213 protein-coding genes, 2 tRNA genes, 2 pseudogenes and 2 riboswitches (1 of these 219 only partly in view) are annotated in these 225428 nt (G+C 66.9%); of the genes and pseudogenes, 101 read left to right on the forward strand and 116 right to left on the reverse strand.

Annotated elements, in window-relative coordinates; genetic code table 11:
- Positions 1-218: 218 nt before the first annotated feature.
- On the reverse strand, positions 219-2072 hold the full coding sequence (rpoD, locus tag GOC52_RS18160; protein ID WP_049480199.1) for an RNA polymerase sigma factor RpoD: 1854 nt from the start codon (positions 2070-2072) through the stop codon (positions 219-221).
- A 90-nt stretch (positions 2073-2162) separates the two neighbouring features.
- Positions 2163-2603: a D-aminoacyl-tRNA deacylase gene (gene dtd / locus GOC52_RS18165; RefSeq protein ID WP_049480200.1), complete on the reverse strand. Its 441-nt coding sequence runs from the start codon at positions 2601-2603 to the stop codon at positions 2163-2165.
- A 62-nt stretch (positions 2604-2665) separates the two neighbouring features.
- On the opposite strand from dtd, the gene GOC52_RS18170 reads away from it, so the two are divergent.
- The 4 genes from GOC52_RS18170 to GOC52_RS18185 all read left to right on the forward strand — a co-directional run bounded on the left by GOC52_RS18170 (position 2666) and on the right by GOC52_RS18185 (position 6919).
- A complete protein-coding gene (locus tag GOC52_RS18170) occupies positions 2666-3586 on the forward strand; it encodes a lauroyl acyltransferase (RefSeq protein ID WP_043397526.1) in 921 nt (306 codons plus the stop codon).
- 85 nt (positions 3587-3671) lie between these two features.
- Positions 3672-4808: a GTP cyclohydrolase II RibA gene (ribA, locus tag GOC52_RS18175; protein ID WP_019338917.1), complete on the forward strand. Its 1137-nt coding sequence runs from the start codon at positions 3672-3674 to the stop codon at positions 4806-4808.
- 75 nt (positions 4809-4883) lie between these two features.
- Positions 4884-5384 carry a PH domain-containing protein gene (locus GOC52_RS18180; protein WP_043397520.1) on the forward strand — a complete coding sequence of 167 codons (501 nt, stop codon included), beginning with the start codon at positions 4884-4886 and terminating at the stop codon, positions 5382-5384.
- Positions 5381-6919, forward strand: a complete 1539-nt coding sequence (locus GOC52_RS18185; protein WP_191850079.1) for a PH domain-containing protein — start codon at positions 5381-5383, stop codon at positions 6917-6919. The genes GOC52_RS18180 and GOC52_RS18185 overlap by 4 nt, the downstream gene beginning before the upstream one ends.
- A gap of 113 nt (positions 6920-7032) precedes the next feature.
- Here the strand turns inward: GOC52_RS18185 and GOC52_RS18190 are convergent, their stop codons facing one another.
- On the reverse strand, positions 7033-8091 hold the full coding sequence (locus GOC52_RS18190; protein ID WP_043397515.1) for a CDP-glycerol glycerophosphotransferase family protein: 1059 nt from the start codon (positions 8089-8091) through the stop codon (positions 7033-7035).
- Here GOC52_RS18190 and GOC52_RS18195 point away from each other — a divergent pair.
- On the forward strand, positions 8090-8908 hold the full coding sequence (locus GOC52_RS18195) for a glycosyltransferase family 2 protein (protein WP_100446813.1): 819 nt from the start codon (positions 8090-8092) through the stop codon (positions 8906-8908). The genes GOC52_RS18190 and GOC52_RS18195 overlap by 2 nt on opposite strands.
- 43 nt (positions 8909-8951) lie before the next feature.
- Positions 8952-10073 carry a glycosyltransferase family 4 protein gene (locus tag GOC52_RS18200; RefSeq protein ID WP_191850081.1) on the forward strand — a complete coding sequence of 374 codons (1122 nt, stop codon included), beginning with the start codon at positions 8952-8954 and terminating at the stop codon, positions 10071-10073.
- Between the two features lie 18 nt (positions 10074-10091).
- Here GOC52_RS18200 and GOC52_RS18205 read toward each other — a convergent pair whose 3' ends face one another.
- The 4 genes from GOC52_RS18205 to def all read right to left on the reverse strand — a co-directional run bounded on the left by GOC52_RS18205 (position 10092) and on the right by def (position 14728).
- The gene (locus tag GOC52_RS18205) at positions 10092-11813 is read right to left on the reverse strand and encodes an ArnT family glycosyltransferase (protein ID WP_010481182.1); all 1722 of its coding nucleotides are present in this window, start codon (positions 11811-11813) and stop codon (positions 10092-10094) included.
- 23 nt (positions 11814-11836) lie between these two features.
- The gene (gene rsmB, locus GOC52_RS18210) at positions 11837-13168 is read right to left on the reverse strand and encodes a 16S rRNA (cytosine(967)-C(5))-methyltransferase RsmB (RefSeq protein ID WP_010481181.1); all 1332 of its coding nucleotides are present in this window, start codon (positions 13166-13168) and stop codon (positions 11837-11839) included.
- A 3-nt stretch (positions 13169-13171) separates the two neighbouring features.
- Complete coding sequence (gene fmt, locus GOC52_RS18215; RefSeq protein WP_191850083.1) at positions 13172-14095, reverse strand: methionyl-tRNA formyltransferase; 924 nt, start codon at positions 14093-14095, stop codon at positions 13172-13174.
- A gap of 120 nt (positions 14096-14215) precedes the next feature.
- Complete coding sequence (gene def / locus GOC52_RS18220) at positions 14216-14728, reverse strand: peptide deformylase (protein WP_010481177.1); 513 nt, start codon at positions 14726-14728, stop codon at positions 14216-14218.
- Positions 14729-14854: 126 nt separating this feature from the next.
- Between def and GOC52_RS18225 the strand changes: the two genes are divergently transcribed.
- The 9 genes from GOC52_RS18225 (at position 14855) to GOC52_RS18265 (ending at position 24456) form a co-directional block, all read left to right on the forward strand.
- Complete coding sequence (locus tag GOC52_RS18225; RefSeq protein ID WP_043397503.1) at positions 14855-15988, forward strand: LysM peptidoglycan-binding domain-containing protein; 1134 nt, start codon at positions 14855-14857, stop codon at positions 15986-15988.
- Between the two features lie 166 nt (positions 15989-16154).
- Entirely contained in the window at positions 16155-17282 is a 1128-nt protein-coding gene (gene dprA / locus GOC52_RS18230) for a DNA-processing protein DprA (protein ID WP_049413065.1), read from the forward strand.
- A gap of 43 nt (positions 17283-17325) precedes the next feature.
- Positions 17326-17799 (forward strand): DUF494 family protein, encoded by a 474-nt coding sequence (locus GOC52_RS18235; protein WP_005411195.1) that lies wholly within the window; start codon positions 17326-17328, stop codon positions 17797-17799.
- 39 nt (positions 17800-17838) lie between these two features.
- Positions 17839-18597 (forward strand): pilin, encoded by a 759-nt coding sequence (locus GOC52_RS18240; protein WP_019338922.1) that lies wholly within the window; start codon positions 17839-17841, stop codon positions 18595-18597.
- A gap of 49 nt (positions 18598-18646) precedes the next feature.
- The gene (locus tag GOC52_RS18245) at positions 18647-19579 is read left to right on the forward strand and encodes an RDD family protein (protein WP_010481172.1); all 933 of its coding nucleotides are present in this window, start codon (positions 18647-18649) and stop codon (positions 19577-19579) included.
- A 193-nt stretch (positions 19580-19772) separates the two neighbouring features.
- Positions 19773-22259: a DNA topoisomerase I gene (locus tag GOC52_RS18250; RefSeq protein WP_191850085.1), complete on the forward strand. Its 2487-nt coding sequence runs from the start codon at positions 19773-19775 to the stop codon at positions 22257-22259.
- 97 nt (positions 22260-22356) lie between these two features.
- Positions 22357-22947, forward strand: coding sequence for a Sua5/YciO/YrdC/YwlC family protein (locus tag GOC52_RS18255; protein ID WP_019338925.1), 591 nt, complete (start codon positions 22357-22359; stop codon positions 22945-22947).
- A 43-nt stretch (positions 22948-22990) separates the two neighbouring features.
- Complete coding sequence (locus GOC52_RS18260) at positions 22991-23674, forward strand: DUF4124 domain-containing protein (protein WP_049413061.1); 684 nt, start codon at positions 22991-22993, stop codon at positions 23672-23674.
- A 35-nt stretch (positions 23675-23709) separates the two neighbouring features.
- Entirely contained in the window at positions 23710-24456 is a 747-nt protein-coding gene (locus GOC52_RS18265) for a hypothetical protein (protein WP_191850087.1), read from the forward strand.
- A gap of 115 nt (positions 24457-24571) precedes the next feature.
- On the opposite strand, the gene GOC52_RS18270 is transcribed toward GOC52_RS18265, so the two are convergent.
- A complete protein-coding gene (locus GOC52_RS18270) occupies positions 24572-25348 on the reverse strand; it encodes an SDR family oxidoreductase (protein WP_010481164.1) in 777 nt (258 codons plus the stop codon).
- A 111-nt stretch (positions 25349-25459) separates the two neighbouring features.
- On the opposite strand from GOC52_RS18270, the gene GOC52_RS18275 reads away from it, so the two are divergent.
- On the forward strand, positions 25460-25672 hold the full coding sequence (locus tag GOC52_RS18275; RefSeq protein WP_191850089.1) for a hypothetical protein: 213 nt from the start codon (positions 25460-25462) through the stop codon (positions 25670-25672).
- Positions 25673-25745: 73 nt separating this feature from the next.
- On the opposite strand, the gene sppA is transcribed toward GOC52_RS18275, so the two are convergent.
- The 4 genes from sppA to GOC52_RS18295 all read right to left on the reverse strand — a co-directional run bounded on the left by sppA (position 25746) and on the right by GOC52_RS18295 (position 30966).
- Positions 25746-27668: a signal peptide peptidase SppA gene (gene sppA / locus GOC52_RS18280; protein WP_019338929.1), complete on the reverse strand. Its 1923-nt coding sequence runs from the start codon at positions 27666-27668 to the stop codon at positions 25746-25748.
- Positions 27669-27784: 116 nt separating this feature from the next.
- Positions 27785-29149, reverse strand: a complete 1365-nt coding sequence (locus GOC52_RS18285) for an MATE family efflux transporter (protein WP_010481157.1) — start codon at positions 29147-29149, stop codon at positions 27785-27787.
- Between the two features lie 235 nt (positions 29150-29384).
- Complete coding sequence (locus GOC52_RS18290) at positions 29385-29969, reverse strand: DUF3106 domain-containing protein (RefSeq protein ID WP_010481155.1); 585 nt, start codon at positions 29967-29969, stop codon at positions 29385-29387.
- Positions 29962-30966: a hypothetical protein gene (locus tag GOC52_RS18295; protein WP_010481153.1), complete on the reverse strand. Its 1005-nt coding sequence runs from the start codon at positions 30964-30966 to the stop codon at positions 29962-29964. Before GOC52_RS18295 ends, GOC52_RS18290 begins: the two co-directional genes overlap by 8 nt.
- Positions 30967-31378: 412 nt before the next feature.
- Here GOC52_RS18295 and GOC52_RS18300 point away from each other — a divergent pair, with 412 nt between their 5' ends.
- On the forward strand, positions 31379-33556 hold the full coding sequence (locus GOC52_RS18300; protein WP_049480210.1) for a primosomal protein N': 2178 nt from the start codon (positions 31379-31381) through the stop codon (positions 33554-33556).
- A gap of 91 nt (positions 33557-33647) precedes the next feature.
- Here GOC52_RS18300 and GOC52_RS18305 read toward each other — a convergent pair whose 3' ends face one another.
- Together GOC52_RS18305 and GOC52_RS18310 are read right to left on the reverse strand one after the other, a co-directional pair.
- Positions 33648-34268, reverse strand: a complete 621-nt coding sequence (locus tag GOC52_RS18305) for a glutathione S-transferase family protein (RefSeq protein ID WP_010481150.1) — start codon at positions 34266-34268, stop codon at positions 33648-33650.
- 112 nt (positions 34269-34380) lie between these two features.
- Positions 34381-35160, reverse strand: coding sequence for an NYN domain-containing protein (locus GOC52_RS18310; RefSeq protein WP_010481148.1), 780 nt, complete (start codon positions 35158-35160; stop codon positions 34381-34383).
- A gap of 123 nt (positions 35161-35283) precedes the next feature.
- On the opposite strand from GOC52_RS18310, the gene GOC52_RS18315 reads away from it, so the two are divergent.
- Positions 35284-36564 carry an NAD(P)/FAD-dependent oxidoreductase gene (locus GOC52_RS18315; protein WP_043397494.1) on the forward strand — a complete coding sequence of 427 codons (1281 nt, stop codon included), beginning with the start codon at positions 35284-35286 and terminating at the stop codon, positions 36562-36564.
- 82 nt (positions 36565-36646) lie between these two features.
- Here GOC52_RS18315 and GOC52_RS18320 read toward each other — a convergent pair whose 3' ends face one another.
- Together GOC52_RS18320 and GOC52_RS18325 are read right to left on the reverse strand one after the other, a co-directional pair.
- Positions 36647-37078 carry a nuclear transport factor 2 family protein gene (locus GOC52_RS18320; RefSeq protein WP_010481146.1) on the reverse strand — a complete coding sequence of 144 codons (432 nt, stop codon included), beginning with the start codon at positions 37076-37078 and terminating at the stop codon, positions 36647-36649.
- A gap of 141 nt (positions 37079-37219) precedes the next feature.
- Positions 37220-37495, reverse strand: a complete 276-nt coding sequence (locus GOC52_RS18325) for a GIY-YIG nuclease family protein (protein ID WP_010481145.1) — start codon at positions 37493-37495, stop codon at positions 37220-37222.
- A 40-nt stretch (positions 37496-37535) separates the two neighbouring features.
- Positions 37536-37625, forward strand: a riboswitch (glycine riboswitch).
- Between the two features lie 13 nt (positions 37626-37638).
- Positions 37639-37742: riboswitch (glycine riboswitch) on the forward strand.
- A gap of 84 nt (positions 37743-37826) precedes the next feature.
- Between GOC52_RS18325 and GOC52_RS18330 the strand changes: the two genes are divergently transcribed.
- Complete coding sequence (locus GOC52_RS18330) at positions 37827-38444, forward strand: trimeric intracellular cation channel family protein (protein ID WP_019338935.1); 618 nt, start codon at positions 37827-37829, stop codon at positions 38442-38444.
- Between the two features lie 85 nt (positions 38445-38529).
- On the opposite strand, the gene GOC52_RS18335 is transcribed toward GOC52_RS18330, so the two are convergent.
- The 8 genes from GOC52_RS18335 to GOC52_RS18370 all read right to left on the reverse strand — a co-directional run bounded on the left by GOC52_RS18335 (position 38530) and on the right by GOC52_RS18370 (position 44595).
- Positions 38530-38841 (reverse strand): DUF5076 domain-containing protein, encoded by a 312-nt coding sequence (locus tag GOC52_RS18335; protein ID WP_191850091.1) that lies wholly within the window; start codon positions 38839-38841, stop codon positions 38530-38532.
- A 271-nt stretch (positions 38842-39112) separates the two neighbouring features.
- Positions 39113-40186: a 3-deoxy-7-phosphoheptulonate synthase gene (locus GOC52_RS18340; RefSeq protein ID WP_010481143.1), complete on the reverse strand. Its 1074-nt coding sequence runs from the start codon at positions 40184-40186 to the stop codon at positions 39113-39115.
- Between the two features lie 295 nt (positions 40187-40481).
- Entirely contained in the window at positions 40482-40739 is a 258-nt protein-coding gene (locus GOC52_RS18345) for a hypothetical protein (RefSeq protein WP_005411217.1), read from the reverse strand.
- Positions 40740-40851: 112 nt separating this feature from the next.
- A complete protein-coding gene (locus GOC52_RS18350) occupies positions 40852-41190 on the reverse strand; it encodes a DUF6616 family protein (RefSeq protein WP_010481139.1) in 339 nt (112 codons plus the stop codon).
- Between the two features lie 55 nt (positions 41191-41245).
- A complete protein-coding gene (locus tag GOC52_RS18355) occupies positions 41246-41986 on the reverse strand; it encodes a DNA alkylation repair protein (RefSeq protein ID WP_159360624.1) in 741 nt (246 codons plus the stop codon).
- The gene (locus GOC52_RS18360) at positions 41983-42483 is read right to left on the reverse strand and encodes a MarR family winged helix-turn-helix transcriptional regulator (RefSeq protein WP_049413049.1); all 501 of its coding nucleotides are present in this window, start codon (positions 42481-42483) and stop codon (positions 41983-41985) included. Before GOC52_RS18360 ends, GOC52_RS18355 begins: the two co-directional genes overlap by 4 nt.
- A gap of 73 nt (positions 42484-42556) precedes the next feature.
- The gene (locus GOC52_RS18365; protein ID WP_191851479.1) at positions 42557-43855 is read right to left on the reverse strand and encodes a sensor histidine kinase; all 1299 of its coding nucleotides are present in this window, start codon (positions 43853-43855) and stop codon (positions 42557-42559) included.
- Positions 43856-43887: 32 nt separating this feature from the next.
- On the reverse strand, positions 43888-44595 hold the full coding sequence (locus tag GOC52_RS18370) for a response regulator transcription factor (RefSeq protein ID WP_049413046.1): 708 nt from the start codon (positions 44593-44595) through the stop codon (positions 43888-43890).
- Positions 44596-44700: 105 nt separating this feature from the next.
- On the opposite strand from GOC52_RS18370, the gene GOC52_RS18375 reads away from it, so the two are divergent.
- The 3 genes from GOC52_RS18375 (at position 44701) to GOC52_RS18385 (ending at position 47202) form a co-directional block, all read left to right on the forward strand.
- A complete protein-coding gene (locus tag GOC52_RS18375; protein ID WP_049413044.1) occupies positions 44701-45630 on the forward strand; it encodes an aspartyl protease family protein in 930 nt (309 codons plus the stop codon).
- Positions 45631-45698: 68 nt separating this feature from the next.
- The gene (locus tag GOC52_RS18380; RefSeq protein ID WP_191850093.1) at positions 45699-46862 is read left to right on the forward strand and encodes a serine hydrolase domain-containing protein; all 1164 of its coding nucleotides are present in this window, start codon (positions 45699-45701) and stop codon (positions 46860-46862) included.
- A gap of 73 nt (positions 46863-46935) precedes the next feature.
- On the forward strand, positions 46936-47202 hold the full coding sequence (locus tag GOC52_RS18385) for a hypothetical protein (RefSeq protein WP_010481126.1): 267 nt from the start codon (positions 46936-46938) through the stop codon (positions 47200-47202).
- Between the two features lie 114 nt (positions 47203-47316).
- On the opposite strand, the gene groL is transcribed toward GOC52_RS18385, so the two are convergent.
- On the reverse strand, positions 47317-48966 hold the full coding sequence (gene groL, locus GOC52_RS18390; protein ID WP_010481124.1) for a chaperonin GroEL: 1650 nt from the start codon (positions 48964-48966) through the stop codon (positions 47317-47319).
- An 81-nt stretch (positions 48967-49047) separates the two neighbouring features.
- The gene (locus GOC52_RS18395) at positions 49048-49335 is read right to left on the reverse strand and encodes a co-chaperone GroES (RefSeq protein ID WP_019338944.1); all 288 of its coding nucleotides are present in this window, start codon (positions 49333-49335) and stop codon (positions 49048-49050) included.
- 351 nt (positions 49336-49686) lie between these two features.
- On the opposite strand from GOC52_RS18395, the gene GOC52_RS18400 reads away from it, so the two are divergent.
- The 5 genes from GOC52_RS18400 to GOC52_RS18420 all read left to right on the forward strand — a co-directional run bounded on the left by GOC52_RS18400 (position 49687) and on the right by GOC52_RS18420 (position 57917).
- On the forward strand, positions 49687-51477 hold the full coding sequence (locus GOC52_RS18400; RefSeq protein ID WP_049480216.1) for an endonuclease: 1791 nt from the start codon (positions 49687-49689) through the stop codon (positions 51475-51477).
- A 68-nt stretch (positions 51478-51545) separates the two neighbouring features.
- Positions 51546-51884, forward strand: a complete 339-nt coding sequence (gene cutA / locus GOC52_RS18405; RefSeq protein ID WP_010481118.1) for a divalent-cation tolerance protein CutA — start codon at positions 51546-51548, stop codon at positions 51882-51884.
- Entirely contained in the window at positions 51881-54253 is a 2373-nt protein-coding gene (locus GOC52_RS18410; protein WP_126560996.1) for a protein-disulfide reductase DsbD domain-containing protein, read from the forward strand. Before cutA ends, GOC52_RS18410 begins: the two co-directional genes overlap by 4 nt.
- The gene (locus tag GOC52_RS18415) at positions 54250-54813 is read left to right on the forward strand and encodes a TlpA family protein disulfide reductase (protein ID WP_191850095.1); all 564 of its coding nucleotides are present in this window, start codon (positions 54250-54252) and stop codon (positions 54811-54813) included. The genes GOC52_RS18410 and GOC52_RS18415 overlap by 4 nt, the downstream gene beginning before the upstream one ends.
- A gap of 581 nt (positions 54814-55394) precedes the next feature.
- On the forward strand, positions 55395-57917 hold the full coding sequence (locus GOC52_RS18420) for a PepSY domain-containing protein (protein ID WP_191850097.1): 2523 nt from the start codon (positions 55395-55397) through the stop codon (positions 57915-57917).
- Between the two features lie 121 nt (positions 57918-58038).
- On the opposite strand, the gene GOC52_RS18425 is transcribed toward GOC52_RS18420, so the two are convergent.
- Positions 58039-60579 (reverse strand): methyl-accepting chemotaxis protein, encoded by a 2541-nt coding sequence (locus GOC52_RS18425; protein WP_191850099.1) that lies wholly within the window; start codon positions 60577-60579, stop codon positions 58039-58041.
- Between the two features lie 202 nt (positions 60580-60781).
- Between GOC52_RS18425 and GOC52_RS18430 the strand changes: the two genes are divergently transcribed.
- Positions 60782-61621 carry an arylamine N-acetyltransferase family protein gene (locus GOC52_RS18430; RefSeq protein ID WP_164193297.1) on the forward strand — a complete coding sequence of 280 codons (840 nt, stop codon included), beginning with the start codon at positions 60782-60784 and terminating at the stop codon, positions 61619-61621.
- 65 nt (positions 61622-61686) lie between these two features.
- On the opposite strand, the gene GOC52_RS18435 is transcribed toward GOC52_RS18430, so the two are convergent.
- From GOC52_RS18435 to GOC52_RS18445, 3 genes are read right to left on the reverse strand one after another with little or no spacing between them, the layout of a single operon-like run.
- Complete coding sequence (locus GOC52_RS18435; RefSeq protein WP_043397465.1) at positions 61687-62058, reverse strand: VOC family protein; 372 nt, start codon at positions 62056-62058, stop codon at positions 61687-61689.
- A gap of 22 nt (positions 62059-62080) precedes the next feature.
- Positions 62081-62719: a response regulator transcription factor gene (locus GOC52_RS18440; RefSeq protein WP_152609480.1), complete on the reverse strand. Its 639-nt coding sequence runs from the start codon at positions 62717-62719 to the stop codon at positions 62081-62083.
- Complete coding sequence (locus GOC52_RS18445) at positions 62716-63816, reverse strand: sensor histidine kinase (RefSeq protein ID WP_010481109.1); 1101 nt, start codon at positions 63814-63816, stop codon at positions 62716-62718. The genes GOC52_RS18440 and GOC52_RS18445 overlap by 4 nt, the downstream gene beginning before the upstream one ends.
- A gap of 156 nt (positions 63817-63972) precedes the next feature.
- On the opposite strand from GOC52_RS18445, the gene GOC52_RS18450 reads away from it, so the two are divergent.
- The 3 genes from GOC52_RS18450 to GOC52_RS18460 all read left to right on the forward strand — a co-directional run bounded on the left by GOC52_RS18450 (position 63973) and on the right by GOC52_RS18460 (position 66723).
- A complete protein-coding gene (locus GOC52_RS18450) occupies positions 63973-64395 on the forward strand; it encodes a DUF2141 domain-containing protein (RefSeq protein WP_010481108.1) in 423 nt (140 codons plus the stop codon).
- A 25-nt stretch (positions 64396-64420) separates the two neighbouring features.
- The gene (locus GOC52_RS18455; protein WP_191850101.1) at positions 64421-65944 is read left to right on the forward strand and encodes a carotenoid oxygenase family protein; all 1524 of its coding nucleotides are present in this window, start codon (positions 64421-64423) and stop codon (positions 65942-65944) included.
- Positions 65945-66006: 62 nt separating this feature from the next.
- Entirely contained in the window at positions 66007-66723 is a 717-nt protein-coding gene (locus tag GOC52_RS18460; RefSeq protein WP_019338955.1) for an ABC transporter substrate-binding protein, read from the forward strand.
- A 91-nt stretch (positions 66724-66814) separates the two neighbouring features.
- Here the strand turns inward: GOC52_RS18460 and GOC52_RS18465 are convergent, their stop codons facing one another.
- Positions 66815-67714 carry a LysR substrate-binding domain-containing protein gene (locus GOC52_RS18465; RefSeq protein WP_191850104.1) on the reverse strand — a complete coding sequence of 300 codons (900 nt, stop codon included), beginning with the start codon at positions 67712-67714 and terminating at the stop codon, positions 66815-66817.
- A 98-nt stretch (positions 67715-67812) separates the two neighbouring features.
- Between GOC52_RS18465 and GOC52_RS18470 the strand changes: the two genes are divergently transcribed.
- Positions 67813-67956, forward strand: coding sequence for a hypothetical protein (locus GOC52_RS18470; protein WP_167345302.1), 144 nt, complete (start codon positions 67813-67815; stop codon positions 67954-67956).
- A 7-nt stretch (positions 67957-67963) separates the two neighbouring features.
- On the opposite strand, the gene GOC52_RS18475 is transcribed toward GOC52_RS18470, so the two are convergent.
- A complete protein-coding gene (locus tag GOC52_RS18475; protein WP_099559913.1) occupies positions 67964-68530 on the reverse strand; it encodes a GIY-YIG nuclease family protein in 567 nt (188 codons plus the stop codon).
- A 42-nt stretch (positions 68531-68572) separates the two neighbouring features.
- A complete protein-coding gene (locus GOC52_RS18480) occupies positions 68573-70126 on the reverse strand; it encodes an alkaline phosphatase (RefSeq protein ID WP_191850105.1) in 1554 nt (517 codons plus the stop codon).
- Between the two features lie 121 nt (positions 70127-70247).
- Between GOC52_RS18480 and GOC52_RS18485 the strand changes: the two genes are divergently transcribed.
- Positions 70248-71042 (forward strand): D-alanyl-D-alanine carboxypeptidase family protein, encoded by a 795-nt coding sequence (locus GOC52_RS18485; protein ID WP_191850107.1) that lies wholly within the window; start codon positions 70248-70250, stop codon positions 71040-71042.
- Between the two features lie 13 nt (positions 71043-71055).
- On the opposite strand, the gene GOC52_RS18490 is transcribed toward GOC52_RS18485, so the two are convergent.
- On the reverse strand, positions 71056-71649 hold the full coding sequence (locus GOC52_RS18490; RefSeq protein ID WP_029379726.1) for a TetR/AcrR family transcriptional regulator: 594 nt from the start codon (positions 71647-71649) through the stop codon (positions 71056-71058).
- Between the two features lie 16 nt (positions 71650-71665).
- Positions 71666-72262, reverse strand: coding sequence for an NAD(P)H-dependent oxidoreductase (locus tag GOC52_RS18495; protein WP_057502407.1), 597 nt, complete (start codon positions 72260-72262; stop codon positions 71666-71668).
- Between the two features lie 127 nt (positions 72263-72389).
- On the opposite strand from GOC52_RS18495, the pseudogene GOC52_RS18500 reads away from it, so the two are divergent.
- A pseudogene (locus GOC52_RS18500) lies at positions 72390-72924 on the forward strand (hypothetical protein).
- Positions 72925-72993: 69 nt separating this feature from the next.
- Here GOC52_RS18500 and GOC52_RS18505 read toward each other — a convergent pair.
- Positions 72994-73821: an isocitrate lyase/PEP mutase family protein gene (locus tag GOC52_RS18505; protein ID WP_053443591.1), complete on the reverse strand. Its 828-nt coding sequence runs from the start codon at positions 73819-73821 to the stop codon at positions 72994-72996.
- A gap of 168 nt (positions 73822-73989) precedes the next feature.
- Between GOC52_RS18505 and GOC52_RS18510 the strand changes: the two genes are divergently transcribed.
- From GOC52_RS18510 to accC, 5 genes are all read left to right on the forward strand, one after another.
- Positions 73990-74718: a DOPA 4,5-dioxygenase family protein gene (locus tag GOC52_RS18510; protein ID WP_164193285.1), complete on the forward strand. Its 729-nt coding sequence runs from the start codon at positions 73990-73992 to the stop codon at positions 74716-74718.
- Positions 74719-75117: 399 nt separating this feature from the next.
- Entirely contained in the window at positions 75118-75567 is a 450-nt protein-coding gene (gene aroQ / locus GOC52_RS18515; RefSeq protein WP_049452975.1) for a type II 3-dehydroquinate dehydratase, read from the forward strand.
- Positions 75564-75989 carry a lysozyme inhibitor LprI family protein gene (locus GOC52_RS18520; RefSeq protein WP_126560178.1) on the forward strand — a complete coding sequence of 142 codons (426 nt, stop codon included), beginning with the start codon at positions 75564-75566 and terminating at the stop codon, positions 75987-75989. Before aroQ ends, GOC52_RS18520 begins: the two co-directional genes overlap by 4 nt.
- Before the next feature lie 53 nt (positions 75990-76042).
- On the forward strand, positions 76043-76522 hold the full coding sequence (gene accB, locus GOC52_RS18525; protein ID WP_010481080.1) for an acetyl-CoA carboxylase biotin carboxyl carrier protein: 480 nt from the start codon (positions 76043-76045) through the stop codon (positions 76520-76522).
- A 10-nt stretch (positions 76523-76532) separates the two neighbouring features.
- A complete protein-coding gene (gene accC / locus GOC52_RS18530; protein WP_010481079.1) occupies positions 76533-77900 on the forward strand; it encodes an acetyl-CoA carboxylase biotin carboxylase subunit in 1368 nt (455 codons plus the stop codon).
- Positions 77901-78041: 141 nt separating this feature from the next.
- Here the strand turns inward: accC and GOC52_RS18535 are convergent, their stop codons facing one another.
- Positions 78042-78416 (reverse strand): hypothetical protein, encoded by a 375-nt coding sequence (locus tag GOC52_RS18535; RefSeq protein WP_010481078.1) that lies wholly within the window; start codon positions 78414-78416, stop codon positions 78042-78044.
- A complete protein-coding gene (locus GOC52_RS18540) occupies positions 78413-79378 on the reverse strand; it encodes a hypothetical protein (protein WP_010481077.1) in 966 nt (321 codons plus the stop codon). The genes GOC52_RS18535 and GOC52_RS18540 overlap by 4 nt, the downstream gene beginning before the upstream one ends.
- 163 nt (positions 79379-79541) lie before the next feature.
- On the opposite strand from GOC52_RS18540, the gene prmA reads away from it, so the two are divergent.
- From prmA to fis, 3 genes are all read left to right on the forward strand, one after another.
- A complete protein-coding gene (gene prmA / locus GOC52_RS18545; RefSeq protein WP_191851481.1) occupies positions 79542-80462 on the forward strand; it encodes a 50S ribosomal protein L11 methyltransferase in 921 nt (306 codons plus the stop codon).
- Between the two features lie 42 nt (positions 80463-80504).
- Positions 80505-81275, forward strand: a complete 771-nt coding sequence (locus GOC52_RS18550) for a DUF3426 domain-containing protein (protein WP_010481072.1) — start codon at positions 80505-80507, stop codon at positions 81273-81275.
- A gap of 114 nt (positions 81276-81389) precedes the next feature.
- Entirely contained in the window at positions 81390-81665 is a 276-nt protein-coding gene (gene fis, locus GOC52_RS18555) for a DNA-binding transcriptional regulator Fis (protein ID WP_005419706.1), read from the forward strand.
- Positions 81666-81758: 93 nt separating this feature from the next.
- On the opposite strand, the gene GOC52_RS18560 is transcribed toward fis, so the two are convergent.
- From GOC52_RS18560 to GOC52_RS18585, 6 genes are read right to left on the reverse strand one after another with little or no spacing between them, the layout of a single operon-like run.
- Complete coding sequence (locus tag GOC52_RS18560) at positions 81759-82754, reverse strand: phosphatidate cytidylyltransferase (RefSeq protein ID WP_010481069.1); 996 nt, start codon at positions 82752-82754, stop codon at positions 81759-81761.
- Positions 82751-83380: a lysophospholipid acyltransferase family protein gene (locus GOC52_RS18565; protein ID WP_010481067.1), complete on the reverse strand. Its 630-nt coding sequence runs from the start codon at positions 83378-83380 to the stop codon at positions 82751-82753. Before GOC52_RS18565 ends, GOC52_RS18560 begins: the two co-directional genes overlap by 4 nt.
- A 13-nt stretch (positions 83381-83393) precedes the next feature.
- Positions 83394-83831 carry a hypothetical protein gene (locus GOC52_RS18570; protein ID WP_049408954.1) on the reverse strand — a complete coding sequence of 146 codons (438 nt, stop codon included), beginning with the start codon at positions 83829-83831 and terminating at the stop codon, positions 83394-83396.
- A complete protein-coding gene (locus tag GOC52_RS18575) occupies positions 83828-85156 on the reverse strand; it encodes a phosphatase PAP2/dual specificity phosphatase family protein (protein WP_049408953.1) in 1329 nt (442 codons plus the stop codon). The genes GOC52_RS18570 and GOC52_RS18575 overlap by 4 nt, the downstream gene beginning before the upstream one ends.
- Positions 85156-86907: a bifunctional alpha/beta hydrolase/class I SAM-dependent methyltransferase gene (locus GOC52_RS18580; RefSeq protein WP_049408952.1), complete on the reverse strand. Its 1752-nt coding sequence runs from the start codon at positions 86905-86907 to the stop codon at positions 85156-85158. The genes GOC52_RS18575 and GOC52_RS18580 overlap by 1 nt, the downstream gene beginning before the upstream one ends.
- Positions 86908-86941: 34 nt before the next feature.
- The gene (locus tag GOC52_RS18585) at positions 86942-87559 is read right to left on the reverse strand and encodes a CDP-alcohol phosphatidyltransferase family protein (RefSeq protein WP_019338967.1); all 618 of its coding nucleotides are present in this window, start codon (positions 87557-87559) and stop codon (positions 86942-86944) included.
- Between the two features lie 223 nt (positions 87560-87782).
- Here GOC52_RS18585 and purH point away from each other — a divergent pair, with 223 nt between their 5' ends.
- From purH to purD, 3 genes are read left to right on the forward strand one after another with little or no spacing between them, the layout of a single operon-like run.
- Complete coding sequence (gene purH, locus GOC52_RS18590; protein ID WP_049408951.1) at positions 87783-89366, forward strand: bifunctional phosphoribosylaminoimidazolecarboxamide formyltransferase/IMP cyclohydrolase; 1584 nt, start codon at positions 87783-87785, stop codon at positions 89364-89366.
- A gap of 16 nt (positions 89367-89382) precedes the next feature.
- The gene (locus GOC52_RS18595; protein WP_191850109.1) at positions 89383-90261 is read left to right on the forward strand and encodes a hypothetical protein; all 879 of its coding nucleotides are present in this window, start codon (positions 89383-89385) and stop codon (positions 90259-90261) included.
- A gap of 58 nt (positions 90262-90319) precedes the next feature.
- Positions 90320-91603 carry a phosphoribosylamine--glycine ligase gene (gene purD / locus GOC52_RS18600; RefSeq protein ID WP_010481051.1) on the forward strand — a complete coding sequence of 428 codons (1284 nt, stop codon included), beginning with the start codon at positions 90320-90322 and terminating at the stop codon, positions 91601-91603.
- 76 nt (positions 91604-91679) lie between these two features.
- Here purD and GOC52_RS18605 read toward each other — a convergent pair whose 3' ends face one another.
- The 8 genes from GOC52_RS18605 to rhlB all read right to left on the reverse strand — a co-directional run bounded on the left by GOC52_RS18605 (position 91680) and on the right by rhlB (position 98785).
- Entirely contained in the window at positions 91680-92012 is a 333-nt protein-coding gene (locus GOC52_RS18605) for a helix-turn-helix domain-containing protein (RefSeq protein ID WP_019338970.1), read from the reverse strand.
- Positions 91996-92385 (reverse strand): type II toxin-antitoxin system RelE/ParE family toxin, encoded by a 390-nt coding sequence (locus GOC52_RS18610; RefSeq protein ID WP_100064745.1) that lies wholly within the window; start codon positions 92383-92385, stop codon positions 91996-91998. The genes GOC52_RS18605 and GOC52_RS18610 overlap by 17 nt, the downstream gene beginning before the upstream one ends.
- A 169-nt stretch (positions 92386-92554) precedes the next feature.
- Positions 92555-93430 carry an RNA polymerase sigma factor RpoH gene (gene rpoH / locus GOC52_RS18615; RefSeq protein WP_006473441.1) on the reverse strand — a complete coding sequence of 292 codons (876 nt, stop codon included), beginning with the start codon at positions 93428-93430 and terminating at the stop codon, positions 92555-92557.
- A 291-nt stretch (positions 93431-93721) separates the two neighbouring features.
- Positions 93722-94435, reverse strand: a complete 714-nt coding sequence (gene ung, locus GOC52_RS18620) for a uracil-DNA glycosylase (protein ID WP_071305937.1) — start codon at positions 94433-94435, stop codon at positions 93722-93724.
- Positions 94432-95274, reverse strand: a complete 843-nt coding sequence (locus tag GOC52_RS18625; protein ID WP_126560173.1) for a response regulator — start codon at positions 95272-95274, stop codon at positions 94432-94434. The genes ung and GOC52_RS18625 overlap by 4 nt, the downstream gene beginning before the upstream one ends.
- A gap of 7 nt (positions 95275-95281) precedes the next feature.
- Entirely contained in the window at positions 95282-96229 is a 948-nt protein-coding gene (ftsX, locus tag GOC52_RS18630) for a permease-like cell division protein FtsX (RefSeq protein WP_010481047.1), read from the reverse strand.
- Positions 96230-96232: 3 nt separating this feature from the next.
- Positions 96233-96919 (reverse strand): cell division ATP-binding protein FtsE, encoded by a 687-nt coding sequence (gene ftsE / locus GOC52_RS18635; protein WP_005419728.1) that lies wholly within the window; start codon positions 96917-96919, stop codon positions 96233-96235.
- 144 nt (positions 96920-97063) lie between these two features.
- Positions 97064-98785 (reverse strand): ATP-dependent RNA helicase RhlB, encoded by a 1722-nt coding sequence (rhlB, locus tag GOC52_RS18640; protein ID WP_010481045.1) that lies wholly within the window; start codon positions 98783-98785, stop codon positions 97064-97066.
- 510 nt (positions 98786-99295) lie between these two features.
- Here rhlB and trxA point away from each other — a divergent pair.
- From trxA to GOC52_RS18655, 3 genes are all read left to right on the forward strand, one after another.
- Positions 99296-99625 carry a thioredoxin gene (trxA, locus tag GOC52_RS18645; RefSeq protein WP_005411275.1) on the forward strand — a complete coding sequence of 110 codons (330 nt, stop codon included), beginning with the start codon at positions 99296-99298 and terminating at the stop codon, positions 99623-99625.
- Between the two features lie 229 nt (positions 99626-99854).
- The gene (gene rho, locus GOC52_RS18650) at positions 99855-101597 is read left to right on the forward strand and encodes a transcription termination factor Rho (protein WP_029379723.1); all 1743 of its coding nucleotides are present in this window, start codon (positions 99855-99857) and stop codon (positions 101595-101597) included.
- Between the two features lie 207 nt (positions 101598-101804).
- On the forward strand, positions 101805-103379 hold the full coding sequence (locus tag GOC52_RS18655) for a sensor domain-containing diguanylate cyclase (protein WP_191850111.1): 1575 nt from the start codon (positions 101805-101807) through the stop codon (positions 103377-103379).
- Positions 103380-103413: 34 nt separating this feature from the next.
- Here GOC52_RS18655 and GOC52_RS18660 read toward each other — a convergent pair whose 3' ends face one another.
- The 11 genes from GOC52_RS18660 to GOC52_RS18710 all read right to left on the reverse strand — a co-directional run bounded on the left by GOC52_RS18660 (position 103414) and on the right by GOC52_RS18710 (position 115176).
- Positions 103414-104304, reverse strand: coding sequence for an energy transducer TonB (locus GOC52_RS18660; protein WP_029379722.1), 891 nt, complete (start codon positions 104302-104304; stop codon positions 103414-103416).
- A 61-nt stretch (positions 104305-104365) separates the two neighbouring features.
- Positions 104366-106096, reverse strand: a complete 1731-nt coding sequence (gene aceK / locus GOC52_RS18665) for a bifunctional isocitrate dehydrogenase kinase/phosphatase (RefSeq protein ID WP_191850114.1) — start codon at positions 106094-106096, stop codon at positions 104366-104368.
- Positions 106097-106261: 165 nt separating this feature from the next.
- Positions 106262-106621 carry a hypothetical protein gene (locus GOC52_RS18670; RefSeq protein ID WP_043397376.1) on the reverse strand — a complete coding sequence of 120 codons (360 nt, stop codon included), beginning with the start codon at positions 106619-106621 and terminating at the stop codon, positions 106262-106264.
- A 53-nt stretch (positions 106622-106674) separates the two neighbouring features.
- On the reverse strand, positions 106675-107091 hold the full coding sequence (locus GOC52_RS18675; protein WP_057502417.1) for a roadblock/LC7 domain-containing protein: 417 nt from the start codon (positions 107089-107091) through the stop codon (positions 106675-106677).
- Positions 107084-107632 (reverse strand): GTP-binding protein, encoded by a 549-nt coding sequence (locus GOC52_RS18680; RefSeq protein WP_010481027.1) that lies wholly within the window; start codon positions 107630-107632, stop codon positions 107084-107086. The genes GOC52_RS18675 and GOC52_RS18680 overlap by 8 nt, the downstream gene beginning before the upstream one ends.
- Positions 107625-108590: a hypothetical protein gene (locus GOC52_RS18685; RefSeq protein ID WP_191850116.1), complete on the reverse strand. Its 966-nt coding sequence runs from the start codon at positions 108588-108590 to the stop codon at positions 107625-107627. Before GOC52_RS18685 ends, GOC52_RS18680 begins: the two co-directional genes overlap by 8 nt.
- A gap of 278 nt (positions 108591-108868) precedes the next feature.
- Positions 108869-111091 (reverse strand): NADP-dependent isocitrate dehydrogenase, encoded by a 2223-nt coding sequence (locus GOC52_RS18690; RefSeq protein WP_191850118.1) that lies wholly within the window; start codon positions 111089-111091, stop codon positions 108869-108871.
- 363 nt (positions 111092-111454) lie between these two features.
- A complete protein-coding gene (locus tag GOC52_RS18695) occupies positions 111455-111967 on the reverse strand; it encodes a hypothetical protein (protein ID WP_126560168.1) in 513 nt (170 codons plus the stop codon).
- A 43-nt stretch (positions 111968-112010) separates the two neighbouring features.
- Positions 112011-112304: a LysM peptidoglycan-binding domain-containing protein gene (locus GOC52_RS18700; RefSeq protein ID WP_005419771.1), complete on the reverse strand. Its 294-nt coding sequence runs from the start codon at positions 112302-112304 to the stop codon at positions 112011-112013.
- A 212-nt stretch (positions 112305-112516) separates the two neighbouring features.
- Positions 112517-113335 (reverse strand): NADPH-dependent 7-cyano-7-deazaguanine reductase QueF, encoded by an 819-nt coding sequence (gene queF, locus GOC52_RS18705; protein WP_010481022.1) that lies wholly within the window; start codon positions 113333-113335, stop codon positions 112517-112519.
- 521 nt (positions 113336-113856) lie between these two features.
- Positions 113857-115176 carry a M20 family metallopeptidase gene (locus GOC52_RS18710; protein ID WP_043397353.1) on the reverse strand — a complete coding sequence of 440 codons (1320 nt, stop codon included), beginning with the start codon at positions 115174-115176 and terminating at the stop codon, positions 113857-113859.
- A 188-nt stretch (positions 115177-115364) separates the two neighbouring features.
- Here GOC52_RS18710 and GOC52_RS18715 point away from each other — a divergent pair, with 188 nt between their 5' ends.
- The 10 genes from GOC52_RS18715 to GOC52_RS18760 all read left to right on the forward strand — a co-directional run bounded on the left by GOC52_RS18715 (position 115365) and on the right by GOC52_RS18760 (position 131830).
- A complete protein-coding gene (locus tag GOC52_RS18715) occupies positions 115365-116609 on the forward strand; it encodes an efflux RND transporter periplasmic adaptor subunit (protein WP_049453003.1) in 1245 nt (414 codons plus the stop codon).
- Between the two features lie 74 nt (positions 116610-116683).
- Positions 116684-119917: an efflux RND transporter permease subunit gene (locus GOC52_RS18720; RefSeq protein ID WP_019336709.1), complete on the forward strand. Its 3234-nt coding sequence runs from the start codon at positions 116684-116686 to the stop codon at positions 119915-119917.
- 31 nt (positions 119918-119948) lie between these two features.
- Positions 119949-123071 (forward strand): efflux RND transporter permease subunit, encoded by a 3123-nt coding sequence (locus GOC52_RS18725; RefSeq protein WP_049453005.1) that lies wholly within the window; start codon positions 119949-119951, stop codon positions 123069-123071.
- Positions 123072-123321: 250 nt separating this feature from the next.
- Complete coding sequence (locus tag GOC52_RS18730; RefSeq protein ID WP_191850120.1) at positions 123322-125382, forward strand: TonB-dependent siderophore receptor; 2061 nt, start codon at positions 123322-123324, stop codon at positions 125380-125382.
- A 95-nt stretch (positions 125383-125477) separates the two neighbouring features.
- On the forward strand, positions 125478-127655 hold the full coding sequence (gene yccS, locus GOC52_RS18735) for a YccS family putative transporter (protein ID WP_071305943.1): 2178 nt from the start codon (positions 125478-125480) through the stop codon (positions 127653-127655).
- Between the two features lie 141 nt (positions 127656-127796).
- Positions 127797-128591, forward strand: coding sequence for an SDR family NAD(P)-dependent oxidoreductase (locus tag GOC52_RS18740; RefSeq protein ID WP_071305944.1), 795 nt, complete (start codon positions 127797-127799; stop codon positions 128589-128591).
- Positions 128592-128688: 97 nt separating this feature from the next.
- Positions 128689-130578: an MFS transporter gene (locus GOC52_RS18745; protein WP_191850122.1), complete on the forward strand. Its 1890-nt coding sequence runs from the start codon at positions 128689-128691 to the stop codon at positions 130576-130578.
- 182 nt (positions 130579-130760) lie between these two features.
- Positions 130761-131048 carry a CD225/dispanin family protein gene (locus tag GOC52_RS18750; RefSeq protein WP_005419784.1) on the forward strand — a complete coding sequence of 96 codons (288 nt, stop codon included), beginning with the start codon at positions 130761-130763 and terminating at the stop codon, positions 131046-131048.
- Positions 131049-131082: 34 nt separating this feature from the next.
- Complete coding sequence (locus GOC52_RS18755) at positions 131083-131361, forward strand: CD225/dispanin family protein (protein ID WP_010481000.1); 279 nt, start codon at positions 131083-131085, stop codon at positions 131359-131361.
- Positions 131362-131404: 43 nt separating this feature from the next.
- Complete coding sequence (locus GOC52_RS18760; protein WP_043397326.1) at positions 131405-131830, forward strand: DUF2752 domain-containing protein; 426 nt, start codon at positions 131405-131407, stop codon at positions 131828-131830.
- Between the two features lie 536 nt (positions 131831-132366).
- Here the strand turns inward: GOC52_RS18760 and ampE are convergent.
- The 5 genes from ampE to GOC52_RS18785 all read right to left on the reverse strand — a co-directional run bounded on the left by ampE (position 132367) and on the right by GOC52_RS18785 (position 136103).
- Positions 132367-133254: a regulatory signaling modulator protein AmpE gene (gene ampE / locus GOC52_RS18765; RefSeq protein ID WP_049411816.1), complete on the reverse strand. Its 888-nt coding sequence runs from the start codon at positions 133252-133254 to the stop codon at positions 132367-132369.
- Between the two features lie 146 nt (positions 133255-133400).
- Positions 133401-134306, reverse strand: coding sequence for an NAD(+) diphosphatase (nudC, locus tag GOC52_RS18770; protein ID WP_019336614.1), 906 nt, complete (start codon positions 134304-134306; stop codon positions 133401-133403).
- Between the two features lie 160 nt (positions 134307-134466).
- Positions 134467-134859, reverse strand: a complete 393-nt coding sequence (gene erpA, locus GOC52_RS18775; RefSeq protein ID WP_005419789.1) for an iron-sulfur cluster insertion protein ErpA — start codon at positions 134857-134859, stop codon at positions 134467-134469.
- 31 nt (positions 134860-134890) lie between these two features.
- Complete coding sequence (locus GOC52_RS18780) at positions 134891-135355, reverse strand: bactofilin family protein (protein WP_010482635.1); 465 nt, start codon at positions 135353-135355, stop codon at positions 134891-134893.
- A 4-nt stretch (positions 135356-135359) separates the two neighbouring features.
- On the reverse strand, positions 135360-136103 hold the full coding sequence (locus GOC52_RS18785) for a DUF6776 family protein (protein ID WP_019336613.1): 744 nt from the start codon (positions 136101-136103) through the stop codon (positions 135360-135362).
- Between the two features lie 179 nt (positions 136104-136282).
- Between GOC52_RS18785 and GOC52_RS18790 the strand changes: the two genes are divergently transcribed.
- Genes GOC52_RS18790 through GOC52_RS18800 form a run of 3 tightly spaced genes read left to right on the forward strand, consistent with a single transcriptional unit; the run spans position 136283 to position 141064 of the window.
- Positions 136283-136900: a DUF4126 domain-containing protein gene (locus GOC52_RS18790; protein WP_043399356.1), complete on the forward strand. Its 618-nt coding sequence runs from the start codon at positions 136283-136285 to the stop codon at positions 136898-136900.
- A gap of 44 nt (positions 136901-136944) precedes the next feature.
- Complete coding sequence (locus GOC52_RS18795) at positions 136945-138831, forward strand: EAL domain-containing protein (RefSeq protein WP_191850124.1); 1887 nt, start codon at positions 136945-136947, stop codon at positions 138829-138831.
- Between the two features lies 1 nt (position 138832).
- Entirely contained in the window at positions 138833-141064 is a 2232-nt protein-coding gene (locus GOC52_RS18800; RefSeq protein ID WP_191850126.1) for an ATP-binding protein, read from the forward strand.
- A 1-nt stretch (position 141065) separates the two neighbouring features.
- Here the strand turns inward: GOC52_RS18800 and bfr are convergent, their stop codons facing one another.
- From bfr to GOC52_RS18820, 4 genes are all read right to left on the reverse strand, one after another.
- Positions 141066-141536, reverse strand: a complete 471-nt coding sequence (bfr, locus tag GOC52_RS18805) for a bacterioferritin (protein ID WP_019336610.1) — start codon at positions 141534-141536, stop codon at positions 141066-141068.
- Positions 141537-141678: 142 nt separating this feature from the next.
- Positions 141679-141888, reverse strand: coding sequence for a (2Fe-2S)-binding protein (locus tag GOC52_RS18810; protein ID WP_010482642.1), 210 nt, complete (start codon positions 141886-141888; stop codon positions 141679-141681).
- A gap of 100 nt (positions 141889-141988) precedes the next feature.
- On the reverse strand, positions 141989-142291 hold the full coding sequence (locus GOC52_RS18815; RefSeq protein ID WP_224328682.1) for a hypothetical protein: 303 nt from the start codon (positions 142289-142291) through the stop codon (positions 141989-141991).
- Positions 142291-142914: an RNA pyrophosphohydrolase gene (locus GOC52_RS18820; RefSeq protein ID WP_010482644.1), complete on the reverse strand. Its 624-nt coding sequence runs from the start codon at positions 142912-142914 to the stop codon at positions 142291-142293. The genes GOC52_RS18815 and GOC52_RS18820 overlap by 1 nt, the downstream gene beginning before the upstream one ends.
- A 121-nt stretch (positions 142915-143035) precedes the next feature.
- Here GOC52_RS18820 and GOC52_RS18825 point away from each other — a divergent pair.
- Both GOC52_RS18825 and GOC52_RS18830 read left to right on the forward strand, forming a co-directional pair.
- Positions 143036-143112: transfer RNA gene (locus GOC52_RS18825), tRNA-Met, on the forward strand.
- A gap of 55 nt (positions 143113-143167) precedes the next feature.
- A tRNA-Gln gene (locus GOC52_RS18830) sits at positions 143168-143242 on the forward strand.
- A 323-nt stretch (positions 143243-143565) separates the two neighbouring features.
- On the opposite strand, the gene rpsI is transcribed toward GOC52_RS18830, so the two are convergent.
- Positions 143566-143958 carry a 30S ribosomal protein S9 gene (rpsI, locus tag GOC52_RS18835; RefSeq protein WP_005411311.1) on the reverse strand — a complete coding sequence of 131 codons (393 nt, stop codon included), beginning with the start codon at positions 143956-143958 and terminating at the stop codon, positions 143566-143568.
- A 2-nt stretch (positions 143959-143960) separates the two neighbouring features.
- Complete coding sequence (gene rplM, locus GOC52_RS18840) at positions 143961-144389, reverse strand: 50S ribosomal protein L13 (RefSeq protein ID WP_005414692.1); 429 nt, start codon at positions 144387-144389, stop codon at positions 143961-143963.
- Positions 144390-144586: 197 nt separating this feature from the next.
- Between rplM and coq7 the strand changes: the two genes are divergently transcribed.
- Positions 144587-145231, forward strand: coding sequence for a 2-polyprenyl-3-methyl-6-methoxy-1,4-benzoquinone monooxygenase (gene coq7, locus GOC52_RS18845; RefSeq protein ID WP_010482647.1), 645 nt, complete (start codon positions 144587-144589; stop codon positions 145229-145231).
- An 85-nt stretch (positions 145232-145316) separates the two neighbouring features.
- On the opposite strand, the gene GOC52_RS18850 is transcribed toward coq7, so the two are convergent.
- Together GOC52_RS18850 and speD are read right to left on the reverse strand one after the other, a co-directional pair.
- A complete protein-coding gene (locus tag GOC52_RS18850) occupies positions 145317-145637 on the reverse strand; it encodes a DMT family transporter (RefSeq protein ID WP_005411314.1) in 321 nt (106 codons plus the stop codon).
- 167 nt (positions 145638-145804) lie between these two features.
- Positions 145805-146599 carry an adenosylmethionine decarboxylase gene (gene speD / locus GOC52_RS18855; protein ID WP_006473908.1) on the reverse strand — a complete coding sequence of 265 codons (795 nt, stop codon included), beginning with the start codon at positions 146597-146599 and terminating at the stop codon, positions 145805-145807.
- A 149-nt stretch (positions 146600-146748) separates the two neighbouring features.
- On the opposite strand from speD, the gene crp reads away from it, so the two are divergent.
- Positions 146749-147438 carry a cAMP-activated global transcriptional regulator CRP gene (gene crp / locus GOC52_RS18860; protein ID WP_010482649.1) on the forward strand — a complete coding sequence of 230 codons (690 nt, stop codon included), beginning with the start codon at positions 146749-146751 and terminating at the stop codon, positions 147436-147438.
- 62 nt (positions 147439-147500) lie between these two features.
- A complete protein-coding gene (locus tag GOC52_RS18865; RefSeq protein WP_191850128.1) occupies positions 147501-148262 on the forward strand; it encodes a sulfite exporter TauE/SafE family protein in 762 nt (253 codons plus the stop codon).
- A gap of 97 nt (positions 148263-148359) precedes the next feature.
- Here GOC52_RS18865 and GOC52_RS18870 read toward each other — a convergent pair whose 3' ends face one another.
- The 7 genes from GOC52_RS18870 to GOC52_RS18900 form a co-directional block, all read right to left on the reverse strand.
- Positions 148360-149076: a haloacid dehalogenase-like hydrolase gene (locus tag GOC52_RS18870; RefSeq protein WP_010482651.1), complete on the reverse strand. Its 717-nt coding sequence runs from the start codon at positions 149074-149076 to the stop codon at positions 148360-148362.
- Entirely contained in the window at positions 149073-149867 is a 795-nt protein-coding gene (gene trpC / locus GOC52_RS18875; RefSeq protein WP_191850130.1) for an indole-3-glycerol phosphate synthase TrpC, read from the reverse strand. Before trpC ends, GOC52_RS18870 begins: the two co-directional genes overlap by 4 nt.
- A 74-nt stretch (positions 149868-149941) precedes the next feature.
- The gene (gene trpD / locus GOC52_RS18880) at positions 149942-150973 is read right to left on the reverse strand and encodes an anthranilate phosphoribosyltransferase (protein ID WP_043399367.1); all 1032 of its coding nucleotides are present in this window, start codon (positions 150971-150973) and stop codon (positions 149942-149944) included.
- A gap of 16 nt (positions 150974-150989) precedes the next feature.
- The gene (locus tag GOC52_RS18885; RefSeq protein WP_049448425.1) at positions 150990-151577 is read right to left on the reverse strand and encodes an anthranilate synthase component II; all 588 of its coding nucleotides are present in this window, start codon (positions 151575-151577) and stop codon (positions 150990-150992) included.
- A 2-nt stretch (positions 151578-151579) separates the two neighbouring features.
- The gene (locus GOC52_RS18890; protein ID WP_010482656.1) at positions 151580-152359 is read right to left on the reverse strand and encodes an SIMPL domain-containing protein; all 780 of its coding nucleotides are present in this window, start codon (positions 152357-152359) and stop codon (positions 151580-151582) included.
- A 67-nt stretch (positions 152360-152426) separates the two neighbouring features.
- Positions 152427-153902, reverse strand: coding sequence for an anthranilate synthase component I (trpE, locus tag GOC52_RS18895; RefSeq protein ID WP_109815072.1), 1476 nt, complete (start codon positions 153900-153902; stop codon positions 152427-152429).
- 178 nt (positions 153903-154080) lie between these two features.
- The gene (locus tag GOC52_RS18900) at positions 154081-156438 is read right to left on the reverse strand and encodes an XVIPCD domain-containing protein (protein WP_126560925.1); all 2358 of its coding nucleotides are present in this window, start codon (positions 156436-156438) and stop codon (positions 154081-154083) included.
- Positions 156439-156543: 105 nt separating this feature from the next.
- Between GOC52_RS18900 and GOC52_RS18905 the strand changes: the two genes are divergently transcribed.
- Positions 156544-157407: an ankyrin repeat domain-containing protein gene (locus tag GOC52_RS18905; RefSeq protein WP_230080636.1), complete on the forward strand. Its 864-nt coding sequence runs from the start codon at positions 156544-156546 to the stop codon at positions 157405-157407.
- Positions 157408-157422: 15 nt separating this feature from the next.
- Here the strand turns inward: GOC52_RS18905 and yegS are convergent, their stop codons facing one another.
- The 4 genes from yegS to GOC52_RS18925 form a co-directional block, all read right to left on the reverse strand.
- Positions 157423-158358 (reverse strand): lipid kinase YegS, encoded by a 936-nt coding sequence (gene yegS / locus GOC52_RS18910; RefSeq protein WP_191850132.1) that lies wholly within the window; start codon positions 158356-158358, stop codon positions 157423-157425.
- 282 nt (positions 158359-158640) lie between these two features.
- The gene (locus GOC52_RS18915) at positions 158641-159123 is read right to left on the reverse strand and encodes a GNAT family N-acetyltransferase (RefSeq protein WP_010482662.1); all 483 of its coding nucleotides are present in this window, start codon (positions 159121-159123) and stop codon (positions 158641-158643) included.
- Between the two features lie 12 nt (positions 159124-159135).
- Entirely contained in the window at positions 159136-159813 is a 678-nt protein-coding gene (gene rpe, locus GOC52_RS18920; protein WP_010482664.1) for a ribulose-phosphate 3-epimerase, read from the reverse strand.
- 57 nt (positions 159814-159870) lie between these two features.
- A complete protein-coding gene (locus GOC52_RS18925) occupies positions 159871-160200 on the reverse strand; it encodes a J domain-containing protein (protein WP_005411327.1) in 330 nt (109 codons plus the stop codon).
- A 141-nt stretch (positions 160201-160341) separates the two neighbouring features.
- On the opposite strand from GOC52_RS18925, the gene GOC52_RS18930 reads away from it, so the two are divergent.
- The 8 genes from GOC52_RS18930 (at position 160342) to GOC52_RS18965 (ending at position 168148) form a co-directional block, all read left to right on the forward strand.
- Positions 160342-161268, forward strand: a complete 927-nt coding sequence (locus tag GOC52_RS18930) for a phosphoribosylaminoimidazolesuccinocarboxamide synthase (protein WP_191850134.1) — start codon at positions 160342-160344, stop codon at positions 161266-161268.
- Positions 161269-161404: 136 nt separating this feature from the next.
- Positions 161405-161890, forward strand: a complete 486-nt coding sequence (locus GOC52_RS18935; RefSeq protein ID WP_010482667.1) for an Mpo1 family 2-hydroxy fatty acid dioxygenase — start codon at positions 161405-161407, stop codon at positions 161888-161890.
- 332 nt (positions 161891-162222) lie between these two features.
- Positions 162223-165054, forward strand: a complete 2832-nt coding sequence (locus GOC52_RS18940; protein ID WP_049411780.1) for a monovalent cation/H+ antiporter subunit A — start codon at positions 162223-162225, stop codon at positions 165052-165054.
- The gene (locus tag GOC52_RS18945; protein WP_010482669.1) at positions 165054-165446 is read left to right on the forward strand and encodes a Na+/H+ antiporter subunit C; all 393 of its coding nucleotides are present in this window, start codon (positions 165054-165056) and stop codon (positions 165444-165446) included. Before GOC52_RS18940 ends, GOC52_RS18945 begins: the two co-directional genes overlap by 1 nt.
- Entirely contained in the window at positions 165443-166978 is a 1536-nt protein-coding gene (locus GOC52_RS18950) for a monovalent cation/H+ antiporter subunit D (RefSeq protein WP_010482670.1), read from the forward strand. Before GOC52_RS18945 ends, GOC52_RS18950 begins: the two co-directional genes overlap by 4 nt.
- Positions 166975-167481 (forward strand): Na+/H+ antiporter subunit E, encoded by a 507-nt coding sequence (locus GOC52_RS18955; protein ID WP_010482671.1) that lies wholly within the window; start codon positions 166975-166977, stop codon positions 167479-167481. The genes GOC52_RS18950 and GOC52_RS18955 overlap by 4 nt, the downstream gene beginning before the upstream one ends.
- Positions 167478-167762: a K+/H+ antiporter subunit F gene (locus GOC52_RS18960; RefSeq protein WP_005411334.1), complete on the forward strand. Its 285-nt coding sequence runs from the start codon at positions 167478-167480 to the stop codon at positions 167760-167762. Before GOC52_RS18955 ends, GOC52_RS18960 begins: the two co-directional genes overlap by 4 nt.
- The gene (locus GOC52_RS18965; protein ID WP_126560928.1) at positions 167759-168148 is read left to right on the forward strand and encodes a Na+/H+ antiporter subunit G; all 390 of its coding nucleotides are present in this window, start codon (positions 167759-167761) and stop codon (positions 168146-168148) included. Before GOC52_RS18960 ends, GOC52_RS18965 begins: the two co-directional genes overlap by 4 nt.
- A gap of 135 nt (positions 168149-168283) precedes the next feature.
- Here the strand turns inward: GOC52_RS18965 and GOC52_RS18970 are convergent, their stop codons facing one another.
- Together GOC52_RS18970 and GOC52_RS18975 are read right to left on the reverse strand one after the other, a co-directional pair.
- Entirely contained in the window at positions 168284-169249 is a 966-nt protein-coding gene (locus tag GOC52_RS18970) for a sodium:calcium antiporter (RefSeq protein WP_049480629.1), read from the reverse strand.
- 74 nt (positions 169250-169323) lie between these two features.
- Positions 169324-169956 carry a hypothetical protein gene (locus tag GOC52_RS18975; RefSeq protein ID WP_054172655.1) on the reverse strand — a complete coding sequence of 211 codons (633 nt, stop codon included), beginning with the start codon at positions 169954-169956 and terminating at the stop codon, positions 169324-169326.
- A gap of 125 nt (positions 169957-170081) precedes the next feature.
- On the opposite strand from GOC52_RS18975, the gene GOC52_RS18980 reads away from it, so the two are divergent.
- Entirely contained in the window at positions 170082-170618 is a 537-nt protein-coding gene (locus tag GOC52_RS18980) for a hypothetical protein (protein WP_191850136.1), read from the forward strand.
- 203 nt (positions 170619-170821) lie between these two features.
- On the opposite strand, the gene hmgA is transcribed toward GOC52_RS18980, so the two are convergent.
- Together hmgA and hppD are read right to left on the reverse strand one after the other, a co-directional pair.
- On the reverse strand, positions 170822-172129 hold the full coding sequence (hmgA, locus tag GOC52_RS18985) for a homogentisate 1,2-dioxygenase (RefSeq protein WP_010482677.1): 1308 nt from the start codon (positions 172127-172129) through the stop codon (positions 170822-170824).
- A 102-nt stretch (positions 172130-172231) separates the two neighbouring features.
- On the reverse strand, positions 172232-173344 hold the full coding sequence (gene hppD / locus GOC52_RS18990; RefSeq protein WP_191850138.1) for a 4-hydroxyphenylpyruvate dioxygenase: 1113 nt from the start codon (positions 173342-173344) through the stop codon (positions 172232-172234).
- A 129-nt stretch (positions 173345-173473) separates the two neighbouring features.
- On the opposite strand from hppD, the gene GOC52_RS18995 reads away from it, so the two are divergent.
- Together GOC52_RS18995 and GOC52_RS19000 are read left to right on the forward strand one after the other, a co-directional pair.
- Positions 173474-173968, forward strand: a complete 495-nt coding sequence (locus GOC52_RS18995; protein ID WP_050815698.1) for a MarR family winged helix-turn-helix transcriptional regulator — start codon at positions 173474-173476, stop codon at positions 173966-173968.
- Between the two features lie 379 nt (positions 173969-174347).
- Positions 174348-175403 (forward strand): PDDEXK nuclease domain-containing protein, encoded by a 1056-nt coding sequence (locus GOC52_RS19000; RefSeq protein ID WP_191850140.1) that lies wholly within the window; start codon positions 174348-174350, stop codon positions 175401-175403.
- Between the two features lie 31 nt (positions 175404-175434).
- On the opposite strand, the gene GOC52_RS19005 is transcribed toward GOC52_RS19000, so the two are convergent.
- From GOC52_RS19005 to GOC52_RS19020, 4 genes are all read right to left on the reverse strand, one after another.
- On the reverse strand, positions 175435-176574 hold the full coding sequence (locus tag GOC52_RS19005; RefSeq protein ID WP_099559892.1) for a hypothetical protein: 1140 nt from the start codon (positions 176572-176574) through the stop codon (positions 175435-175437).
- 201 nt (positions 176575-176775) lie between these two features.
- The gene (locus GOC52_RS19010) at positions 176776-177381 is read right to left on the reverse strand and encodes a thioredoxin family protein (RefSeq protein ID WP_049411763.1); all 606 of its coding nucleotides are present in this window, start codon (positions 177379-177381) and stop codon (positions 176776-176778) included.
- 19 nt (positions 177382-177400) lie between these two features.
- Entirely contained in the window at positions 177401-178900 is a 1500-nt protein-coding gene (locus GOC52_RS19015) for a peptide MFS transporter (RefSeq protein WP_043399407.1), read from the reverse strand.
- Between the two features lie 181 nt (positions 178901-179081).
- Positions 179082-179957, reverse strand: coding sequence for a tryptophan 2,3-dioxygenase (locus GOC52_RS19020; protein ID WP_019338596.1), 876 nt, complete (start codon positions 179955-179957; stop codon positions 179082-179084).
- Positions 179958-180293: 336 nt separating this feature from the next.
- On the opposite strand from GOC52_RS19020, the gene pdhA reads away from it, so the two are divergent.
- The 4 genes from pdhA to GOC52_RS19040 are packed head-to-tail and all read left to right on the forward strand — an operon-like array spanning position 180294 to position 184176.
- Positions 180294-181376, forward strand: a complete 1083-nt coding sequence (pdhA, locus tag GOC52_RS19025; protein ID WP_019338597.1) for a pyruvate dehydrogenase (acetyl-transferring) E1 component subunit alpha — start codon at positions 180294-180296, stop codon at positions 181374-181376.
- Positions 181369-182436, forward strand: coding sequence for an alpha-ketoacid dehydrogenase subunit beta (locus GOC52_RS19030; RefSeq protein ID WP_019338598.1), 1068 nt, complete (start codon positions 181369-181371; stop codon positions 182434-182436). The genes pdhA and GOC52_RS19030 overlap by 8 nt, the downstream gene beginning before the upstream one ends.
- A 1-nt stretch (position 182437) precedes the next feature.
- Positions 182438-182791, forward strand: coding sequence for an SH3 domain-containing protein (locus tag GOC52_RS19035; RefSeq protein WP_005411349.1), 354 nt, complete (start codon positions 182438-182440; stop codon positions 182789-182791).
- Positions 182788-184176: a dihydrolipoamide acetyltransferase family protein gene (locus GOC52_RS19040; RefSeq protein WP_053443622.1), complete on the forward strand. Its 1389-nt coding sequence runs from the start codon at positions 182788-182790 to the stop codon at positions 184174-184176. The genes GOC52_RS19035 and GOC52_RS19040 overlap by 4 nt, the downstream gene beginning before the upstream one ends.
- Positions 184177-184296: 120 nt before the next feature.
- Here the strand turns inward: GOC52_RS19040 and GOC52_RS19045 are convergent, their stop codons facing one another.
- The gene (locus GOC52_RS19045; protein WP_191850142.1) at positions 184297-184683 is read right to left on the reverse strand and encodes a VOC family protein; all 387 of its coding nucleotides are present in this window, start codon (positions 184681-184683) and stop codon (positions 184297-184299) included.
- 353 nt (positions 184684-185036) lie between these two features.
- On the opposite strand from GOC52_RS19045, the gene GOC52_RS19050 reads away from it, so the two are divergent.
- Positions 185037-186524: a S1 family peptidase gene (locus tag GOC52_RS19050; RefSeq protein ID WP_053443624.1), complete on the forward strand. Its 1488-nt coding sequence runs from the start codon at positions 185037-185039 to the stop codon at positions 186522-186524.
- A 39-nt stretch (positions 186525-186563) separates the two neighbouring features.
- Here GOC52_RS19050 and GOC52_RS19055 read toward each other — a convergent pair whose 3' ends face one another.
- Together GOC52_RS19055 and GOC52_RS19060 are read right to left on the reverse strand one after the other, a co-directional pair.
- Complete coding sequence (locus GOC52_RS19055; RefSeq protein WP_191850145.1) at positions 186564-187271, reverse strand: helix-turn-helix transcriptional regulator; 708 nt, start codon at positions 187269-187271, stop codon at positions 186564-186566.
- Positions 187271-187906 carry a Rossmann-fold NAD(P)-binding domain-containing protein gene (locus tag GOC52_RS19060; protein WP_191850147.1) on the reverse strand — a complete coding sequence of 212 codons (636 nt, stop codon included), beginning with the start codon at positions 187904-187906 and terminating at the stop codon, positions 187271-187273. Before GOC52_RS19060 ends, GOC52_RS19055 begins: the two co-directional genes overlap by 1 nt.
- Positions 187907-188011: 105 nt before the next feature.
- On the opposite strand from GOC52_RS19060, the gene GOC52_RS19065 reads away from it, so the two are divergent.
- Positions 188012-189550, forward strand: a complete 1539-nt coding sequence (locus GOC52_RS19065; RefSeq protein WP_049453972.1) for a GGDEF domain-containing protein — start codon at positions 188012-188014, stop codon at positions 189548-189550.
- 95 nt (positions 189551-189645) lie between these two features.
- On the opposite strand, the gene GOC52_RS19070 is transcribed toward GOC52_RS19065, so the two are convergent.
- On the reverse strand, positions 189646-190572 hold the full coding sequence (locus GOC52_RS19070; RefSeq protein WP_191850149.1) for a DUF808 domain-containing protein: 927 nt from the start codon (positions 190570-190572) through the stop codon (positions 189646-189648).
- Between the two features lie 206 nt (positions 190573-190778).
- Here GOC52_RS19070 and GOC52_RS19075 point away from each other — a divergent pair.
- Positions 190779-192425, forward strand: a pseudogene (locus tag GOC52_RS19075) (ABC1 kinase family protein); the annotation flags it as partial.
- Between the two features lie 240 nt (positions 192426-192665).
- On the forward strand, positions 192666-194771 hold the full coding sequence (locus tag GOC52_RS19080; protein WP_191850151.1) for a phosphoglycerol transferase I: 2106 nt from the start codon (positions 192666-192668) through the stop codon (positions 194769-194771).
- Between the two features lie 222 nt (positions 194772-194993).
- On the opposite strand, the gene GOC52_RS19085 is transcribed toward GOC52_RS19080, so the two are convergent.
- The 3 genes from GOC52_RS19085 to GOC52_RS19095 form a co-directional block, all read right to left on the reverse strand.
- Complete coding sequence (locus GOC52_RS19085) at positions 194994-195908, reverse strand: IS110 family RNA-guided transposase (protein ID WP_010480741.1); 915 nt, start codon at positions 195906-195908, stop codon at positions 194994-194996.
- 602 nt (positions 195909-196510) lie between these two features.
- Positions 196511-198880: a DUF3772 domain-containing protein gene (locus tag GOC52_RS19090; RefSeq protein ID WP_099559887.1), complete on the reverse strand. Its 2370-nt coding sequence runs from the start codon at positions 198878-198880 to the stop codon at positions 196511-196513.
- A 141-nt stretch (positions 198881-199021) separates the two neighbouring features.
- Complete coding sequence (locus GOC52_RS19095) at positions 199022-199270, reverse strand: hypothetical protein (RefSeq protein ID WP_006474562.1); 249 nt, start codon at positions 199268-199270, stop codon at positions 199022-199024.
- Positions 199271-199452: 182 nt separating this feature from the next.
- On the opposite strand from GOC52_RS19095, the gene GOC52_RS19100 reads away from it, so the two are divergent.
- The 3 genes from GOC52_RS19100 (at position 199453) to GOC52_RS19110 (ending at position 201778) form a co-directional block, all read left to right on the forward strand.
- A complete protein-coding gene (locus tag GOC52_RS19100; protein ID WP_019336294.1) occupies positions 199453-199947 on the forward strand; it encodes a lipocalin family protein in 495 nt (164 codons plus the stop codon).
- Between the two features lie 13 nt (positions 199948-199960).
- Positions 199961-201169: an NAD(P)/FAD-dependent oxidoreductase gene (locus GOC52_RS19105; RefSeq protein ID WP_049453979.1), complete on the forward strand. Its 1209-nt coding sequence runs from the start codon at positions 199961-199963 to the stop codon at positions 201167-201169.
- Between the two features lie 126 nt (positions 201170-201295).
- Entirely contained in the window at positions 201296-201778 is a 483-nt protein-coding gene (locus tag GOC52_RS19110; RefSeq protein WP_019661543.1) for a hypothetical protein, read from the forward strand.
- A gap of 83 nt (positions 201779-201861) precedes the next feature.
- Here the strand turns inward: GOC52_RS19110 and GOC52_RS19115 are convergent, their stop codons facing one another.
- Entirely contained in the window at positions 201862-202296 is a 435-nt protein-coding gene (locus GOC52_RS19115; protein ID WP_043401290.1) for a PepSY domain-containing protein, read from the reverse strand.
- Between the two features lie 151 nt (positions 202297-202447).
- Between GOC52_RS19115 and GOC52_RS19120 the strand changes: the two genes are divergently transcribed.
- Genes GOC52_RS19120 through GOC52_RS19130 form a run of 3 tightly spaced genes read left to right on the forward strand, consistent with a single transcriptional unit; the run spans position 202448 to position 204713 of the window.
- Positions 202448-202738 (forward strand): PepSY domain-containing protein, encoded by a 291-nt coding sequence (locus GOC52_RS19120; RefSeq protein WP_010482069.1) that lies wholly within the window; start codon positions 202448-202450, stop codon positions 202736-202738.
- A complete protein-coding gene (locus GOC52_RS19125) occupies positions 202738-203397 on the forward strand; it encodes a response regulator transcription factor (protein WP_019661545.1) in 660 nt (219 codons plus the stop codon). Before GOC52_RS19120 ends, GOC52_RS19125 begins: the two co-directional genes overlap by 1 nt.
- Entirely contained in the window at positions 203394-204713 is a 1320-nt protein-coding gene (locus GOC52_RS19130) for a sensor histidine kinase (protein ID WP_191850152.1), read from the forward strand. Before GOC52_RS19125 ends, GOC52_RS19130 begins: the two co-directional genes overlap by 4 nt.
- An 88-nt stretch (positions 204714-204801) precedes the next feature.
- On the opposite strand, the gene GOC52_RS19135 is transcribed toward GOC52_RS19130, so the two are convergent.
- Positions 204802-205122, reverse strand: a complete 321-nt coding sequence (locus tag GOC52_RS19135) for a DUF6122 family protein (RefSeq protein ID WP_191850154.1) — start codon at positions 205120-205122, stop codon at positions 204802-204804.
- A 43-nt stretch (positions 205123-205165) separates the two neighbouring features.
- Positions 205166-207055 (reverse strand): arginine decarboxylase, encoded by a 1890-nt coding sequence (gene speA, locus GOC52_RS19140; RefSeq protein WP_191850156.1) that lies wholly within the window; start codon positions 207053-207055, stop codon positions 205166-205168.
- A 191-nt stretch (positions 207056-207246) separates the two neighbouring features.
- Here speA and speE point away from each other — a divergent pair, with 191 nt between their 5' ends.
- Positions 207247-208101, forward strand: a complete 855-nt coding sequence (speE, locus tag GOC52_RS19145; RefSeq protein ID WP_010482074.1) for a polyamine aminopropyltransferase — start codon at positions 207247-207249, stop codon at positions 208099-208101.
- A 122-nt stretch (positions 208102-208223) separates the two neighbouring features.
- Here the strand turns inward: speE and GOC52_RS19150 are convergent, their stop codons facing one another.
- Positions 208224-209129, reverse strand: coding sequence for an aspartyl/asparaginyl beta-hydroxylase domain-containing protein (locus tag GOC52_RS19150; protein ID WP_049435834.1), 906 nt, complete (start codon positions 209127-209129; stop codon positions 208224-208226).
- A 436-nt stretch (positions 209130-209565) separates the two neighbouring features.
- Between GOC52_RS19150 and GOC52_RS19155 the strand changes: the two genes are divergently transcribed.
- Positions 209566-210225 carry an RIO1 family regulatory kinase/ATPase domain-containing protein gene (locus tag GOC52_RS19155; RefSeq protein ID WP_043401280.1) on the forward strand — a complete coding sequence of 220 codons (660 nt, stop codon included), beginning with the start codon at positions 209566-209568 and terminating at the stop codon, positions 210223-210225.
- 125 nt (positions 210226-210350) lie between these two features.
- Here the strand turns inward: GOC52_RS19155 and GOC52_RS19160 are convergent, their stop codons facing one another.
- A complete protein-coding gene (locus GOC52_RS19160; RefSeq protein ID WP_005411374.1) occupies positions 210351-210689 on the reverse strand; it encodes a P-II family nitrogen regulator in 339 nt (112 codons plus the stop codon).
- A gap of 136 nt (positions 210690-210825) precedes the next feature.
- Here GOC52_RS19160 and ubiK point away from each other — a divergent pair, with 136 nt between their 5' ends.
- On the forward strand, positions 210826-211077 hold the full coding sequence (ubiK, locus tag GOC52_RS19165) for a ubiquinone biosynthesis accessory factor UbiK (protein ID WP_019661550.1): 252 nt from the start codon (positions 210826-210828) through the stop codon (positions 211075-211077).
- 126 nt (positions 211078-211203) lie between these two features.
- Positions 211204-211638: an NAD(+)--rifampin ADP-ribosyltransferase gene (arr, locus tag GOC52_RS19170; protein WP_043401276.1), complete on the forward strand. Its 435-nt coding sequence runs from the start codon at positions 211204-211206 to the stop codon at positions 211636-211638.
- Positions 211639-211789: 151 nt separating this feature from the next.
- Here the strand turns inward: arr and GOC52_RS19175 are convergent, their stop codons facing one another.
- Positions 211790-212155, reverse strand: a complete 366-nt coding sequence (locus tag GOC52_RS19175) for a hypothetical protein (protein WP_191850158.1) — start codon at positions 212153-212155, stop codon at positions 211790-211792.
- Positions 212156-212210: 55 nt separating this feature from the next.
- Positions 212211-212813 carry a DUF998 domain-containing protein gene (locus GOC52_RS19180; protein ID WP_191851483.1) on the reverse strand — a complete coding sequence of 201 codons (603 nt, stop codon included), beginning with the start codon at positions 212811-212813 and terminating at the stop codon, positions 212211-212213.
- Between the two features lie 650 nt (positions 212814-213463).
- On the opposite strand from GOC52_RS19180, the gene GOC52_RS19185 reads away from it, so the two are divergent.
- Positions 213464-213820, forward strand: a complete 357-nt coding sequence (locus GOC52_RS19185) for a hypothetical protein (protein WP_191850160.1) — start codon at positions 213464-213466, stop codon at positions 213818-213820.
- 45 nt (positions 213821-213865) lie between these two features.
- Positions 213866-214354: a hypothetical protein gene (locus GOC52_RS19190; RefSeq protein ID WP_053443632.1), complete on the forward strand. Its 489-nt coding sequence runs from the start codon at positions 213866-213868 to the stop codon at positions 214352-214354.
- A 64-nt stretch (positions 214355-214418) separates the two neighbouring features.
- Here GOC52_RS19190 and GOC52_RS19195 read toward each other — a convergent pair whose 3' ends face one another.
- Complete coding sequence (locus GOC52_RS19195; protein ID WP_238794412.1) at positions 214419-215369, reverse strand: Abi family protein; 951 nt, start codon at positions 215367-215369, stop codon at positions 214419-214421.
- A 400-nt stretch (positions 215370-215769) separates the two neighbouring features.
- Here GOC52_RS19195 and GOC52_RS19200 point away from each other — a divergent pair, with 400 nt between their 5' ends.
- Complete coding sequence (locus GOC52_RS19200; protein WP_191850162.1) at positions 215770-217275, forward strand: YifB family Mg chelatase-like AAA ATPase; 1506 nt, start codon at positions 215770-215772, stop codon at positions 217273-217275.
- 7 nt (positions 217276-217282) lie between these two features.
- On the opposite strand, the gene GOC52_RS19205 is transcribed toward GOC52_RS19200, so the two are convergent.
- The 4 genes from GOC52_RS19205 to yidA form a co-directional block, all read right to left on the reverse strand.
- A complete protein-coding gene (locus tag GOC52_RS19205; RefSeq protein WP_191850164.1) occupies positions 217283-217579 on the reverse strand; it encodes a hypothetical protein in 297 nt (98 codons plus the stop codon).
- Between the two features lie 24 nt (positions 217580-217603).
- Positions 217604-217993 carry a hypothetical protein gene (locus GOC52_RS19210; protein ID WP_043401253.1) on the reverse strand — a complete coding sequence of 130 codons (390 nt, stop codon included), beginning with the start codon at positions 217991-217993 and terminating at the stop codon, positions 217604-217606.
- A 95-nt stretch (positions 217994-218088) separates the two neighbouring features.
- A complete protein-coding gene (locus GOC52_RS19215) occupies positions 218089-220407 on the reverse strand; it encodes a TonB-dependent receptor (protein WP_191850166.1) in 2319 nt (772 codons plus the stop codon).
- Between the two features lie 388 nt (positions 220408-220795).
- Entirely contained in the window at positions 220796-221629 is an 834-nt protein-coding gene (yidA, locus tag GOC52_RS19220; RefSeq protein WP_191850168.1) for a sugar-phosphatase, read from the reverse strand.
- 149 nt (positions 221630-221778) lie between these two features.
- Here yidA and GOC52_RS19225 point away from each other — a divergent pair, with 149 nt between their 5' ends.
- Positions 221779-222441 carry an exopolysaccharide biosynthesis protein gene (locus GOC52_RS19225; protein ID WP_126560868.1) on the forward strand — a complete coding sequence of 221 codons (663 nt, stop codon included), beginning with the start codon at positions 221779-221781 and terminating at the stop codon, positions 222439-222441.
- A gap of 90 nt (positions 222442-222531) precedes the next feature.
- On the opposite strand, the gene GOC52_RS19230 is transcribed toward GOC52_RS19225, so the two are convergent.
- Both GOC52_RS19230 and GOC52_RS19235 read right to left on the reverse strand, forming a co-directional pair.
- Positions 222532-223842 (reverse strand): PQQ-dependent sugar dehydrogenase, encoded by a 1311-nt coding sequence (locus tag GOC52_RS19230; RefSeq protein ID WP_191850170.1) that lies wholly within the window; start codon positions 223840-223842, stop codon positions 222532-222534.
- A complete protein-coding gene (locus GOC52_RS19235) occupies positions 223835-224275 on the reverse strand; it encodes a DUF2231 domain-containing protein (RefSeq protein ID WP_049431961.1) in 441 nt (146 codons plus the stop codon). Before GOC52_RS19235 ends, GOC52_RS19230 begins: the two co-directional genes overlap by 8 nt.
- A gap of 329 nt (positions 224276-224604) precedes the next feature.
- Between GOC52_RS19235 and GOC52_RS19240 the strand changes: the two genes are divergently transcribed.
- A protein-coding gene (locus GOC52_RS19240; RefSeq protein WP_010482107.1) for a S8 family serine peptidase crosses the window boundary here: on the forward strand, positions 224605-225428 show its start. The gene runs 943 nt beyond the window's last position; only the first 824 of its 1767 coding nucleotides appear in the window; it begins with the start codon at positions 224605-224607; the stop codon falls past the right edge of the window.

Consider the following 225428-nt stretch of genomic DNA (forward strand, 5'->3'; position numbering starts at 1 on the left):
CGTCCCAATCGCCGACGGCATTCCGCAAGTCATTGTTTGGAGATGAATTCCACGCGACCTTGGAGGCTCGGTCGCCGGAATAGTGTTACGTAATCAATACGAATCCCGTTACGAATCCGCCGGCCACGCCCCACCGCCACCAAAGAAAAACCCCGCCGAAGCGGGGGTTCTTCTTGACAGAACCACTTGCCGAGCATGGGCTCGGCACTACCTGGAAATCAATCGATATCCAGGAAGCTGCGCAGCTGCTCCGAGCGGCTCGGGTGACGCAGCTTGCGCAGGGCCTTCGCTTCGATCTGGCGGATCCGCTCGCGGGTCACGTCGAACTGCTTGCCGACTTCCTCAAGGGTGTGGTCGGTGTTCATGTCGATGCCGAAGCGCATGCGCAGCACCTTGGCTTCCCTCGGGGTGAGGCCGGCCAGCACGTCGCGCACGGTTTCAGACAAGTTGATGTTGGTGGTGTTCTCGATCGGGGACTCCACGTTGGTGTCCTCGATGAAGTCGCCCAGATGGGAATCCTCGTCGTCGCCGATCGGGGTTTCCATCGAGATCGGCTCCTTGGCGATCTTCATCACCTTGCGGATCTTGTCTTCCGGCATGTCCATTTCCTTGGCCAGCTCCTCCGGCGTAGCCTCGCGGCCGTACTGCTGGAGCATCTGGCGGGAAATGCGGTTCAACTTGTTGATCGTCTCGATCATGTGCACCGGAATACGGATGGTGCGCGCCTGGTCGGCAATCGAGCGGGTGATCGCCTGGCGGATCCACCAGGTGGCGTAGGTCGAGAACTTGTAACCGCGGCGGTACTCGAACTTGTCCACGGCCTTCATCAGGCCGATGTTGCCTTCCTGGATCAGGTCCAGGAACTGCAGGCCGCGGTTGGTGTACTTCTTGGCGATCGAGATCACCAGGCGCAGGTTGGCCTCGACCATTTCCTTCTTGGCCTTGCGCGCCTTGGCTTCACCGTAGGCCATGGCACGGCTGATTTCCTTCAGCTCTTCCAGGTCCAGCTGGGTCAGCTTCTCGATGTCGATCGTCGCCTGCTGTTCGGCGATGATCTGGTCCTTCACTTCGCGCAGGGCCGACGACCACTTCTGCTTGCGCTTCAGTGCGTCTTCCACCCACTCCAGGTTGGTCTGGTTGCCTTCCCAGGAACGGATGAAGTCCTTGCGCGGCATGCGTGCAGTGACGGTGGCCAGGTTCAGCACGCGGCGCTCATGGGCCTTGATCGACGCCATGGTGTCGCGCAGCTGCTTGGTCAGCACATCGGTCAGCGGCAGCGGCAGCTTCAGGGTGACGAACACCGCCGACATTTCTTCGCGCAGGCGCGGCAGGTTCTTCTTGTCGCCCTTGGTCGCGGCCTTCTTGAAAGCGTTGAAGGCATCGCTCAGCGCCTGCATGCGCGCGGCGACTTCCTCCGGATCCGGACCGGTCGGTGCGGCTTCTTCATCGCCACCGTCGACATCGTCGTCCTCGTCCTCGTCGCCTTCGGCGTCGGCATCGCTGCTGTCATCGGCAGCGGCCGCCGGCGGTGCCGGCTCTTCATCGGTCAGATCGTTGAAGCCGACGATCACTTCGGCCAGGCGCTTCTTGCCTTCCTTGTGGGCTTCGTAGTCGGTCAGCAGCGACTCGACCGAGACCGGGAACTGGCCCAGGGCCGCCTGGACCTGCGAAAGGCCTTCCTCGATGCGCTTGGCGATGGCGATTTCGCCTTCGCGGGTCAGCAGCTCGACGGTGCCCATTTCGCGCATGTACATGCGCACCGGGTCGGTGGTACGGCCACCTTCGGTGTCGAGCGCGCTCAGTGCGGCGGCGGCTTCTTCGGCCGCGGTGTCATCGACTTCGCGGTTACCGGTGTTGCCGTCGTTGAGAAGCAGGGTTTCCACATCCGGCGCAACTTCATGGACATCGATGCCCATGCCGTTGATCATGCCGATGATGTCTTCGATCTGTTCCGGGTCGACCATGTCGTCCGGCAGATGGTCATTGACTTCGGCGTAGGTCAGGTAGCCCTGTTCCAGGCCCTTGCTGATCAGTTGCTTGATTTCGGATTGGGCAGGACGTTCGTTGGCCATGTAGTGCTCGCGCCACCGGCTAGGGAGAAATAGGGAACGTAGCATTATACCAGCCCGGGGCCCGGCCTGCCGGGCGGTGGTCCCGGCGGCTTAGGGCCTGAGAAGGAAGGTCACGGGACCGTCATTGACCAGGCTGACGACCATATGGGCACCAAATTGGCCCGTTTCCACCCCTGGCGCGTGATTTTCACGACAGATCTCGACAAATCGATTGAACCCGCGTTCAGCCTCGTCCGGCGGCGCGGCGCTGGTGAAGCTGGGCCGCATGCCCGACCGGGTGTCGGCGGCCAAGGTGAACTGGCTGACCAGCAGCAGGCCGCCGGCGGTATCGCGCAGCGAACGGTTCATCTTCCCGGCCTCGTCGGCGAATACCCGGTAGCCCAGCAGGCGCTCGGCCATTCGCTGCAGCTGGGCCTCGCTGTCGCCCGGCTCCATGCCGACCAGCGCCAGCAGGCCGGGGCCGATCTGCCCCACCGCTTCGCCCTCGACGTGGACGGCGGCCTGGCTGACGCGCTGGATCAGGACGAGCATGCGGGGGCTTCCAATGAACACGGCCGGCCACGATAGCAGCGCCCTTGGCTAAACTGGCGCCGATGAATCCGCAACGCAAAGCCCGGCTGGTCTACCGCGCCACCACCCTGTTCGCCCGCCTGCCCTGGCCGCTGCTGCGGGGAGTCGCCCGTGCCCTGTCCTGGACCTGGATCAGTCTCAACGCCCGTGAGAGCCGCGTCACCCGGCGCAACCTGGAGTTGGCCTACCCGGACCTGGAGGGCGCCGCGCGCGACCGCCTGCACCGGAAGCTGCTGCGCTCCACCGCCCTGCAGGCCATCGAAACCCTGCGACTGTGGAGCCAAGCGCCGGCCGACAACCTGCGCCTGCACCTGAAGCAGCGCCACGGCGAGGCCCTGTACGACGCGGCGCTGGCCAGCGGCAAGGGCGTGATCGTGGCGGCGCCGCACTTCGGCAACTGGGAGCTGCTGAACCAGTGGCTGGCCTCGCGCGGGCAGATCGCCATCGTCTACAAGCCACCGGAGGACGAGGCCAGCGATGCCTTCCTGCAGCTGGTGCGGGGCGGCCAGAACGTACAGCAGGTGCGTGCCGAAGGCCCGGCCGTGCGCCAGCTGTTCAAGGTGCTCAAGGACGGCGGTGCCACCGGCATCCTGCCCGACCAGCAGCCCAAGGCCGGCGATGGGGTGTTCGTGCCGTTCTTCGGCGTGCAGGCGCTGACCATGACCCTGGTCAACCGGCTGGCCGAGCGTACCGGCGCCACCGTGCTGTATGGCTGGTGCGAGCGCATCGGGCCGGACATGGAGTTCGCCCTGCACATCGAACCGACCGACCCCGCCGTGGCCGACCCGGACCCGCAGGTGGCCGCTACCGCGCTCAATGCAGGCATCGAGCGCATCGCCCGCCGCGACCCTGCGCAGTACCAGTGGACCTACAAGCGCTATACGCTGCGACCATCGGGCAGTGGCGAGGAAGACCCCTACGCGACCGAGGAACACCCGCACTGACGGCCGCTCCACTCAGGCCACCGGCCCCTGCGACCGGCGGCCGCACCACGTTGAATACGACGCCGGCGCCCCCATAGAGACTGCGATGTCCGCCTCCCCCGGTCCTGCCATGCCTGCTGCTTCTTCCCTGTTCGGCGATCCGGCCGCGATCCGCTGCGAGCGCGCGGTTTCCGAACTGCGTGCCGGTCGCCCGGTGCTGCTCCACGATGGCCAGGGCCAGCGCCTGGCGGTGATCGCGCTGGACAGCGCCACGGCCAGCAGCTTCGCTGCCTTCGCCAATGCCGCCCACGAGCGGCATTACCTGTTCCTGACCGCCACCCGCGCCCGCGTGCTTGGCGTGGAGGCCCCGCAAGGTGCGCGCCTGCCGCTGGCCGGTGTTGCCTTCGACGCCCTGCCCTCGCTGGGCTATCTGCGCGAACCGGGCCCGATGCCGGACGGCTGGAGTGCCGGTGACGCCTTCGATGCAGGCGCCGTGGAACTGGCCCGCCTTGGCCTGTTGCTGCCGGCCATGGTGGCGGTGCGCCTGGACGCCGAAGACCGCACCTTCGATGGCGCTTCCGAGGTGGCGCTGTGCGACCTCGCCGAAGGCGCAGCACATGCGGCCCACGACTACGAACTGGTGGCGCGTTCACCGGTGCCGTTGCGCGACGTCGGCATGACCACGTTCGCGGTGTTCCGCGGCGGCGTCGCCCAGCGTGACCAGGTCGCGATCATCGTCGGCGAACCGGACCTGTCGGCGGTGGTACCGGTGCGCGTGCACTCCTCGTGCCTGACCGGTGACCTGTTCGGCTCGCTCAAGTGCGACTGCGGCGACCAGCTGCGGCGCGGCCTGCGCAAGCTGAAGGAACTGGGGGGCGGCGTGCTGCTGTACCTGGACCAGGAAGGCCGTGGCACCGGCATCGCAGCCAAGATGCGCGCCTACGGCTACCAGCACGACGGCCTGGACACCATCGACGCCGACGCACAGCTGGGCTTCGGTGCCGACGAGCGCCGCTACGGCAGCGCGGTGGCCATGCTGCGTGGCCTGGGCATTTCGCGCGTGGCCCTGCTCAGCAACAACCCGACCAAGGCGCAGCGCCTGCGCAATGCCGGCATCGAAGTGCTGGACTGCATTCCGGTCACCGGCGAAATCACCGCCGAGAACGAACACTACCTGCGCACCAAGGCCGATCGTGCCGGCCACCTGCTGGATGTGGACGCGCTGATCCAGGCTGCCCAGTAACGCAGCCGACCTGCTACCGTCTGCGCGGTGCGGCCACGGCCGCCACCGCCCGCCCTGCCACCTGACGGAGCCCGCGTGACCGACGTTCCCCTTACTGCTCCGCCCACCGATGCCTGGCAGTCGCTGCCGCGCCGCGCCTCGCGGCTGGCCGCACTGGAAGGTGCCTTCGGTGGCCTGTTTGTGCCAGGCCTGCCGCTGGCCGCTGCATGGTGGTTCTTCGATCTGCCCGGTGGCGTATGGGTCGCAGCCCTCGGGCTGCTGGTGGGGGCTGCATGTGGTGCGTGGCTCGGCCACCGCCGCCTGGTCCGCACCCGTTGGCGGCTGGACGCACAGGGCCTGGGCCTGCGACGAGACCTGATGTGGCAGCTGGAAACGCGCATTCCCCTGTCGCGCGTGCAGCACCTGGACCTGCGCCGCGGGCCACTGGAACGCCGCGCCGGTCTGGCCACGCTGATCGTGCACACCGCCGGCACCCGCATGAGCGCGGTGACCGTCAGCGGCCTGGACGAGGCGGATGCCGAGCGCCTGCGCGACACCCTGTCCCATCAGCTCGACCAGGACGCCGACGCCCTGTGAGCCTGCCACCACCTCTGCCTGCAGCGCTGCCCACCGGTGGCGAGGACCACCGCCTGCATCCGTGGTCATGGTTGTTCGTACTGTTGATGCAGCTGCGCCATTACTTCCTGCCGCTGGTCGCGCTGCTGGTGTTCGGCCAGCGGGGTGACCGCGACCCGATGTGGGCGCAGCTGATTCCGCTGACGGCAATTGCCGCACTGGTACTGGTGTCGGTGCTGCAGTACCTCAGCTACCGCTACCGTATCGGCAGTGATGCGATTACCGTGCGCAGCGGTCTGCTGGCGCGCAACCGGCGCGAGATTCCGTTTGCGCGCATCCACAACGTGGAAGTCCGGCAGAACCCGCTGCACCGCCTGTTCGGTGTGGCCGAGCTGCGCCTGGAATCGGCCGGCGGCGTGCGTCCAGAAGCCGAAATGCGGGTGCTGCAGCTGGACCAGGCGCTGGCGCTGGAACGACTGGTGCGCCAGCGCGGGCAGGCGCCGCAGGCCGCCGACGTTGTCGCCGCCGCCTCGATCACCGAGGCCGACACCGAACAGGTACTGCTGCGCCTGTCGAGCTGGGACGTGGTGCGCATGGGGCTGCTCTCCAACCGTGGCTGGGCGCTGGCGATCGCCGCGTTCGGTGTCCTGTTCCAGACCGTCCCGCGGCCGGTGATGGACGATGCCCTCCAGCGCGGTGGCCGCGAGGCCTTCGGCTACGCCAGCCACCTGCACCCCGGCGTGGCCGGCGCGTTCCTGCTGCTGGCTGCGGCTCTGTTGCTGGGCTGGCTGGCGCTGCGCGTGTTGTCGGTGGTGCTGACCCTGCTGCGCTACCACGGCTTCACCCTCAGCGAGCAGGATCGCCGCCTGACCGTTTCGGCTGGCCTGCTCAGCCGCACCCGCAGCAGCGTGGCGCGCCGGCGCATCCAGGCCTGGACGCTGCGCGAAGGTACGTTGCAGCGCTGGTTCGGACTGCGCCAGCTGCGCATCGACAGCGCCGCCGGTGGCCCTGCGCGCGATGAGGACCGCGCCCTGCGCGAACTGGCACCGCTGGCGTCAAGTACGCGTTGCGAGCAGCTGGTGCAGCACCTGCTGCCACAGTTGCAGTGGCCACCCGCGCAGTGGCAGTCCATTCCGCAGCGCGGCTGGTGGCGGCTGTGCCTGGGCGCGCTGCTGCTGGTGCCGCTGCTGGCTGCGGCCGCGTACTGGCGCTGGGGCCCATGGGGCCTGCTGGTGCTTGCGTGGCTGCCGGTGGCGCTGCTGGTCGCGCACCGGCAGATGGCGCGCATGGGCTGGTACCTGGACGAGCACTATGTGGCGGTGCGCGGCGGCTGGTGGAAGCGCTGGTGGCGCTGGGCCGAGCTGGACAAGGTGCAGGGCCTGCGCCTGCAGCGCTCGCCGCTGGACAGGCTGCTGGGCACCAGCAGCCTGCAGCTGGATACCGCCGGCGCGCATGGCGATGTGGCGCTGACCCTGCACCATCTGCCGCAGGCACAGGCGCAACAAGTGATGGAGCAGCTGGCCGCAGCACTCGCGCGGCGCAAGCTGCGCTGGTGACGGCGGGGCCGGATCCCGGCCGCGCATCCACGCATGGCGTGGATCTACTGTAGCGCCGAGCCCATGCTCGGCTTGACGCAGCCGAGCATGGGCTCGGCGCTACATCACCCCCGTTACCGCTGCGAGGGGCCCCAATAGCCCAGGTCCTTGCGGATCTGCAGATCGCGCACCCAGCTGCCGAACGGCTTGCGCCGCAGCGCGCCCATTTCACCCGACAGGAAATCCTCGGTGGCCGCGATCACGCGCTCGCTGGACAGGCCATCGCGGTACGGGTGGATGGCATCGGCGTAGCGCACGATTTCCGCCTGCAGCGCCGCGTCCGGGTGCAGCGCGCGCTGCAGCATCGCCTGCAGCTGCGCAGGATCATCGAAGTCGATCATGTGCGGCTTGGGCACGCGGTTGCGGAAGGTCACCACCGGCTTGTGCTGGACAATGAACTCCGAAACGATCGACGAGGTATCCGATACCAGTACATCGGCGGCGCGCTGCGCGGCCATCACCTGCTCGGGCTCGATGAAGCGGGCATTGGCACCGGCCAGCGCGCGGTAGCGTTCGAACAGTTCCGGCGGGCACTTCGGGTGCAGGGTCAGCAGCCAGTAGTGATCACCAGCAGCGATATCGGCGGCGATCTGCGCGTGCAGGTGCGGGGCCGCGCTCAACCGTTCAGTGAAGGTCGAGCCGAACAGGATCACCGGGCGCTCGCCGGCCGGAGCACGCAACGCGGCGCTCTCGCCACCGTCATCGCGGAACAGCGGGTCCAGCTTCGGCCAGCCGGTCTCTGCCACCGCGAAATGGCCCTGCAGGGCAGCGATCTCACGGAACGGCGCAGTGGTGGCCGGCCCCTGCGTGCAGTACAGGTCGAACATGCCGCGCACCCGGAAGTGGCCGCGCGCACTGTCGCGCTTTTCCACGTTGAAGCCATGGAACAGCTGCACCTTGGCCCCCGAAAGGAACGTCGGCACCCAGTTGGCCGCACTGAATACCGCCCGCGGACGCATTGCCAGGGCCTGCTTCAGGCCCAGGTTGGGCACCCCCGGCAGGCTGCTGCCGGCCGCGCCATCCTCGAACCAGGCTGCTACCTCCTGCCCGGACGCGTGCAAGGCCTGCGCCAACGGGGCGAGAATAGGCAGCGCATAGCGCTCCGTCGCAAACAACAGGTACCCGGCCATCATGTCCTCCACGACCGCTCCCATCGAACGGCCTTGCATCTCGGCGTGCATTATCGCGTTCAACGAGGCCGGGCGCATCGGCGACTGCCTGGCCTCGCTGGCCTTCTGCGATGAGATCGTGGTGGTGGACTCGCAGTCCACTGACGCCACCGTAGCCATCGCCGAGGCCGCCGGTGCCCGCGTGCTGCAGCGCCGGTTCGAGGGTTTCCGCAGCCAGAAGGCGTTCTGCGTCGAGCAGGCCAGCCATGACTGGGTGCTGTGCCTGGATGCCGATGAACGGATCAGCCCGGAACTGCGCGCGGCCATCGAACAGGCCCGCGACGGCGGCTTCAGCGGCCACGCCGGCTACCGATTCGCCCGCCTCTCGGAGTATTTCGGCAGGTTCCTGCGCCACGGCAACGCCTATCCGGACCGGGTGATGCGGCTGTTCGACCGCCGCCAGGGCGGCTGGCGCGGCAAGCGCGAGATCCACGAGGCGGCCAGCGTCGACGGCAGCGTCGGTACGCTGCGCGGCGACCTGATCCACTATCCGTACCGGTCATTGCAGCAGCAGCTGGCCAAGACCGAGAAGTATGCGCGGATGATGGCCGAGCACGAGTTCGCACGGGGCAAGCGGGCCACCCTGGGCAAGCTGGTACTGGCGCCGGCCTGGCGGTTCTGGCGCGGCTTCCTGTTCCGTGGCGGCTTCCGCGATGGCTGGCATGGCCTGGTCTACGCCTACGTACGCGCCAACTACGTGCGGCAGAAGACCATCATGCTGTGGATGCTGGGCAATGGACAGGCGGTGGCCGACCCGGCGCCTTCCGCGGACCGGCCGTGACCACGCTGTGTCACACTTCGCGGGCGTTGCCTGAAGATCCCCCATGAAAATCCTGTACACCAACTTCCACTATGGCGACGGTGGCGGCCACACCACGTACATCGTCTCGTTGGCGCGTGCGTTGCACGGCCAGCATACGCTCCATGTCGCCGCGCCGGCCGACAGCCGGCTGCTGCGGACCATGGCCGATGAAGGCCTTGCCCGCACACTGCCGATTGCGTTCGGCAGCGGCCTGCCAACGCTGCCCCGGCAGCTGGCCGAACAGCGTGCGCTGCGCAGGCTGGTGCGCGATGAAGGCATCGACCTGATCCACGTCAACGGTGCGCGCGACCACCGCTTCGTGATGCAGGGGCTGCTTGGCATGCGCCGCCCGCCGATCGTGCTGACCAAGCACAACAGCAAACCCACCGATACCTTCGGCAATGTGCTGCGCGCGCGCTGGGCCACCGATCGGCTGATCGCAGTCTCGGCCGACACCAAGCGCCTGCTGGAACAGGGCCCATACCGTCGCTGCCCGATCGACGTGGTCCGCAACGGCGTGGACCTGGAGCGCTACTCGCCACAGCCGGCCGGCACCGGCAGCGCGCTGCGCCAGCAATGGACGCAGGATCCACAGGCGCTGGTGCTGGTCAGCAATGCCGGCACCGACGATTACAAGGGCTGGATCGACCTGGCCCAGGCCATCGCGCGGCTGCCCGATGCGGTACGCCCGCACGTGCACATGGCCGTGGCCGGCCACCTGCCCACCGCGCAGCAGCGCGAACAGGTGCAGGCGCTGGGCGAGGTGGCCGCGCAGGTGCACTTCACCGGCCTGCTGGCCGATACCCGCGTACTGATCGCGGCCGGCGATGCTGGCTTCGTGCTGTCCCATGACGTCGAGACGATCTCCTTCGCCTGCCGCGAGATGATGGCCAGCGCCAAGCCGATGCTGGTCAGCGATTACGCGGGCCTGCCGGAAAACATCGAACAAGGCGTCGATGGCTGGGTCGTTGCCACCCGCGACATCGACGCCATCGCCGCACAGGTGCAGGCGCTGTACGCACAGCGCAATGCGCTGCCGGAACATGGCCGGGCAGCACGCCGCCATGCACAGCGGGAGTTCGGCCTGCAGACATTCGCCGACGCCACGCTGGCCAGCTACCACGCCGCCCTGGCCAGCCCCTGAGCCAGGTTGCCCGAACGCTCAATCGGTGATGCTGGGCCCCTGCAGGCGGCGCTCGTGCTCGAGTTCCGCCGCCGACGGCCGGCAGGTGCCGGCGACCGCGTCGGCAGGCACCAGCCACCAGCGGCGACGATTGGAAATGCCCGCCATTTCGGCCTGCGCACGATCAATGCAGGCCTGCATCGCATCTTCGTTCACCAGCAGCCAGCGGTGCTGCGGAACCAGCCGCTGCCAGCGCACGGCTGCCTGCAGCTGTTGATGCCAACGCGCTTCGAATCCAAAGGTGGCCGCAGGACGATCGGCCATCAGCAGGTTCTGCTCTTTCCATGCCACCAGTCCCAGCTCGGCCTGCGGGCCGATGCGTGCGCTGACCTCGCGCATCAGGCCACGGGCCGAGCTGGAATCGTTCAACACCGGATAGCCGACCAGGCTGTACAGCACCCAGACCCCGGCCAGAGTAGCGACCAGGGCAACGTGCCTGCGCCGGCGCCCGCACACCCACAGGCTCAAGGCCGACCAGGCCGCCATCGCCAGCGCCGCCCAGGCCAGCGCATCGGTGGCACCGGGAAGCAACCCGCGGCCATGGGTAAGGCGCACTTCGAAATCCGGATCACCCAGCAGCGCCAGCGCACCGACCAGGCCCAGCGCCAGTGCCAGCAACGCGGTGAATGCGCCCAGCACACGCTGCACATCGCGCCGCCTCAGCAGCCCCGGCAGCAACGGCGCCAACGCCAGGCAGAACATCGGCAATGCCGGCAGGATGTAGACGTCGCGCTTGCCGTGCGGAATGGAGAAGAACAGCACGACCAGCAGCCACCAGGCCAACGGCAGCAGGTAGCGCGCATCGCGCCGGCGCAGCCGCCGGAACCAGGCCGGAAGCGCCCACGGCAGCAGCAGGAACGCGGGGATCCACATCGACGGCATGATCGCCAGGAAGTACCACCACGGCTGGTGATGGTCCCAGGACTGCGTATAGCGCCGTGCGGTCTGCCGGAACAGGATGTCGTCCATGTAGGCGCGATACGGCTCCGAGCCGGTGGCCAGGCCGGCCAGCAGCATCGGCACCAGCCACAACGACACCGCCAGCAGGAAGGCCAGCGGTGCCAGCCAGAAGCGCAGGTCACGCACGTGCAGGCTCACCCGCGGCCAATGCAGCATGGATGCGACTGCGGCCGGCACGATCATCATCAGCGCCAGCACGCCTACGCCCTTGGTGATCACCCCGATGCCGGCGAAGAACCAGCCCATCCACCACCAGCGCCAGGCCGGGCCCAGCAGCAGATGGCGCAGCAGGCCGTAGTTGGCCAGGGTGATGAACAGCACCACCAGCGGATCGATCTGCGCCTTCTTCGCCTGGAAGGTGAAGTGCAGCGCGAACAGCAGTGCCCAACCCGCGTACAGCCCCACCTGCCGCGTCCACAGGCGGCGGCCGAGATCGACCACGCACCACAGCGTGCCCAGCGCGGCCAGCAGCGAGGGCAGCAGGAACGCCACCCGCCAGTGGCCGACCAGGCTGTACAGCGCGGCCTGCCACCACATCAGCATCGGCGGCTTGTCCGAATACAGTTCGGGGCCGCGATGCGGGAACAACCAGTAACCGCTGTCGACCATCTGCTTGGCCACCAGCGCGAAACGTGGCTCATCCGATGGCCACGGATCACGGAGGCCCAGGCCGGCCCCCAGCACCAGCAGGGCCATCACCACCAACAACCACGTCTGGCGCGACGCGTGGGTTTTCAGCATGGGACTCGAAACGGCAGCGGGGGTCAGGCTGCTTTTAACAGACGCGCGTAGAAGAAACCGTCAGCATCGTTTTCACCCGGCAGCCGCTGGCGTGCCACCCCTTCGCAATCCACGCCGAACGCATCGCCCAGTGGCTGCGCAACGGCATCCGGATGCCACTTCAGGAACGCGCGCACCTGATCGATGTTCTCGGCGCGCAGGATCGAACAGGTGGCATACAGCAGCACGCCACCCGGGCGCAGCATCGACCAGCAGGCTTCCAGCAGGCGCGCCTGCACGCCAACCAGTGCATCGATATCTTCAGCGCGACGGTGGAACATCACATCCGGCTGGCGGCGGATCACGCCAGTCGCCGAGCACGGCGCATCCAGCAGGATCGCGTCGAACGGCACGCCATCCCACCAGGCACCGGGATCACTGGCATCGGCAGCCAGGGTCTGCGCATGTTCGCCCACGCCGGTGCGGGTGTAGGTATCGCGTGCGCGGGCCAGACGGCGCGCGTCGATATCCAGCGCCAGCAGGCGCAGGCTGGGGTCGCGCTCCAGCAGGTGCGCCGACTTGCCGCCGGGTGCCGCGCAGGCGTCCAGCACGCGGGCACCGGCCACCGGGGCCAGCGCATCGGCCGCACACTGCGCCGACAGGTCCTGCACCGAGATCGCGCCCTCGGCGAAGCCGGGCAGCTGATTCACGGCAACCGGAGAGGCCAGGCGCAACGCGTCGGCGCTGAGCGGACTGGCTTCCGCGGCGATGCCGGCTTCGGCCAGCGCTGCCAGTGCCTTGTCACGGCCGCCCTGCTGGCGGTTGGCGCGCAACCACAGTGGCGCCGGTTGCAGGCTGGCGCTGAAGATCGCGTCGGCCTGCGCCGGCCAATCGCGTTCCACAGCATCGGCCAGCCATTCCGGGAAGGCATCGCGCGCGGGCTGTTCCGGGAAACCTTCGCGCTGCGCGCGGCGCAGGATCGCATTGACCAGGCCTGCCTGGCGCTCACGGCCCAGTGCACGCGCGGCATCGACCGTGGCCGACAGCGCCGCGTGCGCCGGCAGCTCGAGCACGTCCAGCTGGGCGAACCCGACCATCAGCAGCGTGCGCAGGTCGGCATCACGCGCCGACAGCGGCTTCTGCATCCACGACTGCAGCGCCGCGTCATAGGTGCTGCGACGACGCAGGACGGCAAAACACAGGGCTTCCAGCAGCGCGCGGTCGCGACTGTCGGCCAGCTTCGGCAGCGCCCAGGCCAGCTCGGCCTTCAGCGAACGGCCACGGGTGAACACCTGTGCCAGCACACGTGCGGCCAGCATGCGCGTGGCCGCGCCCGGCGCCGCCTTGGCGACGGAGAAATCGTTCTGCTTCGACACCGCTTATGCCCCCACGCGCAGATCGCGGCGGGCGTTGAGGTAGTCGGCCGCAGTAATCGCCTTGCCACCTTCCCGCTGCAGCACGCGCAGGCGCAGCGCGCCCTGGCCACAGGCGATGTCGATGCCATCGCGGCTGGCCGCCAGTACGGTGCCCGGTGCCTGGCCGTGGTCCGCCTCCAGCGCCACCGCACCATGGATGCGCACGCGTTCACCGGCCAGCGTCGCCTCGGCGATCGGCCACGGATTGAACGCGCGCACGGTACGCGCCAGCGCGCCGGCGTCCTGCGCCCAATCCAGCTTCGCTTCGGCCTTGTCCAGCTTGTGCGCGTAGGTCACGCCCTGCCCCGGCTGCGGCCGCGCGATCGGCTTGATGCCGGCACGCAGCAGGCCCAGGCCATCGGACAGCACCTGTGCGCCCAGCTCGGCCAGCTTGTCATGCAGCTGGCCACCGGTATCGGTGGCCGCGATCGGCAGTTCCTGGTGCAGCAGCACCGGGCCGGTATCCAGGCCGGCCTCCATCTGCATCAGGCAGACGCCGGTCTTGGCGTCGCCGGCCTGGATCGCGCGCTGGATCGGCGCGGCACCGCGCCAGCGCGGCAGCAGCGAGGCATGCACGTTCCAGCAGCCGTGGGTCGGAATGGCCAGCACCGCCTTGGGCAGGATCAGGCCATAGGCCACTACCACCATCAGATCCGGCTGCAGGTCGCGCAGCTGCTGCTGGGCGGCCGCGTCCTTCAGCGACTCCGGCTGGTAGACCGGAATGCCACGGGCCACGGCTTCCAGCTTGACCGGCGACGGCGCCAGGCCACGGCCACGGCCGGCCGGACGATCAGGCTGGGTGTAGACGGCCACGACCTCATGATGGCGCGCAGCCGCGCGCAGCGATGACACCGCGAATTCCGGCGTACCGGCAAAGACAATCCTCATGGCTACCCCACTTGCAGGATGGATTCGTGCAGGAAAGAAAACGGCGCCGTCGGCCGGCGCCGTACAGCCCGCGCGTGCCGCGCAGGCGCGGGCCACCCGAAGGGTGGCCCGGATTGGCGATCACGCCACGTGCTTGCGCTGCTTGGCCAGCTTCTTGCGCACCATCTCGCGCTTGAGCGGCGACAGATAGTCGATGAACAGCTTGCCGTCCAGGTGATCCATCTCATGCTGGATGCAGGTGGCCAGCACTTCGCCGGCTTCCATCTGCTGTTCCTGGCCGTTGCGGTCCAGGTACTTCACGGTGATGGTATCGGCACGGGTGACGTCAGCGAAGATGCCCGGAACCGACAGGCAGCCTTCCTGGTACACCCGGCCCCCGTCCTTGGCGACGATTTCCGGGTTGATGAACACATGCGGTTCATTCTTTTCTTCGCTGACGTCGATGACCATGAAGCGCTTGTGCACGTCCACCTGGGTGGCGGCCAGGCCGATGCCCGGGGCGTCGTACATGGTCAGGAACATGTTGTCGATCAGTTCCTGGAAGGCCGGCGTGGTGACTTCGGCGGCTTCGATCAACGCAGCCTTGGTACGCAGGCGCGGATCGGGGAACTCGAGAATGGGGAGAAGGGCCATGGCTGTTTCCGGATAGGGGGCCGGCACGCCGGCATACGTCGCAGATTCTAGCTCCAACGCTTGCCTTGCGCCCCGGTTTCTGGACTATAGTGCGCGAACCTGTTGGGGAATCAGGGCTTCACACCTATGTTGCTTCGTTTTCGTACGGTCGTCGCCGCGGCGATGCTGACCGTGGCTGCCTATGCTACCGCCGTGGAAGTGAATGGCGGGCACCCGGACACCTATGTGGTCCGAAAAGGGGATACGTTGTGGGATATCGCCGCACGTTTCCTGCAGAAGCCGTGGCTGTGGCCGGAGATCTGGCAGGCCAATCCGCAGATCGCCAATCCGCACCTGATCTATCCCGGTGACGTGCTCAGCCTGGCCTATCTGGACCGGGTGACCGTCGCTGCCAAGCCCGGCCCGCGCCAGGAAGCCCCGATCGATGCCATTCCGCTGGCCCAGGTCGAGCCGTTCCTGAAGCAGCTGAGCGTGGTCGACAGCATCGAGCAACTGCCCTACGTGGCCGGCCTGGAGGAAGAACGCCTGCGCGTCACCAGCGGCAGCGCGGTGTACGTACGCCTGGCTGACGCCCAGCTGGGCCAGCGCTGGGCCGTGGTCCGCCCGACCGTGCGCTATGCCCAGCCCAAGCCGACCGAGGACCTGACCGCCAACGGCGACGTCACCCCGGGCAGCGGCAACCTGTGGCGGGCCTACAACGCCCCCAACCACCGCCGCGGCGTGCTCGGCTATGAGCTGGCCCAGGTCGCCACCGGCACCATCACCCATGTCGCCGGCGGCAAGGTCGAGGCGTCCACCCTGGTGCTGGACAAGAACGAGGGCGGCCGCGAGGTGCGTGCCGGCGACCGCCTGGTCCCGGTCGAGGCCAAGCCGTACGACCTGCAGTTCATTCCCCATGTCCCGGCCGCCGGTGTGGAGGGCGTCGACGTGCGCGTGCTGGCCGTCACCGACATGTTCACCGCCGCCGGCCCGCGCGATGTGATCGCGATCTCGGCAGGCCGCGCGCAGGGCGTGGACAACGGCACCGTGTTCTCGTTGTGGCGCCCAGGCCGCCACGTGGCGCACCGCATGAAGTACCCGACCTCGTCGCGCATGGACGATTCGCTCAGCACCGGCGCAGGCCGGGTCTCGCTGCCGGACGAATATGCCGCGCACGCCATGGTGTTCCGTACCTTCGACAACGTCAGCTACGCGCTGGTGATGCAGGGCGTGAAGCCGGTGCGCGTGGGATACAACGCACTGCACCCGGATGCGCGGTAGAGTCGACTGTTAGTCGACTGCTCTTCACCGCCCCCCGAAAGCGCCCGCGCTGCGCGCGGTAGTCGACTGACAGTCGACTCTACAGGGGCGGTCTCCGGCAAAGTCTGACAGCCACATGCGAAGGCGCCCTAGGGCGCCTTTGTTGTATGCGCTCGATAGTGGGGGGATGACCAACCCAACTGACGAGGCGCTGCTGCGCCTGTTGATGGCAGGCGGCGCGCTGGCACCACGTCGGGCGCTGCTGGAGGCCGCAGGCAATGCGGAAATCGCGATCGCGCAGGGCACCGCGAACTGGCGCGCGCACGGCTGCACGCCAGAGCAGTGCGCCGCACTGGAACGCCCGGACGCCCGTGCCTCGGCCGTGGCACGGCGCTGGCTGGAAGACGACAACCAGCACCTGCTGGCCTTCACCGATCCGGCATTCCCCCCGGCCCTGCTGGATGTTCCCAACCCACCCCTTGCGCTGTTCATCGCCGGTGACCCCAGCCTGGCCTGGCGCCCGTCGGTGGCGCTGGTCGGCAGCCGCTCGCCAACGCCGGGCGGACGCGCGCTGGCAGCCCGCTTTGCCGGCTGTTTCGTCGAAGCCGGACTGACGGTGACCAGCGGCCTGGCGGCGGGCATCGACGCCGCCGCCCACCAGGCGACACTCGACGCCGGTGGTTGCACCGTGGCGGTCATCGGCACCGGCCCGGACCGGGCCTACCCGGACAGCCACGCCCGCCTGCAGGCCCGGATCGCTACCGAAGGCGCGGTGCTCAGCGAGTACCTGCCAGGCACGCCGGCACGCCCCGGCCACTTTCCCGCCCGCAACCGGCTGGTGGCCGGGCTGGCACTGGCGACGGTGGTGGTCGAGGCCGCCCAGCGCTCCGGCGCCCTGATCACCGCACGCCTGGCCGCCGAGGCCGGCCGCGAGGTCTGCGCCCTGCCCGGCTCGGTGCTCAATCCACGCGCGGCGGGCTGCCATCGGCTGATCCGTGAGGGTGCTGCATTGGTCGAGCGCCCGGAGGAGGTCCTGGAACTGCTGGCCCCCGCCCTCCGCCAGCAGCTGCCGGGCTTGCAATCACGGTTGGCCACCCCCACTGAACAGGCACCGCCGGTACTCCTGCCGGCGCGCTGGGCCGACGACCCTGACTACCAGTGCTTGTGGCGGGCCCTGGACCACAACCCAAGCAGTATGGATTCACTGATCACGCGCTGTGGATTGACGGCGCCCCAGGTGTCCTCCATGCTGCTGGCCATGGAACTGGCGGGAATCGTGGTGTGCGTACACGGCCGCTACTGTCGAACTCCCTAGTTTCTTCACCTCCACAGCGTCGCGCGACGCAGGCCGAGGGGCAATGAAAGAGAGCATCCTGGACGTACTGCTGTACCTGTTTGAACACTATTTCAGCGAAGATGCGGACCTGATCCGTGACCGCGATTCGCTCCAGAACGGCCTGATCCAGGCCGGTTTCAGCCCAACCGAGATCAACAAGGCATTCGACTGGCTCGATGCCCTGGCCGCGCAGCGGCCGAGCGTGGCCCAGGCACGGGTCGATGGCCCCGTGCGCGTCTACCACGGCCCCGAGCTGGACAAGCTGGACGTGGAATGCCGTGGTTTCCTGCTGTACCTGGAACAGCACGGCATCCTCGACGCCGACCAGCGCGAGCTGGTGCTGGACCGGGCGATGGCCCTGGACCAGGACGAACTGGACCTGGACGACCTGAAATGGGTCGTACTGATGGTGCTGTTCAACCAGCCCGGCTCCGAGGCGGCGTATGCCTGGATGGAGACGCAGATGTTCATGGACGAGCCAGAACCCCTGCACTGACCGTACACTTGGGGGCATAGCGCATTCAGGAGCGTCCCCGTGAGCGAGTGGTTCCATGCAGAAGGCAACCGGCAGCAGGGTCCGCTGCCAGCGGAACAGTTGGTCGAGTTGTTCCGCAACAACCAGATCTCCCTGGACACCCTGGTCTGGCGCGACGGCCTGCCGCAATGGCAGCCGTTGCGCACCGTGGTCGACGAACTCGGCCTGATCGTGCCGGCGCTGGACGCTGCCACGCCACCCGTGGAACCCGAGCCCGAACCGGAACCGGTGGCACCGCCTCCGCCGCAGCCGCCGGTACTGCCGCCGTCCACCCCCTACACCACCAGTGCATCGGCCACCGCCCTGCCGGCGCCGAAGAAGAAGCTGTCCGGTTGCGCACTGACCGCCATCATCGGCGGCGGCCTGCTGCTGGTGCTGGTACCGATCGTGGCCATCCTGGCCGCCATCGCGCTGCCTGCCTACAACGACTACACCGTGCGCGCCAAGGTCGCCGGCGCAGTGACCGCACTGCAGCCGTTGAAGGACCAGGTGCAGCATTTCGCCGATGACGAAGGCCGTTGCCCCGGTGCCAACGACGCCGGCTTCCCGGCCCCGGGTGACTTCGCCCATGCAGGGCTGTCGGCGGTGAACATCGGTCGCTTCAACAATGGCCACTGTGGCATCGAAGCCACCCTGGCGCTGCCCGGCAAGAGCCTCGATGGCGACCTGCTGTGGCTGGAATACGATCGCGACAGCGGCCGCTGGGAATGCAGTGGCGAAAGCAACGACAAGTACCTGCCGCCGTCGTGCCGCGGCTGAGCCACGCGCACGCCAGCACCTCCAAGGATGATTCAACAGGGAACATGCAATGACTGAGTGGTACTACGCCGAAGGACAGCAACGCCAGGGCCCGCTGCCGGTCCAGGAGATCCGCCAGCGCTTCCAGCGTGGCCAGCTCAACCTGGACACACTGGTCTGGCGCGAGGGCATGGCCCAGTGGGCTGCACTGCGCCAGGTGGTCGACGAGCTCGGCCTGCAGACGCTGGCCGATGCCAGCACGGCCACCAGCAGCGGCGGCTTCGACCTGCGTGGCGACTATGCCGCCATCGACAACGGCAGCGCCCCGCTGCCCGGCACCGGCGCACTCAGCAGCTCGCCATACAGCGCTCCAGCCGCCGCCGGCGGCGGTGGCCACGCACAGCCGGTGGTTGGCGGTGAAGTGGTCTACGCAGGCTTCTGGAAGCGCGTGGCGGCCTACATGATCGACTACTTCGTGCTGGTCATCCCCGGCAGCATCATCGGTGCCATCCTCGGTGCGATCCTCGGCGCCAGCATGGGCGCGGTGGGCAGTGGCGAATCGGCCATCGAGATCGTGGCGCAGCTGGCCAGTGCCCTGATCAACCTCTGCATCGGCATGGCCTACTACACCTGGTTCCACGCCTCGCAGGGCGGCGCCACGCTGGGCAAGATGGCGGTCGGCATCAAGGTCGTGCGTGGCAACGGCGAGCGCCTGACCAAGGCGCGCGCATTTGGCCGCTACTGGGCCATGCTGCTGAGCAGCTTCACCCTCGGCATCGGTTTCCTGATGGCGGCCTTCACCGAGCGCAAGCAGGGCCTGCACGACATGATCTGCGACACCCTGGTGGTCGACCGCTGGGCCTACACCGACCAGCCGCAGCTGCAGCGCCGCGAGCTGGGCACGGTGACCGTGCTGGTGCTCGTGCTGACCGGCCTGCTGTCGCTGGCGGGCGTGGTCCTGCTGGTGTTCGCGGTCGGCTTCATCGCCAAGATGGCCTCATGAACGGCCATCCTCACGCCTGGCTGCTTGACATGGGCTGGCCGGGCGTGATTCCTCTAATAAGGTGAAACCTGAACGCCCGGCACATTACCGGGCGTTCAGTTTATGGATTTGCCCGTGGCCGCTTCACTAATGCGGCCGTTTGCTCCACCCTAGCGGCCCCTCTCCCCCGGTCCGCCCACAGACCTTTCCTGACATGCCCAAGCACCTGCTCATCGTCGAATCGCCGGCCAAGGCCAAGACGATCAACAAATACCTCGGCAAGGACTACACGGTCCTGGCCTCGTATGGGCACGTGCGCGACCTGATCCCGAAGGAAGGCGCGGTCGACCCGGACAACGGGTTCGCCATGCACTACGACGTGATCGACAAGAACGAGAAGCACGTCGATGCGATCGCCAAGGCCGCCAAGGGCGCCGACGACATCCTGCTGGCCACCGACCCGGATCGCGAGGGTGAGGCGATCAGCTGGCACATCGCCGAAATCCTGAAGGAACGCGGGCTGGTCAAGGACAAGCCGATGCAGCGCGTGGTCTTCACCGAGATCACGCCGCGCGCGATCAAGGAAGCCATCAGCCAGCCGCGCGAGATCGCCAGCGACCTGGTCGATGCCCAACAGGCGCGCCGCGCGCTGGACTACCTGGTCGGCTTCAACCTGTCGCCGGTGCTGTGGCGCAAGGTCCAGCGCGGCCTGTCGGCAGGCCGCGTGCAGAGCCCGGCGCTGCGCATGATCGTCGAGCGCGAGGAAGAGATCGAAGCCTTCATCGCCCGCGAGTACTGGTCGATCGCCGCCGAGTGCGCGCACCCCTCGCAGCACTTCAACGCCAAGCTGGTCAAGCTGGACGGGCAGAAGTTCGAGCAGTTCACCATCACCGATGGCGACACCGCTGAAGCAGCGCGCATGCGCATCCAGCAGGCCGCGCAGGGCTCGCTGCATGTCACCGATGTGGCCAGCAAGGAGCGCAAGCGCCGCCCGGCGCCGCCGTTCACCACCTCCACCCTGCAGCAGGAAGCCTCACGCAAGCTCGGCTTCACCACCCGCAAGACCATGCAGGTGGCGCAGAAGCTGTATGAAGGCGTGGCCATCGGCGACGAAGGCACCGTCGGCCTGATCTCGTACATGCGTACCGACTCGGTGAACCTGTCGCAGGACGCGCTGGCCGAGATCCGCGATGTGATCGCCCGCGACTACGGCATCGCCTCGCTGCCGGACCAGCCGAACACCTACCAGACCAAGTCCAAGAACGCCCAGGAAGCGCACGAAGCGGTGCGCCCGACCTCGGCGCTGCGCACGCCGGCCCAGGTCGCACGCTTCCTCACCGACGACGAGCGCCGCCTGTACGAACTGATCTGGAAGCGCGCCGTCGCCTGCCAGATGATCCCGGCCACGCTCAATACCGTCAGCGTCGACCTGTCGGCCGGCAGCGAGCACGTGTTCCGTGCCAGCGGTACCACCGTGGTGGTGCCCGGCTTCCTGGCCGTGTACGAAGAAGGCAAGGACAACAAGAGCGCCGAGGACGAGGACGAAGGCCGCAAGCTGCCGGCGATGAAGCCAGGCGACCGCGTGCCGCTGGAACGCATCCAGGCCGAACAGCATTTCACCCAGCCGCCGCCGCGCTACACCGAAGCGGCGCTGGTGAAGGCGCTGGAAGAGTACGGCATCGGCCGTCCCTCGACCTACGCTTCGATCATCCAGACCCTGCTGTTCCGCAAGTACGTGGAAATGGAAGGCCGCAGCTTCCGCCCGTCCGACGTCGGCCGCGCAGTGTCCAAGTTCCTGTCCAGCCACTTCACCCGGTACGTGGACTACGACTTCACCGCCAAGCTCGAAGACGAGCTCGACGCCGTCTCGCGTGGCGAAGAAGAGTGGATCCCGCTGATGGCCCGCTTCTGGGAGCCGTTCAAGGAGCTGGTGGAAGACAAGAAGGAATCGGTCGACCGTGCCGAGGCCAGTGGCGCGCGCGAGCTCGGCACCGACCCGAAGACCGGCAAGCCGGTCAGCGTACGCCTGGGCCGCTTCGGGCCGTACGCCGCCATCGGCAGCACCGCCGAAGATGCCGAAGAAAAGCCCAAGTTCGCCTCGCTGCGCCCCGGCCAGTCGATGCACACCATCTCCCTGGAAGACGCGCTGGAGCTGTTCCTGATGCCGCGCGCGCTGGGTGAGGACAAGGGCGAGCCGGTCAGCGTCGGCATCGGCCGCTTCGGCCCGTTTGCCAAGCGCGGCAGCACCTATGCCTCGCTGAAGAAGGAAGACGACCCGTACACCATCGACCTGGCCCGCGCCGTGTTCCTGATCGAAGAGAAGGAAGAGATCGCGCGCAACCGGATCATCAAGGAATTCGACGGCAGCGACATCCAGGTGCTGAACGGCCGTTTCGGCCCGTACATCAGCGACGGCAAGATGAACGGCAAGATCCCCAAGGATCGCGAGCCGGCATCGCTGACCCTGGCCGAAGTGCAGCAGCTGATGGAAGAAACCGGCAAGCCGGTGCGCAAGGGCTTTGGCGCCAAGAAGGCCGCCGCGAAGAAGGCCCCGGCCAAGAAAGCAGCGGTGAAGAAGGAAGCCGCGCCAAAGAAGGCCGCTGCAAAGAAAGCGCCTGCCAAGAAGGCCCCGGCCAAGAAAGCGGTAAAGAAGGCCGCCGCCAAGAAGGCCCCGGCGAAGAAGGCCGCTGCAAAGAAGTAGATCCACGCCATGCGTGGATGAGGGGCAAGGTGTGCGGACCAGCGGTCCGCACCTACCGTCCGCGCCGACCACCCCTTCTGCACGCAGCCGGGGGATAATGAAGGCCCACGCCGGGCCGGTCGCCGCCATGAAAGAACTCACCCTGGACTCTGCTGTCGCCACGCTCCGCGCGGGCGGCGTGATCGCCTACCCGACCGAAGCGGTCTGGGGCCTGGGCTGTGATCCCTCGCACGAAGCTGCGGTGCACATGGTGCTGCGGCTGAAGCAGCGCCCGATCGAAAAAGGCATGATCCTGGTCGCGGCCGAGCTGGCGCAGCTGGAAGGCTGGGTGCGCCTGCAGGCGCTGCCCGACGCCCGCCAGCGCGCAGTACTGGCCAGCTGGCCCGGCGCCAACACCTGGATCCTGCCCGCCGGCCCGCGCGCGCAGCCCTGGGTCACCGGCGAACACAGCGGGATTGCGGTGCGCATCAGCGCACACCCGCTGGTGGCCGAACTCTGCCGCGCCTGGGGTGGCCCGCTGGTCTCCACCAGCGCCAATCTGGCCGGCGAACCACCGGCGCGCAGCCGCGAAGAGCTGGATCCGCGCCTGCTGCGCCTGCTCGACGGCATCCTTGACGGACAGACCGGTGGCCTGGCCCAACCCACCCCCATACGCGACGCGCTCAGCGGCAACGTGCTGCGCTCCTGAGCTGCCGATTGCACTGCCGCGGACAATCACGCACGCTGCCGCCATGAGCCTGCTGCGCGCCACCTTCAGCCTGTGCCTGCTGCTGCCGTGGACGGCGTCCGCCGCCGGGGCCGAGGACGTGCGGGTGTACCGCTGCGTTGCCAGCAACGGCGCCGTTGCCCTGCAGGACACGCCCTGCAACAGCGGCCGCCAGCAGGTACGCGACCTGCAGCGCCCGCGCGATCCCGCTCCACGGGTGGTACGCAGTGATGCCACGCCTCCGCCGCCCAGCGAACCCCCGGTCATCCGCGAGCGCGAAGTCCGCCACGTCTACATCCAGCCGCCGCAACCGATGTACGAATGCGTGAGCGAGGATGGACGCCGCTATACCAGCGACAACAACGAAGGCAATCCGCGCTGGGTGCCGCTGTGGACCAGTGTCTGGCTGCCACACGGCCATCGGGGCCCGGCCTACCCGGGTCCGCGCCCGGCCATCGGCACGCCGATCGGCGAAGGCGCGGGTTATCGCCCTCCCTCGATCGGCATGGGCGTGCAGGTACCGGCCGGCAGCGTGCTGGTTCGCGACAGCTGCCATGCGTTGCCGCCGCAGGAAGTCTGCGCGCGACTGAGTGACCGCCGCTGGGAGCTGGATCGCCGTTACAACAGCGCACTGCAGAGTGAACGCACCGCCATCAGCAACGAACAGCGCGGCATCGATGCGCGCCTGTCGCGCGATTGCGAACGCTGAGCGCAGCAGGCCGTCGCAGCCTGTACGCTGTGCGCATGAACCGAGTGATCTGGCTGCTTCTGGTGCTGCTGCCTGGAAGCGCGTTGGCCGAAGAGGGCGTGATCTACCGCTGTACCTCCAGCAGCAGTGACGTCCCTACCCTGCAGCGCACGCCGTGCCCCACCGGCAGCAAGCAGCAGGTGCTGCGCATACCCGACCCGGCCAACTCGCAGCCGGCCGCCGCTGCACCTGTGGCGGCCGAACCTGCACCCGCCCCTGTCGAAACACCCGCGCGCGTGCCGGCCGGAGCGGCGGTTGCCCCTGCGGCCCCAGCGAAACCGCGACGCGCGGATGAAGGACGCACGATCATGGAAGCAGGCATGGTCGAACACGAAGGAGACGACCAGATCCTCGACAGCGCGACGCTGCGGCGCGATGCCGAGGCCCGCGCCGCCGCAAGTGATGGTCCACCGAAGCCGCCCCTTCCTCCGATCTTCCAGTGCACCGACAGCCAGGGCGGCGGCTACCTGTACGAGTACGAGGCCGCGCCCGGCCGCTGCGAGCTGATGACGGTACAGGGCCTTGGTGGAGTGACGCCGGTGAATGCCGCCAGCTGTGAAGTGGTGCGCGACCACTGCGAAGCGCTTCCCGAAGCGCAGCGCTGCGGTGGTTGGCAGCAGCGCTTCCGCGATGCCCGCGGCCGTGAGCGCTTTGCCGCGCCGGAGAACCGCGATACCGCGCGCGGTGAACGCAAGCGGCTGCAGGACGTGCTCGAAGCCAGCAACTGCCCGGTACCGGGGTGACAGCGGCGGCATGGCCGCACCTGCCCATGGGGTGGATCTGTTGTAGAGCCGAGCCATGCTCGGCTGCCGTTGGCGGAGTGCAGCCGAGCAAGGGCTCGGCTCTACAGCAGAGCGATCAGAACCCGTAGCGCAGGAATCCACCATCCACCGCGATGCACTCGCCGGTGACATAGCTGGCCGCCGGCAGGCACAGGAAGCCCACGGCTGCAGCCACTTCCTCCGGCTCGCCGATGCGGCGCATGGGCGTGCGGTTGATCACTTCCTCGTAGTAGTCCGGGTCCGCCAACGGCCCGGACGTGCGCCGCGTGCGGATGTACCACGGCGCCACCGCGTTGACCCGGATGCCATCCTCGGCCCACTCGACGGCCAGGTTGCGGGTCATCTGGTGCATCGCCGCCTTGGTCATGCCGTAGACCACGCCGCTGCGCACATGGGTCAGGCCGGACACGCTGCCGACGTTGACGATGGACGACGACGCGTGGCGGGCCAGCAACGGATGCGCGTAGCGCGACAGCTCGAATGCCGAGAACAGGTTGGTCTCGAAGATCTTCCGCCATTCATCCTCGGAATACTCGGTGGCCGCCTTGGTGACGTTGCCGCCGGCGTTGTTGACCAGGATGTGCAGGCCATCGCTGTGGTCCTCCACCCAGTCCAGGATCTGGCGGCGGTCCTCGTCGTCGGAGACATCGGCAGCCAGTGCATGCACCTGCATCTGCGGATACACGTCCAGCAGTTCGTCACGCGCCGTCTCCAGCATGTCGATATCACGGCCGACGATCATCAGATCGGCGCCGAAGCCGGCCAGTTCATGCGCGATGGCAAGGCCGATGCCGGCGCTGGCGCCGGTGATCAGGGCGGTCTGGCCGTCCAGGCGCCACCGTTGCTGGGTCATGTGCTCTCCGGGGCCGCGCCCGCTGTGTTTCGATGCGGCAAGGATACGCGCTCACGGCCGCCCCCTGCCGAGGATGCGACACTGCCCGCACGCCCATCACGGAGTGCCGCCATGCGCACCCTGGTCCTGTCCACGTCCCTGCTGGCCACCGTGCTGCTGTCCGCCTGCCAGCGCCCGCCCACACCGAACCCGGAGAAGCCGCCGGAACCGCAGGCCATGGCCCGCGCAATCCAGCAGCCACTGGACCGCGCCAAGCGCGTGCAGAAAACCGTCGATGACGCCGCTGCGAGCGAGCGCAAGGCCGAGGCTGACGCCACGCAGTAACCCCGCAAATGAAAACGCCCGGCCAAGGCCGGGCGTTCCCAGTAGATCCAGGCCATGCGTGGATGGCTTCCGGTCAGAACCCGCAGAAGCAGTACGCCAACGCCTTCACCGGCGTGCCGTTGCCCTTCTCGCGGGCCGCGTTCTCGACAAAGCGCAGCTGCGTATCCACTTCCGGCATCGTGCGCGCCAGCACCATCCGCGCCATGCCCGAGTCGGACAGCATCCAGGCACCGGCACGGCTGCCGGCGAAACCGCTGACGAACTGCGCGAACGGCGTTGCCGCCTTCTCGATGTAACGCACGCGATAGGCATCGGCCTTGCCCAGCTTGGCGCGGCTGGCGGCATCGGCCACGGCATCCTTCAAGCCACCGAAGGCATCGACCAGGCCACGTTCCTTTGCCTGCGCACCGCTCCACACGCGGCCACGGGCCACTTCGTCGACGGCCTCGACCGGCTTCTTGCGGGCGTCGGCGACGCGACCGGTGAAGTCGGCGTAACCCTTGTTGATCACCGACTGGATGACCTGGCCCACAGCCGGATCCATCGGGCGGGTGACATCGAACGCCCCGGCGAAACGGGTGGTGCCGACACCATCGGTGTGCACGCCGATCTTGTCCAGCGCGCGGCTGAAGTTCGGCACCATGCCGAAGATGCCGATCGAACCGGTGATGGTCGACGGATCGGCATAGATGCGATCGGCGTTCATGCTGATCCAGTAGCCACCGGAGGCGGCCAGGTCGCCCATCGACACCACCACCGGCTTGCCGGCGGCCTGCAGGGCCACCACTTCACGGCGGATCTGCTCGGAGGCGAACACTTCACCACCCGGCGAATTGACACGCAGCACCACGGACTTCACGTTCTCATCATCACGCGCGGCACGCAGCAGCGCCGAGGTCGATTCGCCACCGATGCGGCCGGCCGGGAGATCGCCGCCGCTGATTTCGCCGGCGGCCACCACCACCGCCACCTGCGGACGGTTGTCGACCGGGTTGCGGCGCGCATCGAGCTGTCCCAGGTAGGTGCCGAAGTCGACGTTGCGGAAACCACCGTCGGCATCGTCGTCGGCCACGCCGCGCTCGATCATCAGATCCTCGAATTCCTCGCGGGTCTTCAGTGAAGTCACCAGCTTCTGCTGCAGGGCGAACTTGGCCAGGTCACCACCGGCAGCGGCGATGCCTTCCGGCAGCGTGTCGATGCCGGCGGCCAGCTGTGCCGGGTCCAGGCGACGGGCCTTGGCAATGTCGCCCAGGTAGCGCTGCCACACGTCGTTCATCCAGAACAGGTCGGCTTCCTTGGAGGCCGGCGACGCAGCATCGAGCACGTACGGCTCGGCCGCGGACTTGTACTCGCCCACCTTGAACAGGTGCACGTCCACGCCGAGCTTGTCCTGCAGGCCGGAGCGGAAATACTGCCGGTAGCGGCCCAGGCCCTCGAGCACCACCGACCCCATCGGATCCAGGTAGACCTCGTCGGCCTGCGCGGCCAGCAGGTACTGCGACTGGCCCATGCTCTCGCTGTAAGCCACCAGCTGCTTGCCGGAGGCGCGCAGGTCCTGCAGTGCGGCGGCGACTTCACGCAGCGAGGCGAAGCCCGACGGCTGCAGCTTGTCCAGCTCCAGCACCACGCGTTCGATCTTCTTGTCTTCCTTGGCCGACTCGATCACCCGCAGCAGGTCGCGCAGCTGGATCTCTTCGGCACCGTTGTCGCCCACCGCCTTGGCCAGCGCACGGCTGACCGGATCAGCGCTGAACTGCTCGACCAGGCGGCCTTCCGGCGCGATCACCAGGGTGGTGCGGTCCTGCAGCGATTTGCTGGCACCGGCGCCCATGCCGGCAGCGATGACGAACATCACCAGCAGCAGGAACAGCAGGCCGAAGAACACCAGGTTGAGGATCAACCGGCGGGTGAAGTTCATGACGTCCCACAGCCCGATGAAGAAACTGGCGACGGGGTTGCGACGCGCCGGGGGCAACGGGGGCACGGGTTGATTCATGGAACGCTCCGGATGGCTTCTTGCCGTGGTGCCAGCATAGCCGGTGCCGCGTGATGCGGCATCGGACACAAGTCAGGGGATCGCCCGCCACGGGTCATCGCGGCGGGCGGGGCAAATCAGGACAGTACGGACTGGCCGATGCGCAGGCTGCTGCGCCGCAGGCGCCAGCCCATCAGGATGGCGGCGGCGGTCAGGCCGACGATCAGGCCGATCCACATGCCCTGCGGGCCCATGCCCAGCCCCAGGCCGAGCCCGGCGCCGAGCGGCATGCCCAGGCCCCAGTACGCGAACATGGCGATGAACATCGGCACGCGGGTGTCCTTCAGGCCGCGCAGTGCGCCGGCGGACAGTACCTGGATGCCATCCGGGAACTGGAAGGTGGCCGCGTACAGCAGCAGGGTGGAGGCCAGGCCGGCCACCGCCAGGTCGTTGGTGTAGACACCGACGATGGCATCGTGGCCGAACAGCAGCACCGCCGCCGACAACGTCTGCGTGCCCATGATGATCGCGTAGCCAGCCCACGCCGCACGGCGCACGCCGAAGCCATCGCCACGGCCGACTGCATGGCCGACCCGCACGGTGGTGGCTTCGGCCACGCCCATCGGGATCATGAAGCACAGCTGCGCCACGTTGATCGCGATCTGGTGCGCGGCCGCTTCATTGGCACCGAGGCGGCCGATCAGCAGCGCGGTGACGATGAACAGGCCGCCCTCCATCAGCACGGTGATGCCGATCGGCAGGCCGGTGCGCAGCAGATCCCAGATCGCCTTCCAGCGCGGCCCTTCGAAGTGCGAGAACAGCTGCAGGTGGGCGAAGCGCTTGGTGAACCACAGGTAGGTGGCGAAGGCGATCGCCTGCAGCCACATCATCACCGCCGAGGCGATGCCCAGGCCCTCGGCACCCATTTCCGGGAAGCCCAGCTTGCCGTTGGCCAGCACGTAGCCCATCGGCGCCAGCACCAGCAGGCCGCCGAAGCCGAGCAGCATGGTCGGCAACGTCCAGTGCATGCCCTCGCTCAGATAGCGCATGCAGAAATACAGGGTCAGCGCCGGGCCGCCCCAACGCACCGCATGCAGGAACGCGGTGGCGCCCGGCACGATGTCCGGCGCGATGCCGAAGGCCGGCAGCAGCGGCGGCACCACGGTGAGGAAGGTGAACATGATCAGGCCCAGGCCCAACGCCAGCCACAGTGCCTGGCGGAACAGCGGGCCGATCTCGCGCTCGCGGCCGGCGCCATGCAGCTGCGACACCGAGGCCGTGAGCGAGATCAGGGTGCCGATCGGGATCAGCATCGGCAGCCACAACAGCGCCGTGCCGATGGTCACCGCGGCCAGGGTCGCGGTGGCGTGGTGGCCGGCAATGACGTTGTCGACGAAGGAGATCAGACCGGTGGATACATGCCCGAGCACAAGCGGCAGGGCGAGCAGACCGGTGGCGCCGACTTCCTTGCTGAAGCGCGGCGTGGAGGTTGCAGTAGACATAAGGTGCTTGACGCGAACTGCGGTTGCGCGCGAAGGGCACAGGCACCGGGTTGCGGCCGGTCATCTTACGCGTGCAGCGCGCGCATTCCCATGACATGGCGTGAATGCTGGGTTCCGGCAGGCCCCAGCATCACGCGTTGCGATCGCGTTACGAACAGGAAAGGGGACGGAGGGGATTAAGTCGTTTCCAGCCCGACTGTGCCGAACACGACTTAATCCCCTCCGTCCCCTTTGTTTACTGACCCGCCTGGCGCTTGAGCCAGGTGTCGCGCTCGGCGGCCGGCACCGCGAGGAACGCGCTGCGAACCGTGTCGCGCTCCTGCGGCGGCGTGCGCTGCGCGACCAGGGTGAGCTGGGCCAGCTGCGCCGGGCTGAGCTGGCGCAGCACGGCCAGCGCGGCCTCGCGCTGTTGCGGCGGCACGAACCCGAACAGGCCGTGCAGCTTGGGGAACTCCAGGCCCAGCTGCGGGCCCAACCGCCAGCCTTCGCGGAACGCCTGGTCCTGCGCCTGGAACTGCTGGCGCAGGCGCTGCTGCTGGTCGGCTGGCAGTGCATTGAATCGCGCAGCGGCCTGACGGATCCGCTCGCGCTCGCCCTCCGGCAGGGCGCGCCAGGCCGCGTAATCGGCCCGACGCTGGCGCTGCTGCGGGGCGTCAAGCTGGGCGAACGCGGCGGGTGTCGTGCTTGTGGTGGCCGGGGCCGTAGCCGCCGGTGAACTGCCAGGCACTGGCGGCGGCAGCGGCACGTTCAAGGTCTGCGGCGCGGCGGACAGCGACAACGGCAGGGCCAGCAACAGGCTGGCGAGCAGGGTCTTATTCATCGGCGGCAGCGGTTTCCAGCGTGGCACTGGCCGGCTCGGGCCGGCTCGGCTTGGATTGTGATTCGTCCACCGGCAGCGGGCCGCCAGCAGCGGTCCACGCATACAAATCAGCATCGGCCACCAGCGGATAGTCGCGGTCGGCCAGCATGGTGGCGTCGTCCGTAGCCTGCGCAGGGGTCGCGTCCGGCGTGGCGTTGACCTTGCTTGGCGGCAGTGCTTCCACCGTGACGGGGCCCGCCTCACCGACCACGCCTTCCGGCAGCGGTGCGTCGCTGCCAGACGAATGGCCCTGCCAATAGCGCCAGCCCAGCGCGGCTGCCAACAGCACAACCACGGTCACCAGCAGGATCAATGGACCGCGCCAGCGCGGCTTTGCGTTCGAACGGCGGCGCTTGCCATTGGCAGCCGTGCGATCTTCACGCTGCGGCGCACGCCAGCCGGAGGTCGGGGCTTCATTGTTGGCCGCCGGCGCGGCCGGCTGCTGCAGCTGCTGCAGGCGTTTGGCGGGCAGGTCGCGGATGCGCAACTGCACCTGTTCGGCCAGCTGGCGCCAGGCCGAGGCATCGGGTTGGCCGTGCGCGTCACGCGGGCAGGCCTCGGCCAGCAGGTGCTGGTAGCCGGCTTCATCCTGGTCAAGCACGCGCATGGCGATACCTTCATCCAGGCTGCCGCCCACCCGCAGCAACAGCGCCAGGCGCGGCAACGGTCCCATCTCGCCCAGCGCGGCCAGCGGCGGTTCCCACTGGCCGCCCACCGGCTCGCGCAGCGCCTGGCGCTGGCCCAGCAGGGTCCAGAAGCGGGTCGGCCACTGCGCCATCGGCAGGTCACTGGCGACCGCGGCAAAGGCACGCATCACCGCCACCAGGGTCTGCTCGGCACGCGCGGCATCGCCGCACTGCAGCTCAGCCACCACCAGGGCGCGGCGCTCGACGCCACGCAGGAACGCCGACAGCGCGCCGGCCGCGGTCGAGGAAACAGGGGCGGGCACAGCCGTCATCGGTCACTCCAAAGGTCTGGGGGAATGATAGCGGCAGGCAATCGACGCCCGTAGGACTTGCGCCCACGGATACTTCGTGCTGCAGGTTGTGCACAGCACCACGCTCCCGGCGCGGGAAACTGCGGCATGCAGCTGAATTCACTCTGTTTCAGCAATGTTTCACACTTAAGTCCTTGATTTTGAATTCCTTTTAAGTATGGCGATTTTTTGACCAACCCAAGCGTGAGCTCGTCGCCATCGGCCTCCTGCGTTCCCGTCGACCGGTAACGCACAACGTTATCCACAGAACATGTGGATAAGCCTGAATCTCCAATGGACACCGATATTTAGGTGACATTTATGATTCAACGGGCGCCGCTCCGCCGTCTCCCACCCCGCCATTCGCGCGCGCATGGCCCGGTACACTGGCCCGATGCTTTCACCGATTCCGACCCTGCAGGTCGCCCTGCCCGTCCCCCTGCCCCGCCTGTTCGACTACCTGTCGCCGGAGGGCGATGGCCCCACGGTTGCGGTCGGCTGCCGCCTGAAGGTGCCGTTCGGCAACCGCGAGCTGGTCGGGGTGGTGGTGGGGCACGGCCAGACCGACGACGGCCAGGGACTGCGCCAGGCGTTGGCCTGGTGCGACCCGCAGCCGCTGCTGCAGGGGGAGCTGTGGCAGAGCCTGCAATGGCTGGCGCGTTACACCCACGCACCGCTGGGCGAAGTCCTCAGCACCGCCCTGCCCGGCCCACTGCGCCATGGCGACACCCTGCCTGACACCCATCACTGGGGCTGGCAGCTGACCCCCGAAGGCCATGCCCAGCGCGGGAAGCTGCGCGCCGGCAGCCGCCCTCGACAGTTGGCAGAACTGCTGGCCGAAGCCGTCGTGGACGAGGACGTGCTGGGCGAACGCATGGAGGACTGGCGGACCGCCGCGCGCAGCCTGGCCAAGCGTGCGCTGGCCGAGCGCGTGGCGATGACGGTGGCACCGCAGCATGCGCAGCCACTGCCCGGCCCCACGCTCAACCCGGACCAGGCCGAGGCCGTGGCCGCGATCAACGCTGCCGAAGGCTTCCAACCCTTCCTGCTGGATGGCGTGACCGGCAGCGGCAAGACCGAGGTCTACCTGCAGGCCATCATCCACTGCCTGGCACAGGGCAGGCAGGCGCTGGTGCTGGTGCCGGAAATCGGCCTGACCCCGCAGACCCTGGCACGCTTCCGCGGCCGCCTCGGCATCGCCGTGCATGCACTGCATTCGGGGTTGAACGACAACGAGCGCGCGCGCGTCTGGGCTGCGGCTTCGCGTGGCGAGGCACGGGTCATCGTCGGCACCCGCTCGGCGGTGTTCACGCCATTGCCGCAGGCCGGGCTGCTGATCATCGACGAGGAACACGACGGCAGCTACAAGCAGCAGGACGGCATCCGCTATCACGCGCGCGATTTCGCTCTGGTGCGCGCCAAGGCACTCGGCATCCCGGTGCTGCTGGGCAGCGCCACCCCTTCGCTGGAAACGCTGCACAACGCCTATGCCGGGCGCTACACCCATCTGCGCCTGAAGCAGCGTGCCGGTGATGCGCGGCCACCGCGCGTGCGCATCCTCGATGTGCGCAAGCGGCCGCTCCACGATGGCCTCTCGGCTGATGTGCTGGCCGGCATCGGCGAGCACCTGCAGCGCGGCCAGCAGGTGCTGGTGTTCAAGAACCGCCGTGGCTACGCGCCGGTACTGCTGTGCCACGACTGCGGCTGGACCGCACCGTGTAACCGCTGCGATGCACCGATGACCGTGCATGGCGGCGGCCGTCGCCTGCAGTGCCATCACTGCGGCGCGCGGCAACCGGCGCCGCTGGCATGCCCGGCCTGCGGCAGCCTGGCGCTGCAGCCGCAGGGCATCGGTACCGAACGCCTGGAAGAGCATCTCACCGCGGCCTTCGCCGACGTCCCTGTGGTGCGCATCGACCGCGGTACCACGTCGCGACGTGACGCGCTGGAACAGCAGCTGGCGAAGCTGGGCGACCAGCCCGGCATCCTGGTCGGCACGCAGATCCTGGCCAAGGGCCACGACCTGCCGAAGCTGACCCTGGTAGTGGTGGTCGGCATCGACGAGGGCCTGTTCTCGGCCGATTTCCGCGCCAGCGAGAAGCTGGCGCAGCAGCTGATCCAGGTGGCGGGCCGTGCGGGCCGTGCACGTGATCCCGGCGAGGTCTGGCTGCAGACCCATCACCCCGGGCACCCGTTGCTGGAAACCCTGGTGAGTGGTGGCTACCACCCGTTCGCGCAGGCCGAGTTGAACCAGCGACAGGCCGCCGGATTCCCGCCGTTCGCGCATCTGGCACTGATGCGCGCCGAGGCGCAGCAGGTGGAGCATGCCAATGCATTCCTGCTGGCAGCGCGGCAGCTGCTGGGCGAGCAGAACGTGGTGGAGGCGTATGGGCCGATGCCGGCGCCGATGCCGCGGCGGGCCGGTTACCAGCGCACGCAACTGCTGCTGTCTGCCGTGCAGCGGCCGCCATTGCACGGCGTGCTCGGGCAACTGGTTCCGCAGCTGTATGCGCTGCCGGAAGCACGCAAAGTGCGCTGGTCGCTGGATGTGGATCCGACGGACCTGTATTGATCCGGTCGGTGCTGCCGGGCATGGCTCGGCACTACGGTAGAGCCGAGCCATGCTCGGCTGCTTCTCTTTCCAGGAAAAGACCCGTCCCCGCTTACGTCAGCGGCGACATCACGCCGCGCTGGTAGGCCGGCCGCTCGCGCAGGCGCGCATACCAGTCGGCCAGGTGCGGCAGTTCCGGGCGCTGGATCGGCAGTTCGAACCAGGCATAGATCAGCGAGCCCAGCGGGATGTCACCCATCGCGAATTTCTCACCCGACAGCCACGGCTGTTTGGCCAGCGTGGCATCGGCCATCGCCAGGTAGTCACCGGCACGCACGATGGCGGCATTGATGCGCGATTCGTCACGGTCGGCCGGGGCGGTGCGCATGATGCCCCAGATCAGGTCGGTGTACAGCGGCGCCATGCGCGAGGTGCTCCAGTCCATCCATTTCTCGGCCTGGGCACGCTCCATCGGGTCTTCAGCGTACAGCGTGCCCAATGCGTAGCGTGCGCTCAGGTAGCGCACGATGGCGTTCGATTCCCACAGCGGCAGGCCGTGGTCTTCGATCACCGGCACCAGGCTGTTGGGATTCATCGCCTGGTACTCCGGCGTCTGCGTGCCGCCGTGGCTGCCACCAACTTCGATGGATTCATACGGCAGGCCGATCTCCTCGGCGCACCACAGCACCTTGCGGACGTTACTGGAATTGCGGCGGCCCCAGATCTTCAACATGCGGGTTTTTCCTTGCTGGCAATGCGAGCGGCAACGATACGCCTGATCGGGTGGGGTGTGTGCGTGCCGGATGCGGGATCTTGCATCCGGCGTTGCCGGCCAGCGGCCGGCACTACCGGTTCTTCTTCGGCAGCGCGCGCACGTAGGATGACTTGCCGTCCTTCTTCAGCTCGAACAGCCCGATCGCTGCCAGCAGGTCACTGAGCTTGCCGTAACCGTAGTTGCGCGGATCGAACGACGCCTGGTTGCCGATCTGGCTGCCAACCGGCCCCAGATGCGACCAGCCATCCTCGCCCTCGGCCGAGGACACCGCGCGGCGCAGCATCTTCACCAGCCGGGTGTCGCTGCGCATTTCCGCACCGCTCTTGCGCGGCCGCGCATCGTCGTTGGCCACCGGCTCGTTCGAGGCCTGTTCGCTGGAGGCCTGTTCGGTATCCGGCACGCTGGCGTGGGTCTGGCCCAGCGCTTCCAGGTAGGTGAACTTCGAGCACGCGTTGACGAATGGCTCGGGCGTCTTCTTCTCGCCGAAGCCATACACCTTCACGCCGTCGGTGAGCAGGCGCATCACCATCGGAGTGAAGTCGGCATCACTGGAGACGATGGCGAAACCATCGAGGTTGCGCGCGTACAGCAGATCCATGGCGTCGATCACCATCGCCATGTCCGAGGCATTCTTGCCCTTGCTGTAGGCGAACTGCTGGATCGGGCGGATCGCGTACTCGTGCAGCACCGCCTCCCAGCCCTTCAACCGCGGACTCTTCCAGTTGCCATAGGCGCGGCGTACGTTGGCCACACCGTAGCGGGCGACTTCGGCCAGGACCTCGTCGATCTTCGAGGCCGGCGCGTTGTCGGCGTCGATCAACAGGGCGATGCGCTTTTCCGGTTCGCTCATGGGCTCCTCACGGGCCGTTGCCTGAACCCGAGTATCGCCGATCCACGCGGGCGCTGACGTGACAGGGGGCCATCATGCGAAGATGCCAGGCGCTTCCCCCAATGCCCCCACTGGAGTGAGTCGATGAGTCGCGAGCGCGTTCCCCACCTGGTTGTTGTCGGCGGCGGTTTTGCCGGTCTCTGGGCCACCCGTGCCCTGGCCCGCGAGCGCATACGCATCACCCTGGTCGACCGCCGCAACCATCACCTCTTCCAGCCGCTGCTGTACCAGGTGGCCACCGCCGGCCTGTCCGCCCCGGATATCGCCGCACCGCTGCGCCACATCCTCGGCCACCAGCGCAATGTGGAAGTCCGCCTCGGCGAAGTGGTGGCCATCGACAAGCAGGCCCGGCAGATACGCATGGCCGATGGCAGCACGCTGGACTACGACAGCCTGCTGCTGGCCACCGGCGCCACCCACGCCTACTTCGGCAACGACCAATGGGCCGATGATGCGCCCGGGCTGAAGACGCTGGACGATGCCATCGCGCTGCGCCGCAAGCTGCTGCTGGCGTTCGAGCGCGCCGAAGCAGAACCGGACCCGGCGAAGAAGGCCGCATGGTTGAGCTTCGCCGTGGTTGGCGGTGGACCTACCGGCGTCGAACTGGCCGGCACGCTGGCCGAGATCGCGCGCCATACCCTGCGCAACGAGTTCCGCCACATCGACCCGGCCAGCGCCAAGGTGCGGCTGGTCGAGGCCGGTCCGCGCGTACTGTCCTCGTTCCCGGAAGTGCTTTCGCTGAAGGCGCGCCGGCAGCTGGAAAAGCTGGGCGTGGAAGTGCTGACCGGCACCCCGGTGAGCGACATCGACAGCCAGGGCTTCACGCTCGGTGACGAGTTCGTGCCGGCACGCACCGTGGTGTGGGCCGCCGGTGTGGCCGCTTCGCCGCTGGCGCGCACGCTGGACGTGCCGCTGGACCGCGCCGGGCGCGTGCAGGTGCAACCCGACCTCACCCTCTCTGGCCACCCGGAACTGTTCGTGGCTGGCGATCTGGCCGTATTGAACCAGGCCAACGGCAAGCCGGTGCCTGGCGTGGCGCCCGCGGCCAAGCAGATGGGCAAGTACGTGGCCGAGGTGATCCGCGCGCGCCTGCACGGCAAGCCCGAACCCGGCCCGTTCAAGTACGCAGACTTCGGCAACCTGGCCACGATCGGCCGCATGGCTGCGATCGTGCATCTGGGCCGGCTGCAGCTGTCCGGTGTGCTGGCGTGGTGGTTCTGGCTGGCCGCGCACGTGTTCTTCCTGATCGGCTTCCGCAACCGCATCGTGGTGCTGCTGAACTGGGCCGTGGCGTACTGGAGCTACCAGCGCAGCGCGCGCATCATCTTCGGTGATGACCAGGACGACCGGCGACCGAAGCGCTAGGGCCGCACGCATGCTCCTGTAGCGCCGAGCCATGCTCGGCTGCACTTCGCGCGGTTTGCAGAAGCCGAGCATGGGCTCGGCTCTACGGCGCCTTCGGTTTCGGGTACCACAGTGCGTTGACGATTACCCAGCGCTGGTCGAAGCGCCCCATGTGGAAGTAGTCGACAAACCACGGCGTTTCCAGCCGCACCGACGCCGCGTTGCCGGTCACGTCCAGCACCGTGCAGCGGCGGTCCCATTGATCCTTCGGGGTCTTCAACGCGCCCTGCTTCGTCAGCGAGACCAGTTCTTCCTTCGACATACGGCGCAGGCCCAGGCGTTCGTCGGGCGTATCGCCGAGGACCGCGCGCTTGGCCAGGTCCGGATGCAGGGAGCGGGCGACGCGCTGCGGGTCGGCTTCCAGCTGGCCATCGACATAGTCGTGGCAGGTGGCTTCGATGGCCGCGAGGGTGGCCGGGTCGGCGGCGGGGCTCGTTGCTGCGGAAAGAGCGAACAGCAGGGCGATCGTGGACATCCGGGTCTCCAGCGCTGAGGGCTGGGCGATCATGGCATGTGCAAGCCGCATCCACGCATGGCGTGGATCTACTGTAGAACCGGGCCCATGCTCGGCTTCACCATCAGGCAGCAGCAACAACAGCCGAGCGTGGGCTCGGCTCTACAGAAGCGCGGGATCCGGCGCCTGCAGCCAGGCCAGCTTGCGTTCGCGCGGCTGCTGCTTGAGCTGCCATTCGGCCCGTGACGCGGCGGCCCGGTCCGGGTACTCGCGCACGGCCAGCACGCGCAGCGGTGGCCGCGCCCGGGTGTAGCGCGCGCCCTTGCCGGCCTGGTGGGCAGCGAAACGCGCGCCCACGTCGGTGCTGATGCCGGCGTAATAGCTGCCATCCCGGCATTCGAGCAGGTACAGGAACCAGGGGCGGAGGGACGGGGCCATGCCCGGATTATGCCGTGCTGCACTGCAGCGGATATACTGGCGGCCGAATGCAGGAGAGAGGCGCCGCGCTGGCGCCCGCCGAAGGCGCAGGCTCCCATGATCGCTCAGGCCGGTGGGCTGGAATCCCACCAACCATGCATTCGACTCGCCGAGCTGGAGAGAGGTCACCGGGCACGCCCGGGACGATCCGCCGAAGGGGCACGCGGCCCATGCCGCTGAACTCTCAGGCAAAAGGACAGCGGGAGCGGCACCGGTCATCGTCATCCCGTCATTGCGCAGGCAGTGGCGGTAGTCGCGCATGGCCGGCCCCACCGCGCCCGGAGCCTGTCCCATGCTGCTGTCCGTCATCTACCTGATCGCCATTTCCGCCGAAGCCATGACCGGCGCACTGTCCGCCGGCCGCCGCCGCATGGACCTGTTCGGCGTGGTCATGATCGCCTGCGTCACTGCCCTCGGTGGTGGTTCACTGCGCGACATCCTGCTCGGCCACTATCCGCTGGGCTGGGTGAAGCATCCCGAGTACCTGGGCTTCACCGTATGCGCGGCGCTGATCGCCACCTGGGTCGCACGTTGGATGCACCACTTCCGCCGCACCTTCCTGGTACTCGACGGCCTGGGCCTGATCGCCTTCACCCTGATCGGCTGCTCGATCGCGCGCGAAGCCGGCCATGCGATGCCCATCGTGCTGATTGCCGGCATGCTGACCGGCGCGTTCGGCGGCGTGCTGCGCGACATCCTCTGCAACGAGGTACCACTCATCTTCCAGAAGGAGCTGTACGCGATCATCGCGCTGCTGACCGGCGCGGCCTACCTGTTGCTGCTGCACTGGGGCGTGGCCGATGCCACCGCAATCCTGTGCTGCCTCGGCGGCGGCTTCGCGCTGCGCCTGCTGGCGATCCACTACCGCTGGGAAATGCCGAAGTTCGTGTACCACGACGAAGTGCATTGAAGTTCGCGTTCTCCACGTCGCCCAGCGCTTGTTGCCGTGTTGCGTTGGGACGCTGTCTCCAGCGCCGCGGCGCCCATCTGGTCCCTCAGTGGCGGACCACGAATTCCCCGGAGCGCCCACTGGACGGCGCCCGCAGCTCTTCATCAAATGCATCCTTGATCGCGTTGATCGCCGCGCCGCGGTCCATCCCGCCATCCACGACCAGAGCATCTGCGACATGCTGGGCAACGTCTGCCAGGATACGTCCCCACGCATGCTCCTCTCGAACACCAGGACGATCGCCATACAGGCCAACGTTCAGCGAAGCATGCAATCCCCGTTCGGCAATCCACACGCGGATCATCTCGATGGAATCCTCATCGCGCTGTGCGGCTTCTGGAATGATCAGTTCTTTCATGGCTGCGGCCACCAAACAGGAAGTGGCATTGTGACGTGACCTGGAGCGTACGTGGAGCGGATCTTCTACAAAGCCCCGCGCTTCGCGGGCTCGACGCTGCATGAAGGCCCCATCCATCGGTCTCACCACCCCGGCGATGTACCTGGCGCTGTCGCTCATGCGGAGCGCCAGGCGCATCGCCGGTGCAGATGGGCCGGTCTCCAACTCCGACCGGCCCTGATCGCGGCCGCACCCCCGCAGGCGCTGGCCACCATCCACACACGTGCCGCACTCAAGCGGCTTCGGACACCTTTACGTCGCGACGGGCACGCACGGCCGCGGCCAGTCGCTCCAGCACCGTCACGGTGGTGTCCCAGTCGATGCAGCCATCGGTGATGCTCTGCCCGTAGACCAGCGGCTGGCCTTCCACCAGTTCCTGGCGGCCACCGACCAGATGGCTCTCGATCATCACGCCAACGATGCGCTGTTCGCCGTCTTCCAGCTGAACGGCGATGTCGTCGATCACCTTCGGCTGGTTCTCCGGGTTCTTCAGGCTGTTGGCATGGCTGGCGTCGATCATCAGGCGCGCCGGCAGCTTGGCCTTGGCCAACACCTGGCAGGCCTCGGCAACACTGCCTGCGTCGTAGTTCGGCTGCTTGCCGCCGCGCAGGATCACATGGCAATCCGGGTTGCCGGTGGTCGACACGATGGCGGTGCCGCCCTGCTTGGTGACCGACAGGAAGTGATGCGGATTGGACGCCGCACCCACTGCGTCAGCGGCGATCTTCACGTTGCCATCGGTGCCGTTCTTGAAGCCGACCGGGCACGACAACCCCGAGGCCAGCTCGCGATGCACCTGGCTTTCAGTGGTGCGTGCGCCGATCGCGCCCCATGCCACCAGGTCGGCGATGTACTGCGGCGAGATCACGTCAAGGAACTCGACACCGGCCGGCAGGCCCAGCTTGTTGATGTCGCGCAGCAGGCCGCGTGCGATGCGCAGGCCCTTGTCGATCCTGAAGCTGCCGTCCAGGTCCGGATCGTTGATCAGGCCCTTCCAGCCCACCGTGGTGCGCGGCTTCTCGAAGTACACGCGCATGACGATTTCCAGTTCACCGGCCAGCGCGTCGCGCAGCGGCTTCAGGCGCTGGGCGTACTCGATGGCGGCCTTCGGGTCGTGGATCGAGCACGGGCCTACCACCACTGCCAGGCGGTCGTCGCGGCCATGCAGGATCTGGTGCAGGGCCGCGCGCGAGGCGCTGACGGTGTCGGAGGCTTCATCGTCACAGGGCAGCATCGCCAGCAGCTGGGCAGGCGGTGTCAGCGGTTCGATGGTGCGGATACGCAGGTCGTCGGTGTGCGGGGGCATTGCGGGAGATCTCCGGAACGTTGGGGGTCCCCAGCGTGGCGGCATGAAAAAAGCCGCCAGGTTCGCTGGCGGCTTTCGGGAATGCGTCTGAAGCTTTCTTCAGGGTGAGCGCAATCCTTCCTCCGCCGGTGGCTTCGGAAAGTAATACCAGTAAAAGCTGGTGGGGGCTGCGTTCATGGGATCTATTGATAGCACAGCTTTTGCGCAGTGCAAAATGTTTCATACGCAACTGGGGACGCGGTTCAGCGAGATGCGCGCCAGCCCGGCCTACGCGGCGGTAACCACGCAAAGTCGCTCATTTGCCATGCACTTCCACGTCCAGCAGCAGGCCCTCATGGATGTCGGCCCAGCGTTCCAGCACGCGATCCAGTTCCTGCCGGGCCTCGTCCAGCTGCTCGGGGTTGAGCAGGGAACGCGCGGTGTAGAGGTCGGAAACCAACCGCCGCAGGGCCGATTCCTGGATGGCCACCGACGGCCCCTCCAGCCCCGGCAACTGCAACGCCGGGCTGTCGCCAAGAGGGCCGAACAGCGTGACCTGGAGCGTGCTCTGCATGATCGACTTCCCTGCGGATGGACATGGGCAATGTCCTGTTTACCGCGTCCGGGTGACAGGCGCATGTGCCACCCATGCCGAGGACCGGGATCTGCCGGCGTCTGCCGCCCCGCTACAAGGCGGCCAGGTCGGCCAAGTGCTGGGCCATGCTGTCCATCGCGCCTACCGCATGGGTGGTGGTGAAGTACTCATGCCAGCCGGTAGCGGCAATGCCAGCCACCAGCGCATCGACCTCCTCGCGGCTCGCGCAGCGCCAGACCGCATAGAACTGTTCATCGCTGCTATGCGGTACGTCCCTGGCAATGCGGCCCATCGCCAGCGGCGTGATGCGGGCTGGATCGAACTGCTGCATGCCGGCGCCAATACGGGCGAAGAAGGCATTCCGCTGCTCGGGCGGCAGTGTGGTCCAGGCCGGCGTGGCGGTATAGAGCTCGATGAAGGTGTGCGACATGGTGGTTCTTCCTTGAGGTTGACGGGGTTGCGGGGTTGTCGGCCAGCATCCGGCACTACCGGAGCGAGCGCAGTGCGCGTTTGCGGATGTAGGCGTTGGCGTCGCTGTGGCGCTCGTGCTGCCAACGCGTGCACAGCACGCGCAGCCACTTCGGCTGAGTCTTGCCGGCATCATTGAGCCAGTTGCCGACCGAATCCTGCACGTAGCGTTCCGGGTCGTCAGCCAGTGCTTCCAGCATCGGCAATGCATGTTCAGGGTGCTGCTTGAACAGCGCGATATGTGTGGCCCAGACACCGCGCGGACGCAATGCTTCGCAGGCGAAGCGGCGCAGGTACGGCGAAGTTTCCTGTGTCCACGGTTGCAGGTACTCAAGCGCCTGCATCGGCGCGGCAACGATGTCCGTGCGTAGCGCCAGCCACGCCCATTCGCGCACACCGAAGTGTGGATCGTCGGCCAGCGTGCGCATCTGCTGCAGCTTCTCTGCCAACGTCGCGCGGGCATCGCTGCCGATCAGGTAGCAGGCCCACCCGCGCACGGTGTCGGACGCATGGTCCTGCCATTGCACGGGATCGCCCTGCCCCGCCTCACGCAGCAGTTGCGCAGCCAAGGCCATGCGCAGTGTGATGCCCTTGCCTGAGGCATCCTGCATGCGTTGCAGCGCTTCCGGTGCAAGCGCAGGCGCCACCACCTGCAGCAGCGCGGCGAAATCCACCGCCAGGCATTCGGCCAGATGGGTGGTGGGGGCATGGCCGGTGTTGAGTGCATGCAGCCGTTGCGCCGCGATCGCCGGGCTCATGCTGCACGTTCTCGTCCAGCATCGGTGTGCTGCCAGACCTTGTGCAGCAACTGCGACAGCTGTTGCTGTTCATCCGTATCCAACCCATTGAACAGGCCACCGATCCATTGCGTGTGCTGCTCGAACAACGTCCCAGCCAGGCGCGTTCCCTGCGCAGTCAACACGATCTGGAGGCGACGGCCATCTTCGGCATCGCTGCGCCGCTGCAGCAGGCCTTCGCGTTGCAGGCCATCGAGCAGGCCGCTGATGGTGGCGCGGGTCACGCCGGCGCGCTCGGCCAGTTCGTGCGGGGGCAACGTGCCGCCGGCGCCATGCAGCAGGAACAGCACGATGAAGCGGGCTTCACTGAGCCCGTGCGGTGCGAGACGGGTGGCGCAGTCGCGGTCGATGGCGGTGGACAGGGAAAGCAGCTGGAAGCACAGTCGCAGCTGCGCGATGTTGGCTTGCCCGCGTCGCTGCGCCTCATCCATCAGGGCATGGTGCTTGGGTTCGATCATCCTATGAAAGACGCATGATTAGGCGCCTAATCATAAATCGGGACATCTGATCCAGGCAAGCCGGGAAGGCGTTTCAGCAAGCGCTTCCCAGCAGCAGGCGCGCGATCAGTCCACCACCCTCCCGGTGCAGCAGCTGCAGTTCGCCCGCATGCCGCCGCGCCACGTTGGCGGCGACCGCCAGGCCCAGCCCGGCCCCACCCGTGGCGCGGCTGCGTGAGCTCTCGCTGCGCTGGAAGGGCTGCAGCAGGCGGGTGCGGTCGGCCTCATCGATGCCTGGACCGCGATCCATCACGTCAAGGTGCGCCACGTTGCCGCACACGGCTGCCCGCAGTTGTACCGCCCCCGCGTAGCGATCGGCGTTGTCGATGAGATTGTCGATCGCCCGTCGCAGCAGTAGCGCATCCCCCTGCCACCGCAACGTATCCGGCCCGTCGAAGGAGATGTCGATGCCCCGCAGCAGTGCGCTCTGCACGCACTCCTCCAGCAACACGGCCAGATCCAGCGGATGCATCTGCAAGGGCTGCAGCTCACCACGCGCGTAGTCGAGAACCTGCTCGATCATCGCGTCCATGCGCTCGATGTCGGCCACCATCCGCGCCGCCTGTTGCGGTGGCGCGAACTCCGCACGCAGGCGCAGGCCGGTCAACGGTGTGCGCAGATCATGCGCGACGGCGGCCAGCATGCGGGTCATCTCCTGCGCCTGTTCGTGCAGCCGCTCGCGCCCGGCACTGATCGCGCGGGCCAGAACCTGCACCTCGCACGGACCATCGTCCGGAAGCGGTGTACTGGCCTGCAGGTCCACGTTGGCGCTGGCCTCGGCCAGCCGCCGCAGGGGCCGGCCGAGGCGGATTGACGCCCATGCCGCCAGTGGTGCCAGCAGCACGGTTCCTGCCACCAGCGCCAGCACGACCTGCCGGCGCCATGCCGCCAGATCGCTGTGGTCGCTGCCCACCACCTGCCACCGACCATCTGCCTGGCGCACTGCCAGTTCGAACGGCGTCCACTGCATTGCGGTCAGCACCGCGACCTGTGCCTGCAACGCGTCCGCGCGCGCTTTGGCGTCAAGCACGGCCCCGCCTTCGATGACCTGCACCTCCGGCGCCTTGCTCCGCCTGCCCCAGACCAGCTTCACATACTCCAGCGGCTGGCGCAGCTGCGCGGCAACCAGGTGGGTGAGCCAGTCATTGCTGGTGCCCTCCGGCGCAGACGCGCGGGTTTCGAGATGCAGGCCCAGCGCCGCGGCCGACCGTTCACCGCGCAATACCTGAATGGCTTGGTCCAGGCGCATCGGCGGCGGTGGCGGCCGCGGCATCCAGCCGACCACCGCCACACTGACCAAGGTGGCCAGCACCAGGCTTGCCAGCGCCAGCATCGCGATCCAGCGCGCGGTGGACCAGCGCGCCCTCACAGCACCTGCACCTCAGCGTCGAAGCGATAGCCTTCGCCGCGCAGCGTCTGTACCAGTGCCTCGGCACCCGGTGCGGCGTGGCCCAGCTTGCGTCGAAGGCGACTGATCGCCAGATCAACGGCGCGGTCGACGCTCTCGCTGTCCTCACCGCGGGTCAGGGACATCAGCTGCTCGCGCCCCAACACGCGCCCGGCGCGCTCGGCCAGCGCCAGCAGCAGAGCGAACTCGCCGCGGCTGAGCGCCAGTTCGCTGCCATCGGGTGCAAGCAGGCGGCGCTGATCGGGCAGCAATCGCCAGCCGGAAAAGCGCAGCTCGCTGGCCACCTGGGTACGCAGCTTGTCCTGGCGGCGTAGCAGGGCGCGGACCCGCGCCAGCAGTTCGCGTGGGTCGAAGGGCTTGGCCAGATAGTCATCGGCTCCCATTTCCAGACCGATCACCCGGTCCGGTGCTGTTCCCATCGCCGACAGCATCAGGATGGGGATGGCCCGCGCCTGTAGCCGGCGGCACACCGACAGGCCGTCCTCGCCGGGCATCATCCAGTCGAGCACGATCAGGTCCGGACGTTCGACTTGCAGCAGCACATCCAGCGCCGCCGCGTCGGCAGCCACTCGCACGTGGTAGCCATGCAGCAGCAGGCAGTCGGCAATGGCATCACGGATGCTGGCATCGTCATCGACAACGATGACCCGGGCGGGAGTGTTCATGCGGCCAGTATCGTGCAGGCGTGTATCAGGACGGTATCAACACCGATGTTCCGGTGATACGCCGCTGCGCGCCAATGGACCTCCGCATTCACTCTGGAGTTTCCTGTGCGCCTCACCTTGCTGCCCCTGTTTGCTGCCGCCTTCCCCACGCTGGCCGCCGACACCCCCGAACATGTGCTGCCGATGTGGATGCAGGGCGGCCACCCGACGGTAGCGCTCTCGCTGGATGGTCAAGCCGAGCCGCTGCGCTTCGTGGTCGACAGTGCAGCCGGGGCCACGCTCATCGATGGGCGTGTGGCACGCCGCTACGGCCTGGTCGATGGAAAGGCCGACGTTTCCACTGCCCAAGGCGCCAGTGCCTCGGGGGCACAGCTGAGGCGCACGCGCACTACCACCTGGCAGCTGGGTAGCTGGCAGCTGCGGGCCAGCGCACTGCAGGCTGATCTGGGGTCACTGTCCGGGGGCGACGACCCTGCCATCGACGGCCTCGTCGGCAACGACCTGACCGCGCGCTGGGACACCCGCTGGGACTTCGCTCGAGGTGAGCTATCGCTGTCGAGGACCGGCACTCTCCGCTTCGACGATGACAGCTGCCAGGCCAACGCGCTGCAGGACCGCACTGAAGGCCTGCGCGATTTTGGATTCATCACCCTCACCTTGGACGGAACGAACGTCGCCGCTGTTGCCGTGGTCGATACCGGCGCGGCGCAGACCGTACTCAACAATGCCGCCGCGCACGCGCTCGGGTTGCGTACTGATGGAAGCGATCCCCGCCTGCGCAAGCGAAGCAAGGGCACCGAAGGCCTCGGCGGCAAGCCGCACCCGACCTGGCTGTACACCCTGCCCGGCATGCGCAGCACCGCCTGGCAGCACCCGGCCATGGAGGTCAGGATCAGCGAGCTGCCCGTGTTCAAGGCCATTGGCCTGGACACCCGCCCGGCTCTGATCCTTGGCGCCGATGCCATGCGTGGCGGCCAGGTCGACATCAGCACAGGTGCCGCGCGGATCTGCCTGCGCCGCCAAGCGGCCACGTGACCCTGGGGCCATGACGTGTGCGGCGGGCCGGCGTAGCATCGCGCCACGTCCCACCAGGAGGTTCACGCATGCGCCGTGCTGCCCTGTTGTTGCTGACGCTGTTCCCGCTGGCCGTGCTGGCCGCGCCGCCCCCGTTACCCACCCCGGCCCACATCGACGCCGAAGCCCAGCGCTTGATGCATGCCGCCCACGCGCGCGGCATGGCGCTGGCGGTGATAGATGGCGGCAGGGTGGTGCACGTGGCCGCCTACGGCGAGCGCAATGCCGCAGGCGAGCCGCTGCGCACCGATACCGTGATGTACGCCGCGTCGCTGACCAAGATGGCGTTCGGCCATCTGGTCGCACAGTTGGCGCAGGACCGGAAGATCGAGCTGGATGCCAGCATTGCTGCGGCGCTGGACAAGCCCCTGCCGGACTACCCGCCCGAGCCGAAGAAATACGCCGACTACAGCGTGCTGGCCGATGATGCGCGCTGGCGCCAGCTCACCCCTCGCCTGCTGCTCAACCACGCCAGTGGCTTTGCCAACTTCGGGTTTCTTGAACCGGACGGCCGGCTGAAGTTCCACTTCGATCCGGGCAGCCGCTACGGCTATTCCGGCGAAGGGCTGATCCTGCTGCAGTTCGTGATCGAACGCGGGCGGCTCGGCGAGGATGTAGGCGCGTTGATGCAGCAGCGGGTGTTCGACCGCTTCGGCATGACCCGCACCAGCATGATGTGGCGTGCGGATTTCGCCGCCAACCTGGCCGATGGCTGGACGGCAGAAGGTACGGCCGAACCGCACGATGAGCGCAGCCGCGTGCGTGCGGCTGGTTCAATGGATACCACCATCGCCGACATGGCCCGTTTCGCCGCTGGCTACGTGCGCGGCGATGGATTATCAGCGGCGATGCGCAGGGAGCTGGTGCGGCCGCAGCTGCAGATCACCAGCGCCAGCCAGTTCCCCACCCTGCAGCCGGAGCTGCCGAAGGCGCAGCAGCGCAAGGACCTGGCGGCTGGCCTGGGCGTGGTGACGTTTCTCGGCCCGCAGGGCGCAGGCTTCTACAAGGGCGGCCACGACGATGCGGTGGGCAATACGCTGGTATGCGTGGAGCAGCACCAGCGCTGCGTGGTGATCCTGGGCAACGATGTGCGGGCAGAGGCGGCCTTCCCGGCCCTGGTGGCGTTCGTGCTGGGCGACACCGGCGTGCCGTGGCAGTGGGAGTACGGCGCGGCGAAAGCGTTTGTCAGATGATCGAAGCGTTACCGTTGCACACAGGTCCCGCAGTCGTGCAGCATGCAGACACGGACGCAATGCAGGAGACAGGATGAATCGCCCAGAGATCGATGCCATTGCCGAAGCGGTGTTGCAGCCGGATGCACGGCGTCTGCGCATCGCTGCACGCCATCGCCAGGCTGAACATCGGCAGCGACGTCAGCGGGTGGCAGCCGGCGCCAGTCTGATCGGGATGGCGGGGGGCCTGCTGCTTGCGCCGATCGCGGGGCTGCCGTGGGTACAGGGGATGATTGCTGGCGGCGCGCTGTCCCTGCTGGCGGCCCACCTGTGGCTGCAGCGGCGCGAGGGCCGCGGGTAGACTTACACCTGGCAGCGGCATCCACGCGTGGCGTGGATCCATTTTGATTCCGACAGGCCACAAAAAAACCCCGCCTTCCGGCGGGGTTTTTCATTACGGGGTGAAAGCGGGGACTTAGAAGTCCATGCCGCCCATGCCACCCATGCCGCCCATGCCACCGGCGCCACCCATGGCCGGCTCGTCCTTCTTCGGAGCTTCGGCAACCATGGCTTCGGTGGTGATCATCAGGCCAGCGATCGAGGCAGCGTTCTGCAGGGCCGAACGGGTCACCTTGGTCGGGTCCAGGATGCCGAACTGCAGCATGTCGCCGAACTCGCCGGTGGCGGCGTTGTAGCCGAAGCTGCCGGTGCCTTCCTTGACCTTGTTGATGATGACCGACGGTTCTTCACCGGCGTTGGCAACGATTTCGCGCAGCGGGGCTTCCATCGCACGCAGGGCGATCTGGATGCCGTGGTTCTGGTCTTCGTTGGCACCCTTCAGGCCGGCCAGTGCGGTGACCGCACGGACCAGGGCAACACCGCCGCCCGGGACCACGCCTTCTTCAACGGCTGCACGGGTAGCGTGCAGGGCGTCGTCGACGCGATCCTTCTTTTCCTTCATTTCGATTTCGGTCGAAGCACCGACCTTGATCACGGCAACGCCGCCGGCCAGCTTGGCCACGCGTTCCTGCAGCTTCTCGCGATCGTAATCGGAGGAGGTGTCCTGGATCTGGGTCTTGATCTGGCCGACGCGTGCGTCGACGGCAGCCTTGTCACCCACGCCATCGATGATGGTGGTGTTTTCCTTGGAGACCTGCACCTTCTTGGCGCGGCCCAGGTCCTTGATGGTGGCCTTTTCCAGCGACAGGCCAACTTCTTCGGAGATCACGGTGCCGCCGGTAAGCACGGCCATGTCTTCCAGCATCGCCTTGCGACGGTCGCCGAAGCCCGGAGCCTTGACGGCCACGACCTTGACGATGCCACGGATGGTGTTGACCACCAGGGTCGCCAGCGCTTCGCCTTCGACTTCTTCGGCAACGATCAGCAGCGGCTTGCCGGCCTTGGCGACGCCTTCCAGCACCGGCAGCAGGTCACGGACGTTGGAGATCTTCTTGTCGTGCAGCAGGATGTACGGGTCATCCAGGTCAGCGGTCTGCGACTGCTGGTTGTTGATGAAGTACGGGGACAGGTAGCCGCGGTCGAACTGCATGCCCTTGACCACGTCCAGCTCGTTGTCCAGGCCCGAGCCTTCTTCAACGGTGATGACGCCTTCCTTGCCGACTTCCTTCATCGCGTCAGCGATGATCTGGCCGATCGACTCGTCCGAGTTGGCCGAGATGGTGCCGACCTGGGCAATCGCCTTGTCGTCGGCGGTCGGCTTGGAGATGGTCTTCAGCTCGGCAACGGCGGCCACGACGGCCTTGTCGATACCGCGCTTGAGGTCCATCGGGTTCATGCCGGCGGCAACAGCCTTGGCACCTTCGCGGATCAGGGCCTGGGCCAGCACGGTGGCGGTGGTGGTGCCGTCGCCGGCGTCGTCGTTGGTGCGCGAAGCAACTTCCTTCACCATCTGCGCGCCCATGTTCTCGAACTTGTCAGCCAGTTCGATTTCCTTGGCGACGGAGACGCCGTCCTTGGTGATGGTCGGCGCGCCGAAGCTCTTTTCCAGCACGACGTTGCGGCCCTTCGGGCCCAGGGTGGCCTTGACGGCATTGGCGAGAACGTTGACGCCGCGCACCATGCGCGAACGGGCGTCTTCACCGAAACGAATATCCTTGGCAGCCATTGCGATTACCTCGATGTTTGCGCCGGGCCGGGCCCGGCGACGAAAAGGGATGTCTTACAGAAAAGCAGGTCGCGCCGAGGCTCAGCCGATGATGGCGAGCACGTCGTCTTCGCGCAGGACCTTGTACTCGACGCCTTCGCTCTTGTACGAGCTGCCGGCGTACTGGCCGTAGATGACCTTGTCGCCAACCTTCAGCGACGGCGCGCGCACGTTGCCGTTGTCCAGCGGCTTGCCCGGGCCGACGGCCACAACTTCACCCTTGGTGGACTTTTCCTTGGCCGAGTCGGGGATGACGATGCCACCGGCGGAGATTTCGTCGGCTTCGATCGGCTTGACCACAACGCGGTCGTGCAGCGGCTTGATGCTCATGAGAGACCTCTTAAGTTATTGATTGGTCTGAAAAAGTCCGGCGATGTTAGCAGTCACACCAGGCGAGTGCCAGCAACGCGCGTGAAAAAGCCCGACAAGTCGGGAGCACGACAGAGATGGAGACCTCCACAGGCCTTTCAAGGGCCGATCCCGAAATTTTTCTCCGGACCCGCAAACCTCCTTCCCTGCGTGGACGCCTGTATAGGGATGCAACGCGGCAAGCCAAGGGGGGAACGGGTGACATTTGGTGACCAATGTCCCACTGTCAGATATCTGACGTTCATTTACGACAAAGTGTCACTGGATCGGCCTTAGGCTCGGCCGCGCATTCCCAATCACAAGGAGTTGTCGATGCGATTGCTGTCCCCGCTTGCCGCCGCCTGCCTGCTGGCGCTGGCCGCCGCGCCGGCCCAGGCCGAGGTCTTCATCAATGAACTGCACTATGACGACAGCACCGCCGCCGGTGACGTCGGCGAAGCGATCGAGGTCGTAGCCACCGCCGGTGAGGATCTGTCCGGCTACCGCCTCTACCTCTACAACGGCAGCACTCCGTCGGCCGCCACGGTCTACGCCAACAACCCGGTTCCGGCCGGCACCGCCGCCGGTTGCGGCAGCGCCACCCTGGCCGTGGTCAGCTACCCGACCAACGGCCTCCAGAACGGCCCGAACGACGGCATCGCCCTGGTCGATGCCAGCGGCAAGGTGGTCCAGTTCCTCAGCTACGAGGGCGCCATCACCGCCTCCGGTGGCCCTGCCGCCGGCATGACCAGCCAGAACATCCCGGTGGCCGAGACCAACAGCACCGCGCCGGGCACCTCGCTGCAGCTGACCGGCAGCGGCAGCCAGTACGCCCACTTCACCTGGGCCGAATCGGCCGGGCAGACGTTTGGCAGCTGCAACAACGGCCAGACCTTCAGCGGCGGCGGCACCCCGGGCCCGAACACGCCGCCGTCGGTGTCCACCACCACCCCGGCACAGGGCAGCAGCACCTTCCCGGCCGCGGCCGATCTGGAAGTGGTGTTCAGCGAAACCGTGAACCTGGCCAGTGGCGCATTCGCGCTGAGCTGCGGCACCTCCGGCAGCGTGCCGCTGACCTTCCCGGCCAGCGGCCGCAGCGTGAAACTGTCCACCAACACCGCGCTGGTGGCCGGTGAAGCCTGCCGCTTCGATATCCGCGCCGCGCGCATCACCGACCTGCAGGGCGCGCATCCGGCGGCCGACAGCCGCATCGCGTTCACCGTGGCCAGCACCGGCGGCAACCCCGACCCGGGCAATCCGGGTGTACCGGCCGGCTATTACTCAAAGGTCAACACCAGCAGCCCCAGCCAGCTGCGCTGCTCGCTGCACGCCACCATAAAGGGCCATACCGCCTATCCGTACAGCGGCTCGGGCACCAGCACCTGGACCATCCTGGAAATCGCCGACGAGGATCCGAACAATTCCGGCAGGATCCTGGATGCGTATCGCAACCGCAGCTACGCCAAGGTGACCGACCGCGCCGGCAGCGGCAGTGGCCTGAAGTACAACCGCGAGCACACCTGGCCGAACTCGCTGGGCTTTGCCAGCACCACCGGTGACAAGGGCCTGCCGTACGCGCCGTATACCGACACCCACATGCTGTACCTGACCGACGCGCAGTGGAACGCCGACCGTGGCAACAAGCCGTTCGGCAAGTGCGACGCCAACTGCGGCGAGCGGGCCACCGAGGCCAACAACGGCCAGGGCGGCGGCAGCGGCGGTTACCCGGGCAACTCCAACTGGGTACGCACGCCGGACGGCAACACCGGCACCTTCGAGGTGTGGGGCAAGCGCAAGGGCGACATGGCGCGTGCGGTGCTGTACATGGCCATCCGCTACGAGGGCGGCAAGGATGCGGCGACCGGCCAGTCCGAGCCGGACCTGGAGCTGACCGACGACCGCAGCAAGATCGTCAAGACCAGCAGTTCGCCGGCCTACATGGGCCTGCTGTCCACGCTGATCGACTGGCACCTGTCCGATCCGCCGGATGATGCCGAACGTGCGCGCAATGACGTGATCTACAGCTTCCAGGGCAACCGCAATCCGTTCATCGACCACCCCGAGTGGGCGACCCCGGGCCTGTTCACCTCGGCCAAGCCGGCTACCTGCCAGCTGGCCAACTGACCGCGCAACGCAGCGGTCCACTGCCGCCGCCGGGCCCTGACCCGGCGGCGGCCCTATACTCGACGGTCATGTCGACCGTCGATCCCGTCCTGCTGCTGTTGACCACCTGCCCGGACCGGGCCAGTGCCGAGCGCATCGCGCACGCGCTGGTCGGCGAGCGCCTGGCCGCGTGCGTGACCCGCCTCGATGGCGCGCAGTCGACCTACCGCTGGCAGGGCGAGGTGACCACCGACGCCGAGCTGCAACTGCTGGTGAAGACCACCGCAAGCCGCGTCGATGACGCGATTGCCCGGATCGTCGAACTGCATCCGTATGAACTCCCGGAGTGCATCGCGGTCGAAACCCGGGCCGGCCTGCCGGCGTATCTGGACTGGATCCGGGCACAGACCCGGGAGGACACTGATTGAAGACTCTGTTTGCGCGTGGCGCCGCCTTGTGCGCCCTGATGTGGCTCTCGCTGCCCGCCTTCGCCCTGGATGAGAAGGACCTGCTGCCGGTGGACCAGGCGTTCGCGCTGACCGCCACCGCCCCCGAACGCGGCCAGGTGCAACTGCAGTTCAAGATCGCACCCGGCTACTACCTGTATCGCCACCGCACCAGCGTCAAGGCTGATCCGGCGTTCAACGCCGGCGCGCTGCAGATGCCCAAGGGCGACAAGCACCACGACGATTTCTTCGGCGAAGTCGAAACCTATCGCGAACGCCTGGAGGCCACCCTGCCCGGCACGCCGACCGACGCCGCCGGCACCATCAGCCTGGAAGTGCGTTACCAGGGCTGCGCCGATGCCGGTGTCTGCTACCCGCCGCAGAAGCGCGTGGTGCAGGTCACCCTGCCCGGTAGCGGCGCACAGGCCGCGGCGCCGGCCACGCGCACCGGCGCCGCCAGCCCGTTCAACAACCCGCTGGCCGGTGCCGGCAACAGCGGCGGCCTGCGCCTGCCGGGTGCCGCCAGCAACAGCCAGGCGCTGCCGCTTCCTTCGGAGCAGGCGTTCGGCTTCGACGCCATCGCCAGTGACGGCAACACCCTGCTGCTGCGCTTCAGCCCGGCGCCGGGCTACTACCTGTATCGCGACCGCACCTCGCTGAAGCTGGAAGGCAGCACCGGCGTGCTGGCCGACAAGCTGCGCTGGCCGGCTGCACAATCGCATCGCGACGAGCATTTCGGCGATGTCTCGGTCTACTTCAACCAGGTGGAAGTGCCGCTGCCGCTGCGCCGCGCCGTCGCCGATGCCGTCGACAGCACCCTGGTGGTGACCTTCCAGGGCTGCCAGACCGATGGCATCTGCTACCCGCCGATGACCCGCCGGGTGAAGCTGTCGATCCCGGCCGGCAAGATCAACGCCAGCGCCGAACAGTCGCCGCCGCGCAACGAGGTGATCAGTCCGTTGGTTGCGGCGCCACGCGAAGGCGCCAACGGTGCCCCCCTGCGCCTGCTGCCGACGGTGCCCAATACGGATGCCACCACCCCGGCCGTTGCAGGCGCCGAAAACGGTAATGAGTTCGCTGCCGACGCACGCGGTGACAACGCCCTGCGTACGCGCCCGCCGGCGAGTACGCCGAACCCGGACCGTTCGTTCGTCTGGGTGCTGCTGCTGGCGCTGGCCGGTGGCCTGGTGTTGAACCTGATGCCCTGCGTGCTGCCGATCCTGTCGCTGAAGGTCCTAAGCCTGGCGCAGAGTGGCGAAAGCCCGCAGCGCGCACGCAGCCATGCCCTCTGGTACACGCTGGGCGTGCTGGTCGCATTCGCGGTGATCGGTGCGCTGATGGTGGGCCTGCGCGCGATCGGCAACGCCGTCGGCATCGGCTTCCAGCTGCAGCACCCGGGCGTGGTGGCGGCGCTGGCCTACATCATGTTCGCGGTGGGCCTGAGCCTGTCCGGCGTGTTCACCCTCGGCGGCGGCATCGGCAACCTCGGCCAGTCGCTGGCCAGCCGCAGTGGCCCGGCCGGTGATTTCTTCACCGGTGCGTTGGCCTGCGTGGTCGGCAGTGCCTGCGTCGGCCCGTTCATGGGCGGCGCGATTGCCTACGCGTTCATTGCCCCGCCGCTGAAGGCGATGACCGTGTTCCTGTTCCTCGGCCTGGGCCTGGCGCTGCCGTTCCTGCTGATCGGCTTCGTGCCGGCGCTGGCGCGCCGCCTGCCCAAGCCAGGCCCGTGGATGGAAACGCTCAAGCACGTACTGGCCTTCCCGATGTATGCCACCGCGCTGTGGCTGCTGTGGGTGCTGGGCAAGCAGCGCGGGGTGGACGGCATGGCGCTGGTGCTGGGTGGCCTGCTGCTGCTCGCCTTCGGCCTGTGGTTGTTCGAGCGCAACCGCTGGACCGGCTCGCGCGCCGTCACCCTGCTGGGTGTGCTGCTGGCGATCGGCGCACTGGTTCCGGCCTGGGGCGTGACCCAGCTGGCACCGCCGGCGCGCGCCGCGCAGGCGGCCACCGACAACATGGTCGAATACTCGCCGCAACTGCTGGACCGCCTGCGTGCTGACAAGCGCGTGGTGTTCGTGAACATGACCGCGGACTGGTGCGTGAGCTGCAAGGCCAACGAGCGCGCCGTGCTGTCGCGGCCGGAGTTCAAGGAACTGCTCAAGCGCACCAACGCGGTGTACATGCGCGGGGACTACACCAACGTCGATCCGCAGATCACCACGTTCCTGGAAGAGCACAAGGCCGTGGGCGTGCCGCTGTACGTGGTGTATGGCCCCGGCGCGCCGCCGACCGTGCTGCCGACCCTGCTGACCCAGGCGGTGGTCGAGGAAGCGCTGCTGCGCACCGCACGATGAAGTGGCAACGGCCAGCGCTGCTGTGGACAGCGGTGCTGGCCGCCGGCCTTGGACTGTGGGCCGGGCATCGATTGGCACCGGCGCCGGTGACGCCTGAGGCCGTGCCGGCGGAGCCTGCCGTTGCGGCCGCGGCGCCGGTCCTGCAGGTTGGCGACAGCCTGCCCGCATTGTCGCTGCCCGATCTTGAAGGCCGGCCGCTGGACCTGCGCCAGCACGCTGCCGGTCGCCCGCTGTTGATCAATGTCTGGGCCAGCTGGTGCGCCCCGTGCGTGGAAGAAATGCCGGAGCTTGCCCGCTTCGCCCATGCACAGGGCGACAGCGGTGTGCAGGTGCTGGGCCTGGCACTGGATACCCCGGAAGACGTGCGCGGTTTCCTGCAGCGTGTCCCGGTGGATTACCCGATCGTGATCGAGACCCCGGGGCCGCGCGATGCCAGCGTGCAGCTGGGCAATACACAGGGCCTGCTTCCCTACAGCGTGCTGTTCGATGCACAAGGGCGGCTGGTGAAGGCAAAGCTGGGACCATTCGCCCACGGCGAGATCGACAGCTGGGTGAAGTGAGGGGGGGTTTTGCAGGGCTTGCAGCCCTGCACCCGGCTCAATGCAACGCCAACAGCCAAAGCGGGCGTTCCGCGGGTTGGCGGGGCGATGTCGGAGTGCGGGGACGCTGCAAGTACGTCCCTGTAAGCTTGGCAGCCGCATCCATGCGGCTGACACCCCGCACTCCGACACCGCCCCACCTCTGACAGATCTTCGCGGCTGTTGGTAGGTGTCGACCTTGGTCGACACATCTGTCAGATATCGATATTCAGAACGGAGTCAGACCCCGTTCCGACAGATCGCGGAAAACTGTCGAAGGCGGGGTGGGTCCGGTTGCGGGGGTGTCCGCGGCATGGATGCCGTGGCCAAGGCTACAGGGACGTACTTGCGCCGTCCCCCTCAACCGGACCCACCCCGCCAACCCACGGAAAGCCAGCTTTTGACGTTGACGTTGCTCCGGCTTGTAGCGGGTGCAGGGCTGCAAAGCCCTGCAACAAAACCCTCCTTGACCGTAGCCCCTCCGCCACGGAGAATTCCGCGACTAATTCTCATTTGCTGTTGCGCAGGATGCGGGCGGCAGCCTTCCTGGCCCTCCTCCTTCGATGTTCAAGAACGTCCTGTTCCAACTGCACTGGCTGCTGGGCATCACCGCCGGCGCCGTACTGGCCGTGATGGGCCTCAGCGGCGCCGTGCTGTCCTTCGAGGATGAACTGCTGCGGGCGGCCAATCCCGGTTTCGCCGAGATTGCCGAGCACCATGCCGACGGTCAGCTTCCGCTTGAACTGAGCGAGCTGGTGCCGCTGCTGCAGGCCGACAGTAATCGCCCCCTGCAGCGCCTGCGCGTGGATGCCACCGGGCTGCGGCCCTCGGTGGCACGCTTCGCCGGTGGCAAGGAACACTGGGTCTACTTCGATCCGTACAGCGGCGAGCGATTCAGCGCCCTGCGCGGGCAGGCGTTCTTCGATTTCGTCGAGGACCTGCATCGCCACCTCGCCGCCGGCGAGCGCGGCAAATGGATCACCGGCAGCTGTGCGATCGCCCTGCTGTTCTTCACCCTGTCCGGCCTCTATCTGCGCTGGCCGCGGCGCTGGTGGCACTGGCGCAGCTGGTTGGCGGTGGAATGGAAGCGCAGCGGCCGTGGCTTCCTGTGGAGCCTGCACTCGGTGGTCGGCACGTGGGTGCTGCTGATCTACCTGATGAGTGCGCTGACCGGCCTGTGGTGGTCCTTCGACTGGTATCGCAGCGCCGCCAACACCCTGCTTGGCGTCGCACCGGCCGCCAAGCACAAGATCGCCACCGGTGCCGCCCTGAACCTGGAACGCGTCGAAGCCACGCTGTACGCACTGCCCGGCGTGCGCACCGGCTACATCGACCTGCGCCTGCCGGAGAAGCCCGGGCAGGCACTGAATGTACGCGTGATGGCCGGTGATCCGTCGCAGCGCGGCGGCCAGCATGACCGCGCGCATGATCTGCTGCAGCTCGACCCAGGCACGGGTGCCACGCTCGATGCCCGCCCCTATGCACGCCAGGGCGTCGGCGCGCAGCTGGCCACCAGCGTGTTCGCGCTCCACTCGGGCAGCTACTTCGGCGTGCCCGGGCGTGTCGTGGTGATGCTCAGCAGTTTGGGCATGAGCCTGTTCTTCATCACCGGCTGGATGCTCTATCTGGACCGCCGACGCAGCCAGCGCGCTGCGCGTGGCCTGCGCCAGTCGCTGCCAGCAACGCCTGCCGATGGCGGTGGCACGCCGTGGCTGGTGGTGCATGCCAGCCAGAGCGGACTGGGCGAACAACTCGCATGGCGCGCAGCCGCGCAGCTGCAGGCATCCGGTCATGCGGTGCAGGTGCTGCCGCTGGCCCGCGTCGATGCCGTGCAGCTGGCACGCACCGCGCAGGCGCTGTTGGTACTGAGCACCTTCGGCGATGGCGAACCACCGGATGCGGCGCGAGGTGCTGCACGACGGCTGATGGCACAGACACTCGACCTGTCAGGCCTGCAGTTTGGACTGCTGGCGCTGGGTGATCGACAGTACCCGCACTACTGCGGCTTCGGCCGCCAGGTTGATGGCTGGCTGCTCGGCAACGGCGCGCGCCCGTTGTTCGACCGCATCGAAGTCGATGCCGCCTCGGTCGCGGCGCTGCGCCAATGGCAGCTGCAGCTGGGCGCGCTGACCGGCATCGCCACCGATGACAGCGTGCTGCCGGCGGCCACGCAGATGCATGAGTGGCGGCTGCTCGGCCGCGACCGGCTCAACCCGGGCAGCGTGGGCGGCGCCATCTGGCGCATCTGTCTTGCGCCACCGGCCGAGGTGCAGTGGCAGGCGGGCGACATCCTGCATATCGCGCCCCGGCACAACGCGCGGCATGCCAGCGCGGTGTTGAAGGCACAGGGGCTGGATCCGCTACAGCCGCTGCTGGTGGACGGCCACCCACGCACCCTGCTGGCGCTGGCCAGTGAACGCGAGCTGCCCGAGGCCGACGCCACGCTGGCGGTGCAGGATCCGTGCCTATGGCTGGCCGGCCTGCCGATGCTGCCCGGACGCGAATATTCAATCGCCTCGTGCACCGAGGATGGCGCGGTGGAACTGGTGGTACGACTGGTGCACGACGACACGGGCCGCGCCGGGCTCGGCTCGGGCTGGCTGTCGCTGCATGCACCGATCAGTGCCAGTCTCGTCGCCCGCGTGCACCGCAATCCCGGGTTCCACCGCGTCGCCGGTGCACCGATGGTGCTGATCGGCAACGGCACCGGCATCGCGGGCCTGCGCAGCCTGTTGCGCGAAGCCGCGCATGCAGGCGAGCACGGGCACTGGCTGCTGTTCGGCGAACGCCAGCGCGCGCATGACTTCCTGTTCGCCGACGAGATCGAGGCCTGGCAGGCCAATGGTCATCTTGCGCGGGTGGACCTGGCGTTCTCGCGCGATGGCGACGGTGGCTATGTGCAGGATCGCCTGCGTGCGGCGGCCGATGCCCTGCGCAACTGGATGCAGCGTGGTGCAGTCATCCACGTGTGCGGTTCGCTTCAGGGCATGGCCGAAGGCGTGGACCAGGTGCTGCGTGAAGCACTCGGTGATGAGGCGGTGGAAACACTGCTGGAGAACGGCCGCTACCGCCGCGACGTGTATTGATTGCTGCCAGCGCGCATTGGCCTGAGCCGAGCATGGGCTCGGCTCTACAGTGTGCCTGCAGCCGATGTAGAGCCGAGCCGACGCTCTGCTGATTCCCGGCCAGCCGACAAGGAACCGCAGGCTAGGCCGCCGCAGCGCGCGCCTGTGGCATCGACTGCAGACGGAACGCGCCCACCGCTTCCGCCAGCGCATGCACCTGCGCCTGCATCTGCGCTGTCGAAGCACCCGCCTCTTCCACCAGGCTGGCGTTGCGCTGGGTACTGGCTTCCATCTGCACGATGGTCTGGTTCACCTGGGCGATGCCGGCATGCTGGTCCTGCGACGCGCTGCGGATACCGGCCAGCAGATCCGCCAGTTGCTGCACGCTGCCGACAATCTCGCCCATCGTGGTGCCGGCCTGTTCGGCCTGCTGGTTGCCCTGGCCCACACGCGCCACCGAATCCTCGATCAGGCCCTTGATCTGTTTGGCCGCCTCCGCGCTGCGTTGTGCCAGCAGGCGCACTTCTGCGGCCACCACGGCGAAGCTGCGGCCCTGCTCACCCGCGCGCGCGGCTTCCACCGCAGCATTCAACGCGAGGATGTTGGTCTGGAAAGCGATGCCATCGATCAGCTGGGTGATGTCGCCGATCCGTCGCGAGGCCTCGCTGATGCCCTGCATGGTCGCGACCACCTGGCCAACGGCCTCGCCACCGCGCTGGGCCACTGCCGCCGCGCCCTTGACCAGCACGTCGGCACGGCCCGCGGCATCAGCATTGCGGCCAACGGTGTCGGTCAGCTCGTGCATCGACGCCGCCGTCTCTTCCAGGTTGACCGCCTGCTGTTCGGTACGCTGCGACAGGTCATGGTGACCGGCAACGATCTCGCCAACGCCGGCATCCAGGCTGGACGTGGCGTGCTGGATGCGGGTGACGATGCGGCCCAGTTGCGCGACGGTGGCGTTGGCATCGTCGCGCATGCGTGCGAACACGCCCTGCAGCTCACCTTCCATGCGCACGCTGAGGTCGCCGCGGGCCAGCGCGGCCAGAAGCGCCTGCAGATCGCCGAGGTTGGTCTCGAAGGTGGTCAACAGGCGATTGATGCTGGTCGACAACGTACGCACAAAGCCCTGCTTTCCCTCCAGCGCGATGCGCCCGTGCAGGTCGCCGTGCGCGGCGGCGTCGACCAGTGCGGCCACTTCGGTTTCCAACAGGGTTTCCAGCGCACGGCTGCGCCACTCCACCGCCACACCAAGGAACTGACCTTCGTCGATGATGGCGTTGGCAATCAGCTGGTAGCGCACCCCTGCATGGCCGATCTCGCGCTCCTCGCGCTGGCGCACACCGGCCAGGCTGGCCAGTGCCGGATGCAGGCGCACCGCATCGCTCGCCACCAGATCTTCAACCTGGAGGTCAAGCTGCTCCAGCAGCGCCGGATTGGCGTAGGCGACCTGCCCTTCCGCATCAATCACCATCAGCCCGGTCTGCGCGCTGTCCAATGCCTGGCGCACCCGGGTATTGCCGCGCGCCACGGCACGCTCGGTCTCGATGCGCGCACGCAGGCGCTGCTGCATGTCGACCAGGCGCTGGGCCAGCTGGCCGATCTCATCATTGGCGTTGTAGACGCGCAGGGTGGTGTCGAGGCGGTCGTCAGCGATATCGCTGGCGAAACGCAGGGTGTCCTGGATCGGCTGGCGCACCGCACGCAGCACCAGCATCAGGCTGGTGATCAGCACGCCGGCCACCAGCAGCAGGGTCAGTGCGAACAGCACGCTCATCGTGCGTGCGCCGGCCTGCTGGCGCGCCTGCGCCGTGGCCAGCGCCGCCACCTGCGCCTGCTGGAAGGCGGCCAGCGCCGGTGCTACGCCCGCGGCGGTATCCAGCAGCGACTGCGCTTCCACATCCAGGCCGACGCGGGCAGCGGTATACCCCAGCAATGCGGCCTGATACGCCTCCATCCCGGTGCGCAGGGTGTCCTGCGCATCTGCGGGAAGGCCCGCCAGCGCGAGGTCGAACGGCAGCTTTTCCTCGCTGGCGCGGTCGGCGTGAGTGGAGTCACCGTCGAGCAGCAGCAGTGCCTCCTGCCTTCGCATCTTCTGCAGTGACAACGCCAACGACGGCCGCTGCAGCGCATCCACCTGTACCTGCAGGGTATCGGCGGCCTGCTGCAGCTGCGCGGCGAGGCCGGCATCACCACGACCCATCTCGTCGACACGTTCGAACAGGGCGGCCACACCCTGCGAGAACGCGTCGGCGGCTTCGGTCAGCGCCTGCAGGGCCTTGCGCCGGCCAGTATCCATCGGCGTCGCGCGCAGCGCCTGCAGATCGACCTGCAGTGCCTTCTGCGTGGCCAGCAGCTGCGCGCGGTCGGCATCATCGAAACTGCGTGCATACTGGGTCTGCAGGCGACGCGCTTCGGCCACCCGCGTGGACAGGCTGGCGGCCAGATCGCTGCCGCGCTGGTAGCTGGCCTGGCTGCGCGCAGCCAGTGCGTTGGCATGGCCGGTCCAGGCGTAGACAGCGGCGATCGCGACCAGGCCCAGGCCACAGACCCACAGGGTCGCCTTGAGCTTGTTGGCCACGCTGAGCCGATGCGGCTGCAGCCAGCGCAGCAGGCCGGGGGACGCCGAGTGCAACGCGGCAAGGCGCGTGCGCAGGGACCGGAGGTGGGGGACAACGGCCGACATGACAGACTCCAGGTGGAAAGACGCACCTGTATCGGCCGGATTCAGGGCAACTTTAGCGCCTTCTTCGTCCGGGTCCCCCCGTCGCGGGTGGACGCGGCCTTTGTACAGGGTGCAAGCGACGGGGGCATGACACGGGCGCCGCGCTTGACCTCAACCCCGGTTGGGGGAGCACAGTGGACGTTCCTCCCCGCCCGGTGCCTCCATGACGACGCTCGATATCCCCCGCTACCTGCAACGCCTGCAGCTGGATGCGCCGCCACCGCGGACCCTGGCCGGCCTGACCCTGCTGCAGCAGCGCCACAACGCACTGCTGCCCTTCGAGACCCTCAGCTGCCTGCTGCGCGACGCGGTGCCGATCGACCTGGACAGCGTGCAACGCAAGCTGCTTGACGACCGCCGCGGTGGGTACTGCTTCGAACTCAATGGCGGCCTGCTGGCCCTGCTGCAGGCACTGGGCTTTGATGCGCAGCCGCTGAGTGCGCGCGTGCTGCTGGCAGCGCATGACGGCGAACTGACCGCGCGTACCCATCTGCTGCTGCGCGTGCATGTGGATGGGGACGACTGGCTGGTGGATGCCGGATTCGGCAGCCTGACCCCGACCGTACCGCTGCGCCTGCACGATGCGCAGCCGCAGGCCACGCCGCATGAGCGCTATCTGCTGCAGCGTCTGCCTGACGAGGGCGACTTCGTGCTGTCAGCCGAATCCAGCGACGGCTGGCGGGCGATGTACCGCTTCGATCTGCAGGCGCCTGCACCGATCGACAACGTGGTGGGCAACTGGTACGTATGCACCCACCCCGATTCCAGCTTCCCGGGCCAGCTACGCGTGTCGCTGACCGGACCGGACTGGCGCCGTACCATCGGCAGCGGCAACTACACCGAGTACCGCCCCGGGCAGGCGCCGGACAAGCGCCCGCTGCATGATGTGGGTGATGTGCGTGACGTGCTGCAGCAGCGCTTCGGCATGCAGCTGCCGGACGACCCGCGACTGGACCCGGCCATCAATGATTGGCTGCAACGCTCGCGCGCCGCGCTCTTGTAGAGCCGAGCCCATGCTCGGCTGAGTTTGGGCGGCTGGGCCAACAGCAGCCGAGCGTGGGCTCGGCTCTACAGAACTGCCCGGGCCTGCAGCGCGATACGGTTGCCTTCGCTGTCGCGGATCTCGGCCACACGCCAGTCACCCGCATCGGCCGGGCCGAAGCGCAGCTCAGCTCCCGATTGCAGTGCACGGTCGAGGCTCGCATCCAGGTCATCGACGCCGATGTAGATGCGCGCGCCCTGCTCGGAGGGCCGGTAGTCCGCGCCGTGCACCAGCGCAATGCTGGCACCGGCGGCCTCATCGGAAAACGGCAGATAGGCCATCCGGCAGTCGTGCAGCACGATAGGTTCGTCCACCGCGACCTGCAGCCATTGCTGGTAGAACGTGATGGCCCGGTCCAGGTCACTGGTCGGGATTTCCACATGCAGGATCGGGTTCACTGGCACTCCTTGCTCGGTCCACTCAGATGATGCGCAGGGTAATCGCCTTCAGTACTGCACGGGTGCGATCGCGGGTGCCCAGCTTGTCGAGTATGGCCGACACGTAGTTCTTCACCGTGCCTTCGGCCAGGAACAGGCTGCGCGCGATCTCCTTGTTGCTGTATCCCCCGGCCAGCAGGCGCAGGATCGCCACTTCGCGTTCCCCGAAGGTATCGGTGGGCGGTGCTTCGTCGTGGAAGCGGTAACGGGCGCGCACCGGCTCGGTGCTGACCGGCAACAGCAGGGTTTCACCCGCGGCGACGCGCTCGATCGCTTCACGCAGGTCTGCGGGCACGGCGTCCTTGAGCAGGAAGCCTTGTGCGCCGGCCTCGCTGGCACGCAGCAGCAGATCACTTTCATCGAAGGTGGTCAGCAGCAGCCACGGCGTGGCATCACCGCGCGCGCGCAGCTGGCGCAGTGCCTCGATGCCGTCCATCCCGGGCATGCGGATGTCACTGAGCACCACATCCACGCGCTGGGCAGCCAACGCGTCCAGCAGCGCCTGGCCCTCTTCGGCCTCCAGCACCACGTCTACCCCCAGGCCCTGCAGCAGCGCACGCAGACCCGCACGCACCAGCGCCTGGTCATCGGCCAGGGCAACGCGGATCGCGGCGCCACTCATGCCGGCAACCATGCGGTCAGGTGCATGCCGCCCTGTGCGGTTCGCGCCAGCTCCAAACGCCCCTGTACGGCCGCCAGGCGCTCGCGCATGCCGGCGATGCCATTGCCCTCGCGGATGCGTTCGGCGCGCTGGCCGTCATCGCGGATATCGATACGCAACCGGGAATCCTCTTCACTGATCGTCAGCCAGACGGTGTCTGCATTGCCGTGGCGGGCGGCGTTGGTCAGGGCTTCCTGCACCAGCCGCAGCACGGTCTCGGCCATCAACGGGTCAGCCACGCGCACCCCGTCGCCGATCTGCAGCTGCAGCTTTGGTCGTGGGAAGGGTGCGGCCAGCGCATGCAGTGCGGTGGCCAGATCGAGGCCGCGATCATCGCGCATCGATTGCACCACCTGGCGGATGTCGGCCAGCAACTCGCCGGACAACCGTTCCACCAGCACCAGTCCCTCGCGGCCGGCCAGTGCTGGGTCAGCGGCCAGGGCGCGCAGGTTGAGCCGCATCGCGGTGAGCTTGTGCCCAGCCACATCGTGCAGTTCACGCGCCAGGCGCAGGCGCTCGGCATCGCGTGCGCTGTCGGCCAGCAGCGCGCGGGTAGCCAGCAGGTCGGCGTTGACCCGGGCCAGGTCATCGCGGGCCAGCGCCGTGCTGCGGGCATAGTGGGCGGTCAGTGCGGCGAAGGCCTGGAAGCCGCCATAGAGCAGCACGACCAGCAGCGGCTGGCTGAAGCCGCTGTGGCGCAGCGCGGCATACACCGCCAGGTTGGCCAGCAGCGCAACGCCCAGCACGAAGCGCGGCGGCCAGTGCTCGGCCAGCTGTGCGACCAGCACCACCAGCAGCACCGGAGCAGTTCCGGTACGTGGCTGCAGCGCAACCAGCGCAACCGCCAGCAGCGCCTGCAACACCGCAGCGACGGCGCGCACGCGGGATGGCATCGACGCCCACCCGTGCACCACGAACAGCAACAGGAACACGGCAAGCAGCAGCAGGCTCAGCCCGGCACCGTTGCGCTGTACAGCGAACGACAGGCCCACCGCCAGCACGGTAACCAGGCCGGCAAGGCTGAGAGGACGCAAGAGATGGCGGAACAGGCTGGGCATGGCCAGATGCTGACCGCCGCACACGCCGGCGGCAATGGGTCCAGCGCAGAAAGTGACTTCTGGCACGTCGAATCGATGACCACTGGCCCTGAACCCCGTGCACCGCGCCACCCAGACTGGCGCCACACCGCCACACACACTTCCGGAGCCACTGCCATGATCCGCACCGCCCTGCTCAGCACCGCCCTGACTGCACTGGCCCTGGCCGCCAGTGCCCACGCCGCCGACCTGGCCGTGACCGTGCACGACGTCCACGCGCAGAGCGGCACCCTGCGCGTTGCGCTGGTCGACAGCGCTGCCGCCTGGGACGGCAAGGCCAAGCCCGTGCAGGCCCAGCAGGCGGCGCCCAGCGGCGACAGCGCTCACTTCACGTTCAAGGGTATACCGGCCGGCAGCTATGCCGTGCTGCTCACCCACGACGAGAACGACAACGGCAAGCTCGACACCAACCTGGTCGGCATGCCGGTGGAAGGCTACGGCTTCAGCAACAACCCGCAGGTGATGCGCAAGCCGACCTTCGACGAAGCACGCGTCAACGTGCCAGCCGCTGGCGCCGCCATCGACATCACCCTGCGCTGATTCCGCATCCAGACCCGAGGCCACCATGGACCGTCGCCGCTTCCTTCGTACCTTGCTCAGCAGCAGTGCCTGCCTGGCCCTGGGCGCCACCGCGCTGCGCAGCGCTCCCGCCTTCGCCGGCGACCCGGCGCGGTTCGCGCAGGGTATGCAGGAACACCCATGGCTGCTCGGCTGGCGCAGCGTCGGCAGCGAAAGCCTCGGCCCGGCCACCGTGCAGCTGCAGGGAAAGCTGCCGTCAGGCCTGGCCGGTACGCTGTACCGCAACGGCCCGGCGTGGACCGAGCGCGATGGCTTCCGCTACGACCACTGGTTCGACGGCGACGGCATGGTGCATGGCTGGCGTTTCAATGGTGATGGCAGCCTGACCCATCACGGGCGCATGGTCGCCACGCCGAAATTCACCCGTGAACAGAAGGCCGGCCGCTTCCAGTATCCGGCTGCCGGCACCAGCGTTCCCGGTGCGCTGGCGGTACGCAACAACGATGATGCCAACGTGGCCAACACCTCGGTGACGATGATCAATGGCCGCCTGTTCGCGCTGTGCGAATCCGGTTCTGCGTTCGAAGTGGACCCCGATTCGCTGCAGACGCTCGGCCCGGTCACCTGGCGCCCGGACCTGGCCGCGCTGCCGTTCTCGGCGCACCCGCTGACCGATCGCGACGGCAGCCTCTGGAACTTCGGCTCGATCAGCCTGATGGGGGGCCATGGCCTGCTGGTCTGGCACATCGGTGCGGACGGCCAGCTGCGCAGCGCCAATGTGATCGAAACACCCGAGCATGGCTACCTGCATGCCTTCGCGATGACCGACCAGCACCTGGTGTTCGTCATGATGCCGTTCGATTTCACCGGCGCAGGTGGCAGCTTCTTCGAGCGCATGCAGTTCGCACCGCAGCGTCCTGTGCGTATCGCGGTGGTCGCCAAGGATGCGCCGGACAAGGCGCAATGGTTCGATGCCCCGTTCGCGGCGATCTATCACTTCGGCGACGCGTTCACCCGCGATGGCGGCATCGTGCTGCGCGCAGTACGCCATGACGACATCAACGAGGCGCGCTCGCCGATGAAGGAAGCGATGGCCGGTGACGGTGCACATGCGGCCAACAGTGGCGCCAGCCTGGTCGAGCTGCATCTGGACCTGCGTCGTGGACAGGCCCGCTGGGAGACGTTGGGCATCAGCGCGGTGGAGTTCCCGTTGTTCGACCCGCGCTCGATGAACACACGTGGCGCACGGCTGTATGCGCCGACCATCGACGGCCCGGCCACCGCACCGTACTTCAACGCCGTGGCTGCGTTCGACATCGATCGCGGGCGCCGCCAGCGGTGGAACTACGGGCCGGACATCATGGCCGAAGAGCATGTGTTCGTACCGCGCCCGGGCAGCCGCGACGCTGATGATGGCTGGCTGATCGGCACCCTGCTTGACCCGGTCAACAAGCGCAGTGGCCTGGCGGTGCTGGATGCGCGCCATGTGGATGACGGCCCGCTGGCACAGGCCTGGCTGCCGTATGCGGTGCCACTGGGCTTCCACGGCACTTTCGCCGCGCACGGCTGAGTCCACGCTACGCGGACACCGTTGTTGGCATGCTGGGTCTCCCCTGCCCCGTGGAGTCCTGCATGTCCTTGGCCGACCATCGAAGTACGCTGGCACCGCACGGTTTCCTGCGCGTGGCGATCAACCTGGGCAATCCGGTGCTGGCACAGGGCGATGCGCGCTCACCGCGCGGCCCCTCGCTGGAACTGGCTACCGCATTGGCGCAACGGATGGGGGTGCAGGCACGCTTCACCTGCCACGATGCCGCAGCCTCGGTGGTTGCCGCAGCGGGCGAAGACGGCTGGGACCTGGCTTTCCTGGCCATCGATCCGGCACGCACCGACCGCATCGCCTTCAGTGCCCCGTACGTGGAGATCGAAGGCACCTATCTGGTTCGCGAGGACAGCCCTGCGCAGCAGGTGGCCGACCTCGACCGCGAAGGGCTGCGCATCGCGGTGGGGCGTGGCGCGGCCTATGACCTGTTCCTGAGCCGTGAACTGCGCAACGCCACGATCGAGCGGGCGGAGACCTCGGCGGCGGCCATCACCCTGTTCGATCAGCAGCGTCTGGATGCCGCCGCCGGCGTGCGCCAGCCGCTGGTGGCCTGGGCACAGGCGCATCCCGGCCATCGCGTGCTGGCCGACCGTTTCACCGCGATCCAGCAGGCCGTGGCGGCGCCAGCGTCGCGCCCGGCCGAGGCACTGCAGACGCTGTTCGACGAGGTGGAAGCGATCAAGACCGGTCCCTTGCTGGGCGAAGCGTTCGCCCGTGCCGGGCAGGCAGTCACGCTGGTGCGGTGACTGTAGAGTCGGGCCATGCTCGACTGCTTCTTCGAAAGACCAGTCGAGCATGGTTCGACTCCACAGATGCGAGATCGAGCACCGCGCCACGCTACAGATGCGCGTCTGCCATGTGCCGCACGTGCTCGGCGGCCTGCGCATGCAGCCAGTCGCGGAACGCGAGGAAGCCACGATGGCTGGCCGAGCGCTGTGGGTACACCAGCCAATGTGGCCAGTCGGTCTTCAGGCGCTGGCTGGACAGCGCGACCAACTGGCCCGAATCCAGCAGCAGCCGCGCCCGCGTCACCCGCCCGAGAGCCACGCCCACGCCATCCAGAGCGGCGCGATGGTGCGCCTCCGAATCATCCAGCACCGCCACGAAGCGCGACGGCGGACTCTGCCCGCTCAACGCGAACCAGGCGCCCCATGCCCCGTCCGGATCACCCAGCAGCGGCCACTGGGTCAACGGCACACGGTCGACGCCTCCCATGCGTTCGATCAGCGCCGGGCTCGCCATTGGCAGCAGCCATTCGTCGAACAGCGGCTCCACCACCAGACCTGGCCATTGCCCGCTGCCCAGCCGCAGCGCGGCGTCGAACTGGCGCTGCCGCTCGAAATCAATCAGGCGTTCACTCGACTGCAGGTTGATCTCGATCTGTGGGTGCTCTGCCACGAAGTGACCCAGGCGCGGCACCAGCCAGGCCGACGCCATCGACGGTACTGCGCTGATCGTCAGCACGTGCTCGGCACGTGCGGCATAGGGCTGAAAGGCTTCGTTGATCGCATCCAGATGCGGACCCACCTGGTCGAGCAGGCGCTGGCCCTCCAGGGTGAGGGTGACACCACGCGGCTGGCGGATCAGCAGCGGCTGCCCGAGCCGTTCTTCCAGCTGCCGCATCTGATGGCTGAGCGCGCTGACGGTCAGGTTCATCGACGTCGCCGCGCGCGACAGGTTGCCGAGCCGGGCGGCGGCCACGAAACCCTGCAGGGCATGGAGCGGTGGGCGGGACATCAGGCTTGAATTCCTCTCAAGGCACGCTTGCGGAAATGTCGCTTTTTCCCCGTCCATGCTGCCCGTATCGTGCAATCCACTCAAGTGGAGGCACGCTCATGAACATCTTCGGCGGCTTGTTGTTCCTGCAGGGCCACGTGGCCAGCACCGAGCTGGCACGCCAGCTGGCCAGCCCTACCACACCTGCCCCGCAGTGCGCGCAGCAACCGGCTGCGCCTGTTCAGCCGCCGAGAACCCGTTGAACGCTCCTCACCCTGCGTACCAGCGTTGGACGTGTTCAGGCAGCCACGGGATCGGATCGATATCCAATGCCCGACAACCGTCGAGGGTGTCACGCAGCGCGCGCTCGCCGGGGCCACTGGGCAGCCGCAGGCCTTCCTCCTCCGGAAGTTGCGCCGCTGCCCAGTCGTGCAGCTGGTCCATGCGCAGGCACAGGGCGGCCCGCAGCCACGCCTTCAGTGGATAGCAGCGATAGCCTTGTTCGCCCAACGCGATAATTGCACGCGACAAGGCCTGGTTGGCACCACGTACCCATTCGGTGCGACCTCCAGCCTTGTCCTGGACCGTCATCGGCGCCGGCGCGCGGTGCGCCTTGAACGGCGAACGCAGCTGCAGCTCCAGATCTCGCGCATCGCGCTCGCTTTCCGCTTCCACCAGTGCACCGGCGTCGAGGTCGAAGAACTCGAACCAACGCCGGTGCAATGCGCTGATGCGTCCGAGCGGATCACGTGAGAAACCGATCTTCGCGTAGTCTTCCCACGCACAGGGGAAGACGTAGGCGAAGACACGACCGTCGATGCGGATATCCGACTGCATGTGCGCAGGCTGCCTCGACAACAGCCCGGGTGCAACCGGGCGTTACCGTGGACGCTGCAGCGCCTCCTGCACCGCCGCAGCCACGTCGGTGTTGTCGATGCAACTGCCGTCGTTCCAGCGAACGTGCTGACGGTAGCCGGCATCAACGCCGCGCACGCGCTTGCCCAGCAGTTCCGACCCCGCGCCCTTGGCCCACAATGGCACCAGTGCATTGGAATGGTTGCCGGTGGGACGGAAACTGATCCCGGGCATGCGGCCGCGGCCGTTGTTGCGTACCGGAGAGAAGGCAACGTTCTGTGCATCCGGGCCCATCGGCATGCTGTTGTCGTGGTCGGTGGTAACGATCAGCAGGTTGCGCTCCCAGCCACCGTTACGCTCGATCCAGTCGACCACCGCCGTCACCGCGTTATTGAACTCCATGGTCTCTTCGATCAACCGGCCATACTGCGGCTGATCGCTGCACTGGCCGTAATGCCATTCGGTGCCGCAGGCACTGGTGTGTGCGGCCCAGTCGGTGGCGCCACCTTCCACCATCAGGTACAGCCCCTTGGACGAGCGCTGCTGCAGGAACTGCAGCGCGCCGCGGGTCATGGTCGCCAGATCGGGGACGCTGTCGATCTTCCTCACTCCCGAAGGCGTGGCTGCATCCTTGCCCAGCACCTGCAGGCGGCGCGCCTGCTGCAGGGTGTTGGCCACGCGCGGTACACCGATCAGCGGCCTGTCGGCCGGCAACCGTCCCTGCGCCAGCGCGGCGAACGCTTCCTTGCTGCGGATCAGGCGCCACGGTCCCGCCGGATTGCCGGCGATGGTGCTGCCCGCTTCCAGCTGCTGCCAATCCTGCTGCGACACCCACTCCCATGGATTCGCGCAGCCCTCTGCGTTTGCGGCGTCCGTGCCTTCGTTGCAGGCGCGGCCGTCGACGCTGTAGCCCGGGCCTCCGGTGCCCATCACCAGGTCCATGTGGCCCTGCGCCAGCATCTGGTGCGCAATGGCGTGATAGCTGCTACGCGATTCGTTCTGCGCTGCGAATGCGGCCGGTGTGGCGTGCGCGAACGGTACCGAAGTCACTACACCGGTCGCCATGCCCAGGCGCTTGGCGCGCAGCGTATTGAACTCGACCGGCTGGCCATCGTTGTTGTAGTTGATGGCGTTGTTGTAGGTCTTGATGCCCGAGGACAACGCGGTGCCCGCCGCCGCACTGTCGGTAGCCACCGCGGCCAGGTACTGGTAGCCGGCAAACGGCAGGTCCTGCGCAGGAACCGGCGTGTCATCCCAGGCCTTGCCCGGGTCGTAGCCAAGCGTCTGTGCGTTGTCGCGGGTCGGCTGGCTGCTGGCATTCAACGGGAAGGTGGTTACCGCCAGGCGCAGCGGGAAATCCGCATAGGGTGCGTCTTCGCGGCGGCCATACTGCCAGTAGGCCGCCGCGTCCCAGGTACCCCAGCCGGCACCGTCGTTGATCATCACGATCACATTGAGCGGACCGGCTTCGGCGGAGGAAACAGCCTCGGTGCGCAGGTTGGGCTGGCAGCCGCCAAGTGCGGCCAGCGCGAGCAGCAACGAAGAATGAAGCCAGCGGCGTGGAATGCGTGCAGTCATCGGATGTCCCGTCGGGCCATCGGCGGCCCGCAATGATGCTACGTTATATCGTTGCAATATTTCAGCTTCGTGCAGCCGCCGCACACTATCCTCCAGGGCCCCCACTGTCATCGTCGTTTCCATGCCGCCTCCTGCTCCTGCGCGTGCACCGCGGTCGTCCATCACCCTCGATGCGGCAACCTTCGCAGTGATTCACCAGCACAACGCGGACATCGCCAGGCAACCGGCCTCGCTGACCAAGCTGATGACCGCCTACGCGGCTTACGAGTGTGTCGAGGAGCGCGGGCGCTCGTGGGAGGACGAAGTCACCATCGCCGCCGACGACGTGCATGCGGTCGCCGACGATGAAACGCGCATGGGCCTGGTGCCCGGCGAAACGGTCACGCTCGCGCGCCTGCTGGAAGGCTTGATGATCGTCTCCGGCAATGACGCGGCGCTGGCGGTCGCGCGCCACCTGGACGGATCGCAGCCTGCGTTCCTGGAGCGCATGAACCGGCACGCGCGCCAGCTCGGCCTGCGCAGCACCTGGTTCGCCAGCGTCTCCGGCATCACCACGCCGCACCATGCGTCCAGCGCGCGCGACATGGCGGTGCTGGCCGCGTGCCTGTTGAACGATCATCCGCAGATCCTGGCGGTCACCGCGCAGCGCGCGTTCGCGCACGGCAGCTTCAGCCGCAACAACCAGAACGCCCTGCTTGGCGATGACGGCGTGGATGGCTTGAAGACCGGCTACACCCAGGCCGCAGGCTTCTGCCTGGCCGCCACCGCATGCCGGGTGGTACACGGGCGGGACGAGCCTATACGCCTGATCACCGTGGTATTGGGTTCTGAGAGCCGCGACGCGCGCGACGCATGGGTGCGCGATCAGCTGGCGGCAGGATTCGCCACGCTGGCCGGCAGTACCGCCGGGGCCTGACCTTCGAAGCGGCTCAGCGACGCTTGACCGTCGCCACGATCAGCCGCTGCAGCTCGGCCTCGGCGTCGGTCTTGTCCAGCGCGCCCGCGGCCACACCCTCGGACAGGGTTTCAGCCGCACCCAGGATCGCCCAGCGTCCCGCCAGCGGCACCGAGCCGTCGCTGGCGAACGGGCCCAGCCAGGCGTCGCAGTTGTCGATGAAGTCCTGCTGGTAACGCCGCCGCACCTCGTGCAGTTCCGGCGCACCCACCAGCGCGGCGAGGATGCCCTGCACTTCACTGCCCTGGCTGAGGATGCAGTCGATGTAGCCGGAGGCGATGGCTGCCGCACGGTCGGCCAGCTGCGCCCGGGCGCGGCCGATACGCTCGTGGAAGACCACCGTCTGCCGCCCGTCATAGTCATCGTAGAGCGCGGCCAGCAGGCCGTTGCGGGTCACGAAGTGATCGTAGGCCACCGGCTTGGTCACGCCCGCCGCCTCGGCCAGCCGTCCCAGCGTCAACGCGTCGGTGCCCTCTTCGCCAACCAGCGCCCAGGCCACGTCCAGCAACTGGCGGGCGCGTTGCTCGCGGGTCAATCGGCGGCGCGTGGGAGCGGCGTTGGCAGGCATCGGCGGAACACGGTGATCAACTCATCGGAGTACCGATTTTACGGCCGATTTCCATGGCGGTCTGCAGATGCGCCTGCGCGGCACCGCTGTCGGCGTCGAGCAGCAGTTCGGACGACAGCACGCGCGCGCCACAGTAGTCGAAGATGCCCATGTCGATCTGGGTCTTCATCGCCGTGCCATAGCCGCGCCGTTCGATCATTTCCGCGCCCGCACCGCCAACGCCGACCAGATGCACGCGCAGGCGCTGCAGCTTCTTCTGCACCTTGCCATCGGCACCGTCCTGGTACGCCCAGCCCTGGGTGAACACGCGATCGATCCATCCCTTCAGCAAGGCAGGGAACGACCACCAGTACAGCGGGTAGACCAGCACCAGCGTATCGATGGCGTCCAGCCGCGCATGCTCGGCCGCCACATCGGGCGGAACCGGGCCGGTCCCGCGGAACAGAGCCTGGTCATCGCGGTTGAAGCGCGGATCGAAGCCTTCGGCGACCAGGTCGGCGTGGGTTACGGTGTTGCCGGCGCCGATGGCCCGGATGGCGTCGCCGATGCGCTGGGCGATGGCATGGGTGAGCGATCCGGTTTCCGGGTGGGTGGTGACGATGAGACTGTGCATGGGTGAATCTCCAGGAATCATTACCTACCGATGGTAAGTAATGATTCCCGGATCACCAGCGCCACCGGTGGGACGCTGTTTTTGCGTTCACCGTATAGTGCGCCGCATCCCGTGGAGGTCCCCGACGATGCACCGACGCCTGCTTGCTCCCCTGCTGTTCCTGCTGCTGGCCACGATGGCGCCGACGGCCGTAGCCGGCGAGCTCACCCCATCCGAATCGGCCGCCCTGCGCCAGGACGTGCAGGGGGATGCTGGCCGCGTTCGCCCGCGGCGATGCCGAGCTGATCATCGCCCGCACGCATCCCAGCCTGAAACGCCTGGCCGGCGGTGATGAGGTATACGCCCGATCAACCCGCGACACGGTCAAGGCGCTGCACGAGGCCGGCGTCACCATCATCAGCGACGAAGCTGGGGTACCGACCCGTACCTATGCCGCCGGTGACGAGGAGGTCTGCTTCGTCCCGCGCTACTCGTTGCTGCGCGTACGTGAATCCCCGATCCGCAGCACCTCGTTCATGGTCGCCGTGCGCCGCGTCGGCGCCGCGCAATGGAGCTATCTGGATGGCGCCGGGTTGCTCGACAACCCTGAGCTGCTCTGGCAACTGCTGCCAGCGCTGGAGCCTGGCGTGACGCTGCCCAAGGGTGGAGTGGAAACGCTGTAGCGCGATTGCTGGGCGTCGGTACGCTCCGGCGCATCCATCTACGCATGGCATGGATCTGCCGGCTGTCCGTTAGCGGAACAACGCGTTCAACGCGGCCCCGGAAGCCGCCTGCTGCAGCCCATCGAAACGCCCCTCCTGCACGATCGGCTGTGTGGCCTGTATCAGCCCACCCCATGCCGCACGCGCAAGCGCACCGCCCAGGCTGACCCGGCGAACGCCAAGTGCTGCGATGTCCTGCAGGCTCAGCGGTGTCGGTCCACCAACCAGCAGGTTCACCGGTTTTGACCCTGCAGCGGCAACCACCGCGCTGATCTGCTCGCGCGTGCTGATGCCAGGCGCATACAGCACATCGGCACCGGCCTCGGCATAGGCCCGCAGGCGCTGCAGGGTGTCCTGCAGATCCGGCACGCCGACGAAGAAGTTCTCCGCACGCCCGACCAGCAGCACGTCACCGCCTGCGCGGTCGATGGCTGCACGGGCAGCGCGCAGGCGCTCGACCGCCTGGTCGATCGAACGCAGCGGTGCATCGGCGACGCCGCTGGCATCCTCGATCGACAACGCCGCGATGCCGGTGTCGATCGCTGCAGCCACCGCCTCCCCCACCGCCTGCGGCGTGGCGCCGAAACCATCACCGAAGTCGGCATTCAACGGCAACGGGGTCGCCGCCGCCATCAGGCGCAGATGCGCCAGCGTGGCCGGCAACGAAACCGCGCCATCCGGCCGCCCTTCGCTCCAGGCGCAGCCGGCACTGGTGGTGGCCAACGCCAGGAAGCCTTGCCGCTGCAGGTAGCGCGCACTGCCCACGTCCCACGGGTTGGGCAGCACGAAGCACCCCTGCGCGTGCAGTTGGCGGAAAGACGCGCGCTTGTGCTGTGTGTCGGCATCGGGCGAGGCCATGGCAGGGCTCCGGGGCGGCAGACCTGCACCCTAGCCCGCCGTGCGGTCGCGCTCAATGGCATCGAAGCCGGCCATGCATGAAGTGATGCCCCCTGCTTATTGGACGCCACCGGCAGCCCTGCCCGAGCGTACGTGGTTGTCCACACCAGTGCCGCCACGGAGCCCTTCATGCAGCCTGACCCGCAGCCCCTCATCGACGTCGGCGATGATGACGCCCACTGGGCCGACCTGCTCTCGCCGGCACGGCGCCGCCTGATCGCTTCGGCGGGTCTGGCCGCCGGTGGCCTGGCCAGTGCGTCGACCGGCACCGCAGCACCGCGCGGCAACGACGCGGTGAATACCACCGAGCCTGGCCGCCCCGGCTTCCGTGCCATCGTGCCGCCAGCGCCGGAAGGGCGCAGCCCCTGGGGCCAGGCCACAGCCAGCGAACCGACCCTGCGCCCGGCCAGCGTGCGTCCCGGCGAAGCCACCCTGCCCGCGACCCCACGCGCCTACACCGACATCAAGAGCTATCACGCGCATATCTACTTCGACGAGGACAGCTTCGAGAAGGCTGCGCTGCTGCGGCGCTGGGCGGCCGAGCGCTTCCCGGTGGAGCTGGGCAACTGGAACCTGGAGCCACGCGGACCACACGTCACCCCGTCGTTCTATTTCGGCTTCACCAACGACCTGCTGCCGGTGCTGGTGCCCTGGCTGCAGCTCAACAGCCTGGGCCTGACCATCCTGATCCACCCCAATACCGGTGATGGCCGTGCCGACCACCTGTATTACGCCTTGTGGGTGAACCGCGCGCAGCCGGTGAACGCCTACAACTGGCCGGCACCGAAGCCGGGGGAACGGGAGCCGCTGGAGGAGGTGTTCCCGAACGTGGTGCCGACGGTGCCGCTGGAGACCTGACCCGCCTTTCCGGTGGGTGCGTAGCTTGCTGTGCACCTTGAGCCCCCCACCGCTGGGTGCGTAGCTTGCTGCGCACCTTGAGCCCCCCACCGGTGGGTGCGTAGCTTGCTGCGCACCTTGAGCCCCCCACCGGTGGGTGCGTAGCTTGCTGCGCACCGAACTTCCTTCTTCCACGCGTGGCGCGGCTCCCCCGGCAAGGCTCTTGCCGCCATCGTCGCCCTACGTGCACGCATCCCCCGCCCGCACGGCGTTCAGCGCGCCTTGATCCGCCGCCCCGCGTAGGGCCGCAAGCGCTTCGGCAGGTTTCAAACAAACGATTGAAACGCAGCAAACTTCGCCGAACTGGACAGCATCCGCCGGTTCCGCCAGACTGCCGCCCTTTCCCGTCTTCCGGATCCCATGGCGAAGCTGCTGGTCCTGCACGGCCCCAACCTCAACCTGCTCGGCACCCGCGAGCCGGAGGTCTACGGCCACACCACGCTGGCCGACATCGACCAGGCGCTGGCGGCCCAAGCCTCGGCCGCCGGGCACGCGATCGAGAGCCTGCAGTCCAATGCCGAGCACGTACTGGTGGACCGCGTGCAGGCCGCGCGCGACGACGGAACCGCTTTCATCCTGATCAACCCCGCCGCCTTCACCCATACCTCGGTGGCCCTGCGCGATGCGCTGGCGGCGGTGGCGGTGCCGTTCATCGAGATCCACCTGTCCAATCCGCATACCCGCGAACCGTTCCGCCAGCACAGCTACTTCAGTGACAAGGCCGTGGGCGTGGTCTGCGGCTTCGGCGCCGACAGCTACCGCTACGCGATGGACGCGGCGCTGCTGCGCGTGCAGGCGGCCCGCGCGTGAACGTGCTGCCGCGCGTGCTTGCCGGCGTTCTGGCGTGGGCCGGTCTCTGCGGCGCGGCCACGGCGTTCGACCGCAAGGACGAAGGCATCGACTGCTCACGTCCGACCACCACGATGGAGAGCGACCTGTGCGCCTCGGACGTGGCCGCAGCCGCTGATGTCGAACTCAATGCGGTGTATGCACAAGCCCGGCGCCAGCTGCGCACACCCGCCAACGGTGGCGGCTGCAGCTATTGCGGCGATGCCGAGCAGCAGCTGGTCCTGGCCCAGCGTGCCTGGATGCAGCTGCGCGACCACGACTGCAACGCCGTCTATGCCCTCAATTCCGATGGCACGGCGCGCAACGGCGCACAGATGCGCTGCCTGATCACCCTCGCGCGCGACCGCACACGGCAGCTGCGCGAGTTCTACGAACTGCTTTGACCCGAGCGCGATGCGCTTCCCACCACACTGACATCAAGAGCAAAGAGGCCACCATGGATCTCCGCAAAATCAAGAAGCTGATCGACCTGCTGGAAGAGTCGAACCTGGCTGAAATCGAAATCAAGGAAGGCGAAGAGTCGGTGCGCCTGTCGCGCGCCCCGGTGGCCGGCTATGCCGCCCCGGTCGCCGCCCCGGTGTATGCCGCTCCGGCTGCTCCGGCGCCGCAGGCGATGCCGATGCAGTCGCCGACCGAAGCTTCCACCGGCGGCACCGCCAAGCCGGGCCCGGCACTGCCGGAAGGCCACGTGCTGCGCTCGCCGATGGTCGGCACCTTCTACGCCTCGTCCGCTCCGGACAAGCCGGCCTTCGTCACCGTGGGCCAGCAGGTCAAGGAAGGCGAGACCCTGGCCATCATCGAAGCGATGAAGATGTTCAACCCGATCGAAGCCGACAAGTCCGGCACCATCGTCGCCATCCTCGGCGAGAACGGCCAGCCGGTGGAATTCGACCAGCCGCTGTTCGTGATCGGCTGAGGGGCACGCCATGCTCGACAAAGTCGTCATCGCCAACCGAGGGGAAATCGCGCTGCGCATCCTGCGCGCGTGCCACACCCTCGGCATCCGCACGGTGGCCGTGCACTCCACGGTCGACCGCAACCTCAAGCACGTGGCCATGGCCGACGAGTCGGTCTGCATCGGCCCGGCGCCGTCGCCGCAGAGCTACCTCAACATCCCGGCACTGATCGCCGCAGCGGAAGTCACCGACGCCCAGGCCATCCACCCGGGCTACGGCTTCCTGTCGGAGAACGCCGACTTCGCCGAGCGGGTGGAAGAGTCCGGCTTCATCTTCATCGGCCCCAAGGCCGACACCATCCGCATGATGGGTGACAAGGTCGAAGCCATCCGCGCGATGAAGTCCGCCGGCGTGCCGTGCGTGCCCGGCTCGGGCGGCCCGCTGGGCGAGGACATCGTCGCCAACACCAAGATCGCCCGTGAGATCGGCTACCCGGTCATCATCAAGGCAGCCGGTGGCGGCGGTGGCCGCGGCATGCGCGTGGTGCACGCCGAAGCCTCGCTGAAGACCTCGATCGAAACCACCAAGAGCGAGGCCAAGGCCGCGTTCGGCAATGGCGAGGTCTACATGGAGAAGTTCCTGGAGAATCCGCGCCACGTGGAGATCCAGGTGCTGGCCGACGGCCAGGGCAACGCCATCCACCTGGGTGAGCGCGACTGCTCGATGCAGCGCCGCCACCAGAAGGTGGTGGAAGAAGCGCCGGCGCCGGGCATCACCGCCGAGCAGCGCGAGCAGATCGGCAAGGTGTGCGTGGAAGCCTGCATCCGCATTGGTTATCGCGGCGCCGGCACCTTCGAGTTCCTGTACGAGGACGGCCGCTTCTACTTCATCGAAATGAACACCCGCATCCAGGTGGAACATCCGGTTACCGAAATGGTCACCGGCATCGACCTGGTGGCCGAGCAGCTGAAGATCGCCGCCGGCCAGAAGCTGTCGATCAAGCAGAGTGACGTGGTGCTGACCGGCCATGCCATCGAATGCCGCATCAACGCCGAAGATGCAGAAACGTTCGTGCCGAGCCCGGGCACCATCACCGGCTTCCATCCGCCGGGCGGCCCCGGCGTGCGCGTGGACACCCACATCTACAGTGGCTACCGCGTGCCGTCGAACTACGACTCGATGATCGGCAAGCTGATCGTGCACGGCCCGGACCGCGAAACCGCCATTGCCCGCATGCGCGTGGCACTGAGCGAAATGGTGGTCGATGGCATCAAGACCAACGTCGCCCTGCAGCAGCGGATCATGCGCGACAAGGGCTTCCAGGCCGGTGGCCAGAACATCCACTACCTGGAAAAGCGTTTGGCCGAACGCAAGAACAAGCCGATCGCGCTGACCTGATCGGTGCCCGGTGCTGGACATGAAAAGGGCGGGGATATTCCCGCCCTTTTCGCGTTCTTGCGGTAGCGCCGGGCCATGCCCGGCGGCTTTCCATTGCGACCGTCCACCCGCCGGGCATGGCCCGGCGCTACCGGTGTGGCATCAGCGCTTGTCGGCCGCTTCGGCCGGAATCTGCGAGTTCGCCAGCGGACGCACGCCATTGGGCGAGGTCGGGTCGACGATCACCATGGTCTCGGTCGAACCATCCGGCCACACCACCTGGAAGGTGCTGCCCGCCGGCAGCGACGCGAACGGCATGCCGCTCTGCGCGCGATAGACCGCGGCCACCTGGCTGGCACCGGCACGGCGCACGTCTTCCTGCGCCTTCACCGTGGTCAGTTCCACCTTCGACAGATGCCGGTAGCGATCTTCATAGGTATCGATCATCAACAGGCCAACCGCGCCAGCCGAGTAGGCCACGAACAGGGCCACCCAGAACCAGAACTTGGCCCCGTGCAGGAATCGGCGGTAGTTCATTGCTCGTTCCTCTTTCCAACCAATCGCTTGATCCATTCCTTCATCTTCCCAGCGCCCTGCCGCGATACCGCAGCGTCATACACGAAATCCCGGAAATCCTGCGTACCATCCTGCGAACAGATCCCTCCGTTCGCACAAAAACTGTTGACCAGCACACTGTCTGCCCCACACGGTAGACCGAGTTCGCAGGCCGCAAGCCGCCAAGCGAGTTCACTGAGCTGCTCGCCCGCCACCAGGCCGTTGAGCGCACGGTCACCCGAGGCGCGCACGCCCATGCCCGGTGCGATCGCCATGAAGGCCTCCGGGTCGCGCGAGGTGCGCACCCGTTCAACCAGGTCACGGCGGTACTCGGGGCTGTCCTGCAGCGGCTCTCCCTCGGCGAACAACGCAGCCTCTGCAGCCAGATTGCCTTGCGCGGCCGCCTTGCGACGTTCGGACAGCACCAGGGCCGTGCCCAGCTTGTCGCCCGGCACGAAACCACCACAACGCTGCGCGACGCGTTCGCGCGCCTGCACCATCGCCGGCGCGGCGGTCAGGCCCAGCCCAGCCAGCACGTTGTTGTCCAGGCGGTAGCCACCCGGATCGACCGCGTACTGCGCGCAATAGTCATAGACACGGCTGAGCATCCAGCGCGCCTCGTGGTTGCCTTCGTCCGCCTGCACACGCAACCGCTGTGCATAGGCATACAGGTCGGTGGCGTCTTCGATATCGGCGCGGAGATCCAGGGGCAGCCCGGACGGCAATGCATTGCCACGCTCGAAGGGTGCCAGGCGGCGCGCGAGCGCCTCCGGCATCACCGGCAGCGGCGCCGCACTGTCAGTGGCTGCCACCCCACCTGCCAGATCCGCCGACGCCAGCGAAGAGGTCGCGGCATGGCCGCTGGCCCGATAACCGGCCACGCCCAGCACGGCCACGGCCGGCAGTACGAGCAACCAGGTTTTCAGGGTCGGAGCGAAGGCCATCGGCGGCGGTGAGCGATGCGGCGGACAGGAAAGCACGAAGTTTAGCAAGGCCCGACGGGCCTGTCTGAACGGGCTTCGTTCATCTCGGAGCGGCATCTCAGGCGATACGGAGACGCCCCGATGGTCTAGCATGGCCCCCTTTCCCGCGATTGCCCCCACCGCCATGCCGTTTCTGGAACTGACCCTGCGTTGCACCGAAGCTACCCAGCCCCGCTATGAGAATGCGCTGGAGGACGTCGGCGCACTGGCCGTCACGCTGCTTGATGCCGAGGCCGATACCAGCAACGAACAGGCCATCCTCGAGCCGGGCGTGGGCGAGACCCCGCTGTGGGACACGCTGGTGCTGAGCGCGCTGTTCCCCGCCGACAGCAACGCGCTGTTGCTGCTGGCCGCACTGGAATCCTTCGATCCGGAACTGGACTGGAGCAGCGGCAGCTTCCGCGCGGTCGAGGATGAAGACTGGGAACGCGCCTGGATCGACCAGTTCCAGCCTTTGGACTTCGGCAGCCGTACCTGGATCGTGCCGTGGAACCATGAACTGCCCGATGCCGCGCAGGCCGCCGATGCCGCCGTGGTGCGGCTGGACCCGGGCCTGGCGTTCGGTTCGGGCACCCACCCGACCACCGCACTGTGCCTGCGCTGGCTGGACCAGTTGGCAGGCGATGGCCTGCTGCAGGGCCAGCGCGTGCTCGACTTCGGTTGCGGCTCGGGCATCCTCGCACTGGCCGCGCTGAAGCTGGGCGCCGCTGAAGCCATCGGCGTGGACAACGATCCGCAGGCCCTGGTCGCCACCGCCGACAATGCCGAACGCAACGGCGAACAGGCCCGCATGCACGTGTACCTGCCGCAGGACGAACCGGTCGCGACCTATCCGATCGTGGTCGCCAACATCCTCGCCTCGGCGCTGGATGCGCTGGCCGAACTGCTGGCCGCGCGCGTCGCTGCCGGTGGCCGCATCGCCCTGTCCGGCATCCTGCATGGCCAGGAAGGTGAACTGCTGCAGCGCTATGCGGCCTGGTTCGACGATCTGCAGGCCACCCAGGATGGCGACTGGATGCGCATCACCGGCGTGCGCCGCGCCTGATCGTGGTTGAATGACCGCTGGATCCGAGCCCGCGCCCTGAGCATGTCCGAGCCGAACCCACCGCGCCGTCCCCTGGCCACCTTCCTGCGCACCGCGCCGGAAGGTGAGCCCGCGCCTGCGACCGATGCGCGCACGCAGGACGAAGCCGGGCACACAGCGCCTGTGGAGCAGATGCCCGTCGAGCCCATCGACCTGGCCCCCCCCTCGGCGACAGGGATGCGACACGACGATGACGTTGTCATCGTTGATGAAGCAGCGGCCATCGAACCGGCGCCGCTCGCGGTGCAGGCAGCAGCGGCCGCCAGTGATGCCCCCAGCTTCCTGGGCAGCACGCGCGCACGCACGCTGCCAGCACCCCGTTGGCACTGGCTGCTGGTCGCAGGGCTGGCATTGCTGCTGCTACTGCAGAGCGTGCTGGCCGACCGCGCGCGGCTGGCCGCCGACGCCGGCAACCGCGCGTGGCTGGGCACGCTGTGCGGCGTACTGCACTGCAGCCTGCCGGCCTGGCACGAACCCACCGCCTTTACCATGACCAGCCGCGAGATCCGGCCGCTGCCCGGGCAGGCCGGCGTGCTGCAGGTGCAGGCCAGCATCCGCAACGACGCACGTTGGGCACAGGCGTGGCCAGACCTGCGCCTCTCACTGTCCGATGCCGATGGCCGGGTGATCGGCAGCGGCGTGTTCACGCCCGCGCAGTACCTGGGTGAGAACCCCGGCGCAGCCCTGCTGGAACCGGGCCAGAGCGCGCGCGTCGCGTTCCGGGTACAGGAGCCTGCTGCATCCACCGTCGCATTCACCTTCGACTTCCTCTGACCGGGGTGAGGCGACCAGCCGTGGCAGGCCGGGCACGCTCGCGCTAGACTGGCCGCCACCACCTCGTCCGGCCGCGCGCTCCGCGCGCACGGGCCAACCGAATCGGGAACCCCCTTGAACGCTGTCCTTTCTCGTCCTGACAACAGTCGTGGCGCTCCCCGGCCACCGCTGCGTGAACACGTCGCCCAGTCCGTGCGCCGCTACCTGCGTGACCTTGATGGCTGCGATGCGGACGATGTCTACGAGATCGTGCTGCGCGAGATGGAGATCCCGCTGTTCGTGGAAGTGCTCAACCACTGCGAAGGCAACCAGAGCCGCGCCGCGGCGATGCTGGGCATCCACCGTGCCACCCTGCGCAAGAAGCTGAAGGAATACGGCATCAGCGCGTAAGCGCAGCCCGCCGGGCATGGCCCGGCGCTACCGATGCCCGAACCACCCGGCTCCAGTAGATCCACGCCATGCGTGGATGGAGACCCGGCGGGATCAGCCGCCCCCGCCTGCCTTCCAGTAGTACCGCACCACATGGAAGAACACCGGCGCGGCGAAGCACACCGAATCCAGCCGGTCGAGCATGCCGCCATGGCCCTCGATCATGTGGCCCCAGTCCTTGATGCCGCGGTCGCGCTTGATCGCCGACATCACCAGGCCACCCCAGAATCCCATCAGGTTGATCAGCAGCGACAGGCCGAATGCCTGCAGCGGCGTGAACGGGGTGATCCACCACAACGCCGCACCCAGCGCACTGGCACTCAGCACACCGCCCACGAAGCCCTCCACCGTCTTCGACGGCGACAGCTTCGGCGCGATCAGGTGCTTGCCCAGCAGCTTGCCCCAGATGTACTGCAGCACGTCCGAGGACTGCACCACGATCACCAGGAAGGCGAACAGCAACACGTTGCGCGACGGATCATGGCCGGGCACGTGCAGGTTCAGCAGCAGCGGCACATGCGAGATGCAGAACACGCAGATCATCAGCCCCCACTGGACCTTCGCGGTCCGCTCCAGGTAGTGCGTGGTATCACCACCGATGGTCGACAGGATCGGCAGGAACAGGAACGCATAGACCGGAATCAGCAGCGTGTACATGCCGTACCAGTCGATCCACACCAGGTAGTACTGCCACGGCAGGACGATGTAGAACGCGGCCAGCAGCGCGTAGTAGTCGCCCGAGCGGGTCGGCGCCAGGGTGATGAACTCGCGCAACGCGAACAGCGAGATGATCGCGAACAGCACGATCACCCCGGCACGTCCAAAGAACAGCGCCAGCCCGACCACGATCGCCATCACCCACCAGGCGCGGATGCGTGACACCAGGTTGGCGATGACTGCACTGGGCTGGCCGCGCTGGCGCCAGCGCAGGGTCTCGGCCACCAGCGTGGCCAGCACCAGCACCGCGCCGACACCAGCAAACAGCAGGCCGGTCTGCTGGCCGACACTCTGCGTTGCCAGATCGCCAGATACATCCAACACGAAACTCATGCACGACCTCCATTCGGCGCCAGGTCCAGCAGCGCCTGCCGGCTGCGGGCCAGGAAGGCGGCCTTGTCCTCGTCAGCCTGCAGTCGCAGCGGCGTACCGAAGGTAGCCGTGCACAACAAGGGCAGCGGCAGGAAGCGGCCCTTGGGCATCACCCGCTTCAGGTTGTCGATCCACACCGGCACGAACTCCAGTTCCGGCCGCTGCCGCGCCAGATGGTAGATGCCGCTCTTGAACGGCAGCAGCGGCTCGTCGCCGACATTGCGCGTGCCTTCCGGGAACAGGATCAGCGAACAGCCTTCATCGACCGCTTCGCGCAGCACCTGCAACGGGTCCTGCTGGCGATGCCCGGCCTCGCGCTCGACCAGCACGCCGTTGAACACCGCGTCGATCAGGTAGCGGCGCAGGCCGTCGCGCTGCCAGTACTCCGCCGCCGCCACCGGACGCACCTGGCGGCGCAGGGCCAGTGGCATCGACGACCAGATCAGCACGAAGTCACCGTGGCTGGCGTGGTTGCCGTAGTAGACGCGGTGCTCGCTGGACGGCGCGCAGCCGATCCACAGCGCGCGCGCGCCGGTCACCACATGGATCGCGCCACTGCAGGCGCGGGCAATCAGTTCGGCGAACATCCATCCCTCCCGTTCACGTCTGCGGCCACAGCACGGCCAGCAGCACCAGCACCAGCTGCACCGCCGTCAGCAGGTACTGACGCAGCAGCAGGCGGCGCATGCCGGCCCATCGCAGATCCCATCCCCGCGACGGTTCCGCGCCCGGTGTGCGGCGCAGGCCACTGTCATGCAGCAGCCGGTCGATGCGTTGCGCCGCGGCCTCATCATTCAAGCCTTCATCGCGCAGCAGCTGCAGCAGGCTGGCATCGAGTGCCACCCGCCACGCGTGATAGGCCTGGGCGACGCCTGCCACCACGCTGAGCAGCATCAGTCCGGCGGCAAGCATCGCCAGCCCGGGCTCGATGCCGAGCAGCAGCAACGCCACCAGCAGCAGCCCCAGCGACAGGCCTGCCGGCCAACGCCCCTGCCGCAGCAGCAGCTGCATGGTCGAAACATCAGGCGTGGTGCTCATGCAGGGTCTCCGGCGGCAACGGTGATCGCACGCAGGTGCGCCTTGCCCAGCACGATGCCCGGACGCGCGGCACGCACGATCGCCACCGCCGCATCGGCACCCGCCGCACGACCGCTGAGCAGCAGCCAGGTCGCCACGCTGGCCGCACTGCGCGAGTAACCCAGCGCGCAGCACACCAGCACCGGCCCGTGCGTGCGAAGGCGCTCGATGGCCTCGGCTGCCTCGCGCAGCTGCTCCGGTTCTGGCACCACCAGGTCCAGCATCGGCACACCGGCGTACGCCGCACCCGGCGCGCAGCAGGACAGCTCGGCACAGGCATCGACCACGCCCACCAAAGGTGTCGGCAATGCCGTGCAGGGAATCCGGCCCAGCCACACGCCGTCCAGCACCGGCAACGGCTGCGGCACGCGTCGCGTCCACAACCGCGAATTGATCCAGGCCGCGCCCAGGTACGGCGCCAGCAGCCAGCGTGCCGCCATGGTCAGGCGACCATCGGCACGCTTCTGGAACACCGCCGTACCCAGCCCGGCATAGGCCAGCGCCACCAGCAGCAGCGACACCCCCGGCCACAGCAGCCACAACGCCGCGCCACGCAGAAGCACCACCGGCACCAGCAATACGGCGGCCGCCAGCAGGTACAGCGCGGCCAATCGCCAACGTTTGGCATCACCCGCAGTACGCCAGGCGCGCAGCGGCGGCGTGCCCTGCTCCGGCCACAGCCATACGCACAGCCAGCCGGCCAGCAGCCCGGTCGGGATGTCGATGAAATGGTGCTGGAACGTGGTCAGCACCGAGACACCGATCAGCAGTGCCCACACATGCAGCACCCAACGCCACACGCCGTGCAGGTACTGCGCGAACTTCACCCACAGCACGATCAGCAGCACGATGTGCAGCGATGGCGCCTGGTTGAACGGCTTGTCGAAGCCCAGCAGCACATCGAACAGCCAACCGAACACGCCGCCGATCTCCGGCCGCTCGAAACTGAAGCGCAGCGGCCACAGCAGGAAGCAAGTGACCGCGATCAGCTGTGCACTGAACAGCCGCAGCGCATGCCGGTCCAGTTCCAGACGTTGCCGGCACAGGAAGAAGGAGACCGCGTAGAACAGGTCGATCGACCAGTACGGCACGATCGTCCACGGCACGAAGGGAATGCGCGTCTCCCAAGCGAACGCCATCACCGGCAGTTCGGGATGGCGACCAGCCATCCAGTTGGCGAAGCCGTAGCTGGCGAAGAAGAACGGACCCAGCAGAGCCAGCCACAGCAGGGCGCGCCGCCAGGGGCGCCCTTCCGCGGCCAGTGGGGTTGCGGCCAGCGTCGCCATCACGCGGTCCGGCGCGCCAGCGACACGGTGAAGATGCCGAAGTCATCGATGCGCTGCGCCACCTTCTCGAACCCGGCCAGGCGCACCAGCTCATCCATCTCCTGCTGGGTACGGCGGCGCATCACCCACGCGGCGCCGCCTCGATGGCTGGTCAGCGCGCGGGCGATGAATTCCAGCTGCGGGTGCCAGGGCTGGCCGGTGTAGGCCAGGTAGCCGCCCACCGGTACGGTTGCGGCGATGCCCTGCAGCGAGCGCAGCACGGCGTCGTTGTCGGGGAACAGTTCGTACAGGCCCGATACCACCGCCAGCGTAGGCGCCGGGTCCACCGCCGCCAGCTGCGCGGGATCGAACGCATCGCCCTGCTCGAAGTGGGCGATGTCGGCTGCACCGAGGCGCTCGATCAAGGCCTGGCCCTGGGTCACGTTCAGATCGCTGAAATCACGCAGCACGATGCGGTCGGCGCGCTGTTCGCCCTGGCCCAGCGCTTCCAGCACATAGCGGCCATGGCCGGCGGCCACGTCCAGCACGCGCACCGGCGTGCCCCGCCCGCGCAGTCGCTGCGCAGCATCGCGCAGCAGTTCCTGCAGGTGCTGGCCGCGCACACGGATGCCGCGCCAGCCGATTGCATCCAGATAGTTGCGGTCGACCATGCGGCCCAGCGGGCCCTTGCCACGCGCTTGGTCGCGATAGATGTAGTCCAGCGTGCTGCCGGAATCGAAACCGGTCTGCAGGCCCAGCGCGATGCCTTCGGACAACGTGCCACCGAAACGCAGGCCGCCACGCACCACGCGCCAGCGCAGGTCGGCCAGGCTGTTGCGTTCCGGTGGCCAGGCCAGGATCTCCGATTCCTCGAAGGTCGGACCATGCCGGTGTGCGTCACGACGCGACAACTCGCGCAGGGGTTCGGCGAAGCGCGTCTGGATGAAACTGCGGATGCGCGCCAGTGCCGGCGCGCGATCACGTTCGCCCAGGGTGTCGTGGAAGAAGCCCGGCAGGTGCACGCGCTCCTTGATCGGGCTGGACAGGCGCTCGTAGAAGCGGTCCTGCGGGCCACGATGCACGACGAAGTCCGAGCCGGACACCAACAGCTGCACCGGCACGCTGATCGCCTGCGCATCGGCGACGATGCGGTCGGCCGCTTCGTACAGGCCCAGCAGCACGCGCACCGAGATCGGGCGGGTGATCAGCGGATCGGTACGATAGCTTTCCACCCGTGCCGGGTCGTGGGTCAGCCACTGCGGCTTGACGTAGCTGTTGACGAAGAAATTGCCGCGCAGCTTCTGCATCAGCGCCAACCCAGCGCGTGCGAACGGCACGTACAGCTTCACCTTGAAGGCGGGCGAAGCCATCACCAGCGCACGCAGGCGCGGCGCGTAATCGTGCACCCAGGTCGCGGCGACCACCGCCCCCACGCTCTGCGCGATCACCACGATGTCTTCCACCGCGATACCGTGCTCGGCGCCGATGTGGGCAATGAAGCTGTCCAGGTCACGCACCAGCGCCGGGAAGCCCGGTGCATCGCCACGTGCGCCCGGCGAACGGCCATTGCCGCGCGCATCCCAGGCGAAGAAGGCGGTGTCGGGCAGGTCCAGCTCATCGACCAGGTGGGTGACCCGGCCGGAGTGCTCGTGGCCGCGGTGCAGCAGCACGATGGCCCTGGTGGCCGGGGTTGCGGTGGTGCCCGCCCAGTACCGGTAGAACAGCGGTACCTGGTCGAAGCTGTGGAATTCCCGTTCCTGCGCCTGACGCATGCAATCTCCTGATTGTCTTTTTGTATCTGCTTGATTAATTCGGCGAAACCGCCGCTTCCCGCAGTCCGCGACGGACGCGGTTGATCATCGTCAGCACGCACAACACTGCCATGGCTGCAGCCACGCCGCTGACCGTCAGTGCACCGCCCCAGCCGAAGGCCAGCAGCAAGCCCAGCGCACCGATCACGAAGGCGCGGTCGCTCTTGCCCATCGGGCCGTCATAGCGGCGGCTGGCACCGACCATCAGCCCCAGCACGCCGGCGTACTCGCTCAGCGCCGCCGTCCAGGCCAGCAGCCACAGCGCCTCCGGGCGCACGCCGGGTACGCTGAGCAGGCTCAGGTACAGCGCCGCATCGGCGATCACATCGCACACTTCGTTCAGATAGGCGCCCAGCCGCGATTGCTGGCCGAATTCGCGCGCCAGCATGCCGTCCACCGCGTTGAGCGCCATGCGCAGCAGCATCCACAACGGCAGCAGCAGATACAGCAGAGGCTGGGCAGGCGCGCAGCACCACACGGCCGCGGCCACCAGCAGCGAGACCACGGCAGCGGCCACGGTCACCGTATTGGCAGTGATCCCCATGCGGAACAGACCGCGTACGGCTGGACGCAACAGGTCCTGGAAACGTCCCTTCAATGCATAGATCGACATGATCCGTACCCGCTGATCCTTGGCAGTGCGGGCACAGCCTACCCCATCGTTGGCAGATTCCGACAACCCGGCTCTGGTCCGCAGCCCAGACTCCGGATCGGGCCGGATCGGTGTGCCCGACCCGGCCTTACGCCGATTGCCACGGCAAATTACCCCTTCCAGCGCCCGCCACGGGCCCCCACCGCCTACAATATCGGCCCCGCTCCGCTGCCGATTCTGTCCCATGACTGCTGATCTGTTGCCCGTCCGCCGGGCCCTCCTCTCCGTTTCCGACAAGACCGGTCTGGTCGAGCTGGCCACTGCGCTGGCGGCACGCGGCGTGGAGCTGCTGTCCACCGGCGGCACCGCCAAGGCGATCCGCGATGCGGGCCTGGCCGTGAAGGACGTGGCCGAGGTCACCGGTTTCCCGGAAATGATGGACGGCCGCGTCAAGACCCTGCACCCGATGGTGCACGGTGGCCTGCTGGGCCGTTCGGGCCTGGATGATGCGGTGATGGCCGAGCATGGCATCGGTGCCATCGACCTGCTGGTGCTGAACCTGTACCCGTTCGAGTCGGTCACCGCCAACGCCGACTGCACCCTGGCCGACGCGGTCGAGAACATCGACATCGGCGGTCCGGCCATGCTGCGCTCGGCGGCCAAGAACTTCGCCCGCGTGGCGGTGGCCACCGATCCGTCGCAGTACGCCGAACTGCTGGCCTCGCTGGCGGCCAACGACGGCCAGCTGTCGGCCGCCACCCGCTTCGCGTTCTCGGTGGCCGCGTTCAACCGCGTCGCCCAGTACGACGCGGCGATCAGCAACTACCTGTCGGCGGTCACCGCCACCGACGCCGCCGTGCCGGCCCGTGCCGAGTACCCGGCGCAGATGAACTCCACCTTCGTGAAGGTGATGGACCTGCGCTACGGCGAGAACCCGCACCAGAGCGGCGCGTTCTACCGAGACCTGTACCCGGTGCCGGGCACCCTGGCCACGTTCCAGCAGCTGCAGGGCAAGGAACTGAGCTACAACAACCTGGCCGATGCCGATGCGGCGTGGGAGTGCGTGCGCCAGTTCGACGCGCCGGCCTGCGTCATCGTCAAGCACGCCAACCCGTGCGGCGTGGCCGTCGGTGCCGGCAACGGCGATGCCTACGAGCTGGCCTACGCCACCGACCCGACCAGCGCCTTCGGCGGCATCATCGCCTTCAACACGCCGCTGGACGCTGCCACCGCCAAGGTCATCCTGGACCGCCAGTTCGTGGAAGTGCTGATCGCCCCGGATTACGAGCCGGCCGCGCTGGAATACGCGCAGAAGAAGGCCAACGTGCGCGTGCTGCGCATCCCGCATGGTGATGGCCTGAACAACTTCGACAGCAAGCGCGTCGGCTCGGGCCTGTTGCTGCAGTCCTCGGACAACCGCGGCATGACCCGCGATGAGCTGAAGGTGGTCAGCAAGCTGGCGCCGACCGACAAGCAGTTCACCGACCTGCTGTTTGCCTGGAAGGTGGCCAAGTTCGTGAAGTCCAACGCGATCGTCTATGCGAAGGACAACCGCACCATCGGTGTCGGCGCCGGCCAGATGAGCCGCGTGTACTCGGCCCGCATCGCCGGCATCAAGGCCGCCGATGCAAACCTGGTGGTCGAGGGCTCGGTGATGGCCTCCGATGCGTTCTTCCCGTTCCGCGACGGCATCGATGCCGCTGCTGCCGCCGGCATCAAGGCGGTCATCCAGCCGGGCGGTTCGATGCGCGATGCCGAAGTGATCGCCGCCGCCGACGAACATGGCCTGGCCATGGTGTTCACCGGTGTTCGTCACTTCCGCCACTGATACTGGAGCGACACGGATGTCCGCAGTCTCACTGAAACCGCTGGCCTTGCTCGCCCTCGCGGGCGCGGCCGCGCTGGCCGGCTGCAAGCCTGCGGCCGCCCCGGTGCCTGCGTCGTCGCCGCAGGCCGCCACGTCGGCCCCCGCCGAGCCGACGGCGCACGTGAGCCGCACCGCACGACTGCAGGCCTTCCTGGTCCAGCGCTACGGCAAGAACGCCAGGCTCTCCGGTGAATGGCACGGCAGCTGGAACGACGACGGCGAAACCCGCCCGATGGACTGGCACGTCTGCGCCGAGCAACCGGTGGTGAGCGGTGACAGCTGGCAGCAGTTGCTGGCGGTCTGCGGTGCTTTGTCCGAAGGCGCGCACATCGACGCAGGCATGATCGACTTCTTCGTGCTGCGTCCGAAGGGCGAGGGCTTCGACGTGACCAGTGAACTGACTGGCGAACGCTTTGGCAGCGGCGGCCAGCCCGGCACCGCCAGCATCATCCGCGCGGGCAGCGACTTCTATGGTTTCCGCGTCGAGGACGGCTGGTTCGGGCAGGGCTTCTCGCTGCTCTCGCAGTCGCTGATCCTACCAGGCCCGAACGGCCTGGTGTCCAGTGGCAGCGTGCGCAGCCATATCGACAATGACGCCCAGTACGAGTGCGACAACCTGGGGGCCAGCAGCGACCCGGAGACTGTCGAGGACTGCCGTACCCGTCGCTTCAGCAGCGATTTCGCCCTGCGTTTCGACGACAGCGATCGCAGCGCGCGCATCTGGCCGCTGCTGATCGAGGAAACCGGCACCACCTGCGGTGGCAAGCAGGTCCGGCAGGAACACCGCTTTACCCTGGACCCGAAGACCTGGGCCTATTCCTTCCCCGAATCACTGCGACGCGAAGGCTGCGAGTGAGCCACGCGCGCCGCCGGGGATATCGATCTTCCCTTCCCACGCAATCTGGAATCTCGTGATGAACGTACTTGTCATCGGCTCTGGCGGCCGCGAACACGCCCTGGCATGGAAGCTGGCCCAGTCCTCCCGTGTCACCGAAGTGATCGTGGCGCCCGGCAACGCCGGCACCGCCAGCGAAGACAAGTGCCGCAACGTGGCGGTGAAAGTGACCGACATCGACGGCCTGCTGGCGCTGGCCCAGGCCGAAGGCGTGGCGCTGACCGTGGTCGGCCCGGAAGTACCGCTGGTGGCCGGCGTGGTCGACCGCTTCCGCGCCGCCGGCCTGCGCATCTTCGGGCCGACTGCCGCCGCCGCGCAGCTGGAAGGCAGCAAGGCCTACGCCAAGGACTTCCTGGCCCGCCACAACATCCCCACCGCGTTCTATGCCGTGCACACCGAGGTGGATGCCGCCCTGGCCTACATCCGCGAGAAGGGCGCGCCGATCGTGGTCAAGGCCGATGGCCTGGCCGCCGGCAAGGGCGTGATCGTGGCGATGACCCTGGCCGAAGCCGAAGATGCCGTGCGTGACATGCTGTCGGGCAACGCGTTCGGCGATGCCGGTGCGCGCGTGGTGATCGAAGAGTTCCTCGATGGTGAGGAAGCCAGCTTCATTTCGATGGTGGACGGCGTGCATGCGCTGCCGATGGCCACCTCGCAGGACCACAAGCGCGTCGGCGACGGCGACACCGGCCCGAACACCGGTGGCATGGGCGCCTACTCGCCTGCGCCGGTAGTGACGCCGGAGGTGCATGCACGCGTGATGCGCGAGGTGGTGAACCCGACCGTGCAGGGCATGATCGCCGACGGTATCCCGTTCACCGGTTTCCTCTACGCGGGCCTGATGATCGACGCCAGCGGCGCGCCGAAGGTGATCGAATTCAACGTGCGCTTCGGCGACCCGGAAACCCAGCCGGTGATGTTGCGCCTGCAGTCGGATCTGGTCGAACTGGTGGAAGCCGCCATCGATGGCCGCCTGGACCAGGTGCAGGCGCAGTGGGACGCACGCCCGTCGCTGGGCGTGGTGCTGGCCGCGAAGCCCTACCCGGAAGCGCCGATCACCGGTGACGTGATTTCCGGCCTGGACGACGTGCCGGCCAGTGCCAAGGTGTTCCATGCGGGGACTGCATTGGACGCGCAGGGCCAGGTGGTCAGCGCCGGCGGCCGCGTGCTGTGCGTGGCGGCACTGGGTGACAGCGTGCGCGACGCGCAGGCCAATGCCTATGCCGGCGTGGCCAAGGTGACCTGGGCCAACGAATTCCACCGCAACGACATTGGTTGGCGCGCGATCGCACGCGAGGGGTGAGGCTCCCCCGCTCCCATGCATGGCGCGGATTGAATACCACGGTAAAGCAAAGGCCCGGCATTGCCGGGCCTTTGCTTTACAGGACTGCTTCGAGACCCTTCCGATCAATCAGGTTAAGCAACTTCAGTGACGGTCCGCTGGGTTTCTTTTCGCCCTGCTCCCAGCTGCGTACGGTGGAAACGCTGGTATTGAGAACCCCCGCAAAGACCGGCTGACTGAGCTGCAGTGACGTACGCAGGGCACGGATCTGGGCACTGCTGTACTCAGGGACCGGCTCAAGGCAAAGTGCTTCGTAGCTGCTCAACCGACGTTTATCGATGAAGCCATGCGCGTGCAGACTCACAGCAGCATCATGCACCGCTTCAAGAAGCGCACTTTTCGCGCGCCGTCGCTCAGGGGTCTTCGTCATGGCCGATCTCCTGTAGATCCCCGTACTCCACGGCGCGATTCAGCTGCGCCGTACTCATTCTCAGGAACTCCGATGCGTACAACTGCAGCGCATCCCGTTCCGCATTCGTGATCGCAGCACGTTCATTCTTCTCGTAGCCGAAAAGGAAGAACCAATGCCCGCCTCGCTGTGTGGCGACGATGATTCGAACGCTCCCACGCTTTCCTCGCCCCGGCAACGGAACGCGCTTCTTGAAGATTCCGCCGCCAAGATCAGCATCCACCAGACCCGCTTCCATTTCACGTACCGACCGGTACAGCGCAGCGTCGGACAGGGTGGTCCTACGCATACTGCGATTGAAACTTCGTGTGCGGAAGACGCGTGGCATGATCATACCGTGCCACTGCGTGGTACGGCGTGAACATCAGCATCCAGCACATGACCCGGTCGGCACAATCACCGCTCTGGCGTCAGAGTAGAGCCACGCCATGCGTGGCTAAGCCCCACAAACGAAAAAGGCCCGGCAGTGCCGGGCCTTTTCATTGCTTCAACGCCATCCCGCCTTACGCGGTGAACAGCGCCTTCATCTTCTTCAGCGCGTTCGCTTCAACCTGGCGGATACGCTCAGCCGACACGCCGTACTCGTCGGCCAGTTCCTGCAGCGTCACCTTGCTGTCGGCATCCAGCCAGCGGCGGCGGATGATGTCGCGCGAACGCGCATCCAGCTCGGCCAGGCCTTCGCGCAGCAGCTGCATCTGGTTGTCTTCGCTGTCGGCACGTTCGTAGGCCATCGACGGATCTTCGTCGTTGGCAACCAGGAACGCGGCCGGCGACGGCGGCGCGTGTTCGTTGTCCTCGTCGGTCGGCGCATCGAAACCGATATCGCGACCGGACAGGCGCGATTCCATTTCCATGACCTCGCGCTCGGACACGTTCAGGTCCTTGGCGACGGCGCTGACTTCCGCCGCGTTCATCCAGCCCAGGCGCGTCTTCGACTTGCGCAGGTTGAAGAACAGCTTGCGCTGCGCCTTGGTGGTGGCGACCTTCACGATGCGCCAGTTCTTCAGGATGAACTCGTGCATCTCGGCACGGATCCAGTGCACGGCGAAGGAGACCAGGCGCACGCCCATGTCCGGGTCGAAGCGCTTGACCGCCTTCATCAGGCCGATGTTGCCTTCCTGGATCAGGTCGCCCAGTGCAAGGCCGTAGCCGTTGTAGCCGCGGGCCACGTGCACCACGAAGCGCAGGTGCGAATGCACCAGCTCGCGGGCGGCGTCCAGATCGTTGCCGTCGCGGAAGCGACGGGCCAGGTCCTGTTCGTCATCGACCGACAGCACCGGGATCTGGTGCACGGCACCGATGTAGGCGTCCAGCGAACCGAGCGCACTGGGAATCGGGAGATTGTTTGCCACAAGGGCAGTAGAGGTGTTCTGGCTCATAGGCACCCATCTTAGCAGTCCGGGATTTGGACTGCTAAAGGAGGAAAAAGTTCCAGCATCCTATTGATGCAACACTGGTCCCAAACAGAGCCCTACCGTAGCGCGATTTGATGACAGTGGCGAGCGCGCTTTTCGGGATTCACAATCCCTTGGAATTCAAGCAATTACCTGCCGGAAACCGGCCGATTCCGGTCAAGGTTAGCTGAACAGGCCGTCCCCGGACGCCCATTCAGGGCCGGAAACGTTGCCCGGCGTTCAGCCCCGGACCGGCACCGCCGCTCAGAGCGCCGCTCAGAGCGCCGAACGGGGCGGCAGCGACCAGTCGACCGGGGCCTGGCCGCGACGCTGCAGGTACTCGTTGGCCATCGAGAAATGCCGGCAACCCAGGAAGCCACGATGGGCCGACAACGGCGACGGGTGCGGCGACTTCAGCACGCGATGGCGACGGGTATCGATGACCTTGCCCTTCTGCTGCGCATAGGCGCCCCAGAGCATGAACACCAGGCCTTCGCGCTCGCGGTTGAGCACGTCCACCACGTGGTCGGTGAAGCCCTCCCAGCCACGGCCCTGGTGCGCACCGGCCTTGCCCTCTTCCACGGTCAGCACGGCATTGAGCAGCAGCACGCCGCGCTGCGCCCACGGGATCAGGCAGCCGTGGTCCGGGCGCGGGATACCGAGATCGCTCTCGATTTCCTTGTAGATGTTCAGCAGCGACGGCGGCACCGGCACGCCCGGCGGCACCGAGAAACTCAGGCCATGCGCCTGGCCACGGCCGTGGTACGGGTCCTGGCCGAGGATCACCACCTTCACCTGCTCGAATGGCGTGGCATCGAACGCGGCGAAGATCTGCGGACCGGGCGGGAACACCGCCGCACCACTGGCCTTGCGCTGGCGCAGGAAGCTGGACAGCTCACGCATCTGCGGCTGCATCAGGTAATCGCCGACATGCTGTTTCCAGCTCGGTTCCAGCTGGATCGTCGGGGCGCCGGCTACTTCATCCATCATCGAATCAGGGGTCCATCGTTCAATCGGGCCAGGCGCAGCTGGAACAGCACCTTGGTGACCAGCAGCCGTTCTTCAATCGGCTTGAGCACCAGGTCGTTCGCGCCGGACTGCAGCAGCCCGGTCTGGTTGTGCGGGTTGCCATCGCCGGTCATCACCAGCACCGGCAGGCGGCGCTTGCCGTAGCCGAAGTCCACGCGCACGCGCTGCACCACGTCGCGGCCGCTCAGCTCGCCCTTCAGGGTGACGTCGGTCAGCACCAGGTCGATGCGATGGCGGCTGCGGCCCAGCGACTCGGCGGTGAGCAGGGTGAACGCCTCTTCGGCGCTGACCACGTGCAGCACGTTCAACTGCTGTCGCTCAAGCATGCGCTTGGTGGCCTCGGCGACCACCCGGCTGTCCTCGATATAGAGGATGGTGGCGCCGGGAATGCTCTGCGGCTGCACATAGCCACGGACGAAGGTCGCCAGTGCCTCGTGGCCCAGCGCCTTGTCGAAATAGTCGGTGACGTACTCGGTGAAGCGGCGCTGCTCCAGGTGCTGCTGGGCATCGCCGGAGACCACGATCACCGGCACATAGGCCTGGCCCGCCGCTTCGCGCACCATCCGCGCCAGCGCCAGGCCGTCGCCATCGCGCAGGGTCAGCGAGGTCGTCACCAGGTCGACCGGGCCCTGCGCCAGCGCCTGCTGCGCGTCTTCGATGCTGTCGCAGCCGATCACCTCCACGCCCGGCAGGTCACGCTGCAGGACGTCGGCGATCAGCTTGCGGACCAGCTTCGACCCGTCGACCACCATCACCCGCGTCGCGGGCCCTTCAAGGTGCTTCAGCGCTTGCGGTTGCATGCCGGTCTCAGGTGTCGGTCGGGCGGGTCTGGCGCAGGAAATGGCCGGTCACCAGCCACGCGCCCAGCCAACCCAGCAGCAGCGTGCCGAGCAGGACCAGGCTGCCATGCAGCAGGTCCAGGCCATGCAGCACGAACGGGCTGCCGTAGCTGCGCGAGAGTTCGGCCAGCGGCACGCGCAGGGCGGCGCCGGCCGCAGCAATCAGGGCCAGCGCCACCGCGCCGGCACCCAGTCCATACCACGCGCCCAGGTACAGGAACGGGCGGCGAATGAAGCCATCACTGGCGCCGAGCAGCTGCAGCACGCCGATCTCTTCGCGACGCGCCTGGATATCCAGGCGCACGGTGTTGCCGACCACCAGCGCGGCGCCCACGCCGAGCAGTACCGACAGCACCTGCACCAGCCGTGCGCCGAACGCCAGCCAGGCATCCAGACGCTGGCGCCACAGTGCGTCGTGCTGCACCAGGTCGGCCTCGGGCAGGCTCTCCAGCGCGCGCGCCAGGCGTGCGTCGTCCTTGCCCTGGCCCGGGGTGATCACCAGCAGCGAGGGCAATGGATTGTCGTTGAGTGCGTCGATCGCCTCACCGAGGCCGGCATCGCGCAGTTCCTGCAGGCCCTGCTCGGGCGTGCGCACGTTCACTTCGGCCACGTCGTCGCGGTCGCGCAGCTGGCCGGCCAAGCGCAGTGCGCCGGGACCATCGACGTTGCCCTTCAGGAACACGTTGATGTCGCGCGACTGCTGCACGCTGCCGGCGAACTGCTTGAGGTTGTCCAGCGCGATCGACAGGCCAAGCGGCAGGGCCAGTGCCAGCGCCATGACCATCACCGTCAGCAGGGTCGCCCACGGCTTGCGGCAGGCGCGGCCAAGGCTGAACACCACGCTGTGCACGTGGTGCTGGAACCAGACGCCCACGCGCGAGGGCGCGGCGGCTTCGCTGTTTTCGTTCTTCGCCATGCGCTACTCCGCGAGGTCCTGCGGCGAGATGTCATCCACCAGCCGGCCGTGGTCGAGGATCAGCACGCGCTTGCGCATGCGACGCAGCAGCGGCAGATCGTGGCTGACCACCAGCACGCTGGTGCCGCGCGAGGGCAGCTCGGCGAACAGGGCCATGATCTCCGCGGCCAGGGTCGGGTCGAGGTTGCCGGTCGGCTCATCGGCCACCAGCAGCTTGGGTTCGCCGACGATGGCGCGGGCGATGCCGACGCGCTGCTGCTCGCCGGCCGACAGCTGCGAGGGCAGCGCTTTCTCGCGATGGCCCAGGCCCATCCGCTCCAGCACCGAGCGCACGCGCTTGTTGATGTCGCCACGGCGGGTGCCGCGCAGGATCAGCGGCAACGCCACGTTCTCGGCGATCGAGCGGTCCATCAGCAGGCGATGGTCCTGGTAGACCGCACCCACCGCGCGACGGTGGCGGGGCACGTCGCCGCCACGCACCTTCAGCAGGTTGCGCTCGTCGAACACCACCGCACCGCGGCTGGGCCGCTCGTCCAGGTGGATCAACTTGAGCAGGGTGCTTTTGCCCGCACCGGAATGGCCGGTGACGAACAGCATCTCGCCCGGCGCGACCTCAAAGCTGACATCGGTCAGTGCCTCGTGGCCACCGGCGTACTGTTTGCTGACATTGTCGAAGCGCAGGACACTCATGCCCCGATTATGCAGGACCGGCGCGATGTCGTGGAGATGGTGGGTGCCACCGGCCCCGCCTGGTGGGTGCCGACCGTTGGTCGGCACACCTTTCAAAGCCACCCGACCAACGGTCGGGTGCTACCCGCTGATCGGCAGTACCGATCAGTTGCCCGACAGCATCCGGCGGATCTTGCGGCCGATGCGGGTCAGGAACGAATCACCGGTATCAGCGGCGGTACGCACCGGCTTGGCCACCACCTGCACCGGGGTGACCGGGCTGGCGCCATTGCCGGCAGCGCTCTGCACGCCCTCGGCACCTTCGACCGGACGGCCGTGGCGACGACGACGGCGCTTGCGCGGCTTGTGCTCGCCGTCCACCGCACCTTCCGGTGCGCCTTCGGCGCGCGGCGGGCGCGGCGGACGCGGGGCCTGGGCAACGGCGCCTTCGGCACCGGCGGCCGGGGCGGCAGCGCCCTGTTCGCCCTCCACGCGCGGCTTGCGCGGGCCACGCGAACGGCGCTCGCCGCTGCGCTCACCGTCGCGACCACCACGGCCACCACCGCCTGAACGGCCGCCACTACGGCCACCGCCCCGACGCTCTTCCTCGGCGGCGCGGGCTTCGCGCGCTTCGCGGAAGATCTGGCCGACGCTTTCGTTGTCCTCGCCTTCCTCGCCTGCTGCGGGGGCCGGGCGTTCCGGGCGCGGCAGCGGGGTCAACAGTTCCTTGGTCACCGGCTCGGACGGAATCTTCTGCTCGATATAGGCCTCGATGTCCGGCAGGCCCATTGCATAGCGCTCACAGGCGAAGCTGATCGCGTCTCCCTCTTCACCCAGGCGCGCGGTACGACCGATGCGGTGCACGTAGTCTTCGGCATCGAACGGCAGGTCGTAGTTGTAGACGTACTTGATGCCGTCGATGTGCAGGCCGCGCGCAGCCACGTCGGTGGCCACCAGGATTTCCAGCTGGCCCTTCTGGAAGCGGTTGAGCAGGCTCTCACGCTTCTTCTGCGGCACGTCGCCGGACAGCACGCCCACGCGGTAGCCGGCCTTTTCCAGCGAACGCGCCACACGCTCGACGAACACCTTGGTGTTGACGAAGACCATGGTGCGCGCGCCTTCGCTGCGCGACAGCAGGCCCAGCAGCAGCGGGATCTTCTCGTCGTCGGCCGGGAAGTAGATGCGCTGGCGCACGCGCGCGGCGGTGATGGTCTCGGCTTCGACCACCAGCTTCTGCGGCTCGTTCATGTGCTCGTAGGCCAGCTCCAGCACGCGATGGCTGAGGGTGGCACTGAACAGCAGGGTCTGGCGGGTGGTGCGCTCGGGCATGCGGCGCAGCAGGAAGCGGATGTCCTTGATGAAGCCCAGGTCGAACATGCGGTCGGCTTCGTCCAGCACGCAGATCTCGCAGGCGTGCAGCGACACCACCTTGTGCTGTTTCACGTAGTCGATCAGGCGGCCCGGGGTGGCGATGATCACGTCCACGCCCTGCTGCAGCAGTTCGCGCTGCTTGTCGTAATCCACGCCGCCGTAGACCAGCGCGAAACGCAGGCCCAGATCGGAACCGAACTTGACCGCATCCTTGTGGATCTGGATGGCCAGTTCGCGGGTCGGGGCGAGGATCAGCGCGCGCGGATCTTCCGGCTTGCGGTCGGCCAGGGCCGGACGCGTCAGCAGGCGATTCACGACAGCGACCAGGAAGGCCAGGGTCTTGCCGGTGCCGGTCTGAGCCTGGCCGGCAACATCACCACCGGGCAGCGCGACGGGCAGGGTCAGCGCCTGGATCGGGGTGCAACGGGTGAATCCGGCTCCTTCAAGACCGGCCTGCAGGGCCGGGTGCAGCTCGAAGGAGGAAAAGGTCAAATCGGTCAGCGGTTTGTCGCTCATGAGTCCGTCTTGGTATGGCCGCCGGCCCGTGGGGCGGCTGGCACTTCAGCGTCTAGGGGCACCGTCGCAAACTGCGGCCCCTGCGGCGGGTTGGCAGGCTGGGACCACCCGGTCCGCGCGCCGCACAATGCCCCAGTTTAACGCACTCGGGCCAGCAAACCGGAATGACCTGTCTCATAAAGTCAAGAGACGGCGCCCTTCACCCAGCCACACCGGACTTGAACGGCCCTGCCAGGCCCGCTGGTGTCGCCCACTGCCAGCCCCATGTACAGGAAGACAGTGAAATCCGACACATACCAGGCATCGAAGCGATCACGATACGCTGGGTTCCAGCCGGCGCCTGTCCCCGCCCTGCGATAGGGGTACACTGCCGGCCGTGAGCGTCCAGGCATCCCGCCGAACGCACCGCGGCAGTGCGCCGCGAGGCAACGACGAGGGTCGCGCCACCGGGCATGGCCCAGTTCACCCACCTCCGGCATGGCCGGGTGCAATCCAAGACGAGAAACCAAGATGAGCGACAAGGTTGTACATGTCGGCGACGCCGACTTTGATAGTGCAGTGCTGAATTCCAAGGAACCGGTGCTGGTCGATTTCTGGGCCGAGTGGTGTGGCCCGTGCAAGATGATCGCCCCGGCGCTGGACGAGCTGGCCGATGCCTACCAGGGCCGCGCCAAGATCGCCAAGGTCAACGTCGACCACAACCGTGCGCTGGCCGCCAAGTACCACGTGCGTTCGATTCCGTACCTGGTCGTGTTCAAGGACGGCGAGAAGGTTGGCGAGCAGATCGGTGCGGTGGGCAAGGCCCAGCTGGCCGGCCTGCTGGACAAGGCCCTGGCCTGATTGCTGCTGTTCTCCGGCAGCCGCCGACCGCGGCTGCCGGCGGGCGCCCCGCGCCCATGATGAATGCTGCTCCCGGCAGCCCTTGCACGGCGCCGCAGGCCGATGATAGTGTCGGCATATCCGGCCGCGTTCGCGTGCCGCACCCTCTGGACGCAGTTTCCTCCAGACCCATTCCCAACGTTCGCCGCCCCAGCCGGGCGCTCGCACCTTCAAGCGAGGAATAACGCTCTTGTCCGATAACACTTCCGAAACCGGCAGCGCCGATGCGCCCGCCGAAAAGCGCGTGCGCAAGCCCCGCGTGAGCAAGGCCGCCGCCCCGGCAGCCGCCGAAACCAGCGCCGCTCCGGCGCAGCCGACCCTGCCGCTGGCCGCCGCGCCCGAGGCACCGGCTGCTGCCCCCGCACCGAGCGCGCCCGCCGCCGAGGCCCCTGCCAGCAGTGGCGGCGGCGAAGGCGGTGAGGGTCGCGAATCCGGCCAGCCGCGCCAGCAGAACCACCAGGGGGGCGGCCAGAACCAGGGCCAGAACCCGTACAACCAGAACGGCCAGCAGGGCCAGGGGCAAGGCCAGGGCAACCGCCGCGACCGCTTCCGCAACCGCCGCGACCGTGACCGCAACAACCGCTTCCGCGACGATGGCCTGCCCAACGATGGCGGCGAGCAGCAGCCGTTCGTGCCGCGCCCGCACGCCAACGTGCCCGAGGGCTTCCCGGTCTATTCGCTGAGCGACCTCAAGCGCATGCCGGCGCAGAAGCTGCTGGAAATCGCCGAGCAGCTGCAGATCTCCGAAGGCGTGGCCCGCGCCCGCAAGCAGGATGTGATCTTCGCCCTGCTGAAGGTGCTGACCCGCCACGGTGACGGCGTCGCCGCCGACGGCGTGCTGGAAATCCTGCCGGACGGCTTCGGCTTCCTGCGCGCGGCCGAAGCCAGCTACCTGGCCGGCCCGGACGACACCTACATCTCGCCCAGCCAGATCCGCCGCTTCAACCTGCGCACCGGCGACCACATCTCCGGCCGCATCCGCTTCCCGAAGGACGGCGAGCGCTACTTCGCGCTGAACATCGTCGACACCATCAACGGTGAGCCGATCGAAGCGTCGAAGAACAAGGTGCTGTTCGAGAACCTGACCGCCCTGTTCCCGCGCCGCCGCTTCACCCTGGAGCGTGGCAACGGTTCGTCGGAAGACATCACCGGCCGCATCCTCGACCTGATGGCCCCGCAGGGCAAGGGCCAGCGCTCGCTCATCGTGTCGCAGCCGAAGGCCGGCAAGACCATGATGATGCAGCAGGTCGCTACTGCCATCACCACCAACCACCCGGACGTGCACCTGATCGTGCTGCTGATCGACGAGCGCCCGGAAGAAGTGACCGAAATGCAGCGCACCGTGCGCGGCGAGGTCATCAGCTCGACCTTCGACGAGCCGGCCGCGCGCCACGTGCAGGTGGCCGAAATGGTCATCGAGCGCGCCAAGCGCCTGGTCGAGCACAAGAAGGACGTGGTGATCCTGCTCGACTCGATCACCCGCCTGGCCCGTGCCTACAACAACGTGGTGCCGAGCTCGGGCAAGGTGCTGACCGGTGGCGTGGACGCCAACGCCCTGCACCGCCCGAAGCGCTTCTTCGGTGCCGCGCGTAACGTGGAAGAAGGCGGCAGCCTGACCATCATCGCCACCGCGCTGGTCGACACCGGCTCGAAGATGGACGAGGTGATCTACGAAGAGTTCAAGGGCACCGGCAACAGCGAAGTGCACCTGAGCCGCCGTATCGCTGAAAAGCGCGTGTTCCCGGCCATCGACATCAACCGTTCGGGCACCCGCCGCGAAGACCTGCTGATCGAGCCGGAACTGCTGCAGAAGATCTGGATCCTGCGCAAGCTGCTGCATCCGATGGATGAAATGGCTGCGATGGAGTTCCTGCTCGACAAGATGAAGAACACCAAGTCCAACGACGAGTTCTTCGGTTCGATGAAGCGCTGATCCACGGCGCTGCATCGGAAGAAACCTGCCGCTCGCTGCGGCAGGTTTTTTTTTGCCTGCAGGGCGACGCACTTCACTTCGCCGCCGCCCACTTTTGGCGATAATCCGCCGGCCCCTGCCCGGCCCTGACGGCCTGGCCACCGATTCCCGCTGTCGCCCCTTCCGGAGAACCGGTCGGGTCCAGCCTCCTGCCGGATCCGTCGACGCATGCGAACGCTGTCTCCCCGCCTCAACCTGGGCAAGCTGATCCTCGCCCTGGCCCTGCTCAGTGCCATCATCGCCCTGGCCAACACCCTGCTGGCCAGCTACCGGGTGCAGCGCGACCAGCTGGTCGGCAACACCCTGGAAGCCAACCGCGTCTATGCCACCAAGCTGGCCGAGACCACCCAGAACTTCCTGCTGGCTGCGCAGCAGCAGCTGGCCTATGCCGCAACCCGCCTGGGCGAGCACGACCTCGATCCGAAGCAGGCCCAGGATGAAGCCAGCCGCCTGCAACTGCAGTCCAGCAGCTTCAACTCCTCGCTGGTGGTGGACGCCGACGGCCTGGTGATCGCCACCTCGCCGCAGACCCTGCAGCTGCAGGGTGAGGTGCTGCACAGTGTCGGCAACAACGCGGCACTGGCGGCGCGCCAGCCGATGATCAGCGATCCCTACCAGTCGGCCACGGGCAAGCTGCTGGTGTCGCTGTCGCACCCGATCTTCGACCGCCAGGGTCGCTATCGCGGCTATGTAAGCGGCACCCTGTACCTGCGCCAGCGCAGCGCACTGCACACGCTGCTGGGCAAGCACTACTACCGCGACGGTTCCTACCTGTACGTGGTGGACCGCAATGGCCGCCTGCTGTACCACGCCGATGGCAAGCGGGTGGGTGACTACGTGGTCGGCAACCCGGCGGTGAAGGCCGTGGTGCGCGGGGAGCGTGGCGCACAGCAGGTACGCAACAACCGTGGTGTGTCGATGCTGGCCGGCTATGCGCCGGTGGCGGCCACTGGCTGGGGCATCATTGCCCAGCGCCCGACCGAGGCCACCCTGCAGCCGCTGTCACGGTTGATGACCGCGGTGATCTGGAATGCGATTCCGCTCGGCCTGCTGTCGCTGCTGGTTACCTGGTGGTTCGCGCGCCGCATTTCGATGCCGCTGTGGCAGCTGGCGCGCAATGTGCAGGGCGGCGAGGACACCGGCAATGCGATCAACCATGTCAGCGGCATCCGCGCCTGGTACTTCGAGGTCGCCCAGCTCAAGCAGGCCGTGCTGCACAGCTTCAATGCCCTGCAGGATCGTATCGGCACGCTCAACCGTGCCAGCCGCACCGACCCGCTGACCGGCCTGCTCAACCGCCGCGGGCTGCAGCAGGCGCTGGACGCGCTGCAGGTGCAGGGCATTCCGTTTGCGATCCTGGCGCTGGACATCGATCGCTTCAAGTCGATCAACGACAGTTACGGGCATGACGTCGGCGACAACGCCATCGTCCACATCGCCGACCAGATGCGCCGCTACTCGCGCGACAGCGACATCCTCTGCCGCGCTGGTGGCGAGGAATTCCTGCTGCTGCTGCCGGGCATCAGTACTGAATCGGCCCGTCAGGCCGGTGAACGCCTGCGCCAGCACATCGCCGACCATCCGTTCGAACCGGTCGGCAACATCACCGTATCGCTGGGCGTGGCCCACTTCCCCAGCTTCCATGTCGACGCCGAGCAGGCATTGCGGCTGGCCGACAAGGCGCTGTACATGGCCAAGGAACAGGGCCGCAACCGGGTGGTGGTCTACCCGTACGCCGACTGACGCGGAGCCGGGCTGCCCGGCTCCGCAGCGGGTCTCAGCTCTGTTGCAGCGGGGTCAGCAGGCGCAGGCCGCGCTTGGCGCCGTCCACCATGTAGACGCCGCCTTCCGGCAGCAGATCGCTGCCGGCCTGCTCGACCGGGTCGGCCTCGTGCCACGGCACGCTCTGCCGCGGCCCCGGAATGAAAGCGCGCCAGCGGCCATAGCGTTCCGCCTCTGCATTGGGATCATGGTTCAGGGCGAAGTTCACCGGGATGCGAACCGTCCAGCTGTCCCGGGTGCTGTCCTCGCCGGTGGTCGGTGGCTTGAAGGTCCAGGTGCGGGCGGTGCTGACGCTGGCTCTGGCCAGGATGTCGCGCATCTTGGCCAGGGTCCGCTCGGACGCGACCACAGCCATGTTCACCTGCTCGGCGGCCACGTCGGCCACTGTTCCGTCACGCGCCACCTTGACCAGCAGCAGCACCTCACCCTGGCCACCGTTACGGTAGGCCGCCTCCGGGTAGCGCGGCGGTGTCATGTGCAGCGGGGTCACCGAACCAGTGGCCTCAGGATCGTACTCGCTGAAGTCGACACTGGTCATGCTGATTTCATAACCGCCGTCGGCCGCAGCCTTGCCGCGCAGGCGAACGCGCAAAGGGGCCCTCGTGGCCACCGCCTGGCCATCACGCAGCGTGGGCTCGAAGCGCCAGCCACCGATGGTGCCTTCGACGAAGGAGGCGATGCTCGGGGCGACCATGGCTTTCTGGTCCAGCACCAGCGAACTGACCGCGCCCTCCGGCGTGACCTCGATATGACCGGACAGCACCATGCTCATTTCCGCAGTCGCACGTACAGCGCGTGCGGTCTGCGCAGTGGCGTCACCTGCAAGCAGGGGGGCGCCGGCACCGACGGCCAGCGCGAGGGCGAGAAACAGTGGAGAACGCATCATTGCCGGATCCTTGGTGATGAACAGCGAGCGTACCTCAGTCCCAATACCCATGACAGCCGGCTCAGGCCAGCCGGTGTGCACCCGCATAGGGCGGCGTATCCGGATAGTCCCCTCGTGCGAAGCGTTCCTGCAGGCCCTGCCACCAGCCCGGGTCGAACAGGTGCCGGTAGTGCTCGCGCACGGCTGCCAGCTCCGTAGCCGGCAGGCCCATGAATGGACCGAAGCGCTCGGGAAACACATCGCGCGGGCCAACATGGAACCAGGGCTCGTCGGCCATGGCCTCCTCCGGCGTACGCGGCTGCGGCCACGCACGGAACACGCAGTCGCTGACCAGGCACAGCTCGTCATAGTCGTAGAACACGGCCCGGCCGTGCCGTGATACACCGAAGTTCTTCGGCAGCATGTCACCGGGGAAGATGTTGTTGCGCGCCATGTCGGTGATCGCCTGCGCGTAGTCGAGCACCGCTGCACGTACCGCCTCCCCGCCCTGCTCGCGCAGGTACAGGTTCAATGGACGGAAACGGCGCTGCACGTAGCACAGTGCGATCTCCACCTCATCGCCATCAGCGCGTACGCTCTGCGCGCACTGCTGCAGCAGTTCGTCCAGCAGGGCCGGCGCGAAACGCGCGCGCGGAAAGCGCAGATGACGATAGGGCTGCGCATCGAGCAGGCGGCCGACACGATCGAGATTGAACACCAGCGCGTACTTCTCTTCCACCTGCTGCCGCGACATCGCCTTGGGCCACGCGAAACGGTCGCGGATCAGCTTGAACACCAGCGGATAGCTGGGCAGGGTGAACACCGCCATGACCATGCCCGGCGTGCCTTCGGCATGCACCAGCCGCTCCTGCGGGTGCTCGTTGAAGTGGCGGAAGAACGTGCGGTAGCGCTCGGTCTTGCCCTGCTTGGCACGTCCCAGCACCGTGTAGATCTCATCGATGGGCTTGCCCGGCAGCAGGCTGCGCAGGAACACCACGGCATCGCCCACCGTACCCAGATCGGCCTGGAAGTAGCTGCGCGACACGCCAAACAGATGGGCAACATCACGGCGCCGGGTCAGCACCGCATCGGCACGCAGGCCGCGCGCGTCGTTGACCAGGGCAATCACGCAGGGTGAGAAGCGGTGCTCGCCGAATACACGTCCAACCAGGTAGGCGCGGCGCTCGCGGTAGAACACGGTGTCGAGCAGTTCGATGCTGCGTACCGGCGTGTCCCCCCAATGGGCGAGGTCGTCCTGCAGGCGCACGGCGATGGCCGCCGCGCAGCGCAGCTGGTGCGCGTACGGAATGTCGAAACGATAATCGGCCAACACGCGTTGCAGGGCCTCCACCGGCCGCGTCGGCGAGACGGCATAGGTATGGCGCGCGACGGGATGGGTGATTGCATCGGAAGGCTCGACGTCGAAAGCAATGAATTCCAGCGCCGGGTCCACGCCGCGGGTAGCGAACAGGCGCCGCGACAGCGTGTTGTAGAAGGTCTTGTACAGCTCGGCGTCGATCAGGCCCTGCAACAGCGCGCTGTAGCCAGCGTGCACCTGCAGCCACAGCGCGCGCTCGCCGATCGCGTCACCGGCGAGGCGGCGCAACGCATCCATCTGCTCGGCGATGCACAGGTCGTAGAGGGCGATGCGCTCAACCGCATCCTGTCGCGCACCGGCCCAGTCGCGCTGCTCGAAGCGCTGCCGCGCCCGCGCGGTGATCGCCGCGAAGCGGGCATGGTACTGCTCGAAACCATCGCGGATGGCACCGGCGATACGCGGCGCCAGCTGGGTAGCGATGTCAGGCTTGGACATGCATGGCTCACCCGGGAAGACCGGCTTTACCATACGCTGGCGTGGGGTTGCTTGTGTAGAGCCGAGCCCATGCTCGGCTGATCCAGGCAGAAGCAGCCGAGCATGGCTCGGCTCTACAGTAGCAAAGAGCAGTCGGGCGGGCTCGACTCTACCGAAGCCAATGGCTCAGATCGCCAGTTCGGACTCCACGTCCTGCACCTTGCGCCGGGCCAGCGCCAGGTTGGACTTGGTACGGTCCAGCACGATGTAGAAGAACAAGCCCTTCTTCTTCGCCACCGGGCGCATGATGTGGTACGCCTTGCCCAGCGAGATCAGGATGTCCTCGATGCTGTCATTGAGGTTCAGCGACGCGGCGGTCTTCATCTTGGCGCGGATCACTTCGGTGTTGCCGGCGGCGGCCACTTCCATGTCCATGCCGGCACCGGCCTCGCCCAGCAGCATGCCGCTTTCGTAGTCGACCAGCGCCACTGCCTGCGCGCCGTCGATGCCCATCAGTGCGTTCAACGATTCATTCAATCCAGCCACGTCGCACCCCTTGTCGATGTTGGTTCGAGCCCCTCGTTCCCCTGCGGCCGGGCTCACGATCCGCCGAGTTCGGCCAGGATCGCCTGGCCACATTCCCTGCTCTGCCACAGCACCTGGCCGATCACGCTGCGCTGGTCGCAGGCCGCCATCAGCAGCAGCGGTGCACGTCCCTCGGCCTGGATCGCCAGCATCAGCACCTTGCCGCCGGCCGCCTCCAGCATCAGCGTCTGCAGATCCCCCAGCAGCAGTTCGCGCCCGACCGCCGCGGCCAGCGCCAGCATCGCGCTGGTCATTGCCGCCAGCCGTTCGCCGCGCCCTTCGGCACCAGCGCTGACCAGGGCAAAGCCATCGACACTGGCCAGCACTACCGTGCGCACGCCTTCCACCCGCTGCTGCAGGTCCTGCAGCAGCGGCTGCAGGCGCGCACGCTGGCCGGCATCGGGCAGCACCGCCATCTGCCCGTCAGCCATGCGCGGCCACCAGTGCGTGCGCTTCCATTTCGCTCATCAGTACATCCATCAGCAGCAATCCCTGTTCGCGGTCGCGGGCATCCACCGCCAGCAAAGGCAGCGGTTGATCATCCAGGCTGGCGCGTGCAGCCCAGTCGTCCAGCGCAGCGTGCGGCGCCTGGTCGAGATGGGTGACCGCCACCACCAGCGCCAATGACGCTGCGAACGGCTGCAGCACCTGCAGGTAGTCCTCCAGCTCGCCGGCCAACCCGGCACGGCGCGCGTCCAGCAGCAGCACCGCACCACGTGCCCCCTGCAGCAGGATCGGCCACAGGAAATCAAAGCGCTGCTGGCCGGGTGTCCCGTAGAGCCGCAGGCGTTCGCCGTTGGGCAGGTCGATGTCTGCGTAGTCCAGCGCGACGGTGGTGGAGGCCTTGTCGGCACCGAGGCGATCACTGTTGGCCACATCGGTGTCGATCACCGCACCGGCCGCGATGCTGCGCACGAGTGTCGACTTGCCGCTGCCCATGCCACCGAGCACGACCACCTTGTGCTCACGCATTGCGCTCGCTCCCACGCAGGTGGCGCCACAGGCGGGCAAGCAGGCCGTTGTCGGTGCCATTGCCGCGTAGTGCCGTCATCGGTGCCGCCGGGGCGCTCTGCAACTGTGCGTAACCGCAGAGATAGGCGGCATGGATGAAATCGCGCACCGCCGCAGCCGGCAACTCGAGCAGCATCGCGCATTCTTCAACCGTGCACGCGCGCTTGAGCAGCAGCGAACACAGGCGGAAGCCATCGTGGTCGTGACCCAGCACGCGGAAATCCGGCCAGCGCAGCACCTTCACCGAGGCGCCACGCAGGCGTTCGTCCAGTGCCTGCCAGTGGCGACTGCGTTGCGCCCATTGCCATAGCAGCGGCCGCAGCGGCTGGCGCGGCCGCTCACCGGCCAGGGCCTGCAGGCGAGCCGGCGTGAGCGCATCCAGCTGCAGGCGTTCGAAGGCATCGGCCAAACGCTCCACCAGCGCGCTCGCGTGTTCCTGCAGCAGCACGGCCTGGTCATGCTCAAGGTCCATCAGCAGGACGGGATCACCCGCGTCACTCAGCAGTGCCTGCCCCTGGCGCAGGGGCAGCCGCTCGCGCAGCAGGCGGGTGATGGCGTGTGCACCATCGGCAAGACGGATCGGTGCGGGTGCGTGCATGGCCAGGGGCTCCACTGCCAACTGCATCCCGCGCAGGGCGCGGCCGATGGCACCGTCATCAAGTATGTCCTGATGGCCATCGCCGTCGCGCAGCTGGCCCCCCAGATCCTCGATCCAGCACTGCAGTCGCGGGCGTTGCTGGCGCATGCGCAGGGCTGCATTGCGCAGCGCCGGCGTATCGCGGATGACCAGCAGGTCGCAATCGTCCAGATCCTGGCTGCGGCGGATCTGGCCGTCCGGCAGCGCCGATGCTACGCGTAGCCGCTGCAGCAGGGCCTGTTCGCCCTGGATGTCGGTTCCCACTACCAGCACGCGTGCCATCCGTGTTCCCCGTGCGGCCACCTCCCCGGTGGCCTCGCGTCGCCAAGGCTAGGACATCGCCAGCGGCAGCCGTCGTGATCGACTGCTCAGATCGGGAGCGGTTGCAGACGGTGTCCGATCGGTTCTGCGACGGACATCGCGGGCAAGTTTCATGCCTCGTTGACGGCATTCCGACAGCCGACGGGTGTCACGGTTCTGGACGCGGGTCGAATGGGGCCGCCCAAAAAGAAACCCGCGCCGAAGCGCGGGTTCCGGGGTCACGACCGAACGGCGATGGATCAGCCGCGCAGCTGCTCCAGCGCGGCGTTGAAGGTCGCGCTCGGGCGCATCGCCTTGCTGGCCTTGGCCACGTCCGGGCGGTAGTAGCCACCGATGTCCACGGCCTTGCCCTGCACCGCGATCAGCTCTTCAACAATCTTCTGCTCGTTGTCGGTCAGTGCCTTGGCCAGCGGAGCGAAGCGCGCCTTCAGTGCAGCATCTTCGTCCTGCGCGGCCAGGGCCTGGGCCCAGTACAGCGCGATGTAGAAGTGGCTGCCACGGTTGTCGATGCCACCCAGCTTGCGCGACGGCGACTTGTCGTTGTCCAGGAACTGGCCGTTGGCTTCGTCCAGCGCCTTGGCCAGGACACGGGCGGCAGCGTTGTCGTAGCGGTTGCCCAGGTGTTCCAGCGAGGCGGCCAGGGCCAGGAACTCACCCAGCGAATCCCAGCGCAGGTAGTCCTCTTCGACGAACTGCTGCACGTGCTTCGGCGCCGAACCACCGGCACCGGTCTCGAACAGGCCACCACCGGCCATCAGCGGCACGATCGACAGCATCTTGGCGCTGGTGCCCAGCTCCATGATCGGGAACAGGTCGGTGAGGTAGTCGCGCAGCACGTTGCCGGTCACCGAGATGGTGTCCTCGCCCTTGCGGATGCGGTCCAGCGAGAACGCGGTGGCTTCCACCGGCGGCAGGATGCGGATGTCCAGGCCGTTGGTGTCGTGGTCCTTCAGATACTGCTCGACCTTGGCGATGACCTGCGCGTCGTGGGCGCGGGCGGCATCCAGCCAGAACACGGCCGGGGTGCTGCTCAGGCGGGCGCGCTCGACGGCCAGCTTGACCCAGTCCTGGATCGGCGCGTCCTTGGTCTGGCACATGCGCCAGATGTCACCGGCTTCCACAGCGTGCTCGAACACCACGGTGCCAGCGTCGTCGGTGACCTTGACCACGCCATCGGCGGCGATCTGGAAGGTCTTGTCGTGCGAGCCGTACTCTTCGGCCTTCTGCGCCATCAGGCCGACGTTCGGCACCGAGCCCATGGTGGCCGGGTCGAAGGCCCCGTGCGCCTTGCAGTCGTCGATGACGGCCTGGTACACGCCGGCATAGCAGCGGTCCGGAATGACGGCCTTGGTGTCCTGCAGCTTGCCTTCGGCATTCCACATCTTGCCGGAGTCGCGGATCATCGCCGGCATCGAGGCGTCGACGATCACGTCGCTCGGCACGTGCAGGTTGGTGATGCCCTTGTCCGAGTTGACCATGGCCACGCCCGGACGCTGTGCGTACTCGGCAGCCAGGTCGGCTTCGATCGCAGCGCGGGTGGCTTCGGGCAGCGACGGCAGGCGCGCAGCCAGGTCACCGATGCCATTGTTGGCATCGAAACCGGCCTGCTTCAGCACGTCGGCATGCTTGGCCAGCACGTCCTTGTAGAACTCGTTGACCGCCACGCCGAACATGATCGGGTCGGAGACCTTCATCATGGTCGCCTTCAGGTGCAGCGAGAACAGCACGCCCTGGGCCTTGGCATCGGCGATCTGCTCAGCGATGAACGCGGCCAGCGCCTTGCGGCTCATCACCGCGGCATCAACGATCTCGCCGGCCTTGACCGCGGTCTTTTCCTTCAGCACGACGGTGCTGCCGTCCTTGCCGTGGAAAGTGATCTTCAGCGCACCGGCGTTGGCCAGGGTGGCCGACTTCTCGCTGCCGTAGAAATCACCGGCGGCCATGTGCGCGACGTGCGACTTCGAATCCGACGCCCAGGCGCCCATGCGGTGCGGATGCTTGCGCGCGTAGTTCTTCACCGACAGCGGTGCGCGGCGGTCGGAGTTGCCTTCGCGCAGCACCGGGTTCACCGCACTGCCCTTGACCTTGTCGTAGCGCGCCTTGTAGTCGCGCTGCTGGTCGTCGGCCGGGGTTTCCGGGTAATCCGGCAGCGGATAGCCCTGGTCCTGCAGTTCCTTGATGGCCGCCTTCAGCTGCGGCACCGAGGCGGAGATGTTCGGCAGCTTGATGATGTTGGCGTCCGGGGTGGTCGCCAGCTGGCCCAGCTCGGCCAGGTCGTCGCTGACCTTCTGCGCGTCACTGAGCAGTTCCGGGAACTGCGACAGGATGCGGCCGGACAGCGAGATATCACGGGTTTCCACCACGATGCCGGCCGTGCCGGTGTAGGCGTCAACGATCGGCAGCAGCGACTGGGTGGCCAGGAACGGGGCTTCGTCGGTCAGCGTGTAGAGGATTTTGGACATGGGGGACTTGGACTCTGTAGCAATGCTCAGGGGAAGGCCGGCGCCAGCGCCGGGCCACGTGCAACCGTGTCGCGCGCGAGGCGGGGCCCCACGCTTTCCCCCGTCGCCGTCAGGGTGGGCGCGCGGCGGGGAAACCCCTGCATTGTCGCGTTTTCAGCCGCGCGGGGCAAAGCCACGCCATACGCGGTGGTACTGCATGCCGGCAACGCTGTGATCCATCCGCACACCGTGTGGGTGAAGCGCGGCCCGCTTGTCAGTAGATCCACGCCATGCGTGGATGGGGCCAACCGTCGCCCAATAAAAAAGGACGCAGCCTCGCGGCTGCGTCCATCGTGAGCCCTGCCGGGAGAGAGTCGGCTGGACTTACTTGACCTCGAACTCCTGCGGCGTTCCGGCCGCCTTGCCATCGACGGTGACTTCGGCGCGGTACTTGCCGGCCGGCCAGCCCTTTGCATTCTTGAAGGTGACGTTGGTGGTTTCCGCACCGCTGGTGTTCAGCGTGGCATTCTGTTCGCCGGCCACCTGGCCGTCCTGGTAGGTCAGCTTCGCGCCAACGGTGACGTTGTTGGCGGCACCGTCGGTCTTGACCGAGACGATGATGTCGTCCTTCGGCGCGAACAGAGCCGTCGTCGCAACCGACTTGTCGGCGGCTGCGGTCTTGCCGACCGTGACCGCCGAGACGCTGACAGCAGCGGCTTCGGCCATCGGCGGCGGCGCGCCGGTCATCGGGGCCGGTGCTGCCGGTTCGGCCGGAGCAGTCGCTGCCGGAGCGGCATTGTTGTCGGTCGACTCTTCTTTCTTCTTGCAACCGACCAAGGCGACGCTGCCCAGCAGGGCGGCGATCAGGGCGGTCTGGAGCGGGGCGGTCTTGATCATTCGGGGTTCCTCCCAGGGATTGTCGGACGGCGTTCTGGCCGGCTTACTTCGGCGGCAATTTCAGGGTCTGGCCCGGGAAGATCTTGTCCGGGTCATCAAGCACATCGCGGTTGGCTTCGAAGATCTTCTTCCAGGCATTGGCGTCGCCCAGATGCTGCTTGGCGATCTTCGACAGCGAGTCACCCTTCTGCACGGTATAGGTGCCGCCGCTGACAACGTCTGCGGTGCTGTCCACCGAGGCGCTGACGCCGGAGAAGTCCGCCTTCGGCACCTGCTCGGCGGTACTGTCGACGCTGCCACTGACGCCGGAGAAATCGGCTTTCTTCTCGGTACTCATCCACAACTCCCGTCTGCATGACTACGTGGTTCGCACGGTGCCATGGAGGTTGTTAAATGGGGATGGTGCAGATGTGAAGCCGCCCCCGGGGGCGGCTGAACAATCGGGAGAGAAGGTGTCCGGTCGTGCCGGCCGCTGGCCGGCTTGCCCTGGACACCGGTTCCACGTGGTTGCCGGCCAGCGGCCGGCACGACCGGTAACCGCCTGCTGGGTTACTGCCGCAGTTCGCGGTAGGTCGCAGCCGGGGCGGCGATGCCGGGACTGGCGCGCCAGGGATTGATGTCCAGGCCACCACGGCGGGTATAGCGGGCCTCCACTTCCAGCCACTGCGGCTGGCAGCGCGAAGTCACCTCGCTGAAGATCCGCTCAACGCACTGCTCGTGGAACTCGGCGTGCTCGCGGTAGCTGACCAGATAGCGCAGCAGGCCAGCACGATCGATCTTCGGCCCGCGGTAACGCAGGCTGACCGTGGCCCAGTCCGGCTGGCCGGTGACCGGGCAGTTGGACTTCAGCAGCGACGAGACCAGGGTCTCTTCCACCACCTCACCCGCATCGGCGGCGAGGAAGTCCGCCTGCGGCGGACCGTAGCAGTCGATCTCCACGTCCAATCCGTCGATGGATTCGCCGAGCGGCGTCTCGCGCAGACCCGGCAGGCCGAACTCGACCTGGACCGGCGCACCGGCGCAGGCCGACAGATCCGCCACCAGGCGCTCGCGCAGTGCCTCGGCGCTGTCGATGCGGGTGCTGTTGAGGGAGTTGAGGTACAGCTTGAACGACTTCGATTCGATCAGCCGCGGCGAGGTGCACGGCACCTGCACGGTGGCCACGGCCACCTGCGGCTTGCCACGCGGGTCGAGCCAGCTCAGCTCGAAGGCGTGCCAGCGGTCGTGGCCGACGAACGGCAGCGCGGCGTCATCGAGGCCGATCTCGGCGCGGGCGCCGCTGCGGGGGATGGGGAACAGCAGGCCGGGATCGTACTGCGACGGGTAACTGACCTCGCGACCGAGGCTGGAATCCTGTGGGGTGTTCATGGGCGTCATTGTATCGCGCGGACGGCGGGCCTTCGGCCGGGCCGGCCAACGGCGGAGCCCCTCCGTGGTGGTTCAGGGCAGGTTCTCGGGGTCGGCCGGGAGGGGGGGGGGCTGGGGGCCGCTGCAAGTACGTCCATGTAAGCTCGGTCGCCGCATCCATGCGGCTCACGCCCCCAGCCCCCCCCCTCCCGGCCACGGACAGTTTCCTGCGCCACCACGGGAAGGATCAGAAAAATCAACATCAAAAGCCGATCCTTCAGACGTTCATGACGTCCGCCGTGTCGACCAAGGTCGACACCTACCAAAGCAGAATGTCGTTCTGACAGCAGCAGGAAACTGTCGAAGGCGGGGTGGGTCCGGTTGAGGGGGTGTCCGCGGCATGGATGCCGCGGCCAAGCCCCCAGGGACGGGTTTACGGCGTCCCCCTCAACCGGACCCACCCCGCCATCCCACGGAATGCACGCTTTTGACGTTGACGTTGATTTGAGCGGGTGCAGGGCTGCAAGCCCTGCCGGAAACCCTCACCCCGCCGGAGTGCCGGTACCGTGCAGGTAATCCAGGCTCACCTGCAGCAACGCGCGCAATCCCACATCCAGCGCCTTCTCATCCAGCAGGAACTTCGGAGAATGATTGGCCGGTGCCGTCGCCGGGTCGATGCCCACGCTGGTGGAACCCACGAAGAAGAACATGCCCGGCACTTCCTTCGCGTACAGCGAGAAATCCTCCGCACCCATCTGCAGCGGCGGCTCGTACACGTTGTCCTTGCCCACCACCGCCTGCAGGCTCGGCAGCATCTTCGCGGTCAGTGCCGGGTCGTTCACCGTGGCCGGGTTGCCATCGGCCTCGTAGATCTCGGTCACCGCCTTGGCGCCATGCGCGGCGGCGGTGTGCTCGGCCACGTTGCGCAGGTCGGCAAAGATCTGCTGGCGCATGCCTTCGTCGAAGGTGCGGATGGTGCCAACCATCTCCACTTCATCGGGAATGATGTTGTAGCGGATGCCGCCGTTGATCGCGCCAAAGGTCAGTACCGCCGGCTGCTTGGACAGGTTGGCGCGGCGGCTGACGATGGTCTGCGCGGTACCGACCAGATCGGCGGTGGCGACGATCGGGTCAATGCCGTTCCACGGTGCCGAGCCATGCGTCTGGCGACCGGTCACCTTGATCCCGAAGCGGTCCGACGCTGCCATCAGCGGGCCACCGCGCACCGCGATCTGTCCGGCCTGCACACTGGAGAACACGTGCAGGCCGAATACCGCCTCCGGCTTGAAGTCGGCGAACAGGCCTTCCTTCAGCATCAGCGCGGCACCGCCCTCTTCCGGCGGCGGTGCGCCTTCCTCGGCCGGCTGGAAGATCAGCATCACCTGGCCCGGCAGGTCCTTCTTCATCGCGACCAATGCTTCGGCCACGCCCAGCAGGGTGGCGGTGTGCGCGTCATGGCCGCAGGCATGCATCACGCCCACGGTCTGCCCGCGGTACTGGTCGGTGGCCTTGGAGGCGAACGGCAAGCCCGTCTGCTCGGTCACCGGCAGCGCGTCCATGTCCGCGCGCAACGCGATCTTCGGGCCGGGCTTGCCGCCTTCGATGATCGCCACCACGCCGTGGTGGGCGATGCCGGTCTTCGGCTTCAGGCCCATCGCACGCAGGCGCTTGGCGACCTCGGCCGAGGTTCGCACCTCGCGGTTGGACAGCTCCGGGTGCTGATGGAAGTCACGGCGCCATTCGACCACCTTGGCCTGCAGGCGCTGGGCGGCGGCGGTCACTTCGGGGCGTTGCCCGTCCTGGGCATGAGCAAGGGCCGGCAGGGCCAGCAGCAGGGCGGACAGCAGCAGCGAACGGCGCATCGCAATCTCCACGGCAAAGGGGGTTCCAGCTGAATGTAGGGCAACGCCGCCGCCACGGGAACCTCCGCGGCCAGATCCGGTCATAGCGCCCGTCCCATCCGTCATGCAGGAAACGTGATGTGGCGCAGGTATGCTTTGCGCATTGCCAACCGGGGCCGCGCCCCGTCCAGCCCTCTTGGAGTCCTTGAATGTCACGTGTTTGGAAGATCGTGCTGCTGGTCGTGGCGGTACTGGTGCTGGCCGTGGTCGGCCTTCGCGTACTCGGCGGGGGCAAGGACAAGGCCGGTGGCCCTGCGGCAGCTGCGCGTCAGGGCGGCGAAGACCCGGATGCCGGCCCGGTGCCGGTCACCGTGGTGGATGCGGCGCGCCAGGACGTGCCGGTCTATGCCAGCGCGCTGGGTACGGTGACGGCAATGAACACCGTCACCGTCAGCCCGCAGGTGGGCGGACAGCTGATGAGCCTGAACTTCCGCGAAGGCCAGGAAGTGAAGAAGGGCGATGTGCTGGCGGTGATCGACCCGCGCACCGCCCAGGCCAGCTATGACCAGGCGGTGGCATCCAAGCGCCAGAACGAGGCGCTGCTGGCCACCGCGCGTTCCAACTACCAGCGCTCGAACGCGCCGGAGTATCGCCAGTTCGTCGCCAAGACCGATCTGGATACACAGCGAAACCAAGTGGCACAGTACGAAAGCGCAGTCGCGGCGAACGAGGCCAGCATGCGCTCGGCGCAGGTGCAGCTGCAGTACACCAAGGTCACCGCGCCGATCACCGGCATCGCCGGCATCCGCGCGGTCGACGCCGGCAACGTGGTCAACGCCGGCACCGCGCTGGTCACCCTGACCCAGATCCATCCGATCCACGTGCTGTTCAACCTGCCCGAGCGCCAGCTCGGCGATGTGCGCCAGGCGCAGGCCGCCGGTGCGGTGCCGGTGGCAGCGCTGGACCGCGCCGATTCGCACGTGCTGTCCGGTGACGGCAAGCTGGACGTGGTCGACAACCTGATCAGTGCCGACAGCGGCACGTTCAAGGCACGCGCGATCTTCGACAACACCGACAACGGCCTGTGGCCGGGCCAGTTCGTCAACGTGCGCATGCAGCTGCGCACGATTGCCGGCGGCGTGGTCATTCCGACCCAGGCGGTGCTGCGCGGGCCGGATGGCGAGTACGTCTATGTCGTGCAGGGCGACAACACGGTGAAGATGCAGACCGTGCGCAGCGGCGTGGAAGTAGGCGACAGCCAGGTGCAGATCGCCGAAGGCCTGAAGGGCGGCGAGCGCGTGGTCAGCGAAGGCCAGTTCCGCCTGAAGCCGGGCAGCAAGGTCACCGCGCTGAAGCCGGGCGAGACCCCGGTCGCACCGACCGAGGCCGAACTGAAGGCGGCCGAGCAGAAGAACGGTGGCGGCAGTGGCCGTCGCGGTGGTGGCCCGCGCTGAGCGCAGGCCACAGTTCTCCCTCGCGCCGGCACACCTGCCGGCGCCGACATTGAAGTGCCAGCAAGGATCAGTCCGTGGGCTTTTCGACGATCTTCATCCGCCGCCCCATCGCCACCTCGCTGTTGATGGCGGGCCTGTTGCTGCTGGGCATCCTCGGTTACCGCAAGCTGCCGGTGTCGGCGCTGCCGGAAATCGATGCGCCCAGCCTGGTGGTCACCACCCAGTACCCTGGCGCCAACGCCACCACCATGGCCTCGCTGGTCACCACGCCGCTGGAGCGCCAGTTCGGTCAGATCTCCGGGCTGGAGCTGATGACCTCCGACTCGTCGGCCGGGTTGTCCACGATCATCCTGCAGTTCTCGATGGACCGGAACATCGACATCGCCGCGCAGGACGTACAGGCGGCGATACGCCAGGCCACCCTGCCCTCGTCGCTGCCCTACCAGCCGGTCTACAACCGGGTGAACCCGGCCGACGCGGCCATCGTCACCCTCAAGCTGACCTCCGATACGCGGCCGCTGCGCGACGTCAACAACTACGCCGACTCGATCCTCGCCCAGCGCCTGTCGCAGGTACAGGGCGTGGGCCTGGTCTCGATCGCCGGCAACGTGCGTCCGGCCGTGCGCATCCAGGTCAATCCGGCGCAGCTGTCGAACATGGGCCTGACCCTGGAAGAGCTGCGCAGCGCGCTGACCCAGGCCAACGTCAATGCACCCAAGGGTTCACTGAACGGCAAGACCCAGTCCTACAGCATCGGTACCAACGACCAGCTCACCAGTGCCGCCGAGTACCGCGACACCATCATCAGCTACAAGAACGGCCGTCCGGTGCGTTTGTCCGACGTGGCCGAAGTGGTTGATGGCGTGGAGAACGACCAGCTGGCCGCTTGGGCCGATGGCAAGCCGGCGGTGCTGCTGGAAGTGCGGCGCCAGCCCGGCGCCAACATCGTGCAGACCGTCGAGCGCATCCGCGCGATCCTGCCGCAGCTGCAGGGCGTGCTGCCAGCCGACGTGCACCTGGAGATCTTCAACGACCGTACCGAGACCATCCGCGCCTCGGTGCATGAAGTGCAGTTCACCCTGATCCTCACCATCGGCCTGGTGGTCGCAGTGATCTTCGTGTTCCTGCGCCGACTGTGGGCCACGATCATTCCCTCGGTGGCCGTGCCACTGTCATTGGCGGGCACTTTCGCGGTGATGGCCTTCACCGGCATGTCGCTGGACAACCTCTCGCTGATGGCGCTGGTGGTGGCCACCGGCTTCGTGGTCGACGATGCGATCGTGATGATCGAGAACATCGTGCGTTACATCGAGCAGGGCAAGAGTGGCAAGGAAGCGGCCGAGATCGGTGCGCGCCAGATCGGCTTCACCGTGCTGTCGCTGACGGTCTCGCTGGTGGCGGTGTTCCTGCCGCTGTTGCTGATGCCCGGCGTCACCGGCCGCCTGTTCCATGAGTTCGCGTGGGTGCTGAGCATCGCCGTCGTGCTGTCGATGCTGATCTCGCTGACGCTGACCCCGATGATGTGCGCCTACCTGCTCAAGCCCGACGCCCTGCCCGAGGGCGAGGACGCGCATGAGCGTGCGGCGGCGGCCGGCACGCAGAACCTGTGGACGCGCACCGTCGGCCTGTACGAGCGCAGCCTGGACTGGGTGCTGGGCCACCAGCGCCTGACCCTGGCCGTGGCCGGCGGCGCACTGGTGCTGACCGTGCTGCTGTACGTGCTGATTCCCAAGGGCCTGCTGCCCGAACAGGACACCGGCCTGATCACCGGCGTGGTGCAGGCCGACCAGAACATCGCCTTCCCGCAGATGGAGCAGCGCACCAGGCAGGTCGCCGAAGCGCTGCGCCAGGATCCGGATGTGACCGGCGTGTCGGCCTTCATTGGCGCGGGCAGCATGAATCCCACGCTCAACCAGGGCCAGCTGTCGATCGTGCTGAAGGAACGCGGCGAGCGCGATGGCCTGGATGAGATCCTGCCGCGCCTGCAGAAGGCGGTGGCCGGTATTCCGGGCGTGGCGCTGTACCTGAAGCCGGTACAGGACGTAACCCTGGACACCCGCGTGGCCGCCACCGAGTACCAGTACTCGTTGTCGGACGTCGATCCGGCGACGGTGGCCACCCAGGCCACGCGCCTGACCGAAGCGCTGCGCAAGCGCCCGGAACTGGCTGACGTCGACAACAACCTGTCCAATCAGGGCCGCGCCCTCGAGCTGAACATCGACCGCGACAAGGCCAGCGTGCTGGGCGTGCCGATGCAGACCATCGACGACACGCTCTACGATGCGTTCGGCCAGCGCCAGATCTCGACCATCTTCACCGAACTCAACCAGTATCGGGTTGTACTGGAAGTGGCGCCGGAGTTCCGCACCAGCACCGCGCTGATGGAACAGCTGGCCGTTGCCTCCAATGGTGCCGGTGCGCTGACCGGCACCAATGCCACCAGCTTCGGCCAGGTCACCTCGTCGAATTCATCGACGGCTACCGGCATCGGCGCGCAGAACACCGGCATCACCGTCGGCGCCGGCAGCATCATTCCGCTCTCGGCACTGGCCGAAGGCAAGGTCAGCAGTGCGCCGCTGGTGGTCAGCCACCAGCAGCAGCTGCCAGCGGTGACGGTCTCGTTCAACGTGGCGCCGGGCTATTCGCTGTCCGACGCCGTGCGTGCGATCCAGGAGACCAAGGACAGCCTGGACATGCCGGCACACCTGCATGCCGAATTCATCGGCAAGGCCGCCGAATTCACCGGCAGCCAGACCGATGTGGTGTGGCTGCTGCTGGCCTCGCTGGTGGTGATCTACATCGTGCTGGGCGTGCTCTACGAGAGCTACATCCACCCGATCACGATCATCTCCACGCTGCCGCCGGCCGGTGTCGGCGCGCTGCTGGCGCTGATGCTGTGCGGGCTGAGCCTGTCGGTGGATGGCATCGTCGGCATCGTGCTGCTGATCGGCATCGTCAAGAAGAACGGCATCATGATGGTGGACTTCGCGATCGAGGCGCGCCGCGCCGGTGCCAATGCGCATGAAGCGATCCGCCGGGCCTGCCTGCTGCGCTTCCGTCCGATCATGATGACCACCGCCGCGGCAATGCTCGGCGCGCTGCCGCTGGCGCTGGGCACCGGCATCGGCTCGGAGCTGCGCCGCCCGCTGGGCATCGCCATCGTCGGCGGCCTGCTGCTGTCGCAGCTGGTGACCCTGTACACCACGCCGGTGATCTACCTGTACATGGAGCGCTTCTCCGAATGGCTTGCCCGCCGCCGCGAGCAGCGCGCACTGCGCGACGGATCGCTGCAGGAGCCGCAGGCATGATCCACGCCCCGCTGCCGCGGGGGGCCGCACGATGAACCTGTCCGGCCCCTTCATCCGCCGCCCGATCGGCACCGCGCTGCTGGCCATCGGCCTGTTCATGGTCGGCCTGATCTGCTACCTGCGCCTGGGCGTGTCGGCACTGCCGAACATCGAGATTCCGGTGATCTTCGTGCACGCCAGCCAATCTGGTGCCGATGCGGCAACCATGGCGTCCACGGTCACCGCGCCGCTGGAGCGCCATCTCGGCCAGCTGCCGGGCATCGACCGCATGCGCTCGTCGAGCTCGGAAGGCAGCTCGTTGGTGTTCATGATCTTCCAGAGCGGCCACGACATCGATTCGGCCGCGCTGGACGTACAGACCGCGATCAACTCGGCACAGGCCGACCTGCCCTCGGGCATGGGATCGCCGATGTACCAGAAGGCGAACCCGAACGACGACCCGGTCATCGCCATCGCACTGACCTCGCAGACGCAGTCGGCCGATGAGCTGTACAACGTCGCCGACTCGCTGCTGGCGCAGCGCATCCGCCAGATCAGCGGCGTTGCCTCGGTCGACATTGCCGGTGCTTCGACGCCGGCGGTACGCGTGGACGTCAACCTGCGCCTGATGAACGCGCTGGGCCTGACTGCCGATGATCTGCGCAACGCCGTACGCGCGGCCAACGTGACCTCGCCCACCGGCTTCCTCAGCGATGGAAATACCACCACCGCGATCATCGCCAACGATTCGGTCGCGCGTGCGGCCGACTTCGCCGACCTGGTGGTGAAGACCCAGGGCGATGGCCGGGTGATCCGCCTGAAGGACATCGCCAACGTCTACGACGGCCAGCAGGATGCCTACCAGGCCGCGTGGTTCGACCACAAACCCGCCGTGGTGATGTACGTGTTCACCCGCGCCGGCGCCAACATCGTGGAAACCGTGGACCGGGTGAAGGCGCAGATTCCCGCGCTGCGCGACTACCTGCAGCCCGGCACCACGATGACGCCGTACTTCGACCGTACACCGACCATCCGCTCGTCGCTGCATGAAGTGCAGATCACCCTGCTGATCAGCCTGGCAATGGTGGTGCTGACCATGGCGCTGTTCCTGCGCCGGCTGGCGCCGACGCTGATCGCCGCCGTAACCGTGCCGCTGTCGCTGGCCGGTGCCGCGCTGGTGATGTACGTGATGGGCTTCACCCTGAACAACCTGAGCCTGCTGGCGCTGGTGATCGCGATCGGCTTCGTGGTCGACGATGCGATCGTGGTGATCGAGAACATCATGCGTCACCTCGACGAAGGCATGCCGCGGATGCAGGCGGCACTGACCGGCGCGCGCGAGATCGGCTTCACCATCGTCTCGATCACTGCCTCGCTGGTGGCGGTGTTCATTCCGCTGCTGTTCGCCAGCGGCATGATGGGCGCGTTCTTCCGCGAGTTCACCGTCACCCTGGTGGCAGCGATCGTGGTCTCGATGATCGTCTCGCTGACGCTGACCCCGGCGCTGTGCAGCCGCTTCCTCAGCGCCCACGACCACACGGCGCCGCCGTCACGCTTCGGCCGCTGGCTGGACGCCGGCCACGAGCGCATGCTGCGCATCTACACCGTGTTCCTGGACTTCTCGCTGCGCCATGCGCTGCTGCTGTCGCTGACACCGCTGCTGCTGATCGGTGCAACCATCTTCCTGTTCGGTGCAGTGAAGAAGGGCGCGTTCCCGCCGCAGGACACCGGCCTGATCTGGGGCCGCGCCAACTCCAGCGCTACGGTCTCCTTCGAGGACATGGTCAGCCGCCAGCGCCGCATCACCGACATGCTGATGGCCGACCCGGCGGTGAAGACCGTGGGCGTGCGCCTGGGCAGCGGCCGCCAGGGCTCCAGCGCACAGTTCAACGTCGAGCTGAAGTCGCGAAAGGAAGGCCGCCGCGAAACCACCGCGCATGTCCTGGCGCGTCTGAGTGCGAAGGCCGACCGCTACCCCGACCTGCAACTGCGCCTGCGCGCGATCCAGGATCTGCCCAGCAACGATGGCGGTGGCTCCAGCCAGGGCGCGCAGTACCGCATCTCGCTGCAGGGCAATGACCTGGCGTCACTGCAGGAATGGCTGCCCAAACTGCAGGCGGAGCTGAAGAAGAACCCGAAGCTGCGCGACGTCGGCACCGACGTGGACAATGCCGGCCTGCGCCAGAACATCGAGATCGACCGTGCCAAGGCAGCCCGCCTGGGTGTTTCGGTCGGCGCCATCGACGGCGCCCTGTACGGCGCGTTCGGCCAGCGCCAGATCTCGACCATCTATTCAGACATCAACCAGTACAGCGTGGTGGTCAACGCCCTGCCTTCGCAGACCGCTACGCCGGCGGCGCTCGATGAGGTGCATGTGCGTGCGCGCAACGGCGACATGGTGCCGCTCACTGCGGTGGCCAAGCAGGTGCCGGGGCTGGCGCCTTCGCAGATCACCCATGAGAACCAGTACACGACGATGGACCTCAGCTACAACCTGGCGCCGAACGTGAGCATGGGCGAAGCCAAGGCGATCATCGACGCCACCGTGGCCGGCATGCGCATGCCCGGCGACATCCGCCTGGCCGATGATGCGGGGTTCGGGTTCAACTCCGATCCCAGCGACATGCTGATCCTGGTGTTTGCCGCGATCCTGACCGTGTACCTGGTGCTGGGCATGCTCTACGAGAGCCTGATCCATCCGGTCACCATCCTGTCCACGCTGCCGGCGGCGGGCGTGGGTGCGCTGCTGGCGTTGTTCGGCACCAACACCGAACTGTCGGTGATCTCGATGATCGCGCTGGTGCTGTTGATCGGCATCGTCAAGAAGAACGCGATCATGATGATCGACTTCGCGCTGGTGGCGCAGCGAGAGCATGGACTGGCACCGCGCGAGGCTGCACGCGAGGCCAGCATCGTACGCTTCCGTCCGATCATGATGACCACGATGGTCGCGATCCTGGCGGCGGTTCCGCTGGCGATCGGCCTGGGCGAAGGGTCCGAGCTGCGTCGTCCGCTGGGTATCGCGATGATCGGCGGCCTGCTGTTCTCGCAGAGCCTGACCCTGCTCAGCACCCCGGCGCTGTACGTGATCTTCTCCTGCCTGGCCGAGCGCTGGCGGGCACGTCGCGCGCGCAGGCGCGAAGCGAAGCTGCTCAAGCGCGCGCAGCGGGCGTAGAAGGGCCCATCCACGCACGGCGTGGATCTAGTGCAACACCTGCCTCTGGTGGGTGCGGACCGTTGGTCCGCACGCCGCTTTGGATTTGACGTGCCGTAACGAAAAGAGAACAATTCTCATCCAGCCATGGTCCTGCGCCCCTTCGCGGCGCCCCGCTGCCATCTCCGGCCAGCCTGCGTGATCCCAGCCACTGCCCCTTCCCCCACCCGTGGGCGGATGGCCTGTGGCCGTCCGTCGAGGACCACCATCGATGCTGCCTTCCCGTCTCCCCCGCCTGGCCCTGCTGGCCTCCGCCCTGTCCGCCGCCTGCGCTGCCCATGCCGAAGCGCCGGCCGTCAGCCGTAACGCCATCGATCTGGATGCGGTGAAGGTCACCGCCGAACGCACCCATACCGACGCCGGCGCACTGGGCGACCGCGCCCTGCGCGACACTCCGTTTGCGATCACCGCTGTTGGCCGCGAGCAGATCGAGCAGCGCCAGGTGGTCTCGCTGGGCGAAGCCTTCCTGCTCGACCCCTCGGTCACCACCCAGGTCAGCGCCTACGCCAGCGGCTGGAGCTCGCCCATCCGCAATCGCGGTATCGAACTGAATTTCGACAGCTATCGCGTCAATGGCCTGCAGGTCTCTTCCTGGGGTACCGAATGGCCGCTGGAAGTGATGGAACAGGTCGATCTGCTGAAAGGCCCGGGCGGTTTCCTGTACGGGTTCGGTGCACCCGGCGGCATCGTCAACTACATCACCAGGAAGCCGACGGACACGCCCACCTTCTCCGCCCAGCTGGGCTGGCGTGAACAGGGCATCGTCAGCGGCGGCATCGACGTTGGCGGACGTTTCGGCAACGAGCAGATGTTCGGCTACCGTTTCAACGCCTTCCAGGAAAAGGGCGAGACCTTCAATGGTGGGCACGTCGATCGCAAGGTTGGCGCACTGTCGCTGGATGCGCGCCTGAGCGATGTACTGACCTGGACCTTCGACGGCGTGTTCCAGTCACGCGATCTGCGCGAAGAGTCGCCGCAGTACTACTTCCGTGGCCTGACATCGCTGCCGCGACCGATTGCCGGGGATACCGACAACAGCGTACCCGGCACCTACTACGACACCCGATCCAGCCTGCTGTCGACCGGCTTGAACTGGCAGATCAACAGCAACTGGAAAGCCAGCCTGAGTTACGGCGTCACCACCTCGTGGAATGACGTCAACAAGATCTTCGCCTACATCGACAATCCCAACGGCGACTACGACGTCAACGTCTACGAACTGGGTGGCAAGAGCGAGTGGAAGCTGGCCCAGGCGATGCTGCAGGGCAGCTTCCGCACCGGCCCCCTGCAGCATCAGGTGGTGGCGGGCATCAGCCACCAGACCGGGCTGGGCTGGGACCGCCCCTACGAATGGAGCCTGATCGGCCGCGCCAACCTGTACCAGCGCCACGCGATCCGCCATGACGCCGTGGGTTTACGGGCGATGACCCGCGGCGACGAGACCGTGCAGCAGGCGGTGTTCGCGAGCGATACCGTCGATCTCGGCAGCGGCTGGTCGGTCCTGGCGGGCTGGCGCTACAACGACTACGAGACCAAGGGCCGCTACCACACCTACCCGGTCACACCGACCTACGCCGTGATGTTCAAGCCCAGCGAGGCGGTCACACTCTACGCCAGCTACATCGAATCGCTGGAAGCGGGCAGCCGCGTGGGCAACAGCTACGCCAACGCCGGCGACGTGCTCGACCCGACCATCAGCAAGCAGTACGAGATCGGCGCGAAGGTCGACGCGGCACGCTGGAATGCGAATCTGGCGGCGTTCCGGCTGGAACGTGGCGCCAACATCGACCAGCTGATCGCCGGCAGCCTGCCTCGCCTGGTGCAGGACGGCATCACGCTGTACGAAGGCATCGAAGCCAATGGCGACCTGCACGTGACAGACGCGCTGACGGTGGGGGGCGGCGTGACCTGGCTGGACCCGACCTACGACAAGTTGTCTCCGGGCAGCGCCTCGCAGGAAGGCAAGCGCACCGCAGGTGCTGCGCGCTGGAGCGGAGTACTGCATGCCACCTACCAGCTGCCATGGGTGGATGGGCTGGAGACCTACGCCGCCGTGCGCTATTACGGCGATGTCTGGTACGACGCCGACAACACCCTGAAGCTGCCCGACTACACGCTGGTCAATGCAGGCATCGGCTATCGCCTGCTCGCCTCCGGCCACCCGGTGACCGTGCGCGCCAGCGTCGAGAACCTGGCCAACCGGAAATACTGGTCCAACGCCGGCGTCGGCCTGCCGCGTACGTTCGCGGTGAGCGTGCGGTTCGACATGTAAGGCCCGGCACCGCCGGGGGTGCGGTCCGTTGGTCCGCACTCCATATTTCACGCGCAGCCCGCAATAATGGTGGGAGACCCTTCCACCGAGCCTGCATGTCCGCCCGCGAATCCCGCCTCAGCCGCCTGTGGGCCCACGAAAAGGCCAGCTACGGCCTGCGCGTGTTCATCGCCCTGACCGCAGCGCTTGCCGTGTGCTGGCAACTGGATGCGCTCACCGCCCTGCCCGGCGTGTTCCTCGGCATCATCGCCAGCGCCATCGCCGAGACCGATGACAACTGGTGGGGACGTACCAAGGCGGTACTGCTGTCGCTGCTGTGCTTCTGCCTTGCCGCCGCGTCGGTGATCTGGCTGTTCCCCTGGCCATGGATCTTCATCGGGGCGCTGGCGCTGTCCACGTTCGGGCTGACCCTGCTGGGTGCGCTCGGCGAACGCTACGCGTCGATCGCCCAGGCCACGGTAACGCTGGCGATCTACACCATGATCGGCCTGGAACAACACGGTGCCAGCGACCTGCACAGCGCGCTGGACGCGGTCAGCCACCTGCTGGCCGGTGCGGTCTGGTACGGCCTGCTGTCGATCCTGTGGACCGCGCTGTTCGCCAACCGTCCGGTCCGCGAACGCGTGGCGCGCCTGTACGTTGAACTGGGCCGCTACCTGCAGTTGAAGGCAACACTGTTCGAGCCGGTGCGCGAGGCCGACCTGCAACGTCGCCAGCTCGACCTGGCCGAGCAGAACCGGCGCGTGGTCGGTGCGTTGAACGAGGCCAAGACCGCGATCCTCGCCCGCTTCGGCCGTTCCGGGCGGCCAGGCGTGAACTCCGGCCTGTACCTGCGCCTCTATTACATGGCACAGGATTTCCACGAGCGCGCCAGTTCCTCGCACTACCCGTACGGTGCGCTGGTCGATGCTTTCTTCCATAGCGATGTGCTGTACCGCTGCCAGCGCCTGCTCGACCTGCAGGGGCAGGCCTGCGCGCGGCTGGGCGGGGCGATCCGCCTGCGCCGTCCATTCGTGTATGGCGAAAGCAACCAGCAGGCCGGACGCGATCTGGCCGATGCGCTGGCCTACCTGCGCGACCAGCAGCGGCCGCAGTGGCAGCGACTGCTCGGCTCGCTCGACCTGCTCGTGCACAACCTGCGCAGCATCGAGCGCCGCCTGCTGGATGCGGAGCGTTCCGAGGCCAGCCTGGACAACGTCGATACCCGCCTGCGCGACAGCAACCCGCACACCCTTCGCGAGATGGGCGTGCGCGTGCGCCAGCAGCTCACGCCCGGTTCGGTCCTGTTCCGCCACGGCCTGCGCATGGCATTGGCACTGATCGCCGGTTTCGCGGCGATCCGCCTGTTCAATGCCCAGAACGGCTCATGGGTGCTGCTGACCATCGTGTTCGTATGCCGCCCCAACTTCGGTGCCACCCGCCAGCGCCTGGCGCAACGCATCGTCGGCACCGTGGCCGGCCTGGTGCTGACCTGGGCGCTGCTGCAGCTGTTCCCGCAGCTGCACGTGCAGCTGCTGATCGCGCTGCTGTCGGCGCTGTTGTTCTTCTTCACCCGCACCGACCGCTACCTGGTGGCATCGGCGGCGATCACGGTGATGGCCCTGACCTGCTTCAACTTGATCGGCGATGGCTTCGTGCTAATCGTGCCGCGCATGGTCGATACGCTGCTGGGCTGCGCAATTGCCGCCGCCGCCGCGTTCCTGATCCTGCCCGACTGGCAGGGCCGCCAGCTGCACCTTGTGCTGGCGCGCGTGCTGGACACCGCCGCACGCTACCTGGATTCGGTACTGGGCCAGTACCGCAGCGGCATGCGCGATGACCTGGCCTACCGCATCGCCCGCCGCGACATGCACAACGCCGATGCCGCGCTGTCCACCGCGCTGTCGAACATGCTGCGCGAGCCGGGCCACGTGCGCCGCAACCTCGATGCCGGTTTCCATTTCCTGGCGTTGTCCAACATGCTGCTCGGCCATCTCTCGGCGCTGGGTGCGCACCGCGACCAGGTGGACAGTTACGCCGGTGATCCGCTGGCGCTGGCCGCCGGTGAGCGCGTGCGAAAGGCGCTGCAGCAGCTGTCCTCGGCCTTGGCCGCACGGCAGCCGGTCAGCGAGGACGACAATGACGCCGACCGCGCGGTGGCCGCCGAGCTGGAGCAGATCGATGAAGCGATGCCGCCGAAGCTGCAGCTGATCCGCACGCAGATGGCGCTGGTGCTGCGGATGCTGCCGAAGGTGCGGGCGGCGGCGAATGAGGCGGTAACCAGCCTGACCTGATCCCTCATCGCTGGTCGGACATCCCATCCACGCGTGGCGTGGATCTACTGCACCGTGTGCAACCGTGTGTTGCGCCTTGCGATGCATCCCGATCACGTTTCCGCGCGGATACTGGGTGATCCCCTGGTCCTGGACTCCCCCATGAAGATCGAACTCGCCGGCCGTACCGCGCTGGTCACCGCCTCCACCGCCGGCATCGGCCTGGCGATCGCCCAGGGCCTGGCCACAGCGGGTGCGCGGGTCATTCTCAACGGCCGCAGCACCGACAGCGTCGAACGCGCCCGCCAGCGCCTGCTCGCCGCCGTTCCGGGTGCCGACGTGCTCGGCGTGGCCGCCGACCTCTCCGATGCGGCCGGCGTCGACACGCTGCTGGCGGGCCTGCCCAAGGTCGACATCCTGGTCAACAACGCCGGCATTTTCGGCCCCGAGGACTTCTTCGAGACCGAAGACGCCACCTGGGAGCGCTACTGGCAGACCAATGTGATGTCCGGCGTGCGCCTGTCGCGGGCACTGCTGCCGGCGATGGTCGATGCCGGCTGGGGTCGCGTGCTGTTCATCTCCTCCGAATCGGCACGCAACATTCCCGCCGACATGATCCATTACGGTGTCAGCAAGACCGCGCAGCTGTCGCTGTCGCGCGGCCTGGCCAAGCGTGTGGCCGGCAGCGGCGTCACCGTCAACGCAGTGCTGCCCGGCCCGACCCTGTCCGATGGCTTCGCGGCAATGTTCGAAGATGAACGCCAGCGCAGTGGCAAGCCACTGGAGCAGATCGGCCGCGAGTTCGTGATGGCACACCGGCCGTCTTCGGTGATCCAGCGCACCGCCACGGTCGAGGAAGTGGCCAACATGGTGGTGTACCTGGCCTCGCCGCAGGCCTCCGCCACCTCCGGTGCGGCACTGCGCGTGGATGGCGGCGTGGTCGACGATATCGTCTGAGATCTTTCAAAGTGTGCGGACCAACGGTCCGCACCCACAGGTCCGCACCCACAGCGGATGGACAGGAATGCTAGGCTGCGCCGGTCAAGGAGGCTCCATGTCCGGTCACAACCAGTTCGCCCTGCTGCGCCAGCGCCGTTTCCTGCCGTTCTTCGTCGTCCAGGCGCTTGGAGCGTTCAACGACAACGTGTACCGGCAGGCGATCATCAGCATGTTGCTGTTCATGGCCGTGCCGGAGGAAGAACTGGGGCTGTATGCCACGCTGGCACCTGCCATCTTCATCCTGCCGTACTTCCTGTTCTCGGCACTGGCCGGGCAGATCGCCGACAAACTGGAAAAATCGCGACTGATCGTGATCACCACCACCATGGAGATCGTGATCATGTCGCTGGCGGCCACGGGCTTCCTCACCCAGAGCCTGCCGGTACTGCTGGTCGCGCTGTTCTGTACCGGCATGCAGTCAACCCTGTTCGGACCGGTGAAGTACTCGGTACTGCCCTCGGTACTCAAGCCCGAAGAGTTGACCGGTGGCAACGGTCTGGTTGAAATGGGCACCTCGATGTCGATCCTGTCCGGCATGATCGTCGGCGGCCTGGTGTTCACCGTGGCCGGCAGCCACGGCACCGTAGTGGCAGCGTGCGCGATCATCGTGCTGGCCATCTGCGGCAACATCGCCGCGCGCCTGATTCCCAAGGTCGATGCCGGCGACCCGAACCTGAAGATCAACTGGAACCCGCTGCCGGAGTCGCTTGCGGTGCTGCGCATGGCGCGCCAGCAGAAGGCGGTGCGCAATTCGATCCTGGGTGTGTCCTGGTTCTGGTTCGTCGGCACCGTGCTGACCTCGCAGCTGCCGGCCTATGCCGTGACCAACCTCGGCGGTGAGCCGACCCTGTACATCTTCGCGCTGGCCCTGTTCTCGGTCGGCACCGGCATCGGCTCGCTGCTGTGCGAGAAGCTGTCGGCACGCACGGTGGAAATCGGCCTGGTGCCGCTGGGTGCGTTCGGCATGACCGCGTTCCTGCTCGACCTGTACTTCGCCCGCAGTGGCGAAGCAACGGTGCACGGGCTGACCATCGGCACGTTCCTGCAGCAGCCGGGCAGCATCCGCATCGTCATCGACCTGATCGGCATCGGCCTGTTCACCGGCATCTTCGTGGTGCCACTGTTCGCGCTGATCCAGAGCCGCACACCGAAGGCCCAGATGTCGCGCGTGTTCGCCGCGCTGAACATCCAGAATTCCGGCTTCATCGTCGGCGCAGCCCTGCTGTCGCTGGCCGCGCACAAGCTGCTGCACTGGACCATTCCGCAGCAGTTCCTGGCGCTGGCCATCGCCAACGCGCTGGTGGCGATCTACATCTTCACCATCGTCCCCGAATTCCTGATGCGCTTCCTCAGCTGGCTGATGGTGCGCACCCTGTACCGGCTGCGACCGCACGGCATCGAAGCGAACGTGCCCGACGAGGGCGCTGCGCTGCTGGTCTGCAACCATGTCAGCTACATGGACGCGCTGATCCTGTCGGCGACGATTCCGCGCCCGGTGCGCTTCGTCATGTACTACAGGATCTTCAACATTCCGGTGATGCGCTGGATCTTCCGCACCGCCAAGGCGATCCCGATTGCCGGTGCACGCGAGGACCCGGCGCTGATGCAGCGCGCGTTCGATGAGATCGACGCCGCACTGGCCGAAGGTGAGCTGGTCTGCATCTTCCCGGAAGGTGCGCTGACCAAGGATGGTGCGATGGCACCGTTCAAGTCCGGCGTCGAGAAGATCCTGGAACGGCGGCCGGTGCCGGTGGTGCCGATGGCGCTGCGCGGCATGTGGTCGAGCATGTGGAGCCGTCGCGACAGCCGCCTTGGCCGGATGCGCGTGCCACGCCGTTTCCGTGCCACCGTCGAGGTGGTGGCCGCACCGGCCGTGGATGGCCACAGCACCAGCGCTCCGGTGCTGGAGGCCCAGGTGCGGGCCTTGCGCGGCGATCACGCCTGACGGTACCGGCCCGCCAGGCGGGCCCGGCAACCTCCCCCACATACGTCACCGTCCAGTGGCGTACGCGACATGTCGTGACTGTAAACGCATACATGCAACGTCGGTTGCGGTAGATTACGCACCCACAGGGGGGAGGTCCGGCCGATACATCACGGCCGGCCACCAAGGAATGGAGTCTCGCTTTGAATCAACCGCCACCGCTCAGCCGTCCGGTCTACATCCCCAACCATCTGGTCTGGGCGATCCTGACGACGCTGTTCTGCTGCCTGCCGTTGGGCGTGGTGTCGATCGTCTATGCCTCCCAGGTCGATGGCCGCCGCGCGGCCGGCGACCTGCCGGGGGCCTACAGCGCGTCGCGCAAGGCGGGCTGGTGGGCGGTGGCTTCGGCCGTGGCCCTGCCGGTCCTGTTGCTGTTGTGGTTCGGGCTGTTCGGCGGCTTGGCCGTACTGGGCGCTCTTTCCGACCAATGATTCACCACCACCACCCATCAAGGAGCTTGAACCCATGAATACCGCTACTCCGCAGGTCCCGAACAACCTGGTCTGGGCGATCCTGACCACCCTGTTCTGCTGCCTGCCGGCCGGCATCGTGTCGATCGTCTACGCCGCCCAGGTCAACGGCAAGCTGGCCGCTGGCGACATCGCCGGCGCCCAGGATTCGGCTGCCAAGGCCAAGAAGTGGGCCATCTGGTCGGCCATCGCCTGGGTCGTCGTGGTCGTGCTGTACGTGCTGTTCTTCGTTGTGCTCGGCGGCATGGGCGCGATGAGCAACAGCAGCTACTGATGCGCCTGGACGGATCCGGCGCCTGCGCCGGATCCGTTGTTGCATGTCCGCGCTTCCCGCTCCTTCCCGACTCGCCCGCTGGGCACCGCTGCTGGTTTCCGCCGGCCTGGCCGTGGGTGCCACAGTGGTCCTGCGCAACGTCAATCCGTATGTCGCCGGCAATCCGTTGCCGAGCTGCCCGCTGTACGCCCTGACCGGCCTGTACTGCCCGGGCTGTGGCAGCACGCGCTGCCTGTATTCCCTGGTCCACTTCGACCTGCCCGGCGCGATGGCGATGAACCCGCTGCTGGTCATCAGCCTGCCGTTCCTGTTGCTGATGCTGCTGAACATCGCCGGCATCCGCCCGCGCGTGCTCGACCCGCTGATGCGGGTACTGGCCAATCCCGTGTTCTGGCTCTGGGTGCTGCCCGGGTATGCGCTGCTGCGCAACCTGCCGTGGGCACCGTTCACTGCACTGGCACCGGTCTAGGTTTCCAGCCAACGGCGCAGCCCCTCGTGGTGGGCGAGTGCATTGATACGGGATCTGGCCGGGCGGGTGGGCTGCGCAGGGGCCGCTGCAAGTACGTCCATGTAAGCTCGGTCGCCGCATCCATGCGGCTCACGCCCCTGCGCAGCCCACCCGCCCGGCCACGGACAGTTTCCGTGTGCGTCCACCACGGAAAAGAAAGAGAAGATCAAAAGCGAAAGCGGATCGCTTCGCTCTGCATCCACGCATGGCGTGGATCTACCGTGTCGACCAAGGTCGACACCTACCCGCAATCGCAGGTCACCCACCGCCACCGGGAAACCATCGGGGGTGGGGCGGTGTGGGGCTGCAGGACCGTTGGCGCCATGGATGGCGCCATCGAGCCCCCAGGGACGGGTTTACGGCGTGTCCTGCAGCCCCACACCGCCCCGCCCAACCCTCAGCAACCCAGAGCCGCTGTTGCTGTTGCTGTTGTTGCTGTTGCTGTTGCCGTTGCTGTTGCCTCTGCAGGTGCAGGGCTGCAAGCCCTGCAAAAGCCACTACGTCACCCAGCCTGCAATCACCAGCAGGGCGAGGATCGCCAGCCACAGCAGCAGCATCCGCCACACCAGGCTCATCGCATCACGCAGGTCCGGCAGCCGCTGCCACACCGGCAACAGCCCGGCCTCGGTGTAATCGTGCGCGTCCTCACGCAGCTCGGCGTTGACGCTGGCCCGCGCCACCGCGCCCAGGAACCCGATGTTGCCGGCCAGGCGCTCGCCATGGGCCTGGCGCCAGGCCTTCCACGCCGTATCGAAGTTGCCCACCAGCGCCATCGAGAACGCCATCAACTGCGCCACCGGCCATTCGATCCAGCCCAGCAGGCGCTGCGCCAGCGCCAGCGGCTCCACCGGCACGCGGGCACGCATCGGGCTTTCCGCCATCAATGCCAGCAGGCGATAGCCCAGCGCACCGGCCGGGCCCAGCAGCAGGAACCAGAACAGCACCGCGAACCAGCGCCGCAGTGCATTGAGCACGGTCGCCTCGACCAGCGAGGGCACGTCTTCGCGCAGGCTGCCCCCGGCCGACTGCAGGTTGCGCACGGCCGCCTGTCGTGTCGCCGCATCATCCGCGTCGATGATCGCTTCGATATCCCGATCCAGGTCGCGTGGCCCCCAGCACCAGGCCAGCACGCCCACGCCCAGCAACAGCGACGGCAGACCGAACAGCACCCCGCGCAGCAACCACGCCAGCAGCACCATCAGCAGCAGCGGCGGCAGCAATGCCAGGGCCACGCCTGCCGGACCCTGCCAGGCCTTGCCGCCGCGCGCGTCCAGCCAGCCCAGCCAGCGCCGGAAGCCGTCGAAACGGCGCAGCGAGGCGGCAGCGGCCGGGGCAACATGGCCCAGGGCCAGTGCCACCAGCACGGCGGCCAGAGTGGTGAACATGGCAGGTCTCCCTACGAAACAGAACGCTCGGCGCCGCTACCTTACCTGTCGCAGCGGCGCCCTCAGCGGTGAACCGGACTGTAACCCGGGCCGTGTTCAGGTGGCGGCAATACAGCTGCCACGACCGGACCGGCAGAGGATCGGGTTCAGCCCTTCTGCTGGCGGTACCAGTGTTCGATCAGGCCGCGCGAAATCGAGATCGGCGGCGACAGGCGGATGCCCTGGCCATCGTCCTCCACATCGCGTGCCAGTGCCGCGCCCACCTCGTCGGCACTGAACCAGCGCGCGTCTTCCAGCTCGCCATCCACCGTCGGCAGGTCATCCTGCGCCTGTGCACGGAAGCCGATCATCAGCGCGCCCGGGAACGGCCACGGCTGCGAGCCGAGGTACTGGCACGCGGTCACCCGCACCTTGCTCTCCTCATGCACTTCACGCACCACGGTCTGCTCGAAGGTCTCGCCGGGTTCGACGAAGCCGGCCAGCACCGAGTAACGCCGCGGTGCCCAGTTGGACTGCCGGCCCAGCAGCAGCCGGCCCTGGTTTTCCACGGCGACGATCACGGCGGGGTCGACGCGCGGGTAGTGCTCGGTGGAACACTGCGCGCAACGACCGACGAAGCCGCCGCGGGCAAACGCCACGGCGCCGCCACACACACCGCAGAAGCGGGTGCGCGAGTGCCAGTAGGACATGCCGCGGGCATAGCTGAAGGCGGTCGCATCGGCCATCGACCACAGCAGAGCGGCCTGGCGCAGGTCGAGGCGACGTGGTGCGGTGACGGTGACGCTGGCGGCTTCAACCGAGAACCACGCTTGTTCCCCGCGCAGGCCGAGGAAGATCGCGGAGCCGGGACCACCCCCGATGTCGGCGCCGGTCAGCGCCAGCGGCTGGTCGTCATCGCCGGTGAAGGCGCTGCCGTCCTGATCGAGCACGAGAATGCGCGCGCCCGGCCACAGGCGCGCCAGTGCATCGGCATCGTCGCGCAGGGCATCGGCGCGCTCCAGCGGTTCGCCAACGAAGGCAAAACCGGAAAGCGGCGAAGAAGTATTGGGCATCCGGCAAGCGTGCCGCCAATCGATGCGGGTGGCAAGGTCGGCGCTGTGCGCAATCTGCTGTTGTGGGCTGGAGGGCACAGAGCATCCACGCATGGCGTGGATCTACGGATCCGCTCTGGCAGGTGCCAACCTTGGTTGGCACATCCTGGCCACAGGGCTCTTACATGCTGAAGCTGCTGCCGCAGCCGCAGGTGGTCTTCGCGTTCGGGTTGCGGATCACGAACTGCGCACCGGTCAGGCTCTCGGTGTAATCCACCTCGGCGCCCATCAGGTACTGCAGGCTCAGCGGGTCGACCAGCAGGGTCACCCCGCTGGTCTGTACCGCCAGGTCGTCCTCGGCACGGTTCTCGTCGAACTCGAACCCGTACTGGAAGCCTGAACAGCCACCGCCTTCGATGTACACGCGCAGGGCCAGGTCGGGGTTGCCCTCTTCCTGGATCAGGGATTTGACCTTGGCGGCCGCCGACTCGGTGAAGTTCAGCGGGCGCTCCAGCGACTGGTAATCGGGCGCGGCAACCGGGGTGGCGCCGGGCAGGGAGACTAGCGTGCTCATGCCGTCAGCATGGGGGTGCCGACGATGGCTTTCAAGCCATCGCCTCGGCCAGCTTGCGGCGTGCGGCGGTGTCACCCTTGCCACCATTGGCCTCTTCGCCTTCCGGAGCCGGCAGGGCGGCCATCGGGGCGCTGGCATGGATCAGGCGACCGTTCAGCTGGGCGCCCGCGTTCATCTCCACCACCTGGTAATGGACGTTGCCATTGACCCGTGCGCTCGGGGTCAGTTCGACCTTCTCGGTGGCATGCACGTCGCCGTCCAGGCGGCCACTGATGACCACCACCTGGGCACGGATCTCGCCCTCGATCACGCCATGCTCGGCGACCGTCAGGGTCGCGCCACTGGCGCCTTCGGCGGCGATCACCTTGCCATGGATGCGGCCTTCCACATACAGGCCCCCACTGAATTCCACATCACCGCGGATCACCACCTGGTTGCCGATCAGGGCATCCACCACCAGCTGGCCTTCACGGTTGGATTTGCTGCTTCCGAACATCTGCCTACTCCCCTTTGGCGGCCGGCGCACCGGCCTGTTTCCAGTCGAATACCTGGGTGGTACCCCCCGTACCACTCCCCAATGTCACCCGCACGCGTTGCGGGGTGAAGTCAGCCGGCAGCATCACGCTGCCGGTGAGCTGCTGGAAGTACCGGAACGAGTAATCCTGTCCCGGCACCTTGCTGCGCTGGTGCAGATCATCCCAGCTGATCGTGGCCAGCTTGCCGTTCTTGACGCCTTCCACGGTGAAGCGCATCTGCCCCTGGCTGATGGCGCCACGGTTGAGGTTCTGGGTCAGCACCGCGGTGTACTGCCAGGTGCCGGCCGCTTCCGGGCTGAACTCGATCGAATGGGTGTTCAGGCCCTTGCGCTGGCTGGTGGAGCCCACCAGGCGCTCATAGAAGGCGACGTCGGCACGCAGGCCGGCGATTTCCTCATCGCGCTCGGCCAGCGAGGACTGCACCTCGGTGTTGGCGGCGCGGCTGATGCGGTCGGAGGCTTCCAGCGTGGCCTGCTTCTGGCGCAATTCGGTCAGCTGCGCCTGCAGCGTCTCGGCACGCTTCTCGGCGGCCTGCAGGCGCTGGCCCTGGGCATCGCGCGGGGTGGCCATCCAGCAGCCACCGAGCACGGCCAGCACCAGGCTGAGCAGCCAGATGCCGCCGATCACCAGCAGGCGGCGACGGTCGGCAGGCGGTTGCGGCGCGCCGGGCAGGCGGACCTGCACGCGCATGGGAGGACGGTTGGTCATGGGTGGATTCCGGGGCATCGCGAGGGCGACACCGGTACGGCCCCTGTGGCAAACGACGCGCTAGTGTATGACAGGACGGGTGGGTTTCCTGCGCAGTGGCGAGCCACGGTCTGTGGCGTTCAGGCATGCCATCGTCGATAGTGTGGTCCCCTGCACAGTTCCGTCGCCGGAGCATCGCCATGACCGAAGCCCACCTGTTCGTGATCGGCATCCTGCTGGCCTGGCTGGCCGGCATCCGCGTCTACCTCACCGTGTTCGGTGTCGGCCTGGCCGGCCTGCTCGGCTGGGTCGACCTGCCGCCGGCCCTGCAGGCCACTGAATCGTGGTGGGTGCTGGGCACCTCGGCGGCGCTGGCGGTGGCCGAATTCTTCGCCGACAAGATTCCCGGCGTGGACTCGGCGTGGGATCTGGTGCAGACCCTGGCACGTGTACCCGCAGGTGCCTTCCTTGCCGCAGCCACGCTGTCGCCGGATGGGCAGCTGGGTACCGGCGCACTTGCTGCCGGTGCCGGTGTCGCGCTGGCCAGCCATGGCCTGAAAGCCGGCACCCGTGCCCTGCTCAATACCTCGCCCGAGCCTGCCAGCAACTGGGTGGCCTCCGCCGCCGAGGACACCGTGGTGGTCGGGGGCCTGGCCCTGGCCCTGGCACACCCGTGGATCGCGCTGATCGTGGTGCTGGCCTGCAGCCTGGCGGGCGCGCTGCTGGTGTGGCTGGTCTGGCGCGCACTGTGGAAGGGCGTGCGCTGGCTGGCACGCGGTGCGTCGCCCGACAGTCCACGCCAGCCCGGTACCGGTTGATCGCCGGGCTTGTCGCATAATGGACGCGAACACCAGGAGCACCGATGGCCGCAAACGAATCCCCCGCGGGCGCCCGCCCGGGACGCGCTGAATCCCCTCCGGCCGATCATTGGCAACGCTGGACGGCTGAATCGGCGAGCGCCGTCGCCGCAGCGCCGGCAGCAGTTCCGCCGCTGGCAGCCTCCGACGCACCCGCATCGATCGGCAGCGCACCACCGCCGCTGCCGGGTCCGGGCATGCTGGCCGAGGCTGGCAACAACGACCAGGCACCGCCGACATCCGATTCGCCCTACCGCGTGCTGATCGTCGAGGACGACCGCGCGCAGGCCCTGTTCGCACAGAGCGTGCTGCATGGCGCCGGCATGCAGGCCATCGTGCACAGCGATGCCGACGGTGCGCTACAGGCGATCAAGGAGCATCGCCCCGACCTGATCCTGATGGACCTGCACCTGCCCGGCCTGGACGGCATGCGCCTGACCGCGCTGATCCGCCAGCAGCCTGGCCTGCAGTTGCTGCCGATCGTGTTCCTGAGCGGCGATCCGGACCCGGAGCGCCAGTTCGAAGTGCTCGACAGCGGCGCCGACGATTACCTGAGCAAGCCGATCCGGCCGCGCCACCTGATCGCCGCCGTGGCCAACCGCATCCGTCGCGCACGTGCGCAGGCAGCAACCCTGCCCGGTGCAACCGGCGCACCGGCCACCAGCAATCCGGAAACCGGCCTGCCGACGCGTCACCACGTGCTGCAGCAGCTCAATGCCGCCCTCGCCCATCGCGACCGGGGTGGCGTGTTCTTCGTTGAAGTGGCCAGCGCGCTGGGCCTGCGCGAACGCTATGGCTACGCCGCCTTCGAGCGCCTGATGGTGCAGGCCGGGCAGCGCCTGGCCGAGGCCGGCCATCCGCACCTGCTGGCACGCCTGAACGACAACAGCTTCCTGCTGCTGGCCCGCAATACGGATGAAGACAGCCTGGAAAGCATCGCCGCGACCCTGCGTGAGCAGCTCTCGGCGCGCGCCTTCGTGATCCGCGACGATGAGTCGGTGCACCTGCGCGGCGTGGTGGGTTACGCGCCGCTGTCGCCGGGCTTCGACGATGCCAACGCTGCACTGGAAGCGGTCGAGCGCACCACCCTGCAGGCACGCCTGCTCAGCGCCGGCGTGGCGGGCCACGTGCACCGCCAGGCCGTCACCGAACAGGAACACCTGGCACTGCTGGAAGGCCAGCTGGAGCTGGCCTATCAGCCGATCGTCGCTGTCGCCGGTGGCAACACCGCGCAGTACCAGCTGCTGCTGCGCCTGCGCCAGGCCGATGGCACGGTGCTGGCGGCCGGCCAGGTGATTCCCGCCGCCGAGGCGGCAGGCCGCATCGCCGACCTCGACCAGCAGGTGATGGACCATGCGCTGGGCCTGCTGGACCTGTACCGGCACGCAACGCAGCCGCTGAACCTGTTCGTCTCGCAGTCGCTGCGCACGCTGCAGCGCGATGCCTTTGGCGACTGGCTGCTGGAATCACTGCAGCAGCGTGACCTGCCCGGCAGTGCGCTGGTGATCGACGTGCGCCTGCCCGACGCGCTGATCCACACCGTGCCGCTGCAGCAGTTCTGCCAGCGCATGGCCGGCGCCGGCGTGCGCTTCTGCCTGAGCCAGTTCGAGCCCAGCGGCGAAGCCGATGCACTGCTGACCCAGCTGCCGCTGTCGTTCGTGCGCATGGCCGCGCGCTTCTCCAGCAGCCATTCCAACCCAGCCACGCGCGAGGAACTGCGCAAGGCGATCGAACAGGCGCATGCGGCCGGGCTGCAGATCATCGGCCAGCAGATCGAAGACCCGCAGGCCGCGGCCGCGATGTGGGTCGGCGGCGTCGATTACATCCAGGGCGACATGGTGCAGTCGGCCGGCAGCGACCTGAACTTCGACTTCCACAACGCGGTGCTCTGACGTGCTGCTGTGGGGCGTGCTGCTGGTTGCCCTTGCCGCGGCCGCCATGGCGCTGCTGTTGGGCCTGCGCCTGCGCACGCGCAGCCGGGCACTGGCCCGGCTGCAGCGCGAGCACAGCGCGCTGGCCGCCGACCGCGACCAGCTGCGCCATACCACCGAACGCCAGGGCCAGCTGGAACAGCAGCTGCTGCAGGCCAAGCAGGCCGCCGAAGCGGCCGTGCTGGCCAAGGGCGAGTTCCTGGCCACGATGAGCCACGAGATCCGCACCCCGCTCAACGGCATCCTGCCGATGCTGGAGCTGATCGCGCGCGGGCCGCTGGGCGAGGACCAGCGGCAGATGCTGGCCACCGCTTCGGCCAGTTCACAGCAGCTGCTGCGCATCGTCGACGACATCCTCGACTACTCCCGGCTGGAAGCACAGGCGCTGGAACTGGAGATCACCAGCTTCAACCTGCGCGACCTGCTCGATGGCGTGGTGCAGCTGATGCAGCGCGCCGCCGACGCCAAGGGCCTGGCCCTGGGCCTGCAACTGGATCCTTTGGTGCGCCTGCCGGTGCGCGGCGACCCGGTGCGCCTGCGCCAGGTGCTGAGCAACCTGCTGGCCAACGCAATCAAGTTCACCGCCCGCGGCCAGGTGCAGCTGCGCGTGCTGCGGCTGGGCGAAGGTGCCGCGCAGCACCAGCTGCGCTTCGAGATCATCGATACCGGCATCGGCATCGACGACACACTGCAGGCACGCCTGTTCCAGTCCTTCAGCCAAGCCGACGCATCCACCACCCGCATCTACGGCGGCACCGGCCTGGGCCTGGCCATCTGCAAGCGCATCATCGACCTGATGCACGGGCAGATCGGCGTGCAGTCCACGCCTGGCCAGGGCGCTACGTTCTGGTTCGAGATCCCGCTGCTGAAGGTTCCTGGCGACCTGCCGGCGATGGCGCGCGCGCCAGCACCGCTGCTGCTGTTCAGTGCCGATGCAACGCTGCGGGCACGCATCGAGCGCATCGCGGCCCATCATGGCCTGCTGGTGCACGCCATGGCGCAGCTCGATGCCGTGGTCGAGCGCCTGCGCGCGGTGCCGAGGCCGGGGCAACCGGCGCCGGCCTGGCTGCTGGTCGATGCACGTGCGCGCCACATCGGTGAAGCGACGCTGCAACAGGCGTTGGCCGAACGTGGCGAGGACGATGCCCTGCAGGTGCTGTGGCTGCAGGACGATACCCTTCCGGCACGCCCGCGCCAGCGGCAGCTACCCTCGCATTTCGACGACGCTGCGCTGCATGCACTGCTGGCTGCACCGGTCGCGCATGCGCGCCCTGCCGCGCTGCTGGCCAACGCCGAACAGGGGCAGCCCACGCCCACGCTGCCGCCGTTGCACCTGCGCGTGCTGCTGGTGGAAGACAACACGGTCAACCGGATGGTGGCCGAGCATCTGCTGCGCGTATTCCAGTGCGAGGTGCGCAATGCCGCCGATGGCGAGCAGGCGCTGGCCGCCCTTCGCGAAGGCGGCGTGGACGTGGTGCTGATGGATTGCCAGATGCCGGTGCTGGACGGCTACGCCGCCACGCGCCACTGGCGTGCGGAAGAAGCGGAAACCGGGCGCACGCGGTTGCCGATCATCGCGATGACGGCCAACGCCATGGCCGGTGATCGCGAGCGCTGCCTGCAGGCCGGCATGGACGACTACCTGTCCAAGCCGATCGCACGTGCCACGCTGCATGCGCTGTTGCAGCGCTGGGGTGGCGGGAAAGCTGCATCACCTGGACAGCCTTCCGTAGAGCCGAGCCATGCTCGGCTGACGGCCAATTGCAGTCGCACGCCATCAGCCGAGCATGGCTCGGCGCTACAGAATCCGGAAAAGCAGGTGGCGCCAGCACCGCAACCGGTACTGGACCGCGACGTGCTGGACGAACTGCACGCGGTAATCGGCGATACCGCCCTCCAGATCGTCTCGGTGTTCCTGGAAGATGCGCCGGCGATGGTGCAGCAGCTGCAGCAGGCCGCGCAGAACGGCGACGAGCCCCGCCTGCAGGCGGTCGCGCACAGCCTGAAATCATCAAGCGCGAACGTGGGGGCCTTGTCGCTGTCGGCGGTGGCGCAGCGGATCGAACATGAGGCCCGCAGCGGCAGCCTGCAGCGCCCCGCCGTAGCGGTAGCGCTGCTGGTTGCCGAATTCGCCCGTGCGCGCGTGGCACTGACGGGCTACCTGGCACAGCATCGCGCCGGCCAGGCCGGCTGAGTCAGTCTTCCAGCTTGCTCAGCAGGTACTTCGGCTCGCCGATGCGCTCGATCAGGTCGAGCTGGGTTTCCAGCCAGTCGATGTGCTCTTCTTCCGAGTCGAGGATCTTCACGAACAGCTGGCGGCTGACGTAGTCACCCACCGAATCGGAATAGGCCACGGCCTCGCGCAGGGTGACCACGCCATCGCGTTCCAGCGACAGGTCGCACTGCAGGATCTCGGTCGGGTTCTCGCCGATGCGCAGCTTGCCCAGCGCCTGGAAGTTCGGCAGGCCTTCAAGGAACAGGATGCGGTCGGCGAGCATGTCGGCATGCTTCATCTCGTCGATCGATTCCTTGTACTCATGTTCGGCCAGTTCCTTGATGCCCCAGTTCTTCAGCATCTTGGCGTGCAGGAAGTACTGGTTGATCGCGGTCAGCTCGTTGTAGAGGACCTTGTTGAGGAATTCGATGACCTTGGTGTCGCCCTTCATGGGGATGCTCCTGCACGCTGAAAACGCAGGCACTTTAACGCCTTGCGTGCGGTCGTGAAGGAACGCGAATCGTGCGCATTGGCCTATGCGGCCACGCGTGAAGGATGCGGAAGCGCGGCGTCAACGCGCCGCGAAAGAGACGTCAGGCGACCTGGGCCAGACCGAGGACCGGCAGCGGCAGATCGTGGGTGGCACGTGCCTTGGACAGCAGGTCGCCTGCCATGTCCAGGCAGGAACCGCAGGTCGCGCCACAACCGGTACGCATGGTCAGCTCGGCCACCGTGCTGACGCCATTGCTGGCGGCTTCGCGGATCTGGTGGTCGGTGACTCCGTTGCAGATGCAGACGTACACAGGCGTGAACCGGGCTGACAGGCCAAGAGTGGCCTGTTGGCTATTTCAATGGAAACGAGAATGGTTGTCAATCAGAGACCTGAACCATTCTCGATACGGTTCAGAGTGCGATCGAATACAACAGGGCCAGCACCGGCGTACTGAAGAACATGGTCAGCCAGTGCAGGCCACCGCCTGCCGCCCTCAGGCGCAGCAGGTAGTCCGCCAGATACAGGGCACCGGCACAGTTCACCAGGATGAGGACCATGCCCAGCCCAAGCGGGATCGTTGCGCTGCCGCCAAGCACCACCACGCCCAACGCCATCCAGGGCAGGCTGGCCAGCCGGACAACCAGGCCCTGCTGGAAATACCCGGCGGGGACGCGTTGTGACGGATCGACCCGCGGCCTGCGCGGCCTCCCCATCAAACCGCCCCCGGCTCACCCTTGGCCTTGCGCGGCCAGTAGCCACCGCGCTTGGGCGTGCGCTTGCGGGGCCTGTCGTGGCCGGCAGCGTGACCCGGCATCCAGGCCTCCGCAGCGCTCTTGGGCATGGCGGTGACGCCCTGCCCGGCCACCCCGCGCGCCAACGGCGCCAGATGTCGCAGAGCGCGCGCATAGACGCCACGCTTGAACATCACCACGTGCTCCACCGGGTACCAGAAGTCCACCCAGCGCCAGTGGTCGAACTCGGGCGAATCGGTATGGTCCAGCTGCACATGCGATTCGTCGCCGGTCAGGCGCAGCAGGAACCAGACCTGCTTCTGGCCGATGCAGACCTGCCGCTCATTGCGGCGGATGGCCCGCGCCGGCAGCTTGTAGCGCAGCCAGCCGGGCGTCGCCCCGAGCACTTCCACGTGCTCAGGCAGCAGGCCGGTCTCTTCCTGCAGTTCACGATACATGGCCTCGACAGGCGTCTCGTCGGTGTTCATGCCACCCTGCGGGAACTGCCAGCCGTCCCGGCGCACACGTCGTGCCCAGAACACCTGGCCGTCCTGCCGCATCAGCACAATGCCGACGTTCGGTCGATAGCCGTCCGGATCGATCACGATGCGGACTCCTAAGAAAATCTACTGGTCGGGACTATCCCATGCCCTCTGTCGACCCACAAGCACGACACAAAAGTGTTGACAGGGTCGATACACATCCGCAGAATAGCGGGCTCACCAAGGCTATGTAGCTCAGCCGGTTAGAGCACAGCACTCATAATGCTGGGGTCGGTGGTTCGAGTCCACCCATAGCCACCACACTGAAAATCAAGTTGTTTTTCAGTGTGAAAAGTGAGAAAATAGTTGCACGTTTTGCCCCGTCGCCAAGCGGTAAGGCACCTGACTCTGACTCAGGCATTCGGTGGTTCGAATCCATCCGGGGCAGCCAAATTAAAAACAAAAGGCCAGATCGAAAGATCTGGCCTTTTGTTTTTAATTTGGTCGCGCATTCCACCTGATCCCCGCGCCTGTCGGCACGCCCCCTTGAACATCAAGGGGGCTCTCCTCCAGAGAGGGGTCCGGGGTCGGATCCTTTTCAGAGAAAAGGGCTCCGACCCCACCCCCTTCTGACATGTGAAGCCACGGGTAGTACCGACCGCTGGCCGGCAACCCGGGAATGCATGACCCCGAAACGACAAAAGCCCGGCCGAAGCCGGGCTTTTGCTTTTCCATCCAGCGGGCTCCCGAAGGAGCCCAACCAGGCGCGGTAGATCAGCGCTTGGAGAACTGGGTGGCGCGGCGGGCCTTGTGCAGACCGACCTTCTTACGCTCGACTTCACGGGCGTCACGGGTCATGAAGCCGGCCTTGCGCAGCTCGGACTTCAGGGTTTCGTCGTACTCGACCAGAGCACGGGCGATGCCCAGACGGATCGCACCGGCCTGGCCGGTGGTGCCGCCGCCAGCGGCGGTGACCAGGATGTCGAAGCTTTCGGTGTTCTTGGTCAGCTCGAGCGGCTGGCGCACGATCATGCGCGCAGTCTCACGACCGAAGAACTCGTCCAGCGGACGGCCGTTGACGGTGATGTTGCCCGAACCCTTGCGCAGGAACACGCGAGCGGTGGAGGACTTGCGGCGGCCAGTGCCGTAGTTTTGAGTGATAGCCATGATTAGATATCCAGAACCTGCGGCTGCTGTGCGGCGTGCGGATGCTCAGTGCCGGCGTAGACCTTGAGCTTGCGGTACATCTGGCGACCCAGCGGGCCCTTCGGCAGCATGCCCTTCACGGCGATCTCGATCACGCGCTCCGGGTGGCGCTCCAGCGCCTGTGCCAGGGATTCGGTCTTCAGGTTGCCGATGTAACCGGTGAAACGGTGATACATCTTGTCCTGCAGCTTCTTGCCGGTGACGGCAATCTTTTCTGCATTGATGACGACCAGGTAGTCGCCGGTATCAACGTGGGGGGTGTAGACCGGCTTGTGCTTGCCGCGCAGACGGCGGGCCAGCTCGGTGGCGAGACGGCCCAGGGTCTTGCCCTCGGCGTCGACGAGGTACCAGTCGCGCTGGACGGTCTCGTTCTTGGCAGTGAAAGTGCTCATGAAGAACTCTAGGTTAGGTCGGGCTCATTGCGGCGAAAGGCTCACCGGAACTCTGCCACGCGTTGTGAAAAGGTGAAGCGTAAGAGGCGGGATTGTACGCAGGTCAGACCCCCGTTGCAAGCCGGCCCCTGACCGGGTTGGCAGGGGGACGGGGCCGGGCGAGAATCGCGGGGTCTTCCGCCCCACCGTGTACCGCCATGACCGTGCTCCGCCAGATCACCCCGCTGGACCACCTGCTGACCGAGGCGCAGCGCGCCCTGGACACGGTGTTCGGCAACCCGCCGGCGGCCCGTCCCTACCCGGCTGCGGACACCGACGAGCCGGGCATGGACAGCACTGAACGCCGCCATGCGGCCGGGCTGATGCGGATCAACCATGTCGGCGAGGTCTGCGCGCAGGGCCTGTACTTCGGCCAGGCCGCCGTGGCCCGCGACCCGGCCACGCGTGAACACCTGCTGGAAGCGGCCCAGGAAGAGACCGACCACCTGGCCTGGTGCGCCACCCGCCTGGGCGAACTGGACAGCCGTCCGAGCCTGTTCAACCCGCTCTGGTATGCCGGCAGCTACACCATCGGCACCCTGGCCGGGCTGCGTGGCGACGGCTGGAACCTGGGCTTCGTGGTCGAAACCGAGCGCCAGGTGGAAGCCCATCTGGACGAGCACCTGGTCGACCTGCCGGCCAGCGACCTGCGCAGCCGCGCGGTCATCCAGGTGATGAAGGAAGACGAGGCCCGCCACGCGGAGCACGCCGAGCAGGCCGGCGCACGCCGCCTGCCGTTCCCGATCCCGGGCGCGATGGCGCTGGCCTCCAGGGTGATGAAGACCATCGCCTACCGCATCTGAAGGGTTGTCCGCACCAACGGCGTGGGCCTACCAAGAGGTGCGGCGGGGCCTGACGGTGGGGCGCGACCGTTGGTCGGGCCATCAATCAGTTCGGCGACACCAGCTTCAGGCCGATCACACCGGCCACGATCAGGCCCACGCAGGCCAGGCGGGCCGGCGATGCGCTGTCGTTGAACAGGTAGATGCCCAGCACCGCCACGCCCATGGCGCCGATACCGGTCCAGATCGCGTAGGCCGTGCCGACCGGGATGCTCTTCATCGCCTGGCTCATCAGGTACAGGCTGATCAGCGCGGACACGACCGTGGCAGCAGTGGGAAGGGGTTTGCTGAAGCCTTCGGAGTACTTCATTCCGAGGGCGAAACCAATCTCGAACAGGCCGGCCAGCAGCAGGTAGATCCAGGGCATGGGTGGGGGCTCCTTACCTTTTTGAGAAAAACGAAACGGCCCGGTGTTTTCACACCGGGCCGTGGGTCGGTACATCACCGTGGAACCACGTCGCTTGCGCGACACCAGTTCCACGGGGCGGGTCGTCCCGCCTGGGCGGCGATGCCTGCCGGCATCGCGCATGGGGCTTACTCGGACAGGTTCCGGCCGTGGAACAGCTCTTCGATCTCGCGCTTGAGCAGCGCTTCGATCTTCATGCGTTCCTTGAACGACAGGTTCTTGGCCTTTTCCTCGAACAGGTACTGGTCCAGGTCGAAGTCCTTCAGGTGCATCTTCGTGTGGAAGATGTTTTCCTGGTAGACGTTGACGTCGAACATCTCGTAACGCGACTTGATGTTCTTGGCCAGGAAGTTCTGGATCGAGTTGATCTTGTGATCGATGTAGTGCTTCTTGCCCTTCACATCGCGGGTGAAGCCACGGACGCGGTAGTCCATGATCACGATGTCCGACTCGAGGCTTTCGATCAGGTAGTTCAACGCCTTCAACGGCGAAATGACGCCGCAGGTGGCCACGTCGATGTCGGCGCGGAAGGTGGCGATACCTTCCTGCGGGTGCGTTTCCGGATAGGTGTGCACGGTGATGTGCGACTTGTCCATGTGCGCGACCACAGCGTCGGAGATCAGCTCCTTGCCGGCCTGCTTCTTGTCGATCACCGGTTCTTCGGAGATCAGGATGGTCACCGAGGCACCCTGCGGGTCGTAGTCCTGGCGGGCCACGTTCAGGATGTTGGCGCCGATGATCTCGGCGACATCGGTCAAGATTTGAGTCAGCCTGTCGGCGTTGTACTCTTCATCGATGTATTCAATGTAACGCTGACGCTCCTCTTCGGTGCGCGCGTAACACACGTCATAGATGTTGAAGCTCAGCGCCTTGGTGAGGTTGTTGAAACCCTGCAGCCTCAGGCGAGGCAACGGCTTGACCACGGCGGTCGATTCCTGTGTAAGAAGGGAAAGGGGGAATTATGGGGCAAACTGTCCCCGGGGGGAACGTGAAGATCGCTCACATCTGGCACACTGTTTGCCCTTAACAATTGCGCTGGTTAAGCTCCGCTATCGACCCCGTGAATCCGTTCATGCGCAGAGGGAGCGCTCCTATCGTGTCAACCGTGCGCCTAGCTAGCAGTCCACTGGCCCTGGATATCGCCACAATCGATCGTTTCCTGGCGCACAGCCACAGGCGGCGATACCCCACCCGTACCGACGTCTTCCGACCCGGTGACCCGGCGGGAACCCTGTATTACGTCATCAGCGGCTCGGTTTCGATCATGGCCGAGGAAGATGACGATCGCGAGCTCGTGCTGGGCTACTTCGGTGCTGGCGAGTTCGTCGGCGAGATGGGCCTGTTCGTTGAATCGGACCGCCGCGAGGTGATCCTGCGGACCCGCACCGCCTGTGAGCTGGCCGAAATCAGCTACGAGCGCCTGCATCAGCTGTTCCTCGGCCCGCTGTCGGCCGATGCCCCGCGCCTGCTGTACGCGCTGGGCCAGCAGATCTCCAAGCGCCTGCTCGACACCAGCCGCAAGGCCAGCCGACTGGCATTCCTGGACGTCACCGACCGGATCGTGCGCACCCTGCACGACCTGGCGCAGGAACCGGAAGCAATGAGCCACCCGCAGGGCAGCCAGCTGCGCGTCTCGCGCCAGGAACTGGCGCGCCTGGTCGGCTGTTCGCGCGAAATGGCCGGCCGCGTGCTGAAGAAGTTGCAGACCGACGGCCTGCTGCATGCCCGCGGCAAGACCGTGGTGCTGTACGGCACCCGTTGACCGTTGAGCACCCGGTGGGTGCGGACCTTGGTCCGCACTCCTTCGCGCGCTAGGCTCGGGGCATGGAGCTGAGCAGCGAATTCTGGTGGTTCATCCTCATCGGCCTCGGCGCGCAGCTGGTCGACGGCGCGCTGGGCATGGCTTTCGGCCTGGTCTCATCGTCGGTGATGCTGAGCATGGGCCTGCCGCCGGCGCAGGTCAGCGCCAGCATCCACACCGCGGAAGTGTTCACCACCGGCGCCTCGGGTGTGTCGCACCTCGCCGCCGGGAATGTCGATAAACGCCTGTTCCTGCGCCTGGCCCTGCCCGGCGCGGTGGGCGGCGCGGTGGGCGCCTACGTGCTCACCCAGATCCCGGGCGAGATCATCCGGCCACTGATCTACCTGTACCTGCTGGTGCTGGCGATCATCATCCTGGCCCGCGCGGCCGGACGCTGGATGCCCAAGGGCGAAATCCGCCGGGTACCGGTGCTGGGCTTCTTCGCGGGCCTGCTCGACGCCAGCGGCGGTGGCGGCTGGGGGCCGATCGCCACGTCCACCCTGCTCGCTCGTGGTGGCCAGGCGCGCACCACCATCGGTACGGTCAATGCGGCGGAGTTCGTGGTCACGCTGACGGTGTCGGCGACCTTCCTGCTGTCGATGGGCGTGCAGCACCTGCAGATCGTCGCCGGCCTGCTGATCGGCGGCATGATGGCTGCGCCAGTGGCGGCCATCCTGGTCAAGCGGGTGAAGGAGCGCTGGGTGCTGGTGGCCGTTGGCATGCTGGTGCTGGGCATCAGCCTGTTCCAGATCGGCCATGCGGTGTACGGGCACCTGTATCGCTGAGTCATCCCCTGTAGAGCCGAGCCATGCTCGGCTGATGGCGCACGGATACCGCAACGAAGAGCAGCCGAGCATGGCTCGGCTCTACAGCAGGCTAGGATCAGGCCTTGTCGCCGCCGCGGTCCACGCAGCCCCAGTTGAGGATGCGGGTACCGGCCGGCAGCACGCGGCGGAAGAAGTCCACCCTGCCCGGCTTCGGGTTCACCACCACCGGCGCCTTGGCCGCCAGCAGCAATGGCAGGTCGGCGGTGCTGTCGGAGTAGGCGATATCGATATCGCCGTAGCCGCGCTCGCGCAGCATGCGCATCTTCTCTTCGTTGTGGCAGTGGCGGGTCGGGCCGACGCCGCCCAGCCGTGGGCCAACCTCGGTGCCGATCACCGGTACGTCCTGGTGGGCGACGAAGGCCAGGATCGCCCGTGCCAGCTCTGGCGGCGCGCCGGTGGCAACCACCACGCGGTCGCCCTTGGCGCGGTGCGCGGCGAACACCTCCAGCGCCTGCGGCAGCAGCTTGGCGCGCATCTGCGCCTCATTGCGCAGCACATAGGCGTCGATGACCTTGTTGAAATCGCGCGCACGGTGCAGGCCGAAGCTGCCGATCCACACATAGACCGAAATACCGGCACGACGGGTCGGCAGCAGCGCCACCATCGGCCCGGCAATCGGCGTGACCAGCAGCGCCGCCAGCATCCGCAACGGGTTGCGCTTGATCAGCGAGGCGAACAGGTGGGTGCCCGAATCGCCGTCGTAGAGGGTGTGGTCGAAGTCGAAGACCACCAGCGGCGCATCGTCGCGTGGCGTCGGATAGTGCGTTTTCATGCCGCGAAGAATAGCTGACGCAGGCCCTCGCCCGGCTCTTCCACGCGCATGAAGGCCTCGCCGACCAGGAACGCATGGATGCCGGCATCGCGCATCAGCGCCACGTCCTGCGGGCCGAGGATGCCGCTCTCGGTCACCAGCAGGCGGTCACGCGGCACCGCCTTCTGCATGTCCAGCGTGGTCTGCAGCGACACCTCGAAGGTGCGCAGGTTGCGGTTGTTGATGCCGATCATCGGTGCCGGCACCTGCAGCGCACGCTCCAGTTCGTCGATGTCATGCACTTCCACCAGCACGTCCATGCCCAGCGACAGTGCCAGTTCGGACAGGGTGGCCAGCTGGGTGTCGTCCAGCGCGGCGACGATCAGCAGGATGCAGTCGGCGCCCAGCACGCGCGCCTCGTACACCTGGTAGGCGTCAATCACGAAGTCCTTGCGCAGCACCGGCAGCGTGCAGGCCTCGCGGGCCTGCTGCAGGTAGGCGTCGGCACCCTGGAAGAAATCCACGTCGGTCAGCACCGACAGGCAACTGGCGCCACCGAACTCGTAGCTGACGGCGATATCGGCCGGGCGGAAATCCGGGCGGATCACGCCCTTGGACGGGCTGGCCTTCTTCACCTCGGCGATGACCGCGGGGTCGCCATTGGCCACGGCCGCCTGCAGGGCGCGCACGAAGCCACGTACCGGCGGGGCGCTGTCCACGGCGGCCTGAAGCGCCTCGAGCGGGCGCTGGGCGCGGCGCTGGGCCACTTCTTCGGCCTTGCGGGCCAGGATCGTCTGCAGGATGTCGCTCATCGTCGTCGGTTCGGTGCGGGGGCGGTGAGGACGGCCATTATCGGCCATCAAAAGGGTCAGGCTGAACCGCGCGCTCAGGCAACCAGCGCGCGGGTGGTCTCCACATACTGCTGCAGGCGCTGGCGGGCGCTGCCGTTGGCGATGGCTGCACGGGCACGGGCCAGGCCATCGCCGATGTCGCTGGCCACGCCGGCCACGTACAGCGCGGCGCCGGCATTCAGCGCCACGATGTCCAGTGCCGGTCCCTGCTGGTTGTCCAGCACGGCGCGCAGCATGGCGATGGACTGCTCCGGGCCGTCCACGCGCAGGTTGCGGCTGGCCGACATGGCGATGCCGAAGTCTTCCGGGTGGATCTCGTACTCGCGCACCTTGCCGTCGCGCAGCTCGCCCACCAGGGTGCCGGCGCCCAGCGAGATCTCGTCCATGTTGTCGCGGCCCCAGACCACCATGGCGCGCTCGGTGCCCAGCTCGCGCAGCACGCGCGCCTGGATGCCCACCAGATCGGGGTGGAACACGCCCATCAGCACCGACGGCGCGCTGGCCGGGTTGGTCAGCGGGCCGAGGATGTTGAAGATGGTGCGCACGCCCATCTCGCGGCGGACCGGCGCGACCACCTTCATCGACGGATGGTGGATCGGCGCGAACATGAAGCCGATGCCGGTCTGCTCGATGGCCGCGGCCACCTGGGCCGGCTGCAGTTCGATGGCGGCACCCAGTGCTTCGACCGCATCGGCGCTGCCGGACTTGGACGACACGCTGCGGTTGCCATGCTTGGCCACGCGCGCGCCGGCTGCGGCCGCCACGAACATCGCGCAGGTGGAGATGTTGAAGGTATGCGAGCCATCGCCACCGGTACCGACGATGTCGACCAGGTGGGTGGTATCGGCCACCGGCACCGCCAGCGCGAATTCGCGCATGACCGTGGCCGCGGCCGCGATCTCGTCGATGGTTTCCTTCTTCACCCGCAGGCCGGTGAGGATGGCGGCGGTCATCATCGGCGAGACATCGCCGCGCATGATCTGCCGCATCAGGTCGACCATTTCGTCGAAGAAGATTTCGCGGTGCTCGATGGTGCGTTGCAGGGCTTCCTGGGGGGAGAAGCTCATGGGAATGCTCCTTGGATCAGGCCGCCGGACGCTGCAGGAAATTGCGCAGCAGGGCGTGGCCGTGTTCGGTGAGGATGGATTCGGGGTGGAACTGCACGCCCTCCACCGGGAACTGGCGGTGACGCAGGCCCATGATCTCTTCGATCGAGCCGTCCTCGTTCTCGGTCCAGGCGGTCACTTCCAGCGCATCGGGCAGGCTGTGCTTGTCCACCACCAGCGAGTGGTAGCGGGTGGCCTGGTAACGATCCGGCAGACCGGCGAACACGCCCTTGCCTTCATGGCGGATGGGCGAGGTCTTGCCGTGCATGATGTTGCCCGCGCGGATGACCGTGCCACCGTAGACCTGGCCGATGCCCTGGTGGCCCAGGCACACGCCGAGGATCGGCGTGGTCGGGCCCAGGCGCTGGATCAATTCCAGCGACACGCCCGCTTCGTTGGGCGTGCACGGGCCAGGCGAGATGACGATGCGCTCGGGCTTCTGCGCGGCGATCTCGTCCACGCTCATCGCATCGTTGCGCACCACCTTCACTTCGGCGCCCAGCGTCTGCAGGTACTGCACGAGGTTGTAGGTGAAGCTGTCGTAGTTGTCGATCATCCACAACATGGTCAGGTTCCGTCGCTTATCAGGAAAATGGCGTATACGTTTTCGGTGTAGGTGATGGGGCCGGCTTCAATGGACTCCGGTGCACCGGGCGCAGGTGCCGAGGCCGGTGCATAGCTGCCGGTCACCGAGATCCTGTCCAGATACTCACCATCCTCGCCCGGCTGCGGCCATTGCCCGGCCTGGATGCCGTAGGCGAAGTCCGGCGCCACGTCGGAGATGCTGTACAGGCCACGCACTTTCGTTCCATAGGCCTTGGCCAGGCCCTGCGCGGACTCGCGGGTCTTGGCCGCTGCTTCGCCCTTGAGTTCGCGTCGCAGCGCCACTTCGCCCGAGTAGGTCGGGGCCACGCTGCTGACCTGCACGTTCTCGTTGGCCTTCAGCGCACCCAGCACGTCCTGCATCGCCTTCACGCTGGCGAAGCTGGCACGCAGCTGGCGCGACACGCGGGTGCCGATGAAGACCTGCCGGTTCTGCTCATAGCGCGTCGCCGGACCGATACGCAGGTTGTCCGCGCGCACGCTGCCTTCCACCGCCTTGTGCTGCTTGAACAGCGCCAGCACGCGCGCGACGTTGTCCTGCACGCGGTGGCGCGCGGCGTCGGCATCCATGTCGGTCTCTTCGATGTTCAACTGCAGGCCGAACCGGTCCGGCATCACCACGCGGCGCGCCTCGCCCTTCACCAGCAGGTGCGGCTGCGAAGGAATGGTATTGGCCTGTGCCCACGCAGACGGGGCCATCGTGGCCAGCAGCGACGACCACAGCAATGCGCTCAGCAGCTTCATGCGGTACTCCTTGTCTTGAATGGGAACTGCAGGAGGTGCCGCGGCGCAGGCCACGGCACGGAAAGGCTCACAGGCCCTTGGCGGCCTGGGCGACGGCGCGGAACAGCGCGCGGCCCTTGTTCATCGTCTCGTCCCATTCCTTGTCCGGGTCCGAGTCGTAGACGATGCCGGCGCCGGCCTGCACGTACAGGCGGCCATCCTTGATCACCGCGGTGCGGATCGCGATCGCGGTATCGGCATCGCCGTGCCAGCCGATGTAGCCGATGCTGCCGGCATAGACATTGCGCTTGATCGGTTCCAGCTCGCGGATCACCTCCAGCGCGCGGATCTTCGGCGCGCCGCTGACCGTGCCGGCCGGGAAGGTGGCGCGCAGCACATCGGCATAGCTCAGCCCCGGCTGCAGCTGCCCGGTCACTTCGCTGACGATGTGCATGACGTGGCTGTAGCGTTCGATCACGAACTGCTCGCCCACTTCCACGGTGCCGGCCTTGGACACGCGACCGGCATCGTTGCGGCCGAGGTCGATCAGCATCAGGTGCTCGGCGCGTTCCTTCGGATCGGCCAGCAGTTCGGCTTCCAGCGCCAGGTCCTGCTCGACGGTGGCACCGCGCGGACGGGTGCCTGCGATCGGGCGCACAGTCACTTCGCCGTCCTGCAGACGCACCAGGATTTCCGGCGACGAACCGACCACCTGCAGGTCGCCGACATCGAGGAAATACATGTAAGGCGACGGGTTCAGTGCACGCAGCGCGCGGTACACGTCCACCGGGCGCGCCTTGAACGGCACGCTCAGGCGCTGGCTCAGCACCACCTGGAAGATGTCACCGGCGCGGATGTATTCCTTGCTGCGCTGGACCGCATCGACGAAGCCTTCGCGGGTGAAACCGGAGACGAAATCGGACTCGTCCAGCACATCACTGTTGAGCGGGGCGGGATAACCGGCGCCCGGTGCGCGCAGCTTGGCGGTCAGTGCATCCAGGCGGGCCTGGGCCTGCTCGAAGGCGCCCTCGACCCGGGGGTCGGCATGCACGATCAGGTACAGCCGGCCCTTGAGATTGTCGAACACCGCCAGCTCATTGGAATCCAGCAGCAGGATGTCCGGGGTGCCCAGTTCATCACGGCCGGCCGGCGGCGCCAGGCGCGGTTCGATGTAGCCGATGCATTCGAAACCGAACCAGCCGACCAGGCCACCGGTGAAGCCCGGCAGGCCTTCCAGCTTCGGCACCGAGTGGGCGCTGCGCAGCGCCTCGACTTCGGCGAAGGGATCGGCTACCTCGCGGGTGTCCACCACCTGGCCGTCTTCGCGCACGGTCAGCGTGTGGCCGTGGAAGGCATACACGCGTCGCGCCGGCAGGCCGATGATCGAGTAACGACCGAAGCGCTCGCCGCCTTCGACGGATTCAAACAGGTAGGTATTGGGGCCGTCGGCGAGCTTCAGATAGACCGAAAGCGGCGTGTCCAGGTCGGACAGCACTTCACGGACGACGGGAATATGGGTGTGGCCTTCAGCGGCCTGCTGCTGAAACTGAGCGTGCGAGTTCAAGACGACTTTCCTTCCGGGACACAGCGTTATGGGGGCGGACGACGGCAACGGGCCACCATCGCCACCAACGGCGTGCGGAAGAAAGGGTATGCGGGGTCGTCAGGCTGGACACCCCTTGACTGTATCGCAGCCGGGGCGGGAGGGGAACCCCGCCGCCGCGGCGCGGTTCATTCGGCCATTAGCCCATCCGCCGGGCGTTCTCCTGGGCCTCCAGCCCCTGTTGCTGGGCCAGTCCAGCCGCCGTCACCTGTTCGCGACCGGTGTTCAGGGCGTCAACCTGCGCCGTGCTCACGGCCAGCGGCTGGGCCATGCCGGCCGCCACGTCCACGTGCGCATGTCGGCGGTGGGCCGCCTGCAGATCCGGGGTGTCGACCGCGAATGCCCGCGTGCGGTCGTCACTGAGCAGCACATGGGAAATGGCCTGCAGCCCATCGCGCTTGGCCTGCGCAGCCAACGCCCCGGCCAGCTGGTCGCTCTGCAGGTTCGGGATGCGGCCATGTGCCACATCGAGGCCGTGCACGCCGGTCTGCGCGCCCTTGAACAGATGGAAGTCGATGTGCCCCGGATCGTTCAGCGCTGGCATCTTCGCGGCCCCCTCCTGCAGCTGCGCATGCGGCCGTCCAAGCAGCTTGCGCGCGGCCGCCTCCTGGCTCGCGATTGCCGCGTCGAGACTGGGGTTCATCGTCTCGCTCATGCCATGCCGGTCCACCGACTCCCCCATGGTCGCACTGCCGCGCCCGATCACCCACGACGTCTTGGCAAGGTTGACCAGGTTCTGCGGCAGTGCCGGCGTGGGCAGGTGCGTGGCAATGCCCTTGTTGGCCATCGCACCCAGCCCGACGGTGCCGGCCAGCACGGCCGGCGCCTGCGAGGTCAGCCCGGTGATCTGATGGCTGCTCCAGTTCATGCCCATGTGGAAAGTCGCGCCGTACACGGCATAGCCATTGCGCAGCCCATTGGCCACGCCATGCACGCCCTGCTGCAGCTGGCCGCCCAGATGATGGCCGCCGGCGCGGATGCGGCCGGCATCCGCCGCTGCTTCACGGGTGGCTTCACGGGCCTTGGTTTCGTGTTGATTGCGGGCCGCGTCACCGTGCTCGCGCATCTGCCTGGCCATGTCGTCGGCACCGAGCGCACCCAGCACGCTGGCCCCGATGTTCCAGCCGTAACTGCCCTTGGCCTGCACGCGGTGGCTGACCGATTCGACCAGACCCTGCAGCTCGCGTCCCTTGGCAATGACCGTCGCGCCGCCTTCGATGCCGACCCGCATGCTCTTTCCACCGTAGTCGACCACGGTGCCGATCGCATTTCCCTGCAGGGTCGACGCACGTTCGACGGCCACGCCGGACAGGCTCATGCCCCGGCCCGCCAGCGCGCCGACCTGCTCGACATGTTCACCGGCAATCCGTCCGGCACGCATGCCACGCGCACCTGCGATCAGCACCTCGGCCAACGGGCCACCGTATTCGGCAAGCTGGCTTGGCGCTTCTCGATGGCGGCGGTCCACCACCTTTCCGTTCACTTCGGTCTTGGCGTCCAGCAACAGTTCCATCCTGCCCGCGGCCACCGGAACATTGCGCAATGCTTCTGCCCCGGATTTCGACGCCAGCTGGTCAACCAGCTGGGCCGTGGCCGTCTGCGCGCCGGCCGGCATCATCTCCTGCAGCTTGCGGGTAACCATCTGCTGCACGCCCGGCTGGCGCAGCAGCTGGCTGGTCTCGCTGGCCAACAGGCCAAAGCCCTGCCGGTGATGCTCGTTGAGCCGCTTCAATCCGTTCTGCACATCGTTGAGCACTTCACCCGAGGTCTGGTAGGTGTGCACTGTGTCGCGCGTGTTGAACACCGGCAATCCGTGGGATTTCGCGTAGCGATCGGCGGTGGCCGGATGCAGGCCCGCCGAATTGAAGGTGGTCGCACGTACACCGGTCACCGCCGAAGCGGCAGAGGCCATGCCACCGCCAAGCGAATGACCGGCGAGTTCAAAGTGGGTACCGGAGGTCTTCAAGCGACTCGCCAGTGCCATGGCCCGATCGTAGTAGTCGCTCTGCATGCCCACGCCCTGGCGTCCGTTGTTGAGGAAATCCTCGCCTCCGGACTCACGCCGCCCGCCTTTCGCCCGGGAATCGATGATTTCGCCCGTGGATCCCTTGAACACCAGCACCGGCTTGGCGTCATCACCGAACACTCTTTTGTCCGGAATGTAGATCTCTGCGCGGAAACCCGAGTCGTTCGGCCGCATCAGCTTCTTCAGGTCGGCTGCACCCAGGCTGATGCCCGCCGCTTTGAGCGTGTCCGGGTCGGTCACGGCACTGGCTCGCGTCCACCCGACCGGCGGTTCTCCTTTGCCCTTTGCCGAGGCATACACATCATCAGCAAGCGAACCCAGCTCGCGGGCGTGATAGGTCTCGCGCAAGCGCGCCGCTTCGGTGGCGTGTCCACCGCCCTGCAGTTGCTCGACCAGGTGCTGCTGCGCCTGGACGCTCCTGGCGCGGGCCTGCAGCAGGCGTTCCTGCTGCTCGGGATCGTGACCGCTCATGGCAGACTCCATTGCTCATCAGTGAAGACGCGGTCATCCAGGACCTGCTGGAATGACCACGGCCAACGCTATCATCCCCCGAACGCGTCCATGTCAAGGAATCACATGCACCGTCACCCTCACAGTTCCTTTACGCCATTTTCCTGCCTGGCGCTGATGCTGCTGATGCTGCTGAGTGCCTGCGCGCGCACGTCTTCACATGGCGCGGAGCGCTATTTCGAGGGCAAGGCCCTGGAGCTGGCCATCGCCGCCGAACAGGGTGATGCGGCGACGATCACGCGCCTGATCAAGACCGAAGGCGTGAACCCCGACAAGGAGTTCTCGAAGCAGGATGGCATTCCGCTCATCGCGTGGCCGTTGCGCGCACAGAACCTGGAAGGCCTGCGCGCGATGCTCGACAACGGCGCCGACCCGAATGCACGGCGTATTGAAACGCTGGACGGCGAGACGTTCCGCCACAACAACGCCATGGTCTATGCCGCGAAGATGGACGATCCGCGCTACCTGGCCCTGCTGCTGGATCATGGCGGCGACCCGGACACGCGCACCTCCAATACCGAAACGCTGCTGTTCCAGGCCTTCATTTCCGGCAACCTGTGGAAGAACATCCAGCTGCTGGTGGAGCGCGGCGCACACGTCAACGAATCCAACATCGGCCAGGCCGATACGGTCCTGAGCTGGTACACCGGCCGTGGCGGCTTCGAGCAGGCCTACTGGCTGCTTGAACATGGTGCGGACCCCACGATTGCATCGCCGTCATCGGCGCAACCGGGCGCGCCCGATCGGATGGCCATGGTCGAAGCGATCTACTGGGAAATCACCACACCGGACCTGCTGCCGTGGCAGAAGAAGTGCCAGCAGTGGCTGATCGATCACGGCATTGCCCGGCCGCCGCTGCCGCAGTACATCCGCGAGAAGCGTGAAGCATTCGGATTCCCGGCGAAGGAGCAGGACATACCGCCGTTGTAGGACTTCCGGTGCGGCTCAGCGCGGCTCGGACAACAGTGCACAGCCCACGGGCAGGTGCATCCGCACCCTGCCCGGCACGCACGCGATGCGGAACTGGCGCGCCTGTACCGGTTCACCGTCCAGGTTGAGCGTCAGCGGGCGCTCGGACTCCACCTGCAACCATGGCACCCGCGCGCGCGTTGCCAGCTGTTCCAGCGCGGCCTGGGTGCCGGACTTCAGCATCTGGCCGAGCGTGGCGGTGACTTCCCCCTCCAGCTCCGGAAGCACCGTCACGTCCAGCTGCCCATCATCGATCAGTGCCTGCGGGCACAATTGCTGGCCACCGCCTGCCTGGCGGCCATTGCCGATGCCGAGCGCGATGAAGTCGCCTTCCCACGCGAAGTCCGGGCCGGACAGCCGCGCGGTGATCGGCTCGATGCGACCCAGCTTGGCGATGCCGGTGATCACGTAGGCCAGCCCGCCCAGCATCTTCTTCAAGCCGGCATCGGTCTCCACCGTTACCTGCGTGCCAAAACCACCGCTGGCAAGGTTGGCGCACCAACAGTGGGTGCCATCGGCGTCCACGCGCAGGAGATCGATCGCATGCGGCGTCGCCTGCCCGATCAAGCCGAAGGCCTCCTTCGGCTCGGTGGGAATGCCGGCAGCAGTCGCGAAGTCGTTGGCGGTCCCCATCGGAATCAGCGCCAGTGATGGCAGCGCATCCGCCGGTTCCTCACGGTGGGCCAGGGTCTCGGCCACCGCGCTGAGCGTGCCATCGCCACCGGCGGCCACGATCACGTCCACACCATGATCGATCGCCTCGGCCACGTAGCGTTCGGCGTCACCGTCCTCCCAGGTCACCCGCACTTCCAGCTGCACGCCCTGCCCGCGCCAATGGCCGACGGCGTCGCGCAACTCATCGTTGCCAGCGGATTTGCCATTGAGGATCAGGCGCCAGCGCGGTGCGGCCATGTGGTGCTTCCAGGACGGGGGCGCACAGGCTAGCAATGCGCTGTTTGTCCGCGGTGAATGTCACGCAGATGTCATTCAGCAACCGGAGAATGGAAGGCCATAGCAGGGACGACGGATGGAGGCAGGATCAGCCTCCCACGCATGCAGCGAGGCCACGCCGGGGTTTGGCGTGGCTTTTTTTTTCGGCGTTCGCAGGGAGTGCGAACCAAGGTTCGCACCTACCTGGTTGCGGTTCGCCCCATCGGGTTGGTAGATCCACGCCATGCGTGGATGCATTTCATTTCAACCGTTGGCGAAATCGTGCAGCGCCTGGCCCTGCAGCCGATACACGGTCCACTCGTCCTGGGGCTTGGCACCAGCGGCGGTGTAGAACTCGATGGCCGGGGTATTCCAGTCCAGCACCGACCATTCGAAGCGGCCGCAGCCTTCGGCCACGGCCTGCCGGGCGATGTATTTCAGCAGCGCCTTGCCTGCGCCGACGCCGCGCTTTTCCTGGCTGACGTACAGGTCTTCCAGGTAGATGCCCTTGCGGCCCAGCCAGGTGGAGTAGTTGTAGAAATACACCGCATAGCCGATGGCCTCACCGTCGGCTTCGCAGATCAACGCGCGTGCGGTCGCGTCGGCACCGAACAGGCTCTCGGCGATGCCGATCTCATCGGTCTGCACCGAATGCTCGGCCTTCTCGTAGATGGCCAGCTCACGGATGAAGTGCAGGATCAGGCCGGCATCGGCCACGGTGGCCGGACGGATGTTCAACACGGCCACCGTACCCATGGCTCAGCCCCTTGCCGCAGCAACGTTCGCGCGCATCTGCGCGATCACGTCCTGGTAGCTGGTCTTGGCGTTGAAGATGGCCGAGCCGGCGACGAAGGTGTCAGCGCCAGCGGCGGCGATCTCACCGATGTTGTCGGCCTTCACGCCACCGTCGATCTCCAGGCGGATGTCCTTGCCGCTGGCGTCGATCATCTTGCGCACCACGCGCAGCTTGTCCAGCGCCGAGGGGATGAAGGCCTGGCCACCGAAACCCGGGTTGACCGACATCAGCAGCACCAGGTCCAGGTCATCCAGCACCCAGTCGAGGATGTCCACCGGGGTGGCCGGATTGAGCACAATGCCCGGCTTGCAGCCCAGCGAGCGGATCAGCTGGATGGTGCGGTGCACGTGGCGACTGGCCTCCGGGTGGAAGCTGATGTAGGTGGCACCGGCTTCGGCGAAGTCCGGGATGATGCGGTCCACCGGCTCAACCATCAGGTGCACGTCGATCGGCGCGGTGACGCCGTGCTTGCGCAAGGCCTGGCAGACCATCGGGCCGATGGTCAGGTTCGGCACGTAGTGATTGTCCATCACGTCGAAGTGGACCCAGTCCGCACCGGCGGCGAGGACGTTGTCGACTTCCTCGCCGAGGCGGGCGAAGTTGGCGGAGAGAATGGACGGGGCGATGAGGCAGTTGGACATGGCCGGGGCCTTCGGAACGGGGAAAGGATTCTCCCGCCCGCAGGCGGGACTGTCGGGTCAGCGCTTGCGCAGGGTCTTGATGCGGTCGTAGGCGGCGTTGATCCGCCGCGACTTCTGCTCGGCCTGCTGCTGCAGCTCGGGGGCGGCACCGCCCAGCTTGTCGGGGTGGTACTGCGAGATCAGCTTGCGATAGGCGCGCTCTACCTCGGCATCGGTGGCCTCGGAGGTCAGCCCCAGCTCCCGGTACGGGTTCTCCTTGTTCAGGCGGAACCAGTCCGAGTCGAAGGCATGGCCGATCAACAGGCCGACCACCGCGCCAAACAGCGGATTGGGCCGGAACAGCAGGGCGCCGGCGATGAATCCGAGCAGTTTTCCGTACCAGCGCATGGCGCTCCGGGGTCGACCGACGAAATGGACGCTCATTTTACGTCACAGCGGGCCCGGACGGCTTTACACTAGGCCGCCCGCTGGTCAGCGGGCCCGCCGGGTCCGTTGGGCAGCCGTATCGACAACGCCCCAGGAGTGCCCGTGCCAACCACGCTGTTGCAATCCGATCTCCCCGGCCTGCCCTTGCGCCATCGCGGCAAGGTGCGTGATGTGTTCGATATCCCGCGCGAGCGGCTGCCTGCAGGGACCCCGCCGGGCGACTACCTGCTGATGGTGGCCACCGATCGCCTGTCGGCGTTCGACGTGGTCCTGCCCGACCCGATCCCGGGCAAGGGCGAGATGCTCTGCCAGGTGTCCAACTTCTGGTTCGCCAAGACCGCGCACCTGATGCCCAACCACCTGACCGGCATCGACGTGGCCAGCGTGCTGCCCGAGGGCGTGGATCCGGCCCTGTACGCCAAGCGTGCGGTGGTCACCCGCAAGCTGAAGGCGGTGCCGGTGGAAGCGATCGCCCGCGGCTACCTGATCGGCAGCGGCTGGAAGGACTACCAGCGCACCGGGAAGGTCAGCGGCATCGACCTGCCCGATGGCCTGCGCCAGGCCGAGCAGCTGCCGGAGCCGATCTTCACCCCCTCGACCAAGGCCGCCGTCGGCGACCATGACGAGAACATCGATTTCGATGCGATGGTGAAGCAGGTCGGTGCGGACCTGGCCGAGCGCGTGCGCGACGCCACCCTGCGCATCTACAAGTTCGCCGCCGACTACGCCCGCGAGCGCGGCATCATCCTGGCCGATACCAAATTCGAGTTCGGTACCGACGCCGATGGCCGCCTGTACATCATGGACGAGATGCTGACGCCGGATTCCTCGCGTTACTGGCCGGCCGACGAGTACGAAGTGGGTACCAGCCCGCCGAGCTACGACAAGCAGTTCGTGCGCGATTACCTGGAGACGCTGGACTGGGGCAAGACCGCCCCGGGCCCGACCATCCCGGCCGAGATCATCGAGCGCACCCGCGCCAAGTACGCCGAGGCGCTGCAGCGCCTGGCCGGGATCAGCGTCGACTGATCCGCCTGCGCCCCCGGCCGGAAAGGCGGGGGCACTCTGAAGGGGTAGTGCCGGCCGCTGGCCGGCAACCTCGGCGAATCCGCAGCCAGGCATGGCCTGGCTCTACTGTCGGCTCTGGCGGGAGTATGCTGGCCGCATGCAGACATCCACCGAGCTTGCGCGGCCGATCGACCGCTATTTCGCCAGCTACTCCGACGACCACCGCAATGTGATCAACCAGCGCATCCACGTGGTGGCGGTACCGGCGATCCTGTGGTCGGTGGTGGCCCTGCTGTGGTGCTTGCCGCCGCTGATCACCTGGTTCCAGTACGGCATCTGGTCGGCGTTCGCGATGTTCAGCGCCTGGTGCTTCTACAACAAGCTGTCGCGCCCGCTGGGCATCGGCATGCTCATCCAGTTCTTCGTGTTCGGCTGCCTGTGCCGCCTGCTGGAAGCCGAAATCGGCCTGCAGGCCCTGCGCTGGCTGGCGGTGGGCGTGTTCGTGGTGGCCTGGATTGCGCAGTTCATCGGCCACACGTTCGAGGGCCGCAAGCCCAGCTTCCTGACTGACCTGACCTACCTGCTGATCGGCCCGGCCTGGGTGATGGCCAAGTTCTACCGCAAGCTCGACTGGCGCTATTGAACTGCGGGCGGCCGACGGCGGCCGTCGTTTCCTGAACGGGCAGATTCCGTCACCCGCACTCCACGACGGCCCTGCCAGCCTGCCCCGGTGACTCGCTCCCCACTTCCCGCCCGTCGACGGCAGCCCCTGTGCGACAGGGCCTGCGGTCTCCCTGCGTGGGCGTAGGGTGTCCCCGAGGGCAACCGGGGAAGGACTGCAGGAACGTGATGCTGCACCGCAGAAAAAATGAATCAGCGAACGTTACATGCAATTGATCGCTGTTCGATGGGTTTCGGCGACATTTCGCGGCCTGTTATCCTCCCTGACCTGCTCGTGAATCATGGATTCCCTGCATGCTCCCCAGCCTGCCCCTGCTGCTGGCCCTGCCGTTCCTGATGGCAGCGGCTGTTGCGGCCTTCCCCCGTAGTTCGCGCTCGACTGCTGCCTGGCTGGCGGCGCTGGCGCCGTTGGGCGGGCTGGCCATCCTCGGCTGGCTGACCCCGTCCGTACTCGGCGGCCAGGTGGTGCGGACGATGGTCCCTTGGCTGCCTCAGATCGGCCTGGACTTCACCCTGCGCCTGGACGGGCTGGCCTGGATGTTCGCCGGGCTGGTGCTGGGCATCGGCGCGCTGGTGGTGCTGTATGCGCGCTACTACCTGAGCCAGCAGGACAACGCGCACCGCTTCTACTCATACCTGCTGCTGTTCATGGGCGCCATGCTGGGCATGGTGCTGTCGGGCAACCTGCTGTTGCTGATGATCTTCTGGGAAATGACCAGCATCAGCTCGTTCCTGCTGATCGGCTTCTGGTCGCACCGCCAGGACGCCCGCGAAGGCGCGCGCATGGCGCTGGTGATCACCGGCGGCGGCGGCCTGGCCCTGCTCGGCGGCGTGCTGCTGATCGGCCGCATCGTCGGCAGCTTCGACCTGGACGCGGTACTGGCCGCCGGCGAGCAGATCCGCGCCAGCGCGCTGTATCCGTATGCCCTGTTCCTGGTGCTGGCCGGCATCTTCACCAAGAGCGCGCAGTTCCCGTTCCACTTCTGGCTGCCGCACGCGATGGCGGCGCCGACCCCGGTCTCGGCCTACCTGCACTCGGCCACCATGGTGAAGGCCGGCGTGTTCCTGCTGGCGCGGCTGCATCCGGCGCTGGCCGGCAGCGACCTGTTCTTCTACACGGTCAGCGGCATCGGCGCGATCACCCTGTTGATCGGGGCCTGGAACGCGATCTTCCAGCACGACCTGAAGGGCCTGCTTGCGTACTCCACGATCTCGCATCTGGGCCTGATCACCCTGCTGTTCGGCCTGTCCACGCCAATGGCGGTGGTGGCCGGCGTGTTCCACATCCTCAACCACGCCACCTTCAAGGCCTCGCTGTTCATGGCCGCCGGCATCATCGACCACGAAACCGGCACCCGTGACATGCGCAAGCTCGGAGGCCTGCGTAAGCTGATGCCGTTCACCAGCGCGCTGGCGATCATCGCCTCGCTGGCGATGGCCGGCATCCCGCTGCTCAACGGCTTCCTGTCCAAGGAAATGCTGTTCGCCGAGGCACTGACCGCCGGTGGCGGCCCGGGCGCGATGCGCACGGCGGTGTCGATCGCCGCGCTGCTGGCCGGCGTGCTGGGCGTGGCCTACAGCCTGCGCTTCGTGCACGACACTTTCTTCGGCCCCGGCCCGCACGACCTGGACCGCGTGCCCCATGAACCGCCGCGCTGGATGAAGGTGCCGGTGGAACTGCTGGTGGTGATCTGCGTGGCGGTAGGCATCGCCCCGGCACTGACCGTGGCGCCGGTGCTGCATGCCGCTGCGGCCTCGATCCTCGGCAACGCCATGCCCGAGTACAGCTTGGCGGTGTGGCACGGTTTCAACCTGCCGCTGGCGATGAGCGCGATCGGCGTAGTCGGTGGCGTGGCGCTGTACTTCGGCCTGCGCAGGCTGATCAACCTGCACGGCGTGGAAACCCGCACCACCGGGCGCAACGTGTTCCATGCACAGCTGGATGCGATCTCCGCGCTGGCCATGCGCCTGACCAACGGCATCGCCAATGGCAGCCTGCAGCGGATGCTGCTGGGCCTGGTGCTGGTGGCCATCACCGTGGCCGCCGCGCCCTACATCGCCAACCCGGCCTCGCCGAACTGGACCAAACCGCAGCCGATCCCGCTGCTGGGCTGGGCGCTGTGGCTGGTGATGATGGCCTGTGCAGTGGCCACCCTGCGTGTCTACAAGCAGCGCCTGCTGGCGGTGCTGCTGGTGGGCGGTGTCGGCCTGATGGTGGCGCTGACCTTCGTGTTCCTGTCCGCACCCGATCTGGCCCTGACCCAGCTGCTGGTCGAGATGGTGACCCTGGTGCTGATGCTGCTGGGCATGAACTACCTGCCCGCGCAGTCCGGACCGGAGCGGCCGCGCTGGCGCAAGCGGCGCGATGCGGTGATCGCCATCATCGCCGGTGCCGGGCTTGGCGCGCTGGCCTATTCGGCGATGACCCTGCCGCCCAACACCATGGCCGGCGAGCTGCTCGCCCGCGCCCTGCCCGAGGCGTACGGCCAGAACGTGGTCAACGTGATCCTGGTCGACTTCCGCGGCTTCGATACCTTCGGCGAGATCACCGTGTTCGGCATCGCCGCACTGGTGGTACATGCCCTGCTGCGGCGCACGCGGATGGCGCCGGAACAGATCATGCCTGGCCCGCCGATCAAGCTGCCGGTGCCGGCTGACCTGGCGCAGATCATGTTCCCGCTGACCCTGACCGTATCGATCTTCCTGTTCCTGCGGGGCCACAACGCGCCGGGCGGTGGCTTCATCGCCGGCCTGGTGCTGGCGGTACCGCTGCTGATCCAGTACGTGATCCAGGGCACCGCGTCGGTGGAATCGCGCTTCGGCTTCGACTACATCCGCTGTATCGGCATGGGCCTGCTGATCGCCCTGCTCAGCGGCAGTGCCTCGATGCTGTTCGGCGTACCGTTCCTGACAAGCGGGCACCTGGACCTGCACCTGCCGCTGATCGGCGATGTGCCGCTGGCCAGTGCCATCGGCTTCGACATCGGCGTCTACCTGGTGGTGTTCGGCGGCGCCATGCTGATGCTGTCGATGATGGGCACGATCAAGCCGTCGCGTACCCGCACTGCCCGCAAGGGTGAGATCGACCTGCAACGCCGTTCGGCCCGCACCGGGGAGATGCACTGATGGAACTGGCCCTGGCTACCGCGATCGGCGTGCTGACCGCCATCGGCATCTACCTGCTGCTGCGTGCGCGCAGCTTCGATGTGATCCTCGGCATGACCTTCCTGTCCTACGCCACCAACCTGCTGATCTTTGCCGGTGGCCGCGTGGTGCTGGGCAAGGCGCCGGTGCTGCAGGAAGGTGTGGACAGCCATCTCGGCAACTACACCGACCCGTTGCCGCAGGCGCTGGTGCTGACCGCGATCGTGATCGCCTTCGCGATGACTGCCGTGAGCATCGTGCTGGCCATGCGCAGCCGCAGCGACAACCACAGCGACCATGTGGACGCCCACGAGCCGGATGACGACCTGCAGGATGAGCGCGTGCCGCCGCGCCAGGACGAGGACCGCGCATGAATCATCTGGTGATCCTGCCTATCCTGATTCCGCTGCTGGGTGCTGCACTGTCGCTGTTCGTCGAACACCGCCGCTATGGCCCCAGAGTGCAGCGCGCGGTGGCCTGGACCGCGCTGTCGGCGCTGGCGCTGGCGGTGGGCCTGCTGTTTGCCAGCACGGCCAGCGGTGACATCAACGTCTACCTGCTCGGCGACTGGCCATCGCGGCTGGGCATCGCGCTGGTGGCCGACCGGCTGTCGGCGTGGATGCTGCTGACCACCCTGCTGCTGGCCATTCCCTGCCTGCTGCATGCCTGCTCGGGCTGGGACCGCCGCGCACCGCACTTCCATGCACTGTTCCAGTTCCAGCTGGTGGGCCTCAACGGTGCGTTCCTGACCGGCGACATCTTCAACCTGTTCGTGTTCTTTGAGGTGATGCTGATCGCCTCCTACGGCCTGCTGCTCAGCGGTGGCCGCGGCCTGCGCATGCGCATCGGCCTGCACTACGTGGTGTTCAACGTCACCGCCTCGACCCTGTTCCTGATCGCGCTGGGCCTGCTGTACGCCTCGCTGGGCTCGCTGAACATGGCCGAGCTGTCGCAGCGCATCGCCGAGGTGCCAGCGGCGCAGCTGACCCTGGTGAAGGCGACGATGGGCCTGTTGCTGCTGGTGTTCTGCGCCAAGGCCGCACTGATGCCGCTGTACCTGTGGCTGCCGGAAGCCTATTCGCGCGCGCCGGCCGCTGTGGCTGCGCTGTTCGCGATCATGACCAAGGTCGGCCTGTACTCGGTGCTGCGCATCCAGATGCTGTGGTTCGGCGACGATGCCGGCGCGATGACCGGCTATGGCCGCGACTGGCTGCTGTGGGCCGGCGTGGCAACGCTGGTGCTCGGTGGCCTGGGTGCGCTGGCCGCAACCCGCCTGCGCGTGCTGATCTCCTACCTGGTGATCGTGTCGGCAGCCACGCTGTTCATCGCCTTCTCGGTAGGCACGCCGCAGGTGCTCTCGGCCGGCCTGTACTACCTGCCGCACAGCAGCTTCGTGGCCGCTGCGCTGTTCCTCATCGCCGACCTGATCCGTCGCCGACGTGGTGGCGCCAGCGACCGCAAGGAAGTGGTGGCACCGATGCCGGGCAAGGAAACCCCAGCGGTGCTGTTCCTGATCGGCGCAGTGTCGGTGGCCGGCCTGCCGCCGCTGTCCGGCTTCCTGGCCAAGGCCGCGCTGCTGGCTGGCATGCCGGCACAGTACACCGCCCCCGTCTGGACCGCGGTGCTGGTCAGCAGCCTGCTGGTGATCATGGGCCTGACCCGCGGCGGCATCCGCCTGTTCTGGCGCGTGCCACCGGTCGATCCCGAGGCACCGAAGCCGCGCAAGGCACGCCTGCGCCGGGTCGAGCTCTACGCCGCCTGCCTGCTGCTGGGTTACGGCATCGGCATGACCCTGGCCGCCGCCCCACTGATGCGCTACACCGACGCCACCGCCGCACAGCTGCTGCACCCCAGCGAGTACGTGCAGCAGCTGCGCGCGACCACGCCGGAGATCCGCCAGCCATGACCGCCCAGCGCTCCCTGTTCCGCCGCGTCATTCCCTCGCCGATGCTCAGCATCATGGTGGTGGCATTCTGGCTGCTGATGTCCGACAGCTTCACCCTCGGCCAGATCGTGCTGGGGCTGGTGCTGGGCGTGGTGGTGCCGCTGTTCGCCGCGCGCCTGGATCGCGAGTTCGCCCGCATCGGCACTCTGCGCCCGTTGCCGAAACTGCTGTGCGTGACCCTGTGGGACATCCTGATGTCCAACATCCGCGTTGCCCTGCAGGTGCTGGGCCCGGAGAAGAACATCCACCCCGGTTTCATCTGGTTGCCGCTGGACATCGCCAACATCCACGGCATCGCCGCGCTGACCAGCATGATCACCCTGACCCCGGGCACGGTCTCGGCCGCGCTCAGCGACGACCGCAAGTTCCTGCTGGTGCATGTGCTGCACCTGGAGGACCCACAGGACCTGATCGATACGATCAAGCGCCGTTACGAGGCACCGTTGATGGAGATCTTCCCATGACCGGTTTTGAAGTCATCCAGACCACCCTGGTGGTGTGCATGCACGTGGTCGGCCTGGCGATGCTGCTGGCCACCTGGCGCCTGCTGCGCGGGCCGACCGTGCCCGACCGCATCCTCGCGCTGGACACCCTGTCGGTGACCGCGATCGCCGAGCTGATGCTGTTCGGCATGTACCTCAACTCGCCGATCTACTTCGAGGCCGCGCTGATCATCGCCATGCTCGGCTTCGGCAGCACCGTGGTGCTGAGCAAGTTCGTGCTGCGCCGGGACATCGTCGAATGATCACCGCGATCCAGATCGGCCTGTCGATCCTGCTGCTGTTCGGCTGCTTCTTCATCCTGGTCGGCGCACTGGGCCTGGTGAAGCTGTCCACCTTCTTCAAGCGCCTGCACGCACCGACCAAGGCCAGCACGCTGGGCGTGGGCTGCGTGCTGGTGTGCTCGGTCTGCTACCACATCTTCCTGGGCCAGGACCCGCAGCCGCGCGAGCTGCTGATCACCGTGTTCCTGTTCATCACCGCGCCGATCAGCGCACACATGATGGCCAAGGCCGCGCTGTCGCTGCTGATGGAAACCCGCCCCAGCCTGCCGGGCAACGAGCCGGCCGCCGAAGAGCAGCTGCCTCCGCCGGAACCGGTGCGCAAGGAAGAAGGTTCGCAGGGCCGGTAAATCCGGTAGCGGCCGACCTTGGTCGGCGCATTGTTTGCGCGAGTGCCAACCAAGGTTGGCACCCACCGGGTGATCGGTGGTGGGTGCCGACCGTTGGTCGGCACGAAATCAACCGCATCCACGCATGGCGTGGATCTACAACGCTGGTGCGCCCACCAGCAGCAGCTCCAGCACGAGCCAGCCGACGAACGCGACCAGCAGGATCACACCTTCGCCACGGCTGATCTTCAGATCGCCACGCAGCATCGGGTACAGCACCAGCGCGAACGCCAGCAGCGCCGGCAGCTCCAGGCGCACGAACGAGGCCGGCAACGCCAGCGGCTGCAGCACTGCCATCGCACCAATCACCAGCAGCAGGTTGACCACGCTGGAACCCAGCACGTGGCCCAGCACCATGTCGCCATGCCCGCGACGCGCGGCGGCGATGGCGGTGGCCACCTCCGGCAGTGCGGTGCCGATCGCCACCGGCAGCAGGCCGACCAGCAGGGGCGTCCAGCCCAGGGCTACGCCGAAGTCCGCGGCGGCGCCCACCACCAGGCGCGCGCCCCAGTACAGGGCCAGCACGGCGATCAGCACCCGCAGCACGTTCAACGGCAGGCTGGTGCGGCTCAGTGCGGATTCGGCGATGGCCGCCTGCACCTCGGCGCTCTCGCTACGGCCACGGCGCAGCAGCAGCACCTGCACCACGATGAAGCCGGCCAGCAGTATGCCGCCCTCCCAACGTGCGAGGCCGCCATCAAGCCCGAACAGGATCAGCAGCACACCCGCCGCCAGCAGCGACCACCACAGCACCGTCTGCAGGCGTGCGCGCAGCAGCAGGGGCGCAGCCATGGCCGCCACGGCGAGGGTCAGGCCCAGGTTGACGATGCTGCTGCCCACCGCGTTGCCCAAGGCCAGCTCCGGTTGGCCCACCGCCAGCGCGCGCGCATTGACCGCCAGTTCCGGCAACGAGGTGGTTACCCCGAGCAGCAGCAGCCCGGCAGTGAACGGGCTGGCCCCGAAACGTTGGGCCAGGCCGGACACGGCCTTGACGATGGAGTCCCCGCCCAGCGCCAGCAGCAGCAGGCCGAGCAGGAACCAGGCAATGGCAATGGCGATCATCGAGCACTCCCCCCAGCAGTGGTGGCGCGATTCTACGCTTGGCCCGCACGCGCGGCTGGGCCGTGGATCAAGGATCAGCCACACCCTTCCGCATAATCGACCTGCGGGGTCTGCCCGACGCGCCAGGCACCCACCCGGCCATCGGCACCGAGCGCGAAGTCGATCACCGCCCCGCCCTCCTGCGCCGGGCGAACGCGCAGGTGCTGGGCCTTCTCGTCGTACTTGTCAGGGCCGACATCGGCCCGCTCCGGATACAGCACCTGCAGCTCACCCAGGGTCATGCCGACCTTGCCGCCGCCTGGTGCGGTGATGGCGGCGCTGCGCACGTCGTAGCGCACCAGCTTGCGGCCTTCGATCATCAGGCGCGGGTCCTCGGCATCCTGCGGGCGCAGGAAGTAACAGCCATCGTTGCCATCGTCAGCCGCCAGCGGCTTGCCGGCGGCATCGGTGCCCAGCCCCTGCAGGGGCTTCCCGAAACCGCTGCGGACTTCGGCAATGCCAGCGCCCAGCTTTACGCCGGCGAAGCCATCCAGCTGCGCCGGGCTGTCGGTGCGAGGATCGGCCGGCGACTGGGTCGCCAGATCGGCATCAGCTGTGGCAGCAGCCGGCGTAGCGCCCTTGGCCGAGGCATCAGCAGGTGTCTCAGGCGTGCGGTTGCAAGCGGCAAGTGACAGCAACAACAGACCGGCAATCGGAAGGTGCTTCATCGGTGCGGTTCCCTGGCACGAAGGTAGCTGCACGCTAGCGCAGCACACGTGCAGATGCTGCATTGTCATCGCGGTTTCATCGCCTTCGTTCAGGCTCGGCGAGCACCGACCTGGCCGTCCCTTCCATGCAACCGCGCAAGACCGATCTCGCCCGAACCGCGCTGCAGGCCCACCGCGCGCCGCTGGACATGCGCCAGCGCCGGCTGCTGATCCTGTGCGACGGCCAGCGCACCGTTGCCGACCTGACCGGCCTGCTCGGCCAGGAAGCACCGGCCATGGTCATCCAGCTGGTGCAGGCGGGATACCTGAGCACCGGCACTGGCGCCACAGCCCCGGCACCGTCGACCGCAGCCGCGGCAACGCCGGTGCCCACGCCGCCGGCAGCCACACCTGCTGCACCCGCGATCGAACGTCGCCGCTCGCTGGTGGCCGCGCGCATCTACGTGCTGGGTATATTGGAGATGCAGCGCCACCCGCAGGCGGCAGCACTGTTCCGTGACCTGCAGCAGGCGCGTGCGGAAGAAGAGGTGCTGCAGCGGCTGCAGTCAGCGATGCAGATGCTGCCCGGGCTGACCTCGGAGGGCTATTGCCAACGCGTGCGACAGCGCCTGCTGGAGGCGTTGCCGTTGGAGCACTGCGAGGCGTTCGCCGAAGTGGCGTAAGCGCAAGTTCCGGCGGAGAGCATCCACGCATGGCGTGGACCTACTGCATCACGACCGCCTTTCGCTAGATCCACGCCATGCGTGGATGCGATCAGGATCCATGCCGACCAACGGTCGGCACCCACCGAGGCAGTGGTTGGTAGATCCGCGCCATGCGTGGATGCGATCACGATCTGTGCCGACCAAGGTCGGCACCCACCAAGCTAGCGGGAAGACCGGAAGTTGTTACGCAGGCCGTTCCAGCACTGCTGGTAATCGCCCTGGCGATGGCCGGCGGCCAGTGCCTGTGCGGTCGGGCGGATCACTGCGCGGGTCTCGAACATGAAGGCCATCGTGTCCTTGATCACATCGGCCTTGGACAGATCGGCATTGGACGCCTTGTCGAAGGTCGGTGCATCCGGACCGTGGCCGCTCATGCAGTTGTGCAGCGAGGCACCGCCGGGCACGAAGCCTTCGGCCTTGGCGTCGTAGGCGCCATGCACCAGGCCCATGAACTCGCTGGCGATGTTACGGTGGAACCACGGCGGGCGGAACGTGTTCTGCGCCACCAGCCAACGCGGCGGGAAGATCGCGAAGTCCATGTTGCTGGTTCCCGGCGTGTCGCTGGGCGAATGCAGCACCAGGAAGATCGACGGGTCCGGGTGGTCGTAGCTGATCGATCCGATGGTGTTGAAGCGACGCAGGTCGTAGCGGTACGGCGCGTAATTGCCGTGCCAGGCCACCACGTCCAGCGGCGAATGGTCGATCGGCGCACGCCACAGGCGGCCTTCGAACTTGGCGATCAGTTCGAAGTCGCCATCCACATCCTCGAACGCCGCATGCGGGGTCTCGAAGTCGCGCGGGTTGGCCAGGCCGTTGGAACCGATCGGGCCTAGGTCGGGCAGCTTCAGCAGCGCACCGTAGTTCTCGCAGATGTAGCCGCGGCTCGGGCCATCGGGCAGTTCGACGCGGAAGCGCACGCCGCGCGGGATCACCGCGATCTGCTGCGGCTCGATCTCGATCACGCCCAGCTCGGTCAGCAGGCGCAGCGCGCCCAGCTGCGGCACGATCAGCAGTTCACCGTCGGCGTCGTAGAAGTAGCGGCCGACCATGTCGCGGTTGGCAGCGTAAAGGTGGATGCCCACGCCGGCATGCGCGTCGGGCGAACCGTTGCCGCCCATCGTGTACAGGCCTTCGACAAAGTCGGTCGGCAGCTCCGGCAGCGGCAGGGGGCTCCAGCGCAGCTGGTTCGGCGAGGCCGGCTGTGCGCCGAAATCACACTGCAGCTGCGACTGCGCAAATGGAGTGAACTCGCCATGGGTCACCGCCGGGCGGATCCGGTACAGCCAGCTGCGGCGATTGCTGCCACGCGGCGCGGTGAAGGCGGTGCCGGTCAACTGTTCGGCGTACAGGCCGTGGGCCACCTTCTGCGGCGAGTTCTGCCCGACCGGCAGCGCGCCGGCGACGGCCTCGGTGGCGAATTCGTTGCCGAAGCCGGACTGGTAGCCGCGGGCGGTGATGGCGGGGGACATGGGGGCTCCTGGGTACGGCGAGACCGGAACGGAAAGCAGCCGAGCATGGCCCGGCTCCACAGATGGGCAGGCGCCGGGACTGGCCCGGCGCTACCGATGACCTTACAGCACGCCGCGGCGGATCTGGTCGCGTTCGATGCTCTCGAACAGCGCGGTGAAGTTGCCTTCGCCGAAGCCTTCGTTGCCCTTGCGCTGGATGATCTCGAAGAAGATCGGGCCGATGCAGTTCTGGGTGAAGATCTGCAGCAGCTTGCGCTGGTGGGTTTCCGGATCGGCATCGATGAGGATCTTGTTCTTCGCCAGGCGCGGCACGTCTTCACCGTGGTTCGGCACGCGCTGGTCGATCACATCGAAGTAGGTCTCCGGCGTGTCGAGGAAATCCACGCCCTGCGCGCGCATCGCTTCGACGGTCTCGTAGATGTTCTCGGTGAAGCAGGCGATGTGCTGGATGCCTTCGCCCTTGTACGCGTCCAGGTACTCGTTGATCTGGCTCTTCGGGTCGGACGATTCGTTCAGCGGAATGCGCACGATGCCGTCCGGCGCGGTCATCGCCTTGGACACCAGGCCGGTCTTCAGGCCCTTGATGTCGAAGTAGCGGATCTCGCGGAAGTTGAACAGGCGCTCGTAGTAGTCCGACCACTGCTGCATGTTGCCGAAGTACAGGTTGTGGGTCAGGTGGTCGATGAAGGTCAGGCCGAAGCCCACCGGGTGCAGGTCGGCACCGGCGATCGGCTCGTAGTCGCCGTCGTAGATGCTGCCGGCCGCGCCGTAGCGGTCGACCAGGTACAGCATGCAATCGCCGATGCCCTTGATGACCGGGGCGCTGACCGCCTTGCTGTCCGGCTTGAAGGCAATGGCTTCGGCACCGTTGCCCAGTGCGGTCTGGTAGACCTCCTGACCAGGTTTCTTGAAGCGGATGGCGAAGCCGCAGGCGCACGGACCGTGCTTCTCGGCGAAGTCGGCGGCGAACGAATCGGGGTCTTCATTGACCAGGAAGTTGACGTCGCCCTGGCGATAGACGGTAATCGGACGCTGCTTGTGCTTGAGCACCGCGCTGAAGCCCATCTTCCGGAAGTACTCGTGCAGCTCCTGGCCACGGCCGGCCGGGGCGGCGAATTCGACGAACTCGAAGCCGTCGATGCCCATCGGGTTCTCGAAGGTGGTGACCTGCATGCCGGGGTTGGGGTGCGAGGCGGTCGGGACTGCGGTATTCATGGCGTGGCTCCGAATCGGTACCGCATCGGTACAAACCAGGTGCGGGCAGGTAGGGACCCGGCGAGAATGCAGGGTCTGGACCTACCCCTTATAGTTACACTTGAAACCACCAGCAAGGTGCACCGCAACATGAGCCCCGCCGATCCCGCCTCGACCCGCCTGCGTGCCTCGCACGTCCTGCTCGACCTGGAACAGTTCCTGCCGTACCGGCTGAGCGTGCTGTCCAACCGGGTCAGCGGCAACATCGCCAAGCTATACGGCGATCGTTACGGTCTGGCGATTCCCGAATGGCGGGTCATCACCATCCTGGCGTTGTACCCGGGCTCCTCGGCCAGCGAGGTCTCCGACCGCACGGCGATGGACAAGGTGGCGGTCAGCCGCGCTGTGGCCCGCCTGCTGGAACGCGGCTTCATCAAGCGCGAGACCCACGGCGACGACCGCCGCCGCTCGGTGCTGGCGCTGTCGGCAGCCGGCTTCGAGGTCTACGAGACCATCGCGCCGATGGTGATCGAGATCACCCGCAAGCTGATGTCGGTGCTGAGCGAGGAGGAGGAGCAGGTGCTGGAAAAGCTGATCCTTCGCCTGGCCGGTGACGGCCTGGAGCGGATGGGCGAAGGGGTCTGAAAGAAAAAGGGGACGGTGGGGATCAAGCCGTTTTGGGCCCCAAGTCGCGGGAGCCGACCCTGGCCGGTAGCGGAACAGCGGCTGGGCGATTGTCGTCCGCCACCTTTGATCTGACGGGACCCGCTCTTTGGCGGGCTGTGGGCCGGCCACAAACAAGGCCATCGGACACATTCACTTCCCGCAGAACCCGTCCTGAAGTGTCGCCCTCGCCCGGCGGCATTTCCGCATTGGCCTGATACGGCCCGTTTCCGCGAGGCTGGTGTATCGAAACGGGCTGTTCCAGTGAGTTCTCCTATTGGACTGTCCGTGTGTACGGCCTGACGGTAAGCGTTCAACGGGTATCAGCCCGGCCATGGATCCACATCGGACGGGCTCCCTCATGGATGACTCGCGTTCAACGCTGCCGCATGGCCAGGAATTGCTGGCCGATCTCAGAGAGCTGATCTGCGCGGCGCGCAGCAGGATGCACAGGACCATCAACACCGAGCTCACTCTGTTGTACTGGCGAATCGGGCGTCGCATCCATGTGGACCAGATGGCTGGGCGACGTGCGCGCTACGGAGAGGTCCTCTTCCCCCGGATAGCCAAGGCGCTGTCCGCCAAGTTCGGTACCTCCTTCGGTGAGAAAAGCTTGCGCAGGATGGTGCAGTTCTCCACTGCATTTGCAGATGAGCAGATTGTCGTATCGCTGATACGACAATTGAGCTGGACCCACTTCATCGCGCTGATCCCACTGGCGGATCCGCTCAAGCGCGACTTCTATGCGCAGATGGCCGCCACCGAGGGCTGGAGCGTGCGCACATTGCGCCAGCGCATCGATTCGATGCTGGACGAGCGCACGGCGCTTTCCAGTCAACCCGAGCAGACCATCGCCGAAGAGTTGGCAGCACTGCGCGGCAACCAGCAGCTGTCTCCAGGGCTGGTACTGCGTGATCCCTACGTACTGGATTTTCTTGGCCTGAAGGACAGCTGGGATGAGCAGGACCTTGAAAGCGCGATCCTTCGCGAGATGCAGGGCTTCCTGCTCGAACTTGGCACGGGTTTCAGTTTCGTCGCCCGCCAGAAACGCATCCAGATCGACGGTGATGACTTCCACCTGGACCTGCTGTTCTACAACCGCCGCCTGCGCAGGCTGATCGCCATCGAACTGAAGATCGGCGAGTTCAAGCCCGCCTACAAAGGGCAGATGGAACTCTATCTGCGATGGCTGGACCGCTACGAACGTGAGGACGGCGAGCAGGCGCCGTTGGGCATCATCCTCTGCACAGGGAAGAAGGCCGGCCAGATCGAATTGCTGGAGCTGGACCGCTCAGGCATCCATGTTGCGGAATACCTGACCACCTTGCCCTCTCGTGAGGTCCTCAAGCAAAGATTGCAGACCGCCATGGAGCGGGCCAGGCAACAGCTGCAGACCGCGGCACCCAGCTCCCTGTAGATCCACGCCGTGCGTGGATGGCGCCCACGCCTCAGCTCAGATGCTTGCGGCGCGCATGGATCCACGGCACCGCCAGCGCGGCAATGGCACCACCGGCGAAGCCGAGCGAGGCGGAAACCGTGGCCGCTTCGACTGCCCCCGGCAACGCCAGCGCGGCAGCTACGAGCAACAGCGACGGCAGGCCGACGAAGGTGCCCAGGAAGAAGTGCCAACGCGGCGACCAGGTGTTGAGCTGCAGCAGGCTGACCGGCTGCCAAGCATCGGATGCGGCATCTTCGGCGATCTTCGCCACCGCCTTGGCCAGATCTACTTCCGGCAGCGCGCGCCCCTGCCGTGCGGTGGCCAGCAGCTCGGCCACGGCCTCCACCGGCGGGAAGCTGGACGGCCACGCCACCGGGGCCGGCACGCCGTAGGCGGTCAGCACCGGCACGCTCAGCCACGGCGCTACCAACGGACGCATGCGGCGGCGGCCGTGCACGCACCAGATCTGCGGCTGGCCGTGCGCCGTGACGCTGTACAGCGCCAGTTCGTTGGCCGGCGGATAGCCGAGCATGGTCACTCGCGCCGCCAGACTGTCCTGGCCCATCGCACGCAGGAAACCGGGGCGGCTGCGTCCTTCCTGCATCCACGCCAGGCCCAGCGCCCCCACCAGGTACGCCTCCGCGACGTCCTTGCTGCCCGCAGTGGCGCGCTCATCACTGGCCAGGTACCAGGCCAGCGATTTCGGTTCGGGCACATCGTCCAGTCCCCAGCGGCTGTCGTCCCCCAGCACATGGCGCACTGGCAGGCGCGCGGGCGCGGTCTCGCCACGCTCGCCTGGCTGCAGGAACGGCAGCACGCCCTGGATGAAGGTGGACAGCTCGATTGCACGCACGCCGTGGCCCTGCCATTCCGGCGGCAGCAACCCGGCCAGCTGGCCGTCGGCGGCCAATGCATCGAGCCGTGATTTCTGCTCGACCAGTTTCTGCACCGCCCCCTTCAGCACCACGTTGTCGGGCAGCGCGATCTGCGGCAGGCGATGGCGCGGCGGGGCCAGTTCAACACTGTCCTCGCCGGTACCGGCGTCATCCAGCAGCGCCTCCTGCGGCGGCAGGGTCACACCCTCGCCTGCTTCGCCTTCGGCCAGAGTACTGGCAGGTTCGGGCAGTCGTTCGGCGTGGTCGCTGTGCATGGGCGTTCCGGTAGGTTGCATCGACGGGTGTCGACTGAGGTCCTTGCCGGTAACGGCGAGCGCGTTGCGATATTGAGATGCCGATTTCGGGAATGTGACCGCAACCACAGTAGATCCACGCCATGCGTGGATGCGACCCGACATCAGTGCCGGCCAACGGTCGGCACCTGCCGAGCATGCCGGCCAGCAACCGGCACTACCCTATTCCGGTTTGTCAGGTGCCCACTGCTTGAGGAACGCGGTCACGCGCGCGGGCTGGAAGGCTTCGCCCTTGCGCAGCTCGCCGGTGGCCTGCGACACCAGCAGTCCGCCATCGGCATCGAGCACCAGCAGGTACGGGTAGTCGCGCTCCATCATCGGGAACTGGGCGAAGAAAGCGGTATTGGGTTGTTCGTCGCTGGCGTTGACCTTTACCCACACGTAGTGGGCATCGCGGAAGCGGCGCAGATCACCGTTGCCTTCCACCAGCTCGTCCAGCGCCCGGCAGCGATCGCAGGCGGCATTGCCGACCTCGAGCAGGATGCGCTTCTTGCCGCGCTGGGCTTCCACCTTGGCGGTGGCCAGATCGTCGGCGGGGTTGCGGGCCGGGTCGAACTGCGCGCCGAGCCCGGCGATGGCGGCAATATCCGCCGCCACCGGGGTGTTGCCCGAGGCCACCGGTTCGCTGGGGTCAGCGACCGGTGGCTCGGTGGGTCGGGTATCCAGCGGCTGCGTAGGCTCGGCGGCGGCAGGCGGTTGCGGTTGGGAACAGGCGCCGATCAGCGCCGCACAGACCACCACCACTGCTCCACCGAGCTTCATGCGCATGCCTTCTACCCTCTCATCGTTACTTGACGCCGTGCATCAGCTTGTTGATCAGCGGGGCGATCAGGAACAGCACCACGCCGGAGCCGATCAGGGCCCAGAACCCGAAGGTATACCCCTTCAGGGCCGACTCGACCGTCATGCCGCCTTCACCACTGACCACGCCGGCGAAGATGCCCGACAGGTTGTTGCCGATGCCGGTGGACAGGAACCAGCCACCCATGCCGAAGCCGACCAGGCGCACCGGGGCCAGCTTGGTCACCATCGACAGGCCGATCGGCGACAGGCACAGCTCACCCACGGACTGGATGACGTAGACCATGAACAGGGTCCAGAACGGGATCTTGCCGTCCACGACCATCTGCGACAGCGCGTACATCAGCAGGGCGAAGGCGGCGCCATTGAACAGCAGGCCCAGGCCGAACTTGCGCGGGATGGACGGATTGGCGCGGCCCATGGCCACCCAGATCCAGGCGATGATCGGGGCCAGGGTGATGATGGCCACCGAGTTGACCGACTGGAACCACGCGGTCGGGAACGTCCATTCACCGAACTGGCGGTTGACGATGTTCTCGGCCAGGAAGGTGAACGAGCTGCCGGCCTGTTCGAAGAACATCCAGAACATCACGTTGAAGGCGAAGATGATCAGCATGGCGATCACGCGGTCGCGCTGCACCTTGCCCTCGCGGATGCCCTCGACCAGCAGCAGGATGGCCAGCGCGGTGAACATCGCACCCAGGATCCAGGCCAGCGCGGTGGCGCCGGTGGCCAGCAGGAAGTACGCGACCGGGATGGCGACCACGGCACCGGCCAGCACCATGATGATGCGGCCGAAGCCTTCAGCGCCGGCCGGCGGTGCACCGATGCCCTTCAGGCCGGCGCGACCGATGTAGAACCACACCAGCGAGATCAGCATGCCCACGCCCGAAGCGATGAACACGACCTTGTAGGACGGCATGGCATCGGTACCGAAGACCTTGCGGGCCAGGTACTCGGTCAGCACCGGGGCGATCATCGCGCCAATGTTGATGCCCATGTAGAAGATGGTGAAGCCCGAATCGCGGCGCTCGTCCTTCAGGCCGTACAGCTTGCCGACCATGGTCGAGATGTTCGGCTTGAACAGGCCATTGCCGACGATGATCGTGGCCAGGCCGAGCTTGAAGATGTGCTCCTGCGGCAGCGAGATCATGAACAGGCCGGCGGCCATGATGATCGCGCCGGTCAGGATCGATCGCTGATAGCCCAGTACCCGGTCAGCCACGTAGCCACCGAAGATGGCTGCGGCATACACCAGGGCCAGGTAGGCGCCGTAGATGCGGCTGGCGTCGCCTTCACCGGCAGCGCTGCCGTTGTAGAACTGGGCAACGATGTACAGCACCAAGGCCCAGCGGATGCCATAGAACGCAAAGCGCTCCCAGAACTCGGTCATGAACAGCATCCACAACGGGCGCGGGTGGCCCAGCGTGGTCTTGAAGTCCGGCAGCGCCGGCTCTGGGGTGTTCGCAGTGGCGTTTACGCTCATGCGGGTTTCCTGGTTCGGTGGATGACGAGCACGTCCGCTGTGCAGTTGGAGCAACGCGCGAGGATCACCGACTTCTGGCGTTCACGTCAAATACACGCCGTTTGAGGCAGGTGCCAGCCTGCTCGCTGAACTTGCATCTGAAACGATCCAGCCAGTGGCCGGGATCCAAGCTGAATACGGATCAGCCCTGCGCTGACGGGGGCCCGGCCTGCAGGCTGGTACGCACCTGGAACAGCTCGGGGAAGAAGGTCAGTTCCAGCGCCTTGGCCAGGAAGCCCACCCCGGACGAGCCGCCGGTGCCGCGCTTGAAGCCGATCACCCGCATCACGGTGCGCATGTGTCGGAATCGCCATAGCTGGAAGGCGGTCTCCAGGTCCACCAGGTCCTCGCACAGCGCGTACTCGCGCCAGTAGCGGTCGGTGTCCTGGTAGATGCGTTCGAAGACCGGCTGCAGTGCGTCGTCGGCCACATGCGGCTGGGTCCAGTCGTGGTTTTCATACACGGCCGGTACGGCGTGGCCGAAGCGGGCCAGGTACTTCAGGAACTCCTCGTACAGGCTGGGCGCCTCCAACACGGTGCGCAGCTGCGCCTGTCCGGCCGCATCGTGCTCGAACACCTGCAGCATCTGCGCGTTCTTGTTGCCCAGCAGGAACTCGATGTAGCGGTACTGCAGCGACTGGAAACCCGAGGACGGGCCCAGCACGTCGCGGAAGCCCATGTACTCGGACGGAGTGAGCGTTTCCAGCACCGACCACTGCTCGGTCAGCTGGCGCAGCACCTGCTTGCTGCGCGCCAGCACCTTGCGGCACTGCCAGACTTCATCGCGCTGCAGGAAGCCGATTGCGGCACGCAGTTCGTGGCCCAGCAGCTTCAGCCACAGCTCCGAGGTCTGGTGCTGGATGATGAAGAGCATCTCGTCGTGGTGCGGCGGGTTGGACAGCGGCTGCTGCGCGCTGAGCAGCTGGTCCAGCCGCAGGTAGCCGCCGTAGGTCAGGCGCCCCTGCAGGTCGGTGTGGATGCCGGCTTCGAGATCGCGTTGGTTGTTGTCGACGGACATGGTTGCGGCCAGATCGGGGGCGGCAAGGGTAGCGCGTTGCCAGCCGCGCGGGCAGCCGCGCCGTCCATACCGGGGCGTGCGGTGCCCCGTGGAGCATTGGCCGATGCGGGGCCTGCGCGTGGAACCGATCGGGTCGTTGCGCCAGCAGTCAGCCAGAGGCGTATTCTGATGCTTTGCAGCAACGACTGAATACGTTGTTGTTATTGGCCCCCCACCCGCCGGCAGGGGTAAAACAGGGCGTTGCCGTGTTGCGGCGCAGGAAGGCTATTCCGTACGCGTTCCTTAACATGGCGATTCATATCATTTGTAACTTCTCTGTCGAAGGTGCAGTACGCAATGACGGTTGCCGCTGAATTCAAGATCGAATACCTGCAGTACCTGGACGCGGACGGCAAGCTCGTCCGCGATGACCTGCCCGCGTCGCTGCGCGACCCCAAGGTCCTGGTACCGCTGTTCAAGCAGATGCTGTTCGTACGTACGTTCGACAGCAAATCCATCGCGCTGCAGCGCACCGGCAAGCTGGGCACCTATGCCGCCTGCCTGGGCCACGAAGCGGCGCACGTGGGCATCGGCGCAGCGATGCAGAAGGACGACGTATTCGCGCCTTCGTACCGCGAGTATGGCGCGATGTTCATGCGTGGCGTGCGCCCGCACGACGTGCTGATGTACTGGGGCGGCGACGAACGCGGCAACGATTACGGCGGCAACGCGGCCAAGGACTTCCCGTTCTGCGTGCCGATCTCCACCCAGTGCCTGCATGCCGCGGGCGCCGCGCTGAAGTTCAAGCTCAACAAGGAACCGCAGATCGCGGTGGCCGTGTGCGGCGACGGCGGCAGCTCCAAGACCGACTTCTACGCGGCACTGAATTCGGCCGGCGCCTACAAGCTGCCGCTGATCCTGTGCATCGTCAACAACGGCTGGGCCATCTCGGTCCCGCGCTCGGCCCAGACCGGTGCCGAAACGCTGGCGCAGAAGGGCCTGGCCGGCGGCCTGCACTGCCTGCAGGTGGACGGCAACGACCTGATCGCCGTGCTGGCGGCGATGGAGCAGGCACGCGAGCGTGCGCTGGCCGGCGACGGTGGCACCGTGCTGGAACTGATGACCTACCGCCTGTCCGACCACACCACCGCCGATGACGCGCGCCGCTACCGTGACGACGCCGAGGTGAAGGATGCCTGGCAGCGCGAGCCGATGCTGCGCCTGCGCAAGTACCTGATCAACGCCGGTGTGTGGAGCGAAGAAGAGGAAACCGCCTGGGTTGCCGAGTGCGGCACGCGCGTGGACGAGGAAGTGAACCTGTACCTCAACACGCCGGTGCAGCCGGTCGAGGCGATGTTCGACTTCCTGTATGCCGATCCGCCGCCGGACCTGCTGGCCCAGCGTGCCCAGGCGATCGCCCTGGAGAAGCGCCATGGATGAGATCAAGAACGGCGCGCCCGGCGCGCACACCAACGCCGCCGACAGCGCTGCTGTCGCGCGCGGAGAAGAGAGCATGACCACCACGCCGATCACCCTCATCGAAGCCATCACTCAGGCGCTGGCCTGGGAGCTGGAGCACGACCCGTCGGTGCTGGTGCTGGGCGAGGACGTGGGCGTCAACGGCGGCGTGTTCCGCGCCACCGCCGGCCTGCAGCAGCGCTTCGGTTCCGAACGCATCCTCGACACCCCGCTGGATGAAACCACCATCGCCGGCCTGACCATCGGCCTGGCCGCGCAGGGTATGAAGCCGGTGGCAGAAGCCCAGTTCGATGGCTTCATGTACCCGATGGTCGACCATATCGTCTGCCACGCCGCACGCCTGCGCTACCGTACCCGTGGCCGCCTGCACTGCCCGATGGTGCTGCGCGTGCCGTGGGGCGGTGGCATCCGCGCGCCGGAACACCACAGCGAAGCCAACGAGGCGATCTTCACCAACGTGCCGGGCCTGCGCGTGGTGCTGCCGTCGTCGCCGCAGCGTGCGTACGGCCTGCTGCTGGCCGCGATCCGCGAACCGGATCCGGTGATCTACATGGAGCCCAAGCGCATCTACCGCCAGTACAAGGAAGTGGTCGTCAACGACGGCGAAGCCTTGCCGCTGGACGTCTGCTTCGTGCTGCGCGATGGCACCGACGTGACCCTGGTGACCTGGGGCGCGCAGGTGAAGGAAGCACTGGAAGCGGCTGACAAGCTGGCCGGCGAAGGCATCAGTGCCGAAGTCATCGACGTGGCCACGCTGCGCCCGCTGGACTTCGCCACCATCGCCGAATCGGTGGCCAAGACCGGCCGCTGCGTGATCGTGCAGGAGGCCCCGAAGACCGCGGGCTTCGGCGCCGAGATCGCCGCGCGCCTGGCCGAGGAATCGATCTACGACCTGCTGGCCCCGGTCGAACGCGTTACTGGCTACGACACCCACATTCCGCTGTTCCGCCTGGAAATGAAGTACCTGCCGAGCGTTGAGCGGATCGTGGCGGCAGCCAAGCGCGCGGTGGCGGCCGGCTGACATGCGGGCCCGCCTTCTGGGGGCTTACCGCAGCCAGTATCCCAACCCGCTCCGGTTCCACACCGGCCAGATCGTCGAAGTAGGTGTCCGTGACGAGGAATGGCCGGCGTTTGCCTGGGTACGCACCAACGATGGGCGCGCTGGATGGGCGCCCATCGCCTGGTTGCAGCTGCTGGACGAGGGTCGCGCCGAAGCCCTGTGCGACTACGACGCCCGCGAGCTGGATGTGGAAAGCGGCGAGATGGTGAAGCTTCATCACGAACACGGTGGGTGGTGGTGGTCCGAGCGCGCCAATGGCGCGACGGGCTGGCTGCCGGCCCGCGAACTGGAACTGCTGGAAGAGAACTGCAAATGAGCCAGACCAAGAACTTCAACCTGCCCGACCTGGGCGAAGGCCTGCCGGACGCGACCATCGTCGAGTGGTTCGTCAAGGAAGGCGATGTGATCAAGCTGGACGAGCCGCTGGTCTCGATGGAGACCGCCAAGGCCGTGGTGGAAGTGCCCTCGCCGTTCTCCGGCAAGGTGCTGAAGCTGTCCGGCGGCGCCGGCGACATCATCCCGACCGGCTCGGTGCTGGCCAGCTTCGAACTGGACCCGAACCTGCCGCAGCGTGCCGATGGCCAGGACACCGGCCACAGCCATGGTCACGCCGCACCTGCCGCTGCACCGACGCCGCCGCCGCTGCCGGCCGCTGCCGCACCGGTCGCCGTGGAAGAAGCCAAGCCCGCCGCGGCCGAGCGTGATGACGCCGGTACCGTGGTCGGCGCGATGCAGAGCTCCAATGCCGTGCACGCGGAGCAGGCGCTGGCCGTCGGTGGCGTCAAGGCCGTGCCGGCCGTGCGTGCGATGGCGCGCAAGCTGGGCGTGGACCTGAGCCGCGTGCCGGCCACCGGCACCGATGGCGCCGTGACCATGGCCGACGTCAAGCAGGCCGCCGCCAACGGCAGCGCCAAGCTGGGCGCTGCTCCGGCGCCGGTCGCTGCCGCCGCGTATGCCGCGCCGGCCCCGGCGCAGGTGTCTGCCCCGGTGCAGAGCGAAGCCCGCACCCCGCTGTCTGCCGCCGGCAAGCCGATGCGCACCCAGCCGCCGGGCGTGGTCGCCAAGGGCCAGCCGGAACCGCTGAAGGGCGTGCGCCGCAACATGGCCCGCGTGATGGCCGACGCGCACAGCAAGGTCGTGCCGACCACGCTGAACGACGACGCCGACATCCATGCCTGGCTGCCGGGCAACGACGTCACCGCGCGCCTGGTGCGTTCGATCGTGGTCGCCGCGCAGAAGGTGCCGGCGATGAACGCCTGGTTCGACGGCGAAGCACTGACCCGCACCCTGCATGCGCAGGTGGACATCGGCATCGCCGTGGACACCGACGACGGCCTGTTCGTGCCGGCCCTGCGCAATGCCGACATGCTCGACGCACGCGGCATCCGCGAGGGCGTCAACCGCCTGCGCGAGCAGGTGGAATCGCGTTCGATCGCCGCCTCGGAACTGAGCGGCTACACCATCTCGCTGTCCAACTTCGGCATGTTCGCCGGCCGCTACGCGACCCCGGTCGTGGTACCGCCGTGCGTGGCCATCGTCGGTGCCGGTCGTGCCCGCCACCAGATGACCCCGGTGATGGGTGGCGTGGAAGCGCACAAGGTGATCCCGCTGTCGGTCACCTTCGACCACCGCGCGGCTACGGGTGGCGAGGCCGCTCGCTTCCTGCGCGCGATGATGGACGATCTGGCGCTGGCCAGCTGATCCAGCTGATCGGTGGGTGCCAACCTTGGTTGGCACATGAACGGGAAAAACGCCGGGCACTGCCCGGCGTTTTTTTGTGCCCGCATCCACGCATGGCGTGGATCCACAAACTGCCCGCGATCAATCGCGAGCGACCATACCCTCGGCGCGGCTGTAGACACGCAGGCGGTGCCCGTCAGGATCCGCTCCGACGAAGGTGTGGCCGAACTCCAGCGTCACCGGCGCCTGCAGAATCTGCACGCCGAGCGCGCGCCACGCATCGTGCGTCTGCTGCACCGTCTCGGGTTTGGCGACCAACATCGCCAGTTCCGCAGCGCCGGCCTGCGCGGACACCGCCGGCTGCACGTCATCGCGCTGCCACAGGCCGAGCGCGGCGCCATCACCGAGCAGGAACAGCGCAAAGCCGGGCGACTGCTCGACCGGCGGCTTGCCGAGGATGCCGCTGTAGAAGGTGGCGCTGGTGGCGACGTCGCGCACGTACTGCAGCAGGGTGCTGGGCGTGAACATGGGGAAGCTCCGTTGTGGGGAGCGATCATGGTGGAACACGTCTGCTGACAGATTCTGTCAGTAGATCAAGCAGATGAAGTCGACCGGGTAGAGTCGATCGTCGTTCGAACATCTCGCGTATTGCGGGCATTTCCGCCATCGGATGGAAAAACAGGCGACCCACTGTGATCTCGCGACATATCGCAAAGCCAAGTCATGATGGGAGCTGTCGTCGGCGATGAACCTTCGCTCTTTTGGAGCCCCCCGGACCAATCAAAGGGAGACGCAGTTACCAGTTGCAACAGACAGAAGTGATTTAGAGTCAAATGCAGACGGAACGCAACTTCACATAATACACATGAAAAGGAAAGTTCATGACCACAATACGCAGATATCTCCCGTTATTGGCAGCCATCATCACCGCTTCTCCCGCCTTTGCGGACGACGCCCCCAAGGATGTGGCAATACAGCACTACGCGGAAACCATGCACATAGGCACGTTCGAAGCCGCGCAACGAATGGATGCGGAACGGGCCGCCGGTAAACTCAGCGCACGGCTTCAGAGGGAGAAGCCTGAGACGTTCGCCGGCCTTTACATCGAGCACTCCCCTGAATTCAGGATCATCGTGAAGTTCACTGGCGATGCCTCGGGCCAACTATCTGCCTATACCAAAGATCGCCTCTACGTCGCGGAAAATTCGCCACGCTCTCTCGAGCTTCTCCGCGCCACCCAGGCGGAAGTGTCCGAGCAGCTCGTCAAGGCCGGCATCGAATTTGCGGCCACGGTAGACATAAAGAATTCCATCGTCGAGGTATATGTACGCGATCCCGATGCCGTACGCGCCAGACTTTCCAATCTTCTCTCCGTCGTCGACTTCATCCGCGTAAAAGAGACCACAGGTTTCATAGAGCCAACAAACACTGTGGCGGGCGGGCGGCGACTGGAGGGCTACCAGCAGCAACTCTGCACAGCAGGCTTCAACGTGGTCGAAACTGCAACTCGCGAATTAGGCTTGGCCACTGCCGGTCACTGTGACAACGACAATTATCAACGCAACCCAACCGCTCGCATTCTGTTCAAGAGTGAACGCAACAAAGGATCTTACGACGTTCAGTGGGGTGCACAGCAGCGTGGCGGCGTCATCTTCTCCCAGTCGAACGAAATCATTGTCGATGGGGAAAAGCTGGCGATAACCGATGAGGCATCACTTGCCGACATGACACCAGGCACAACGGTCTGCAAGTTCGGCGTAACGACCGGTCGCACATGCGGATCCATCAAAGACGCAGAGTTCGCAGCCAACTGGAAGGGGGAAGCCGGCACCTACGTCCAAGTCGTCAGCCTTGATGGAACCGTGATGAACAAAGGCGGCGATAGTGGTGGTCCCGTCTATGCCGGCAACTCCGCCTACGGCCTTGTTCATGGCAGGGGAAACGATGGCTCTCCTTGGGAGAATGACCTTTTCTTCATGCCCATAGAGAGAATGTCCACCCTGGGCGTCGCTACCCTGACGAAGCCATTTCAGCTGGACAGCGTTCCAAACGTGTCTGGAACAGGCGCCAGCGTTACTGCCACGATGAACTTCAGTGGGTATCCGAGGTTTCCGGTATACATCAACCTCGAGGTCGTGACGTGTCCCGCCGGATGGATCTGCATCGGGGGGCGCGCCAAAGTCGACAAGAACATTCCATCTCCCATCACCTTCACCTGGGGTTGTACACCCAGTAAACCTGGTGAACCCCAAGTTTCGAGAGTCAGGACATTCTTGGAAGATGCGTCGGGCCTCGTAACCCAGGCCATAGAGTCGACGATTACCTGTACCACCCCGACCTCCCCGGCACATAGCCAACCAGCTGTGTAAGCCCACCACGTTGATGCACAGCGCCATTCCTCATTGTGGCTACGAACGATCCAGCCAGTCCGGTGCGATGCCCTGTGCTTTCTGCCAGCGCCGCAGCAGGGTGGCGCGTGGCACGCGGTAGTGATCCTCCAGTGCGCGCACCTGGCGGATGCGGTCCAGCCGGAAATGGCGGAAGTCCTCGCGGCTCTCACACCACGCTGCCAGCATCGGTACTTCATCGAAGTAACCCAGCGCGAACGGCCAGACAATGCGCTCGCTGCGCTGGCCGTGCGCGTCCTGGTAGCCGAACTTCAGGCGCTGCTGCGCGCTGACTGCTTCACGCACAACCTGCAGACGTGCGGCGGGCACCTTGGTTCCCATGCGCGAAGGGCCCACGCGCAGGCCGCTATCACGCAAGGCTTCCCGGCGCGCGGCTGGCAGCACATGCGCGATACGCGCCAGGGCATCACGTGCGGCCTCGGCCAGCGCAGGCTCGGTGCGGGCCGCGACCCAGCGCAGGCCCAGCACCAGCGCGTCGATCTCGGCCGGTGGCAGGGTCATCGGCGGCAGGGTATCGCTCGGCGCCAGCTGGTAGCCGACGCCGGCCTCGCCACGCAGGTCGGCGCCCTGCTCGCGCAGGGTCTCGATATCGCGGTACAGCGTGCGCAGACTGATGCCCAGCGCGTCGGCCAGCGTCTGCCCGGCCACCGGCCGTCGATGGCGGCGCAGCAGCTGCAGCAGCTGGGTCAGGCGCAGCGCACGCGACATCAGCCGACCAGCGCGCGCGATGCCACCACGTGCTCGCCCGGTTGCGGGGCCAGCGCGGCCTCGACCAGTGCCTTGGCGATCTCGCTGGCCGGGTTGATCCGCCACGCACGCGGCAACACCGGCCCCAAAGCACCCAGCACCGTCAGCGCCAGGCGCTCGCCACGACGCACCTCGTTGCGCTCGCCCCCGATCAGGCCGGGACGGACCAGGGTCAACGAGTTGAAGCCCAGCGCGCGCAGGTCACGCTCCAGCTCGCCCTTCACCCGGCTGTAGAAGATCGACGACTGCGGGTTGGCGCCGGCCGCGGAATTCAACACATAGGTACTGGCCCCCTGTGCCTGTGCGAGCCGTGCGAACGCCAGCGGATAGTCGTGGTCGATGCGATGGAAGGCCTCGCGGCTGCCGGCCTGGGCAATGGTGCTGCCCAGCGCGCAGATGACCGCGTCTACGCGCGCCCATTCGGGCGAGGTGGGCAACGCGTCGAAGGCCAGCACCGGGTTCTCCAGCTTCCCGTGGGTTACGCCCAACGGGCGGCGGGTGGGCGCCACCACGGCGCTGCAGCGCGGGTCGACCAGCAGCCTGGGCAGGGTCAGCCCGCCGACCAGGCCGGTCGCCCCCAGCAACATCACGCGCATCACCACCTCCGCTGCGGCATCCTGTCGCCCATCGTAGCCGTTCAAGCCATCGGCAGCCGCGCCGATATGCTGGAACCTGCCCCTGCCAGCCCCAGGATTCGCTCCATGACGGACCAGCCCGACCACCGCCCTGCCCCCGGTACCGCCCTTGGGCCGCCGGCACGCGTGCGCGCGGTGGTGGACGATGGGCTGGGCGACCGCGTGGTGCTGCAGGGCGGCGGTGGCGTGGCCCTGCAGCAGCTGTTCGCAGGCGCCGACGCGCCGGAACCGCTGCTGGCGGCGTTCGCCAACGGCATGGCCACGCTGCCTGGCGAGCTGGGCGACATGGGCGACCGCCTGCAGTCGGCGCAGGCCAGCGCCGATTGGCCGCGCTATGGGCGCGCGATGCGGCAGCTGATCGACAAGTACATCCGCACCATCGAGCAGCATTCGCCGGACGGTCAGCCGGAAAGCCTGCGCCTGTCCGAGCAGCTGCGGTTGCTGCTGGGCGGTGCGGTGGTGGCCCTGCTGCAGCACGACCCGGATCTGCGCGAACAGGCGCAGGCCCTGGCCACGCGCCTCCGCCAGTGGCAACCGGGTACCGCACTGGAGCCGATCGAACAGGGCGTGCGCGAACTCGGCCACCAGGTCGGCGTGCGCGCCGAGAGCTGGCAGGAGCAACAGGCGCTGCTGCTGGAGCTGTTCGCCCTGTTGCTGGAGAACGTGAGCGAGCTGCTGGATGACCGCAGCTGGCTGCAGGGCCAGATCGCGGCGGTGCGCCAGCTGCTGGATGGTCCGCTGGAAGCCGAAGCAGTCGAGCGCACCCGCGCCGAACTGCGCGAAGTGATCTACAAGCAGGGACTGCTGCGCCAGGGCATCGACGATTCAAAAGCGGCGATGCGCGGATTGATGGGCGAGTTCATCGAGCGCATGGATGGCATGGCCACCAGCACCGGTGAGTACCATGACCGCATCGGCAGCTACGCGCTGCAGCTGCGTGAGGCGCGCAGCATCGCCGACCTCAACCAGCTGCTGCAGGAGGTGATGCGCGATACCGGCAAGGTGCAGCAGCAGGCTGCGCAGGCCCGCGATCACCTGGCCAGCGCGCGGCAGGAAGTGGAACGCGCAGAGCAGCGCATTGCCGAGCTGGAGCAGGAGCTGCGTGCTGCTGGTGACCTGGCGCGTATCGATCCGCTGACCCAGGCACTGAACCGCCGCGGCCTGGACGAACTGCTGCAGCGTGAGCTGGCGCGTGCCATGCGCAACAACTCGCCGCTGGGCGTGGCGGTGATCGATCTGGATGATTTCCACCTGACCAACGAGGCGCACGGTCACGCGGGTGGCGATGCTTTGCTGCAGCACCTGGTGGCCGTGTGCAAGCTGCTGCTGCGCGCCACCGACGGCATCGCACGGTTGGGCGGCGACGAGTTCGTGCTGGTACTGCCGGAAACCCAGGGCGCCGACAGCATGGCCACCGTGCAGCGCCTGCAACGTTCACTGGCGCACCGCGTGCTGACCGTGCAGGACCGGCGCGTGCCGGTGCATTTCAGCGCCGGGCTGGCGCAATGGCAGCCCGGTGACGATACCGAGACCCTGCTGCGCCGCGCCGATGACGCGCTGTATGCGGCCAAGCGGCAAGGCAAGAACCGGGTGCAGGCGGGCTGATGATACAGCGTGCAGACGCTGTAGCGCCCGAGCCCATGCTCGGGCGGCGGCGCGCAGCGCCGTAGAGCAGCCGAGCGTGGGCTCGGCTCTACAGATCATTTACCGCGCAGCTTCTGCAACCCGGTCACCGCCGCCAGCACGATGGCGCCGGCGATGATGCCGACCACCATGTTGGCCGCAGCACTGATCAGCCAGCCCCACTGCCCTTCACCGCCCAGCGCCTGCACCGCGTGGTGCAGCGCCGGCACGTTGTGCACCAGGATGCCGCCGCCGACCAGGAACATGGCGATGGTGCCAGCCACCGACAGGAACTTCATCAGCCACGGCGCCGACGCCACCAGGCCGCGACCGAAAGCGGCAATGGCTCCGCCCTTGCGCGACAGGTACAGGCCGACGTCATCAAGCTTCACGATGCCCGCGACCAGCCCATAGACGAACACCGTCATCGCCAATGCAACCACGGCCAGCGTGACCACCTGGTTGGTGAACGGCGCGGTGGCCACCACGCCCAGGGTCAGCACGATGATCTCGGCCGAGAGGATGAAGTCGGTGCGGATCGCGCCCTTCACCTTGTCCTTCTCCCACGCCACCATGTCCACCTGCGTATCGGCCAGCGCCTTGCGACGCTCGGCCTGGCGCTCGGCATCGTCGTCGGAGGAATGCAGGTAGCGGTGCGCCAGCTTCTCCACACCCTCGAAGCACAGGAAGGCACCGCCGATCATCATCAGCGGCACGATCAGCGGCACGTTCCAGCCGCGGCTGTGCAGCCAGGCCTCCAGCGCGCTGATCGCCAGAGCCGCCGGCACCAGGATCACCTTGTTGACCAGCGAGCCTTTGGCCACCGCCCACACCACCGGCAGCTCGCGGTTGGCGTTGACCCCGGTGACCTGCTGAGCGTTCAGCGCCAGGTCGTCGCCCAGCACGCCGGCGGTCTTCTTCGCCGCGACCTTGGTCAGGACCGAGACATCGTCGAGGAGGGTGGCGATATCGTCGAGCAGGGCGAACAGGCTGGCACCGGCCATGGGAAGTCCAGAGAGGGAATGAGCGGATTCTGACCGATACCGGGGCGGCTGCGGAAGCGGTCGGATTCACCGCGTGCCTACCGCCCCCCGGCGACACTGCGGAATCCGGACATTGCTGGCCAGGGGCCGGCACGACCGTCTTTGCCGCATGGGAGTTCCGCTTGAGCAATCCGCCCACCGCCAATGGCAATCCCCCGCTGGTCAAAGGCATGAACCGGCGCAGCCAGATCCTGCGCCTGTTGATGCGCTACCGCCATTCAGGCGTATTTTCCGGCATGAACCTGGATGCCGCGGGCAATCCGGCCGACGTACCGGCAGATGGCAACCCGGAACAGTTCGTCAGTGACCTGGAAGCCTTGGGGCCCACCTTCGTCAAGCTGGGCCAGATGCTCTCTACCCGCCCGGACATGGTGCCGGTGGAGTTCGCAACGGCGCTGGAGCGCATGCAGGAGAAGGTGGCCGAGATTCCGGTCGAGCGCATCCATGCCATCGTCGAGCAGGAACTGGGCGCCCCGGTGAACAAGCTGTTCGCTGCGTTCGATCCCGAGCCACTGGGCTGCGCGTCAATCGCGCAGGTGCACCGCGCGGTGCTGCACGATGGCCGCCAGGTAGCAGTGAAGGTGCAGAAGCCTGAAGTCGCCGCGCAGCTGCGCTCGGACCTGGAGGCGCTGCGCAGCTTCGCGCTGGCCGCCGACCACCTGACCCAGGTGGGCCGCCGCGTGCGCCTGCGGGATTGGCTCAACGAGTTCGCCAAGACCCTGATGCAGGAGCTGGACTACCACGCCGAGGCCGAGAACCTGGCCCGCTTCGGCCGGCACCTGAAGCCGTTCCGCCGCCTGTGGATACCGCAGCCGCTGTGGGACTACAGCAGCCAGCGCGTGCTGACCATGGAACTGGCCACCGGCGTGCGCGTGGATGCGATCCCCGATGTGCGCCGCACCGAACAATCGATGGACCCGTTGGCGGCGGCGCTGATCCGCGGCTACCTCGACCAGATCTTCGTGCACGGCGAGATCCACGCCGACCCGCACCCCGGCAACCTGCGGGTGATGCCCGATGGCCGGCTGGCGATCTTCGACCTGGGCATGGTCGCGCACATGCCGCCGCGCCTGCGCGAGCGCTTGCTGAAGATCCTGTTCGCCGCGGTCGACGGCCGTGGCGAGGAAGTGGCCGACGACCTGATCAGCATCAGCACGCGGCTGGAGGCGTTCGACGAGGAACGTTATCTGCGCGAGACCGGCCAGTTGATCGCGCGTTACGCCGCCAGCGGCACGTTCTCCGAAGGCCGCGTGGTGCTGGACATGGTGCGCATCGCCACCGCCTGCGGGCTGCGCACGCCGCCGGAACTGAGCCTGCTGGGCAAGGCACTGCTCAACCTGGAAACCGTGTGCCGGCTGCTGGCACCAGAGCTGGAAACACGTCGCATCGTCGAGCGCCAGCTGCAGCACGTGATGCGCGCACGCCTGAAGAAATCGCTGTCTGCCGCCAACCTCGCCAGCGAGGCGATGGAGCTGCAGCAGCTGCTGCGCGATGGGCCGCGCAAGCTGTCGGACATCATGGCCCTGCTGGCCGAAAACCGCCTGCAGATGAAGGTGACCGGCCTGGAAGAATCGCGGTTGATGGAGAACCTGCAGAAGATCGCCAACCGCGTCGCGGCCGGCATCATCAGCGCCGCGTTGATCATGGCCGCCGCGATGATGATGAAGATCGACACCGGCTGGCATCTGTTCGGCTACCCGCTGATTGCGCTGATTCTGTTGTTCATCGGCGTGGTGCTCGGCCTTGGCATCGTGACCAGTGCATTGCTGTTCGACCGTCGCGCACGGGCACGCGAAGAACGCGGGCATCGCTAGCGCATCAACGAAAACGCCGTATTCATGCGGTCTTTAATGCAATCCAACGTAGCCTTTCACGCTCGTTTTACCTTCTGAGCGCGATTTCGCGCGCGTCATTCCAACAAACATTTCAGTCAGGTTCGTGCATGCACTATCGGGTCATCGGCCTGTCATGTGCATGTGCTTGCGACAGCGCCGGTCGGATGGACACGCGTCGGTACGACGTCCATCAACATCCCGTCACTGCCGAAGCTGCCTATGCTCTGGATACTGTTGTTGTCGTTGTTGCTGCTGTGCTGGCTGTTCCTCGCGTCCGACAAGTGGGTGTGGTGGAAGGCCAGCGCATTCTCGCTGCTGCTGCTCATGCTCAGCGCATGGTGGCTGATCGACAAGCTGTCCGGTGATGGACTCAACGCTGCAACCCTGTACCACCTCGGCGCCGACATGGAAGGCGCCGGTGTCTCCGACTTCAAGGGCTACATCGCCGGCTTCATCGTGCTGGCGCTGGTCTCGCTGCTGCCGCTGTTCGCCACGCGGGTGAAGCGCTGGCGCCGGCCCGGCCACGGTGGCGCGTTGTTCGCCGGTTTCGCGGCCGTGTGGGTGGCCACGATCATGATCAGCCCACTGGCCCGCGACGGCCAGCGCCTCTACCAGCAGCTGCGCCCGGTCGACTTCGCGCGCATCGCCCCCGAGTACCAGGTGCCGACGCAGCCGCTGCAGCGCCCGCGCAACATCGTCTGGATCTACGGCGAAAGCCTGGAGCGCACCTACCTGGATGAGAACGTGTTCCCGGGCCTGATGCCCAATCTCAACCGGCTGGCCACAAAGTCGCTGGACGTGCGCGGGCTGGCCTCGGCCGAAGGCAGCGGCTGGACCATCGCCGGCCTGGTGTCGTCGATGTGCGGCGTGCCGTTGACCACCTCGCAGGGCGATGAGAACAGCATGGACCGCATGGGCAGCTTCCTGCCCAAGGCGGTATGCCTGGGCGACTACCTGAAGCAGCAGGGCTACACCAACCACTATCTGGGCGGTGCCAACGGCCAGTTCGCCGGCAAGGGCCAGTTCCTGGCCAGCCACGGTTTCGATGAAGTGCATGACCTGGCCTGGTTCAAGCAGCAGAAGAAGATCGGCCGCATCCACTACTCGGCCTGGGGCGTGCACGACGACGTGCTCCTGGACACCGCCTACCAGCGCTTCGAGCAGCTCTCGCGCGCCGGCTCGCCGTTCATGCTGACCACGCTGACCATGGACACCCATCACCCGGCCGGGCACCTGCCGGTGTCGTGCAAGGGCGAGCGCTACCAGAGCCAGTACGGCAACATCAACATGCTCAACGCGCTCAAGTGCAGTGACCGGCTGATCTCGCAGCTGGTGCAGCGCATCCAGGCCAGCCCCTACGGCAAGGACACGCTGATCGTGATCGCCTCCGATCACCTGGCGATGCCCAACGATCTGACCCACATTCTGACCCGGCAGAAACGCGAGAACCTGCTGCTGTTCCTGGGCGATGGCATTGCCCCGCAGCAGCTCAGCGCCGACGCCGGCACCACCCTGGATTCGGGTGCGACCCTGCTCAGCCTGCTGGACCCGAACCTGAAGACGATGGGCTTTGGCCGTTCGCTGATCGATACCCAGCGCGCGCCGAGCGCCAGCGTCGCCGCACGCCGCGACGGTGGCCGCGACTACCCGCAGTACCTGGCCTTCGCCCGTTCACTGTGGCTGGGTGAACCGACCCGCGAGCTGAAGATCGACGGCGACGACCAGGTGGTGGTCGGCCTGCAGCACGTGCAGCCACCGGTGCTGCTCGAGTACGACAAGGACTGGGGTTTGAAGTCCGTGTATCTGGAAAACACCTCGCGCCAGTTCGATGATGCCAACCCGGACAACACCCTGGCCTATGTCGACCGTTGCACCGCGTTCGAGGACGGCTCGGCCGACGGTGACTGGTGCGCCCTGCTCGTCAACCGCGACAACGGCATCAAGCTGTACCGCGACAACGACCTGCGTGGCGGCATTGCCGTGGATGCGCCGCTGGACGCCTTCCAGGGCCCGCGCCCGAGCGTGCGCCAGGCACACATGATCACCCAGAAGGGCCGCCGTACCCGCGCCGGCCAGTACATGCTGCAGCTGGTGGCGAGTACGCGCCCGGATCGTGGTTTCTGGATCGAAGCGGTGTCGTCGCAGCGCAAGGTGGTGCTGGCCCAGCAGTGGGTGCAGCCCGATGCCAACGGCAAGATCAACGTGTCGTTCGGGCTGGATCACGAAGTGGACGATCTGGAGATCCGCGCGTGGTTGAACCACGCCGAGAAGCTGGCAGTGGATACGTTCGCACTGGTGCCCTCGCGCAGCCGACCGCGGGGGTAGGGTTCTTTGCAGGGCTGCGCCCTGCACCCGCTACAAGCCGGGGCAACAGCAACGGCAACAGCGTGCATTCCGTGGTTGGGTGGGGCGGTGTCGGAGTGCGGGGACGCCGTGAATCCGTCCTTGGAGCAACTGTGTTGATGGAGGAGCTTGGCCCCTCCATGAGACGGGCACGGTAGTGCCGGCCGCTGGCCGGCAGCCTTTGGTCTTGCGCCCTGCCTGGCCTTAGGCTGGGACCAACCCGTTTTCAGCGTCGCGCACCCGGGCGTTGAGGATCACCAGCATCTTCCGCATCACCGCCACGATGGCTACTTTTCCTTCTTTGCCTCGGGCTCGCAGCGACTGGTAGAAATCGCGCAGTTGAGGTTCATGCCGCATGGCCGACATGCTGGCCATGTAGAGCACCTGGCGGATCTCGGCTCTGCCGCCATGGATGCTGCGTTTCCCTCGCATGGTTCCGCTGTCGTGGGACATCGGAGCCACACCGACGAGGCTGGCGATGGCCTTGCCGCTGATCTTTCCCAACTCGGGAAGATAGCTTGCCAATACCGCCTGCAGGCCAGGGCCAACGCCCTTCATCGACTTCAGGACAGCCAGTTGAGGCTGCTGGGTAACCTGCTCGGCAATTTGCTTTCCCAGACGTTCAACCAGCGTCTGCAAGCGGGTGATGTTGGCCTGCAGTAGCCGGCGCAATTCACGATCACCGACCATTTCCAGCTGCTGCCGCGCGATGGTCAGCGCGTGCATCGCCTGTCGACGTGCCCGCACGAATTCCCGCATTTTCTGCTGCCAAGGCTCCAGCGGTTGGTAGGCCGGAAGTTTCACCAAGGCCGCCATCTGCGCCAATGCATAGGCATCCAACCGGTCGGTCTTGGCCATCTGCCCCATCCCCTGAGCCAGCCTGCGGGCCCGCAGGGCATTGGCGCGGACCACCGGATGGCCCACTGCGTGCAGAAAATCCAGCACCGGTCGTTCGTAGCCGCCGGTGGCTTCCAGCACGATCTGGCTGACCGGACGCTTCTTCAGCCAAACATCCAATTCAGAAAAGCCGGAGCGGTTATTGCAGACCTGCAGGGTCTCTCCGTCCGTCGTGCCGACATCCAGTTGGCGCTTGCTGACATCAATCCCGATCCCGTTCATCACCGGACTCCGTATAGTCTGGAAGGGTCGAGAGCTCCCCCGCTTGCCCAGTCTTATCACTGCGAGTGTCAGCTCCAGCAACTGTTCGGGCGGATCAAGGGAGATTCCGGCGTGGGCGCCAAGCTCCAAGGCGATCGTCGAGATCCAGGCTTACACGGCGGCCCACGCCGGCTCTCGGCACCTACGCTGCCAGATTTCCATCAGATAAGGCTTGGCAGCCGCATCCATGCGGCTGACACCCCGCACTCCGACACCGCCCCACCTCTGACAGATTCCTGCGGCTGTCGGTAGGTGTCGACCTTGGTCGACACAATCTGTCAGATATCGAAAATCAAAATGGGGTCAGATCCGTTTTCCTACGGAAAACGGATCTGACCCCAAAAGCAATTCCAACAGATCGCGGAAATCTGTCGAAGGCGGGGTGGGGCCGGTTGCGGGAGTGTCCGCGGCATGGATGCCGCGGCCAAGCCCCCAAGGATGGGTTTACGGCGTCTCCCGCAACCGGACCCACCCCGCCAATCCTCGGAATGCCAGCTTTTGCTGTTGCTCTTGCGGTTGACGTTGCTTCGGCGGGTGCAGGGCGCAGCCCTGCAGAACACCCCCTACTCCTGCGGATCGCGGGTGATGTGGATGTCGGTCGGGGTCGACAGCGGAATGTTCCGCTCCGCCAGGATCTGCAGCAGGCTGAAGTACAGATCGCTGCGGGTCGCATACACCTGCCGCGGGCTGGCTACGTACGCGAAGCTGTTGATGGTGATCTGGCCACCGGCAATGCTGTCGATGTAGACCGTCGGTGCCGGCTGATTCAGCACGTTGGTGTGCGCGGTGTACGCATCCAGCAGCGCCTGCCGCAGGTTGCCGACATCGGTGCTGGGCGGCACCGCGAACTGGATCTGGATGCGGCCCTGGTTGTTGCCCATCGTCATGTTGCGCACGGTCTTGGTGACCAGCTCGGAGTTGGGCACGATCAGCGTCGACTTGTCGCCCACTTGGATCTCGGTCGAACGCAGGCTGATGCGGCGGATGTCGCCTTCCTGATCACCCAGCTTCACCCAGTCACCGATCTTCACCGGGCGCTCGGCCAGCAGGATCAGGCCGGAGACGAAGTTCTGGGTGATCACCTGCAGGCCGAAACCAATACCCACCGACAGCGCGCTGACCAGCAGTGCCAGCTTGCTCAGCTGCAGTCCCATCGCGCTCAGGGCCCAGATCACCGCGATGATGATGCCGACGTAACGGGCGACGGTGCTGACCGAATTGCGTGCGCCCAGATCCAGTTCGGTCTTGGGCAGGTAGGTGTCGGTCAGCCAGCGCTGCACCAGCTGGGTGATCGCCAGGCCGGCCAGCAGCGCCAGTACCGCCATCACGATCCCTGCCGGTGCCAGCTTGGTACCACCGATATCGAAGCCGGTCGTGAACAGAGAAGTGAATCGGTCCACCACTGCGCCGATGTTGCCGAACGGTGCCACCAGGGCAAGCAGCGTGAGCAGCACAACCACGGTACGCAGCGCCGCCGACAGCAGCACGCCGGCCTGCTCCAGGCGCGACACGCTCAGGCCGGTGCTGAGCAGGATTGTCTGGCCCACCTTGCTGTCCGCGTTGAGCATCCACGTGCTCAGGTCATCAACGAACTTGAACAGCAGGGTCGCTGCCAGCACCACGATGCTGCCGCCGATCAGCTGCTGGTTCACGAACTTGGCGAAGTTCAGGTAGCCCAGCAACGTCGCGACGATGGCGGCCACCACCGCGACGTTGCCCGCCACGCGTGCCAATACCAGCCAGCTGCTGCGGCGCACCGGCGTGGCCGCGCCCACGCCATCGGCCTGTGCCTCCAGCTTGGCCTCGGCCTCGGCGGTCTGCCGGCGATGCAGACGTGCCAGGGTCACCAGCATGGCCATGATCAGGCCCAGGTAGGTCAGGGCAATCAGGCCATCCAGCGCCACCGTGGTGACATCGCTGGTGCGCGTGGCCTGGTCGAGGGCCATCAGCACCGTGCTCAGCCAGGCCAGCGCCGCCGCGCCCCACGCGTACTTGCGCAGCTTCAGCGCGGCGGTGTCGTCCAGGTTCAACAGCCGCCATGACGGGCGCTTGGGCACCAGCATGCAGGCGCTGAGTGCAGCGATGAAGGCGGCGCGGAAGGTGGCCGTCTCCAGGCCGTCGGCCACCACCTGCAGGCGCGGCGCGATGGCATCGATGGCGTCCAGCGCCGCCATCAGCACCACCACGGCATAGCCGGGCAGCAACGTGCCGACCAGCAACAACCACATGGCCAGGCCGGAACGGCGCAGGCGTCCATCAGGCGCACGATCGGACGCGGCGAACTGCCGCCCCAAGCGGCGCAGCCACAGCCGCAGCGGGAACATCATCACCAGCGCGGCGATCAGGCCCAGCAACGGCGTGCCCCAGCCATTGGCCCGGACGCCGGCAACGAACGTATCGCGCCCCTGCTCGGCCAACGGCGCGACGCGTGCGATATCGATGGGCAGGCGCTCGGCCACCTTGCTCCACAGTGCCGGAGACAACGGCGAGGCGACCTTCTTCCCCATGTCTTCGGCGCGCTGCGCAGTGCGCTGCTGGTCGATGTCGGCTGCCAGCTGCTGGGCACGCACGGCACTGGTCTTGGCCTGCGCCACCGATGCGGCCAGGCCGTCGCGCTGCTTGTTGATCGTGCGCCGTTGCGCCGCCAGTTCGGGCGGCTCGGTGGTGCCTTCGGCAGGCGTGCCCAGCTGCGCCAGTTGTTCGTCGAGGCGAACCAGCTGGGGCTGCAGCGCCTTTTCCAGCGCCTCGGCGTCACGCCGTACCTGCGAGGCATTCTCCGACAGCATCGCCAGCGTCTCGATGGCTTCAGCATCGCCACGCTTGCGATCGATCTCCTTCAGGCTGGACTCGATCTGCGCCAGCTGCTGCTTCGGCGTGGGGTCTTCATCCTGTGCCAGCACCGGCGCGGACAGCAGGAGGGCGGTGCACAGCATCAGGACCCACCAAGGGCCCCGTGCACGGATCGATCGCAGGAAAGAAGACACGCCAGCCACACCGGTTCGCGCGGACCACCGCGCCTGCGCGCGACTATACGGCACAGGCGGTAAAGGGCGGATGGGCGACGCGCAGCAGTATCAGTACTTCAGGCGCAGCTCTTCCACGGTCGGCTGCTGCAGCGCGTACCAGTCCTGGAACTCTTCCTCGGTGATCTCATCGGGCGCGTACACCGCCACCGGATGCCAGTCGTGGTCGGTCGGCAGCGGCTGGCGCGGGCCGGCACGCAGGCTGTAGGACACGCCTTCGTAGTCGACCAGATCATCGACCTGCGGCCACTGTTCGCGTGCGAACGCGGATTCACTCTTCAACAGGATCACCTGGTACATCGGCACCTCCACTTCGGTTGGATCAGGAAAACACGGCGCTGGCCGCAGGATACCGCCGCACCGGTGACAACGGGCACGCCGCAGCGGCGACGGAACGTTCTGGACACGGCCATCGCCCCGGCTTCACCCGCCCATGGCAAGGCCCTCGGCATCGTGGAGGCCCCCCCCTGCCACGACCGCCGATGACCGAGCACCCGCCGCTGAAGACCGTTGCCGACCTCAAGCTGCCCCGCTACCTGGGCACCTGGTACGAGATCGCACGCCTGCCGATGCGCCATGAACCGGAAGGCTGCACCGACGTGTCGGCGCACTACACCCTGCTCGACAACGGCAACGTTGGCGTCACCAACCGCTGCCGCATGGACGGCGAGATCGAAGAGGCCACCGGCGAGGCCTGCGCGATCGACAACGACAGCGCGCGCCTGGAGGTCAGTTTCCTGCCCAAGGGCCTGCGCTGGCTGCCGTTCGCCAAGGGCGACTACTGGGTGATCCAGGTTGCCCCGGACTACAGCGTCGCGCTGGTCGGCAGCCCGGACCGCAAGTACCTGTGGCTGCTGGCCCGCGAACCGCAGCTGGACGCCACCGTGCAGGACCATTATCTGGCGTCCGCCCGCCTGCAGGGCTTCGATCTGTCCGAACTGATCCAGACCCCGCATACCGGCCAGCCCACGGCCTGAGCCGCACACGACCATGGACCTGAAGAGTGGTTACCCGTGGTGGGCGGTGCGCAACGGCCTGATCCACGCCTTCCCACCGCTGGAAAAGGACCTGCGCTGCGACGTGCTGGTGGTCGGCGGCGGCATCACCGGTGCACTGATTGCCGACGAGCTGTCCCGGCATGGCCACGACGTGGCGGTGATCGAACAACGCGACATCGGCTGGGGCAGCACGGCGGCCAGCACCGCGCTGCTGCAGTACGAGATCGATACCCATCTGCTGGAACTGGCCCAACGCTATGGCCAGGACGCCGCCGCGCTGGCCTACCGCGCCTGTGCCGAGGCCATTCCGGCGCTGGGCGAGGTCGCTCGCGGCCTGAAGGACGTTGATTTCCAGCGCATGGACAGCCTGTACCTGGCCAGCCGCCATCGCGACGTGCCGCGCCTGATGGCCGAGGGCGATGCCCGTCGCGGTATCGGCCTGGATGCCCGCTGGCTGGGCCCGGAGGCACTGCGGGAACGTTTCGACGTTGAGGCCGGCGGCGCCCTGCTGACCCGGCAGGCGGCCCGGGTTGATCCGTATCGGCTGACCTATGCGCTACTGCAGCGCCTGCGTCGGCGCGGCGGCCATGTGCATGACCGCACCGTACTGCACAGCCTCGATGCTACCGCGCGCGGGGTGACCGCCCGTACCGAAGCCGGTGCCACCATCCGCGCACGCCACGTGGTGCTGGCCATGGGCTATGCCAACCAACGCTGGCTCAAGCAACGGGTCGCACGCAACCGCAGCAGCTACGCCTTCATCACCGATCCCATCGATGCGGACGTGCTCGGCCGGCTGCGCACCACGATGGTGTGGGAAAGCGCACGCCCCTACCTGTACCTGCGCGCCACCGGCGACCAGCGCCTGCTGGTCGGCGGGCTGGACGACGCCATCGACATCCCCGCCCGCCGCGACCGGCGCGTTCAGAGCAAGGCCGACCAGCTGATGAAGCAGCTGCTGCGCTGGTTCCCACGGCTGGACCCGGTGCCGGCGTTCTCCTGGGGCGGCACCTTCGCCGAGACCGCTGATGGCCTGCCGTTCTTCGGCCCGCACGAACAATGGGGCCCGCGGGTGCACTTCGCCATGGCCTACGGTGGCAACGGCATCACCTATTCGATGATCGGCGCGCAGCTGCTGCGGGCCCGGATCGAGCGGCGCACGCATGCGCTGGAGGGGCTGTTCGGGTTCGGCCGGTTGTAGCCTGCAGCCAGGCATGGCCTGGCTCTACCGTAAGCGGGCGCCGACAGGCATCATTCAAGCAACCCCTGCTAGCGTCGGCCTGTACCGCCGCGTGTTGCGTGGCCACCTGTCCGCTGGAGCGCCGTCATGATCCGCCCCCTGACCCTGCTGCTGTGCCTGGCCCTGCCGGGAACCGTGCTGGCCCAGTCCGCCGCAGGCGCCACCGCGCCGCAGGCGGCCGGCCTGGACCTGACGCTGCCGCAGGCGCCGATGCGCTACCTCAACGACCCGGCCCTGCAGCAGGACCCGCCGGGCACGTACTACGGCGACAAGAGCGGCCCGCGCGTGCACGACGACGCGAAGATCGCCGACGTGACCGACGACAAGGTCAAGGTGTCCGGCAGCTTCACCACCGGCATCGGCTATTCCAAGAACGGTGGCAACAGCCACTACAACGCCGCCACGCTGAACCTGAGCAAGAACTACACCACCGATGAAGGCAAGACCCACGGGGTCAACGTCAACATCCACGTGAGCGAAGGCAAGGGACCGGGCTTCTTCGGTCCGTATGGCGGCTATTACGGCCGCGGCCCGGGCTATTGGGACTACCCGCCGCCGTACGGCTGGTAAGCCAGCTCCTGTAGAGCCGAGCCCATGCTCGGCTACGGTTGGCCGCAAAGCCGAGCATGGGCTCGGCTCTACATGGCCAAACGTCAATCCAGCCAGCCATCGCGCTCGCTGTGCAGGATCCGGCCGTCATAACCGCTCAGGCGCACGTCCACCTTCTGGTTGCGTGCATTGCGGGCCTCCAGCGACCAGGTCGCACCATCGCGTTCCAGCGAATGGATCTCGCGCAGGCCATGCGCCTGTGCCCGTGCCAGCACCTGCTCGGTGGTCAGCAGCGCGCGGCCGCTGTGCTCGTCGAAGATCTCGCCGGTCTTCGGGTCCACGTAGACCTCGCTGAAGCGGCCATCGGCGCGGCTCACGTCGGCCTCCCACAGGCCATCATCGCGTTCGATCTCGTGGATCTGGGTGTAGCCGGCCTTGCGCAGGGTCTGTTCAACCTGGGCCATGCCCAGCGGCGCGGCCTGTACGGCCGGCGCGACGGTCAGCAGGGCAACAGTGGCGAGGGTGAGCGACTTCAACATGGGGGTTCTCCTGTTCGTGTTCGTGGCCGGACCATCCCGGCAACGCCACAATGCACCCCGTGGTTAACAGCGCCTTAGCCGGCACTGTTAGCCAGCTGTTAGTCACCCCCGGCACACTCACGCCTGTTCCTACAGCCCTCCCTGCGCCCCGATGCTCTCCACCCTGCCCCTGCTGCTGGCCCTGGCCAACGCTCCTACCGCCGCCGCGCCCGTCCAGGACCCGGCGCAGCAGGTCGCGCGCCGTGCCGTGCAGCAGGGCCGCTACGTGCCATTGGAAAGCGTGGTGCGCGATGCACTCAAGCGCTTTCCGGGGCAGCTGCTGGAAGTGGAGCTGGACGATGGTGTCTACGAAGTGGAGATCCTGCGCGGCGACGGCGTGGTGGTGGAGCTGGACTATGATGCGCGCAGCGGAAAGCTGCTGAAGACGGAGCTCGACGACTGATGCGCATCCTGTTGGCCGAAGACGATGCCGCACTGGCACAGCGCCTGGTGCCCCTGCTGGAGCAGGCCGGCTACGTGGTGCATGTGGTTGCCGATGGCCGCCAGGCCGAGGAGATCGGCCAGATCGAGGACCTGCAGGCGGCCATCGTTGACCTCGGCCTGCCCGGCCTGGACGGACTGAGCGTGATCGAGCGCTGGCGCGGCAATGGCCGCAGCTTTCCGGTGCTGGTGCTGACCGCGCGCGGGCGCTGGCACGACAAGCTGGCCGGCTTCGATGCCGGTGCCGACGACTACCTGACCAAACCGTTCCAGGCCGACGAACTGGTGCTGCGCATGCGCGCCCTGATCCGCCGCAGCCATGGCCATGCCAGCCCGCGACTGCACTGCGGGCCGCTGCAGCTGGACGTCAACGCCGGCCGCTTCGAACTGGACGGACAGCCGCTGGCGCTGAGCCCGCAGGAGTTCCGCCTGCTCAGTTACTTCATCCACCACAGCGGCCAGGTGATCGGCCGTGATCGTCTGGGTGAGCAGGTGTTCGAAGGCGGCCACGACCCGGACTCCAACGCGCTGGACATGCTGCTGGGTCGGGTCCGCCGCAAGCTCGGCATCGATCTGATCCAGACCGTGCGCGGCCAGGGCTGGCGGCTGGCCGCGCCGTGAGCCGGCAATCCTCGCTGCGGCGGCGCCTGCTGCTGGCTGGCGGCGTCGGCCTGCTGCTGGTTTCGCTGCTGGCCAGCGCACTACTGGGCGAACTGTTCAAGCGCAGCGCGCGTGATCGGCTGGACCACGAACTGCAGCAGGACATGCTGACCCTGCTGGCGCAGGCCGAAGTGAACCCGGAAGGACAGCTGCGCCTGCGCCAGCAACCGAATGACGCGCGCTTCCAGCGGGTGTTCTCCGGTTCCTACTGGCAGATCGCCGGTGCCGATGGCCGCGTGCTGCTGCAGTCACGCTCGTTGTGGGATGAAACGCTTCCCACCACCGTCACTGGCCCGGCCACGCGCAACCTGGCCGGGCCGCTGCAGCAATCCTTGCGCGCACGTGTGCAGCAGGTGCGCCTGCCACGTGCCAGTGAACCGTTCGTGGCCGTGGTCGCCACCGACCGCAGCGCGCTGGATGCCGATGTTGCCGCGTTTCGGCAGCGCACCGCCATCGCGTTGGGTGTGCTGGTCGCAGCGTGGCTGGCGGTGCTGGCCAGCCAGGTGCACTTCGGCCTGCGTCCGCTGCACCGCCTCGGTGCACAGCTGGAACGGGTGCGGCGCGGCGACGCGCAACGCATCGACACGCAGGGACTGGGGGCAGAGGTCGCACCACTGGGCGAAGAACTCAACGCGCTGCTGGAGCACCAGCAACGCATGGTCGCGCGCGCGCGCACCAGTGCACAGGACCTGGCGCATGCATTGAAAACCCCATTGAGCGTGCTGGCCACCGAGGCTGACGGCGACGGCGCGGACTGGCGGACCACCGTGCGCGAGCAGAGCGCACGCATGCAGGCCAGTGTTGACCGTTACCTGGCGGCAGGGTTGGCCGCAGACCATCGCCAGCGCAGCGACGTTGCGACTGTCGCGCAGGCGCTATGCCGGTTGATGGCACGCGTGCATGGCGAACGTGGCATCACGTTCACGGCGGCAGGCATCGATCCGGCGCTGCAGTTCGCCGGCGCCAGTGCGGATCTGGAAGAGATGCTGGGCAACCTGCTGGACAACGCCGGGCGCTGGGCGCGACAGCAGGTGGACATCACCGCAGACATCAGCGACGGACAGCTACGCATCGAAGTACGCGACGACGGCCCGGGCTTGGCCGCGGAGTCACTGTCACAGGTCACCCAGCGCGGTGTGCGGCTGGATGAGCGCGAGGGCAGCAGCGGGCTGGGCCTGGCAATCGTGGGCGATATCGCCGCCAGTTATGGCGGGCGCGTGGCGCTGGAGAATGTACAGCCGGGGTTGCGTGCGACGTTGTGGTTGCCCGTGGCGTGACGCACCGCTGCGCTCGCCGGGCGCCGCCCGGCGCTACCGGTTCACCCGCACCCGGTAGGTGTCGACCTTGGTCGACACGCATCAAGCATCAACGGTGGTGCATCCACCAGCAATCAATCGCGTCCAGCACGATGTGGATGATCAAACCGATGCCGAACAACCTGGTCTTCTTCGGCACGCACAGCCCCGCGTAGGCGGCGATGGCCGGTGCAGTGTGCAGCGGGTGGAAACCGATGCTGCAGCGGTTCGGTGCGTAGATCGGATCGGCCAGCAGATGGTCCAGATCGATGATCCAGCCCAGCAGCATCAGCAACCATGCCGAGGCGAAACGCTTGCGCCAGAACAGCCATGCCAGCAGGGCTGGCACGGCGGCATGCAGGAACAGGTGGAAGATCGCGCGGGCGCTCATGGTGACCGGTAGCGCCGGGCCATGCCCGGCGTTCCCGTAATCATCAGACCAGCGGTTCGTCGGACAGGTAGGTGTAACCGGTCAGGCCGGCTTCCAGTGCCTCCGACAGCTCCTGCGCGCGTTCCGGCGACAGCTTCGCCTCGGCCACGCGCTGCGCATAGGTCGCACGCAGTTCGTCCAGGCGGTAGCCCACGTAATCCAGCATCACGTCGGTGGTGTCGCCGCGGCGCTGCTGGGTGATGGCGTAGCCATCGGCGTCGGCCAGCACTTCCACCGCGTCGGTATCGCCGAACAGGTTGTGGATGTCGCCCAGGATTTCCTGGTAGGCGCCGACCATGAAGAAGCCGATGCGGTAGCTCTCACCCGGCTTCATCTTGTGCAGCGGCAGCGAGCTGTCCAGGCTCTCGTTCTCGACATAGGTTTCCACCATGCCGTCCGAGTCGCAGGTCATGTCGGCGATGATGCCGCGGCGGTCCGGGGTTTCGTCCAGGCGCTCGATCGGCACGATCGGGAACACCTGGTCGATCGCCCACACGTCCGGGATCGATTCGAACACGCTGAAGTTGACGAAGTACTTGTCGACCAGGCGCTCGTTCAGTTCGTCCAGCACCGGGCGATGGCTCTTCTCGTCATAGCTCAGGCGCGCACGCACGCCGTGGGCAATGGCGTAGAACAGATCGTCGATGCGCGCACGCTGCGGCAGGTCGATCTGGCCCAGCGCGTAGCTGGCCAGGCCTTCGGCATGGAAATGCTGCGCTTCCTGGAACAGCTCCACCGCCGGGCGCACGTCCAGTTCGTCGTGGATCTCGCGCAGGTGGCGGATCGCCGCCGGCTCGTCATCGTGCTGGTCCGGCACGCGGCCTTCCTGCGCCTCTTCCACTTCCGACACGTTGGCGATCAGCACAGCGTGGTGCGCGGTCATCGCGCGGCCGCACTCGGTCACGATGCGCGGCGGGGTCAGGCCGAACTCTTCGCAGGCATTGGCCAGCGGCTGCACGATGTTGCTGGCGTAGGAATGCAGGCCGTAGTTGATCGAGCAGAAGCTGCGCGAGCGGGTGCCTTCATAGTCCACGCCCAGGCCACCACCCACGTCGACGTGGGTGATCTTCGCGCCCAGGCGCGACAGCTCCACGAAGTAGCGGGTGGCTTCGCGCATGCCGTTGGCGATGTCGCGCACGTTGGAGATCTGCGAGCCCATATGGAAGTGCAGCAGGTTCAGGCAGTCGGCGTACTCGGTGTCACGCAGCGACTTCCACAGGTCCAGCAGCTGGCGCGGCGACAGGCCGAACTTGGCCTTGTCGCCACCGCTGTTCTGCCACTTGCCGGCGCCCAGCGAGGCCAGGCGCATGCGCACGCCCAGGCCCGGCTTCACGTCCAGCGCCTTGGACTCTTCCAGCACCAGCTTCAGCTCGGACGGCTTCTCGATGACGATGAAGGTCTGCAGGCCCAGCTTGCGGCCGATCAGGGCCAGTCGGATGTACTCGCGGTCCTTGTAACCGTTGCAGACGATCAGGCCACCCGGACGCGACAGCGCCAGCACGGCCATCAGCTCGGGCTTGCTGCCCGCTTCCAGGCCGAAGCCCTCGCCGTGGTGGCTGGCCAGGGTGCCGGCCACGCCACGGGTCTGGTTGACTTTGATCGGGTACACGGCGGTGTAGCCGCCGCTGTACTCCCAGTCCTGCTGGGCCTGGCCGAAGGCCGCCTGCAGCTTGCCCAGGCGCTGGCCGAGGATGTCCGGGAAGCGCACCAGCAGCGGCAGCTTGGCGCCCGCCGCGCGCGCAGCATCGACCACCTTGGGCAGCGACACCACCGGGCCGTCCGCCCCGGTCGGTCTCACCACCATGTGCCCGGCCTGATCCACGTCGAAGTAACCGTCCGCCCAATGCGGGATCGAGTAGGTCTTGCGGGCTTGGTCGAGGGACCAATCGGTCATTTCAGTCGGCCTTGTTGGCAATAAAAGGGGGGGCATGATAACGCCTATATGCCCACAGGTTCGTTATCATGCGCGCCCGCGCCCGTGACAGGTTTCAACCTGAACGGGCCGATCCGTCCGGATGTGGCATCTGTGCCACGCGGCCCCGCCCGCCAGCCCGGCTCCACCCCTCCGAACAGGACTGTTTTCCAATGACTGACAGCAACAACTGGTACATCGAACACTTCGAGCGCACCGGCTCGGCCATCGGCTACCGCATCACCGGCAAGCTGGACGAGGTGCAGTCGCCGTTCCAGAAGATCGAGATCTTCCAGACCACCGACTGGGGCAACCTGATGACCATCGACGGGGCCATCATGCTGACCAGCAAGGACAACTTCTTCTACCACGAGATGATCAGCCACCCGGTGCTGTTCACCCACGCCGCGCCCAAGCGCGTGGTGATCATCGGTGGCGGCGACTGCGGCACCCTGCGCGAAGTGCTCAAGCACACCGGCGTGGAGAGCGTGACCCAGTGCGATATCGACGAGCAGGTCACCGTGATGGCGCGCAAGCACTTCCCGGAACTGTGCGACTCCAACGACGACGCCCGCGCCGAGCTGCTGTTCGACGACGGCGTGGCCTACATGGCCAACTGCCCGGCCGGCAGCGTGGACGTGGTGATCGTGGACTCGACCGACCCGGTCGGCCCCGGCGAAGGCCTGTTCAACAAGGCCTTCTACGAGAGCTGCTTCAAGGCCCTGAAGGACGACGGCATCCTGGTGCAGCAGTCCGAGTCGCCGCTGATGCAGCTCGAGCTGATCAACGAAATGCGCACCGAGATGGGCAAGGCCGGCTTCGGTTCGTTCAAGACCCTGCCGTTCCCGCAGCCGTGCTACCCCACCGGCTGGTGGAGCGTGACCATGGCGCGCAAGGGCGACAGCAGCTTCGACTTCCGCCAGGCCGACTCGGCCGCCAAGACCTTCAACACCCTGTACTACACCGCCGCGCTGCACACCGGCGTGCTGGTGACCCCGCCGTTCGTGCAAGCGGCACTGAAGGGTTGATCCAAACAAAAACCCGCGCTGGCGACAGCGCGGGTTTTTGCTTTCTGTAGAGCCGAGCCATGCTCGGCTGCTCTTCGGACAGGTTGCGATAAATCAAGCCGAGCATAGGCTCGGCTCTACAGTCACAGCGCCCAGATACCTGCAATCACCGCCACCACCAGGCCCCACTTGATCACCTGGTAGGCCACCACACTGCGCTCGCGCAGTGCCTTGGCCTTCAGGCGCACCTTGTAGACGCTGCCGAACGCCTTGTTGACGCCACCGGTCGGGTCACCCGGCAGGTTCGGCGAGGCACCGCCGGCCAGCAGCGTGGCCGCCACCGCACGATTGAACAGGCTCGGCAGGCCGAAGCGCAGCGGGCGGGCGATGTCGCAGAACAGGATCACGCGGTCATCGGGCGTCTCGTTGTGCGCGTGGTGGATGTAGGTCTCGTCGAACATCATCCACTCGCCATCGCGCCAGCTCTTCTTGATGCCGTCCACTTCGATGTAGCAGCCGTCGTTGTTCGGCGTGGCCAGGCCCAGGTGCAGGCGCAGCGAACCGGCGAACGGATCGCGGTGCGGACGCAGTTCGCTGCCCGACGGCAGCTGCGCGAACATCGCCGCGCGCACGTCCGGCAGCGACTCCAGCAACGCCGTGGTCTTCGGGCACATCGCCTTCGCCGACGGGTGCGACGGGCCATACCACTTCAGGTAGAAGCGCTTCCAGCCACGGCGGAAGAACGAATTGAAGCCGGCATCGTTGAACGTGCTGGAGGCCGCGATCTTCTGTGCATCGCGCAGCGCCAGCGCCTCGTCGCGGATCATCTGCCAGTTCTGGCGCAGCGGCTCCAGCTGCGGGAACTCCTTGGCCGGGTCCAGGAACGGCGTAGTCGGCACCTTCGAGAACATGTACATGACCACGTTGATCGGGGCCATGAAACTGGAGTGGTCCAGCAGCTGGCGCGACCAGCGCGCGCGAACCTTGCCACGGAAGTGGATGTACAGCACGCAGGCGACGAACAGCGCTGCAATGACGATTTTGATGATCAAAACACTTTCCTCCAGCCGCAGCCGGAACGGGAAACAGGGCGATGCACGGCCAAGCGGCCAGCACCGGTGGGGACCGCGGCAGGGAACGGGGACGTGCCAGGAAGGGGCGGCCGCCGATGTCGCGAATTAACAGCTTATGGTCGGCAGGCCGTGCGTCGGGGTCAAGCCGGACGTGCGTGACGTTCAGCGGGCCGCGGATGAACGAAGCGACGCGACGCCCAACCTATTGATTTTTAAAGAACCAAAGACGAAGTGAGACGGAATTGTCCGATCGGGTGCGACGAACTGTTCCAGCCACGACCCCGACATTTCTCCGACAAATCGTGGAATAGCGAACTGGCGAGTACTAAAATTAACGAAAACTTAGTAACTCCCTGTAACACCGGTTCGCTTGACGCTTTGCGCCACCCACCGGGTCGACCGAGACCCCGACATGCATCTCCCTGCCCTGCCCCCCTCCTCCTGCGGCGAAGACGCCGCCACCCCGCTGCTGCTCAAGCGCGGCGAACGCTTCCTGGCCCCCGACGTCTATCGCACCTGCCTGGACGGGCGCGAGGCGGTCATCAAGGACTACTCCCGCTACCGCGGCACCCCCGTTTCACTGATCGCGCGGCTGATGGTGCGCCGTGAGGCCCGCATGCTGCAGCGCCTGGGCGGCTGGAAGCATGCCCCCGCGCTGCTTGGCACCCTGGGTGGCCTGGCACTGGGCATGGAGTTCATTCCCGGCCAGACCCTGAGCACCGCGCAGGCCGTGGGAAATGAAGTGTTCGAGCAGCTGCAGCACGCGCTCAGCCGTTTGCATGCCGCCGGCATCACCCACAACGACCTGCATGGCACCAACGTGGTGGTCAGCGGCGGCGTGCCGGTGCTGCTGGACTTCACCTCCGCCTGGCGCGCCCCGCGCTGGCTGCGCCGCAACCCGCTCAGCCGGCAGATGCGCCGCAGCGACATGAAGAACCTGCTGAAGATCCGCCAGCGCATGACCGGCCAGGCCCCGAGTGCCGCGCAGGCCGCACTGGTGGCCGACCCCGGCTGGGTCGCTGCCGTGCGCCAGGGCTGGAAGCGGTTCTACAAGTGGGCCAAGCGCCGGTAGGGGGCGAGCTCGCTCGACCGCTTTACCGCTCTTTGTAGAGCCGGGCCCGTGCTCGGCTGCTGTTCCTGCATCGCGCGAAATGCAGCCGAGCATCGGCTCGGCTCTACAACATCCCGCCGAACGGGTTACAACGCGTCCGCGTCCAGCTCACCGGTACGAATACGCACCACACTGCCCAGGTCGTACACGAACACCTTGCCGTCACCAATCTTGCCGGTGCCGGCGGCCTTCACGATGGCCTCAACCACGGCCTCCACCTGGTCATCGGTCACCGCCACTTCCAGCTTCACCTTCGGCAGGAAATCGACCACATACTCCGCGCCGCGGTACAGCTCGGTATGGCCCTTCTGGCGACCAAAGCCCTTCACTTCCGTCACCGTGATGCCGGTAACCCCACGCTCGGCCAGTGCTTCGCGCACGTCGTCGAGCTTGAACGGCTTGATCACCGCCATGACCATCTTCATCGTCTATCTCCTGTCTTCCGGCGTGGAGGATAGCGCCTGAACGCGCCCGGTGCGAAACAGCCCACGCCTGTGCGGGCGACCGGCCCAGCAGTATCCTTGTGGCCTGCACGGCCCGCCCGCACCACGGAGTACCCCCATGATCGACCTGAACCAACTGGATGACCTTGCCCGTCGCTTGAGCGACCTGGTGCCGCCGGGCCTGCGCGAATCGCGCGAGGAACTGCAGGCTACCTTCAAGAGCGCGTTGCAGGCGGGTCTGGCCAAGCTGGACCTGGTCACCCGCGAGGAGTTCGAAGTGCAGCGCGCCGTGCTGCTGAAGACCCGCGAAAAGCTGGATGCGCTGGAAACCGCCGTGCGCGAGCTGGAAGGGCGCGGCGCCGCAGAATGAAAAAAGGAGGCGCACTGCGCCTCCCGTTTACAGATTATTTCCCGGATAGGGCCTTGCAGCAAGGACCACCGGGCGCCCTAGACTCGCCGGCCTGTCGATCCGGCAGCACAGAGAGGGGCAGCAGCGATGGCGCAGGACACCGAATGGACACCCGTTTCGCATGACACCTGCGACCAGGTCGCCGGGCCGTTCTATCACGGCACCCGCGCCGATCTGGCGGTGGGCGAGCTGCTGAGTGCGGGCTTCCGCTCCAACTATCGCGACAGCGTGGTGATGAACCACATCTACTTCACCACGATTGCCAAGGGCGCTGGGCTGGCTGCGGAGATGGCCCGCGGTGAGGGGCGGCCGCGCGTGTATGTGGTGGAGCCGACCGGGCCGTTTGAGGACGATCCGAATGTGACCAACAAGAAGTTTCCCGGGAACCCGACGCGGTCGTATCGGAGTACGCAGCCGTTGCGGATTGTGGGGGAGATTGTGGAGTGGGAGCTGTATGACGCGGAGTTCGTCCGGCAGTTGAAGGCGTTTGTTGCTTCGGGGAGTGGGGAGATCATCAATTGAGGGAAGGAGAGACACGTGCTTTGGCCGACGGAGGATCAACGCAGCAGGTCGTCGAACGATGTCCGCTCCCGGCCAAGAGCGGACTCTCGCAGTACCTTGAACAGACCCAACCACGAATTTGCCTGGCCTGGAACGAAGTATCGGGCCGGCACTACTTGAACATCTTCAACAGATCCTTGTCTTCATGCCGCTGCTCCCACGTGGAGAGAAAACAGAAGCTCACACCACTTCGCATGACAGCCTTCTGGAACCCGGCCAGTTCTTCCTTCGTGACCGGGTACTCAATCGGATCAAAATGCAGGAGCCCCCACGGCTTGACGAGAGAGAACCCAGGCAGGAGTTCCGAGAAGATCGCCTTGAGCAGGGGCCGGATACTCGAAAAGTCCTTGATCGGGCCCGCGCGATTGCCAAGGGCATGACACTGACGACGGATGGTCCTGTCTCCACCCACCACGCGCGCAATGAAGTGGTCCTGGTGCACTCGAACGTAGATCAGCTGACGGCGAAAAATCCTCATCCCCTTCTCAGCCCCACACACTCAATGGTCGTCCATGTGCCTGCACGCCCGCCCATCAATACGTCGGCTCCGCCTTCAGCACGCTTGAACCCCTTCGCAGCAGATACAGCGCAACCAGGAATGGCCACAGCGAGTTGATCGACGAGAACAGGCGCTGTGTCAGCCCCCTGAACCCTTCCGGGTCCGCTCCCACCACGTTCAACCAGAGATAGACGATGCTCGCGATGCTCACCATAGCGGTCGCGGCGTACGCCCTTCGGTTGGCAGACCACGCACTCAGTTCGATGTGCGACATCGCCGGTGCAATGATGTTTGCGATGCCGATGGTATAGAAGCCGTGCATCGGATGGCCCATGGGCCAGAGACCGTTGGTCAGCATGGAGATGCCAAAGATCATCCAGCAGATCGCGCCCACGGCAATGCGGCGGCCGGACTCTCGCCACACCCCGATGGAGAACGCCACGAAGCCCATACCGGAGCCGATGGCGGCGATTCTGCCGCAGATGCTTGCAAGCGTTGGCGCGTGCAGCAGTTCGCTGGCGTGCTGTGCAAGCGGGTTGTAGCCCGGCGCGAACAGGGCGGCAACGCTGGTCCAGAACAGAAACCACGGAAGCGGGACCAGACCCGCAGACAGAAGAAGTCGATTGCGGCGTAACACGTACAGTGATCCTTGTTTTGGCCTGCGCCAGTGGGTGGAATCCATTCGAACGCTGCAGAACCTTGCTGCTGCGAGCAGGACGGCCTTGATTGACTACAGCGGTAGTCAGGTTGCGCGCGGCACTCGGTTAGGTTCAATAGGCAGGAAGTCATTTAAACCATCCAGCCGGTGTCGCAGCGGTTCGGTTGCATGAGCGATCACGCATGCTCGATGGGCGAGTGCTGTCGCATTTGCCGCCCCTTACATCTCTGACGGAAGTTTCTGACGACTCCGTTCCAGAAGTGCCGCTGCGCCTAGCACACCAAGGCTCTCGCCCCTTTCCACGCTATGCGACAATGCCAAAAGCGTCTCGGGTTTTGGCGGCATTGCCCCCTCCCCCTTGGCATTCCCAACTACGTCAGGCAACTCTGGTATCGCCACCGAAAACGGGTGGCCGGGCCTCGAAAACCCGAGCTATTAGGATGTTGTTTGCACTTGCCAGCCGGCATCACCTTGCGTGGTGTCGGCTGGCATTCCGTCTGCCAGCTATGGCGGGCGGGGCGTGGGGGCCTTGTGCCCGCCGGTTTCTTCCTAATAGCCCGGTTTTCGAGCCACGCTCTGCCCGCCACCTTTATCGGTGGCGGCGTCCGCCTGCATGCACGGAGCCCGCCATGACCACACCGCACTCCCCGCCCCCGCGCCCGATCCAGGAAGCGCCGTCACCCGCGCCCGCGCTGGACCCCAACAGCCTCATCGCCATCCTGCACGCCATCGGTGCGGGCGCTGCGGCCGACGGCCAGCCCTGGCCCGAGCGACATCACCTGCGCAGCCGGCAGATGCAGTTGTCCGACGCCGACTGCGCGCTCACCGGCCAGCGCATCGTGCAGAAGATCCTGCTGGCGGCCGAGCGCACGCGCCAGAACGGTGAGCCCGAACAGTACGTCGGCGACCGGGTGATGGAGGGGCTGGTGATGGCCGATCTGGCGCTGACCGCCTTCATCCACGAGCGGATGCGACCCAAGGACTGAGCGCGTTTATGGCGCGAACCCTTCTGCCTGTGTGCGGGGTGACGAATGAAGAAGCACGGCCTGGCCGCTGCGACGGTGTGCATCGCGGTGATCGGCGCAGTATGGGCAGCATGGCCCGAGCCCGCGGGCGATCAGGTGTGGGCCTACCAGAAGCTGCAACCGGCCGATTACCGGTTGCTGCACAGTGATGCACTCGGCTTCGTGAGCGCGAAGGCCCACGAAGGCTTTGAACTGCATACACGCTATGCCAGAGCAACGTCCTTCGAGATCCGGTGCAAGGGCGTTGTGGTGATGGACGTGGAGAACGCGCCCTCGCGCGTGCTGATCCGCATGCCCGCCGATGCCCGCTGGCGGGCACCGGATATCGAGCGTCTGCGCATCAGCTTCGAGCGCTGGCTGGATCTGCACCAGAGCCAAGGGCGATTGCTGGTGGAAAGCGCTGGGCCTTCGTGGGTTGAGACGCGGTTTGGGCGCTTCAATGGGCTGGTGCTGGATGAGCAGCGGTGTCTGTTTGGGGTGCTGGGCCGCCATTGACCGCCCCCCCCCCTAACCGGTCCATTCGCAACAAATGTCTGGAGGAAGCGGCGCCTCCTGGGACTTACCCGCGCCAAAGGCGATGGTCCTGCCATCCAGTCGCAGCCCCGATGCTTCTCGTTCGGACTTCGGTCGTCAGGCCAGCCGAGAGGTGGGTATCGACACGTTCACGCCAATCCCTGAAATCAGCGGTCGTCGCTTCCAGAAGTCTGCGAAGCAGGAGCAACAGAAAGAAGCAACGATTCGGTGCGTATGGCGCCTCGCGCTCAGACCATCCTGCCGACCGTGGACGAACTGCCGAAACACCGAGCTCCTTGTTCCATAACCTACTGTGGTGTGCAACGACGTTTCGCGCCACGCTGGTGACATGCAGCCAGTTTGCGAAGACCGGCGCGGCCAGCAGCATCTCACCCGCAACAGCCTTCTGTTCTCTGGAGTGCAGCGCTTTGTAGAAGCGAGAAAGCGAGCCGAGCGACATGACTTCTGTCGCCATCCAGATCGGTACTCTGGGGAATGCGGGTGAGGCGTACTTGTCCTTGTAGTGCCGAATAAACGCCTCCCTGGAGCGCGTCACTTCGCTTTCGACGCCGCCGAGCCAATCCGCATACTCCTGCCCGGTGAATGCCAGATTGCGCGGCTCCAAGTGGCCGAAGGCGCCATAGGCATGGGCAAAGTGGTACGTGAGCACGGTCCGCGTTGCGACCTCGATATGGCCAACGGCCTCCATTACCAGGTCTCGAAGGGCCCTATCGAATTCATAGAGACTGACCGCTTCTTCGAATGTCGCTTGAGCTCGGAAGCTGTCGCTACCGGGCACACGCTGTGTGCAGAGATAGCCCATGAGGCGGTAGTAGCCAACACGCTGCAGATAGCGTTTGGCATTGGCGGCGTCGCCGATGGCCAGCCCGCGCTGCTGGAGGAGATCCAACTGCTCCTGAATCGACAGGGGTGGTTTGCGGTAGTGAGTCATCCTGACTCCAATCAGCAGGCAAAAAAAACCCGCCAATTTGAGCATGTCGCGAACTAGCGCGTCAGAGGCTTGGCGGGTGTGTTGGGTGAATTTTAGCGCCCCTTTTGCTCACCTTCAAGTAAATGTGTGTAGTTCCGGTGAAATGTAAATGCCTGTACGAAAAGCACTTCATAGGGAATTTTCTTGGATTTCCGCAGTCTCGCGGGCGCAGATCCAGTGAGGTGAAAGGCCGGCCCGGGCGAGCGGCAACGGCCTATTCCCCGGCGTTGTTCCACGTCATACCGGTTGAGTTCCGACACTCGATCGCGAACACCGGCCGCTACGAAGCGCGCAGGCGCACTCCAACGGTCTGCAGGAATCCCCCTAGCCGCTTCACCGGCAATTCCCGATAGTCCCTGCAGAGCACCTGCCGCACCATCAAGCGTCTTTCTGCAGGAATCCACACATGAGCCTGGCGCTGGTCCACAGCCGTGCCCGCGCCGGGGTCGATGCCCCGCTGGTGCGGGTGGAAGTGCACCTCTCTGGCGGCCTGCCTGTCACCCAGATCGTTGGCCTCGCCGAGACCAGCGTCCGCGAATCACGCGAGCGCGTGCGCGCCGCCCTGCTCTGCGCGCGCTTCGACTTTCCGCAGCGACGCATCACTCTGAATCTCGCGCCCGCCGACCTGCCCAAGGAAGGTGGACGTTACGACCTGGCCATCGCCCTGGGCATTCTGGCAGCCAGTGGCCAGGTCGATCCACAGTCGCTGCTGCAGTACGAGTTCCTGGGCGAGCTGGGCCTGACCGGCGAACTGCGGCCGGTGGCCGGTGCACTACCGGCTGCGATCGCGGCCGCTGAAGCCGGGCGCATCCTGGTGGTGCCGCCAGGGAATGCCGCAGAGGCTGCGTTGGCCGAGCACGCGGATGTGCGTGTGGCGCGCACGCTGCTGGAATGCTGCGCCGGGTTGGGCAACCCGCGCCTGTTGCCGCCCGTGGAGCGCGTGGACACGACGCCGTTGCCGCTGCCGGATCTGGCTGACGTGCGCGGGCAGGCGCATGCACGGCGCGCGTTGGAAGTGGCCGCTGCCGGTGGGCACCATCTGTTGTTGATCGGTAGTCCTGGCTGCGGCAAGACACTGTTGGCCTCGCGCCTGCCCAGCCTGTTGCCGGATACCGAAGAGACTGAGGCGCTGCAGCTTGCCGCGATTGCGTCGGTGAGTGGCGAAGGGCTGGACCCAAGACGTTGGCGGCAGCGGCCCTTTAGAGCGCCCCATCACAGCGCGAGCGCGGCGGCGCTGGTGGGTGGGGGCAACCCGCCCTGCCCCGGTGAAATATCACTGGCCCACCATGGAGTCCTCTTCCTTGATGAGCTCCCAGAATGGAACCGCAGCGCGCTGGAAACCCTGCGCGAGCCACTGGAATCCGGCCACATCCGCATCGCCCGCGCGGCGCGCAGCGTGCAGTACCCCGCGCGGTTCCAACTGGTGGCTGCGATGAATCCCTGCCCGTGCGGCTGGGCCGGTGACCGCAGCAACCGTTGCCTGTGCAGCGACGAGCGCATCAACCGCTATCGTGCGCGAGTGTCCGGCCCGCTGCTGGACCGCATCGATCTGCATATCGGCGTAACGCGAATGGACGCGGTGGAGCTGCGGGAGAGCACGCCGCTGGGTGAGCCCAGTGCTGCGGTACGTGCACGGGTGGAAGCCGCCCATGCCCGGCAGCAGGCACGTGGCGGGCTCAATGCACATCTGCCGCCGGCGGCGCTGCGGGCGTGCACGAAGCTGAGCGAGGCCGATCAGGATCTACTTGAGCAGGCGATTGAACGTCTGCAGCTTTCCGCACGGGCGATGCACCGGATTCTGCGCGTGGCGCGCACGATTGCGGATCTGGCGGGTTGCGAGGTGATCCGGACGGCGCATCTGGCTGAGGCGATTGGCTATCGGCAGCTGGATCGGGGAAAGCCGGGAGTATGACGAAAGATCACATCAGGATGAAGGAGGCGCGCCGCGTCTCGTCAAACTGCAGGCTATTCACTGAAAGGGCGCCAATGTCGGGCAGTAGCCCAAGAGTGTGACGCTCCCATACCTCCGAAGGCCCCGTGATATCAGTATCCACGGCATGAATGCGATACACCGGCGCGTAGTCATCCCGTTCGTCCTCGAACGGACAGTCAAGCACCCAGCGCTTTGATGCGCTATCGGTTACCAGCATCATTCGCGGCAGGTCATGGAATCCGCGATACGCCAGGATGCGGTACTGCCCAGGAAGAAGAACCATCGGAACTCTCGGCAAATTCGCGGTTCAGCGGCCGCGTCCGAACAGTACACCCCGCTTCGCCAGCGACGCCACCCGACGGCTGACCAGCGCGTGCAGCTCCGCCAGTTCCGACGCCCGGCCAGCCGTCATGTTCCCGCCAAACAGCACCCGTGACAACGCCGCCTCGTCGCTGTCGTCCGGGTGCTGCCACCGGTCCCGGTACACCTTCTGGCACACCAGCCAGGCCTGCCGCAGCCCCCCACCGGGCAACGGACGGACCACGCGCTCGTAGACGTGCCAGAACTGGTACTCGGCCTGCAGGTCGATCACAGGCGTCACGGACGGCGCCTGCCGGGGCCGTCCCGGGCTTTGGATGTCGAACAACGGTGATCGCGGGTTGTACTGAGCCATGCCGACAGGATGACCCAGCAACATTGTGGGAACCTTGCGTCGCCGCCAGAAAATCCCTGTTGATTGCGCAAGGCGTGCCTCTGGCAGGGGTCAGCTATCCACGCATGGCGTGGATCTACTCAGAAGGTCATCGAGGTACTGAACATCAGCTGCCGTGGCGCGCTGCGCTGCAGGGTCTGGTAGTCCCCCGAGAACGACGAGCCGGCGATGGTGGCGGTGCCGATATTGTGGCGGTTGAACAGGTTGCTCACGTCCAGCCGCAGCTCCAGGCCGGGCACTGCGCTGTCTGCACCGAAGCGGTAGGCGGCATAGGTGTTGACCTGCCAGAAGGTCGGCACGCGGATGTCATTCTCGTAGGTGAAAGGCTGGCGCAGGTACGAGGTGCTGGTTGCACCAAAGCGCCAGTCACCGAAGTGCGCGGACAGGTCGCTGACCAGCGAAATCTGCGGGTAGCCCGGCTGGGCATTGCCCTTGATCGGGTACACGGTGTCGCCCACGACGAAATCACTGTCGTAGTACGAACGGGCCACGGCCATGCCCTGGTAGAACTGCAGGTGGTCGGTCAGGTCGGCGGTGATGCCAAGGTCTGCGCCGATCACATGCATCTTCGGCATCAGCCGAACCGTGTTGATCTGCGCGAACTGGGTACCGATGGCTGCTGATAGCAGGCGGTTGCGGATGTCGTTGTAGAACACGTCGCCGGTGATCGTCAGCCGGTCGAAGCGGTGTGATGCGCCCACGGTGAGGTTCCAGTTCTTCTCCGGGCGCAGCGTGCCGGCCACGCGGTCGAACTCTTCCTGGTCGGTGATGGTCCATGCCGAGGCGGTGTAGCCGATGTTGCCGCGCTGGGCCACACGGTAGCCGTTCATGGTGTTGGCCAGGTCAATGAAGGCATCGGTGGATTCGGTCGGGCTCCAGAACAGCGAGACGTGCGGCAGGAAGTTGCTCTTCGCGCGCAGCGTGCCGTTCACCGGCCGGTCCTTGGCATCACCCAGGCCACCACCGCGGGTGCGGAAGTCCACGGCCTTGAGGCCGACACCCAGCTTCAGCGTGTCGTTCAGCACGATGTCGTCCTGCAGGTAGAACTGGCGCGAGCGGGTCACCCAGCTCGATGCGTTGTCGGTCTTGAACGCGGGGCCGTACACGTCGAACGGGCCGGTGGCATTCAGCGGCGGGCCCTCGCCCAGCAGTGGCTGCTGGTACCACTCGGTCTTGGCCGCGGCCTTGCTCTTCTCCTGCCAGAAGCCGGCAGTGAAGGTGTGCGCGCCGGTCTCGAGCTGCAGGTTGACCATGCCGCCCAGGCGGTTGAGGCGCGGCGTCTGTACCTGTTCGGAGAACGGTGCGCCGTTGGGCGACGGTACGGTCGGGTCGGTCAGCGTGGCCTGGGTGTGGCTGTTGGCGTTGTACAGCTGCACGTTGCCACTCAGCGCCGGGGTGATCTGGAAGCGATGGTTGATCGATGACACGCGGTCGCGGGTGGTCTGGCCGGTGTCGTACGGAATCAGTTCGGACAGCTCACCGCAGGTGTAGGCGCCGCAGGATTTGTCCGCGTTTTCCGGCGAAGCCACGTACCAGGCCCACGCATAATCCGGATAGAAGATGTCGGCCTTCCAGCCCAGCTTGCGGATCATGTCGAAGGAGATGTTGTTGTAACCCCAGACCTTGGCCTTGCTGTCGGACAGGAACACGGTGAAGTCACCCCAGGCGACGTCCTGCTGCAGCTTCAGGTCGCCGCGCAGGAAGTCCTGCGTGCCCTCGCCCTGGTACTTGTCGGCCGATACACGCTGCAGGTCGACCAGCACTTTCGGGCCATGCTCACCGAGCTGACCGCTCTGCCCGGACACGGTGGTGACCAGCGTGCTGTTGCTGCCCACGCCCTGCTTCACGCGCAGGCTGGGCGTGTCCTGCAACTCGCGCAGGCGGTATTCCAGGCTGCCGCCATTGACGCTGCTGGAGAACACGCTGACCGGCGCGCCGCCAGGGCTGACCGTGATCGCGCCGATACCATCGGGCACGCCCACATTCACCACGCTGGTGCCGGTGAGCGAGAGGAAGCCGTTGTCGTTCAGCGGCACGCCTTCGAAGGTGATGCCCATTTCATTCATGCGGAAGCCGCGCACGAACAGGCTGGTGGCCGAGATATCCAGACCCAGCCCGTCGGTGGCGGTATAGCTGGCGCCGGGCACCTGCTTCAGCATGGCCAGGCCGTTGTTGCCGGTGACCATCGCGTCGAGGTCTTCTGCCTTGATGATGTAGCGGTTGGGGCCGACCACCTGGGTCGGTGCAACGGCGGCGCCGCGCGGTGTGGCGATCACCTGCAGGGCATTGAGCGTGGTGGGCGCGTCGTGCGCGGCATCGTGCGTTTCTGCGGCGTACGCAGGTGCGGTGATGGCCGCGATGATGGCCAGGGCGAGGCGCGTCGTGGGTGGGGTGTTCATGGACAGATCCAGGTGCAGGGAGAGAGCGGCGCAGGCGCACGCCCAGCGCGTTGCAGCACCGGTGTCGGCGCCCTGGCTGGCGATGCGATTGCGTTGAGGGAGCGACGACGCAGTGCGCGCCGGTCAGTGGCAGAGGAAGACGATCCTCTGCCTCAGAATTCGATGGCGTGATTTCGACGTGCGAAATTCTTGCATCGCGCTGCCGCATTCGCCATTGCGCGGTGGTACAGCGCGAATGGCGATAGGGATGGGTGGGTTATACGTGGGTATAGCCCCGGCGTGGTCGGGGCCGACCTTGGCCGGCGCTTGCCGTCTGCGTGTGCCAACCAAGGTTGGCACCTACCGGGGCGGATGAGGTTGGCAGCTACCTGGACAGCTGACCGCGCGGTTACTGCAGGACGAAGCGCTCGATCGCCCGCGCCACGCCGTCATCGGCATTGCTGGTGGTTTCAAACCGCGCAACCGCCTTCACTGCATCAATGGCGTTACCCATCGCCACGCTGGTACCGGCGTACTGCAGCATGGTCAGGTCGTTCTCCTGGTCGCCGATGGCCATCACGTGGGCACGGTCGATGCCCAGGTGCTCGGCCAGCTTCTGCAGGCTCGGGCCCTTGCCGGCGCGGCGGTCGAACACTTCCAGGAAGAACGGTGCGCTCTTCAGCACCGCGAAGCGCTCGGTCAGCTCGCTGGGCAGGCGCGCGATGGCGGCATCCAGCACGTCGGGCGCGTCGATCATCATCAGCTTGATGAAGGACATCGACGGGTCCATGTCTTCCACGCGGCGGTAGGACAGCGGCATCCGCGAAAGATGCGAGTCGGCCACGGTGTAGTAGCTGATGTCCTGGTTGGGCGTGTACATGCGCTGGCTGTCCAGCGCCTGGAAGTGCACGCCCACTTCGCGGGCCACCTGCTCGCAGAACAGGAAATCACCGAAGCTGAGCGGATACTCGACCACGGTTTCGCGCGTGCCGATGCGCTGCACCAGGCCGCCATTGCAGGCGATGCAGTAGTCGTCGTCGCCGGTGATGCCCAGCTCGTGCAGGAACGGTGCCAGGCCCGGAACCGGGCGCCCACTGGTCAGCACGATGTGCACCCCCAGCGCGCGCGCCTGCGCGATGGCCTGCTTGGCCCGGGCGGTGAGCGTGTGGCTAGGGTCCAGCAGGGTGCCATCCATGTCGATGGCGACCAGTTCGATGGTCGATTGCCTGCGGCCCATGTCCATTGCGTTCAACTCGTGCGGGGCACGCCAGTTTACCCCCTCATGCCCGGTTCACCTCTTTGCCCACGTTGGCCGGGATACTGCGGGAGCCTGTGCGTCCCCCACCGCAGGACGGCCCGCTGACCGCCCTTCCCTGGAGAACCTTGCGACGCATGACCTACCGTGCCCCCGAAACCAACGACAGTGCGCCTCTGGCCCAGCAGATCGAGCAGATGATCGACGAGCTGCCCGGCGAGCAGGTCAGCGTCGGCACCCTGCTCAGTGCGCTGGGCGATGAAGGCCTGCTGCTGATCGTGATCCTGCTCTCGGCCATCTTCATCATTCCGGTGTCGATTCCGGGGCTGAGCACCGTGTTCGGCGCCTCGATCCTGCTGATCGGCCTGAGCCGGGTGCGCAACCGCCCGCTGTGGGTGCCGCAGAAGCTGGCGCGCCGCGAGATCGCCACCGACAAGCTGAAGGCCAACCTGGGCCGTGCGCTGAAGTGGGTGCACCGCATGGAGCGGCTGTCGCGGCCGATGCGGCTGGCGGTGATGGTGCGCTCGAAGAAGATGATGCGCCTGAACAACCTGATGCTGGTGTTCGCGACCCTGCTGCTGATGGCGCCCGCCGGACCGATTCCTTTCAGCAACACGCTGCCGGCGCTGGCGCTGATGGCCTTTGCAATCGGCTTCATCCAGCGCGATGGCGCGGCGGTGGCGGCCGGTTACGGCTTCGTGGTGGCCACGGTGGTGTATTTCGGCGTGCTGCTGGGCGGCGTCGGGTTTGCTGCCGAGTCGGTGTTCAGCGGGTTCCGCAGCAGTACTGCGGAACTGTAGAGCCGAGCCCATGCTCGGCTTACGCGCGCACCGCGCGGGTTTCCGTGCACCGAACGAAGAGCAGCCGAGCATGGGCTCGGCTCTACAGAACTACTTGGCCGACACCCGCCACACCACGTCGCCCACGTCGTCGGCGACCAGCAGCGCGCCTTCGGCGTCCATCGCCATGCCCACCGGTGCACCCATCAAGGTCTTCTCGTCCTTCGAGGCGAAGCCGCTGACCACGGTCTGTGGCCGCCCGGTCGGCTTGCCGTCCTTGAACGGTACGTAGACCACTTCGTACCCGCTCAGCGGCGAGCGGTCCCAGCTGCCGTGCTCGCCGATGAAGGCGCCGCCGTGGTACTGCGCCGGCAGTGCCTGGCCGGTGTAGAACAGCAGGCCCAGCGGTGCCACGTGCGAGCCGATGGCGTAGTCCGGCACGATCGCCTTGGCCACCAGGTCCGGGCGCTGCGGCTGCACGCGCTCGTCCACGTGCTGGCCGTAGTAACTGTAGGGCCAACCGTAGAAGCCATCCTCCTTCACCGAGGTGAGGTAGTCCGGCACCAGGTCGGCACCGATCTCATCGCGTTCGTTCGCAACAGCCCACAACTCTCCGGTGCTCGGCTCCCAGTCCAGGCCGGTCGGGTTGCGGATGCCCGAGGCGAAGATGCGGCTGCCACGGGTGGCCACGTCCACTTCCAGCACCACCGCGCGGCGGTATTCCACGGCCAGGCCATTCTCGGTGATGTTGCTGTTGGAACCCACGCCCACGTACAGCTTGCGGCCATCGCGGCTGGCCAGCAGTTCCTTGGTCCAGTGGTGGTTGATGGTGCTGGGCAGGTCGGTGAACTCGCGGCCCTTGTCGGACATACGGGTTTCGCCGGGCACGTAGTGGTACTGCATGATGTTGCCGGTGTTGGCCACGTACAGCGTGTCACCGATCAGCTGGATGCCGAACGGCGAATGCAGGCCTTCGATGTAGACGTGCTGGACCCAAGTGTTCGTTCCCGGCGTGCGGCGCAGCAGGGTGACCCGGTTGCCGCCCTTGCCGGCCTTGCCCGAGCGCGCCTTCACCTTGCCAGCGATCCACTGCTTGGGTGTGGTCACCGGTTCCTCACCGGGGCCATTGCCCTCCACCACCAGCACATCGCCGTTGGGCAGGGTCAGCAGGCGCCGCGGATGTTGCAGGTTGGCGGCGATGCGCTCGATCTTCAGGCCCTCGGCTACCGTGGGCGACTGGCCATCGGCCCAGCCCACGCCGCGTGGCACCTGCATCGGCGGCATCAGGAAGTTCTTCGGTGCCGGCAACGGCGGCTGTGCGCCGGACTGGTCAGCGGGGTGGTATTCGGCCTTGCCCGCGCAGGCCGACAGGGTGACGGCCAGTGCCAGCGCAGCCACGGTGGGCAGGATGTGCTTAGCCATGACGACCTCCCTGCAGCACCGGCGGCTGCAGGGACAGCAGGATCAGGCCCAGGGCGATCAAGGCCACGGTCAGCGCCGACAGGATCGTACCCGGCACGGCAACGGCATACGCATCGCGGCTGTGCACGAACGCGTTCCAGATGGCCAGCACGACCGCGACCAGGTTGAGGAAGAAGTCGATGCGGTCGATGCGGGTGGCGGTACCGCTGCGGCGCCAGACCGCGAACAGGTTGATCAGGCGCGGAATGATGGCGATCAGCAGGCCGAAGGTGATCAGCCAGGCAGCGGCCTTGCCCCACATCACCTCGGCGCTGTTGAGATAGATCGCGTCGAAGATCAATGCGCCGACGAAGAAGCCGAAGGGTATCGGGTTCAACAGGCTGAACAGCGTGGTGCCGAGGCCGCGATGGGCCTGGGCGAGCGGATTGACCATCATCGTGCTCCGACGCGGAAGGGTGCACGGGCTGTAGTAGCACAGCCGGATGTGAGGGCGCGCGATGACACTGCTTGTGTAGAGCCGAGCCCATGCTCGGCTGCTTTACACACGGGACCGTCCGATCAGCCGAGCATGGGCTCGGCTCTACAGGAACGCGCAGTCGTCATTACCCCGCGGCATAAGCGTTTGTGACGCAATCGGCACATCTGCAGATTGGGTGTGTGAAGAGGTAGGGGGTTGTTCGTTGTGTCGCGTTTGGCTCGTTGCGATGGGGCAGATCCGCCCCGCCGTCCTGCCATGCCGATTCACAACAGAAGGATTCGTGTATGAAGCGACACACGCAACGCTCCGCGCCACCGCGCTCCGCGCGCCTGGCCCTTGCCACTGCCCTGGTGCTGGGCAGCTTGGCCGTCACCGCCCAGGCCCAGCAGGCCGATCCGCTGGCCGGGCGTCAGTGGCATCTGCTCAACACCGGGCAGGCTGTACTGGGCGATACCCTGCCGGTGGCCGGCAACGATCTCAACGTGGATGGCCTGTTCCGCAATGGCATCCGTGGCCAGGGCGTCACCATCGCCATCGTCGATGATGGCCTGCAGATCGCCCACCCGGACCTGGCTGCCAACGTGGCGGCGGTCGCGGGCAAGAACTTCGCCAACCAGAGCAACAACCCTTCACCGTCCAATCCGGACCGCGACAATCACGGCACCATGGTCGGCGGCATCGCCGGTGCGGTGGGCGCCAACAACCTGGGCGTGCGCGGCGTGGCCTCGGCGGCCACACTCAAGGGCTTCAATTTTCTGGCATCCAATGCCCAGGGCAATTCGAATTCCAACATCGAGTACTCGTGGTGGGATGGCGCCGAAGTGGCCGACGTGGGGGTCTTCAACAACAGCTGGGGCTCCAGCCCGGGCAACCCCAACCTGCCGTTGGCCTACAGCCAGAACGACATCACCGCCTATGAGCAGGCCATGTCCGGCACCCGTGGCGGGCGCGGTGGCATCTACGTGAAAGCCGCCGGCAACAACCACAACAACGGCGCACGCTCGGATGGCACCGACATCTGCTCGGCAGACACCAAGAACCGCAACACCGGTTGCATTCCAGCCGGCCGCGATCCACGCAACAACCTGTTCAACGTGATCACCGTTGC

The sequence above is a fragment of the Stenotrophomonas sp. SXG-1 genome (assembly GCF_014083965.1).
Classification (GTDB): Bacteria; Pseudomonadota; Gammaproteobacteria; order Xanthomonadales; family Xanthomonadaceae; genus Stenotrophomonas; species Stenotrophomonas geniculata.

Excerpts from the sequence above, each read along its gene's own strand:
- rpoD (WP_049480199.1), bottom strand. The coding sequence starts at position 2,072 with ATGGCCAACGAACGTCCTGCCCAATCCGAAATCAAGCAACTGATCAGC.
- dtd (WP_049480200.1), bottom strand. The coding sequence starts at position 2,603 with ATGCTCGTCCTGATCCAGCGCGTCAGCCAGGCCGCCGTCCACGTCGAG.
- GOC52_RS18170 (WP_043397526.1), top strand. The coding sequence starts at position 2,666 with ATGAATCCGCAACGCAAAGCCCGGCTGGTCTACCGCGCCACCACCCTG.
- ribA (WP_019338917.1), top strand. The coding sequence starts at position 3,672 with ATGTCCGCCTCCCCCGGTCCTGCCATGCCTGCTGCTTCTTCCCTGTTC.
- GOC52_RS18195 (WP_100446813.1), top strand. The coding sequence starts at position 8,090 with ATGTCCTCCACGACCGCTCCCATCGAACGGCCTTGCATCTCGGCGTGC.
- GOC52_RS18190 (WP_043397515.1), bottom strand. The coding sequence starts at position 8,091 with ATGATGGCCGGGTACCTGTTGTTTGCGACGGAGCGCTATGCGCTGCCT.
- GOC52_RS18200 (WP_191850081.1), top strand. The coding sequence starts at position 8,952 with ATGAAAATCCTGTACACCAACTTCCACTATGGCGACGGTGGCGGCCAC.
- GOC52_RS18205 (WP_010481182.1), bottom strand. The coding sequence starts at position 11,813 with ATGCTGAAAACCCACGCGTCGCGCCAGACGTGGTTGTTGGTGGTGATG.
- fmt (WP_191850083.1), bottom strand. The coding sequence starts at position 14,095 with ATGAGGATTGTCTTTGCCGGTACGCCGGAATTCGCGGTGTCATCGCTG.
- def (WP_010481177.1), bottom strand. The coding sequence starts at position 14,728 with ATGGCCCTTCTCCCCATTCTCGAGTTCCCCGATCCGCGCCTGCGTACC.
- GOC52_RS18225 (WP_043397503.1), top strand. The coding sequence starts at position 14,855 with ATGTTGCTTCGTTTTCGTACGGTCGTCGCCGCGGCGATGCTGACCGTG.
- dprA (WP_049413065.1), top strand. The coding sequence starts at position 16,155 with ATGACCAACCCAACTGACGAGGCGCTGCTGCGCCTGTTGATGGCAGGC.
- GOC52_RS18235 (WP_005411195.1), top strand. The coding sequence starts at position 17,326 with ATGAAAGAGAGCATCCTGGACGTACTGCTGTACCTGTTTGAACACTAT.
- GOC52_RS18245 (WP_010481172.1), top strand. The coding sequence starts at position 18,647 with ATGACTGAGTGGTACTACGCCGAAGGACAGCAACGCCAGGGCCCGCTG.
- GOC52_RS18250 (WP_191850085.1), top strand. The coding sequence starts at position 19,773 with ATGCCCAAGCACCTGCTCATCGTCGAATCGCCGGCCAAGGCCAAGACG.
- GOC52_RS18255 (WP_019338925.1), top strand. The coding sequence starts at position 22,357 with ATGAAGGCCCACGCCGGGCCGGTCGCCGCCATGAAAGAACTCACCCTG.
- GOC52_RS18260 (WP_049413061.1), top strand. The coding sequence starts at position 22,991 with ATGAGCCTGCTGCGCGCCACCTTCAGCCTGTGCCTGCTGCTGCCGTGG.
- GOC52_RS18265 (WP_191850087.1), top strand. The coding sequence starts at position 23,710 with ATGAACCGAGTGATCTGGCTGCTTCTGGTGCTGCTGCCTGGAAGCGCG.
- GOC52_RS18270 (WP_010481164.1), bottom strand. The coding sequence starts at position 25,348 with ATGACCCAGCAACGGTGGCGCCTGGACGGCCAGACCGCCCTGATCACC.
- GOC52_RS18275 (WP_191850089.1), top strand. The coding sequence starts at position 25,460 with ATGCGCACCCTGGTCCTGTCCACGTCCCTGCTGGCCACCGTGCTGCTG.
- sppA (WP_019338929.1), bottom strand. The coding sequence starts at position 27,668 with ATGAATCAACCCGTGCCCCCGTTGCCCCCGGCGCGTCGCAACCCCGTC.
- GOC52_RS18285 (WP_010481157.1), bottom strand. The coding sequence starts at position 29,149 with ATGTCTACTGCAACCTCCACGCCGCGCTTCAGCAAGGAAGTCGGCGCC.
- GOC52_RS18290 (WP_010481155.1), bottom strand. The coding sequence starts at position 29,969 with ATGAATAAGACCCTGCTCGCCAGCCTGTTGCTGGCCCTGCCGTTGTCG.
- GOC52_RS18295 (WP_010481153.1), bottom strand. The coding sequence starts at position 30,966 with ATGACGGCTGTGCCCGCCCCTGTTTCCTCGACCGCGGCCGGCGCGCTG.
- GOC52_RS18300 (WP_049480210.1), top strand. The coding sequence starts at position 31,379 with ATGCTTTCACCGATTCCGACCCTGCAGGTCGCCCTGCCCGTCCCCCTG.
- GOC52_RS18305 (WP_010481150.1), bottom strand. The coding sequence starts at position 34,268 with ATGTTGAAGATCTGGGGCCGCCGCAATTCCAGTAACGTCCGCAAGGTG.
- GOC52_RS18310 (WP_010481148.1), bottom strand. The coding sequence starts at position 35,160 with ATGAGCGAACCGGAAAAGCGCATCGCCCTGTTGATCGACGCCGACAAC.
- GOC52_RS18315 (WP_043397494.1), top strand. The coding sequence starts at position 35,284 with ATGAGTCGCGAGCGCGTTCCCCACCTGGTTGTTGTCGGCGGCGGTTTT.
- GOC52_RS18320 (WP_010481146.1), bottom strand. The coding sequence starts at position 37,078 with ATGTCCACGATCGCCCTGCTGTTCGCTCTTTCCGCAGCAACGAGCCCC.
- GOC52_RS18325 (WP_010481145.1), bottom strand. The coding sequence starts at position 37,495 with ATGGCCCCGTCCCTCCGCCCCTGGTTCCTGTACCTGCTCGAATGCCGG.
- GOC52_RS18330 (WP_019338935.1), top strand. The coding sequence starts at position 37,827 with ATGCTGCTGTCCGTCATCTACCTGATCGCCATTTCCGCCGAAGCCATG.
- GOC52_RS18335 (WP_191850091.1), bottom strand. The coding sequence starts at position 38,841 with ATGAAAGAACTGATCATTCCAGAAGCCGCACAGCGCGATGAGGATTCC.
- GOC52_RS18340 (WP_010481143.1), bottom strand. The coding sequence starts at position 40,186 with ATGCCCCCGCACACCGACGACCTGCGTATCCGCACCATCGAACCGCTG.
- GOC52_RS18345 (WP_005411217.1), bottom strand. The coding sequence starts at position 40,739 with ATGCAGAGCACGCTCCAGGTCACGCTGTTCGGCCCTCTTGGCGACAGC.
- GOC52_RS18350 (WP_010481139.1), bottom strand. The coding sequence starts at position 41,190 with ATGTCGCACACCTTCATCGAGCTCTATACCGCCACGCCGGCCTGGACC.
- GOC52_RS18355 (WP_159360624.1), bottom strand. The coding sequence starts at position 41,986 with ATGAGCCCGGCGATCGCGGCGCAACGGCTGCATGCACTCAACACCGGC.
- GOC52_RS18360 (WP_049413049.1), bottom strand. The coding sequence starts at position 42,483 with ATGATCGAACCCAAGCACCATGCCCTGATGGATGAGGCGCAGCGACGC.
- GOC52_RS18365 (WP_191851479.1), bottom strand. The coding sequence starts at position 43,855 with ATGCTGGCGCTGGCAAGCCTGGTGCTGGCCACCTTGGTCAGTGTGGCG.
- GOC52_RS18370 (WP_049413046.1), bottom strand. The coding sequence starts at position 44,595 with ATGAACACTCCCGCCCGGGTCATCGTTGTCGATGACGATGCCAGCATC.
- GOC52_RS18380 (WP_191850093.1), top strand. The coding sequence starts at position 45,699 with ATGCGCCGTGCTGCCCTGTTGTTGCTGACGCTGTTCCCGCTGGCCGTG.
- GOC52_RS18385 (WP_010481126.1), top strand. The coding sequence starts at position 46,936 with ATGAATCGCCCAGAGATCGATGCCATTGCCGAAGCGGTGTTGCAGCCG.
- groL (WP_010481124.1), bottom strand. The coding sequence starts at position 48,966 with ATGGCTGCCAAGGATATTCGTTTCGGTGAAGACGCCCGTTCGCGCATG.
- GOC52_RS18395 (WP_019338944.1), bottom strand. The coding sequence starts at position 49,335 with ATGAGCATCAAGCCGCTGCACGACCGCGTTGTGGTCAAGCCGATCGAA.
- GOC52_RS18400 (WP_049480216.1), top strand. The coding sequence starts at position 49,687 with ATGCGATTGCTGTCCCCGCTTGCCGCCGCCTGCCTGCTGGCGCTGGCC.
- cutA (WP_010481118.1), top strand. The coding sequence starts at position 51,546 with ATGTCGACCGTCGATCCCGTCCTGCTGCTGTTGACCACCTGCCCGGAC.
- GOC52_RS18415 (WP_191850095.1), top strand. The coding sequence starts at position 54,250 with ATGAAGTGGCAACGGCCAGCGCTGCTGTGGACAGCGGTGCTGGCCGCC.
- GOC52_RS18420 (WP_191850097.1), top strand. The coding sequence starts at position 55,395 with ATGTTCAAGAACGTCCTGTTCCAACTGCACTGGCTGCTGGGCATCACC.
- GOC52_RS18425 (WP_191850099.1), bottom strand. The coding sequence starts at position 60,579 with ATGTCGGCCGTTGTCCCCCACCTCCGGTCCCTGCGCACGCGCCTTGCC.
- GOC52_RS18430 (WP_164193297.1), top strand. The coding sequence starts at position 60,782 with ATGACGACGCTCGATATCCCCCGCTACCTGCAACGCCTGCAGCTGGAT.
- GOC52_RS18440 (WP_152609480.1), bottom strand. The coding sequence starts at position 62,719 with ATGAGTGGCGCCGCGATCCGCGTTGCCCTGGCCGATGACCAGGCGCTG.
- GOC52_RS18445 (WP_010481109.1), bottom strand. The coding sequence starts at position 63,816 with ATGCCCAGCCTGTTCCGCCATCTCTTGCGTCCTCTCAGCCTTGCCGGC.
- GOC52_RS18450 (WP_010481108.1), top strand. The coding sequence starts at position 63,973 with ATGATCCGCACCGCCCTGCTCAGCACCGCCCTGACTGCACTGGCCCTG.
- GOC52_RS18455 (WP_191850101.1), top strand. The coding sequence starts at position 64,421 with ATGGACCGTCGCCGCTTCCTTCGTACCTTGCTCAGCAGCAGTGCCTGC.
- GOC52_RS18460 (WP_019338955.1), top strand. The coding sequence starts at position 66,007 with ATGTCCTTGGCCGACCATCGAAGTACGCTGGCACCGCACGGTTTCCTG.
- GOC52_RS18465 (WP_191850104.1), bottom strand. The coding sequence starts at position 67,714 with ATGTCCCGCCCACCGCTCCATGCCCTGCAGGGTTTCGTGGCCGCCGCC.
- GOC52_RS18470 (WP_167345302.1), top strand. The coding sequence starts at position 67,813 with ATGAACATCTTCGGCGGCTTGTTGTTCCTGCAGGGCCACGTGGCCAGC.
- GOC52_RS18475 (WP_099559913.1), bottom strand. The coding sequence starts at position 68,530 with ATGCAGTCGGATATCCGCATCGACGGTCGTGTCTTCGCCTACGTCTTC.
- GOC52_RS18480 (WP_191850105.1), bottom strand. The coding sequence starts at position 70,126 with ATGACTGCACGCATTCCACGCCGCTGGCTTCATTCTTCGTTGCTGCTC.
- GOC52_RS18485 (WP_191850107.1), top strand. The coding sequence starts at position 70,248 with ATGCCGCCTCCTGCTCCTGCGCGTGCACCGCGGTCGTCCATCACCCTC.
- GOC52_RS18490 (WP_029379726.1), bottom strand. The coding sequence starts at position 71,649 with ATGCCTGCCAACGCCGCTCCCACGCGCCGCCGATTGACCCGCGAGCAA.
- GOC52_RS18495 (WP_057502407.1), bottom strand. The coding sequence starts at position 72,262 with ATGCACAGTCTCATCGTCACCACCCACCCGGAAACCGGATCGCTCACC.
- GOC52_RS18505 (WP_053443591.1), bottom strand. The coding sequence starts at position 73,821 with ATGGCCTCGCCCGATGCCGACACACAGCACAAGCGCGCGTCTTTCCGC.
- GOC52_RS18510 (WP_164193285.1), top strand. The coding sequence starts at position 73,990 with ATGCAGCCTGACCCGCAGCCCCTCATCGACGTCGGCGATGATGACGCC.
- aroQ (WP_049452975.1), top strand. The coding sequence starts at position 75,118 with ATGGCGAAGCTGCTGGTCCTGCACGGCCCCAACCTCAACCTGCTCGGC.
- accB (WP_010481080.1), top strand. The coding sequence starts at position 76,043 with ATGGATCTCCGCAAAATCAAGAAGCTGATCGACCTGCTGGAAGAGTCG.
- accC (WP_010481079.1), top strand. The coding sequence starts at position 76,533 with ATGCTCGACAAAGTCGTCATCGCCAACCGAGGGGAAATCGCGCTGCGC.
- GOC52_RS18535 (WP_010481078.1), bottom strand. The coding sequence starts at position 78,416 with ATGAACTACCGCCGATTCCTGCACGGGGCCAAGTTCTGGTTCTGGGTG.
- GOC52_RS18540 (WP_010481077.1), bottom strand. The coding sequence starts at position 79,378 with ATGGCCTTCGCTCCGACCCTGAAAACCTGGTTGCTCGTACTGCCGGCC.
- prmA (WP_191851481.1), top strand. The coding sequence starts at position 79,542 with ATGCCGTTTCTGGAACTGACCCTGCGTTGCACCGAAGCTACCCAGCCC.
- GOC52_RS18550 (WP_010481072.1), top strand. The coding sequence starts at position 80,505 with ATGTCCGAGCCGAACCCACCGCGCCGTCCCCTGGCCACCTTCCTGCGC.
- GOC52_RS18560 (WP_010481069.1), bottom strand. The coding sequence starts at position 82,754 with ATGAGTTTCGTGTTGGATGTATCTGGCGATCTGGCAACGCAGAGTGTC.
- GOC52_RS18565 (WP_010481067.1), bottom strand. The coding sequence starts at position 83,380 with ATGTTCGCCGAACTGATTGCCCGCGCCTGCAGTGGCGCGATCCATGTG.
- GOC52_RS18570 (WP_049408954.1), bottom strand. The coding sequence starts at position 83,831 with ATGAGCACCACGCCTGATGTTTCGACCATGCAGCTGCTGCTGCGGCAG.
- GOC52_RS18575 (WP_049408953.1), bottom strand. The coding sequence starts at position 85,156 with ATGGCGACGCTGGCCGCAACCCCACTGGCCGCGGAAGGGCGCCCCTGG.
- GOC52_RS18580 (WP_049408952.1), bottom strand. The coding sequence starts at position 86,907 with ATGCGTCAGGCGCAGGAACGGGAATTCCACAGCTTCGACCAGGTACCG.
- GOC52_RS18585 (WP_019338967.1), bottom strand. The coding sequence starts at position 87,559 with ATGTCGATCTATGCATTGAAGGGACGTTTCCAGGACCTGTTGCGTCCA.
- purH (WP_049408951.1), top strand. The coding sequence starts at position 87,783 with ATGACTGCTGATCTGTTGCCCGTCCGCCGGGCCCTCCTCTCCGTTTCC.
- GOC52_RS18595 (WP_191850109.1), top strand. The coding sequence starts at position 89,383 with ATGTCCGCAGTCTCACTGAAACCGCTGGCCTTGCTCGCCCTCGCGGGC.
- purD (WP_010481051.1), top strand. The coding sequence starts at position 90,320 with ATGAACGTACTTGTCATCGGCTCTGGCGGCCGCGAACACGCCCTGGCA.
- GOC52_RS18605 (WP_019338970.1), bottom strand. The coding sequence starts at position 92,012 with ATGACGAAGACCCCTGAGCGACGGCGCGCGAAAAGTGCGCTTCTTGAA.
- GOC52_RS18610 (WP_100064745.1), bottom strand. The coding sequence starts at position 92,385 with ATGATCATGCCACGCGTCTTCCGCACACGAAGTTTCAATCGCAGTATG.
- rpoH (WP_006473441.1), bottom strand. The coding sequence starts at position 93,430 with ATGAGCCAGAACACCTCTACTGCCCTTGTGGCAAACAATCTCCCGATT.
- ung (WP_071305937.1), bottom strand. The coding sequence starts at position 94,435 with ATGATGGATGAAGTAGCCGGCGCCCCGACGATCCAGCTGGAACCGAGC.
- GOC52_RS18625 (WP_126560173.1), bottom strand. The coding sequence starts at position 95,274 with ATGCAACCGCAAGCGCTGAAGCACCTTGAAGGGCCCGCGACGCGGGTG.
- ftsX (WP_010481047.1), bottom strand. The coding sequence starts at position 96,229 with ATGGCGAAGAACGAAAACAGCGAAGCCGCCGCGCCCTCGCGCGTGGGC.
- ftsE (WP_005419728.1), bottom strand. The coding sequence starts at position 96,919 with ATGAGTGTCCTGCGCTTCGACAATGTCAGCAAACAGTACGCCGGTGGC.
- rhlB (WP_010481045.1), bottom strand. The coding sequence starts at position 98,785 with ATGAGCGACAAACCGCTGACCGATTTGACCTTTTCCTCCTTCGAGCTG.
- trxA (WP_005411275.1), top strand. The coding sequence starts at position 99,296 with ATGAGCGACAAGGTTGTACATGTCGGCGACGCCGACTTTGATAGTGCA.
- GOC52_RS18655 (WP_191850111.1), top strand. The coding sequence starts at position 101,805 with ATGCGAACGCTGTCTCCCCGCCTCAACCTGGGCAAGCTGATCCTCGCC.
- GOC52_RS18660 (WP_029379722.1), bottom strand. The coding sequence starts at position 104,304 with ATGATGCGTTCTCCACTGTTTCTCGCCCTCGCGCTGGCCGTCGGTGCC.
- aceK (WP_191850114.1), bottom strand. The coding sequence starts at position 106,096 with ATGTCCAAGCCTGACATCGCTACCCAGCTGGCGCCGCGTATCGCCGGT.
- GOC52_RS18675 (WP_057502417.1), bottom strand. The coding sequence starts at position 107,091 with ATGGCTGACGGGCAGATGGCGGTGCTGCCCGATGCCGGCCAGCGTGCG.
- GOC52_RS18680 (WP_010481027.1), bottom strand. The coding sequence starts at position 107,632 with ATGCGTGAGCACAAGGTGGTCGTGCTCGGTGGCATGGGCAGCGGCAAG.
- GOC52_RS18685 (WP_191850116.1), bottom strand. The coding sequence starts at position 108,590 with ATGGCACGCGTGCTGGTAGTGGGAACCGACATCCAGGGCGAACAGGCC.
- GOC52_RS18690 (WP_191850118.1), bottom strand. The coding sequence starts at position 111,091 with ATGTCCAAAATCCTCTACACGCTGACCGACGAAGCCCCGTTCCTGGCC.
- GOC52_RS18695 (WP_126560168.1), bottom strand. The coding sequence starts at position 111,967 with ATGATCAAGACCGCCCCGCTCCAGACCGCCCTGATCGCCGCCCTGCTG.
- GOC52_RS18700 (WP_005419771.1), bottom strand. The coding sequence starts at position 112,304 with ATGAGTACCGAGAAGAAAGCCGATTTCTCCGGCGTCAGTGGCAGCGTC.
- queF (WP_010481022.1), bottom strand. The coding sequence starts at position 113,335 with ATGAACACCCCACAGGATTCCAGCCTCGGTCGCGAGGTCAGTTACCCG.
- GOC52_RS18710 (WP_043397353.1), bottom strand. The coding sequence starts at position 115,176 with ATGCGCCGTTCGCTGCTGCTGTCCGCCCTGCTGCTGGCCCTGCCGGCC.
- GOC52_RS18715 (WP_049453003.1), top strand. The coding sequence starts at position 115,365 with ATGTCACGTGTTTGGAAGATCGTGCTGCTGGTCGTGGCGGTACTGGTG.
- GOC52_RS18725 (WP_049453005.1), top strand. The coding sequence starts at position 119,949 with ATGAACCTGTCCGGCCCCTTCATCCGCCGCCCGATCGGCACCGCGCTG.
- GOC52_RS18730 (WP_191850120.1), top strand. The coding sequence starts at position 123,322 with ATGCTGCCTTCCCGTCTCCCCCGCCTGGCCCTGCTGGCCTCCGCCCTG.
- yccS (WP_071305943.1), top strand. The coding sequence starts at position 125,478 with ATGTCCGCCCGCGAATCCCGCCTCAGCCGCCTGTGGGCCCACGAAAAG.
- GOC52_RS18740 (WP_071305944.1), top strand. The coding sequence starts at position 127,797 with ATGAAGATCGAACTCGCCGGCCGTACCGCGCTGGTCACCGCCTCCACC.
- GOC52_RS18745 (WP_191850122.1), top strand. The coding sequence starts at position 128,689 with ATGTCCGGTCACAACCAGTTCGCCCTGCTGCGCCAGCGCCGTTTCCTG.
- GOC52_RS18755 (WP_010481000.1), top strand. The coding sequence starts at position 131,083 with ATGAATACCGCTACTCCGCAGGTCCCGAACAACCTGGTCTGGGCGATC.
- GOC52_RS18760 (WP_043397326.1), top strand. The coding sequence starts at position 131,405 with ATGTCCGCGCTTCCCGCTCCTTCCCGACTCGCCCGCTGGGCACCGCTG.
- ampE (WP_049411816.1), bottom strand. The coding sequence starts at position 133,254 with ATGTTCACCACTCTGGCCGCCGTGCTGGTGGCACTGGCCCTGGGCCAT.
- nudC (WP_019336614.1), bottom strand. The coding sequence starts at position 134,306 with ATGCCCAATACTTCTTCGCCGCTTTCCGGTTTTGCCTTCGTTGGCGAA.
- erpA (WP_005419789.1), bottom strand. The coding sequence starts at position 134,859 with ATGAGCACGCTAGTCTCCCTGCCCGGCGCCACCCCGGTTGCCGCGCCC.
- GOC52_RS18780 (WP_010482635.1), bottom strand. The coding sequence starts at position 135,355 with ATGTTCGGAAGCAGCAAATCCAACCGTGAAGGCCAGCTGGTGGTGGAT.
- GOC52_RS18785 (WP_019336613.1), bottom strand. The coding sequence starts at position 136,103 with ATGACCAACCGTCCTCCCATGCGCGTGCAGGTCCGCCTGCCCGGCGCG.
- GOC52_RS18790 (WP_043399356.1), top strand. The coding sequence starts at position 136,283 with ATGACCGAAGCCCACCTGTTCGTGATCGGCATCCTGCTGGCCTGGCTG.
- GOC52_RS18795 (WP_191850124.1), top strand. The coding sequence starts at position 136,945 with ATGGCCGCAAACGAATCCCCCGCGGGCGCCCGCCCGGGACGCGCTGAA.
- bfr (WP_019336610.1), bottom strand. The coding sequence starts at position 141,536 with ATGAAGGGCGACACCAAGGTCATCGAATTCCTCAACAAGGTCCTCTAC.
- GOC52_RS18815 (WP_224328682.1), bottom strand. The coding sequence starts at position 142,291 with ATGGGGAGGCCGCGCAGGCCGCGGGTCGATCCGTCACAACGCGTCCCC.
- rpsI (WP_005411311.1), bottom strand. The coding sequence starts at position 143,958 with ATGGCTATCACTCAAAACTACGGCACTGGCCGCCGCAAGTCCTCCACC.
- rplM (WP_005414692.1), bottom strand. The coding sequence starts at position 144,389 with ATGAGCACTTTCACTGCCAAGAACGAGACCGTCCAGCGCGACTGGTAC.
- coq7 (WP_010482647.1), top strand. The coding sequence starts at position 144,587 with ATGACCGTGCTCCGCCAGATCACCCCGCTGGACCACCTGCTGACCGAG.
- GOC52_RS18850 (WP_005411314.1), bottom strand. The coding sequence starts at position 145,637 with ATGCCCTGGATCTACCTGCTGCTGGCCGGCCTGTTCGAGATTGGTTTC.
- crp (WP_010482649.1), top strand. The coding sequence starts at position 146,749 with ATGCGCAGAGGGAGCGCTCCTATCGTGTCAACCGTGCGCCTAGCTAGC.
- GOC52_RS18865 (WP_191850128.1), top strand. The coding sequence starts at position 147,501 with ATGGAGCTGAGCAGCGAATTCTGGTGGTTCATCCTCATCGGCCTCGGC.
- GOC52_RS18870 (WP_010482651.1), bottom strand. The coding sequence starts at position 149,076 with ATGAAAACGCACTATCCGACGCCACGCGACGATGCGCCGCTGGTGGTC.
- trpC (WP_191850130.1), bottom strand. The coding sequence starts at position 149,867 with ATGAGCGACATCCTGCAGACGATCCTGGCCCGCAAGGCCGAAGAAGTG.
- trpD (WP_043399367.1), bottom strand. The coding sequence starts at position 150,973 with ATGAGCTTCTCCCCCCAGGAAGCCCTGCAACGCACCATCGAGCACCGC.
- GOC52_RS18885 (WP_049448425.1), bottom strand. The coding sequence starts at position 151,577 with ATGTTGTGGATGATCGACAACTACGACAGCTTCACCTACAACCTCGTG.
- GOC52_RS18890 (WP_010482656.1), bottom strand. The coding sequence starts at position 152,359 with ATGAAGCTGCTGAGCGCATTGCTGTGGTCGTCGCTGCTGGCCACGATG.
- GOC52_RS18900 (WP_126560925.1), bottom strand. The coding sequence starts at position 156,438 with ATGAGCGGTCACGATCCCGAGCAGCAGGAACGCCTGCTGCAGGCCCGC.
- GOC52_RS18905 (WP_230080636.1), top strand. The coding sequence starts at position 156,544 with ATGCACCGTCACCCTCACAGTTCCTTTACGCCATTTTCCTGCCTGGCG.
- yegS (WP_191850132.1), bottom strand. The coding sequence starts at position 158,358 with ATGGCCGCACCGCGCTGGCGCCTGATCCTCAATGGCAAATCCGCTGGC.
- rpe (WP_010482664.1), bottom strand. The coding sequence starts at position 159,813 with ATGTCCAACTGCCTCATCGCCCCGTCCATTCTCTCCGCCAACTTCGCC.
- GOC52_RS18925 (WP_005411327.1), bottom strand. The coding sequence starts at position 160,200 with ATGCGCTGGTACGGAAAACTGCTCGGATTCATCGCCGGCGCCCTGCTG.
- GOC52_RS18935 (WP_010482667.1), top strand. The coding sequence starts at position 161,405 with ATGCAGACATCCACCGAGCTTGCGCGGCCGATCGACCGCTATTTCGCC.
- GOC52_RS18940 (WP_049411780.1), top strand. The coding sequence starts at position 162,223 with ATGCTCCCCAGCCTGCCCCTGCTGCTGGCCCTGCCGTTCCTGATGGCA.
- GOC52_RS18945 (WP_010482669.1), top strand. The coding sequence starts at position 165,054 with ATGGAACTGGCCCTGGCTACCGCGATCGGCGTGCTGACCGCCATCGGC.
- GOC52_RS18950 (WP_010482670.1), top strand. The coding sequence starts at position 165,443 with ATGAATCATCTGGTGATCCTGCCTATCCTGATTCCGCTGCTGGGTGCT.
- GOC52_RS18955 (WP_010482671.1), top strand. The coding sequence starts at position 166,975 with ATGACCGCCCAGCGCTCCCTGTTCCGCCGCGTCATTCCCTCGCCGATG.
- GOC52_RS18960 (WP_005411334.1), top strand. The coding sequence starts at position 167,478 with ATGACCGGTTTTGAAGTCATCCAGACCACCCTGGTGGTGTGCATGCAC.
- GOC52_RS18965 (WP_126560928.1), top strand. The coding sequence starts at position 167,759 with ATGATCACCGCGATCCAGATCGGCCTGTCGATCCTGCTGCTGTTCGGC.
- GOC52_RS18970 (WP_049480629.1), bottom strand. The coding sequence starts at position 169,249 with ATGATCGCCATTGCCATTGCCTGGTTCCTGCTCGGCCTGCTGCTGCTG.
- GOC52_RS18975 (WP_054172655.1), bottom strand. The coding sequence starts at position 169,956 with ATGAAGCACCTTCCGATTGCCGGTCTGTTGTTGCTGTCACTTGCCGCT.
- GOC52_RS18980 (WP_191850136.1), top strand. The coding sequence starts at position 170,082 with ATGCAACCGCGCAAGACCGATCTCGCCCGAACCGCGCTGCAGGCCCAC.
- hmgA (WP_010482677.1), bottom strand. The coding sequence starts at position 172,129 with ATGTCCCCCGCCATCACCGCCCGCGGCTACCAGTCCGGCTTCGGCAAC.
- hppD (WP_191850138.1), bottom strand. The coding sequence starts at position 173,344 with ATGAATACCGCAGTCCCGACCGCCTCGCACCCCAACCCCGGCATGCAG.
- GOC52_RS18995 (WP_050815698.1), top strand. The coding sequence starts at position 173,474 with ATGAGCCCCGCCGATCCCGCCTCGACCCGCCTGCGTGCCTCGCACGTC.
- GOC52_RS19000 (WP_191850140.1), top strand. The coding sequence starts at position 174,348 with ATGGATGACTCGCGTTCAACGCTGCCGCATGGCCAGGAATTGCTGGCC.
- GOC52_RS19005 (WP_099559892.1), bottom strand. The coding sequence starts at position 176,574 with ATGCACAGCGACCACGCCGAACGACTGCCCGAACCTGCCAGTACTCTG.
- GOC52_RS19010 (WP_049411763.1), bottom strand. The coding sequence starts at position 177,381 with ATGCGCATGAAGCTCGGTGGAGCAGTGGTGGTGGTCTGTGCGGCGCTG.
- GOC52_RS19015 (WP_043399407.1), bottom strand. The coding sequence starts at position 178,900 with ATGAGCGTAAACGCCACTGCGAACACCCCAGAGCCGGCGCTGCCGGAC.
- GOC52_RS19020 (WP_019338596.1), bottom strand. The coding sequence starts at position 179,957 with ATGTCCGTCGACAACAACCAACGCGATCTCGAAGCCGGCATCCACACC.
- pdhA (WP_019338597.1), top strand. The coding sequence starts at position 180,294 with ATGACGGTTGCCGCTGAATTCAAGATCGAATACCTGCAGTACCTGGAC.
- GOC52_RS19030 (WP_019338598.1), top strand. The coding sequence starts at position 181,369 with ATGGATGAGATCAAGAACGGCGCGCCCGGCGCGCACACCAACGCCGCC.
- GOC52_RS19035 (WP_005411349.1), top strand. The coding sequence starts at position 182,438 with ATGCGGGCCCGCCTTCTGGGGGCTTACCGCAGCCAGTATCCCAACCCG.
- GOC52_RS19040 (WP_053443622.1), top strand. The coding sequence starts at position 182,788 with ATGAGCCAGACCAAGAACTTCAACCTGCCCGACCTGGGCGAAGGCCTG.
- GOC52_RS19045 (WP_191850142.1), bottom strand. The coding sequence starts at position 184,683 with ATGTTCACGCCCAGCACCCTGCTGCAGTACGTGCGCGACGTCGCCACC.
- GOC52_RS19050 (WP_053443624.1), top strand. The coding sequence starts at position 185,037 with ATGACCACAATACGCAGATATCTCCCGTTATTGGCAGCCATCATCACC.
- GOC52_RS19055 (WP_191850145.1), bottom strand. The coding sequence starts at position 187,271 with ATGTCGCGTGCGCTGCGCCTGACCCAGCTGCTGCAGCTGCTGCGCCGC.
- GOC52_RS19060 (WP_191850147.1), bottom strand. The coding sequence starts at position 187,906 with ATGCGCGTGATGTTGCTGGGGGCGACCGGCCTGGTCGGCGGGCTGACC.
- GOC52_RS19065 (WP_049453972.1), top strand. The coding sequence starts at position 188,012 with ATGACGGACCAGCCCGACCACCGCCCTGCCCCCGGTACCGCCCTTGGG.
- GOC52_RS19070 (WP_191850149.1), bottom strand. The coding sequence starts at position 190,572 with ATGGCCGGTGCCAGCCTGTTCGCCCTGCTCGACGATATCGCCACCCTC.
- GOC52_RS19080 (WP_191850151.1), top strand. The coding sequence starts at position 192,666 with ATGCTCTGGATACTGTTGTTGTCGTTGTTGCTGCTGTGCTGGCTGTTC.
- GOC52_RS19085 (WP_010480741.1), bottom strand. The coding sequence starts at position 195,908 with ATGAACGGGATCGGGATTGATGTCAGCAAGCGCCAACTGGATGTCGGC.
- GOC52_RS19090 (WP_099559887.1), bottom strand. The coding sequence starts at position 198,880 with ATGCTGTGCACCGCCCTCCTGCTGTCCGCGCCGGTGCTGGCACAGGAT.
- GOC52_RS19095 (WP_006474562.1), bottom strand. The coding sequence starts at position 199,270 with ATGTACCAGGTGATCCTGTTGAAGAGTGAATCCGCGTTCGCACGCGAA.
- GOC52_RS19100 (WP_019336294.1), top strand. The coding sequence starts at position 199,453 with ATGACCGAGCACCCGCCGCTGAAGACCGTTGCCGACCTCAAGCTGCCC.
- GOC52_RS19105 (WP_049453979.1), top strand. The coding sequence starts at position 199,961 with ATGGACCTGAAGAGTGGTTACCCGTGGTGGGCGGTGCGCAACGGCCTG.
- GOC52_RS19110 (WP_019661543.1), top strand. The coding sequence starts at position 201,296 with ATGATCCGCCCCCTGACCCTGCTGCTGTGCCTGGCCCTGCCGGGAACC.
- GOC52_RS19115 (WP_043401290.1), bottom strand. The coding sequence starts at position 202,296 with ATGTTGAAGTCGCTCACCCTCGCCACTGTTGCCCTGCTGACCGTCGCG.
- GOC52_RS19120 (WP_010482069.1), top strand. The coding sequence starts at position 202,448 with ATGCTCTCCACCCTGCCCCTGCTGCTGGCCCTGGCCAACGCTCCTACC.
- GOC52_RS19125 (WP_019661545.1), top strand. The coding sequence starts at position 202,738 with ATGCGCATCCTGTTGGCCGAAGACGATGCCGCACTGGCACAGCGCCTG.
- GOC52_RS19135 (WP_191850154.1), bottom strand. The coding sequence starts at position 205,122 with ATGAGCGCCCGCGCGATCTTCCACCTGTTCCTGCATGCCGCCGTGCCA.
- speA (WP_191850156.1), bottom strand. The coding sequence starts at position 207,055 with ATGACCGATTGGTCCCTCGACCAAGCCCGCAAGACCTACTCGATCCCG.
- speE (WP_010482074.1), top strand. The coding sequence starts at position 207,247 with ATGACTGACAGCAACAACTGGTACATCGAACACTTCGAGCGCACCGGC.
- GOC52_RS19155 (WP_043401280.1), top strand. The coding sequence starts at position 209,566 with ATGCATCTCCCTGCCCTGCCCCCCTCCTCCTGCGGCGAAGACGCCGCC.
- GOC52_RS19160 (WP_005411374.1), bottom strand. The coding sequence starts at position 210,689 with ATGAAGATGGTCATGGCGGTGATCAAGCCGTTCAAGCTCGACGACGTG.
- ubiK (WP_019661550.1), top strand. The coding sequence starts at position 210,826 with ATGATCGACCTGAACCAACTGGATGACCTTGCCCGTCGCTTGAGCGAC.
- arr (WP_043401276.1), top strand. The coding sequence starts at position 211,204 with ATGGCGCAGGACACCGAATGGACACCCGTTTCGCATGACACCTGCGAC.
- GOC52_RS19175 (WP_191850158.1), bottom strand. The coding sequence starts at position 212,155 with ATGAGGATTTTTCGCCGTCAGCTGATCTACGTTCGAGTGCACCAGGAC.
- GOC52_RS19185 (WP_191850160.1), top strand. The coding sequence starts at position 213,464 with ATGACCACACCGCACTCCCCGCCCCCGCGCCCGATCCAGGAAGCGCCG.
- GOC52_RS19190 (WP_053443632.1), top strand. The coding sequence starts at position 213,866 with ATGAAGAAGCACGGCCTGGCCGCTGCGACGGTGTGCATCGCGGTGATC.
- GOC52_RS19195 (WP_238794412.1), bottom strand. The coding sequence starts at position 215,369 with ATGCTCAAATTGGCGGGTTTTTTTTGCCTGCTGATTGGAGTCAGGATG.
- GOC52_RS19200 (WP_191850162.1), top strand. The coding sequence starts at position 215,770 with ATGAGCCTGGCGCTGGTCCACAGCCGTGCCCGCGCCGGGGTCGATGCC.
- GOC52_RS19205 (WP_191850164.1), bottom strand. The coding sequence starts at position 217,579 with ATGGTTCTTCTTCCTGGGCAGTACCGCATCCTGGCGTATCGCGGATTC.
- GOC52_RS19210 (WP_043401253.1), bottom strand. The coding sequence starts at position 217,993 with ATGTTGCTGGGTCATCCTGTCGGCATGGCTCAGTACAACCCGCGATCA.
- GOC52_RS19215 (WP_191850166.1), bottom strand. The coding sequence starts at position 220,407 with ATGAACACCCCACCCACGACGCGCCTCGCCCTGGCCATCATCGCGGCC.
- yidA (WP_191850168.1), bottom strand. The coding sequence starts at position 221,629 with ATGGACATGGGCCGCAGGCAATCGACCATCGAACTGGTCGCCATCGAC.
- GOC52_RS19225 (WP_126560868.1), top strand. The coding sequence starts at position 221,779 with ATGACCTACCGTGCCCCCGAAACCAACGACAGTGCGCCTCTGGCCCAG.
- GOC52_RS19230 (WP_191850170.1), bottom strand. The coding sequence starts at position 223,842 with ATGGCTAAGCACATCCTGCCCACCGTGGCTGCGCTGGCACTGGCCGTC.
- GOC52_RS19235 (WP_049431961.1), bottom strand. The coding sequence starts at position 224,275 with ATGGTCAATCCGCTCGCCCAGGCCCATCGCGGCCTCGGCACCACGCTG.